Here is a 225710-nt window from a genome sequence, read left to right on the forward strand (position 1 = left end):
GCCCAAGACGGGGCCACCGACCTCGACAACGCCGCCCTGCTCTGCTCCCATCACCACCACCGCGCCCACGACACCACCTACCTCCACGAACGCCTCCCCAACGGCGACATCCGCTTCACCACACGCACATAGAAATCGCGCTAGCCGCGGCCCTTGAGCCGGGAGCGCAGGACGAGCCGGGCGGCCGGTCCGAGATCCTCGATGACCTCGACCAGCGCGCCGAGCTGCTCGAGGGAGGCGAAGGCCGACTCGGCGCCGGGGCGGTCGACACCGTCGTACATGAGGAGGCCGATGAAGGCCGAGCTGATCGCGCGCGAGAGGCCAGGTGCGTCCACCACGCCCTCGACCGGGCTGCCCTCCAGAGCACGAGTGACCGCGGCCTCGATCTCCTCGTTCCACCGGCCCAACGCGTAGCGCGAGGTCTCGGCCAGCGTCTTGTCCCGCTGCGCACCGGCCAGGAGCTGGGCCATCACCGTGATGTTGCCCGCGGCTCGCTCCCGCTCATGAAGCCCTCGCCCGAGCGCCAGCAGCTCGCTCAGCGAGGTGACCTCGGCGAGCTCGTCCCGGTAGGCCGCTGCCGCCTCGTCCGTCGCTGCCCGGCACGCCTGGTCGACGAGGTCCATGACGGTTCCGAAGTGGTAGAAGACCAGCGCCTGGTTGACCCCCGCGCGGTCGGCGACCGCGCGCGCCGAGAGACCGGCGATCCCCTCCTGCTTGAGCAGGTCGGTGACTGCCGACATCAGCTTGGCCTTGGTGGGGTTCATTCTGTGGCGGGCTCCTTGGTGACGAGCACGTTGAAGGCGATGAGCACGGAGCCGAGTATGCCCCCGCAGGCGAGCCCCAGGAGCATGACCCCGGCGACGATCCCCGGCTCGGCCGCCCCGGCATCGGACAGACCCACCACGGCGCACGCGACGCCGCAGACCAGGCCGAGGGCGACAGCGCAGATCAACATGTGCGGAATCGGGATTCGTACGCCGCGCATCACCGCTTCTCCTAGCCAGGCCGCCAACGCACCGGACAGTCCGGCGATGACCAACACGGCCCCAACGTTCTCGCGCACTGCGCCCGGCCCTTCGTTCGCGACGAACACCGCGAACCCCGGCGCGAAGGTCATCCCGAATGCCACGAGACCGGGCCAGATCCGGTCGACGACCGGGGACGACGGCAACAGCACCGCCGGCGCCGCCAGTGCCGACGCGACCAGTCCTACGACGGCTCCGACGATTCCGCCGTACCAAGCTCCAAGGATCGTCCCGAAGATCGGCGCCATCACACTCCCCACGCCTCCTCCGATGACGACGCCGAGCACGGCTCCGAAGAACCACCACCGGCACAACGCCCAGAACACGGACCACATCCGATCAGCCATGCACGCCTCCTCAAGCGATTTGAGCGATTGCTCAAATCTAAGGTAGCGCGGGTCTTGAGCGATCGCTCAAATAGGTTCTATGGTCACGGCATGAAGATCGTCATCCCCGGGGGAACCGGCCAGGTCGGAGGCATCCTGCGGCGTGCCTGGAGCACGCGCGGACATGAGGTGGTGGTGCTCTCCCGCCACCCGGAGGAGCTGGAGGAAGGCGTACGTCATCAGGTCTGGGACGGCCGGACGATCGGTCCTTGGGCCGAGGAGATCGACGGCGCGGACGTGGTGGTGAACCTCGCGGGCCGGACGGTCAGCTGCCGCTACACCGAGGCCAACCTGAAGCAGATGATGGACTCGCGCGTCGAGTCGACCAGGGTCGTCGGCGAGGCGATCGCGAAGGCAGCGGCTCCCCCGCGCACGTGGCTGCAGATGAGCACGGCGACGATCTACGCCCACCGTTTCGACGCCCCCAACGACGAGGCGACCGGCATCATCGGCGGCAGCGAGCCGGACACCCCCGCCTACTGGGAGTTCTCCACGAGGATCGCCAAGAGCTGGGAGGCCGAGCAGACCGCAGCCGCGACACCCAACACCCGCAGGGTCGCACTCCGCTCGGCGATGGTGATGAGCCCGGGCAGGGGCGGCGTCCTCGACGTACTCCTGACCATGGCGCGCCTGGGCCTCGGCGGCCCCGTCGCCGGCGGCGACCAGTTCGTCTCCTGGATCCATGAGGCCGACTTCGTACGCGCCTGCGACCTGCTCATCGAGCGCGATGACATCGCCGGACCGGTGAACCTGGCCGCACCAGGACCACTGCCCCAGCGCGACCTGATGCGCACCCTGCGGAAGGAGACCGGGATGCCGATCGGGCTGCCCGCCACCCGCTGGATGGCGGAGATCGGGGCCTGGGTGCTGCGTACGGACACCGAGCTGCTCCTCAAGAGCCGTCGCGTCGTCCCGGGACGGCTGCTGGAGGCGGGCTTCGAGTTCGAGTACGCCGAGTGGACCTCCGCCGCTCGCGACCTCGTCAACCGGGCACGGCGTCGGCCGACAAACCAGTCGCATCAGCCGACCGGATCGGCCACGATGAAGAGGTGACCCGCGCCACCTGGCAGCCCCGACCCGATGACGCCGAGACTGAGACGGTTCTTCGGCAAGGTCTATCCCGAACGAGAGGTCAACGAGATCCTGGGTCGGTTCCACGACGACGTCGCCGCGCTGCGCCGCTACCTCCACGAAGAGGGGTTCATGATGCGCGAGGGCGGCTACTACTGGCGCGACGGCGGAAGCGTCGACATCTGAGCGACGACGGCACTGCCCGGTCGGGCATGATTCGCCCCATGACGATGCCGGACCAGTCGGGCCAGCCAGCGCCCGGACAACCGCCCGTGGGGTGGATCGACCTCACCATCCAGGGCAGCCACATGACCTCGAACCTGATCGTGCCGACGGTGCTGCTCAACGGCCACCAGATGCCGACGCAGTACGGCCGGAACGTCTTCCCGGTGCCGCCGGGGCGCTGGAACGTCGACATGTACACCCAGTGGACCTGGCGGTTCGGCAAGGCGTCGATGAGCTTCGACGTCGCCGAGGGCCAGACCGTTCCGGTCTTCTACGCCTCGCCGCTGACGGGGTTCAGCAAGGGCGCGATCGGGCACGAGAAGCAGCGCAAGCCCGGGGTCCTCGGCTTCGTCCTCATGATGGCCGTCCTGCTGCTCGTCATCATCGGCATCGTGGCCCTGGCCGTGGCGTCGGGCTAGCTCCGCCCGCAGAGGACACGGGCCTGGACTGTCGGTGCTCACCGATACCGTCAGCCTTGTGACCACCACCGAATCACGCGGCCGAAGCGAAGCCCGGCGCCATCGCGAGGGCTACGCGGTCCTCGACGTCGAGACGACCGGGCTCGACCCCTACCGCGACCGCGTGATCCAGGTGGCGATCCGCCAGATCGCCGCCGACGGCACCGCTGAGTCGGAGTGGGAGACGCTGGTGAACCCCGGCGCCGGCGTCGACCCGGGGCCGGTCGAGGTCCACGGCCTGACCAGCGCCGACCTCGCCGGCGCCCCGCTCTTCCGAGACGTCGCCCCGACGATCGCCCAGCGCCTCGCCGGCCGGGTCTTCGTGGCCCACAACGCCGCGTTCGACTGGACGTTCGTGGCCGTGGAGTCGGACCGTGCCGGCGTACGCCTCGATGTGCTGGAGTGGTTGTGCACGATGCGGTTCGCGAAGGCGCTCGCGCTGGAGGTGCCGGACAAGTCGCTGGCCACCATCGCGGCCCACTACGCGGTCGAGCAGCTGAAGGCCCATGACGCGGGTGACGACACCCGGGTGGCCGCGGAGATCCTGCTGCGCGAGCTGGCTGACGCCGACCGGGTCGGTCTCGCGCTGCCGCTGGTGGAGTGCAACACCTCGCGACACCGCCTGAAACGGACCCTACGCCGCTGGTTCAGTCGCGTCCGGCGACCGCTTCACTGAGAGATCGTCCCACCATCCGGGACATTCCCCGCAGAAATGCAACCCGACCGGATGCGTTCCCTTCCTGCCGGTCCGGAAACGTGTCGATGAGGGACATGCCGCCTCCTTGGGCCGCCGGCATCGTCACCGGCTCGTGGGGACCATCAGGATTGCTGTCATCGGTTTCGGGGCTCCGTCGCGCGGATTGCACGACTGTTTCACGGCTGCAACGGATGTTTCAGACCCGGTCGCCGTGGGCTGTCCGGACTGCGGCGGCGATTCCGGGGACGTCGGCCGACGGCCTACCCTTGAGCCATGAAGGCGCTGCTCCTGGAGAACATTCATCCCGTCGCTGTCGAGAACCTCGAGAAGGCCGGCTTCGAGGTCGAGCTGCGCAGCAAGTCCCTCTCCGAGGACGAGCTGGTCGAGGCCCTGCCGGGCGTGACGCTGCTCGGCATCCGGTCGAACACCCACATCACGCCGCGCGTCCTGGACGCCGCGACCGACCTCAAGGCGATCGGCTGCTTCTGCATCGGCACCAACCAGGTCGACCTGGCCGGCGCCGCCGAGCGCGGCGTGGCCGTCTTCAACGCCCCCTACTCCAACACCCGCTCGGTCGTCGAGCTGGTCATCGGCTACATCATCTCCCTGGCCCGGCGGCTGCCGGAGAAGACCGAGAAGATGCACGCCGGCGTCTGGGACAAGTCCGCGAAGGGCTCCCACGAGGTCCGCGGCCGCACGCTCGGCATCATCGGCTACGGCAACATCGGCACCCAGCTGTCCAACGTCGCCGAGGCGCTGGGCTTCTACGTCATCTTCTACGACATCGCCGACCGGCTGGCCCACGGCAACGCCCGCCGGATGAAGTCCCTCGACGCGCTCCTGGCCGAGGCCGACGTGGTCTCCATCCACATCGACGGCCGCCCGGGCAACCTGGGCATGTTCGGCGAGGAGCAGTTCGCGAAGATGAAGCCGCGCTCGCTGTTCATCAACGCCGCGCGTGGCTTCCTGGTCGACAACGACGCGCTGCGCAAGCACATCGAGTCCGGTCACATCGCCGGCGCCGCGCTCGACGTCTTCCCGATCGAGCCCAAGGCCCAGGGCGACGCCTTCGAGAGCCCGCTGCAGGGTCTCGACAACGTCATCCTGACCCCGCACGTCGGCGGCTCGACGCAGGAGGCCCAGGAGGAGATCGGCTGGTTCGTCTCCGGCAAGCTGCGCGACTTCATCCACTCCGGCTCGACCGCGCTGAGCGTCAACCTGCCGGCCGTCCAGCCGCCGCCGATGGCCGAGGGCTCGCGGCTCGCGCTGCTGCACGACAGCGTCCCCGGCGTGCTCGCCGAGCTCAACAACCTGCTCGCCGCCGAGGGTGTCAATGTGACCGGTCAATACCTGGCCACCAGCGGCGAGACCGGCTTCGTGGTCACCGATGTGACCAGCGTGCCGCCCACGACCCTGGAGAAGATCGCGGGCAACCCGCACACCAGGTGGGTGCGCGCCTACCACGTGTGACGCTAGCGTTCTGGCCCATGGAGCTGCCCCAACATTGGCCGCTGCCCGACGCAACCGAGCTTCTCGGTGACGTTCTGGCAGCGTACGACGAGCCGACCCGCCGCTATCACGACCGTCGACACCTCACCGAGGTGCTGGACCGGATCGAGGAGCTGCGGGCGGAGGGAGAGCACTTCGACCCGCTGACCGTCACCCTGGCGGCCTTCTTCCACGACTCCGTCTACGACGGGGAGCGGGACGCCGAGGAGCGTTCGGCCACCTGGGCCGAGGACGCGCTGGGCACCTACCTCGATGCCGATGCGGTCGCCGAGGTCGCCCGCCTGGTGCGCCTGACCGAGACCCACGACCCCGCGCCCGACGACCGCAGCGGCCGGGTCCTCTCCGATGCCGACCTGGCGATCCTGGCGGCACCGGCGGAGCGCTATGCGGAGTACGCCGCGACCGTCCGCGAGGAGTACCAGCACCTGTCCGACGAGGAGTTCCGCGTCGGCCGCGCCCAGGTCCTGGAGCGGCTGCTGGAGAAGGAGTCGCTCTTCTCGACACCCTTCGCGAGAATCAGTTGGGAGGCCGCCGCGAGGGTCAACATCTCGGCCGAGCTGGAGACCCTCAACACATACCTGTCAACCGATCAATAACGATTCGTCCGGGGCCCCTCACCGGTGACAGAATTCGTCGGTGAGCTTCCAGACGTACGCCGACCTGTGGCGGATTCCTGACGTTCGCCGCATCCTCGTGCTGGGTCTGTTCCTGCGGATCCCGATGCCGGCGTCCTCTGTCATCGTGACTCTGCACGTGGTCGGCCCCCTGGACCGCTCCTACGCCGAGGCCGGCCTGGTCTCGACGGTGCTCGCGATCGCGATGGCGGTCTCCGCGCCCTGGCTCGGCCGGCTCCTGGACCGCCTCGGCCTGCGGCGTACCCTCCTGCTGCCGCTGGCCGTCCTCCCCATCGCCTGGTCGATCGCGCCCTGGGTCGGCTACCTTCCGCTGCTCGCGCTGGTCGCGATCGCGGGGCTCTTCACCGTCCCGTCCTTCTCGATCGTGCGCCAGGTGATGCTCCGCTCCGTCGGCCCCGGGCAGCGCACCGCCGCTCTGAGCGCCGACGCGATCATGACCGAGCTCGGCTTCATGGTCGGCCCTGTCATCGGCGTGCTCGGCGCCAGCTACTTCGGCACCTCCCAGGCGTTGCTGCTGATCCAGTGGCTCGGGATCGTGGCTGCGGTCGTACTGTGGCTGCTCAACCCGATGATCACCGAGGGCGACCCGGCCGTTCCGGGCGACCCCGTCCCCACTGACGCCGGCGTCCCGGCGCGCCGATTCCGGCTCCCCTCGTGGGTCAACCCGGGCGTGATCCTGCTGCTCGCCGGAACCTTCACCGCCTCGCTCATCCTCATCGCCGAGGACCTCGGCACCGTCGCCGCGATGCGCGACTTCGACCGGACCGCCCTGCTCGGGCTCGTCATGGCGATCTGGGCGCTCGGTTCGCTGCTCGGCGCACTCATCTACGGCGCCCTCAACAGCCACCCCTCGACCGCGGTCATGCTCGTCCTGCTCGGCGCGACGACGGTGCTGACCGCGTTCGCCTGGGACCCGATCTCCTTCGCCGTCCTGCTCCTGCTCAGCGGCTTCTTCTGCGCGCCGACCCTGACTGCCGCGCTCGAGGCGATCACCAGCAGCGTCCCTTCGACCGTACGCGGCGAGGTGATGGGCTGGCACGGCTCGGCCATCACCCTCGGCAGCGCCGTCGGCGCCCCCGCCGCCGGGTTCGCCATCGACCTGATCGGCTGGCAGGGCGGCTTCGTCCTCGGCGGCGGCCTCGGCCTGCTGATCGCGGCGGCCATCTGGCTCACCACCCGACGGATGTCCACCCCAGCCGAGACGTCACTCCCGCCGGGCGAGAAGTCACCCGCGTCGGCCGAGTAGTCACCACGTGCCGTCTCGGCCGAGGTACGCGACGTCTCGGCTAGCGGGGTTTGCGGCGACGTAGGCCCGCGGCGAGGAGAGCGGAGACCAGGGCTCGGGAGGTGACCTCGACGGCACCCGCGGCGACCATGTCGTCGTAGGCCTCGGCCGGTACGTCGTAGTGATCGCGGTCGAAGCCTCGGGCCGGGATGCCCATCCGGCTCGCGAAGGCGTGCAGCTCCTCGTAGGAGGTGTCGCTGGCGAGGTGGGACCACATCCGGCCGCGGCTGGGTACGTTCGGCGGGTCGATGAGGATCACGGGGCATTCTTACCGCGTCCGTCCTGAGGCGCCACCCTGAGACGACCGCCCGGGCCCATCGCCTTGACCGGTCGGCAAGAATGGTCCGTGATGAACACGACAGTGCTGTTCGAGGCTCGGGCGAGGGTGCTCCATGACCTCGATGCCCGCGGACTCGCCGGTGCGGCAGCCGTCTCGGCCCTCGAGGACGCCATGACCGAGCGCGGCTGGTGGGTGGACCAGTGGCCGGAGGGCAAGGCGTACGTCGCCGGCCTGGTCGCCCAGGACGTGCAGGACCTGCTCTTCGACGGCGAGGCGTCCGCGCGCTGGCCGGTGTGCACCACCTGTCCGCCCGAGTCGCCGGTGCATTCGCTCCACATCACCCCCGACCTGGGAGGTCCGGACCCGATCTGGGTCTGCGAGGAGAGCGGCGACGTGGTCGCGCCCCTCGGCAACCTCTGACCGAGCCCGGAAGCGCCGGGAGAGCCTCAGGACGGACCGAGCTGCAGATGTAGCGCATAGCGGTCGGCCCGGTAGACCGAGCGGCACACCTCGACGTAACGCTCCCCCGCGACCGACTTCCGCTGCCGGCGGAGCACAGGGACGCCGACGGAGAGGCCGAGCAGGGTGGCCTCCTCGATGTTGGCCACGTCGGCTCGGAAGGTGTCATCGACCCACGACGGCCGCATCTGCCGGCTGCCCAGCTCGGCGTAGAGGCTGGTCGGCGCGGTCCGCTCGAGCATCCCGGGCACGATCGCCTCGTCGAGGTAGACGTCCTCGATGCAGATCGGCACCCCGTCGCCGCGGCGCAGGCGCCGCCAGTGGACGACGGCAGCACCCTCCTTGATGCCCAGCGCGCGAGCGATGGTGGGCCCGGCCTTCTCCCGGCCGAGCAGCAGCGTCTCGGAGGATGCCTGCATCCCCCGGCGGGCCATCTCCTCGCTGAAGCCGAGCACCGGGCTCGCCGCCCGCGGCGGGCGCGCCACGAAGGTGCCCCGGCCCGGGATCCGGACCAGCAGACCGTCGGCCACGAGCGCGTCGAGCGCCTGCCTCACGGTGGCCCGGGCGACGCTGAACTTCTGGACCAGCTCGCGCTCGGAGGGCGCGGAGGCACCAGGGCTCTCGCCGACGACCAGCTCCCTGACGTACTCACGGATCTGGACGTGCTTGAGCGACCGCTCTCCCTCGACCGACCGGACCATGAGCTGAGCGTAGGTGTACACCTCGCGTACGTCCCGAGTTTGGTCAAGTTGTGACATTGCAACGAGATGAGGCAGATCTTCTGCAACGAAATGCGGAGACTGGATTTCGCTAGAACAAGTGTTCGATCACGAGGTACGCTGTGAAGGTGGACTTTCAGGGAACACTCTTCGCCCCCACAGACGACGAGACCACCGAGACGACCTACGAGCGGATCCATCTCGACCGCGGAGCCTGGGTGGACATCGCCCGCGGCTGGCTGCCCGATCCCGACGACGTCTTCGCCGCGCTGGTCAGCGACGTCCCGTGGCGCGAGGAGCGTCGGCAGATGTACGACCGCGTCGTCGACGTACCCCGGCTGCTGCACACCTACGGCCAGGGCGACCCGCTCCCCCACCCACGTCTCGCCGAGGCCCGCGGCCGCCTCACCGCCCACTACCTGCCCGAGCTGGGCGAGCCGTTCGTGACCGCGGGCTGCTGCTACTACCGCAACGGCCACGACTCGGTGGCCTGGCACGGCGACAAGATCGGCCGAGGCCGCACCAACGACACGATGGTCGCGATCGTCTCCGTCGGCGACCCCCGCCGGCTCGCGCTGCGTCCCCATGGCGGCGGCAAGGGGATGAGCATCCAGATGGGCCACGGCGACCTCGTCGTCATGGGCGGCTCCTGCCAGCGCACCTGGGAGCACGCCATCCCCAAGGTCTCCTCCGCCGGCCCCCGGATCTCGGTCCAGTTCCGCCCCCGCAACGTCTTCTGAGGCGGCCCCCAGATGCGTTCCGTACGCTGGTAGGAAAGGATGGGACCGACAGCCGATGCCTCTGGAGCCGCCTTGACCACCACCGCACCACCCCTCGCCCCGCCGTCCACCGAGGAGATCGCCAGGGCGAAGGAGATCGTCGGGCGGGTCAGCACCGCCTTCAGCAGCCGTGTGGTCGGCCAGGAGCGGCTCAGGACGGCGCTGCTGATCGCGCTCCTCTCCGAGGGTCACGTGCTGCTCGAGAGCGTGCCCGGGCTGGCGAAGACCCTGGCCGCGAGCACCCTGAGCCAGACGGTCAAGGCGCAGTTCTCCAGGATCCAGTGCACCCCCGACCTGCTGCCGAGCGACATCATCGGCACCCAGGTCTACGACCAGCGCAACCACGAGTTCGAGACCCAGCTCGGCCCGGTCCACGCCAACTTCGTACTGCTCGACGAGATCAACCGATCCTCCGCCAAGACGCAGAGCGCCATGCTCGAGGCGATGCAGGAGCGCCAGACCTCGATCGCGGGTCACATCCACCCGCTGCCGCGCCCGTTCATGGTGCTCGCCACGCAGAACCCGATCGAGGAGGAGGGCACCTACGTCCTCCCGCACGCGCAGATGGACCGGTTCCTGCTCAAGGAGATCGTCAACTACCCCAGCGACGCCGAGGAGCTCGTCGTCCTGGAGCGCATCGAGGCCGGCACCCTCGGGCCCGACCACGAGGTGACCCGCCCGGTCGCCGACCCCGACGACGTGATCTGGCTCCAGGAGCTGACCAAGCGCGTCTACGTCGACCCGGCGATCAAGCGCTACATCGTCGCCCTCGTACAGGCCACCCGCAACGCCCGCCAGCTTCTCGGGCCGGAGACGGGTTCCTACGTCGAGATCGGCGCGTCCCCGCGTGCCTCGATCGCGTTCCTGCAGGCCTCGCGCGCGGCGGCGCTGCTGCTCGGCCGCTCCTACGTCACCCCCGAGGACGTGCGCGAGCTGCGCCACAGCATCCTGCGTCACCGGCTCCACCTCAGCTTCGAGGCGCTGGCCGAGAAGGTCCAGCCCGAGATGCTGGTCGACGCGCTGGTCCGCGCCGTCCCCAGCCCCTGAGCCGTCCGACCCGAGCACCGACATGGCGACGTACCTTCCCCGGATCCGCACTCGGCTGATGATCCATGCCCACCGTAAGGTCGTGGGCCTGCTCGACGGGGAGTACGCCAGCCTCCAGACGGGGCGCAGCATGGACTTCCACGACCTGCGGGAGTACGTGCCCGGCGACGACGTGAAGGACATCGACTGGAAGGCGACGGCCCGGTCCCGGAGCCTGCTGGTCAAGCGGTTCACCGCCGAGCGCCAGCATCTGGTGCTGCTGGCGATCTCCACCGGCCGGAGCATGGCGGCCCAGGCGACCGGCACCACGACCAAGCGCGAGCTGGCGATCTTCACCGCCGGCCTGGTCGGCTGGCTGGGCGTACGCCACGGCGACAAGGTCGCGGTCGCCTACGGCGACTCGGCGACCCAGAAGCTCACCAAGTCCGCCGACACCGAGGTCGCGCTCGAGCGGGCGCTGGGGCAGGCCCATGACGCGATCACCCCCGACGCCGCCGAGGCCGACATCGTCGCGGTCCTGCGCCACATCGCCACCAACGTACGTCGCCGGGCGATCCTGCTCGTGGTCACCGACGAACACTCGGTCAGTGACGAGATGGCCGCGGTCCTGCGCCGCCTCACCGTCCAGCATGAGGTGCTGGTCGCTGGCATCGACGACCTCGACCCCACCACCGCGGTGGCCGGCGGCGCCCCGACCGTCGACATCGACACGGTCTCCGCCCTGCCGGGTTGGCTCACCGGCGACGCCGTCCTCCAGGCCCAGTACGCCGAGCTGGCCGCCGCCGAGGAGCACGGCCTGCGCGGCACCCTGGACCGCCTCGGCATCGCCTACCAGCGGGTCCGGGACGACACCACCGCCATCGGCGCGGTCTTCCATCTGCTGGAGAGGCACCGTCATGCGCGCCGGTAGCGTTCCCGAGGAGTTCCAGCAGCCGCTGGCGCACTCGGGCTGGTGGCTGGTGCTCACCCTCGGGCTGCTCGCCGCGGTGGCGCTCTACTTCCTCGCGGTCATCGTGCTGACCCGCAAGCGCAGGCCGGTCGTCGAGGTCGAGACGCCGTGGGTGCCCGAGCCTCGTGACCTGCGTGCCGAGCACCTGGCCGAGATCGACCGGATCGAGCGGGCGGTGCACCGCGGCGACGTCCCGGCGCGGGTCGGCCACCAGCACCTGAGCCGCACGGTGCGCGACTACGTCGCCGAGGTCAGTCAGATCCCGGCCGACAAGATGGTCCTCGCCGACCTCAAGGCGACCGTACGCAGCGACCCACGCACCCGCCCGCTGGCGATGGCCGTCGAGGTGATGTACCCGCCCGCCTTCGCCTCCGAGGAGGAGGGCAAGGCTGCCGAGCGCTTCCCCGAGGCGCTGAGCCGGGCCCGTCAGGTGGTGACGACATGGACCTGAGATGGCCCGTCCTCGGCGCGATCGTGCTGGTCCTCACCGTCGCCGCGATCGCCGCGATCGTCGTCTTCGCCGCCCGGGTGCATCGCCGCCCTGCCGACGCGGTGCTCGTCGCCCACACCGCACGGCTCAAGCGGCTGCCCCGGTTCCGTGAGCTCGCTGCCCAGCAGCGGTGGCTGTCCTGGTGGCAGACCGCGGGGATCGCGCTCGCGGTGATCGGGTGCATCTGGCTGATCGCCCGGCCGCAGACCACAGACATCACCCAGAACCGCTACTCCACCCGCGACATCGTGCTCTGCCTGGACGCCTCGACCTCGATGTTCGACGAGGACACCCAGGTCACCCAGGCCTACTCCCAGCTCGTCGCCGGCCTCAACGGCGAACGGGTCAGCCTCGTTCTGTGGAGCGACGCCGCGGTCACCGTCTTCCCGCTCACCGACGACTACGGCTGGGTGCAGGAGGAGCTGGCGCGGGCCGGCCGGGCCTTCGCCCTCGGCGACCAGGAGTACGTCGCCGGCACCTACCTCGGCAAGGAGCGGGCCTCGTTGATCAGCGACGGGATCGTCTCCTGCGTCAAGCGCTTCGACCTGTCCAACTCCGAGCGCGGCCGGGCGGTCATCGTCGCCTCCGACAACGACCCGCAGGGTGGCCCACCGGTCTACTCGCTGCCCGAGGCCACCGAGTTCGCCAAGGAGCGCGACGTCCAGCTCTTCGGCATCGGCTCCGCCGACCTCAGCTTCCAGGAGGACAAGCGAGCCACCTTCGACAAGGCGATGACCGAGACCGGCGGCACCTTCTCGCTGCTCGGCGACGACGGCTCGATCGACTCGATCCTGGCCGGCATCGACCGGCTCTCCGCCGACGAGGTCGTCGAGCCGCCGAAGTACCAGATCCGCGACGCTCCCGGCTGGCCGATCGCGATGATCGTGCTCGGGGTCCTCATGCTGATCGCCGGGTGGAGCTACGCCCTGGTTCGCTCCGGAAGACTGTCGCCGGGCTCCTCGCCTCGATCCGCGGCGCGGGCGGATCAGTGGCCCGAGCAGGCTCGCCCACCGAGCGAGGTGACCCGATGAGCGCCGGAGGGTGGCAGCTCCTCACGCTCGTACGCCGCGTGCTGATCGTCCTGCTCACCGTCGTCGTCCTGGTGCGACCGAGCTGGGGCGCGGCACCGGCGCAGATGCGTACGGCGGACCTCGACGTCCTCGTCGTGGTCGACCGGACACGGTCGATGGTCGCCGAGGACGCGCCCGGCGGCGAGGCCCGGATGACGCAGCTCAAGAAGGACCTCAAGGCGCTCTCGGCGGCCTTGCCCTCGGTGCGGTTCGGCGCGATCACCTTCGGTGGCGAGGTCGTTCGCACCGAGATGCCGTTCACCTACGACACCACCGCCTTCAACGCCTGGGTCGACGGGCTCTACGCCGAGCGGGCCTTCGACGGGTCCGGCTCGATGGTCGATGCTCCGCGCGACGAGGTCATCGAGGCCCTGGAGCGGGACCAGGAGCGCTTCCCCGAGCGGCGCCGGATCGTGGTGTTCGCCTCCGACGGCGAGAACACCCGCGAGGGCGTCGACCAGCAGTCGTTCGCCGAGGTCGACGACCTCTCGGCAGGCGGCGTGGTGCTCGGCTACGGCACCGAGGAGGGCGGCCGGATGCCCTGGGACGACGAACGCCCCCAGGACGGCTACCTCAAGGACGGCGAGGGCCAGGACGCCCGCTCCCGGATCGACCTGGGCAACCTGCGCGAGATCGCAGGTCAGATGGGTCTTCAGACGCTTCACCGCACGACGAAGGAGACCAAGGAGGTGGCCACCGAGGCCTCCACCTGGGACTCCGAGATGCTCACCGAGGAGACCTCTGCCGGCGGCGAGACGTCCCGGGCCTGGATCTTCGGCTTCCCCCTGCTGGCACTCTTGCTGTGGGAGCTGTGGGGCCATCGTCGCCGTGGACACGAGGCCGAGGAGGTGCTGTCGTGACCGTCACTGAGACACCCGTCGACTCGACCGAGCCGCAACCGGTGCGCACCCCCCGCGAGCAGGTCCGGCGCGCGCTGCTGCTCGCCGGGATCGTGCCGGTGGTGATCGGCCTCGCCTTCCTGGGCAAGGTGATCCTGATGGGCCACCATGACCGCAGCGGCCGGGACGCCTGGGACTTACGGGACGCCGCGACCGCGATGGAGCACTACTCGGCCAACCGCGACCTCAACTTCCTGCAGCCGTGGATCGCCCATTTCGACGCCGGCAACGCCGCCTTCCTCCTCGGCGAGAACGCCCGCGCGGTCGCCTACTACGGCGAGGCGCTGGAGCGCGTGCCCGAGGACCACGAGTGCACCGTACGCATCAACCTGTCGCTGACCCAGGAGGCGATCGGCGACCGCGCCCGGGACGCCGGCGACCAGGCCGGCGCGAAGGCGGCCTACGAGGAGGCGCTGGCGACCCTGAAGGAGGGCGACTGCCCCACCGACGCCGGCCAGGGCCCCAAGCAGTCCCAGCAGGGCGACTCCGCCGAGGAGCGCCTGAAGGAGAAGCTGACCCCGAAGGCGCGGATCAAGCCCGACAACCAGGAAGACCCGCCCGAGGAGCCGCAGAACCAGGACGAGAAGGAGGACAAGCTCGACCGGCGCAACGGCGACGGCGAGGACTACCGCCGCGACGACGCCGACCTCGACGACTACGGCGGGTTCAGCGACGAGCCGCAGTGGTGAGTCCAGTGGTGAGCGGCGAGCTCAGCGTATGAGCGTCTGAGACGGGAGCTCCTGGAACTGTGCCCGGTACGCCTGGGAGAACCGGCCGAGGTGGAAGAAGCCCCAGCGGGCGGCGATCGCGGTGACCGAGGTGGCGGTGGCGTCGGCGGCGAGCAGGTCGGTGAAGGCCCGGTCGAGCCGGGTCCGCCGCCAGTACTCCAGCGGGGTGGTGTCGAGGTCGCGCTGGAACCCCTCCTGCAGCGTACGGGTGGAGACACCGACCTTCTGGGCGAGCTCGGCGACCTTCCAGGGACGCTCGGGATGGGCCTCGAGGAGGTCCACGGCCATGCGTACGGCACGGGAGATCGTGGGAGAGAAGTTCTCGGAGACGATCTCCAACGAGGTGTTGGCCTGGATCGTCAGCAGGCCACCGATGAGCGCCTGCTCGTAGGGCGCCGCGACCAGCGGAGAGCTCATCAGCGAGCCGCCTGCCTCGACGTTGTCGTAGGCCAGGCGCACCATCTTCAGCCAGTCGCGCACCTCGGGCCGGGCGAGGTCGAGCGTGGGGTCGAAGACCACCGGTCCGGAGCCGCCGATGCCCGCGGCCGCCTCCTCGACGGCGCTGCGTCGGATGTAGACCTGCAGCTTCTCGCAGCCGTCGGACCAGAGCATGTCGACCGGTTCGGTCGGCGAGCCGATCGAGGCGCGGGTGCGGTCGGCGAGGACGACCTGCTCCCCCACCTTGACCTTGGCGGTGCCGGCCAGCGGGAGCTGGATCAGGTAGAAGTCGTCGAAGGTGCCGGGCGTGATCCGCACCTCGTCGCCGTAGCGCATGTAGTTGAGCATCACGTCCTCGCCCAGCGGCGCGGCGTTGTGCACCATGTCGAGGTGGGAACCGGCCTTGGTCAGCGCCAGGTAATGGGCACAGAACCGCTCGGCCACGGCTTCTCTGGCCTGGTCCACGTCGGTGGTGGCGACAACGGTGTGACGACCCAGCAGGGGACGGGGCAAGGGAGGCTCCTGGAGCGCGCTCGATTGACCGAAGAGCGTAGCGGAGCCCGCGCCGCGTCAGCGCGGACCCGGCGCAATCACTGTCTAAGGTCCCGGCCCAGGTCCTGACCCGGCCCGAACGAGCCCGGCCCGAACGAGATGCCGGTCCCACCCAGGCGTACCGGCATCTCGCCGTACTAGCTCCTCGCTGCCAGCTTCTCCACGAGTCTGGGAGTGATGGAGGCGTACGCCTTCGGGTCGATCGGGATCAGCCACTGCACCGCCTTGACCCGCTTGCTGACGTCGATGCCGACGTCACCGAGAACCTCGTCGATGTTGTGCATCGAGAACGGGATGATGTTGGTGCCGCGGGCGTGGTGGCCGTCGGTACGCTCCCGCATCCAGGCCAGCCGCGCGGTGACGTGGGCCTCCATCTCCTCCACCGACGGGACCTCGTGGCCGCCGTCGAGGTGCGAACCGATCCAGACGGCGCTCATCTCGGCCGAGAGCGGCGAGAAGAACGAGGAGTTGTAGCCGGCGAAGGTCAGGTCCGGCACCTTCAGCGGGAGGATCTGGCGGTAGAGCTGGTAGTCGCCGTTGTCGTCGGTGAGCTGGTCCTGGATCTCCGCGGAGAAGAACGGGAGCTCCTGCTTGAACCCGGTCGCCGTCACCACGACGTCGGCAGGCACCGCGCGCCCGTTGGCGAGCTCGGCGTACGGCTTGCCGTCCCTCGTCACGAAGGCAGCGATCTCGGTGTCGCGCTCGACGGCGATGTCGCCGGCCTCGACGCCCTCGAAGAAGCCCTCGGTGGCCAGCGAGACCGTCGAACGGGCGATGTCGGTGAACTGGCCCTTGGGCAGCAGCCCGAGCTTCTTGAGCTTGAGCTGGCCGGTGGTCACCGACTCGACGCTGCCGACCATCGAACCGGCCATCTTCGAGCCGCCCGCGTGCAGGGCCTTCTCGGCCCCGCGGATGCTCTGATAGGGGAACAGCCCCTCCCCCAGCCGGGTGAGCAGCAGCATCTTGTAGTTGAGGACGCCCTTGATCTTGCGAGGCATCTTCCACAGCAGCTGCCGTGCGACCACGGTGGTCGAGGCCGCCTCCTTGGCGATCTCGACGGCCACGTCGCAGGCCGACTTCCCGTAGCCGACGACCACGACGTCCTTGCCCGCGACGGCCTCCAGGTCGTGCAGCTCGCTCGCCGCGAGGATCCTGCCGCCGGCGGCCTCCAGCTCCTCGACCCCGTCGTACGCAGGGGCGAACGGCTCCGAGAAGACACCGCTGGCCACGATCAGATGGTCGTAGTGCTCGGTCGTCTCGTCGTCGGCCCCGGCAGTCGTACCGGCGCCGGAGGTGATGGCCCAGCCGCCCCCTCCAGCCGGCTGGGCCCTCCGCACCTCGGTGGAGAGTCTGATCATCGGGGCGAGCTCGAACTTCTCGACGTACATCTCGAGATAGCTCTGCACCTGCTCGCCGCTGAGCCACTCGGGGAACACCTTGGGCATCCTCAGGTCCGAGAGCGTGTAGGAGTCCTTGTTGTTCTGCGTCGTCAGGCCCGGGTAGCGCCGGGTCCGGCTCCAGACGCCGCCGACATCCGGGGCCTTCTCGTAGACGGTGACGTCATGACCGAGCTCGGTGAGCACCTTGGCCGAGGCAACGCCTGCGAACCCGGCACCGATGACCGCGATCTTCACTTTTCTGTTTCCTCTCGCAGCGGGGTCTGCGTAATGGAAACGCTAGAGAGGTCGAACGGCCCTCGCTATCCACGTTGCGCGGGTGGTATCCGGTTTGCGCGACGGGTTCAGCCTCGCAGGAGCTTGTAGACGATCACCGCCGCCGCGACGACGGCCACCCCGATGGCGATCTTCTTGCCGTAGTTCTTGATCAGCACCGGCACCACCGTGGCACCCAGGTCGAGCGCCTCGGTGCCCCCGCTGGTCGAGCCGCCGGAGCCGCTGGGCGGAGGCGTGTCGAGACCAACACGGTCCTCTCCGGCGCTCGATGGTGCCGTGTCGGTCTCGACACCGCTCGCTTCGCTCGCGGGCTCGACCAGCGGGGCAGGAGCAGGCGCCGACTTGGACTCCAGGCACGCGACGAACTGGCCGAGCAGCTTGTCGGAGACGTCCTGCATGACCCCGCGGCCGAACTGGGCGGGCTTGCCGGTGACGGCGAGATCGGTGACGATCTCGACCTTCGTGCCGGTGCCCTCCGGGGCCATCGTCAAGGTCGCGTTGGCGCCGGCCGTGCCGTTGCCGCGCTTGTCCCGTCCCTTGGCCTCCACGACCAGACGACGTGCGGCCTCGTCCTTCTCGACGAAGGTGCCGGAACCGGCGTAGACCATGGCGATCGGACCGAGCTTGACCTTCACCGTGCCGGTGAAGGTGTCGCCCTCGGCCGAGGTGACCTGGGCTCCCGGGAAGCACTCGGCGAGCGAGCCGATGTCCAAGAAGCTGTTCCAGGTCTCCTCGACCGAGGTCGGAACCGTGAACTCGTGCGTCAGGTCCACGCCTCAGCCCCCGAGGGCCTTCGTGATGGCGCGCCGGGTCAGCACCGTGACCAGATGACGCCGGTAGTCGGCGTCACCGTTGAGGTCGGACGGCGGCTCAGCCCCGTCCGCGGCCAGGGCCGCGGCGTTGCGTACGACCTCCTCGGTGGCCTGCTGGCCGACCAGCGCCTGCTCGACGCCGGCGGCACGCAACGGGGTCGAGCCCATGTTGGTGAGGCCGATCGCCGCGCCCTCGATCACGCCGCCGGAGACCTTGAGGGTCGCGCCGACCGCGCAGATCGGCCACTGGTGGGCGACCCGGACGAACTTCTCGTAGTGGGCCGTCCATCCGGTGTGCTTCGGGATGCGTACGCCGATGAGCAGCTCGTCCTCGGAGACGGCCGTCTCGAAGAGCCCCTGGAAGAACTCCGCGCCCGGGACGACCCGCTCGCCGGCCGGCCCGGCGATGACGAACTCGGCGTCCAGCGCGAGGGCCGGGGCTCCGAGGTCGCCCGCCGGGTCGGCGTGGGCGAGCGCGCCACCGAAGGTGCCGCGGTGGCGCACCTGCTCGTCGGCGACCGTCGCCGTGGCACGCGCGACCAGCGCGGCGTGCTCGGCGACCAGAGGATCGGTCGCGACGTCACAGTGGCGCGTCATGGCGCCGACGAAGATCGCCTCACCCTCGTCGCGTACGCCGCGCAGGGAGTCGATGTGACCGAGGTCGATGACCCACTCCGGGGCGTTGAGGCGCATCCTCAGCACGGGCAGCAGGCTCTGCCCGCCGGCGATGATCTTGGCCTCGTCGCCGTACTGCGCGAGGGCGGCCAGTGCCTCCTCGACCGTGGTCGGGGCGACGTAGTCGAACGATGCGGGAATCACTGGACATCTCCTTCCGTGCGGTCGACGTTCCCGGACATGCCCGTCGACGGATCGAAGTGCGGTGCGGCCGCACCGGTGGTCTCGCCACCGGCCGAGCCCTCGCTGATGGCCCGCCACACCCGCTCCGGGGTGCAGGGCATGGTCACGTCGTGCACGCCCAGCGGACGCAGCGCGTCGACGACGGCGTTGACCACCGCCGGGGTGGAGGCGATCGTGCCCGCCTCGCCGACGCCCTTGGTGCCGAGCGTGTTGGTGGTCGCGGGCGAGGTGGTGTGGTCGATGTCGAAGCTGATCGTGTCGGCGGCGGTCGGCAGCAGGTAGTCCACGAACGAGCCCGACACCAGGGTCCCGGCGTCGTCGTAGACCGCGTCCTCCCACAGCGCCTGGGCGATGCCCTGGACCAGTCCACCGTGCACCTGACCTGCGACGATGAGCGGGTTGATGATGTTGCCGATGTCGTCGCAGCAGACGTACTTCCGCATCTTCACCTGCCCGGTCTCGGTGTCGACCTCCATCGCGCACAGGTGGGTCCCGTGCGGGAAGTTGAAGTTCTCCGGGTCGAAGGTGGCCTCGGAGTCGAGGTTGGCCTCGACCCCGTCGGGCAGGTTGTGCGCGGCGAAGACCGCCGTGGACAGCTCGCCGATCGACATGCCCTGGTCGGTGCCGCGCACCGTCCACCTGCCACCGGTGAACTCCAGGTCCTCGACGCTCGCCTCGAGCAGGTGCGCCGCGATCGGCTTGGCCTTCTCGAGCACCTTGTCGGCGGCCCGCACCAGCGCCTCACCACCCACGACCAGCGACCTGGACCCGTAGGTGTCGTAGCCCTTGGCCGCGATCTGGGTGTCGCCGTGGAGCACCTCGACGTCCTCGAAAGGTACGCCGAGACGGTCCGCCACGATCTGGCTGAACGCGGTCTCGTGCCCCTGCCCGTGCGCGCTGGCCCCGGTGATGACCTCGACCTTGCCGGTCGGCGTCAGCCGCACCTGGGCGTGCTCCCAGCCACCGGCGCCGTAGTCGAGGCTGCCGAGGACCCGGGAGGGTGCCAGGCCGCACATCTCGGTGAAGGTCGAGATGCCGATGCCGAGCTGGACCGGGTCGTTGTTGGCGCGGCGCTCGGCCTGCTCGGCCCGGAGCGCGTCGTAGCCGAACATCTCCTTCGCCTTGGCGGTCGCGGCCTCGTAGTTCCCGGAGTCGTAGGTCAGACCGGCGATGGTCGTGAACGGGAACTCCTCGTGCTTGATCCAGTTCTTCTCCCGGATCTCGAGCGGGTCGACCCCGACCTCGGCGGCCAGCTCGTCCATCAGCCGCTCGATGGCGTACGTCGCCTCCGGCCGCCCCGCGCCGCGGTAGGCGTCGGTCCAGGTGGTGTTGGTGAACACCGTCTGGCAGTTGAACTGGTAGGCCGGGAACTTGTAGATCGCGTTGAACATGAAGGCGCCGAGCACCGGGACACCGCCGCCGACGATGGCGACGTAGGCACCCAGGTTGGCGTCGAGCTCGACCTTGAGGCCGGTGACCTGGCCGTCCCTGGTGGCGGAGAGGGTCAGCTTCTGGACCTGGTCGCGGCCGTGGTGGGCGGAGAGCAGGGACTCGGAGCGGGTCTCGGTGTACTTCACCGGCTTGCCGAGCCGGCGAGCGATCGCGAAGACGATCATCTCCTCCGGCGTCTGCTGGAGCTTGCCGCCGAAGCCACCGCCGACGTCGGGCGCGATCACCCGGATCTTCGACTCGGGCACGCCCGTGGTCGCGGCGAACGCGAACCGCAGGATGTGCGGGATCTGAGTGGCGCTCCACACCGTGATCTGCTCACCGGTCGGGTCGCACACGACGCTGCGCGGCTCCATGAACGCCGGGATCAGGCGCTGCTGGCGGTAGGTCCGCTCGAGGACGATCCCGTCGTTGCGGGCCGCCGAGATCGCCTCGTCGACGTTGCCGCCGGTGCCGGCCTGGGCGCTGTCGAAGACCCACAGGGCGGACTTGTTGGTGCCGAGATCGGGGTGGGCGAGCACCTCGTCCTTGACGGCCTCCTCGAGGGAGACGACCGCGGGGAGCTCCTCGTAGTCGACCTCGACCATCTCGGCGGCGTCGCGGGCGGCGGCCGCGGACCGCGCGGCCACGACCGCGACGATCTCGCCGGCGAAGGTGACCCGGTCGGAGGCGATCGGCGGGTGGGCCGGCGCCTTCTGGTCGGGCGTGATCGGCCAGGCGTTGATGCAGACGCCGAGGCCCTCGTCGAAGTCCTTGGCGGCCAGCACGGTCACCACGCCCTCGGAGTCCTCCGCGGCGCTGGTGTCGATGCTCGTGACCCGGGCATGCGCGAAGGGGCTGCGCACCATCGCCAGGTGCAGCATTCCGGGAAGGTTGATGTTGTCGGTCCAGCGGGTCCGACCCGTGATCAGGCGCGCGTCCTCCTTGCGGCGCCGGTCACGGCCGATCTCGTTGGTCTGCTCCGGACGAGCGTCTACGGCGGTCACAGCGCGTCCACCTCCTCGGTGGCGCCGCGCGGGTTGGCGGCGGTGGCCAGATGGCCACTGGCGTACTGCACCGCGCGGACGATGTTGTGGTAGCCCGTGCAGCGACACAGGTTGCCCTCGATGCCCTCGCGGATCTCTTCCTCGCTGGGCTGCGGGTTGCGCTGGAGCAGGTCGACGGACTGCATGATCATGCCGGGCGTACAGAACCCGCACTGCAGGCCGTGGCACTCGCGGAATGCCTCCTGGACGGGGTGGAGGTCGCTCTCGACCGTGTCGGCGAGGCCCTCGATCGTGGTCACCTCGCACCCGTCGGCCTGCACCGCGAGCACGTTGCACGACTTCACCGAGTCACCGTCGAGATGGACCGTGCAGGCGCCGCAGTTGCTGGTGTCGCAACCGATCACCGTGCCGGTCTTGCCGAGTCCTTCGCGCAGATACTGCACGAGCAGTGTCCGCGGTTCGACGTCGTCGGTGACTTTCATACCGTCGACGCGCATGCTGATCCGGGCCATGTTGTCTCCCTGCCAGACGTCGCTGTCCTAGTCAGAAACTGTGTGGGCCAGATCACAGTAGGACGCGCAGGGTTGGGCTCCGGTTGGCTGCCGTTCCGGCATACCTCTTCTTGGTCAGCGGCTGGCGGCCAAACGTGCCCTGAGCAGGGGCAACGCGGGGTGGGCGCTGCCGCCCAGGCGGCGCAGGCAGACGTCGACGACCTCGGTGTCGTAGGGAGCCAGCTCGCTGTAGCGCAGCACCGCGTCGGGCTGCGGGTCGGCGATCAGCGCCTCGCGCAGCGCGACCGCGACGTACTCGGCCATCTCGGCCAGCGCCGGGCTGTTGGTGCCGGGCAGGAGATCACCGCCGTACGCCTCCACCGCGGCCGCCACCCGGCCGTGCCGGATCAGGGTGAGGACCTGCTCGACGTCGGTCGCGACCGGCATCAGCAGACGGTAGGGCCTCGAGGCGACCTGGCCTCCGAGCGCGTGGCGCAGGTGGGAGACCTCGGCCTTGAGCGTCGAGAAGGTGACCGCCTGGTCGCCGTAGACCATCGCGTGCAGCCGCTCCAGCGAGAGGCCCTCGGGATGGAGCGCGAGCAGGGCGAGGATCTCGGTCTGGCGCCGGTTGAGCAGCAGCCGCTGCCCGTCGAGCCAGGTCTCCGCGGTGCCCAGCAGAGTCAGCACCAGGCCGGGCTGCTCGATCGCCTCGTCCTCGGCGCCCTGCGTAGGCAGCTTCGGCAGCGCCCCCTCGATGAGGCGCGCCATCACCCGGGCCGTGGCCATCCCGATCGGGTGGGTGCGGTCCCAGGTCGTGGAGAGGTCGAGGACGCCGAGGTGCTTGCCGGTGACCGGGTCGTGGAGCGGCGCCGCCCAGCAGACCCAGTTGTGCACGACCTCGGCATAGTGCTCGGGGCCGAAGACCATCGTCGGCGAGTTGGTCCGGTTGGCCAGGTCGAGCGCGTTGGTGCCGGCGCTCTCGTCGTCCCAGCGCCCACCCGGCACGAAGTTGACCGACTCCGCCTTGTGGCGCATCACCCGGCCGCCGTACGTCCACAGCACCCGCGTGTCCGGGTCGGTGACGGCGATGACCAGGTCGCCGTCGTCGGCGGTGCAGCGCAGCTCCTCCTCGACCCGCTCGACGGCCACCTGGAGCGGGGACCCGCGCCACATCTCGCGGGTCTCGTCCTCGTCGGCCAGCGGCGCCTCGCGCACGTCGGGCTTGATCGCCGTCGCCGAGCGCGTCCAGCTCGACAGGATCTCCGGCCTGACGAAGTCCTCGGCGGCGTCGCCGCTCTCCACGAAGGCGGTCCACGCCCGCGCCGCGCTGATACGGCGCTCCTGCAGATCGCTACGGACCATCAGATTCCCCTTCGGAGTCCGGCCCTTGGGGCTGGTCCTGCCAAGGTAGCACCCTGTGACGTGCCTCACGATCCCCTCGGTGGTACCCGCACGCGCCACGCTCGATCGCGGCTCCCGGGGCGGTGTCAGAGTGAGTGCATGACGACGCGCACCGCCACGACCTGGGCCGACTTCGAGACCGCTGCCAGACTGCAGGTCGACTTCAACACCGAGTACGCCTACCCCGCCCCGCCCGTCGAGGAGCTCGCCCGGCACCTCAGCCGGCTCGTCGACGGCGGGGACACGACGGTGATGCTGATCGGCGACCCCGCGGTCGGCCACGGCATCACCCGCTTCCGCCTGCAGACCACGGCCGACGAGCTCGAGGCCTACCTCGCCGAGCTGTACGTCGTGCCCTCCCGCCGCGGGCACGGACTCGGCACGATCCTGCTGCAGGCGATCATCGACGAGGCGAAGGCCCGCGGTGCGACGTACATGGACCTGGGGACGAGCGAGGACGACACCTCGGCCCGCGCGCTGTACGAGAAGTTCGGCTTCGACAACCACGAGGGCCGCGGCTCCGGGCCGCGGGCGCTCTACTACGAGAAGGAGCTGTAGCGCACCCGCGTCAGCGGTACTCCACGTCCTGGTGGATCCGGCCCTGCGTGCTGGCCAGGCGCTCGCCGGAGCCGCCCCAGCGGCCGGCGACGATCTCGGCGGCGATGGAGATGGCGGTCTCCTCCGGCGTACGGGCGCCGAGGTCGAGGCCGATGGGGCTGCTAAGGCGGGCGATCTCCTCGTCGGTGAGGCCGGCTTCGCGCAGACGGGCGAGGCGGTCCTCATGGGTGCGCCGCGAGCCCATCGCGCCGACGTAGGCGATGTCGGGGAGGCGGAGGGCGACCTCGAGGAGAGGTACGTCGAACTTGGGGTCGTGGGTGAGGACGGCGATCACGGTGCGCTGGTCGATGCGGCCCGCCTCGACCTCGGCACCGAGATAGCGGTGGGGCCAGTCGACCACGACCTCGTCGGCCGAGGGGAAGCGTGAGTTGGTGGCGAAGACCGGGCGGGCGTCGCACACGGTGACGTGGTAGCCGAGGAACGCGCCGACGCGGGCGACGGCGGCGGCGAAGTCGATCGCGCCGAAGACGAGCATCCTGGGCTTGGGCGCGAAGGACCACACGAAGACCCGCATGCCCTCTCCGCGGCGCTCGCCGTCGATGCCGTAGGAGAGCGTCTGGTTGGTGCCGTGAGCCAGGAGCCCGAGCGCGTCGTCGTGGACGGCATCGTCCATGCGGGCGCTGCCCAGGGAGCCCTTGACCCCCTCGGGGCGGATGAGGACGCGGCGCCCCAAGATCTCGGGGTCGGGATGCTCGATGACGGTCGCGAGGGCGATCGGGCTGCCGCTGCGTACGTCCTCGGCGAGCTCGCCGAGCTCCGGGAAGGTCTCCTGGGACACCTTCTCGACGAAGACGTCGAGGATGCCTCCGCAGGTCAGGCCGACCGCGAAGGCGTCGTCGTCGGAGACGCCGTAGCGGTTGAGCTCCGGCACACCGCTCTCCGCGACCTCACGGGCCACCTCGTAGACGGCGCCTTCGACGCAGCCGCCGGAGACCGAGCCGACCGCGCTCTCATCGGGGCCGACGAGCATCGAGGCGCCCGGCGGCCTGGGGGCCGACTGGAACGTCGCCACCACGGTGGCCACCGCCACCGTCTCGCCGGACTCCCACCACTTCATCAGATCGTCGAGTACGTCACGCACGCGCGATCACCTCCACCAGATCCTCGTACGTCGCCAGGGAATGTCCGGCGACGAATTCGTCCACGTGCGGCAGCACCGCGACGATGCCTCGCTGCAGTGGTTCATATCCAACTTTGCCACGGTGCGGGTTGACCCACACCACGCGATGGGCGAGACGATGCAGCCTCGCCACCTGCTCCTCGAGGAGCGCGGTGTCGCCGCGCTCCCAGCCGTCGCTCGCGATGACCACCTCCGCGCCTCGGGCCAGTCCTTGTTGTCGCCGCAGGAAGGCCTGCAGGTCGTCACCGAGCCGGGTCCCGCCCGACCAGTCGGGCACCGTCTCGCCGGCCGCGACGAGTGCGCGGTCGGGGTCACGGTGGCGCAGCGCGCGGGTGATGTCGGTGAGCCGGGTGCCCATGGTGAACACCGCGCCGCTCCCGGTCGTCGAGCTCACCCGGTGGGCGACCCGCAGCAGCACGTCGGCGTAGGAGCTCATCGAGCCGGACACGTCGATCAGCCACACGACGCGGCGCGGCCGCTCGCCACGCCTGCGGTAGTGGATCCCGGCCGGCTCGCCGAGGTGTCGCAGGCTGGCCCGCAGGGTGCGGTGGGCGTCGACGCGACCCCGCCGCCACTGCTCCTGTCGCGGCGTCCGGCGGCGCGGCGGCCGCGGACGGAGCCGGGCGATCAGCGCGGCCACCCGCTCCTGCTCGGCCGGGTCGAGGTCGGCGACGTCGCGATGACGCAGGGTCTCGAGATCGCTGGCGCGTGCCCTGATGAGGTCGTCGGTCTCCTCGCCCTCTCCCTCGCCCGCCAGCGGCTCGGTCTCGGGCAGGGTGGAGGTGAACGAGACGGCACGCGGCGGCCCCTGCGGACCCGGCAGCGTCGCCGTCGATCCGAACCAGGCTTCGAAGACCTGGTCGTAGCGGCGCAGGTCGTCCGGGCCGGCGCACAGCGTCGCCCGTCCGGCCGTGTAGGTGGCGGTCGGGTCACCGGCGCCGACGATGGCGGTCGCCTGCAGGAAGCCGTGGGCGCGGTCCTGGGTCACGTGCACCCCGGCCGCCCTGAGCGCCCGGGTGAAGCCGAGCAGGATCTCGGGGCCGTCGTTGCGCTCGCTTGCTGTGTTGGTTTCGACACGGGCTCGCTGGCGCTCGCCCGGCTCAACCAACGGGCTCACCCCGCTGGTCGAGCCGCCGGAGCCGCTAGGCGGAGGCGTGTCGAGACCAACACCGTCGTCATAGTGATCGCTCATGCCAGCAGCCGGTCCAGCGCTGCCCGGACGCGGTCGGCGTCCTCACGGTGCTTGACGAGCGCGCCGAGCGTCGTGGCGGCGCTCTCCAGGTCCAGCTGGGCCACTCCGAGGTGGTGCAGGGCGCGGGCCCAGTCGAGGGTCTCGGCGACCCCCGGGGGCTTGAGCAGGGCGTTCGCGCCCTCGGCGCCGCGCAGCTGCTGGACCACCGTGACCACCTGGCGGGCGAGCTCGTCGGCGACCTCGGGGGCCCGGCTGCGTACGATCTCGATCTCGCGGGCCAGGCCGGGGTGGTCGATCCAGTGGTAGAGGCAGCGGCGCTTGAGGGCGTCGTGGAGCTCGCGGGTGCGGTTGGAGGTGAGCACGACAACCGGTGGGACCGTCGCGGCGACCGTCCCGAACTCCGGGATCGTCACCTGGTAGGTGGAGAGCACCTCGAGCAGGAACGCCTCGAACTCGTCGTCGGCCCTGTCGACCTCGTCGACGAGCAGCACCGACGGCGCCTGGCGCAGCGCGGCCAGCACCGGGCGGGCGAGCAGGAACCGCTCGTCGTACAGGGACTTCTCGGCCTCCTCCACCTCCCCCGCGCCACCGGCCGCCTCGAGGGCACGCAAATGCAGGATCTGCCGGGCGAAGTCCCAGTCGTAGAGCGCCTGGGTGGCGTCGATCCCCTCGTAGCACTGCAGCCTCACCAGCGGCAGGTCGAGCGCCTCCGCGACGGCCTCCGCGAGCGCGGTCTTCCCGGTCCCCGGTTCACCCTCGAGCAGCAGCGGACGCTGCATCTTCAGCCCGAGGAACGTCACCGTCGCCAGCTCCGGGTCGGCCAGGTATCCGGTCGCCGCCAGGCGGTCGGCGATCTCCCGGGGCGTCAGGTCCATGACCTGAGCCTAGAACGCGAAGCGTTGGCTCAGGGTTGGACAACCTCCAAGGAGGGTAGGAACTTTCAGCGGCGGTCGACGTCGTGTCCGCCGGCCAGGTCGCCGCACTCCACCAGGCGTACGTCGTGGGCCTTCAGGTAGCCACGGGCGCCCTGGTCGCCGACCGCCGCCTCCATGACCCCTGCCCAGTGGTCGCGCCCGATCAGCACCGGATGCCCGGGAACCCCGACGTACGCCGCCCGCGCCAGCCCGGCGGTCGAGCCCGCTCCGGTGGTCGAGACGACCCGGGAGACCACATCGGCCCCCACGTCCGGCAGGTCGACGAGATGGACGACGGCGGCCTCGACGTCCGGCCCGAGCGCCTCCAGACCGACCCGCAGCGAAGCCCCCATCCCCGCGTCCCAGTCCTCGGCGACGACGACCCGCTGATCGGCCGGGAGCAACACCCGTGCCTCGTCGGCGGACGCCCCGAGCACGACGAGCACGTCGTCGCAGCCACCCTCGCGCAGCACGGCGAGCGAGCGGACCAGCCAGTCGTCGACCAATGCCTTCGGCGTGCCCATCCGTCGGCCCGCGCCGGCGGCCAGGAGAAGCCCGGAGATCACTTGAACGCGGCGGTGTAGAGCTTCTGCAGCTTCGGAGTCTTCGCGTCGCTGTAGCCACAGCCGATGACCTTGGCATCACCCTTGGCCGCGACCAGGTAGTTCTTGCCCTTCTCGAACTCGGGCATCGGGATCGTGCTCGGCGTGGGCAGGGCGATCCGGACGGTGTCGGTGCCACCGACACCGTCGGCGTACATCCACGTCTTCACCCGCAGCACGGCCTCGGTCTCGGACACGCTCTCCGCGGTGCCTTCGAAGGCCAGCGCGGCGTTCTGGGAGAGCCACTTCGAGGTCGGTGGGATGCATCGGGCGGCGTCGGCGACGACGGTCAGCTCGGTGGTCCCGCCACCCCCGGCCGGAGCGGATGGTGAGGGGACCGGCGCGGTCTCGGTGACCGTCGCGGTCGGCGACGGAGGTGCGGCATCGGGATCCTCGGCGGTGTCGTCGGAGCTGAGGAGGCCGAAGGAGGCGACGATCGCGACGAGCACGACAGCGGCAGCGATCACGACCGCGACCCAACGCCACGGTGACCGCGGCGGCTGCATCCCGGTCTTCGGTCCGAGGTCGACGCTCATGCCGTCGTTCGCTGGCGCTCGCTCATGCCAACATCATGCCTCACCCGTGGGCGTCATCCGTGCACCCGGCCGGACACACCCGTTGACACCCGTTGACACACGCAGGCGGGGCCCTGGCTTCGAAGAGCCCTGACCCCGCCCGCCGCTGCAGAACTTCACCCGGATATTCCCTTGGGCATCAAGCCCCCCAGATCCAGACGCTTCCCCGCAGTCGGCCACTGTGTGGAGCACCCATGTTGCGTTACCAAGCTGTTGTCGAGACAGTGTCGAAAGTCCCCAAAAGGATGGGGCCGCTGGGCCCATCCTCACCGCCTGATCAGGTCATGCCAGCTGACGATCGAGGAACCCGACGACCCGCCGGATCGAGAGGTCCCACTGCGGCCCGAAGGCGTGCTGCTCACCCGGGTAGACCCACAGCCGATGACGTACACCCGCGCTCTCCAGCAGGTCCCGGGTGGTGTAGGCCCACCGGATCGGGCAGGACTCGTCGTTGGTCCCGTGGTGCATCTGGAGCGGGACCTCGATGTGGTCGAAGTACGTCCGCGCCGACAGCCCATCCCAGAACTCCGGCTCCGTCTCGGGATCGCCGTACTGCCGGTAGAGCCGGGCCACCTCCTCGGGCCGCGACGGCACCGCCCACCGGTTGATGTTGTCGACGATGTCGGAGGAGACCGAGGCGTACGTCACCCCGGCTCTCACCAGCCCCGGCTGGGCGACCAGCGCGTTCATCACCACTCCCCCGCCCATGGAGCGGCCGAGCAGCGCGGTGCGGTCGTGGTCGACGTACGGCAGTCGCTTCATGGCCTGGACGGCGTTGATGGTGTCGCGGGTGTAGCCGAGCCGGCTCTCGTCCTCCTCGGTGCCTTCCGGGATGGGAGAGGATCCGGCGTGGCCGCGGTAGTCGGTGTGCAGGACGACATAGCCCTCCCGCGCCAGCCGGTCCTGCTCGCGCCGCAGGCCCTGTCCGGTGACGTAGATGTCGGTGTCGATGTGGCCGTGCGCGAACACGACCCCGGGGAACGGCCCGGCGCCCCGCGGCCGGAAGAGCACTCCCGTGATCGTCAGCGGACCGCTCGGGTAGCTGACCTCGAAGCGCCGATAGGCCTCCGTGCTCCCCGACTCCCGCAGCACCTTCACCTCCCCGCCGGGGAAGTCCTCCCGCATCAACTGCGGGAGCGAGACCTTGTCGGTCACCGGTGGCAGCGTCTGCGACGGGCTCGGGGAGGGCGCAGGCGGGATCGCCGAGGCCGTCGGCGTCGCCGACCGTGACGACGGCGAAGCGGCCGGCTCCCCGCCGCATCCAGCGAGAAGCACGGCCGAGAACGCCAGCGCCGACATCGCCTTCAGGCCCATGCGATCGAGCGTAGCCCGGTGCCCGCGATACGACGGGACACTTTGGTCGGTCTACCCGCCGGTAACGGACGAGAACGTCCCGTCGTACCTCCCTGGCGTCACCGGAAGACGCGAAGAGGGCCTCTCCCGAAGGAGAGGCCCTCTTGGTGGAGCTAGCGAGACGGACTCAGAAGCCCATGCCGCCCATGTCGCCCATGCCACCGGTCGGGTCGCCACCAGCGGCGGCCTTCTCCGGCTTGTCGGCCACGACGGCCTCGGTGGTGAGGAACAGCGCGGCGATCGACGCGGCGTTCTGCAGCGCCGAGCGGGTCACCTTGGCCGGGTCGATGATGCCGGCCTGGAGCAGGTCGACGTACTCGCCCGTGGCGGCGTTGAGGCCGTGGCCCTGCGGGAGGCCGGCGACCTTCTCCGCCACGACGCCGCCCTCGAGGCCGGCGTTGATGGCGATCTGCTTCAGCGGCGCCGAGATGGCGGCCTTGACGATCGAGGCACCGGTGGCCTCGTCGCCGTCGAGCTCGAGCTTCTCGAAGGCAGCGGCAGCGGCCTGGATCAGCGCGACACCACCGCCGGCGAGGATGCCCTCCTCGACAGCAGCCTTGGCGTTGCGGACGGCGTCCTCGATGCGGTGCTTGCGCTCCTTGAGCTCGACCTCGGTGGCCGCGCCGACCTTGATGACGGCCACGCCGCCGGCCAGCTTGGCGAGGCGCTCCTGGAGCTTCTCGCGGTCGTAGTCGGAGTCCGACTTCTCGATCTCGGCACGGATCTGGTTGACCCGGCCCTCGATCTGACCCTGGTCGCCCGAACCCTCGACGATGGTGGTCTCGTCCTTGGTGATGACGACCTTGCGGGCCTGGCCGAGCAGCTCGATGCCGGCGGTCTCCAGGGAGAGGCCGACCTCCTCGGAGATGACCTGACCACCGGTGAGGATGGCGATGTCCTGCAGCATGGCCTTGCGGCGGTCACCGAAGCCCGGAGCCTTGACGGCGACGGACTTGAAGGTGCCCTTGATCTTGTTGACGACCAGCGTCGAGAGAGCCTCGCCGTCGACGTCCTCGGCCAGGATGACCAGCGGCTTGCCGGTCTGCATGACCTTCTCCAGGACCGGGATCAGGTCCTTGACGCTGGAGATCTTCGAGTTGACGATCAGGATGTACGGGTCGTCGAGGACGGTCTCCATACGCTCCGGGTCGGTCACGAAGTAGGCCGAGATGTAGCCCTTGTCGAAGCGCATACCCTCGGTCAGCTCGAGGTCGAGCCCGAAGGTGTTCGACTCCTCGACGGTGATGACGCCTTCCTTGCCGACCTTGTCCATCGCCTCGGCGATGATCTCGCCGACGGTGGTGTCAGCAGCGGAGATCGAGGCGGTAGCAGCGATCTGCTCCTTGGTCTCGATGTCCTTGGCCTGGGCGAGCAGCTGCTCGGAGACGGCGTCGACGGCCGCCTCGATGCCGCGCTTCAGGCCGGCCGGGTTGGCACCCGCGGCGACGTTGCGCAGGCCCTCGCGGACCAGCGCCTGGGCGAGAACGGTCGCGGTCGTCGTGCCGTCACCGGCGACGTCGTCGGTCTTCTTCGCGACCTCCTTGACCAGCTCGGCACCGATCTTCTCGTAGGGGTCCTCGAGCTCGATCTCCTTGGCGATGGAAACACCATCGTTGGTGATCGTGGGGGCACCCCACTTCTTCTCGAGCACGACGTTGCGGCCCTTGGGACCGAGGGTGACCTTGACGGCGTCGGCGAGGGTGTTGAGACCCTTCTCCAGACCCCGACGGGCCTCCTCGTTGAAAGCGATGAGCTTCGGCATTGCTCCTGCGATCCTTCACTTGGGAAGTTCGTTGGATCCGGTCCGATGGGTTGCCCGCGACGGACGACGCCACTCCCGGCAGAACCCTTCCCTGCCGCTCGCGACGCCTCAACGTCACCGGTCCGGTTGTTGTCACTCTCATGGTAAGAGTGCCAGCCTCATGTTTAGCACTCGACCCCTTCGAGTGCAAGAAAATCCCAGAATGGCGAGGATCAGAGAGCCTTCGCGAGCTCGGCGAACTCGAGGTCGTCGCGCAGCGGGAGACCGAAGCGCTCGTCGCCGTAGGGGAAGGGCTCGAAGCGTCCGGTACGCCCGAACCCCCGCCGCTCGTAGAACGCGATCAGGTCCTCGCGCTGGCGGATCACGGTCATCCGGATCTCCTCCGCGCCCCACTCGCGCGCGATCCGTTCGGCCTCGGCGATGACCGTCTTGCCCACGCCGGCTCCCTGAAGCTGCGGCGAGACGGAGAACATGCCGAAGTAGACGTACGCCTCGCGCTTCTGGAGCTGGCAGCAGGCGACGATCTCGCCGGCACGCTCGACGACCAGGAGCCGGGAGCCCGGAGCGGTGATCACCTCGCGTACGCCTTCGGGGTCGGTGCGCTGGCCCGCGAGCAGGTCGGCCTCGGTCGTCCAGCCGGCGCGGGAGACATCGCCGCGGTAGGCGGACTCGATCAGCCCGACCAGGGTCTCCACATCGGAGAAGGTCGCGTCACGGAAGGTCAGCTCAGGCACGTCGCCGAGGATAGCCGGGGCCGTCGTCCGCTGGTCGATAGTCAGGCGGGCAGGTCGGGCAGCACCGACCGTCGCAGCCAGGCGTCGAAGAGCAAGGTGAGGTCGCGGCCGCAGACCTCGGCGGCGAGGGCCTCGAAGTCGGCGGTGGTGACCGATCCCCCGCTGTGCCGGGCGACCCAGGCGCGCAGGATGCGGAAGAAGGAGTCGTCGCCGACCGTGCGCCGCAGTGCGTGCAGGGTGAGCGCTCCGCGCTTGTAGACACGATCGTCGAACATGTCCGCGGGACCGGGGTCGGCGAGGACCAGGTTCTGCGCCAGCGCGGAGAGCCGGCGGTGGTGGTGACGGGCGTGCTCGCCGCACGAGCGGCCCCCGGAGGCGTCGGACCACAGCCACTCGCTGTAGCAGGCGAAACCCTCGTGCAGCCAGATGTCGCGCCACTCGCGCAGCGTCACCGCGTTGCCGAACCACTGGTGAGCGAGCTCGTGGGCGACGAGACGTACCTCCGACCACTCACCGGTGAGGTGGTTGCGCCCGAAGGTCGACAGCGACTGCGACTCGAGCGGGATCTCGAGCTCGTCGTCGGTGACCACGACGGCGTAGGAGGCGAAGGGATAGGGACCGAAGACCGAGCTGAAGTAGGCCATCATCTCCCGCTGGCGCCCGAAGGAGGCCTCGAAGCCGGCGGTCGCGTCGGCCGGGTACGCGGCCCGGATCGGCACCTGGCCGCCCGCCCCTCCGGACGGCGCGATGTCGACGATCCGGTAGCGCCCGATCTGCACGGTGGCGAGATAGGTCGCCATCGGCTCGGCCTGCCAGTAGCGCCAGGTCTCCCCGCTGCCGCGGCGTACGTGGGAGGTCAGCTCGCCGTTGGAGACGACCGCATAGCCCGGCGCCGTCGTCACGCTGATCGCGTAGCGGGCCTTGTCGGAGGGACGGTCGTTGCACGGGAACCAGGTCGGCGCACCGTGCGGCTGACCTGCGACGATGACACCGTCGTCGAGCTCCTCCCAGCCGGCGTCGCCGTGGTGCGAGAGCACCACCGGGCGGGGCTTGCCGGAGTATCTGACCGTGATCACGAACTCCTCGCCGGCTGCGATCCGCGAGCGCAGGTGCAGCACCAGGCGGTTGTCGTGGTGGGCCCACTTGGCCGGGGGGCGACCGCCGATCGCGACCTTCTGCACCCGCAGGTGGGCGAGGTCGAGGACGACGCGGTCGAGGTCGTCGACGGCGACCGCGCGGATCGTCGCCGTGCCCGCGAGCCGGTTGCCGACCAGGTCGTAGGTGAGCTCGAGGTCGTAGTGGGTCGCGCTCCACGACAGGTCCCCGTGACCTGCCACGTAGGGGTCTGCTGTGGGGAGCTTCGGCACGGCGGTCATGTTAGGTGCCCGCCTGGTCCCACGGGCCGATCGGGTTGCCGATCCACAGGGTCTTGTCCGGAAGGCTCTCGCCACGCATCACCAGCGAGACCGGGCCGACGACCGCGTGCCGGCCGATGGCGGCCGCGGGCAGGATCACCGAGTTGGGCCCGAGCGTCGCGCCGCGCCGGAGGACGACCTCGTCGAGGGACAGGACGCGGTCGTGGAACAGGTGGGTCTGCACGACGGTGCCGGCGTTGACCGTGGCTCCGTCGCCGAGCTCGACGAGGTCGGTCTCGGGGAGCCAGTGGGTCTCGATCCACACACCGCGGCCGATCCTCGCGCCGAGCGCCCGGAACCAGAGGTTGAGCACCGGGGTGCCCGACACGGCACCGGTGAACCAGGGCGCGGCGAGCACCTCGACGAAGGTGTCGGCCAGCTCGTTGGCCCACACGAACCAGCTCCACAGCGGGTGCGACCCCGCCCGGATGCGGCCCACGAGCAGCCATTTGGCCGCCACCGTGATGCCGGCGGCGACCGCTCCGGCGGCCGCGAGTACCGGGCCGGCGACCAGGAACGCGACGAGGAGGTCGGTCGCGTCCCAGATCCTGACCAGCACGTAGGCCACACCGGCGTAGAGCAGCACCGCGAGCGTCAGCGGCACCAGCCGGGCCAGCTCGACGAGCGCCCGGGCGATCTCGAGCCGGACCGGCTGGTCGTAGGTGCGTCCCGAGTCGGTCGCGCCGGCCGCCCGGCGCAGCGGCGCCGGCGGCGAGCCGAGCCAGCTCTCCCCCTTCTGCGCGCGTTTGCGGCGCGGGGCCGCGCTGAGCACGGCGACCAGGGACGCCTTCGGCACCTTGCGGCCCGGTGCCGCCATGCCGGAGTTGCCGACGAAGGCCCGCTTGCCGATCTTCACCCGCTCGACGCGCAGCCAGCCACCGCCGAGCTCGTAGCCGCCGATCAGGGTGTCGTCGGCCAGGAAGCTCTGGTCGTTGACCTGGGTCAGCCCGGGGATCATCAGGACCGTCGAGGCCTCGACGTGCTTGCCGATCTTCGCGCCCAACGCCCGCAGCCACAGCGGCGTCAGCGTCGAGGAGTAGAGCGGGAAGAGCCAGGTGCGTGCCTCGTCGAGCACCTGCATCGTCGACCAGACCGCGACACCGGCCAGGCTGCGTACGGGATGTACGCCGGGGGTGATCGCCAGACCGGCGAGCCGCACGACCACCCAGATCAGCGCGGCCAGGGTGGCGAAGCCGGCCGCCACCGCGACCGGGCTCCAGGCCAGCAGCGCCCCGACGTCCGCGTAGGAGGTGGGTACGCCGGCGAGGGTGACGGCGACGAGCACCCCGACGCCGACGGCGACCGAGGGCAGCAGGGCGAGCACCGCCGCCGCGATGCCGTAGAGGAGCATCCAGACCCGGGCCCGCGCCTCGGGCGGCTGCCACGGCCCGCGGGCCTCTCGGGCCGCGCGTACGGCCGGCGACCCCGACCAGAACTCGCCCGTCGGCACCACGCCGAAGACCGCCGACCCCGGTCCGACCTCGGCGTCGTCGCCGACGCGGGCGCCGGGCAGCAGCGTCGACCGTGCCCCGACCCGGGCCCGTTCGCCCACCTCGACCTCGCCGAGGTGGAGCACGTCGCCCTCGATCCAGTGACCGGAGAGGTCGACCTCCTGCTCGATCGAGCAGCCCTTGCCGAGGGTGAGCATGCCGGTGACCGGCGGGAGGCTGTGCAGATCGACGTTCTTGCCCATCCGCACGCCGAGCAGCCGCGCGTACCAGAGCATCCACGGCGCCCCGGCGAGACCGTGGGCGCCGAGCTCGTCGACGGCGTGCGTCGCCAGCCAGAGCCGGAGATGGACCTTGCCGCCGCGGGGGTGCTCCCCCGGACGTACGCCGTGCAGGATGAGTCGGGCCGCGCCCGCGGCGAGCAGCATCCGGCCGGGCGGGGTCAGGAAGGCGAGCACGGCCGGCACGAGGACCCACCAGCCGATCGCGGGCAGCCAGGGCGCCCACGGCTGGGCGAGCGTCGTGCCGAGCGCGGTCCAGGTCAGCCAGCGCGGCGCCGCCAGGCAGCGCAGCAGGACCGTGGCGACCACCTGTGCGACCTGGGTCTTGAGGCGTACCGCCGGCACCTCGCGCTCGGAGACCGCCGCGGAGCTGCCCATCTCGTCGATGTAGGTGGCCAGTGCGCCGAGCGAGGGCCGGTCGTAGATGTCGCCGAGCGCGACCTCGGGGAAGCGCTCGCGGATCAGGCTGACCATCTGGGCGGCGGTCAGGCTGCCGCCGCCGAGGTCGAAGAAGTCCGCCGCCGGCCCGGTGACCTCGGCGCCCAGGACGTCGTTCCACAGCCCGGCCAACCAGGCCTCGGTGTCGCTGAGCCCCTCTCCCGATCCCGCGGCCGAGGCGAGCGGCCACGGCAGCGCGTCACGGTCGACCTTCCCGCTCGTACGCGTCGGGAGGCTGTCGACCACGGCCAGCCGTGGCACCAGGGCCGCCGGCATGTCGGCCCTGAGCCGGGCGACGGAGGCGGCCTGGTCGAAGGTGTCGTCGACGGTGACGTAGCCGACGAGCAGGCTGTTGCCCGCTGCGCTCTGGCGCACCGCCGCCGCGGCCCCGACGACCCCGTCCAGCTGCAGCAGGGCGCTGTCGATCTCGCCGAGCTCGATACGCCGGCCGCCGAGCTTGATCTGGTCGTCGGCGCGCCCGCCGAAGAGCAGCCCGGCCGGGTCGTTGACGACGAGGTCGCCCGAGCGGTAGGCCCGCTCCCAGCCGAGAGCGGGCATCGGAGCGTACTTCTCGGCGTCCTTGGCCGCGTCCAGATAGCGCGCCAACCCGACACCGCCGATGATCAGCTCGCCGGTCTCACCCTCGGGCACCGGTGCGCCCGTGGCCGGGTCGACGACGGCGAGGTCCCAGCCGTCGAGTGGGAGACCGATCCGCACCGGCCCCTCTGCGGTCAAGCGGGCACCACAGGCCACCACCGTCGCCTCGGTCGGACCGTAGGTGTTCCACACCTCCCGGTCGGAGGTGACCAGCCGGGCGGCGAGCTCGGGCGGGATCGCCTCGCCGCCGGTGATCAGCAGCCGGACCTGGTCGAGGGATGACGGCGGCCACAGCGCGACCAGCGTGGGCACCGTCGAGACGATGGTGATCTGGTTGGCGACCAGCCACGGGCCGACGTCGATCCCGGAGCGCACCAGCGCGCGGGGCGCCGGGACCAGGCAGGCGCCGTAGCGCCAGGCCAGCCAGATCTCCTCACAGCTCGCGTCGAAGGCCACCGAGAGACCCGCCATCACCCGGTCGCCGACCCCGATCGGGGCGTCCTGGAGGAAGAGGCGCGACTCGGCGTCGACGAACGCCGCGGCGTTGCGGTGGGTGACCGCGACGCCCTTCGGGGTGCCGGTCGACCCGGAGGTGAAGATCACCCAGGCGTCGTCGTCGGTCGCCGGGTCCTCCAGCTCCCGCGCCTCCCGGACCTCGGTCGCGGTCGTGACCCGCAGGTCGTCGGTCACGATCGCCGCGACCTGTGCCTCGCCGAAGACCAGCCTGGCCCGCTCCTCGGGGTCGTCGGCGTCGACCGGTACGTAGGCGGCGCCCGCGCAGAGGATGCCCAGGATCGCGACGTACAGGTCGGTGGTGCCGCTCGCGATCCGTAGCCCGACCTTGTCCCCCGGCCCGATCCCGGCGGCGTTCAGCTCGGCGGCCAGCCCGTCGGCGTCCTCCTCGAGCTCGGCGTACGTCAGCAGCCCGTTGCCTGCGTCGACGGCCGGCTCGTCGGGCACTTGGGCCGCGGTGGCCCGGAAGATGTCGACGAGGGTCCGAGGCTCGGGCGCGAGGTCGCCGCGCAACAACGGGTCGGTCACGCTTGGATGGTTCACTCGCTGACGCTCGCTCACATGCGGAGCCTTCCGGGAGGAGTTGAACGCATGGCGTACATCATCGTTCCTTCTCGGTGTCGATTTGGCCTTGTCCCACCCGTCATCCCCGGTGAAAGACTCACATCGAGGCACGAGAAGGGATCCAGACGATGACCAGATACATGGTGCTGCTGCCGGCGAACGAGGCCTTCTGGGCCGAGTCGACGCCCGAGGAGAAGGCCGCCGGCTACGAGGTCCACGGCAGGTTCGCCAAGCTGCTCGCCGAACGGGGCCACAAGGTCACCGGCGGTGCCGAGCTCCACCACTCCAGCAAGGCCCGGACGCTGCGCAAGACCGGTGACGGGGTGGTGATCACCGACGGCCCGTTCGCCGAGACCGTCGAGCACGTGACCGGCTTCTACACGATCGAGACCGACGACGTCGACGACATGCTCGAGTGCTGCAAGGTGCTCGCCGAGCTCGAGACGGCGCTCGAGGTCCGCGAGATCGTCGAGCACGAGGGGATGTCGGCATGAGGTACCTCCTGCTGCTCGGCGGCCCCGACCACCACGCCCGCTGGGCCGCCCTCTCCGAGGAGCAGAAGCAGACCGCGTACGCCGACTTCGGTGCCTTCGCGAAGGCGGTCGCGCAGCGGGGCGAGCTGATCGACGGAGACGCCTTGCAGCCCGAGACGACCTCGCGAACCGTCCACGAGGACGGATCCGTGACCGAGGGCCCGTACGCGGAGTCGGTCGAGCAGCTCGGCGGCTACTACGTGGTCGACGTGCCCTCGATCGACGACGCCCTCGCCCTCGCGAAGCTGCTGCCGAAGCACTTCGCCGTCGAGGTCCGGCCCACCCAGGGCGTGCAGATCAGGTGACGTACGCCGAGGCGCTGCTGCGCGAGGAGTGGGGCCGCCTGCTTGCCCTGCTCGTCGCGCAGTTCCGCCGCCTCGACCTGGCCGAGGACGGGCTGGCCGACGCCTTCGAGGCGGCCGCCCGGCGCTGGACGGTCGACGGCGAGCCTGCCAACGGGCCGGCCTGGCTGCTGACGACCGCGCGCCGGCGGATCGTCGACCGGATGCGCTCGGAGGAGGTGCTGGCCCGCAAGATGCCGCTGCTCGTGGTCGATGCCGGGCTCACCCAGGAGGCGCAGCAGGTCATGGCCACGGTGCCGGCCGGGGCCGGGGGCGAGACGGTCGCCGACGAGCGGCTGCGGCTGGTGCTGCTCTGCGCCCACCCGACGCTGTCACGGGAGGCGGCCGCGGCCCTCACCCTTCGCCTGGTCCTCGGCGTCTCCACCGAGGACATCGGGCGGCTGTTCCTCCAGTCGAAGGCGACGATGGCGGCGCGGCTGACCCGGGCACGCAAGCGGCTCGCGGGCGCCTCCTTCGACGTGCCCTCGGACCTCGCCGACCTGCGGGAACGGGTCGGCATCGTCGCCGAGGTCGCCTACCTCGCGTTCACGGCGGGCTACGCCCCCGGCACCGGTCCCGACGTCGTACGCAGCGATCTGGCGGGCGAGGCGATCCGGCTGGTCCGCGTGCTGCGGTCGGCCCTCCCCGAGCCGGACGCGGAGATCGACGCCCTCCTCGCCCTGATGCTCCTGCAGCACTCCCGCCGGGCGGCCCGGATCGGGCCGGACGGCGGCCTCGTCCTGCTCCCCGACCAGGACCGCAGCGCCTGGAGCCTCGAGGAGATCACCGAGGCGCTGGCGATCCTCACCCCGCTCGCCCACGCCGCACCGGCGCCCTCTCTGCTCCAGGCCCTGATCGCCGCGGAGCACGCTGTCGCACCCACCTCCGAGGCGACCGCGTGGGACCGCATCGTCGAGCGCTACGACGAGCTGCTCGCGCTCCAGGACACCCCGGTCGTACGTCTCAACCGGGCCGTCGCGGTGGCCGAAGCCTCCGGGGCCGACGCCGGGCTCCGGGCGCTGGAGTCGGTCGCGCTCCCGGGACACCGGCTGCCCGCCGTACGTGCGCAGCTGCTGGAACGGTCGGGGCGGCGCGACGAGGCGATCGAGGCTTACGCCGAGGCCCTCGCGCTCTGCGCGCACGGGCCGGAACGGGCCGACCTCGCCCGGCGACGCGATGCGCTGGCAGGGTTTGCACCCCATTCGCTAGACGAGAACACGTTCTAGTTGCCACACTCGGTCCTGTGACCCCGATCACCCTTCCTGACATCATCGAGGCGATGGCCGACGCCATCCCCGACCGCATCGCCGTGTTCACGATGGAACACGCCTACAGCTTCGCCGAGGTCGACGAGCGCGCGACCAGGCTGGCCAACCACCTCCTCGGGCAGGGCATCCAACCGGGCGACCACGTCGCCATCCACTCCCGCAACCGGATCGAGTGGGTCGACGCCTTCTACGGGTGCATGAAGGCGCGGGCAGTGCCGATCAACATCAACCACAAGTACCTCCACGACGAGCTCGACCACCTCTATCGCAACTCCGACGCGGTCGCGGCGATCATCGGACCGGAGCACGTCGAGGCGGTCGGCGCGCTCGGCCTGGGCATCCCGACGCTGGTGCTGGGCGAGGAGTACGACGCCGCTGTCGCCGCCGCCTCCAAGGAGCGCCCCGACATCGAGCGCAGCCCCGACGACCGCTACGTCATCTACACCGGCGGCACCACCGGGATGCCGAAGGGCGTCGAGTGGCGCCAGGAGGACATCATCCGGGCCGCGCTGAACGCCAGCCGCTTCGGAGCGCCGTTCGACACCGTCGAGCAGCTCGCCGAGGAGGCCGCGGCGCAGGAGACACCGATGGTGCTGCTGGCCTGCGGTCCGATGATGCACGGCGGAAGCCAGTGGATCATGGGCAACGGCCATGTCGCCGGCTGCACGGTCGCGCTCTACACCGAACCGGCCTGGTCGGCCGAGACGATCCTCGACCTGGTCCAGGCCGCCGGGGTCAACTCGCTCACCTTCCTGGGTGACGCGATGGGCCGCCCGGTCGCCGAGGCGATCCTGCGCGAGCCGGAGCGCTGGGACCTGAGCGCGCTGTTCGCGGTCTCGAACGGCGCCGCGCCGCTCTCCGCAGGGGTTCGCACGCAGCTCCGGGAGGCCCTCCCGGGCCGCTACATCCTGGACTCCTACGGCGCCTCGGAGTCCGGGGCGACCGGCATGCAGGTCGACGAGGGCAACGAGGGCCCGCAGGCCGCGCCGAAGTTCCAGGTCGGGATGGACGTCCAGGTCTTCGACGCCGACCTGAAGCCGTGCGCGCCGGGTGAGACCGGGATGCTCGCGCGCACCGGGTCGATCCCGCAGGGCTACTACAACGACCCGGTCAAGACCGCCGCGACGTTCAAGGAGATCGACGGGCAGCGCTGGTCGATCCCCGGCGACTTCGCGCGGCGCGAGGAGGACGGCTCGATCACCGTCCTGGGCCGGGGCTCGGGCTGCATCAACACCGGCGGCGAGAAGGTCTTCCCCGAGGAGGTCGAGTCGGTCCTGCTACGTCACGCCGACGTCTTCGACACCGCGGTCATCGGCACCCCGCACGAGCGCTGGGGCCAGCAGGTCACCGCTCTCGTACAGCTCCGCGAGGGCGCCACGACCTCGGCCGAGGCGCTGCGCGAGCACTGCCGCAGCCTGATCTCGGCCTACAAGGTGCCCAAGGACATCCTGCTCGTGGAGCGAGTCCCCCGCACGCCCGTGAGCAAGGTGGACTATCGTGCGAGCGCTACGGTCGCTGCCGAGCTGCTCGAGGCGCGTAGGTGACGACCGGGTGATCCGACGTACGGTTCGGTGCCGTACGGCCCTACCCCCGGCCCTACCAAGGAAGGCGCAGACGTCCTGTGTCCGCCGTGATCCCCCTCACACTGCCCGACATCCTGGAAGCGATGGCCGATGCGATCCCTGATCGCACGGCAGTCGTCACCACCGACCGCACCTACTCGTACGCCGAGATCGACGAGCGCGCCACGCGCCTGGCCAACCATCTGCTCAGCGTCGGCCTCGAGCCGGGTGCCCAGGTCGCCGTCCACGCGACCAACCGGATCGAGTGGGTCGACGCCCTCTACGGGTGTCTCAAGGCCCGCACGATCCCGGTCAACATCAACCACGCCTACCGACGCGACGAGCTCGCCCGGACGTACGCCGCCACCGACTGCGTCGCGGCCATCGTCTCCCCCGAGTTCACCGATGACCTCGACGAGCTCTCGCTGTCGCTGGATCACCGGGTGGTCCTCGGCCCCGACTACGACGCCAAGGTCGCCGCGGCGTCCAAGGAGCGGCCGACGGTCGGACGTACGCCCGGCGACTGGCACATCATCTTCACCACCGGCACCACGGGCACCCCGAAGGGTGCGGTCTGGCGCCAGGAGGACCTGATCTGGGCCGCGCTCAACACGGTCCGCCGCAACGCGCCGATCCCCTCGGTCGAGGGGCTCGCCGCCGAGGCGGCCGCCCGCGACTCGGGCGTCGTCCTGCTCGCCGGCGGGCCGCTGCTGCACGGACAGAGCCAGCTGCTGCTCCTGCGGGCACTGGTCGCCGGCGGCACCGCGGTGCTCGACACCTCGCCCACCTTCTCCGCCGAGGCCTTCCTGGACCTCGCCGAGCAGGCCGGCGCCACCGCGATCACGCTCCTCGGCGACGCCCAGGCGCGGCCGGTGGCCAACGCGCGGCTGACCGGCAAGAAGCGCTGGCCCCTGCGCTCGCTCGCCGGGGTCTCCAACACCGCGGCGCCGCTCTCCGACGGCGTCCTCTCCGTTCTTCGCAACGCGTTCGCCCGCCGGGTCATCGTCGACTCCTACGGCACCCTGGAGACCGGCGTCACCGGCTCCCGCGCCGACGACGGCTCCCCGCTGGTGCCCGGCGAGGCGCGGTTCATGGTGGGCCCGGAGGTCGAGGTCTTCACCCCCGACCTCACCCCGGCGGCCCCCGGGGTCGAGGGCCTGCTGGCCCGCTCCGGCCCCGCGGCTCTCGGCTACTACAACGACAACGCCCGCTCTGCCACCGCGATCAAGCTGATCGACAACCGGCGCTGGACCTTCCCCGGCGACCTCGCCCGTCGCGAGCAGGACGGCTCGATCACGCTGCTCGGCAGGGCCGCGACCCTCGTACGGACCGGTGACCTCGAGATCCACCCCGAGACCATCGAGGGCGTGCTCCTCAGCCACGAGGACGTCGTCGACGCCGCCGTCTTCGGCATGCCCCACCCGCGCTGGGGCCAGCAGGTCGCGGCGCTCGTGCAGCTGACCCCCTCGACCGAGACGACCGCCGCCGACCTGCGCAAGCATGCCCGTGACCGGCTCGGGGAGTCGCACGAGCCCAAGCTCGTCCTGCTGGTCGAGTCCGTGCCGCGTACGCCTGCGGGGACCGTCGACTACCGAGCCGCCACCGGCCTCACCGCCGACCTGCTCAGCACCGGCGGCAAGGTCCCGGACGAGGCGGACGACAAGTAGCCCGAGTCGGCGCAACTGTCCCAGCTGTACGGGACAGACGCGCCGGGTCGGCGTCAGGGCTCGCTGCCGGCCGGGTCCTCGGCGCCCGTCGGCTCGCTCGCCTCGGGCGGGAGCTCGGGCAGGTGGTGACCGAACGGGACCTGCTGGACCTGCCCGAGTGCGGCGAGGACGGAGGGCAGCATGGCCTTGGCGGTGCGCTTGTAGCCCATCGCGCTCGGGTGGAAGTGGTCGATGGCGAACATCTCGTCGGGGTTGGTGATGAAGAACGGGCCGACGACGTCGGAGAGCGAGACGACGTGGGCACCCCGGGCGAGAGCGATCTCCCGCTGACCGTCGGCCAGCTGCTTGGCGATCCGGCGGCCGAGCGAGCGCAGCGGCTGCGGCAGGGGCCGCACCGCCCCGACGTCCGGGCAGGTGCCGACGACGACCTCGGCACCACGCTCACGCAGCGCGTCGATGACCTCCCCCAGCACCCGGGTGGAGTCCTTCTGCGGCACCCGGTGGGTGACGTCGTTGCCGCCGACGACGACCACCGCCACGTCGGGTCGGTAGCCCTTCGGCAGCGACTCGAGCTGCGCGGGGAGCATGGACGTCTCGGCCCCGACCACGGCAGCCGTACGCAGCCGCACCGGCCGCAGCAGGGTCTTCGCCGTGCCCTTGGCCAGCCGTGCGCCGAGGGTGCCGCCCCGGGTCTCCGCGCCCAGCCCCGCGGCGATCGAGTCGCCGAGGACGAGGAGCTCGACCGGCGTACCTCCGTAGGTCTTCTTGTAGACCTTGTCGGCGTAGATCGCCTCCTCGCCGAGGGGTTTGCCGATCACATCGCGCGCGTGCGCCGCCTGTCTCTTCAGCAACGTCACGAACCCGGCACCGGCCGCCGCCCCCACCACGCCGATCGCACCGGCGACTCCGGCGGTCGCGGCGACCATGCCGAGCCACCTGGCCTCTTCACTCGTCTTCGCGCTGCTCACGTCTCTTATCTGTAGCGCACGAGGGTGAACGGGCGGTTGGTTCGTCTAGGTATGCAGAGAAACCGTCACTTCCCTCGCGGAGTTCCGCGTGGGAAGTGACGGCTCGGCTACATACCTAGACGAACATCCGCAGCCCTACGCCTGCGAGAGCCCGGCCTCCTCGAAGGCGTCGTAGTTGGGGGCGATGGTGGCGCGAGGGCCGACGATACCGCTGATCGCGTCGAGCGTCTTGAGGCCGTGGCCGGTGTTGATGATGACCGTCTCCAGGCTCGGGTCGAGGGCGCCGGTCTCGACGAGCTTCTTGGTGACCGCGAGGGTGGTGCCGCCGGCGGTCTCGGTGAAGATGCCCTCGGTGCGGGCCAGGAGCACGATCGCCGAGCGGATCTCGTCGTCGGTGACCTCCTCGACGGCGCCACCGGTGGAGCGGGTGGCGTCGAGGACGTAGATGCCGTCGGCCGGGTTGCCGATGGCCAGCGACTTGGCGATCGTGTCGGGCTTGACCGGGCGGATGGCGTCGACGCCGGCCTTGAAGGCGGTCGCGACCGGGTTGCAGCCGGTGGCCTGGGCGCCGAAGATCCGGTAGGGCTTCTCCTCGACCAGACCGAGCTTGATGAGCTCCTTGAAGGCCTTGTCGACCTTGGTCAGCTGGGAGCCGGAGGCCACCGGGATGACGATCTGGTCGGGCAGGCGCCAGCCGAGCTGCTCGGCGATCTCGAAGCCGAGCGTCTTGGAGCCCTCCGCGTAGAAGGGACGTACGTTGACGTTCACGAACGCCCAGCCGTCCTCCTCCGCGGCGATCTCCTGGGCCAGCTTGTTGACGTCGTCGTAGTTGCCGTCGACGGCGATCAGGTTGTCGGTGAAGACCGCGGAGTTGACCTGCTTGGGCTGCTCGAGGTTGCTGGGGATGAACACAGCGGTGGGGATCCCGGCGCGGGCGCCGGCCGCGGCGACCGCGTTGGCCAGGTTGCCGGTGCTCGGGCAGGCGAAGACCTTGGCGTCCAGCTCACGGGCCGCGCTCAGCGCGCAGGCGACCACACGGTCCTTGAACGAGTTTGTCGGGTTGGTCGAGTCGTCCTTCACCCAGAGCTTCTCGATGCCGAGCTCGCGCGCGAGGTTCTTCGCGTCCAGGAGCCGGGTGAAGCCGGGCTCGGTGTTGGGGCTCTGCTCGATGTCGTCGGGCACCGGCAGCAGCGCCTTGTAGCGCCAGATGTTGCGGGGTCCGGCCTCGATCTCCTCGCGGGTCACGGCCGGGAAGTCATACGCCACCTCCAGTGGCCCGAAACACTCCGGACAGGCGTAATGCGGTCCGAGCTCGATCTGGTGGCCACACTCCCGGCACGACAGCGCCGAGGCGTTGCCGAAAGCGCCCTCGCGCAGGCCCTTCGTCTCCGTGGTCGCAGCGCTCATGAGAAACCTCCTCCTCATCTTCCCCGATCACGTCTCTCGCGCCGGGCCGGAATTAGCACCTTGTCCCACGCCCTACCCGTGGTCGGGAGGAGGCTCGTGGTCGGTTGCCGGGACTTCACTGGGCCGTTCCCTCAGTCCCTCTCGATGAGCAATACCGATCGTACGGCAGGCAACCTCCGCCGATCACACCCGGGTTCCACTCCGCGGACCAAGTGTCCGCCATCCGGACAACGAGAAGGGCGGCACGGTGTGACACCGTGCCGCCCCTCCAGGGGACAACCGCACTCAGGCGGCGCGGACCGACTCGGCCTCGCCGCCAGTGGCGGATCCGGCGTCGGCGAGCGCACCGCGTACGACATCGCGTACGTCGCTGACCAGGTTGATCTTCAGCGCCTGCTTCACCTCGTCGGGGACCTCGTCCAGGTCGGGCTCGTTGCGCTGGGGCACGAAGACCTCGGTCAGGCCGGCTCGCTGGGCGGCGAGCAGCTTCTGCTTGAGGCCCCCGATGGGCAGCACCCGGCCGGAGAGCGAGACCTCACCGGTCATGCCGACCTCGCTGCGGACCGGACGACCGGTCGCAAGAGAGGTGAGCGCGGTGACCATCGTGATGCCGGCGCTGGGCCCGTCCTTCGGGACCGCACCCGCAGGCACGTGGACGTGGAGCGAGCGGTCGAGCACCGCCGGGTCGACACCCAGCTCGGCGGCGTGCGAACGGACGAAGGAGAGCGCGATCTGGGCGGACTCCTTCATCACCTCACCGAGCTGGCCGGTGATGTTGAGCCCCGTCTGCCCCTCGGCCGAGGAGGCCTCGATGAAGAGCACGTCCCCGCCGAGCCCGGTGACCGCCAGTCCGGTGGCGACCCCCGGGACAGACGTACGCTCCGCCGACTCCGGCGTGAACCGCGGCCGTCCGACCAGGTCCTTGAGGTTGTCCAGGCCGATCTCGACGTGCTCCGCCCCGGTGGCGAGCTTCGTCGCCACCTTGCGCAGCGCCTTGGCGAGCAGCCGCTCGAGCTGGCGTACGCCCGCCTCGCGGGTGTAGTTCGCGGCCAGCTCGCGCAGGGCGTCGTCGGAGACCGTGGCCTCCTCGGCGGTCACCGCGGCGCGCTCGAGCTGCCGGGGCAGCAGGAAGTCGCGAGCGATGGCGACCTTGTCGTCCTCGGTGTAGCCGTCGATGGTGACGAGCTCCATCCGGTCCAGCAGCGCGCTCGGGATCTGCTCCACGACGTTGGCCGTCGCGATGAAGAGCACGTCGGAGAGGTCCAGGTCGAGCTCGAGGTAGTGGTCGCGGAAGGTGTGGTTCTGCGCCGGGTCGAGCACCTCCAGCAGAGCCGCCGCCGGGTCACCCCGGTAGTCGCTGCCGACCTTGTCGACCTCGTCGAGGAGCACGACCGGGTTCATCGAGCCGGCCTCCTTGATGGCCCGCACGATCCGGCCCGGAAGCGCACCGACATAGGTGCGCCGGTGACCGCGGATCTCGGCCTCGTCGCGGACGCCACCCAGCGCGACCCGGACGAACTTCCGTCCGAGCGAGCGCGCGACCGACTCACCCAGCGAGGTCTTGCCGACTCCTGGCGGGCCGGCGAGCAGCACCACGGCGCCGGAGCCACGGCCACCGATGACCTGCAGCCCGCGCTCGGCGCGTCGGGTCCGCACCGCCAGGTACTCGACGATCCGGTCCTTGACCTCCTCGAGGCCGTGGTGGTCGGCGTCGAGCACCTCACGGGCAGCGGTCACGTCGGTGGAGTCCTCCGTCGTCACACCCCAGGGCAGCTCCAGCACCGTGTCCAGCCAGGTGCGGATCCAGGCGGTCTCGGGGTTCTGCTCGGAACCACGCTCGAGCTTGTCGACCTCGCGCAGCGCGGCCTCGCGTACGGCCTCGGGCAGGTCGGCGGCCTCGACGCGGGCCCGGTAGTCGTCGGAGCCCTCGGGCTCGCCCTCGCCGAGCTCCTTGCGGATCGCGGCGAGCTGCTGGCGCAGCAGGAACTCCCGCTGCGTCTTCTCCATGCCCTCGCGTACGTCCTCCGCGATCTTGTCGCTGACCTCGGACTCGGCGATGTAGTCCTTCGCCCAGGCGATCACCTTCTCGAGACGCTCGGTGACGTCCGGCGTCTCCAGCAGCTCGCGCTTGGCATCGTCGTCGAGGTACGGCGCGTAGCCGGCGGTGTCGGCGATCTCGGACGGCTCGGTGAGCCGGTTGACCTGGTCGATGACCGGCCACGCCTCGCGACGCTGGAGCACCGCGACGACCAGCCGCTTGTACTCCTCGGCCAGCTCCTTCGCGTGCTCCGTCGTCGTCTCGGTGGCGGGCTCGACCTCGACCCACAGCGCGGCACCGGGTCCGGTCACGCCGGAGCCGATCTTGGCCCGGCCGACGGCCCTCAGCACCGCCGCGGGCTCACCGCCCCGGAACCGGCCTACGCGCTCGATCGTGGCGACGGCACCGTACGTCGCATACCGGTCCCCCAGCCGCGGCGCGACCAGCAGGCGGCTGTCCGAGCCTGCCCTGGCGGCGTCGATCGCAGCCTGCGCGGCCTCGTCGAGCTCGATGGGCACGACCATCCCCGGCAGGACCACGGCATCCGAGACGAACAGCACAGGAAGCTTGTCCATTGCGGACCCTCCTAGAAGAGTTGAGTGATACCGGCTCAACTTCCGGGAGCAACCGGATGTTCCCTCCGGTTAGGCTGTTCGCTGTGAGCGGACAGACGTCGCGGTGTCACCCCTGGCGCGCCTCGTCGGTCAGCCGCCCCAGCAGCCCCAGCACACCCTCCGGCCCCGCGACCTCGAGATCGGCGAGATCCGCGAGCGGACCCCGGTCGGGCCCGGCGTGGGAGTAGACGAGGAGGGTCGGCGAGCCGGTGGTCTTCCCCCAGGCCCGGACGGCCTCGAACGCCTCGATGTCACCCAGGTCGTCACCGCCGAACAGGATCGCGCCGGGCGAGACCTCCTCGACCAGGGTCGAGATCGCGTGGCCCTTGTGCATCCCGGGGGCGCGTACCTCGATGACCTGCTTGCCGGGCTCGACCACGAGCCCGTGCTCGCCGGCCAGCTCCGTCAGCGGCGGGAGCAGGCGCGCGGCGAGAGCGTCGGGGTCGGGGAACCGGCGGGTATGGACCCCGACGGCGAGACCCTTCTCCTCGATGTAGGCGTCCTGCGCCCCATGAGCGGAGAGCACCGCCGGCAGCGCCGCCTCGAAGGCGGCCAGTCCCTCGGGCGGCGGCGGGCCGACGACGACCCGGTCGGCACCGCTCCAGCGCTCGTTGCCGTACTGCCCGAACACGTACAGCTCCTTGCCCGCCTCCGCGAGCGCGTCGGCGATCGCGGCCAGGCCACCGAGCTCGACGACCTGTCCGGCCGGCCGGCCGGTGACGATGGCGAGCGCCTTCACCCGGGACGCGAGCGCGATCAGGACCGAAGCCGCGTCCGGATGGATCCGGGCCGCGGCCGGGTCCTCGACGATCGGCGAGAGCGTCCCGTCGAAGTCGAGACCGACGAGGGTCTCGGCGGCGACAGCTGCGATCGCGGCGTACTTCTGGTCACCTGCGGCGCCATCAGGCTGGAGTTCGGCCATGCCTCAACTGTGACACGGCAACCACCGTGGAGCAGACCGGGAGGCCTCCGCCGTGCGTCAGATCACACACGTTCGAGAACGGCCGGAAAGCCTCAGAGAGCCCCGGTCAGAACCACCGTCAGCCGGTCGCCCTTCATCGAGCCCTCGACCGAGGGATGGGTGCGTTTGATCCCGAGGTCGTCGGCGAGCTGCTGGCCCTCGCGCTTCATCTCGCTCGGGTAGTAGACGGTGTTCTCCGGGACCGAACCCATCCAGTTGTCCTCACCGACGACGTTCCAGCCGACCGTGGTCGCCTTCGCCGCGACGTCGCTGGCCAAGCCCGCGATGTTGGACTGGTTGTAGACCTCGACGCTGACCTTGGCACGGTCGACGGGGGAAGGCTCGGCCTTCGGCGGCTTCGTCTCCTCGGCCTTGGCCGCCTTCGGCGAGGCGGACGGTGAGGCCGAGGGGCTGCCACCGGCCTGGGCGATCTCCTTGCCCTCGTCTCCGTCGCCACCGGTGATCCAGAAGATGATCACCGCAGCGACGACCGCCACCACGCTCAGCGCGATGACGGGTGTGGGGAGCGCGACGCCACGCTCCCCCTTCGAAGGACGTACGCAGCCGGTCATTCAGACCTCGAAGCCGAGCCGTCTCGCCGAGCGCTGACGCTGCCGGGCCGCGCGGAGCCGTCGCAGGCGGCGCACGAGCAGGGGGTCGGCCTCGAGGGCCTCCGGCTTGTCGATGAGGGCGTTGAGCACCTGGTAGTAACGGGTGGCGGACATGTTGAAAGCCTCACGGACGGCGGCTTCCTTGGCTCCGGCGTACTTCCACCACTGACGCTCGAAATCAAGGATCTGCTTGTCGCGCTCGCTGAGGCTCGCGGGGTCCTCGCCTGGGCCTGTGACCTGCACGTTGACAGCGCTCATTCCTCGTCCCCCGGTGTCGTCTGCATCTGACCACACCCTAACGCGCCGAACTACACCGCTGTGGTTCACCCTCCCGGCGTGTTACTCGACAGGTATTCCTCGCAAGGGGCCGGAAGTCGTGGGTGGAACGACACGGCGCCGAACCTGGCCCCCGTCCATTACAGTCGGAGATGTGCAGGCTGACCTGGTAATCGTGGCCAATCGGCTCCCCGTCGATCGAGTGGAGATGCCGGACGGCACGAAAGCGTGGCGACGCTCGCCAGGAGGTCTGGTCAGCGCCCTCGAACCGGTCCTTCGGGCCAACGACGGCGTCTGGATCGGCTGGCCCGGCGGCACCGACGAGGACCTCGAGCCGTTCGAGGACGACGGACTCCACCTGCTGCCGATGACGATGACCGCCCAGGACATCGAGGAGCACTACGAGGGCTTCTCCAACGGCACGCTGTGGCCGCTCTACCACGACGTCGTGGCCAAGCCGGAGTTCCACCGTGAGTGGTGGGACGGCTATCAACGGGTCAACCAGCGCTTCGCCGAGAAGTGCGCCGAGGTCGCCGCCAAGGGCGCGACCGTCTGGGTGCAGGACTACCAGCTCCAGCTGGTGCCGCAGATGCTGCGCGAGCTCCGCCCCGACCTGCGCATCGGCTTCTACCTGCACATCCCGTTCCCGCCGGCCGAGCTCTTCCAGCAGGTCCCGTGGCGCCGCCAGCTCCTCGAAGGACTCCTCGGCGCCGACCTGGTCGGCTTCCAGCTCCCCCAGGCGGCCCAGAACTTCGTCCGCCTGGTGCGCCAGCGCGTCGGCCACAAGACCCATCGCGACCTGGTCTATCTCCCCGACGGGCGCACCGTGCACGCGGCCGCCTTCCCGATCTCGATCGACTTCGTCGGCTTCGACGAGATGGCCCACGACGAGGGCGTCAACCAGCGCGCCAAGGAGATCCGCGAGCAGCTCGGTGACCCGAAGAAGATCCTGCTCGGCGTCGACCGGCTCGACTACACCAAGGGCATCTACGCCAGGCTGCGCGCCTTCGGCGAGATGCTCCGCGACACCGAGCTCGACGTCGAGGACGTCATCTTCGTCCAGGTGGCGGTGCCCTCTCGCGAGCGCGTCGAGCAGTACCGCAAGCTGCGCGACGACATCGACCGCCTCGTCGGCCGCCTCAACGGCGACCTCGGCCGCATCGGCCGCCCGGCGATCTCCTACCTCCACACCTCGCTTCCCCGTGCAGAGATGGCCGCGCTCTACCGCGCCGCCGACATCATGGTCGTCACCCCCTACCGCGACGGCATGAACCTGGTCGCGAAGGAGTACGTCGCCTGCCGCTACGAGGACGACGGCGCCCTCGTGCTCTCGGAGTTCGCCGGCGCTGCCGAGGAGCTGCGCCAGGCCTGGCTGGTGAACCCCTACGACATCAACGGGATGAAGGCCGCCCTCCTCGAGGCCTACCAGGCCGAGCCGAAGGAGCTCACCCGCCGGATGAAGGCGATGCGCAAGCAGGTCGCCTCCAAGGACGTACGTTACTGGGCCGACTCCTTCCTCGAGGAGCTCGCCGCGGTGCAGGGCAGCCACACCAAGAACGTGCTTCCGCCCAACGCCCACTGAGGCCTGCCAGGTGGCTAGAGTCGAGCCGTGACCACCAACTCTGACCCGATCAGGTGGGGAATTCTCGGCACCGGCCGGATCGCCCACTCCCTAGCCACCGATCTGATGCTCGTCCCCGACGGCCGACTCGTGGCCGTCGGGTCACGGAGCACGGAGTCCGCGGAGACGTTCGCGAAGGAGTACGCCGCCAACGGCCCGGTCCGCGCGCACGGCTCCTATGAGGAGCTGGCCGCCGACGAGGACGTCGACGTCGTCTACATCGCCTCGCCCCACTCTCACCACCTCGAGCACGCCACCCTCGTGCTCGAGGCCGGCAAGCACGTGCTGTGCGAGAAGGCGCTGACGCTCAACGCCGCCGACTCGCAGAAGATGGTCGACCTGGCCACCTCCAAGAAGCTCTTCCTCATGGAAGCCATGTGGATGGCCACCAACCCGATCATCCGGCGCCTCGTCGCCGACGTGCGGTCGGGCCGCTTCGGGGTTCCGCGTCACGTACACGCCGAGCTCGGCTTCGTCGCCGACCCCGAGAGGCACCAGCGCCTGCTCGACCCGGCGCTCGGCGCGAGCGCGCTGCTCGACATGGGCATCTACCCGCTGACCTTCGCCCACCTGCTCTTCGGAGAGGCCCGCGCGCTGACCGCTCAGGCCAACCTCGGGGAAGGCGCCGACGGCGCGACCTTCGACCTCGACCTGGTGATGACCGGGAAGTACGCCGGCAACGAGCTCTCCACCATGGTCTCCTCGGTCACCTCCTACTCCTCCCGCGCGGCCGCCATCGCCACCGACCGGGGCCGGATCGAGCTGACCGACTTCCACCACCCGTCCTCGGCGGTCTTCACGCCGGCCGACGGCGGCGAGCCCGTCGAGATCGTCGGCGACGAGCCCGTCATCGGCGCTGGGTACGGCAACGAGATCGTCGAGGTCCAGCGGTGCCTGCGCGAGGGCCTCCTGGAGTCCCCGCTGGTGCCCCACAGCCAGACGCTCAGCCTGATGCGCCAGATGGACATGATCCGCGAGTCCATCGGCGCCCGCTACGCCACCGAGTCCTGACGAGACGTCACCCCCGTCGGCCGAGACGTCAGCTGCGTCGGCCGAGATGGCAGCTGAGTGCCGACTCGGCCGACGTACGTGACGTCTCGACCGACGTACGTGACGTCTCGGCGGGTCAGGCGGTGGACGGCTTCTCGTTGAACGTACGGTGCGGCTGCACGACGGCGAGAAGATCGCGGGTCACATCGGGACCGAGAGTGCCCCAGTGGTCCTTGTAGCCGTAGACACCGGCGAGGGTGCGTGACTCGTAGTCGCCGTTCATGACCTCGATGTCGTGGGGCGTGATCAGGCCGGGGTGGGCGACGCCCACGGCGGCGGAGACCTTCGTCAGCTCCCGGCGCAGGGTCCTGAGATAGCTGGCGCAGCGATCGCCCTTGTCCTGCGGGTCGAGGCCGCCGGAGAGCCACTTGTTCTGCGTCGCGACGCCGGTGGGACAGGTGTCGTCGTGGCACTTCTGCGCCTGGATGCAGCCGACCGACATCATCGCCTCGCGGCCGACGTTGACCATGTCGGCGCCGAGCGCGAAGGCGACCGCGGCGTTCTCCGGCAGGCCGAGCTTGGCCGACCCGATGAAGGTGACCGAGTCGGTCAGGCCGAGCTCGGCGAAGGTGCCGTAGACCCGCGAGAAGCCGATCCGGTAGGGCATCGCCACCGCGTCGGAGAAGATCAGCGGCGCGGCGCCGGTGCCACCCTCGCTGCCGTCGACGGTGATGAAGTCGACTCCCCGCTCCCCCGACCGCATCGTGCCGGCGAGCTCCTGCCAGAACTCCATCTCGCCGACCGCCGACTTGATGCCGACCGGCAGCCCGGTCTCGGCCGCGATCATCTCGACGAAGTCGAGCATCGAGTCGACGTCGCGGAAGGCGGAGTGCCGAGACGGCGACGCACAGTCCTTGCCGAGCTCGATGCCGCGGATCTCGGCGATCTCCGGGGTCACCTTGGCCGCCGGCAGCAGGCCACCGAGCCCGGGCTTGGCGCCCTGGGAGAGCTTGATCTCGATCGCCTTGACCGGCGCGGTGGCGACCCGCTCCTTGAGCCGGTCGATCGAGAAGGTGCCGTCGGCGTTCCGGCACCCGAAGTAGGCGGTGCCGACCTGCATCACCAGATCCGCACCACCCTCGAGGTGGTAGGGCGAGATGCCACCCTCACCCGTGTTGTGCATCGCCCCGGCCCGCCGCGCGCCCAGGTTGAGCGCCGTGATCGCCGGCCCGGACAGCGACCCGAAAGACATCGCCGAGATGTTGACGACCGACTCCGGCCGGAACGCCTTCGCGCGCCCACGCGGGCCGCCGAGCACCTTCGCCGAAGGGAGCACGGCGGCCGGGTCGTGGTCGTCGGGCAGGGAGTCGGCGAACGTACGGTGCTTGATGTGGATGTGGCCCTGGGTGTGCTCGATGTCGTTGTCGGTGCCGAAGCCGAAGTAGTTGTTCTGCTCCTTCGACGAGGCGTAGACCCAGCGCCGCTGGTCGCGACTGAAGGGGCGCTCCTCGTCGTTGTCCGCGACGATGTACTGCCGCAGCTCCGGCCCGATCTTCTCCATCAGGTACCGCGCGTGACCGATCACCGGGAAGTTCCGCAGGATCGCGTGCTTGCGCTGGGTCAGGTCGCGAGCGGCGACCACGCCGGCGGCAACCGCCACTCCCCCGAGGAAGGTCGTCATCTTCATGTACGTCTTCCTACCGGGCGGTCACCTCGTTGTAAACGTCCGCGACGGTGTCGCCGGGCGTCGCTCAGGCGAACTCGGGGAGGACCTTCGACTCGAAGAGCTCGATGGAAGAGCGGTCGTAGGCGGCGTCGCCGAAGTAGGTGATCGCGTACGTCATCCCCAGCTCCTCCATCGACTTCAGCTTCTCCACGATCTGCTCGGGCGTGCCGACCAGTCCCTGGCTGCCGCTGCGGCGGGCGTGCTCCGGGCCGGCGGCCTCACCGAGCGACTTGGCGAGGTGGTCGGCGTACCAGTCGATCTTCTCCTGAGCCTCCTTCTCGGTCTCACCGATGAAGACGTTGTAGTTGGAGGAGCGGGTGATCTCGGCGAAGTCCCGGCCGAGGTTCTCGCAGTGCGCCGCGAGGATGTCGGACTTGGCCTTGAAGGTCTCCGGGTCGCCGGCGAAGTTGGTGTAGTCGGCGTACTGCGCGGCGATCTTCAGGGTCACCTTCTCACCGCCGCCGGCGATCCACAGCGGGATGCCGGAGCGGCCCTGCTGAAGGGGCAGGGGCTGACAGATGGCGCCGTCGACCTGGTAGTACTTCCCGTCCAGCGACGAGACGCCCTTGGTCCAGGCCTGCTGGAAGATCTGGACGCCCTCGCGCAGCATCCCGAGACGGTCGCGCGCCTCGGGGAAGCCGTAGCCGTAGGCACGCCACTCGTGCTCGTACCAGCCCGCGCCGATGCCCATCTCGATCCGGCCGCCGCTGATGTGGTCGGCGGTGGCGGCGACCTTCGCCAGGTAGGCCGGGTTGCGGTAGGACATGCACGAGCACATCTGCCCGAGGCGCACCCGCGACGTCACCGCGCCCAGGCCCGCCATCAGCGACCAGGCCTCGTGGGTCGCCTGGTCCGAGGGCTCCGGGGTGGTGTGGAAGTGGTCGTAGACCCAGATCGACTCCCAGGCCCCGGCATCCGCATGCAGCGCCAGGTCCTTCATCGTCGTCCACTGGTCCGCCGGGTCGATCCCGACGAGGTCGAAGCGCCATCCCTGCGGGACGAAGAAACCGAACTTCATGTCTACTCCTTGTTGAGTCCAACCTGAGTGCCACGGACAACTTATCCGTCGATGCCAGCCGATACGCTCATCATTTATGAGCGCACTCGCCGGACTCGTGGACAAGGGCCTGATGGCTGCCGACTGGGCCGAGGCGCTGGCGCCGGCCGAGCCGCAGATCGAGCAGATGGGCCGCTTCCTGCGTGACGAACTGGCGGCCAGGCGGCCCTATCTTCCCGACGGCGACCGGATCTTCAACGCCTTCCGGCGCCCGCTGCGGGACGTACGCGTCCTGATCGTCGGCCAGGACCCCTACCCGACCATCGGGCATCCGATCGGGCTCAGCTTCGCGGTCGAGAAGGACGTACGTCCACTGCCTGCGTCGCTGCGGAACATCTACGCCGAGCTGGCCACCGACCTCGACCTGAAGATGCCCGAGCACGGCGACCTGTCGACCTGGGCCGACCGCGGGGTGATGCTGCTCAACACCTCGCTGACGGTGCGCCCCGGCGCTCCCGCGTCCCACTCGAAGAAGGGCTGGGAGGAGGTCACCGGGCGAGCGATCGACGTCCTGGGCCGACGCGGCGGGCCGCTGGTCGCGATCCTGTGGGGCCGGCACGCGCAGAATCTCGAGCCGCGGCTCAACGGGGTGCCCGCGGTCAAGTCCGTCCACCCCTCGCCGCTCTCCGCGCGCCGGGGATTCTTCGGGTCGCGGCCGTTCTCCCGCGCCAACGCGCTCCTGGTCGAGCAGGGCGGTTCCCCGGTCGACTGGTCCCTTCCCGATTAGGCTCTGCCTGATGAGGGTCGCCCCAGCGGCCCATCGGCGCGGTGAACGGGGGTCACGTGGGCGAGGACACGACCGGACCGACGCTGTCGGTGTCACGGCGACTCAAGATCGCCGGCACCATCGTCGTCGTCCTGATGGCGACCTGGGCCGCCGTGCTCGGCGGACGGGCCCTGCTGGACCGGGCCGGGCCTCCGGAGCTCCCCGCGACCGACGTACGCGACTGGGCGACCTTCGCCGACCACCTCGTCCTGGGCACCGCCGGCCCTGCCGACACCGACCGGCTCGAGGTCACCACCGTCCTGTGGAGCCGCCAGGGAGCCCACCCGATCGGCCGCCGGATCACTCTCGACGCCGACATGACCGAGGGCGAGGCGTACGCCGTGCCGGTGGCCTGGCTCGAGGGCGGTGGCGGGCACTGGGTGGCGCTGGCTGCCGATGCAGTGCTGCCCCTCGACGGCGGGCGGATCACCGGGGGCGGTGAGACCTGGGCGGCCGACCACACCGGAGAGTCGCCCCGGGGCCTCGCCACAGAGCTCTACGAGACCGGCCCGCACCCGGCCGCCGTCCCCTACCTCTACGAGAGTCTCGAGCAGCGGCTCGCCGCTGTGGAGCGGTAGGTAAGATTTCAGGCGTGAGCCAGGACTCCCCCACGCGGCCCCAACGCGCCAACTGGCTTCGGGCCGGTATTTGGTCGCTCGGCTTCGTCGCCCTGCTCTGGGTGCTCGAGGCCACCGACTACATCAGCGGGCACCAGCTCGACACGCTCGGCATCCAGCCACGCACCGACGCCGGCCTGCTCGGCATCGTGTTCGCCCCGGTGCTCCACTTCGGCTGGGCCCACCTCTACGGCAACACCCTGTTCGCGCTCGTCCTCAGCTTCCTGGTGCTCGCCTCGGGCATCGGCCGCGGGATCGTCGCGACCCTCATCATCTGGGTGGTCGGAGGAGTCGGCGTCTGGCTGATGTCGCCCCCGGGCAGCATCACCGCCGGCACCTCGATGCTGATCTTCGGCTGGCTCGTCTACCTGATCCTGCGCGGACTGTTCAACCACCGCGTCGGCCAGATCGTCATCGGCGTGCTCATCTTCCTGGTCTGGGGCAGCCTGCTCCTCGGCGTACTCCCCGGGCAGACCGGTGTCTCCTGGCAGGGCCACCTCTTCGGCGCGATCGGTGGCGCGCTGGCGGCTTGGCTGCTCAACGACCCGCCCCAGAAGAAGGCCCAGAAGCAGGCCGCCTGAGCCGTTTGTTGGAGACTGGACGCATGCAGATCCTCTCCATCCAGTCGCACGTGGCCTTCGGCTACGTCGGCAACTCGGCGGCAGTCTTCCCGATCCAGCGCCTCGGTCACGAGGTCTGGCCGGTGCTCACGGTCAACTTCTCCAACCACACCGGCTACGGCGCGTGGCGTGGACCGGTCGTGGCCGCCGACCAGGTCGCCGAGGTCATCGAGGGGATCTCCGAGCGCGACGGCCTCTCCACCGTCTCCGCAGTCCTGTCCGGTTACCAGGGTGACCCGGCCGTCGGCGCGATCATCCTGGACTCCGTACGCCGCGTGAAGGCGCTCAACCCCCGGGCCCTCTACTGCTGCGACCCGGTGATGGGCGACGTCGGGCGCGGCATGTTCGTCCGCGAGGGCATCCCGGAGTTCATGCGCGACCAGGTCGTCCCCGCCGCCGACGTGATCACGCCGAACCACTTCGAGCTCAACTTCCTGGCCGGCCTCGAGTCGACCGACACCCTCCAGGAGGTGCTCGCCGCCGTCGACATCGTCCGTGGGTCCGGTCCGTCGAACGTGCTGGTGACCTCGGTGATCACCAAGGATCCGACCCACATCGATCTGGTCGCGGTCTCCGACGAAGGCGCCTGGTCGGTCACCACTCCGCTGCTCCCGATCTCCCCCAACGGCGGCGGCGACGTCACCGCGGCCGTCTATCTCTCCCACCTGCTCTCGACCGGCTCCACGCCGGCCGCCCTCGGCCGCACCGCGAACACCCTCTTCGCCATCCTCGACCGCACGTTGAAGTCCGGCCGCCGCGAGCTCGAGCTCATCGCCTCCCAGGACGACATCGCCAACCCGCCGACGACGTACGAGGTCACTCAGCTCCGCTGAGGCAGATGATGGAGCCGGTGACAGGAGTCGAACCCGCGACATTTCGCTTACAAGGCGAACGCTCTACCAACTGAGCTACACCGGCATACCGTACGTCTCCGCGACGGCGGGACAATCGTATCCAGTCACCAGCCCAACCGTGCATCCGGCGTGTCGTCCCGACCCTGACGCGCCCTGAGGCATCCCTCGAAAACCCGCGCGGGGAGGACGTCTGAAAGGGTTTCCCCTCATCCGAACGTCGGATAATTGAAGGGAAGACGGATGACGGACATCTTGGGCGCCATCAGTGCGGTCGTGTGGAGCAACTGGCTCGTATACCTCTGTCTCGCCGTGGGGGTGTTCTTCTCGGTGCGGTCGCGGTTCCTGCAGGTGCGGCACTTCCCGGAGATGATCCGGGCAGGGCACCGGCCCGCACGCGGCGGCCGCGGCCGAGGTCTCCCACCCGGCGAAACAGGGGCTCGTCCAGGCCTTCGCCGTGTACGTCGACACGCTGTTCGTCTGCTCGGCGACAGGTTTCCTCATGCTGTCCACGGGCGCCTACCGCGTCTTCGAGGGCGGTAGCGAGAGCGGCGGCGTGCTCGCGGGCGGCGGCGTGCTCGCCGCTGGCGCGGAGGTCGGACCGGCCTACACGCAGTCGGCCTTCGACACCGTGTTCCCAGGTATCGGCGCGTCCTTCATCGCCATCTCCCTGGCGTTCTTCTGCTTCACCACGATGGTCGCCTACTACTACATGGCCGAGACGAATCTCCGGTTCATCGTCGGCAGGTACGCCACCGTCCGCCTCGGCGGCCAGCGCGGGGTCTCGCTCGGGCGGGTGGTCACGCTGGCGCTCCAGGTGGTGATCCTGATCGCCTCCGCCTACGGCTGCGTCTCGACCGCCAGCGACGCCTGGACCCTCGGTGACATCGGTGTCGCACTGATGGCGTGGCTGAACATCATCGGGATCCTCGTTCTCCAGCAGCCCGCGTTCGCCGCGCTGCGTGACTACGAGAAGCAGAAGAAGCAGGGCCTCGACCCGGTCTTCGATCCCCACGCGCTGGGCATCACCGGGGCCACGTACTGGGAGACGTACGAGCCGGAGCGCGAGCGGGTCTAGCCGAGGTCCCGCCAGGCGGCGACCTCGGCATCGGGGTCGCCGCAGTCGACGTCGCTGATGCTGTTGTCCGCAGCGATGTCGGAGATGGCTCCAGAACGCTGGACGTCCGCGGTGGCGGGCAAGGCGCACAGATAGATCAGCGCCTTGCGGAAGCTCGTGGCCGAGCTGTCCGGCAGATAGAGCTCCGTCTCGAGCACGCCGTCATCCCGGGACCTGAGGACGACCTCGGCGGCAAGGCCGTCGGCCGGATTCTCCTCCATCCAGGCGAGCAGGCCGGTGACAGCCTGCAGGTGGCCGGCCTCGCAGTCGAGCTGCACGAAGCGCGACCTGTCGCTCTCGGTGCCGTAGGCGAGGCGCACCCACGTCTGCGGCGTGCCGGCACGCCAACGAGAGGACCGGTAGGAGCAGGCGCTCTCGATGAGCGCAGCGACCTCCGCCGACGGCATCTCCGGTTCGTCACCCCCGAGAACGATGTTCGCGACGACCGGGATGCCCCGGTCCCGGCCGTGGGGAACCTCGAGCTCGGCCTTCTCCAGGTGCGGGTACGCCGACGGGCTCATGTTCTCGGCGGCGTACTCCTCCCAGGTGCCCGAGGTCGCGCCCGGGGTCGAAGCGCGTTGCCACCAGACGACCGCTGACCCAGCAAGTCCGATCACGATCGCCAGGGTGACCAGATAGATCAGGACGTGACGTCGCGCCGACCCGGTTGCTCCGGTCTCACGCGCGGACCGCTCCGACTCGGCGATCGCGAGGAACGGGAACACGACCAGATAGGCCAGCACGGCATACGCGACGAGTGCCCACACGATCACCCAGTGCAGCCATTCGTCGGTGAAGGAGAACCACGGAGTCTCCACCCCACAACGGCGGAGGCTACCGCCACCGGTGCAGGTCGCCTGGGACCATCGTGCATAGAGGACGCCGCTGGCCAAGGCCACGACCGAGACGGCCTGATAGAGCCATCCGGTCACCAGCATCAGCGCCGGCGGGAGGTCGTCCCAGCCCGCCACGATCCGTGACAGCGATCTCCGCGCCACGATGGCTGCGATCACCAGCAGCAGAGCGATCCCGCTCACCACCGCTAGGATCCAGGGCAGCTCGTTCGCCACCCAGATATCGGTCGCGCACGACGCGGATCCGGGGGCGCACGCGGCCAGCTCCGCTCGCACCCCGTCGTACTGGATCATCGCGATCAGCCCGATGCCGAGCGCGACGAGCCAGAAGAGCGCCCCGCAGACCCACAGCGCCAGCGCTGCTGTGCTCAACTGATCACGGAGGATCAACGCCTCATCCTCCGGCTGTGACTTCTTCCGCTTCGACCTCTTCTGCTTGCTTTTCTTCGGCTGCGACTCCTCCGGCTCCCCGACGTGACTCGCCATCCGGCCGAGACTCACCATGATGCCGATGGAGAGCAGCGCACCCGATGCGACCATGACCTTGCCGGTCCCGGTCGCATCGGCAGCGGTGTCGATCTCGGAACCTCCGCTCCGAGCCGGGATGTACCAGCCGACCGCATACTCCGGGTACAGCACCATGACCAGACCCCAGCCGAGCAGAAGGAGCCCGAAGCTCGACACGGTCAGGGCGAAGGCGGTCACGAAGACGGCCCGACGCTGCCGCTGCGTCGCACCGAATCCGGCCACGAGGAACGCCACGGGCCAGGCCACCGCCACGATGCCCGCGACGGCCCAGAACACGAACACGCCCCAGTCGCCGACGTTCGCGTGCAGCCGCTCGAGACAGCCGGCCAGCACCGCAACGCTCAGGGACGCCGCCAGGACACGCATGACGCGCAGGTTCGCCGTCGGGCGCTGTGAAGAAAGCCGGTCACCGATCACTGCGTCATCGTAAAGACGGCCTCGTCCTCGACGAGAATCTCGCCGGCTCACTCGCTCGCGGTCGGGGGCTCCAGCGGGACGTACTCGTGGGCGGTGAGGGCGCCGTTGGTCTCCAGCTCGACCGACTGGACACCGACGGGCTGCCCGTCGGCGTAGGTGATCAGGGTGACCTCGGCGGTGCGCCGGATCTTCCCCATCGCGAAGGCGTACGCAGCGCCGCCGGTGGTGCCGTTGGTGTAGGTCCAGCCGATCTGACCGTTCTCGCCGGTCACCTCGCTCGGCCCCTGGTGCACGTGGCGGTGGCCGCCGACGACGAGGGTCGCGCAGCCCCGGCGCAGGGTCTCGCGGCCCAGGGACGGGTCGTGGACGAGGAGGGTCGCGACCGGCTTGCCGTCGTCCATGGAGTCGCAGGCGATGTCGGCCAGCTTCTCGCCGGCCTCCTCGAGGGTGACGCCCTGAGCGTCGATCCAGTTGCCGAGGCCGCTTGTGCGCGGGTCGGGGACGCCGAGGAGAGTCGAGCTGCCCGGGCCGTCGACGACCTCGCCGTCGAGCATGGTCCAGCCCTTGTCGGCCAGATAGGTGCCGACCGTCGGGCCGTGGTCGTGGTTGCCGGTGACCGCCCACTTGTCCAGGCCGTCGCTGGCGTCGGTGAGGGAGTCGAGGGAGAAGGTCTCCCAGTCGGAGCCGGTCGAGGTGTCGTCCCCGGCGTCGAGGATGCCGGTCGCGCCGCCCTCGTCGGCGATCGCGCGCACCACGGAGTCCATGCCGACGTTGTCGTGACGGTCGGAGACGAGGACCGACACGGTCTCGTCCTCGGCCGGCTCGTGCAGCGCCAGGTCCGGCACCTTCGCCACCACCTTCTCGTAGAAGGTCCGGCTGGAGTTGTAGGTGTCGACGGCGCTGGCCACGAGTCGGCGGGTCTGGTTGGCGTAGGCGTCGCCCCGGACCTCCACGTCGGACAGCTCATCGGGCACCGGGATCTCCGTGCCGAGGAAGTCGGCCAGCGGGGTCCAGTCGCCGGCGACCGGACCGGCCTCCTTGTCCGACGCCGGTGCTCCGGACTCGCCCCAGGGCTGCCAGACCGCGACCGCGAGCACGGCCACCGTGACCACGCCGATGCCTGCGGTGGTCAGGCCGTGCCGTGTGCGGGCCGCTTCCTTGACACGTCTGCCCAGGTCGGCGCGGCGTCGGGAGCCGGGCAGCCACCACAGCAGGACGCCTCCGGCGACGATCGCCAAGGAGATCGCGGCGCCGCGGAGCACGGCCGCGACGAGCATCGACTCGACCTGCTCCACCACGACCGCGCGCTGACCGTCGGGGGCCGACCCGAGGACCGCGTAGCGCTCGAAGAGCTCGTCCATCGACCTCAGCTCGGTCTTCCCGAGGGTGACGTCGACACCGACCGGGCCACCGACGTCCAGGCGTACGTCGGGCAGCACCGGTCCGGTGTGGATGATCGCCTTCCCCGACAGTGTCGGGCGCAGGACCGAGTCGTGGCCGGCCAGGACCACCTGACGTTCGCTGGACAGGAAGAGCCACGTGCTCAGCGCCACGGCCAGCACGAGCCACAGCACTCCGAGCCCCGCCCAGACGGCGAGGCCCCGAAACAGAGTGCGGCGAGAGATCAGCGACGCGCCTCCGCGACCGCGTAGAGCACCACCGACGCGGCGACGCCGGCATTGAGAGACTCTACGGAGTTGGCCATCGGGATCGACACTATCTGGTCACAGGTCTCCTGGACCAGGCGGGAGAGCCCGCCGCCCTCGGCGCCGACGACGATCACCAGCGGACCGTCGGCGAGGCCGTCGGGGGCACCCAGCTCGGGCAGCGAGATGTCACCCTCCATGTCGAGCCCCACGACCATGCAGCCGGCCTCCTGATAGGCCTTCAGCTGCCGGGTCAGGTTGACCGTCTGAGCGACCGGGATCCGCGACGCGGCGCCGGCGCTCGTCTTCCACGCGGCGGCGGTCATCCCGGCCGCACGCCGCTCCGGGATCACCACGCCGTGGGCACCGAAGGCCGCGGCCGAACGCACGATGGCGCCCAGGTTGCGCGGGTCGGTGACCTGGTCGAGCGCGACGATGAGCGGCTTCTCGCCGATCTCGGCCGCACGGTCGAGCAGGTCGTCGGCGTGGGCGTACTCATAGGCGGGGATCCGCGCGGCGAGCCCCTGGTGGCCGTTGAAGCCGGTCAGCCGGTCGAGCTCGACCTTGGTCACCTCGAGCAGCGAGATGCCCTTCTCGGAGGCGAGCAGGAACGCCTCGCGCAGCCGCCCGTCGCGCTCGGCGCCCTCGGCGACGTAAAGCCCGTTGACCGGTACGTCCTCGCGCAGTGCCTCGACCACCGAGTTGCGTCCGATGATCCACTCGGCGTCACCGGCGGCCCGCTTGCGCGGACCCTTGCCGGCCCGCTTCTCGGCGGCCTGGGCCGCCTTGTGCGCCTTGTGGTACGGCCGGTCGACCGCCCTCGGCGTCGGACCCTTGCCCTCGAGGCCCTTGCGCCGGTTGCCGCCGGTGCCCACCTGGGCGCCCTTCTTGCGTCCCTTCGCGATCGCTCCGCGGCGCTGGGAGTTGCCTGCCATCAGTTAACGCTCCATTTCGGACCCTCAGGGGTGTCCTCGATCTCGATCCCGGCATCCTTGAGCCGGTCTCGCAGGGCATCCGCGCGGGGCCAGTCCTTGGCGGCGCGCGCCTCCGCGCGCTCGTCCAGTACCCCGCGAACCAGCACATCAAGTGCGCCGGTCAGTTTCTCGTCGTCGCCGCCGGCCGGACCCCACGACGGGTCGGCAGGGTCGAGCCCGAGGATGTCCAGCATCGCGCGGACGCTCGCGGCGACCCCACGCAGCGCCGGGCTGTCGCCGTCGGCGAGCAGCTTGTTGCCCTCGCGTACGGCCTCGTGCAGGGCCGCGACCGCGGCCGGGGTGCCGAGGTCGTCGTCCATCGCCTCGACGAAGTCGGCGCACGCGACACCGTCGGCGGGAACCTCTCCGATCACCGACGCGGCGCGCTCCAGGAAGCCTTCGATCCGCTGGAACCCGGCGGCCGCCTCCGCGAGCGCCTCGAAGGAGAACTCGACGTGGGACCGGTAGTGGGCCGCGACCAGGTAGTAGCGCAGCTCGATGCCGCGTACCTTCTTCAGGACCTCCGGGATGACCAGCGAGTTGCCCAGCGACTTCGACATCTTCTCGCCTGAGGTGGTGATCCAGGCGTTGTGCAGCCAGTAGCTCGCGAAGGGCCGGCCGGCAGCACGGGACTGCGCCTGCTCGTTCTCGTGGTGCGGGAAGCGCAGGTCGAGGCCGCCGCCGTGGAAGTCGAAGGCGGGACCGAGGTACTTCCCGGCCATCGCCGAGCACTCGATGTGCCATCCTGGCCGTCCCGGACCCCAGGGTGAGGGCCAGGAGGCGGTCTCCGGCTCGGAGACCTTCCGGCCCTTCCACAGCGCGAAGTCGCGCGAGTCGCGCTTGCCCCGCGGGTCGGCGTCGGCGGCGGCCTCCATGTCGTCGACCTTCTGCCCCGACAGCTCGCCGTAGGAGGGCCAGGAGCGTACGTCGAAGTAGACGTCGGCCGAGCCGTCCTCAGCCGCGTAGGCGTGGCCCTTCGTGATCAGCTCCTCGATCAGCGTGATGATCTCGGGGATGTGACCGGTCGCCAGCGGCTCGTAGGTCGGCCGGGCGACGTTGAGCGAGGCGTAGGCGGCGTCGAGCTCGCGGTGCATGTCGTAGGCGAGGTTGTACCAAGGTCGGCCCTGGTCGGCGGACTTGGCCAGGATCTTGTCGTCGATGTCGGTCACGTTGCGGATGAACGTGGTCTCGTACCCCGACGCCCGCAGCCACCGCTGCAGCACGTCGAAGTTCACCCCGCTCCGCACATGCCCGACATGCGGCTCGCTCTGCACGGTCAGGCCACAGACATAGAGCGACGCCTTGCCGGGCTGCAAGGGTGTGAAGTCACGTACTTCACGGGTCGCCGAGTCGTAGAGCCTGAGTGCCATACCCCAAGTCTAGGGACGTACGCGGGTTCCCTAGGTATCGCGACGCACGACGAGCGCGGTCGCGATCGCGGCGACGCCCTCGCCGCGTCCGGTGAGGCCGAGACCGTCGGAGGTCGTCGCGGTCACCGTGACCGGCGCGCCCGCCGCCGCGGAGAGCGACTGGTTCGCCTCGTCGCGCCGCGGACCGATCTTGGGCCGGTTGCCGATCACCTGCACGGCGACGTTCCCGATCTCGAAACCTGCCTCGCGGACCCGGCGCGCGGCCTCGGCGAGCAGGACGACTCCGGCCGCCCCGGCCCACTCGGGCTCGGAGGTGCCGAAGTTGGACCCCAGGTCACCGAGGCCCGCGGCGGAGAAGAGCGCGTCGCAGCAGGCGTGGGCCGCCACGTCCCCGTCGGAGTGCCCGGCCAGACCCTGCTTCTCGTCGGGGAAGGCGAGGCCCGCCACATGCATCGGGACACCGTCGGCCAGGCTGTGTACGTCGGTCCCGATGCCGACCAGAGGAAGCTGCACGCTCCGCAGTCTCCCAGACGCGCCTCAGGCGGCCTTCCGGTGCCCGACGTGGATGAGCCCGTCGACGACCCGGACCTCGTAGGCGGGGATGGCCACGTGCGGGTCGTCCAGGCACTTCCCCGTACGCAGGTCGAACCCGTGCAGGTGAGCGGGCGAGGCCACGAACGGCACCCCGTCGCGGACCCCGACGATGCCCTTGGCGATCACCGACGCCTTGGCGAACGGATCGTGGTTGCCCAGGGCGTAGACGACGTCGTCGGGCATCCGGAAGATGGCGATGGCCTGCCCGTGGACCAGTGCCGTGGCGCCGCGCTTCACCTCGAGCGCGTCGACCTGGCAGACGGACTGCCAGTCTCCCTGGTCGTCCCGCTGGGCGTGAGCACTCATGCCGGCGGCTCCGTGGAGGACGGCCAAAAATACGGACCCGCCGGCCTGAGGCCTCGGGTCGCTCGCTGGCGCTCGCTCATGACGTCGCCGGCCCGAGCCGCTTCGTCGACATTCGTCGGGTCCTCCCTTCGGTGGATTTTGAACGGTATGGGGCGTCGTGGTCACCTCCTGTTTCGGCTTGTTACGGGTGCGTAAACACCGACGCCCAGCCCATCGGCCCGCTTCTCCCGTCCAGTGGATAGCCTCCTGGGGTGCCCGCAGCTCTCGTACTCCTGGCCGCCGGATCCGGCACCCGCGTCGGAGCCGCCACCAACAAGGTGCTGCTTCCGCTCGACGGGTCCGACGATCCGGCCTCCTCAGCCCTCGGACTCTCGCTCCGGACCGCCCTCGAGGTGCCCGACGTGCAGCGCATCGTCCTGGTCGTACGCAGCGGCGACGAGGAGGCGGTCGCGGCCGCCGCCCAGCCCCTGCTCGGGGATCGTGAGGTCGTGATGGTCGTCGGCGGCGACACCCGCCATGCCTCCGAGCAGGCCGCGCTCGCCGTGCTCCGGCCCGACATCGAGGCCGTCGGCGACGAGGACGGGATCGACGTGGTCGCGATCCACGACACCGCCCGGCCGCTGGTGTCGCCCGACCTCTTCACCGCGGTCATCGGCGTCGCCCGCGAGCACGGTGGCGCCATCCCCGCTGCCCCGCTCACCCACCTCTCCACGCGCGACCTGCAGCCCGTGGAGGGCGCGCTCGTCGGCGTACAGACTCCGCAGGCGTTCCGCGCGGCCGACCTCCTGGCCGCCTACGCCCGGGCCGCGGCCGACGGCTTCGACGGCACCGACACCGGCGCCACCCTGGAGCGCTACGCCTCCGGCGTACGCATCGTCGCGGTACCCAGCACGCCGCTGAACCTCAAGGTGACCTTCGCCGACGACCTCGGCGCGGTGACGACGCTGCTCACCTGAGCGGTCCTGGGGGTGACACCGTGTTAACCCCGGACCGAGCCGTCGGACGACAGCGCCTCCAGCAGGCGTACGTCGTCGAGCGACCCCACTCGGCGGCCGACCGACGGCGCCTCGACCGAGACGACCGGGAACCGGCTGGCCAGCGCGCCGGCGATCTCGGCGAAGTCGCCCTCGGGCCAGTCGTCGAGCGCCGCGACGACAGCGGGCGGCAGCACGATCGGCGAGGCGACCGAGACGAGCGAGGACCGGTCGATGGTGGCGCCCAGGACCGGCACCCCGTCCTCGACGAGGAGGTTCTTGACCGTGTCGGTGACCGGGCGTACGCCGACCACGACCGCCTCGCGCGCGAGCGCGGTCGAGACGCAGTGGGCGATGAATGCCGGCGGGGTCATCGGGCACAGCGAGTCGTGCAGGACCAGCGGCTCCTCGGCCGCGACCATCCCTTCCCAGGAGGTGGTGAAGTCGACGGGGGTCACCCCGGACTCACCGAGGGACCAGGTCGCCGCGGCGACGAGCGCCTCACCGTGGATCAACGTGAACGGCAGCGAGCCTCTGCCTTCGTCTGCGACGATCCCGAGCGCCGGCGGAACCTCGACGGTCTCGTCGATCTCGTCGTAACCGGCGTAGGGATCCTCCATGGAGGTCACCGTATCCGCCCCAAGACGCGAAACAGGCCCCGGGATAACCCGGAGCCTGTAACGCAGACCGAAACCAGCTTCAGCTGGCCAGCACCTCGTCGAGGAGGACTTCAGCCTTGTCTTCGTTGGTGTGCTCGCACAGCGCGAGCTCCGAGACGAGGATCTGGCGTGCCTTGGCGAGCATGCGCTTCTCCCCGGCGGAGAGGCCACGGTCACGCTCACGACGCCACAGGTCACGCACGACCTCGGCGACCTTCATGACATCGCCGCTGTGCAGCTTCTCCAGGTTTGCCTTGTAACGACGCGACCAGTTGGTCGGCTCTTCGACGTGCTCCGCACGAAGCACCTCGAAGACTCGATCAAGCCCGTCCTTGTCTACGACGTCTCGAACTCCGACGAGCTCGAGGTTGTTGGCCGGAACACGCACCACGAGGTCCTGCTGAGCGATGATGCGGAGGACCAGATACTGCCGCTCCTCGCCCTTGATGGTGCGCATCTCGATGTCTTCGATGACGGCCGCGCCATGGTTCGGGTATACGACGGTCTCGCCGACGGTGAAAGTCATATTTTTAGGTACCCCTTCCTAGGTCCATAAGTCTACCACGGATCTTAGAATTCGGATTCCGTGTTTGCGCAGGTCAGGGGCTCAATCTGGGGTTGACAGATGGACAACTTGTGTGGTTCCGCGCGCGCAGGCCCGCCGGGCGTGGCAACATGGCTGATTTCGAAACGACTGCGAAATCTCGCCGTAGCCCGCCTGTTGTCCTGCGCGGCTCGGCCGCGTGCCCGATACTGCCGCCATGGCGAATGCATCGCAGAGCGCCCCCAAGACCATCTTCACCGTGTCGTCGCACGCCCAGGATCAGGACCCGGAAGAGACGCAGGCCAGTGCGTCGGCCGTTCCTGATGCCCCGGCGGGCAGAGAAAGCGTCATGGACAAGGTCGGCAACTGGGCCCCGTTCCTCCTCATCCGCTCCGCCCACCCCCGTCAGGCGGTGCTGACCGCGATCGGGCTGTCGGCCGCGGCCGTCCTCGCCGGGCTGACGACACGCGAGGTGGCGCTGATCGCGGTCACCGCGCTCGTCGGCCAGGCCGTGCTCGGCTGGCACAACGACCTCGTCGACCAGGTCGTCGACCGTCGACACGAGCGCGAGGGCAAGCCGATCTCGGACGGCCGCCTCGAACCCGGCGGCGTCTGGTTCGCGCTGTGCTGCGGCGTACTGCTCGTCATTCCGCTCTCGGTCACCTCGGGCACCGTCGCGGGGCTGTTCTACCTCGGCTCGCTGGTGATCGGGATGCTCGCCAACGTACTGCTGCGCAAGGGCCTCTTCTCCTGGGTCCTGTGGGCGGCGGCGTTCGCCTGCTACCCCGGTTACCTCTCCTACGCCGGCTGGGCGGGTGAGTCCGCGGGCGGACCGCCCCACTGGGTGTTGGTCGTGCTCGCCGCGGCGCTCGGTGTCGGTGTCCACTTCCTGACCGCACTGTGGGGCCTGGTCGCCGACCACGAGGACAAATGGACGTACCTGCCGCTCAAGGCCGGACTGAAGCTCGGGGCCGGCAGGCTCCTCCTCGTCACGCTGGTCTACATCGCCGCGGTGATCGCCGGGATGCTGTACGCCGCGGGCGCGGTCGGACTGCGTGCCTGACCCTTCCCCGATGCTGACCCTTTTTATTCCGGCGAGATCGGGCGGATAGAGTGTCGCGCGTGACGACCAAGGTTATGCAGAAGCGGCTCGCAGTGACGGGCGCACTCGTGGCTCTCGCCCTCCCGGCGCTCACCGCCTGCAACAGCTTCGACTACGCGACCGACCGGCCCAACGAGATCAGCCACGGTGGCTCGACGCTCGACGGCGCCGTCCGGATCAACGCCGCTCGCATCGTGACCGCGCAGGAGGGCTCCGGCGTCCTGGTCGGCACCTTCTCGCTCGACCCGGCGATCAACCCGGCGGTCGCCGGCAAGGAGCTGCCGTCGGTCACCGGGATCACCACCGCGGCCGACGCCGAGGAGACGGTCACGCCCGAGTCGTTCACCCCGATCGAGCTGCCCACCTCCGGCATCATCAACCTGGCCGACCCGACCGTCGGTGGCATCGCGGTCACCGGCGACTTCAAGCCGGGCGACATCATCCCGATGACCTTCACCCTCTCCGACGGTGAAGAGAAGACGATCTCCGTCCCGGTGGTCGCCCAGTGTGGTCCGTACGCCGAGGTCGTCGCCGCCGTCGACGAGACCACCAAGCCCGCCAAGAAGGGCAAGAACGCGGAGGCCCAGGCATCCGAGGGCGCCGAGGGAGCTGCCGAGGGCACCGAGGAGGCGTCGACCCTGCCGGCCGACGAGTCCGCCGAGGGCGAGCACGCCACCGAGGGCGAGTCCGGCACCGAGTCCGGCACCGAGACCGAGAGCCACGGCGAGTCCGCGGGCACCGTCTCCGAGGACCCCTACTCCTGCGAGTTCCCCCCGGCCGCCCTGCCCGGCGCCGAGGAAGCGCACTGATGACCTACAAGCTCGTCCTTCTTCGTCACGGCGAGAGCGAGTGGAACGCGCTCAACCTGTCCACCGGCTGGGTCGACGTCGACCTCACCGACAAGGGCCGGGCCGAGGCCGTCAACGGCGGAAAGCTGCTGGCCGAGGCCGGGATCCTTCCCGACCTGGTCCACACGAGCCTGCTGCGCCGGGCGATCAACACCGCCAACATCGCCCTTGACACCGCCGAGCGCCACTGGATCCCGGTACGCCGCGACTGGCGCCTCAACGAGCGCCACTACGGCGCGCTCCAGGGCAAGAACAAGTCCGAGACGCTGAAGAAGTTCGGCGAGGAGCAGTTCCAGCTGTGGCGTCGCTCCTACGACGTACCGCCCCCGCCGATCGATCCCGACTCCGAGTACTCCCAGGCCGGTGACCCGCGCTACGCCGACATCGAGGTGCCCGCCACCGAGTGCCTCAAGGACGTCGTCGCCCGGATGATCCCCTATTGGGAGTCCGCGATCGTGCCCGACCTCCGGGCCGGCAGGACCGTCCTGGTCACCGCCCACGGCAACAGCCTGCGCGCACTGGTCAAGCACCTCGACAACATCTCCGACACCGAGATCGCCAAGCTCAACATCCCCACGGCCCAGCCGCTGGTCTACGAGCTCGACGAGTCGCTGAAGCCGATCGTCGCAGGCGGCACCTACCTCGACCCCGAGGCCGCGGCCGCCGCTGCCGAGGCCGTCGCCAACCAGGGCAAGCAGTAGCAACAAACCCGCCGAGTCGGCTCGTCCTGACACGAATTCCGGTCGAGTCGGCTCGTTCTGACCAAGATCCTCGCCGAGTCGGCTCGTTATAACGAGCCGACTCGGCCTTGTTTTTGCCAGGACGAGCCGACTCGGCTTCTCAGGAGTCGGCGGGAGTCTCGCCGGTCACCACGAAGACGACCCGGTTGGCCACCGTGACGGCGTGGTCGGCGATCCGCTCGTAGTAGCGACCCAGGAGGGCCACGTCGACGGCGGGCTCGACACCGTGGGTCCAGTCCTGGCCCAGCAGCTCGGCGAACGACTTGCGCCGCAGCCGGTCCATCTCGTCGTCGTCGGCGACCAGGTCCGCAGCGGCGGAGACATCACGGCTGCGGAGGATCTCGCAGGTGCGCTCGACCATCTGCTCGGCGATCTCGGCCATCTTCGCGATGGTCGGCTGGGCCAGCTCGGGGACGGCCTTGTTCGGCGTACGCAGCCTGGCGATCTTGGCGACGTGGACAGACAGGTCCCCCATCCGCTCGAGGTCGGAGATCATCCGCAGCGCGGCGACGATGACGCGGAGATCGCCGGCGACCGGCGACTGGAGACCGAGCAGCTCGAGGGCGTTCTCCTCGATGCGCTCGCGCGCGTCGTCGATCTCGACGTCCTTGTCGATCACCTGCTCGGCGAGGTCGTTGCGGGCCTCGAGGAGAGCGGTGGTGGCGTCGCGTACGGCCACCGACACCAGCTCACAGACACTGGTGAGATCGGTGAAGATGGCATCGAGGTCCTCATGGAAAGCAGCGCGCATGCGCCGATCCTAGACACTCGACATGTACTGATCTTCATCCCGAGTGAACCGACGGTGAACGTTCGGCGCGGAGACGTCCAGAGGCGAAGTTTGGGTGTTTGATGGGCTTACCCTGATCGTGTGGACTCGACGACGCAGGCCTTTCTTGCTGCGCTCCTCGGCGCTGTCGTCGCCGGAGCGGCGGTGCTTGCGTGGGCGATGAGCGAGCGTTCCCGGCGCCGGATCCCCGAGGTCGAAGCCCCGAAGGTTCCCTCCGAGGTGGCCGCGGTCCTCTCGGTCCTGCGCAGCAGCGCGGTCGTCGTCGACGAGCACGACACGGTGCTCAAGGCCAGCGCCCCGGCGTACGCCCTGGGCCTGGTGCGCGGCACCTCGCTGGTCTCGCCCGAGCTGTCCGAGCTCGTCCACGGTGTGCGCCGTGACGGCCAGATCCGTGAGACCGAGCTGGTGATCTCACGCGCCAACGGGGCCTCGCGGCACGTCACCGCCCGCGTCGCTCCGCTCGGCACGCGCCTGGCGCTCGCCCTGGTCGAGGACCGCACCCGCGAGCGCCGCGTGGAGGCCGTACGCCGCGACTTCGTCGCCAACGTCAGCCACGAGCTCAAGACGCCGGTCGGTGCGATCAGGGTTCTCGCCGATGCGGTCACCGAGGCCTCCGACGACCCCGAGGCCGTACGCCGCTTCTCGCACCGGATGATCACCGAGTCCGAGCGCCTGACCGAGCTCGTCCAGCAGATCATCGAGCTCTCCCGGCTCCAGGGCGACGAGCCCCTGGAAGCACCGATCGCGGTCGATGTCGACAAGGTCATCGCGGCCGCCGTCGACGCCTCGACGGTCGATGCCGACGCCAAGGGCATCAACGTGGTCAGCGCCGGCACCGCCGGGCTGCACGTCTTCGGCAACGACGAGCAGGTCTCGACCGCCGTCACCAACCTGGTCTCGAACGCGGTCGCCTACTCCGACCCCGGCTCGACCGTGACCGTCTCGACCCGCGCGACCGACGGCTCCGTCGAGATCTCCGTCGTCGACCAGGGCATCGGGATCCCGTCCACGGAGATCGACCGGATCTTCGAGCGCTTCTACCGCGTCGACCCGGCCCGCCACCGCTCCACCGGCGGCACCGGCCTCGGCCTCTCGATCGTCAAGCACGTCGCCGCTACACATGGTGGCGAGGTCAAGGTCTGGTCGCAGGAGGGTCAGGGCTCCACCTTCACCCTCACTCTGCCCCAGCACCTACCAACTGCCGGGCAGTCCGGCACAAGCAAGGAGGAACGCCCGTGACCCGGGTACTCGTCGTCGAAGATGAAGCCAGCTACAGCGAGGCACTGTCCTACATGCTCCGCAAGGAGGGCTTCGAGGTCGCCGTCGCCGAGGACGGCACCGACGCTCTGAAGGAGTTCGACCGCAACGGGGCAGACATCGTGCTGCTCGACCTGATGCTTCCCGGCCTCTCCGGCACCGAGGTGTGCCGGCAGATCCGGGCCACCTCATCGGTCCCGGTCATCATGGTGACCGCCAAGGACGACGAGGTCGACAAGGTCGTCGGCCTCGAGCTCGGCGCCGACGACTACGTCACCAAGCCCTACTCCCCCCGCGAGCTCGTCGCCCGGATCCGCGCCGTCCTCCGGCGCGGCACCGAGCCCGACGCCGCCCCCGCCACGCTCGAGGCCGGGCCCGTCCGGATGGACGTGGAGCGCCACGTCGTGACCGTGGACGGCAACGAGCAGCGCCTCCCGCTCAAGGAGTTCGAGCTCCTCGAGATGTTCCTGCGCAACCCCGGCCGCGTCCTGACTCGCGGCCAGCTCATCGACCGCGTCTGGGGCTCCGACTACGTCGGCGACACCAAGACCCTCGACGTACACGTCAAGCGCCTGCGCGCCAAGCTCGAGCCGGACCCGTCCGAGCCGAAGTTCCTGGTGACGGTGCGAGGCCTGGGCTACAAGCTAGACCTGTAGGAAGTCGTTCCGACGTGGGAGTCGTGAGGTCACAGGCTGACCTCACGACTCCCACGATCTGTTTACGCGTACGCGGTTGAGCGTCCGAACTCATGTGCCGCATGTGGTTCTACCTGCAGGATTCGCGTGTGACTCCCACCGACGCCCGACCGCCCACGATCCCGGTGATCGCGATCGTCCTGATCGCGGCGCTCGCCTGGCTCGTCGGCTTCCTGCCCGGCGTACTTCCAGACGCATCACCGTTCGATGCCGCAGCCATGGGTGAGCTGGTCGCGGTCGCCATCGTCGCCGGTACGCTCGGCGGCGCTGCGGCCGCGGTCCGGCGCGACCGACCGGCGGCGGCGATCGCTGCCGCGAGCAGCGGGGTCGCTCTGATCGCTCTCGCAACCATCCACGTGCTGGGCGAGCGTGGCGTCTACCTCGAGCTCATGCTCCGGACACTGCAGCTGATCACCGTGCTCGTCGTGGTCGTGGCAGTCGCTCTCGGACTGGTTGCCGCGCTCGGCCCGTCCTGGTCACGCGGCCTCGCTCTCGCGCCGCTGGCCGGCGCCACGTACAACTGGTTCGGCCAGATCGTGCCGCCCACGTTGTCGACGACGCATTGGTGGGTCTGGCTGATGGTTCCGGTACTGGCCGGCGTGCTCGTGCTGAGCGTCGAACGCGGACCACGCGGACTATTCGCCCTCCTGACCTGGCCATTCGTGCTGGCCGGGGTGTGGACGGTCCAGACGGTCGTCATCGCCCTCACCGCGATCGGACCGATGATCCGGCCTGGATACGGCATCGAGGACCGCCCCGACATGCTGTTCGGCGAGTTCCTCGCGTACGCGTCCCAGATCTTCACGACACCCGGTGTCCACCAGGTCCCTCTCCTCGCATGGTCGGTCATGATCGCACTCCTGGTCGTCGCCTTCGTCGTCGCGGTGAGCGCAGTTCTGTTCGCCGTGCCCGCGATCGACTGGCAGCGGCCTTCCCCCGAGCGGCCAGCCTCCGAGCGGGTCGATTCCGAGCCCTCCCCCGGCGCGCATGTCTGCTACTCCGGCGGCGACAGTGACGAGTGCGCCGGCGGGTGAGTCCGCTACGCCTGGCCCATCGGCTCGCGCGGCACGACCAGCGACATCAGGGCGGCGGCTGCGCAGAGCGCGCCGGCGGCGTACCAGACCAGGTCGTAGGAGCCGGTGACGTCGCGGACGACGCCGCCGACCCAGGCGACGAGGCCGGCGCCGACCTGGTGGGAGGCGAGGACCCAGCCGAAGACGATCGGGGCGTCCTCGGGCCAGACCTCGCGGCAGAGCGCGAGCGTCGGCGGGACGGTGGCGACCCAGTCGAGGCCGTAGAAGACGATGAAGAACACCATCGGGATGTGCACCTCGGGCGCCAGCAGCATCGGCAGGAAGATCAGCGAGATCCCGCGCAGCGAGTAGTAGACGCCGAGCAGCACCACCGGGTTGAAACGGTCGGTGAGCCAGCCGGAGAAGATGGTCCCGGCGACGTCGAAGATCCCGATCACGGCGAGCAGCGAGGCGGCCGCGACGGTGGCCATCCCGTGATCGTGCGCGGCAGGCACGAAGTGGGTCCTGATCAGGCCGTTCGTGGTGATGCCGCAGATCGCGAAGGCACCGGCGAGGAGCCAGAAGGCCTTCGTACGCATCGCCATCCCGAGCACGCGCACGGTGCGTAGCGCGGCGCCGGTCACGGGCGCGGGCCGCGGCACGATCTGCGAGGCGCCGTAGGGCGCGAGGCCGACGTCCGCCGGGTAGTCGCGGAGCAGGAGCAGCACGAACGGGATCACCGCGGCGGCGACCAGGGCGATGGTGACCGAGGCGGCCCGCCAGCCGAACTCGCCGATCAGGATCGCCAGCACCGGCAGGAAGATCAGCTGTCCCGAGGCGCCGCCGGCGGTCAACAGGCCGCTGACGAGGCCCTGTCGCTTGTCGAACCAGCGGGTGGTGATCGTCGCGCCGAAGGCGAGCGCCATGCAGCCGCTGCCACCCCCGACCAGGACGCCCCAGCCGAGGACGAACTGCCAGGACTGGCTCATCCAGGCGGTGCCGAGCGAGCCGAGGGTGATCATGGTCAGCGCGACGCCGACCACCGGACGGATCCCGAAGCGGTCCATCAGAGCGGCGGCGAACGGCGCGGTCAGGCCGTAGAGCGCGAGCTGCAGCGTGATCCCGACGCCGATCGTGCCGCGAGACCAGCCGAACTCATCGTGCAGCGGACCGACCAGGAGGCCCGGCGCCGCGGTGAAGGCGGCCGCGCCGACGATGGTCACGAAAGCGATGGCGGCCACCCACCAGGCGGGGTGGATGCGGGGGCGGCGCGGAGAGGTACGGCCGCCGACCGGTGGGGTCGTCGTCTGGCTCATGGGGATGATCATCCCGAGTTCGCATCACTCCGGACAGTGGCCTGATTGACATCTATCGGTAAGATCCAGCCATGAGCGATGTATGGGTGGCAGCTCCCCATCGGGTCGCGGTGCTGATCCAGGACGGGTTCATCCCGTTCGAGATCGGCATCCCGCACCGGATCTTCGGCAAGGCCCGCGACAGCGAGGACCGGCTGCTCTACGAGGTCGTCACCTGCACTACCGACGGCCCCGGACCGGTGCAGTCGGACTCGGACGTGGTCGTGCTCGCGCCGCACGGGCCCGAGGCGCTCGCGGAGGCGGACACCGTGGTGATCCCGAAGTTCGGCCGCGACTACCCGACGGTCTCGGACGGGGTGCTGTCGGCGCCGTTGAAGGAGGCGCTCGACCTGATCCGGCCCGGCACGCGGATCATGTCGATCTGCACCGGCGCCTTCGCACTCGCGGCCGCGGGCCTCCTGGACGGCCGCCCGGCGACCACCCACTGGGCTCACACCGACGACTTCCGGACACTGTTTCCGCAGGTCAAGCTGGACCCTGACGTACTCTTCGTCGACGACGACGACATCCTCACCTCCGCCGGCGTGGCCTCCGGCCTGGACCTCTGCCTGCATGTCGTACGCAGCGACCACGGTGCCGCGGTCGCCAACCGCGTCGCCCGGGTGACGGTCGTACCTCCCCACCGCGACGGCGGACAGGCGCAGTTCATCCGGCACCATGCACCCGCTCCCGGCGACACCGGCATCTCGGCGGCGACCGCCTGGGCCCTCGACCATCTCGACCAGCCGCTCAGCCTGGAGACGATGGCGGCCCAGGTCTCGATGTCCGTACGCACCTTCACCCGGCGGTTCCGCGACGAGACCGGCGACTCCCCCGGCCGCTGGCTGCAGCGTCAGCGCATCGAGCTCGCCCGCACGCTCCTGGAGACCACCGATCTCTCGATGGAGCAGGTCGCCGCCCGCTGTGGTCTCAACACCGCCCAGTCCCTCCGCCTCCACTTCCACGCCGCCCTCGGCATCACCCCCACCGCGTACCGCCGCACCTTCCGCGGCTGACCCCAGCCGAGTCCGCACTTTTGGCGGCCGAGTCTGTAGTTGTGGGCGACGAAAGTAGAGGTTCGCCGCCCACAACTACAGACTCGCGCGACAGAACTACAGACTCGGCGGGGCTGGATGGCGGGATGTCGAACATCGATGACGGTTATCCGCTCGCCCGGAGGCGTACGGAGTTCTAGCCTTTTACCGTGACGACGACGATCGACCCAGCACCCGCAACCACGACACCGCTCTGGAAGCCACTGGTGGCCTGTGGGGTCACGCTGGTGCTCTGGGCGTCGGCGTTCGTGGGGATCCGTCATCTGGGCGACACCGTCCCGCCGGGAAGCCTGTCGCTGGGCCGGCTGGTGGTGATGGTCGCGGCGCTCGGCGCCTACCTCGCACTGAAGGGCGGGTTCCGGCTGCCGACCCGGGAGGAATGGCCGCTGATCGCTCTGGGCGGCGCGTCGTGGCTGGGCGTCTACAACCTGGCGCTCAACGAGTCCGAGCGCCGGATCGACGCGGCGACGGCGGCGCTGATCGTGCAGGTCGGGCCGATCGTGGTGGCGCTGCTGGCCGGCCTCGTGCTCAAGGAGACGATCCACCGGTGGATCCTGATCGGCACCGGCGTCGGCTTCGCGGGTGTCGTCGTCATCGGGCGCGCCTCGGCGAACGGTGACACCGGCGACTGGATCGGCGTCGCCCTCTCGGTGGTCGCGGCGCTCACCTTCGCGGTCGGCGTCCTCACCCAGAAGAAGCTGCTGCCGACGATGAGCGCGCTGCTGCTGACGTTCTGGTACGCCATCGCCGGCCTGGTCATCTGCCTGCCCTGGTCGTTCGAGCTGGCCACCACGATCCCCGACATCAGCGTCGCCAACGTCGGCTGGATCGTCTACCTCGGCCTCTTCCCGAGCGCTCTTGCCTTCGTGACCTGGGCCTATGCCCTCTCCCACTCCGATGCCGGCAAGTTCGCACAGTCGACGTTCCTGGTGCCGTTCATCACGGCGCTGATGGCGTGGCTGGTGCTCGACGAGGTGCCGCCCGCGCTCGCGTTCGTCGGTGGTGCGATGTGCATCGCGGGTGTGCTGATCACCCGCCGCCGCCCGCGCTGATCACTCCTTCTCGAGCCAGCCCCGGAACGCCTCGAGGTTGGCGGTGGACTCACCGCGCAGCTTGCGCCACTCCCACTCCTTGCGGATGGAGGAGGCGAAGCCGAGCTCGAGGATGGTGTTGAAGGACTCGTCCGCGTACGTCAGGACCGCGCCGAGCAGGCGGTCGAGCTCGTCCGCGGTGACCATCGCGAGCGGCAGCCGGCCGTCGAGATAGATGTCGCCGAGGCGGTCGAGTCCGAACGCGACCCCGTAGAGCCGCAGGTTGCGCTCGAGCAGCCAGCGGTAGACGGTCTCGAAGTTCTCGTCGGGACGGCGACAGACGAAGGCGTGTACGCCGAGGGCGTGCTGTCCCAGGTCGAGCCGGACCGGCGTCTGCAGCTTGCGCTCGCCCGGGAGCGAGAACGAGAACACCACCTCGCCTCCCGGCTGGGACGTCTCGTCCCAGGTCAGGTCGTTGGACTTCAGCCAGCCGCGTACGACCTCTTCCAGGTCCGCCCGCGAATCCGCACTCATGCCGTCAGCTCCTCACGCATCGACATCTTGGCCTCTTCGTAGACCTCGAGCGTATTGCGTGCGGTGAGATCCCAGGAGAAGTCCTGGGCGTGTCTGCGGGCGCCGTCGGCCAGCGCCGACCAGCGCGAGTGGGACGTGATGGCGTTGGTGAGGGCGTCGGCCCACTGGGCCGGGTCGTGCCCGTCGACCAGGAGCCCGCTGCGGCCGTGGTGCACCGCGGTGGTCAGACCGCCGACGGCGGCCGCGACGACGGGGGTGCCGCAGGCCTGGGCCTCGACGGCGACCAGGCCGAACGACTCGTTGTAGGAGGGGACGGCGACGACGGAGGCGGCGGAGTACCAGCTCGCGAGCTCGTCCTGGCGCACCGGCGGGACGAACCGGACCACGTCGGATATCCCCAGCTCAGCCGCCAGATCGGCCAGCCCGGTCGGATGCTCCAGACCGGATCCGGAGGGACCGCCGACGATCGGGACGACGAGGTTGCGGCGCAGGGACGGGTCGCGGGCGAGCATGACCGCGGCCGCCCGCAGGAGTACGTCTGGGGCCTTGAGCGGCTGGATGCGACCGGCGAAGAGGAGCACGTGAGCCCGGGCCGGGAGGCCGAGCGCGGCCCGCGCCGCGGCCCGCCCGCGCGGGCGGAAGACCCGCAGGTCGACCCCGGGATGCACGACGGCGACGCGACCCGGCTCCGCGTCGTACATGTTGATCAGCTGCTTGGCCTCGAGGTCGGTGTTGGCGATCAGCATGTCGGCCGCCTCGACCACCTGCTCCTCCCCGATCACCCGGGCTTCGGGCTCGGGGCTGTCGCCCTCGGCGAGCGCCTCGTTCTTGACCTTGGCCATGGTGTGCATGGAGTGCACCAGCGGCACCCCCCAGCGGTCGCGGGAGAGCGCCCCGACCTGGCCGGAGAGCCAGTAGTGGGAGTGCACAGCGTCGAAGTAACCCGGCGGGTTGGACGCCTCCGCGCGGAGCACCTCACGCGCGAACGTGCACAGCTGCCCGGGAAGGTCCCCCTTGGCCAGTCCCTCGAACGGGCCCGCGTGGACGTGGTGGACGGCCACGCCGTCGTACGCCTCCACGACCTGCGGCAGGCGCGAGGAGGTCGCGCGCGTGAAGATGTCGACCGCGATCCCCTGGGTGGCCAGCCGCCGGGAGAGCTCGAGCACGTAGACGTTCATCCCGCCGGCGTCGCCGGTGCCCGGCTGGTCGAGCGGAGAGGTGTGCAGACTGACCATCGCTACGCGGTGGATCATTCCTGCCCCTTTGCTCGTCGAGTTCACATCCAGGTCCTCAACACCGCGATGTCGCTCGTCATTCCCGCCCGCGCGAACATCTTCGATCGTGGGACCCGGTGAGCAATGTCGAGCGGACGAGGAGAGAATGGCCCCATGTCGTCCAAGAATGCTGTCGTCACCGGCGCCTCGAGCGGGATCGGCGCCGCAACCGCCCGCCAACTCGCCAAGGAGGGCTACCACGTCTTCCTCGCCGCCCGCCGGGCCGACCGGATCGAGGCCCTGACCGAGGAGATCGGTGGCACCGCGATCGCGACCGACGTCACCTCCGACGACTCCGTCGCCGCGCTCGTCGAGGCGGTCGGTGACCGTCTCGACCTGCTGGTCAACAACGCCGGCGGCGCCTTCGGCGTGGATCAGGTGGCCGAGGCCGACCTGACCAAGTGGCAGGCGATGTTCGAGGTCAACGTGATCGGCCTGACCCGCGTGACCAAGGCCCTGCTCCCGGCGCTGATCGCCTCCGGCGCGGGCGCGATCATCAACGTCGGCTCGATCGCCGGCCGGCGCGCCTACGAGGGCGGTGCGGGCTACAACGCGGCCAAGTTCGGCACCCGCGCGGTCACCGAGGCGTTGCGCCTGGAGATCGTCGACAAGCCGGTGCGGATCATGGAGATCGCCCCGGGCATGGTCCACACCGAGGAGTTCTCGCTCGTACGCCTCGGGGGCGACCAGGCAGCGGCCGACAAGGTCTACCAGGGCGTCGCCGACCCGCTCGTGGCCGAGGACGTCGCCGACGCGATCGTCTGGATGGCCACCCGTCCGGCGCACGTCAACATCGACGAGCTGGTCATCAAGCCGCGCGCCCAGGCAGCCCCGCACAAGGTGCACCGAGAGGGCTGATCAGCCCGAGGATTCAGCACCCGGCAGCCGACGGTGCCACACTCGATGTCGTGCAGACGATCGGACTCATCGGCGGCATGAGCTGGGAAAGCACCGCCGCTTACTACGAGGGACTCAACAAGGGTGTCCAGGAGCGGCTCGGCGGACTCCACTCCGCCAAGATCGTGCTGGCCTCCGTCGACCTGGCCGAGCTGACGGCACTCCAGGAGAAGGAGTCCTGGGATCAGGTCGCCGAGATCCTGGTCGCCGCGGCCCGCAGCGTGGTGGCCGGCGGCGCCGACTTCATCCTGCTGTGCACCACCACCTTCCACAAGGTCTACGACGAGGTGGCGGCCGCCGTCGACGTGCCCGTGCTGCACCTGGCCGACGAGCTCGCCGCGAAGGCCAAGGAGCTCGGCATCACCAAGGCCGGGTTCCTCGCCTCCCGCTACACCGTGGAGAACGACTTCTTCGCCCAGCGGATCTCCGACCACGGCGTCGACGTCAACCTGCCCGACACCCTCCACGTGGAGATGCTCGACTCGATCATCTACGAGGAGCTCATCCACCGGATCGTCGTGCCCGGGTCGCGCAAGCGGGTCCTCGAGGTCGTCCACGAGCTGTGGGACGCCGGCTCCGACGGCGTGATCCTCGGCGCCTCCGAGCTCAGCCTCCTGGTGCGGCCCAGCGACGTCGACGTACCCATCCTCGACGCCATCACCGTGCACGTCGAGGCCGCGCTCGACCGCGCCCTCCCGAAGTAGCCCACAGCAGCCGAGGCGCCGGCTACTTCTCGAGGAGCTCGTTGGCGAGGGCGTGCAGCTCGGGGGTCAGGTCGCCCTCGTGCACGACGACGGTGCGGCCGTCGACCTCGAACTCGTAGATGTAACGGTCGGCGCCCTTCGGCTTCGACGGGGCGGCGCCGCCGGCGACCAGGTTGCGCACCGTGGCGACCTGGGCGGCCGAGGGGGCGAGCTCGGCCGACCCCTCCCTGGTACGTCCCAGGAAACCGCCGCTGCGGCGTACCTTCACCAGGGTCGGCACCTCGCCGTCGGGCGCGGACGTCCCCGACGCCGGGGTCACCCCGACCTCGGACCAGGCGGTGGTCACGGCCTCGGCCTGGTCACCGGCCGCGGCGACGGTGGCCGCGGCGAACCCGGCGAAGTCGGTGTCGGTGGTGACCGCGCCGTTGGTCAGCGCCGCGTACCAGATCTTGCCGGCGCCGTCCCACGAGCTGCCGCCGATGGCCTTGGCGGCGAGGGCGAAGGCGCGGTTGGGGATGCCGGAGTTGATGTGGACGCCGCCGTTGTCGTCCGTGCCGTCGTAGATGTCATCCATGTGGGCCGGCTGCGGGTCCTTGCCGAGGGTCGGGTCGTCGTAGGCGGTCCCGGGTTCGAGCATGTGTCGCAGCCCGACGCCCTGGACCGACTCGGTGAAGAGGCCCTCGCCGATGATCCAGTCGGCCTCCTCGGCGCTCTGGCCGAGGAGACGCTGCTTGAGGCAGGAGCCGAAAACGTCCGACATCGACTCGTTGAGCGCGCCGGGCTGGCCCTGGTAGACGAGCCCGGCGGTGTGCTCGGTGACCGCGTGGGAGAGCTCGTGTCCGATCACGTCGACGGCCTTGGTGAAGCGCTGGAAGACCTCGCCGTCGCCGTCGCCGAAGACCAGCTGGGTGCCGTCCCAGAAGGCGTTGGCGTAGTCCCGGTCGTAGTGGACGGTCATCACGACCTCGATGCCCCGACCGTCGTAGGAGTCACGGCCGTAGACCTCCTCGAAGAGGGCCAGCGAGCCGGTGATGCCGGCGGCGGCCTCGTCGACGCTCTCGTCGCCCGACTCCGGCTCGCCTGCGGCGCGGACCTTCTCCCCGGGCAGGTCGGTGCCGTTGTTCGCGGTGTAGACCGTCCAGTCGCCCGTCTCGGCGGTGGTCTCGCCGGCTTCGGGGGCGGCGCTCTGGGCGAGGACCCTGGTCAGGTGCTCGGCCCGAGCGGCTCGAAACGCGCTGTCCTGGTCGATGCGGCCGGCGTCGAGCCGCTGCATGAGATACGGGGGCACGATCTGGCAGACGTGTTTCCGAGAAGTCATGGCCTCAGCCAACCGTCATCTCCGGATGCAGGTCAAGGAGGTCACGGCGGATAAGATCAGACGTCCCGTCCCGCGCCAGAAATCGAGCCTCTTCGCACATGTCCGAGACCCTCAAGGCCAATCTCCGCAACGTCGCCATCGTTGCGCACGTCGACCACGGCAAGACCACGCTGGTCGATGCCATGCTGCGTCAGGCAGGCACCTTCACCGAGCACGAGGCCGAATCGGTCGCCGACCGGGTCATGGACTCCGGTGAGCTCGAGCGCGAGAAGGGCATCACCATCCTCGCGAAGAACACCGCCATCCACTACACCGGGCCGAGCGCGCCCGAGGGGATGACGATCAACATCATCGACACCCCCGGCCACGCCGACTTCGGTGGTGAGGTCGAGCGCGGCCTGTCGATGGTCGACGGGATCGTGCTGCTGGTGGACGCTTCCGAGGGCCCCCTCCCCCAGACCCGGTTCGTGCTGCGCAAGGCGCTCAACGCCGACATGCCGGTCGTGCTGGTGGTCAACAAGGTCGACCGCCCCGACGCCCGCATCGAGGAGGTCGTCGACGAGACGTACGAGCTCTTCATGGACCTGCTCGACGACTCCCACAGCCAGGACGCGCTCGACTTCCCGGTGATCTACGCCTCGGGCAAGGCCGGCGTGGCGAGCCTCGAGCAGCCGGAGAACGGCACCCTGCCCGACTCCAAGGACCTCGAGCCGCTCTTCCAGACGATCATGGAGACCATCCCGGCTCCGACGTACGTCGAGGGCGCGCCTCTCCAGGCCCACGTCACCAACCTCGACGCCTCCCCGTTCCTGGGCCGCCTCGCGCTGGTCCGCATCCACCAGGGCACCCTGAAGAAGGGCCAGAACGTCGCCTGGATGCGGCGTGACGGCGAGGTCAAGAACGTACGCATCACCGAGCTGCTGATCACCGAGGGCCTCGAGCGCAAGCCGGGCGAGATCGCCGGCCCCGGCGACATCGTCGCCATCGCCGGCATCCCGGACATCACCATCGGCGAGACCCTCGCCGACCCGGAGAACCCGGTCGCGCTGCCGCTCATCCACGTCGACGAGCCGGCCATCTCGATGACCATCGGCACCAACACCTCGCCGCTGGTCGGCAAGGTCAAGGGCTCGAAGGTGACCGCGCGTCTGGTCAAGGACCGCCTCGACTCCGAGCTCATCGGCAACGTGTCGCTGAAGATCCTCAACACCGAGCGCCCCGACGCCTGGGAGGTCCAGGGCCGTGGCGAGCTGGCGCTGGCGATCCTGGTCGAGCAGATGCGTCGCGAGGGCTACGAGCTGACCGTCGGCAAGCCGCAGGTGGTCACCCGCGAGATCGACGGCAAGCTCCACGAGCCGTTCGAGCGCCTCACCATCGACGCCCCGGAGGAGTTCCTCGGCACGATCACCGAGCTGCTCGCCAACCGCAAGGGCCGCATGGAGGGCATGACCAACCACGGCACCGGCTGGGTGCGCATGGAGTTCATCGTGCCGGCGCGTGGCCTGATCGGGTTCCGCACCGAGTTCCTCACCGAGACCCGCGGCACCGGCATCGCCCACCACATCTCCGAGGGGTACGACCGCTGGGCCGGGGAGATCCGCTCGCGCAACAACGGCTCGCTGGTCGCCGACCGGGCCGGCGCGGCCACTGCGTACGCCATGACCTCGCTCCAGGAGCGCGGTGTCATGTTCGTCGAGCCGACCACCGAGGTCTATGAGGGCATGATCGTCGGCGAGAACTCCCGCCAGGACGACATGGACGTCAACATCACCAAGGAGAAGCAGCAGACCAACGTCCGCTCCGCCACCTCCGACAACTTCGAGAAGCTCATCCCGCCGAAGAAGCTCTCCCTCGAGCAGTGCCTGGAGTTCTGCCGCGAGGACGAGTGCGTCGAGGTCACCCCCGACATGGTCCGCATCCGCAAGGTCATCCTCGACCAGAACGACCGGGCGAAGATCGCGAGCCGGGCGCGCAAGGCCAACAAGTCCTGACCGACCTGCGTGACGGCCGCCGACCCTGTGGGGTCGGCGGCCGTTCTCGTTGTGATCCGTCTGCGCCACCGAAGCCGTCAGACTGGTGGTTCCCGTCATCAAGGAGCGCTGCATGACCCTCACGACCACCGCCTCGCTCATCGGCGCGGCCTACCAGGACGGCCGCGGAGTCGCCGCCTTCAACGCGATCAACCTGGAGACCGTCGAGGCGATCGCCACCGGAGCCGAGAGCGCGAACCGGCCGGTCATCGTGCAGATCAGCGAGAACGCGGTGCGCTACCACGGCGGTCTGGCCCCGCTGGCCCAGGCCGCGATCGCGGTCGCGTCCGGCTCGACGATGCCGATCTCGCTCCATCTCGACCATGCGACCGACGAGCGCCTGGTCGGGATCGCGGTCGACCTCGGCTTCTCGTCGGTGATGTACGACGCCTCCCACCTCCCCTACGAGGACAACCTCACCCGTACCGCCGCCGTCGCCCGCCGCTGCCACGACCGCGGCGCCCACATCGAGGCCGAGCTCGGTGAGGTCGGCGGGAAGGCGATGGATCGAGCTTGTCGAGATCATGGCGTCCACGCGGCCGGCGTACGCACCGACCCGGCCGAGGCAGCCGCGTTCGTCGCCAGCACCGGCGTCGACGCCCTCGCGGTCGCGGTCGGCTCGAGCCACAAGATGACCACCCGCGACGCGGCTCTGGACGAGGCCCTGATCGCGAAGATCCGCCGTGCCGTCGACGTCCCGCTGGTCCTGCACGGCTCCTCCGGGGTCAGCGACGACGGGCTGCGTGCCGCGATCGCCGCCGGGATGACGAAGATCAACGTCGCCACCCAGCTCAACAAGGCCTTCACCGCCGCGGTCCGCGAAGCCCTCGAGACCGACCCAGCCCTGGTGGACCAGCGCCGCTACCTCGGTGCGGGCCGGGACGCCATGGCCGCGGAGACCGCACGTCTGCTGACGGTGATTTCGAGCCGCTAGAAGTGGAAGCGCTCCCACACCAACAGAATCGTTACCACCGCGCCTCTTGACAGAGTCTTGTGAGGGCAATCACACTCTCCCTAATCCCGAGAGTGGAAGCGCTCTCACTCCCCACACAGACGTGCAGGAGCACTCCCGTGTCCAACAACTCCAAGCCCTGGCTCCGCCGGCCCAGGACCGCCCTGGCCGCATGTGCCGTCGCCTCTCTCGTCGCCGGCCTGACGGCCTGCGGTGGCGGCGACGGCGACGGCGACGAACAGTCCTCTCTCGGTAAGGACGACACGCTCACCATCACCACCTTCAGCGAGTTCGGCTACGACGACCAGATCGAGAAGTGGAACGCCGACCCCGAGCGTCCCTTCAAGATCAAGCAGACCAAGATCGCCGAGTGGGACACCTGGAAGGAGTCCATGACCAAGGCTCTCCAGGCCGGCACCGAGCTCCCCGACGTGATCGCGGTCGAGGGTGACGCCATGGCGGCGCTGGTCGCCGAGGGCGCGAACGAGCAGTTCGCCGACATCTCCGACCCCGAGCTCGACGGCCGCTGGGTCGAGTACGCCTACAAGGCCGGCCAGACCACCGACGGCAAGCAGATCGGCTACCCGACCGACATCGGTCCCGAGGCGATCTGCTACCGCGCCGACCTCTTCGAGAAGGCCGGCCTCCCGAGCGACCCCGAAGGCGCCGCAGCGCTCTTCAAGGACTGGGACACCTACTACAAGACCGGCGAGCAGTTCACCAAGAAGCTCCCCAAGACGAAGTGGTACGACGCCTCCGGCTCGGTCGCGCAGGCCATGCTCAACCAGGTCGAGTTCCCGTTCCAGACCGAGGACCAGAAGGTCAACGTCGAGAACGACGAGCTGAAGGCGGTCTACGACACGGTCACGAAGTACTCCCCGACCCTGTCCACCAAGGTCGTCCAGTGGGGCGAGGACTGGCAGGCGAACTTCACCAACGACGGCTTCGCCACGATGCCGTGCCCGGGCTGGATGTTCGCCAACATCAAGTCCTCCGCTCCGGACGTGACGGGCTGGCGGATCGCTGACGCCTTCCCGGGTGGCGGCGGCAACTGGGGCGGCTCGTTCCTCGCCGTCCCGGCCAGCGGCGCGCACACCGAGGAGGCCCAGGAGGTCGCCGACTACCTGACCAACGCTGAGTCGCAGGTCTCCGCGTCCAAGGCTGCCGGCAACTTCCCGGGCAACCTCGAGGCGCAGAAGACCCTCCAGGCCGAGAACGCCGAAGACCCCTACTTCGGCAACGCCAAGACCACCGAGATCCTGACCAACCGTGCCGCCGCGGTCACGCCGGGCGTCCCGTTCAAGGGCGACAAGTACTCCGACGTGCTCGGCCTCTTCCAGACCGCGATCCAGCGTGTCGACGAGGGCGAAGACCCCGAGACGTCCTGGACGACCTTCGTCGGGGCCGTGGACAAGCTCTGATCCGACGATGCTCAAGACATCCCCCCAGGCGAGCCGCTCGCCGCAGGGCCCCTCGGCCCTGCGGCAGCGGCTCAGCCGCTGGGACGTGAAGTACGCGCCGTACCTCTTCGTCGCGCCGTTCTTCATCGTCTTCGCGGTGATCGGCCTCTATCCGCTGCTCTACACCGGCTACCTGTCCTTCTTCTCCTGGCCGCGCTTCGGCGGCGCTGTCGGTGACCCGGTCGGCTGGGCGAACTACGTCCACGTCATCACCGACCCGGTCTTCCACAAGGCCCTGGTCAACACGGTCGGGATCTTCCTGCTCTCCTCGGTGCCGCAGGTGGTCGTCGCGACGATCATCGCGGCGCTCCTCGACACCAACCTGCGCGGACGCTCCTGGTGGCGGATGTCGGTCCTCCTGCCGTACGTCGTCGCCCCCGCCGCGGCCGCGCTCATCTGGAGCGCGATCTTCGCCGACAGGTCCGGGCTCGCCAACCAGCTGCTCGGCGTGGTCGGTATCGACCCGATCGGCTGGCACACCGACCGCTTCGCCAGCTGGACGGCGATCGCGACGATGGTCAACTGGCGCTGGACCGGCTACAACACGCTGATCATCCTGGCGGCGATGCAGGCGGTCTCCCGCGACCTCTACGAGTCCGCCTCCCTCGACGGGGCCGGCAGCGCACGCCAGTTCTGGAACATCACGCTGCCTTCGATCCGCCCCACGATGATCTTCGTGATCGTCACCTCGACGATGGGCGGTCTGCAGATCTTCACCGAGCCGCGGCTCTTCGACACCAACCTGCAGCACCAGGGCGGAGCGAACTACCAGTTCCAGACCCTGACGATGTACGTCTTCAACACCGCCAACAGCGCGACCGACCCCTACCCCCGGGCGGCCGCCGCGGCCTGGCTGCTGTTCCTGCTCATCGTCGGGATCGCCCTGCTCAACTACGTGGTCACCCGCGCGATCCAGAACAGAGGTGCTGCCCGATGAGCGGCAAGGTGCACAGCATCAACAAGCCGGGCTTCCTGGTCTACGCGCTGCTCGCCGCGTTCGTCCTCGGCTCCGTCTTCCCCCTCTACTGGTCGTACGTCATGGGCACGGTCACCAAGGAGAGGACCCTCCAGTCGCCGCCCCCGCTGGTGCCCGGCGGTCACTTCATCGACAACGCCAAGCGGGTCCTCGACCAGATCGACTTCTGGTCGGCGCTGCTCAACTCGGTCGTCGTCTCGAGCATCGGCGCATTCTCGGTGGTGGCGTTCTCGACGCTGGCGGGCTACGCGTTCGCGAAGCTCCGCTTCAAGGGGTCCAACATGCTGATGGCGTTCATCGTCATGACGCTGGCGGTCCCGACCCAGCTCGCGCTGGTGCCGATGCTGAAGCAGTTCAGCAACCTCGGCCTCGACGGCACCCTGACCGCGGTCACCCTGCCGTGGCTGGTGACCGCCTTCGGGGTGTTCTTCATGCGTCAGTACCTCGTCGACGCGATCCCCGACGAGCTGATCGACGCGGCCCGCGTCGACGGCTGCTCTCAGATTCGCATCGTCTGGACCGTTGCCGTCCCGGCAGCACGTCCGGCGATGGCGATCTTGGCGCTGTTCACGTTCATGAGCGTCTGGACGGACTTCATGTGGCCCCTGCTGGTGCTGCAGAACTCCGACGTCCAGACCCTCCAGACCGCGCTCGACAAGCTCAAGATCGCACCCGGGCAGGGGCTGAGCGACCTCGCTCTGCTCCAGGCCGGGACCATCATGGCGACGATCCCGTTGCTGCTGTTGTTCATCGCCACCGGACGCCACCTGGTGTCCGGCATCATGCAAGGAGCCGTCAAAGGATGACCACCCCGACCTACCCGGGCCGCACGTTCCCCGACAACTTCCTCTGGGGCGCGGCCACCGCGTCCTACCAGATCGAGGGAGCCATCGACGAGGACGGACGTACGCCCAGCAACTGGGACACCTTCTCCAAGGTGCCGGGGGCGATCCTCAACGGCGACACCGGCGAGGTGGCCTGCGACCACTACCACCGGGTCCCCGAAGACGTCGCGCTGATGAAGCGCCTCAACCTGGCCTCGTACCGGTTCTCGACGGCGTGGCCCCGGATCCGTCCCGATGGTGGGAAGGTCAACCAGGCCGGGCTCGACTTCTACAGCCGGCTCGTGGACGAGCTGCTCGAGGCCGAGATCGCGCCGTGGGTCACGCTCTACCACTGGGACCTGCCGCAGGCGCTGGAGGACCAGGGTGGCTGGACCAGCCGGGACACCGCCTACCGGTTCGTGGAGTACGCCACGACCGTCTACGACGCACTCTCCGACCGCGTCGACCACTGGACGACGCTGAACGAGCCGTGGTGCTCGGCGTTCCTCGGCTACTCCGGCGGCCAGCACGCGCCGGGTCGCCAGGAGGGCGTGGCCGGCATCGTCGCGGCCCACCACCTCATGCTCGGGCACGGCCTCGTGGTCAACGAGCTGCGCAGCCGGGGCGCGACGCCGGAGAACGGCAAGTCGCTCGGCATCACCCTCAACCCGACGGTCGTCGACCCCTACGACGCCGACCGCCCCGAGGACGTCGACATGACCCGGCGGATCGACGGCCTGCACAACCGGGTGTTCTTCGAGCCCCTGTTCCGCGGCAAGTACGCCGACGACCTGGCCGCCGACACCGAGGGGCTCACCTTCCAGGGCCGGCCGTGGCAGGACCGGGTGCTCGAGGGCGACCTGGAGGTCATCTCCGCACCGCTCGACGTGCTCGGGATCAACTTCTACTTCGGCAACGCCATCGCGGCGGAGCCGTTCGAGATCGACCCCGACCAGGTGCTGGGCAGTCGGCTCGTGCACTCCGACCTGCCGCGGGGAAACCCCTACCCCGGCGCCGAGTTCGTCACCCCGCGCACCGGTCGCCCCACGACCGCCCGCGACTGGGAGATCGACCCGGTCTGGCTGACCCGGCTGCTGACCCGGCTCAGCGACGAGTACGGCGCCCCGCCCATCTACATCACCGAGAACGGCGCCTACTATGACGACGTGGTCGAGGACGGGGCAGTGCACGACACCGCCCGGCTCGACTACATCGACCAGCACCTGCGCGCCACCCTCGACGCGATCGAGCAGGGTGCGGACGTACAGGGCTACTTCGCCTGGTCCCTGCTCGACAACTTCGAGTGGAGCTACGGCTACGCGCACCGGTTCGGGATCGTGCACGTGGACTTCGAGACCCAGGTGCGTACGCCGAAGGACAGCGGCCTCTGGTTCGCCGATGTCGCAGCGAACAACCGGGTTCCGGCGCGCGCGTGAACATGCCCACCCTCGACGAGGTCGCCCGGCTGGCTGGTGTCAGCCGGGCGACCGCGTCGCGCGCGATCAACGGCGGCTCGCGCGTCTCGGCGAAGGCGGCCGAGGCCGTCGCCGAGGCGGTCCGCACCCTCGGCTACACCCCCAACCCGGCGGCGCGGTCGCTGGTGACCCGGCGCACCGACTCGGTCGCCATGGTCATCCCCGAGGCCGACGAGCGGGTCTTCGCCGACCCGTTCTTCGCACGTACGCTGCGCATCGTCACCCGGGCCCTCTCGGCCCGCGACCTGCAGGTGGTCCTCCTGATCGCGCGTCCGGGTGAGGAGGAGGAGCGGATGCTGCGCTACCTGCGCGGTGGCCACATCGACGGCGCCATCGTCGTCTCCTCCCACCGCAGCGACCTGCTCGCCGACCATGTCGCCGACCTCGGTCTGCCGGCGGCCTTCGTCGGCCGTCCGTGGACCGGCGCCCACCGGGTCTCCTACGCCGACACCGACAACTTCGCCGGCGCCCGCGAGGTCACCCAGGTGCTCATCGACCGCGGCTGCCGCCGGATCGGCACCATCACCGGCCCCGCCGACATGAGCGCCGGCGCCGACCGCGTGGCCGGCTGGCGGGCCGCCCTGGACGCTGCCGGCCTCGCCGCCGACGCGGTCGTCGAGGGCGACTTCACCGAGGACGGCGGCGAGGCCGCTTGCGAGATCCTGCTGGGCAGCCATCCAGACATCGACGGTCTCATGGTCGCCTCCGACCTGATGGCCGCGGGCGCGCTCCGCGCCCTCGACCGTGCCGGCCGCCGCGTCCCCGACGACGTCGCGGTCGTCGGCTACGACGACCTCGGCATCGCCGAGCGCACCACTCCCCCGCTCACCACGGTCAAGAACCCGATCGGCGACATGGCCGAGGAGGCCGCCCGGCTCCTCCTCGCCCAGCTCGACGGCACCACCACCATCCCGCGTCGGGTCGTCTTCGAGCCCGAGCTGGTGCGGCGTACGTCTGCCTGATCGGGTTCGGTCAGCCCTTGCCCACGATGCGGCCGCGTGCCTCCCCGAACCCGATCCGGGTGCCGTCGGCACCGGGCGCGGTGGCGAGGAGCACGATCTCGTCGCCATCCTCCAGGAACGTACGTGGGGCGCCGTTGACCTCGACCGGCTCGGCGCCGCCCCAGGTCAGCTCGATGAACGCGCCGCGCTGGTCCTTGCCCGGGCCGGAGATGGTCCCGGAGGCGAACAGGTCACCGGTCCGGCTGGGCGCACCGTTGACGGTCTGGTGGGCGAGCATCTGCGCGGGTGACCAGTACATGGCGGCGTACGGCGGCCGGGACACGACCTGCCCGTTCCAGACCACCTCGAGCTCGATGTCCAGCCCCCAGGGACTCTGCATCTGCAGGTAGGGAAGGACAGCGGGCTCCTGTGCGGGCGTCGGGACCTGGGCGGGCTCCAGCGCGAGAAGCGGGACGACCCAGGCCGAGACGGTCGACCCGAAGGACTTGCCGAGGTTCGGGCCGAGCGGGACGTACTCCCATGCCTGGATGTCGCGCGCGGACCAGTCGTTGAACAGCACCACGCCGAAGATGTGTCGCTCGGCGTCGCCGGCCGCGATGCTGGTGCCCATCGCGCTCCCGGTGCCGACGACGAAGCCCAGCTCGGCCTCGATGTCGAGCCGGACGGAGGGACCGAAGACCGGCACCTCGTCGTCGGGACCCTTCCGCTGACCCGAGGGGCGGACGATGTCTGTTCCCGAGACCACGATGGACGAGGACCTGCCGTGATATCCGACCGGCAGGTGCTTCCAGTTCGGCATCAGCGGCTCGGCGACCTGCGGGCGGAACAGTCGGCCGAGGTTGGCGGCGTGGTGCTCGGAGGCGTAGAAATCGACGTAGTCGGCGACCTCGAACGGGAGGTGGAGCGTGACGTCCCGCAGATCGTGCACGGCCTCGTCGGGCACCTCACCCTGGATCCTCTCGGTGATCGATGCGCGCACCTCGACCCACCGTTCATGGCCCTGCGCCATGAACGGGTTGAGGCTGCCGGCGGCGAAGACGTCGTCACCGAGCAGGAGAGCCAGGTCGACCACGTGCTCGCCCAGACGGACCCCGACCCGCGGGTCCTGGCCGGGGACGGAGTAGACCCCGTAGGGGAGGTTGGCCAGGCCGAAGAGCGAGCCTTCGGGGACGCTGATTCTGGTCACGCGAGATCCTTCATGTATCGGGGGTCGAGCAGGCCGAGATCGACCAGCTCGGTGATGGGCTCGTCGACGGAGCAGGTGCCGAAGGAGCAGAAGGCATCCCGCACCGAGGGATCGAGCACTCGGACCTGCTCGACGAGACGGCCTCCGTCCCGCTCGGCGAGCAGCTCTACGACCTCGGCCTCGTCGGCGCCGTTGCGCGCGCGAGCGGTCGCCACCAGGACGTTGAGGAAGCCGTGCTGCTCGAAACCCGTCGCGGGATCCGTGTTGCGCACCGCGTGGTGCAGGCCTGCGGTCGCCTTGAACGGCACATCGAGGGCGACCGCGGACCTGATCGCCGCGGCCAGTTCCGTCTCGTCGGGGTAGAGGTCCGCCCGGACGCCACCGGTGCGGAGCTTCGCCCGGTATCGGGTGCCCGCCAGCGCTGCGAGGACGTCGGCACGGCGAGCGTCCCGGGGCACCTCGACGTACGTGGTCAGGTCGGAATCGAGGTCCGCGGCGTCGAGCGCCGCCAGGGCCTCCGCGGCGGAGGTCCCGTCCGGAAGCGCCACCTCGAGTCCGACGAGGCGTACGGACCGGATCGCTCGTGCGACGGCGGTCGCCGGGACGAGCCCCGGCAGCGGAACGGTCAGGGTGAGGTTCACGGAGTGCCCCGGTCGATCTCCCAGGACGACCTCGAGCTCGCCGAGGTCCTTGGCGGCCAGGACGAGCGGCCCGACCAGGCAGGCATGGACCGACCGCAGGTGACGTACGTGTCCGGCGACGGCTTCCTCGATCGACGCGTTCCCCGGCGGGAAGACGGCAGCGTCATCGAGCAGCTCGGCCAGGATCCTCATCGGTTGCGCACCCAGGAGTAGGCGTACTGGCCGTCGTCGGTCGAGCGGCCCGCCTCGCCGAGCAGCAACGGGCGGAAGGTGTCGACCATGACGGCGAGCTCGTCGAAGAACTCCGCACCGATGCTGCGCTCGTACGCGCCCGGCTGCGGGCCGTGCGGATGACCACCCGGGTGCAGCGAGATCGAGCCCTGGCCGATGCCGGATCCCTTGCGGGCCTCGTAGTCGCCGCCGCAGTAGAACATCACCTCGTCGGAGTCGACGTTGGAGTGGTAGTAGGGCACGGGGATCGCGAGCGGGTGGTAGTCGACCTTGCGCGGCACGAAGTTGCAGATGACGAAGTTGTTGCCCTCGAAGACCTGGTGCACCGGCGGCGGCTGGTGGATCCTGCCGGTGATCGGCTCGAAGTCCCTGATGTTGAACACGTACGGGTAGAGGCACCCGTCCCAGCCGACGACGTCGAACGGGTGGTGGGGCAGCACATGGACGCTGCCGGCGATCCCGTCCGGCCCGCGGTGCTTGATGTAGACCTCGACGTCCTCGCCCTCGCCCTCGCCGATCCTCGGCCCCTCGGGCAGCCGAAGGTCGCGCTCGCAGTAGGGGGCGTGCTCGAGCAGCTGACCGTGCTTCGACAGGTAGTTCCGGGCCGGCCCGATGTGCGAACTGGCCTCGATCGCGTAGATGCGCAGCACACCGTCGGGAACGACCCGGTAGGTCGTCGCGCGCGGAATGATCACGTAGTCGCCGTCCGCCACCTCGAGGTCGCCGAAGACGGTCTCGACCCGTCCGGCGCCGTCCTCGACGTAGAGGCACTCGTCCCCGAGCGCGTTGCGGTAGTAGGGGCTCGTCGAGTCCGCGACGACGTACGCCAGCCGGACGTCATCGTTGCCGAGCAGCAGGCGGCGGCCGGTCACCGCGTCGATGCCGGTCGCACCCTCCGCGAAGAGCTTGTGCGTCGACAGGTGTCGCGGGATGAGCGGGTGGTTGGGCACGAGGGACTGGTCGTTCAGCTCCCAGGTGCGGTACTCGCGCACGGCCGAGGGGATGTTCCGGTGGTAGAGCAGCGAGGAGTCGGAGGAGAAGCCCTCCTCCCCCATCAGCTCCTCGAAGTAGAGGTTCCCGGCTTCGTCGCGGTGCTGCGTGTGCCGCTTGGGCGGAACGGCACCAGCGGAGTGGTAGTACGGCATGGGGGCTCTCCTTGTGCGTTCAACGCACAATTATGTGCGCTCTAAGCGCAAACGTAAGACGATGCCGCACGGCACGTCAAGAGCGAGCCGGCTCAGTGCGAGCTGAGCTGTGCCAGCCGCCGAGCGATGGCACCCACCAGCGGACCGACCTCGTTCGGGTCGAGCTCGTCCATGGTGACGATGCCGACCGACGCCCGCAGCGGCCCGGGAGCCTCGAACCCGACAGCGATGCCGACCGCGCCGCGCTGCAGCTCGCCCGCGGTGTGGCTGTAGCCGAGCTCACGCGCCTCCCGGACCGCCGGCGAGTCCCCCGGGGACGGCTCAGCGAGCGCCAGGATCGCGATCCCGCTCGCCCCCTTGTCCAGCGGGTAGCGGAGGCCGATCCGGTAGCCGACCCGCACCGGCCCCTGGCCCACCTTCGGGTCGGCCTCGAGCACCGGGACGCACTCGTCCTCGCCGTGGGCGACCGTCAGGAACGCCGGGGCCCCGACCCTGTCGGCGAGATCCTGCAGGGAAGGCTCGGCCGCCTGGATCAGCTGGGACGAGAAGCGGCCCGCCAGCGCGATCACGCCGGCGCCGAGACGCAGCCGCTTGCCACGCCCCTGCGTGACGAGGGCGCGCGCCTCCAGCGTGGCGACGATGCGATATGCGATCGCGCGGTCGACGCCGAGATGAGCGGCGACGTCGGCCACCGTCACGCCGGCCGGGTTCTGGGAGACGAAGTCCAGCGCCGCCAACGCGCGATCCAAGCCCTGAAGCGTGGCCATGATCATCCTCTCGATCGGGTCGTCGACGGGGCGCCGCAGCCCCCGACGCACACTAGAGCACACCCCCGCACACAACGATCGCCACCGACGTGCACAGCGTCCGCCCGCATATCGGAGTGCGGACTCCTCCCGGGCCATACGTCCCTCACCCTGTTAGCGTCGTGTGGCGATGCCACATCGCAATTCGACTGGCAGCGTGCCCCGCCAGAAGTCGGCTTCCCGAGTCGACTTCCGCTCACCGGACCTCGAGGACGGTCAGCATCTGTGGCGGATGGCACGGGAATCTCGGGTACTCGACGTCAACACCTCGTACGCCTACCTGCTGTGGGCGCGCGACTTCGCGGCGACATCGATCGTCGCGACCGTCGATGACGATCCAGGAGGATTCGTCATCGGCTACCGCCGGCCGGACGAGCCGGAGACCCTGATGATCTGGCAGGTCGCCGTCGACGAGCGGCACCGCGGCCAGGGTCTGGCCCGCCGCATGCTGGACGAGCTCGTCGACAGACTCTCCGGCGACCCGGCAGTACGCCGCCTGGAGACGACGATCACCGCGGACAACAGCGCCTCCATCGCGCTGTTCACCTCGTTCGCGAACGCACGCAGCGCCCCGATCGAGCGTACGCCGCTCTTCGAGGCCGAGATGTTCCCCGACGGGCACGACCCGGAGCTGCTGTTCCGCATCGGCCCGTTCTCGACCGCACGACCCGAGCCCACACGCTCGGGATCGACGACACACGGAGGTGTCATGTCCATGACAACGACCACCGAACCCGCTACCGCGATCTTCGACTCCCTCGAGTCGCAGGTCCGCAGCTACTGCCGCAGCTGGCCGGCCGTGATGACCCACTCCCAGGGCTCCACCCTCACCAGCGAGGACGGGAGGGAGTTCCTCGACTTCTTCGCCGGGGCCGGCGCGCTCAACTACGGGCACAACAACCCCGCGCTGCTCGACCCGCTGCTCGACTATCTGCGCGAGGGCCGCATCGTGCACTCGCTGGACATGCACACCAGCGCCAAGCGGGACTTCCTGCAGGCCTTCTCGGACCTGATCCTCGAGCCGCGCAACCTCGACTACAAGGTGATGTTCCCGGGCCCGACCGGGACCAACTCCGTCGAGGCCGCGCTCAAGCTGGCCCGCAAGGCGACCGGACGCCAGCACGTGCTGTCCTTCACCAACGCGTTCCACGGGATGACCCTCGGCTCGCTGGCCGTGACCGGCAACTCGATGAAGCGCAAGGGCGCGGGCATCCCGCTGACCAACAGCTCGAAGATCCCGTACGACGACTACTTCAACGGTGCCGTCGACGACTTCATGTGGCTGGAGCGGGTGCTCCAGGACAGCGGCTCCGGCGTGGACAAGCCGGCCGCGATCATCGTGGAGTCCGTCCAGGGCGAGGGCGGTCTCAACGCCGCCCGGCTGGAGTGGCTCAAGGCGCTCTCGGACCTGTGCCGCGAGTACGACATCATCCTGATCGTCGACGACGTGCAGGCCGGCTGCGGCCGGACCGGCACCTTCTTCAGCTTCGAGGAGGCCGGGTTCACCCCCGACATCGTCTGCCTGTCGAAGTCGATCTCCGGCTTCGGCCTGCCGATGGCGCTGACCCTGATCCGGCCCGAGCTGGACCAGTTCGAGCCCGGCGAGCACAACGGCACCTTCCGCGGCCACAACCTCGCTTTCGTCACCGCCCGGGTCGCCTTGGAGACGTACTGGGCCGACGACTCCTTCCAGAAGGAGGTCCAGGCGCGGGCCGACGAGCTGCGCAGGGGGCTGAAGAAAGTCGCCGATCGGCACGACGGTGCGACCGTCCGCGGTCGCGGACTCCTGACCGGCATCGCCTTCCCGGACGCCAGCGCGGCCGGGAAGATCGCGGCGGCGGCGTACGAGCGCGGCCTGCTGGTCGAGACCTCCGGGCCCGAGGACGAGGTGCTCAAGACGATGCCACCGCTGACCGTCACCTCCGAGGAGCTCGCCCGCGGTCTCGCCGTCCTCGAGGAGGCCACCGCATCCGTCCTCGGTGACGGCACCCCGGTCTGACCACCCCGACACCCGAAACGGAGAGAACATGCGCGTCACCTATCTGGAAGACCTCGACGACACGGACCGAGACGTACGCGTCGAGTCCGAGCACGGGACCTGGCGCAGCCGCCGGATCGTCCTGGCCCGCGAGGGGGTCGGCTTCTCCTTCCACGAGACCAACATCCCCGCCGGCACGACGAACGAGTTCTGGTACGCCAACCACATCGAGTGCGTCTACTGCGTCGCCGGCGAGGGCGAGCTCCTCGACCGCGAGACCGGAGAGACGTACGAGATCCGCGACGGGATGTGCTACCTGCTCGACAAGCACGACAAGCACACCGTCACCGCCACGACCGACCTGCGTCTGATCTGCACCTTCAACCCGCCCGTCACGGGCCGCGAGGTGCACGACGACGACGGCGTCTACCCGCTCCTCACCGAGCCCGACGCCAGCAACCCGACCGAGGAGGTACCTGCATGACCGCTGCAATCGAACACGTCGAGGACGTGTACCCCACCCGTCTCGAAGAGGGCTTCAGCACGCTCCCCCGCCAGGACGAGGTCGTCTGGGGCACCGCGGCCGACGGGCCGATGGACCAGCAGGCGCTCGACTCCTACGACGAGCGCGGCTACCTGACCGTCCCCGACCTGATCACGCCCGAGGAGGTCGCGGAGCTGCGTGCCGAGCTGCACCGGCTCAGCAACGACCCGGCCACCCGGGCCGACGAGCGCACCATCATCGAACCCGCCTCGCAGGAGGTTCGCTCGATCTTCGAGGTGCACCGGACCAGCGACCTCATCGCCCGACTGGCGGCCGACCCCCGCGTGGCCGGCCGGGCCAGGCAGGTCCTGGGCTCGGACGTCTACATCCACCAGAGCCGGATCAACTTCAAACCCGGCTTCGGCGGCGGTGACTTCTACTGGCACTCCGACTTCGAGACCTGGCACGCCGAGGACGGCCTGCCCCGGATGCGGACCGCCAGCATCTCCATCTCGCTGACCGACAACCACTCCTTCAACGGGCCGCTGATGATCATGCCCGGCACGCACCGGACGTACGTCTCGTGCGGCGGCGCCACTCCTGAGGACAACTACAAGTCCTCGCTGGTGATGCAGGGTGCGGGCACCCCCGACCAGGAGACGGTCGCGAAGATGGCGGACGCCTACGGGATCGACGTCCTGGCCGGCGCTGCCGGCAGTGCGGTCATGTTCGACTGCAACTGCATGCACGGCTCCAACGGCAACATCACGCCGTACCCGCGCTCGAACGTCTTCCTGGTGTTCAACAGCGTGGAGAACACCGCGGTCGAGCCGTTCTCGGCCTCGAGCCCACGGCCCACGTTCATCGGGGCGCGCGACTTCACCCCGGTGGGCTGACCGCCCCCGGCGCCCGAGCTGGTGCGGCGTACGTCTGCCTGGTCTTTGCCTACCCCTAGGCTGAGCCCATGACACGCATCCGCGCCTTCTCGGGCGCCATGACCGGCGCGACCCTGCTGGCGCTGCCGCTCGCGCTGACGGCCTGCGGCTCGAGCGAGGACTACGTGCAGGAGAAGACCGTCGAGCGGATCGCGACCGAGCAGCTCACCAACGCCATCGGTGTCACCCCCGAGGGCCTCGACTGCCCCGGCGACCTCGAGGGCAAGATCGGCACGGAGATGACCTGCGTGCTCACCTCCGAGGGCGAGAAGTACGACGCGATCATCACCGTCGACGACGTCGACGGTGGCCGGGTCCACTTCAAGATCGACGTGCCGCCCAACGCCGCGGAGTAGTCCCCTAGAGTCCCTGGACCAGATAGCCTGTTGAATCGTGTCCCCTCATGCGAGGCCCTTCTTCGACCATGTCGCGCGCGTGTGCGACGGAACTCCCTACAAGGCGACCGAGACCGCGCGCGGCTTCGACGTGGAGCTCGACCTGGCCGACGAGCGCTGGCACGCCACCCTGGTGGCCGCCAAGCTGCACTGGGTCTTCACCTACCACGTCTCGATGCCGACCCGCTCCTCGTACGCGATCATCGAGGACACCCGCAGCCTCGTCTGGTTCGGCGACGTGCCCCACACGCAGAAGACCGGCGTACGCCGCATCGAGGCCGATGACGAGCAGACCGACCAGGGCGTGTGGACCGTGCACGACCCGGAGGCGGTCCCCGACACGGACCAGTACCGTTTCGACGCCGAGGAGGGGCGCACGCTGATCACCAGCGTCGCCCGGCTCTACGCACTTCAGCAGCGCGGAGCGCGGCACGAGGGTGCGGGCTTCTCCGTCGCGGTCGGGCTGGTCGTAACGCTCTCGGTGATCGCGACCGTCATCGGCGTGGCGGTGATTCTCAACCTGCTCGGAACATTCGGCGCGCCGTCGTGATCATGTCGTAAAGACATCTGTGTGATGCTGGCCCGCATGGATCCGATCCGCGAGGCGAAACGGCAGTGGATCGCGCACGGCTGGGCCGACGCCGCCGACGGGATGGCGCTGGTGACCTCGCTCGTGCGCGTACACCAGCTCGTCATGGAGCGCGTCGACGCCGCGCTGCGACCCCACGACCTCTCCTTCGCCCGCTACGAGGTGCTCCGCCTCCTCTCCTTCACCCAGGACGGCCAACTCCCGATGGCCAAGCTCGGCTCCCGACTCCAGGTCCACCCGGCCTCGGTGACCAGCGCCGTCGCTCGCCTGGAGAAGCAGGGCTTCGTACGCCGCAGCCGCACCGCCGACGACGGCCGCGTGGTCCTCGCCGCCATCACCGACGCCGGCAGGGATGCGGTCGAGGCGGCCACGGTCTCGCTCAACACCGAGGTCTTCGAGAAGCCCGGGATCGAGGGCGTGCACGACCTGACGGCGCTGCTCACGCAGGTCCGCGCGGCCTCCGGGGACACCGTCGGCTGAGACTTCACCGTCGCGTACTGGCGCGTAGGTGATGGACGACCTATCCTAGAAATACTTAGACGTCCAACTATTCCCTGGGAGCACCCGCCGATGTCTGACCTCCACATCCCCCAGCACCATGTGCGGATCGTGACCGCGAGCAGCCTGTTCGACGGTCACGACGCCGCGATCAACATCATGCGCCGGATCTTCCAGGCCCAGGGGTGCGAGGTGATCCACCTCGGCCACAACCGCTCGGTGACCGAGATCGCCGACGCGGCCCTGCAGGAGGACGCCCACTGCGTCGCGGTCTCGTCCTACCAGGGCGGGCACGTGGAGTTCTTCGAGTATCTGGTCCGCGCGCTCAAGGAGCGTGGCGCCGGGCACGTCAAGGTCGTCGGCGGGGGTGGCGGGGTCATCGTTCCTTACGAGATCGAGCGGCTGGCCAATTCCGGCGTCAAGATCTTCTCCCCCGAGGACGGCCAGCGGCTGGGGCTGCCGGGGATGATCAACTCGGTCGTACGCGACATCGACCGCGACCTGTGGCCCACCTTCGACTTCGCTGCCGAAGACGTGCTCGGCGGTTGCCCTCTCTCCTTCACGCGGTCCATCACCGCGGCCGAGCAGGGGCGGCTGCCGGCCGAGATCGCGGACCCGCTGCGTGAGGCCGAGCGGGCGGTCGTCCTGGGCATCACCGGCACCGGCGGCTCCGGCAAGTCCTCGCTCACCGACGAGCTGGTCCGGCGGTTGCGCACCGACCAGGAGGACAAGATCCGGATCGGCATCCTCGCCATCGACCCGTCTCGGCGCCGCGGCGGCGGCGCGCTGCTGGGCGACCGGATCCGGATGAACTCGCTCGCGCCCATCACCGACGGCGGCCCCTCCTCGACGTTCTACCGCTCCCTCGCCACCCGCGGCGGCCACGAGGTGCCCGAGCACTTCGAAGACATCCTGTCGGTGATGAAATCCGCCGTCGACCTCGTGATCGTCGAGACCCCCGGCATCGGCCAGGGCGACACCGGGATCAGCGACTTCGTCGATGTCTCGCTCTACGTCATGACTCCTGAGTTCGGCGCCGCGAGCCAGCTGGAGAAGATCGACATGCTCGACTTCGCCGACGTGGTGGCGATCAACAAGTTCGAGCGCCGCGGAGCCGAGGACGCGCTGCGCGACGTGTCCCGCCAGCTCGTCCGCAACCGCGAGGCGTTCACCTCCTCGCCCGACGACATGCCGGTCTTCGGCACCTCGGCCGCCGCCTTCGACGACGACGGCGTCACCGCGCTCTACCAGCATCTGCGCGGACTCCTCGCCGAGGCGGGGCTGGCGGTCGGTGAGGGTGTCCTCCCGCGCGTCGAGACCCGCCACTCCACGGGGCTGCACCCGATCATCCCCGAGAAGCGGGTCCGCTACCTGGCCGAGATCGCCAGCGACGTACGTGACTACCACGCGCGCACCGTGGAGCTCGTCGCCGCGGCGCGGAAGGAGCAGGCCTACGAGATCGTGGCCGCGGACCACCCCGAGCTCGAGTCCCCCGCCGACGAGATCCCCGATGACCTGCGGAAACAGCTCTCCTCGTGGGAGGAGACCAAGGAGACGTACGCTGCCGACGAGAGTGGCCGCACGTCGCTGGCGGGCAACTACATCCCCCGGGTGGCGACGCCTCGCTACACCGACCGCGGCGAGCTGACCCGGTTCCTGCGCAACGAGAACCTGCCCGGGTTCTTCCCGTTCACCGCGGGCGTCTTCCCCTACAAGCGGGCCAACGAGGACCCGGCGCGGATGTTCGCCGGCGAGGGCGACCCGTTCCGCACCAACCGCCGCTTCAAGCTGCTCTCCGAGGGCCAGCCGGCGACCCGGCTCTCGACCGCGTTCGACTCGGTCACGCTCTACGGCCGCGATCCCGACGTACGCCCCGACATCTACGGCAAGGTCGGCACCTCCGGTGTCTCGGTGGCCACGCTGGACGACATGAAGGCCCTCTACGACGGCTTCGACCTGCTGGCCCCGACGACCTCGGTGTCGATGACCATCAACGGGCCGGCGCCGACGATCCTGGCCTTCTTCCTCAACACCGTCATCGACCAGGCGCGCGAGCGCGGCGTCGACCCGGTCAAGGCGCTGCAGACGGTGCGCGGCACGGTGCAGGCCGACATCCTCAAGGAGGACCAGGGCCAGAACACCTGCCTGTTCTCCACGGAGTTCAGCCTGCGCTGCATGGCCGACATCCAGGAGTGGTTCATCGAGAACGGGGTGCGCAACTTCTACTCGGTGAGCATCTCCGGCTACCACATCGCCGAGGCCGGGGCGAACCCGATCTCCCAGCTCGCCTTCACCCTCGCCAACGGCTTCACCTACGTGGAGTCCTACCTGGCGCGCGGCATGGACATCGACGACTTCGCGCCCAACCTGTCCTTCTTCTTCTCCAACGGGATGGACCCGGAGTACTCCGTCATCGGCCGCGTCGCCCGCCGGATCTGGGCGATCGCGATGCGGGACCGCTACGGCGCCTCGGAGCGCGCCCAGAAGCTGAAGTACCACATCCAGACGAGCGGCCGGTCCCTGCACGCGCAGGAGATGGACTTCAACGACATCCGCACGACGCTGCAGGCGCTGATCGCGATCTACGACAACGCCCAGTCGCTGCACACCAACGCCTTCGACGAGGCCGTGACCACCCCGTCCGAGGAGTCGGTGCGGCGCGCGCTGGCGATCCAGCTGATCATCAACCGCGAGTGGGGCCTGGCGTTCAACGAGAACCCGCTCCAGGGCTCCTTCATCATCGACGAGCTCACCGACCTCGTCGAGGAGGCCGTGCTGAAGGAGTTCGACCGCATCTCCGAGCGCGGCGGTGTGCTCGGCGCGATGGAGACCGGCTACCAGCGCGGCAAGATCCAGGACGAGTCGATGCTCTACGAGCACCGCAAGCACGACGGCACCCTGCCGATCGTCGGGGTCAACACCTTCGTACGCGACACCAACGGCGAGCCGGCCGGCCCCGTCGAGCTCGCCCGTGCGACCGAGACCGAGAAGAAGTCCCAGCTCGACCGCGTCCACGCCTTCCAGGCCGCCCACGCGACCGAGGCGGAAGCCGCGATCGTACGCCTCAAGCAGGCCGCCACCTCCGACGAGAACGTCTTCGCGGCGCTCATGGACGCGGCTCGGGTCTGCTCGCTCGGGCAGGTCACCGAGGCGTTCTTCGAGGTCGGGGGGCAGTACCGGCGCAACGTGTGAGGCGTTCCCGCTGGTCGAGCCGGGCGGAGCGCCAGCGGAGCCGGCGGCTCGACCAGCGGAGGAGAGATATGGACGACCTAGGCACTCGATACGACGGGCCGCGGCCAGCGACACGGGTGGTCTCGCTGGTCCCGTCGCTGACCGAGGCGCTCGCCTCGGTCGCGGCGGACCAGGTCGTCGGCGCCACGGACTGGTGCACGCACCCGGTGGGCCTGGACGTGCCGCGGGTACGCGGCACCAAGAACCCCGATCTGGCCGCGATCGCGGCGCTGGCGCCGGACGTCGTGGTGGCCAACAAGGAGGAGAACCGGGAGCTGGACGTACGCCGGTTGCGGGATCGGGGCGTCCAGGTCTGGGTCACGGACATCGAGACGGTCCCCCAAGCGGTCGCGTCCATGGAGAGCCTCCTCGACGGCATCGGCTGGGACCGCCCGGACTGGCTCGTGGAGGCCCGCCGGCTGTGGTGCGGGCCGCTCCCTCGGGTCAGCCGCCGGGTCGCGGTGCCGATCTGGCGCGACCCGTGGATGGTGGTCGGCTCACGGACGTTCACCGGAGACCTGCTGCGGCGGCTGGGCTGGGAGAACGTCTTCGGCGAGCACGCGGACCGCTATCCGCACGTCGACCTGGCCAAGATCGACGGGGCCGGGGCCGATGTCGTGCTGCTGCCGGACGAGCCGTACGTCTTCACCACCGAGGACGGCCCGGAGGCCTTCGCGCGGACGCCGACCGAGCTGGTCAGCGGCCGGCTGATCACCTGGTACGGGCCGAGTCTCCTCGAAGCGCATCGGTGGGCAGCCGGCTGATCGCCGGCAGCTGAGCCAGGCCGTTGACGACGACCGAGAAGACCAGCAGGGCGAGCGCCCATTCGGGCCGGCCGGCTTCCCAGAGCGCCAGCGAGGCGAGCCCGAAGACGATCACCTTGGCGACCGGCCGGACGACGGGACCACCGCGAGGCGCCTTCGGCGAGGCGAAGGCCCACCAGACGAACATCGCCACCAGGGGCAGCAGCCAGACCAGCAGCCAGCGCGGATCGTGCTGCCAGCCCCATACGCCGAAGGCAGCCATCGCCAGCAGCTCGTCGAGGAACACCAGAGTCAGCACGGACCATCCGAACACCTTCATCGTCGGCCTCAGCCCGCCGTGAGAACGGCCAGGTCACGCGCGGCATAGCGGTGGTGCTCGGCCTCCTCCGCGAGCACGACCTTCAGACAGCGGCGCACGGTGTAGTCGGCCTCGGGGTCGTTGCCGATCGGCTTGCGGGTGCAGAGCCGGTCGAGGTCCGCATCAGTGACCGTCGCGACGTAGGCCCGCATGGTGTCCATCCGGGCGAGGCGGGGCTCGAGGATCTCGTCGAGGGACGGGTCGGCGTCGACGGTGAGTCCCTGAACTCCGTCAGGATCGCCGCCGGGGCCGAAGCCGAGCGGATGGTAGGGCTCATCCTCCTCGAGGACGGGGTTGCCGAGCCACTTGTCGCTGGCGTAGAGCAGGTGCCGCAAGGTCTCGACGAACGACCACTCGTCGTCGACCCGCCGGCGGTGCAGCTCCTCGGGCATCTCCCGCACCCGGGACACAGTCGCGGCCCAGGTCTCCTCGATCGCCGTCCACGCCGCCCGGATCTCGTCGGCGGTCCGCGCCTCGCGGGCCAGGACCCGGTTGGGCTCGACCCGATCGAGCTCGGCCTGGACGTACGCCGTCACGTCGACGTCGTTGACCACGATCCGCCCGATGGCCCCGGCGAGATAGACCTCGGGGCCCCAGCAGTCGACGATTTTCACCCGCTCCTCGAACCAGCAGTCCCGGATCTCCAGGCCGCTGAGATCGCTCTGCCGGATCAGCGCGTCGCGGAACCGGTCCGACTCGATGTGCTCGATCCCGTCGACCTGCTCCTCAACCATGGGGCGAGTCTCTGCCCTGTCGAGCAGCAGGTCAACGGGATTCGGGCAGCGCTCAGCAGTGGGCGTCCTCCAACCTGATGCCCTTGGTCTCCCGCATGAGGAACACGGCGATGCCGGTGCACACGCAGAGGATCATGATGTAGCCGCTCGACATCCAGCCGATCTCGAGGTTGTTGAACAGCTGGTTGAGGTAGGGCGCGGTCCCGCCGAAGACGGCGACGGAGACCGAGTAGGCGAAGCCGATCCCCTGTGTGCGGATCCGAGTGGGGAACGCCTCGGACATGATCGAGGACAGGATCGACCCGGGCGCGGCGATCACGACGATGGCGATGCCCGACGCGACGAGCAGCGTCCATCCGGCAGACCCGATCAGCGCGGTGAGCGGAAGCTGCAGCACGGTCATGACGACCGCGAAGCCGATCATGACCGGCCGACGCCCGATCCGGTCAGAGAGCCTGCCCCAGAACGGCAGCGCTGCCAGCCCGAAGAGCTGCGCGCCGACGGTCACCCAGTAGGCGGTGTTGGGAGCCATGCCCTGCCCGATGGCATAGGTCGAGACGTACGACGTCCAGGTGTAGTGCGCGGCGGTGATACCGGACGTCATGGCGACGACGAGGAGGATCGCCCGGACGACCCGACCGCGGGGCAACGGCGCCACCTCAGCGTCCGCCTTCTCACTGGACTCGAAGACATCGCTCTCGTCCATCGTGCGCCGCAGCCACAGCGCCGCGAGCGCGAGCAGCGCACCGAGCAGGAAGGGGATCCGCCAGCCCCACGCGGCGACGGCGCTCTCGGAGAGAACGGTGGTGACGACACCGCCGACGGTGTAGGCCACGACCGAGCCGCCGAAGATCGCGGCGAAGACGATGCTGCCCCACAGACCGCGTCGCTCGGACGGCGCGATCTCTGCGATATAGGTGTTCGCCGTCGCCGACTCACCACCATGGGCAAACCCCTGCGCGACGCGAGCGAGCAGCAGGATCGCGGAGGCGCCGACCCCGATCGAGGAGTACGTCGGCATCAGCCCGATGACCAGGCTGCCCGTCGCCATGGTGAGCATGGTCGTGACCAGGACGAACTTGCGGCCCTTGCGGTCCGCGATCCGGCCGAACACGATGCCGCCGAGCGGCCGCATCAGGAAGCCGACCGCGAACACGGCGAACGTCGAGAGCAGGGCCGAGACCGGGTCGGCGTTGTTGAACATGGCAGCGGCGATGAACGGTGCGAACACGGCGTACGCGCTCCACTCGTACCACTCCATGACGTTGCCGACGCTGCTGGCGAGCATGGACTTGCGCTTGGACCGGAGCGTGCCGCTCGTCGCCTGGGCCGGCGTCGTGCCGGCGGTCTGGTGGGTCACCGTTCTCTCCTCGGGATGGGGTTGGGGGCGGCGCTGCGAACAGCGCGGAACGTCATCGGCTGGCCAGGTCTGCGTACGCCTGGGCCCGCTCAAGCAGCAACGGCACGCCGGACCCGAGACCGGCGGCGTAGTCGTCGCCGGGGCGTTCGCCGGCGAGCCAACGGGTGTACATGGCCTCGCAGAAGATGGCGGCCTTCCACAAGGCGAGCGCCTGGTACCAGGGCAGCGGGGTCAGGTCGAGGCCGGTGCCTGCGGCGTACCGCTCGGCGAGCTCGGCCGAGGCGACGTAGCCGCGGCCGGCGGTCACCGGCGTCAGGTGGAGCGGCGTGGCCGCAACGCCCGGTTCCGACCACGAGGCGGTAAGATAGCCGAGGTCAGCGAGGGGGTCGCCCAGCGTCGCCATCTCCCAGTCCAGGACGGCCAGCACCCGAGCGGGCGCGTTCCGGTGCAGCATGAGGTTGCCGAGCCGGTAGTCACCGTGGACGAGCGCGGTGCCCTGAGTGCGCGGCACCCTGGACCCCAGCCAGCCCGCGAGGGCGCCGACCTCGGGGAGACTGCGCCGGGAGTTGACCTCCCACAGACCGGCGAAGCGGCGTACCTGGCGCTCGAGGTAGCCCTCGGGGCGGCCGAGTCTCGCCAGCTCGCCGCCGGCGACGTCGATGGCGTGCAGCTGGAGGAGGGTGTCGACCAGCGCGCGGCAGGTGGCGACCTGCTCGACCGAGGCGTTCAGCGCGTCGGGCACGCGGTCGGTGAGCACCTCACCGTCCAGCGCCTCCATGAGGTAGAACGGCACACCGAGCACGGACTCGTCCTCGCAGACCGCGAGGATCTCCGGCACCGGAACACCCTCGGGGCGGAGCAGCTGCTGGATCCGCGCCTCGCGGACCATGTCGTGCGCCGAGCGCGGGAGCGGCGGCCGCGGCCCGCGCCGAAGGACCATCTCGATGCCCCCACGGCGGAGCAGGTACGTCACGTTCGACTGCCCGTCGCCGATCCGCTGCCACTCGACCGGTCCCTCACCGAGGTGGTGCGTGTCCAGGAACGCGGCCACGGAGTCGAGGACCAGCAGCGGCGGGTGCGGCAGCGACACGGCGTCCTCGTGGCGCTGCACGACCTCGACGCCGTCGGGTTCGGCGCACGTCGCGATGACGGCGCTCACGCCGGCTCCTCGGCATGCACGGTCGCTTCGCCACGGAAGGGTTCCCCGGCCGCGACCTCCTTGCGCCGGTGCCCGGAGGCACGACGGGAGATCGCCCACTTGTGGGTCTCGTTGGTGCCGTCGTAGATGCGGAAGGGGCGGACCTCGTTGAGGTACTGCGCGAGCGGCAGCCCGTCGGAAACCCCGTCGCCGCCGGTCAGCTGCACGGCACGGTCGATGACCCGGTAGATCGCCTCGGAACAGTGCACCTTGGCGATCGAGGACAGCGCGGACCCTGCCCGCGGATCGCTCTCCAGCAGGCCGGCGGTCTTGGTGATGATCGCGTCGGACGTCTCGAGGTCGATGACCGACTCGGCGATCAGGTTCTGGGAGATCCCGAGCTCGTTGAGCCGCGACCCGAAGACCTCGCGCGTCTCCGCCCGGTCGAGGGCGATGTCGAGCGAGCGCCGGGCGAGTCCCAGCCAGCGCATGCAGTGCGTGAGCCGCGCGGGCCCGAGCCGCACCTGGGCGTGACGGAAGCCCTCCCCGACCTCGCCGAGCACTGCGTCGTCGCCGACCTCGCAGTCCTCGAGGTAGACGTGCGGGTGTCCCCCGTCGATGTAGCGGTCGACCGTGTGGATGGGCTCCCCGACACGGATGCCCGGGTTGTCCATGTCGACCAGCAGCATGGTCGCGCCACCGTCCTCGTTGCGAGCCATGACGATGCAGAACGCGGCACCGATCGCACCGGAGATGAATCGCTTGTGGCCGTTGATCACCCAGCGGTCGCCGCGGCGAACCACGGTGGTCTGCAGCGCAGCCGGGTCGGACCCGGCGCCCGGGTGCGGCTCGGTCATGCCGAAGCACGACCGCACCTCGCCGGCGGCCAACGGAGCGAGGTAGCGCCGCTTCTGCTCCTCGGTCGCGATCAGCTCCAGCATGTGCACGTTGCCCTCGTCGGGTGCCATACAGTTCAGGACGCTGGGGCCGATCGGCGAGTAGCCGGCCTCCTGGAAGATCGGCGACCAGTGCCGCAGCGGCACACCCTGGCCCCCGAACTCGACCGGGACGTGCGGCGCGAACACCGCGGCCTCGCGGGCCGCGGCCATCAGCTCGTCACGGACGTCTTGCGGCATCCGCTCGCCCGGCGCCGGCTCGCGCGGGATCACGATCTCGCGGATGAAGGCGCGGGTGCGTACGCGCAGGTCCTCCACCTCGGCGGGCAGAGCTGCGGCGTCGTTCATGGGGTTCCTCCCTGGTCACGCAGGACATTGCGACGGATCTTCCCGGTCTGGGTCTTGGGCAGCTCGTCGATGACGACAACCCGGCGGGGCGCCTTGTACGCCGCCAGACGCTCGCGGGCGAACGCGATCAACTCCTCGGGCGTCACCTGCGCGCCCGCCACCAGCGAGACGTAGGCGACCACGCTCTCGCCGCGGTACTCGTCAGGCTCACCCACGACCGCTGCCTCGCGGACCGAGTCGTGCTCGTAGAGCGCGTCCTCGACCTCGCGCGGCCAGACCTTGTAGCCGGAGACGTTGATCTGGTCCTTGAGCCGGTCGACCAGATAGACCCAGCCGTCCTCGTCGATGATGGCGACGTCGCCGGTGCGCAGCCGGCCCTGCGGCATCGCATGCTCGGTGGCCTCCGGCCGGCGCCAGTAGCCGGGCACCACCTGTGGGCCGGCCAGCTCGAGCTCACCCTGCTCTCCGGGCGCCAGCGGGTTCCCGTCGGCGTCGACCACCCGGGCCTCCATCCCCGGCAGCGGCACACCGATGGACAGGGTGCCGCTCGGCCCGTGCACAGGAGCGCGCGCTCCGGGCGGCACGGCGATCACGGCCGAGGAGGTCTCGGTCATGCCGTACCCGTTGTGGATGTAGTGCCCGAAGCGCTCCTCGAATCGCTCCACCGTGGCCGGCGGGATGGGCGCTCCCCCGGAGTAGAGCCGCTTGGCGGTCGCGAAGTGCTCGGCGCTCGCCTGCGGCAGCGCCGCGATGGCGTTGTACGCCGTGATCGACCCGATCGTGGAGGTGACGCCCTGCTCGGCGAATGTCTCGAGGGCGACCTCGGGGTGGAAGCGGCCGGCCAGCGCCAACGTCGCGTCCGAGAGCAGCGCGACGGCGGCGTTCACGACCGCGCCCGTGATGTGGAACAGCGGCGCCATCCCGAACACGACATCCCCGGGCTCGATGCCGGTCCAGCGGGCGTACGTCGAGGTGACGGCGAGCAGGTTGCCGTGCGTGTTCATCGCGCCCTTGGGTGGACCGGTCGTCCCGGAGGTGTACGTCAGCAGCGCGATGTCGTCGCGGGTCAGGTCGATCGCGGCGGGCCGTAGGCCACGGCACTCCTCGACCAGTGCGACCAGATCACCGTCGGGGGCAGCTGGAGCGCGTCCGACGGAGGGCAGGACTCTGGGGTCGTTACGGGTCTGATAGTCCGCCGGCGAGGTGCTCACCGTCCAGCTCACGCTGCTGCCCGCCAGCGTCGCGAGCGTCTCGGCGACGTCCTCGCCGGCACAGACGAACCCTGTCGCCTCGGCGTCATCGACCAGTCGGCGCAGCTCCTGGCGCCGGTACATCGGGTTCAGGACCAGCGCCGTCGCACCGAGCTTCCACAGAGCGAGCAGCACGACGGCGTACTGCGGGATGTTCTGCAGGTAGACACCCACCCGGTCACCGCGCCCGGTCCCGAGACCCGCGAAGGCCACGGCCAGCGCGTCGGACTCCTCCTCCATCTCGGCCGCGGTGAGGCGACCGTCGAAGTAGGTGAGCGCCACTCCGTTCGGGCGGCCAGCAACGCGCTCACGCCAGGCCGCGACCAACGACTCGGACCTCGACTCGGGGCGGGCTTTCTCGGTCTGCACGGATCTCTCCTTCCCGACCGATCGATCGCTCGGTCGGGTGCTACTGTGGTGTGCGTCACGCACGGTGTCAAGAGGGATATGGTTCGCAATCGGGAAAGGGGAACGCAGATGAGCCTGAGCGGGACCGTGAACGAGACCAGCGAGGCTGGCAGCGACTGGCGGGATTTCTCCCACCCACCGCTGCCGCCGATCCTGGACGCCGCGCTGATGACGTTCATCGAGCACGGCTACCACGGCACGACCATTCGCCAGCTCGCCGCCGCAGCAGGACTCTCCGTACCCGGCCTCTACCACCACTACGCGTCGAAGCAGGCGCTTCTCGTGGCCATCTGCGAGACCGCGATGGCGGACCTGTGGGAGCGGAGTCGATCCGCGCTCGCCCAAGCAGGAGACGATGTCGTACGCCGCCTGGACCTGCTGACCGAGTGCCTGGTCCTCTTCCACGCCCACCGTCCCGAGCTCGCGTTCATCGCGGCCAACGAGCTCCGCAGCCTGCAGGCCGACGCCCGCGAGACGCACATCGCCGCCCGCGACCGCCAGCAGCGTCTGATGGACGACGTCGTCGTCACCGGAACCGAGCAGGGCGTGTTCAGCACCCCGTATCCCCGCGACGTGAGCCGCGCGGTCGTTACGATGTGCACGGGCGTCGCCCAGTGGTATCGGCCCCGTGGCGAGCTCTCGCCCGCCGACCTCGCCACCAGGTACGTCATCATGACGCGGATGACCGTCGGTGCCCCGATGGACGTCGCGGCGAGGTGAGACGAGCCGCGACTATGCTGCTGCGGCGTGACTGAGAATCTGCGCATCGAGCGGCGCCCCGGTGTCGTCCACGTGACCTTCGAGCGGCCCGAACGGCACAATGCGTTCACCCAGGCGATGTACGCCGGGCTGCACGATCTCTGCGATGAGCTGGCCTCGGACACGTCGGTGAAGGTCTTGGTCCTGCAAGGGGCCGGCGGCCGCGCCTTCGCTGCCGGCAACGAGATCTCCGACTTCCTGAAGCAGGACGCCGTGGCGTACGAGGATTGGATTCGAGAGCTTCTCGGCAAGCTGTACGCACTGCCGCAGGTCACCATCGCCGCCGTCGACGGCGTCTGCGTCGGTGGCGGCCTCGCTGTTGCCACGCACTGCGACCTGCGTGTCGCGACGCCGCACTCGCGCTTCGGCTACCCCATCGCCAAGACGCTCGGCAACGCGCTCGCGGCACCGATCGTCTACCGGTGCGCAGCGGTTTTCGGAGAGCCGCTCACCCGGGAGATGCTCCTCGGGGCCCGCCTCGTGGGAGCCGAGCGCGCCTACTCCGTCGGCGCGATCACTGCCGTCACCGAGACCCTCGAGCAGGAGGTCAACGCGCTCGTCGACTCCGTGCTCGGGCTCTCCTCGGTCACTCTCGCGGCCACCAAGTCGCAGCTGGCGGACTACTCCACACGCGTCGAGGCCGCTCCTGACGGCGACGAAGATCTTCTCCGGGAGGTCTACACGGGTGAGGACTTCAAAGAGGGCGTCCGTGCCTTCCTCGCCAAGGAGAAACCCGCCTTCCGCTGACCCGCCGACCGAGCGCGACCCGGCAGCGCCCGGTGACCGATTGCTCGGAGCACCGGGCGCTGCCCGTCACCTGCCGGGGCAGGATCAGATGTGCGGCTTGACCTGGTCGGTGTAGATCTTCTCCAGGGCAGTCTTCAGGCTGTCCATCTCGGCCTGGACGTCCTTGTTCTCGGTGAGGATCGAGGCCATGTGGTTGGCCATCTCCAGGTCTCCACCGGGCAGGAAGACGCGGGCGTAGTCCTGCGAGCGGGTGTTGGGGAGCTGGTCGATCGCGACCTGCGCCTGCGGGGTCTTCTGCAGGATCGCCGCGGGATCGGCGGACTTGCGGATCGGCACGTAGCCGGTCGCCTCCGAGAACTTGATCGCCTGCTCGGGCTCGGTGAGGAACTTGATGAAGGTGCCGGCCGCGAGCTGCCGCTCGGGGCTGATGTCCTTCGGGATGCCGACGCCGGAGCCGCCGGTCGGGCAGATCTTCTCGGTCTCCGCCGGCCCCGCCGGGAGCGGGGCGACACCGACGTCGAACTTCGCCGAGGTGATCGCGTTGATCAGGTCACCGGTCGAGCCCACGGTGGCGCTGGCGACGCCCGCGGCGAAGTCCTGGATCTGGTCGACACCGGCGACCCCGGCGACCTTGTCCTGGTAGACCCAGTCCTTGAGGAAGGAGAGCGCCTCGACCGACTCGGCCGAGTTGCAGGTGATGTCGAAGGACTCCTCCTTCGACCAGCCGCTGCCCCAGCCCCACAGGTTGTTCTGCAGGGTCCAGCCGGCGTAGCCCGCCAGGGCCGGGAACTGGAAGGCGAACTTCGCGCCGCTGGCGTCGGCGAGCTTGGTCGTCCAGTCACCGAACTCCTCCCAGCTCTGCGGGCCCTGGTCGGACAGTCCGGCCTTCTTCCAGTGGTCCTTGTTGTAGTAGAAGAGCGGCGTCGAGCGTGCCCACGGAACCGCCCAGTGGGCGTCGTCGTAGAGGTAGTCACCCAGCAGCGAGTCGACGTAGTCGTCGGTGTCGAACTCGAGCGCCTCGAAGAGGGAGTCGAGCGGGATGATCTGGTCGTTCATCTTGTAGCGGAACCACCACACGTCCGACAGGTTGATGATGTCGGGCAGGTCGCCACCGGTCTGGGCGGTCTGGAACTTCTGCGCGATCTCCTCGTAGTCGGCACCGGCCGTGACGAGCTTGACGGTGATGTCGGACTGGGAGGCGTTGAAGGCGTTGACGATCTCGGTGCTGACCTTGATCGAGTCACCCGGGTTGGAGGTCCAGAAGGTGACCTCCTTGGCCGGCTTCACACCGCTGAAGTCGATCTGCTCGACGGCGCTCGCGCCGCCACCGCCGCCGCTGGTCGAGGGCCCGCCACCGCAGGCGGAGAGAGCCGCCGCGGAGATGCCCAGGGCGCTGAGGCCGAGGAACCGTCGTCGGTCCAGGATCAGACCCGAGCGATGCAGGTTGGACGAAGTGTTCATGGTGCATCCCTTCCCTGTTGTGTGGCGAGACGTCAGCCTTTGACGCCGCCTTGGGTGAAGCCGTTGACGATGTGACGCTGCAGGAACGCGAAGACGGCGAGGATCGGCAGCAGCACCATCACCGTGCCGGCCATCAGGACGCCGAACGAGCTGGCCGCGGACTCGCTGTTCTGCAGCAGCGTCAGACCTCGCGGCAACGTCATCATCTCGGGATCGGTGATGATGATCAGCGGCCACAGGTAGTCGTTCCACTCATAGACCACGCTGACCAGGGCGACGGTCGCGATCGACGGCAGCGACATCGGCACCACGCAGTGCCACAGTCTGCGCCAGTGGCCGGCGCCGTCGAGGTGAGCCGCCTCGATCACCTCGTAGGGCAGCTGCAGGAATGCCTGGCGCAGCAGGAACGTACCGAAGCCCGTGCCGAGCCCCGGCAGGATGAGGCCCCAGTAGGTGTTCTCGCCGCCGAGGCTGCTGATGAAGACGTAGTTGGGCAGGGCGGTGACCTGTGGCGGCACCATCATCGTGGCGAGCACGCCCCAGAAGACGTACTTCTTGCCGGGGAACTCGCAGAAGACCAGGCCGTACGCCGTCAGGATCGCCAGCAGCACCTTCAGCCCCGCGCCGACGACCGTGACGATGCCGGAGTTGAGGAAGAGCCGCCCGAAGGGGACCTTCTGCGCGGCCTCGGAGTAGTTCTCCGGCCGCCAGACCTCGGGGAAGACGACCAGGTCGGTGGTCGCCAGGTCGCCGGGGCCCTTGAAGGAGGCCAGCATCATGTAGCCCAGCGGCAGCACGACGACGAGCGCCGCGAGCAGGAGCACCAGGTAGTCGCGTACGGTCAGCGGCGTCAGCCGCAGCCGGCCAGAGGGGGCGGTCTGCGACCTCAGCCGCACCCTGCTGCGTGAGGAAGCCGTAGTGGTCATCGGTAGTGGACCCGCCTCTCCACGACGATCAACTGGACGAGCGTGAGCACCACGAGGATCGCGAAGAGCACCGTGGACAGCATCGCGGAGTAGCCCGCCTGGCTCTGCTCCTTGAAGCCGGTCAGGTACGCGTCGAAGATCAGGGTGCGGGCGCCGCGGCCGAGCTTGTCCATCGCGATCAGCAGGTCGAAGGCCTGCAGGCTGTTGAGGATCGTGGTGACCATCAGGAAGAACGTGGTCGGCGACAGCAGCGGCAGGGTGACCGTGAAGAACCGCCTCGCCGGGCCGGCGCCGTCGAGGTCGGCGGCCTCCAGCACATCGCCCGGCACCGCCTGCAGGCCGGCGAGGTAGATGACCGCGGCATAGCCGAGGTTCTTCCAGACGTAGACGATGATCACCATCGTCAGCGTCCACGGAGGCGAGTTGATCCACTCCGGGCTGTTCAGGCCGACATCGCGCAGGATCGCGGAGAGCGCGCCGATGTTGGGGTCGAAGATGTAGAGCCAGGCGAGGCCGACGCCGTAGCCGGACAGGATGTAGGGCGCGAAGACCGTCGCCTGCGCGAACCCCGCGCCCGGAAGCTTGCGGTTGAGGGCCAGCGCGACGCCGAGGCCCAGGGCGAGGGTGAGGCCGACGGTCGCGACGGTGAAGATCGCCGTCGTGCTCAGCACCTTGCTGGCCTCGCCGGAGGTGAAGAAGTCGCGGTAGTTGCCCAGTCCGACCGGGGTCGCGAACTTCGAGCCCAGCGTCCAGTTGAGCGTCGAGTAGTAGATGTTCTGGAAGAGCGGTCGATAGGTGAAGACCACGATCAGCGCGACATTGGGGGCCACGAACGCCAGAAAGATCAGCCACTCCCGCAGACGTCTTCCCGAGAGTGCCTGACGTGGTCGCTTGGTCGTGACGGCCGTCATACCTGGCACGATCGGTGAGTCAAGCGGTTGGTTCGGACCCCGTCAAGAGTAAAACTCTTGGTCTCAAGATTTCGTTATCGGAAACTGACCGTGAACATCAGGTGGTTACGAGCCATCGTCCGAGCAGCGTGCCGTCCTGCTCGATGAGGGACCCCAAGGACACCGGTACGTCGGTGGGTGGCCCGGTCACGATCCGCCGGCCGTCGCCGGCGAGGAGCTTGGGCGTGATCGTATGACAGAGCTCGTCGACCACGCCTGCCTCGAGCAGCGAGCCGAGGAGGCTCGGGCCGCCCTCGCAGAGCAGATGCCGCATGCCCTCCTCGTGCAGCCGGTCGAGGAGCGCCGACAGGTCGACCTCGGAGGTGGCGGTGGCATAGACGTACTCCTCCCCGAGCTCGTCACGCGCGGCCTCCAGGCCGGGCGCCTCGGCCACCGTGGCGAGCCGGACCGCGCCGGGCTCGCGGCCGCGGAGCTCGTCGGGGACCCGGCCGCGGCGGGAGACGACGACGATCGGCGCCCCCTCCCCCTTGGCGGTGTACGTCTCGGCGATGGCCGTGCCCGCGCCGACCAGGACGGCGTCGGCGAGATCGCGCAGGACGTGGAAGACGTCGACGTCGATGGCGTTGTTGACCGTGCCGGAACGGCCGTCGGAGCCGGTCGCCGCGCCATCCAGGGAGCTGACCATGTTGGCCCGCAGCCACGGCAGGCGGGGCGGGGCGTAGATGGCACGCAGGCCTTCGGGGGTCGTCGGGTCGCCGTCACCGTGCAAGAGCCTCACCCCGCAAACCTAACCGGTCGGGGCACCCCGCTATCTTCGTCGCATGAGTTGGTTGGTTACCGGAGGCGCGGGCTACATCGGATCGCACGTCGTGCAGGCACTGCTCGACGCGAGCATCGAGCCGGTCGTCATCGACGACCTGTCCTCGGGTTTCGCGAAGTTCGTGCCCGACAACGTCGCCTTCGTCGAGGCGACGCTGCTGGACAAGTCCGCGATCGAGCAGACGATCACCGACCACGGCGTCGAAGGGGTCATCCACCTCGCCGGCTTCAAGTACGCGGGCGTGTCGGTGCAGCGGCCGCTGCACACGTACGCGCAGAACGTCACCGGCACCGCCAACCTCCTCGAGGCGATGACGGACACCGGTGTCGACAAGCTGGTCTTCTCCTCCTCCGCCGCGACCTTCGGCACCCCCGACGTCGACCTGGTCACCGAGACCACGCCGACCAACCCGGAGAGCCCCTACGGCGAGTCGAAGCTGATCGGCGAGTGGCTGATCGCCGACGTGGCGCGTGCCGAGGGGCTCGCGCACACCAGCCTGCGCTACTTCAACGTCGTCGGCTCCGGAAGCAAGGACCTCTACGACACCAGCCCGCACAACCTCTTCCCGCTCGTCTTCGACGCGCTGGCCAAGGGCAAGATCCCGCAGATCAACGGCGACGACTACCCGACCCCCGACGGCACCTGCGTACGTGACTACGTGCACGTCGCCGACCTCGCCCACTCCCACGTCGTCGCCGCCAAGCGCCTCGCCGAGGGCAAGGACCTCGAGCCGGTCTACAACCTGGGCTCGGGCGACGGCTCCTCCGTGCGACAGATCATGGACGCGATCCGCGAGGTGACCGGCATCGACTTCGAGCCGGTCATCAAGCCGCGTCGCCCCGGCGACCCCGCCCGCATCGTCGCCACCGGCGAGCTCGCCCGACGCGACCTCGACTGGGAGATGCGCCACGACCTGCGTTCCATGGTCGCCACCGCCTGGGAGGCCCGCCAGGCCGCGGGTGCCGACTACCCGCGCTGACCTCGGGGCGGATGCTCACCGAGGTAACTCGGTCAACGCCCACCCCGGGCTGACCTCGGGGCGGATGCTCACCGAGGTAACTCGGTCAACGCCGACCCGGGGCTGACCTCCGGGCGGATGCTCACCGAGGTAACTCGGTCAGCGCCCGCTCTCCTCGTGGAACTCCACGAAATAAGCGACGGCTCACCGAGTTACCTCGGTGAGCCGTCGGGCGTTCAGGGCCAGGATCAGGCCTTCTTGGCGGCCGTCTTCTTGGCCGGGGCCTTCTTGGCGGGAGCCGGCTTCTCGGCCGGAGCGGCCTCGGCCGGAGCGGCCTCGGCCTTGGGGGCCTCGGCCTTCGGGGCCTCCGCCTTGGGAGCCGCGACCGGGGCCTCAGCGGCCTCGGCCTTCTTGAGCTTCGCGACAAAGGTCTCACCGCGGGTGGCGAGCTTGTCGTAGGTGCCGGTGGCGGAGTCGGTGGTCTCGTCGAGCTTGGCCTTGACGGTGGTCTTCAGCTTCTCGGGAAGGACCGTGTACTGCTCCTTGGCCAGGGCCGGGAGGGCCTTCGGGTCGAAGCCGCTCACGGTGGACTTGGCAGCGGTCGCCTTCTCGGTCGCCTGGGTCCGGTAGGCGGTGGCCTTCTCGGTCGCCTTGGTGCGGGCGTCGGTCAGCTTGGTGGTCGCCTCGGAGCGGTAGTCGTCGACCTTCTTCTGCAGGTCGGTGGCGTAGCTCTTGACGGTCTCGTAGGCGAGGTCGGCGACGCCGGCGACGGCGTTGAGCGGCTTGGTGGTCTCAATCTTGGGCAGCGTGGGCATCTGGGTTCTCCTCGTGATGTGGTTCAGCGGTTTCATCGGCGGCCGGCGCATCGTCGGTGACACGACTGTTGAGAGCAAGGAACGAGTGATAGACGTCGAGCAGCGAGTGCTTCTGCCGCTCGGTCAGGCTCGGGTCGGCGAGCACGGCGAGCTCCACCGACCCTCCGACGTTGGAGTCGGGGCTGAGGATCCCGGCACGGACATAGACCTGCTCCGCGGAGATACGCAGCGCCTTGGCGATCTGCTGGAGGACCTCAGCCGATGGCTTGCGCAGACCGCGCTCGATCTGGCTGAGGTAAGGGTTGGACACACCTGCTTGGTCGGCCAGCTGACGCAGAGACATCTCGGCCGAGATCCTCTGTTCCTTCAGATACTCGCCGAGCGTGCCGACCGCACTCGTGACCTTGCTCTTGACCATGCGTCCAGCATGCTAACAATTGCTAGCAATCACAAGTCCTGGGCAACCGAAGTGACACACATCACCCACTAGTTGCTTCATCAACCGGGGGAAACATGCCTGAAACAGGGAGTGCAGCCTCGCTAGCGGGCCGCTAGCAACTCACAGGAGCGCGCGGACCTCCCCCACCCGGCGCCCGCCGCCGAGGATCGGCGCTTCCCCGGTCGCCCGCAGAGCGTCGGCGTCGACCCCGTCCAGGTCGCCGACCCCGTCCCGCAGCAGCGCGGCGGCCATCACCACAGCTCGCACCCGGTCTCCACCGTCGTCGGCCTTCAGCGCCCAGGCGCGGCCGTCGGGAAGCGCGACGGCGTAGACCGCCTCGGCACCCAGCTTGCCGATCAGACCGGGTACGGCCCGGTGCAGCGCGACCTCGTCGCGCGTCGTGCCCGAGACGTACTCGGGGTGGGACCGGATCGCCTCGGCGACCCGCGCGGCCGGGCCGTCGAGCGCCGCCCCGATCGTCGAGAACGCCCGCGCCAACCCGGTCAGCGAGGTGGACAGGGCCGGTGCCCCGCAGCCGTCGACGGTGGCATACGCAGCCTCGCCGGTGCACGCCTCGAGCACCTCCTGGATCCCCTCCTGGAGCGGGTGCTTCGGGTCCAGGTAACCCTCCAGCGGCCAGCCGGCCGCGACGCAGGTGGCGAGCATCGCGGCGTGCTTGCCGGAGCAGTTCATCGCCAGCCTGGTCTTCGGCTCGCCGCGACGAAGAGCCTCCTCCCGCGCCTCGACACCGAACGGGTAGTCCTCGATGTTGCCGAGCGCGGACTCGTCCAGGCCGACGGTGGCGAGGATGCGGCGTACGCCTTCCTGGTGGAACGCCTCGCCCGAGTGGGAGGCGCAGGCGAGGGCGAGCAGGTCGGGTGGCAGGTCGAGACCGAGGATCACCATGGCGAGGGCCTGGACCGGCTTGTTGGAGGAGCGCGGCAGGATCGGGGATTCGACGTCACCGAGCGACCAGCTCACGGTGCCGTCGGCCGCCAGGGAGACGACGGACCCGTAGTGGTGTCCCTCGACGAAGTCGGAGCGGATGATCTCGGCGAACGGCACGGGTGCTGGCATGGGGGCGAGACTATGTGAGAGTTGCCCCGTGTTCGCCGACCTCCTCACCCAAGACGCGTTCAGCGTGCTCGTGGTCAGCTTCGGTATCGGCATCGTCGTCGGGCTGACTGGCATGGGCGGTGGCGCCCTGATGACGCCGGCGCTGATCTTCCTCGGGGTGCCCCCGACGACCGCGGTCGCCAACGACCTCGTCGCCGCCTCGGTCAACAAGTCGGTCGGAGCCGCCGTCCACTGGCGTCACGGCTCGCCCAACATCCGGCTGGCGACCTACCTGATCATCGGCTCGGTCCCGTTCGCGTTCCTCGGCACCTTCGTCCACAAGCTGGCACCGGGCGACACCGACCACTTCCTCAAGCTCGTCCTCGGCGGGGCCCTGCTGTTCGCGGCGGCATCCTACATGTTCCGGATGTACCTTCAGCTGCGCCAGGTCGCCGCCGGCAACGAGGCACCCGAGGACGATCCCCGCCTGAAGCCGCTGCTCACCATCGTCATCGGCGCGCTCGGCGGCCTCCTGGTCGGCATCACCTCGGTCGGCTCCGGCTCGGTCATCATGATCGCGCTGCTGCTGGTCTACCCGACGCTGTCCGCGGTCAAGCTGGTCGGCACCGACCTGCTCCAGGCGGTGCCGCTCGTCCTGGCCGCCGCGATCGGCCAGGTGCTCAACCACGGCGTCGACTGGGCGGTGCTGATCCCGCTCATCCTCGGCGGCACGCCGGGCACGTTCCTCGGTTCTCGGATGGCGCGCTGGGTCTCCCAGTCGGTCATCCGGCGTGGCATCGTCATCATGCTGACGCTCTCGGGCGCCAAGATGCTCGGCGCCGACGCCACCTTCCTGCTCCTCCTCGGCGGCGCGATGCTGCTCCTCGGCCCGCTCCTGTGGGGCTTCATCCGCCAGTCGCGCGGCCTGGACGCCTTCGACAACAACGCCGCCGCCTGGCGGGTGCCGGAGCGCTCCGAGAAGTAGCCCCCCGCCGAGTCGGCTCGTCTTGACGAGCTCCGTCACCGAGTCGGCTCGTTATAACGAGCCGACTCGACGAAGAACTCGGTCAAGACGAGCCGACTCGGCGTCAGGCCTTGAGGTAGCGGCGCAGCGCGTCCAGGTGGTCCTCGGGCTCGAAGCCGGTGGCAGTGATCTTGTCGAGGGACATCACCGAGTTGAGCGGTCGCGGCGCGACGCCCTCCTTGCCCGCGAAGTAGGCCTCGGTGGACGTGGCGCCCACATCGGCCCGGTCACGACCCGACAGCGAGAACACCTCGGCGGCGATGTCGCGCCACGAGCACGGCTCCCCGGCGTTGGTGCAGTTGTAGACCCCGTACGCAGCCCCGGACCGCAGCAGGTGAGCGGTGGCCGCGGCGAGCGTGTCGGTGAAGGTGAGCCGGCCGATCTGGTCGTCGACCACGGTGGGCGAGACGCCCTTCTCGGCGAGAGCCGCCATGGTGCGTACGAAGTTCTTGCCGTCTCCGACGACCCAGGACGTGCGCAGGATGTAGTGGCGGGCGGTGCCGGCGACGGCGATGTCGCCAGCGGCCTTGGACTGCGCGTAGACGCCGAGCGGCGAGACCGGCTCGTCCTCGGTGTGCTCGGTGGCGGTGCCGTCGAAGACGTACTCGGTCGAGTAGTGCACCAGGGTCAGCCGGTGCTCGGTCGCGGCCCGAGCGAGCAGCGCGGGAGCCGTCGCGTTGGCGGCCCAGGCGGTGCGCCGGCCGTCGGCGGTCTCGGCGACGTCGACGGCGGTGTAGGCGGCGGCGTTGAGGATGAGCTGGTAGTCAGGCCACGGCCAGGCCGCGACCGCCTTCTCGTCGGAGATGTCGAGCTCGTCGAGGTCGACGGCGTCCGCCTCCGGAAAGACCGACACGAGGGCCCGGCCGAGCTGGCCGTTCGCGCCGATGATCAGGGTCTTCTTCGGCTTCATCGGGGTGATCTCGGCAAGGCGTGGGTTGGCCTTGTCCTTCTCGGAGATCTCCGCGGACTCCAGCGGGATCGGCCACGCGATCGCGGCGGTCTCGTCGGCGAGATTGAGCGCCGGGTAGGCGAACCCGGGACGCCAGTGGTCGTTGACCAGGTAGGAGTAGACCGTGCGGTCCTCCAGCGCCTGGTAGGAGTTGCCGACCCCGCGCGGTACGAAGACCGCGGTCTCCGGACCGATCTCGACCGAGAAGGTCGTCCCGAACGACGAACCCTCGCGCATGTCGACCCACGCCGCGAACACCCGCCCAGCCGCGACGGAGACGAACTTGTCCCACGGCTCGGTGTGGATGCCCCGGGTCGCGCCCCGGGAGGCGTTGAAGGACATGTTGTTCTGCACCGGCCCGAAGTCGGGCAGCCCGAGCGCAGTCATCTTCGCGCGCTGCCAGTTCTCCTTGAACCAGCCGCGGGCATCGCCGTGCACGGGAAGGTGGACGACCAGCAGACCTGGGATCGGCGTCTCGTCGACGCGAAGCTCAGTCACCGCGGATCACTGCCCCTTCGCGGCGTACTTGGCTTCGGTCTCGTGCTTGAGCGGCGACCACCAGGCCTCGTTCTCCTGGTACCAGGCGATCGTCGCGGCCAGGCCCTTGTCGAAGTCCTGGTACTTCGGCTCCCAGCCCAGCTCGGTGCGCAGCTTGCCGGACTCGATGGCGTAGCGACGGTCGTGGCCGGCACGGTCGGTGACCCACTCGATGGCGTCCTCGGGCTTACCGAAGTGGCGCAGGATCGCGCGGACGACGTCGACGTTGGACTTCTCGCCGTCGGCACCGATCAGGTAGGTCTCCCCGATCCGGCCCTTTTCCAGGATCGTCCAGACCGCCGAGGAGTGGTCGTCGGTGTGGATCCAGTCGCGTACGTTGAGCCCGTCGCCGTAGACGCGCGGGCGGCGCCCCTCGATCACCTCGGTGATCTGGCGCGGGATGAACTTCTCGACGTGCTGCCAGGGGCCGTAGTTGTTGGAGCAGTTGGAGATCGTCGCGCGTACGCCGAAGGAGCGCACCCAGGCACGGACGAGGTGGTCGGAGCCGGCCTTGGTGGCCGAGTAGGGCGAGGACGGCTGGTACGGGGTGTCCTCGGTGAACCGCTTCGGGTCGTCAAGGTCGAGGTCGCCGTAGACCTCGTCGGTCGAGACGTGGTGGAACCTCACATCGTGACGACGGACCGCCTCGAGCAGCACGAAGGTGCCGACGATGTTGGTTTGGACGAACGGCGCCGGGTCGGAGAGCGAGTTGTCGTTGTGCGACTCGGCCGCGTAGTGCACCACGGCGTCCGACTCCGCCACCAGCGGCTCGACGACCGCGGCGTCCGCGATGTCGCCGACCACGAGCTTCACCCGGTCCTCGGGGAGCCCCGCGAGCGATGCCTCCGAGGACGCATAGGTCAGCTTGTCGAGCACCGTCACGTACGCGTCGGTGTTGGCCACGAGGTGGTGCACGAAGTTGGAGCCGATGAACCCGGCCCCACCGGTCACAAGAATCCGTCTCACCGGTTCATCGTAGGCAGAATTCACCACCCTGTGGTCGCCGAGTCCCGGCGGGTTACCTAGAACGTCGGGTGAACATCCGTAGGATCAAGTGACCATGAAGGGGATCATCCTGGCCGGCGGCACCGGCTCACGTCTGCACCCGATCACGCTCGCGATCAGCAAGCAGCTGATGCCGATCTACGACAAGCCGATGATCTACTACCCGCTGACCACGCTGATGCTGGCCGGGATCCGGGACATCCTGGTGATCACGACGCCCCACGAGGCCTCCGGCTTCCACCGGCTCCTGGGTGACGGCAGCCATCTCGGCGTCAACATCAGCTACGCCGAGCAGCCCTCCCCCGACGGCCTGGCCCAGGCGTTCACGATCGGCGCCGACGTCGGCTTTCTTGACGCGAGCGGAAGCGAGGACGACAACTGTGTCGGCCTCGTCCTGGGCGACAACATCTTCTACGGTCCCGGCCTCGGCACCCAGCTGGCCCGCTTCAAGACGATCACCGGCGGCGCCGTCTTCGGCTACCGCGTCGCAGACCCGCGCGCCTACGGCGTCGTCGAGTTCGACGAGTCCTTCAAGGCGATCTCCCTCGAGGAGAAGCCTTCGACACCCAAGAGCCCGTACGCCGTCCCCGGCCTCTACTTCTACGACAGCTCGGTCATCGGGCACGCCCGCAACCTGAAGCCGTCCGCGCGCGGCGAGCTCGAGATCACCGACCTCAACCGGATCTACCTCGAGGCCGGCACCCTCTCGGTCGAGGTGCTCCCCCGGGGCACCGCCTGGCTCGACACCGGCACCCTCGAGGACCTCAACGAGGCCGCCAACTTCATCCGCGCCATCGAGCACCGCCAGGGCACCAAGATCGGCGCCCCCGAAGAGGTCGCCTGGCGCCAGGGCTGGCTCTCCGACGAGGAGCTCTCCGAGCTCGCCCAGCCGCTGCTGAAGAGCGGCTACGGGAAGTATCTGCTCGGGCTGCTGGCCTAGCGGCTCAGGCCTCCGCGGCCACCTTCTGCTCGGCCTCCGCGCGGCCGAAGTCGTCCTCGAGCCGGACGATGTCGTCCTCGCCGGTGTAGCCACCGCGCTGGACCTCGATGATCGAGAGCGGCTCGTCGGTCTCGTTGCAGATCCGGTGGGCCTGGCCGACGGCGACGTCGACGGACTCACCCGGGCCGGCGATGGTGGTCACGCCGTCGATGATGCAGGTCGCCTTGCCGTAGATGACGACCCAGTGCTCGGAACGGTGGGTGTGGGTCTGGTAGGAGAGGCGGCTGTTGGGCAGCACCTCGATCCGCTTGACCTTGTAGCCCGGACCGATGTCGATGACGTGCCACGAACCCCAGGGGCGGGTCTCGGAGTCACCAGCCATGATGTTGCCTCATTCCTAGACACTGAACAGAAGACGCGACCATAACTGTACGTTTCCACGCGCGGTTCATCGAGAGCCGATGTTCACCGGTCCGTTACCCGCAGGTCGCCCACGGGAGCAGATCTCTTGACGCAGCGGCTCAGTCGCGGCCGTAGATGTCGCGCGTGTAGACCTTGTCGGCGACATCGGCGAGCACGTCGGTGCGCCGGTTGGCGATGATCACGTCGGCCCGCTGCTTGAACTCCTCGAGGTCCTTGATGATCTCGGAGTGGAAGAACTCCGACTCGTCGAGCTCGGGCTCGAAGATGATCACCTCGACGCCCTTGGCCTTGATCCGCTTCATCACGCCCTGGATCGAGGACTCGCGGAAGTTGTCCGAGCCGGACTTCATGATCAGCCGGTAGACGCCGACCACCTTCGGCTCGCGCCGCAGGATGTCGGTGGCGACGAAGTCCTTGCGCGTGGTGTTGGCCTCGACGATCGCCGAGATGAGGTTCTGCGGGACGTCTTGGTAGTTGGCCTGCAGCTGCTTGGTGTCCTTCGGCAGGCAGTAGCCGCCGTAGCCGAAGCTCGGGTTGTTGTAGTGGGAGCCGATCCGGGGGTCCAGGCCGACGCCCTCGATGATCTGGGTCGTGTTGAGGCCGTGGGTGGCGGCGTAGGTGTCCAGCTCGTTGAAGTAGGCGACCCGCAGCGCCAGGTAGGTGTTGGCGAACAGCTTGATCGCCTCGGCCTCGGTGGCGCCGACCATCAGCACGGGCACGTCCGGCTCGCGGGAGCCCTCGAGCAGCAGCTCGGCGAAGCCCTTCGCGGCCGCGGAGTCGTCGCCGACGACGATGCGGGAGGGGTGGAGGTTGTCGTGGAGCGCCTTGCCCTCGCGGAGGAACTCGGGGCTGAAGAAGAGCGTCGCGTCGGGGTGCTGCTGTCGCTTGGCCGTGATGTAGCCGACCGGGATGGTCGACTTCACCACGATCGCAGCCTCCGGCGCGTAGGTCACCGCGTCGGCGATCACGCCGTCGACGGTGGAGGTGTCGAAGTAGTTCGAGGCCTCGTCGTAGTTCGTCGGGGTGGCGACGATGACGTACGCCGCACCGGCGTAGGCGTCCTCCTTGTCGAGGGTCGCGCGCAGACCGAGCTCCTTGGTGGCCAGGAAGCTGGTGATCTCGGCATCCTCGATCGGGGTCCTGGCCGCGTTGACCAGGTCGACCCGCTCCTGGGAGATGTCCAGGACGACGACGTCGTGCTTCTGGGCGAGCAGGACGGCGAGCGACATCCCGACGTAGCCCACGCCGACAACGGTGATCTTCATGGTCGGACTGTAAGCACCGGTTCGAGCCGGCCACAGCCACTTTCGGCACGCGATGTTCCCGTACGGGAACATCGCGTAGAGTGTTCACCGTGCCGTCGCCGTACCTGACCTCACCGGCCGCCTTCGGGTCGGCCGTGCGGACAGCCAGGCGGCGCGCCGGCCTCACCCAGGAGGACCTGGCGCACCGCGCCGGCGTGGGCCGGCGGTTCGTGGTCGACGTCGAGTCCGGCCATCCGCGTGCCGAGCTGGGCAAGGCGCTCGCGCTGTTGGAGGTCCTCGACGTCTATCTCGCGCCCACGCAGCTCTCCCCGATCGCCCCGCCCCTGGAGGACGTCGACCTCGACGCCGTCCTCGCCCACTGCCTCTGATGCGCGAGCTTCACGCCTTCGCCGGCCGCCGTCGGATGGGCACCTTCCGCCAGGTCGGTGACCGGATCGACTTCACCTACGCCGAGACTGCCGGCCCGACACCGATCTCGCTCTCCCTCCCCCGCACCGGCCCGGCTCTCCCGGGAGCCGCCCGCGCCTGGCTGGACAACCTGCTCCCGGCCCGCGAGGACGTACGCCGCCGCTGGGCGCGCGAGCGAGGGCTGCCGGACACCGAGCCGATGACGCTGCTCGCCTCCTACGGCGACGATCTCGCCGGCGCGGTCTCGCTCTCGGCCGACCCCGACCTGCCCTGGCGCCGGGCGCCGCATCCCGTCGAGGTGCCGCTGCCCGAGATCGCGACGCGGCTCGCGGCGCTGCGCAACCAACCCACCTCGTGGCTCGACCAGCGCGCCCGTCCTCGGTTCTCCCTCGGTGGTCACCAGGGGAAGTTCGCGCTGCGGAGGGTCTCGGGGACGTGGTTCTGGCCGACGTACGAGCATCCCTCGACGCACATCCTGCGGCCGACGACGCCCGAGGAGGCGTCGGCGAGGATCGCGGACCTGGACCGGGCCCGCGCCGCCGGGATCCCCGCCGCCCGCACCGAGCTGGTGACCTTCGGCGCGCAGCCGGCGCTGGTCGCGGAGCGCTGGGACCGGCTCGGCGGCCGGCGCATCCACGCCGAGACGATCCGCCAGGCGCTGGGACTTCGGCCGGGCGAGGACGTCGACCGCGGCGGCGTACGCGATCTGTTCCTGCGCCTCGGGCTGGCCCGGGAACCGGCCGAGGACGTCGAGGGGATCGCCTTCCTGCTGGCCGGGGGCCGTGCCGTGGTGGCGCCGCGGCGTTGAGGCATCTCACCGTGCGGGTGGTGCGACCGGACGACACCCCGCTGCTGCGTACACTCGGATTCCAGCCCACGCGGGGATGGGACATTTCGCCGTGCCGTGGAAGCCGCCACTAGCATGGGCGCCTCAACCTGACGGAGAGGTCCTCTGGTTCCGTAATGACTGCAACACACGCCGACTACCGGCTCAGCCAGCTCGACCAGCTGGAAGCCGAGTCGATCCACATCTTCCGCGAGGCCGCGGCAGAGTTCGAGAAGCCTGTCCTGATGTTCTCGGGCGGCAAGGACAGCATCGTGATGCTGCGACTTGCGGAGAAGGCTTTCTTCCCTGCCAAGATCCCGTTCCCGGTCCTCCAGATCGACAACGGCCTCGACTTCCCCGAGGTCGCCGAGACCCGTGACCGCTGGGTCAGCCGTCTGGGCGTACGCCTGGTGATCGCGAGCATCGATGACGCCATCGCGCGCGGCATCGTCGTCGACGACGGCAAGACCTCGCGCAACCGGCTCCAGACCCCCACGCTGCTGAACGCGATCGAGGAGAACGGCTTCACCGCCGCCTTCGGTGGCGGCCGCCGCGACGAGGAGAAGGCCCGCGCCAAGGAGCGCGTCTACTCCCACCGCGACGAGTTCGGCCAGTGGGACCCGAAGAACCAGCGCCCCGAGCTCTGGTCGCTGTACAACGGCCGCCTGCACGAAGGCGAGCACATGCGGGTCTTCCCGATCTCCAACTGGACCGAGCTGGACATCTGGGACTACATCGGCCGCGAGGGCATCGAGATCCCGCAGGTCTACTTCGCCCACCAGCGTCGCGTCTTCGAGCGCGACGGCATGCTGCTGACCGAGACCCCGCTCAACCCGCTGCGCGAGGGCGAGGTCGTCACCGAGCGTACGGTCCGCTACCGCACCTGCGGCGACATGACGCTGACCGGCTGCGTCGAGTCGACCGCATCCACGATCCCCGAGATCATCGAGGAGGTCGCCGCCGCCCGGGTCACCGAGCGTGGCGCGACCCGCGGTGACGACCGGTTCTCCGAGGCCGCCATGGAGGACCGCAAGAAGGAAGGTTACTTCTGATGGACATGGACCTTCTGCGGTTCGCCACCGCCGGCTCGGTCGACGACGGCAAGTCCACTCTCATCGGGCGGCTGCTGTTCGACTCGAAGTCGATCTTCACCGACCAGCTCGAATCGGTCGAGAAGACCTCGCAGGACAAGGGCCACGGCTACGTCGACCTCTCGCTGCTGACCGACGGGCTGCGCTCCGAGCGCGAGCAGGGCATCACCATCGACGTGGCCTACCGCTACTTCGCGACGCCCAACCGCAAGTTCATCATCGCCGACACCCCGGGCCACGTGCAGTACACGCGCAACATGGTCACCGGTGCCTCCACCGCCGACCTCGGCCTGGTGCTCGTCGACGCCCGTCACGGCCTGACCGAGCAGTCGCGCCGTCACGCGGTGCTGCTCTCGCTGCTGCGAGTGCCCCACCTGGTCCTGTGCATCAACAAGATGGACCTCGTGGACTACTCCCAGGAGGTCTACAACAAGATCTCGGCCGAGTTCACCGCGTTCGCGACCAAGCTCAACATCCCGGACCTCGAGGTCATCCCGATCTCGGCGCTCCAGGGCGACAACGTGGTCCAGCGCTCCGAGAAGATGTCGTGGTACTCCGGCCCGACGCTGATCCACCACCTCGAGCACGTCCACGTCGCCTCCGACCGCGACCTGGTCGACGTGCGCCTTCCGGTGCAGTACGTCATCCGGCCGAAGTCCGACGACCACCACGACTACCGCGGCTACGCGGGCCAGGTCGCCGGTGGCGTACTCAAGCCGGGCGACGAGGTGATGGTGCTTCCCTCCGGGATGACCAGCAAGATCGCCGGAATCGACCTGTTCGACCAGGAGATCCCCGAGGCGTTCCCGCCGATGTCGGTGACCGTCCGGCTCGAGGACGACGTCGACGTGAGCCGCGGTGACATGATCTCGAGGGTCAAGAACGCCCCCGAGCCGAGCCAGGACATCGACGCGATGATCTGCTGGATGACCAACGCTCCGCTGCGCCCGCGGCAGAAGCTGGCCATCAAGCACACCTCCAACTCGGCGCGAGCGCTGGTCAAGGACATCCAGTACCGCCTGGACGTCAACTCGCTGCACCGCGATCTGGAGACCAAGGAGCTCGGCCTCAACGAGATCGGCCGCGTCCAGCTGCGCACCACCAAGCCGCTGCTGTGCGACCCCTACTCGAAGAACCGCACCACCGGCTCCTTCATCCTCATCGACGAGGCGACCGGCGTCACCGTCGGCGCGGGCATGATCAACGACTGAGTCGAAGCGTTCAGCCGACGCCGAGTCGGCGCAAACGGACCGGAGCGTAGCGAGGACCGGATTGCGCCGACTCGGCGTTGGCAGACGCCGCGGCCATCTCAACTGACCTCACCAGGTGATCTTGTGCAGTTCTCTCCCACGCCACGCGAGCTCGACGACATCGAGCTGATCGTCTCCGGCGCCCTCCCGGGTCCGCTGAACGCGCCCGGGTCACCGTTGACCCTCGACCTTCCGTCGCCGGTCGCCGCTGCGGCGGCCGAGGACGGCGCCGTCGAGATCGTCGACCCTGAGGGCCTCCCGCTGGCGCGGGTGACCTGGCCCGCCGGTGAGGTCACCGGCCTGTCCTCCCCTGCCTACGGTCCTTTCCGAAGGCTCTATCTGACCCCCGAGCAGACCCGGAAGGCGTACGCCGGGCGGACGGTCGTCCCGGTCACCGACGCGCTCACCACCCCCGAGATCGCGGAGATCGCAGCCCTCGGGCCGGTGCTGCTGCTCGCTCTCGTCGGCCATGGCACCCCCTCGCTCTCCCCTGTCGCACTGCTCCGCGCGACGTTGCTGGCCGCGGAGGCCCTGCCCGATGCGGCCGTCGTGGCGGTGCCGCTGGCCGCGCACGACGACCCCGAGATCGACCATGCGCTGGGCGTGGCGGTCGTCGAGGCGTACGCCGGGGGTGACCCGGTCCACGCGCTGGCCTCGGGCACCTCGACCGAGCCCGCCGACTACACCGAGGCGATCGCCGCGGTGATCGACCACGACCGCCCCGCACCCGAGGACCAAGGCCTGGTGGTCTTCTTCACCGGCTTGTCCGGCTCCGGAAAGTCCACCCTCGCCCGCGCCCTGATGGATCGCATCCTCGAGCAGGGAGCCCGCACGGTCACCTCGCTCGACGGCGATGTCGTGCGCCGCAACCTGTCGGCCGGGCTGACGTTCTCCAAGGAGGACCGGGAGACCAACATCCGCCGGATCGGCTGGGTCGCCGCCGAGATCTCCCGCCACGGCGGCCTCGCCGTGTGCTCCCCCATCGCGCCCTTCGACTCGACCCGCCAGGACGTCCGCGGGTTCGTCGCCGACGCCGGCGGCGCCTTCTTCCTCGTGCACGTGGCCACGCCGCTGGAGGAGTGCGAGCGACGCGACCGCAAGGGCCTCTACGCGAAGGCCCGTCGTGGCGAGATCCCCGAGTTCACCGGGATCTCCTCGCCCTACGAGGAGCCGGCCGACGCCGACGTACGCGTCGACACCACCGGCCGCTCGATCGAGGACGCCCTGGACGACGTCATCGAGGGCCTGCGCGAGGCCGGCTACCTCGACCTCTGAGATGCACACAGTCGTTGTGCATGTGACGTTTGAGGTGCCTCATCTGGGCTACCTCACCGCCGACTCGGCGCAACCTGACCAGGATCCGGGCCGAGTCGGCTCGTTATAACGCGCCGACTCGGCGGGATGGCTACCGCTTCAGGCCGAGGAGTGCCCAGGACTCGTCGGTGCTCATCGGTGCTCGCTGAGCGACCACGGCGGCCTCGACGGCTCGCTCGACGAGCTGCCGGTTGGCGTCGACCGGGACACCCTTGGCGAGGGTGAGGACGTCCTCCATCCCGACCCGCAGGTGACCGCCCATGGCCAGCGAGGTGAGCATGACCGGGAGGGTCGAGCGGCCGATGCCGGTGGCCGACCACGAGGTCACCTCGTCCGGTAGCGCGGCGACGCCGGCGACCAACGCGGCGGAAGTGCCGGGCATGCCGCCGGGCACGCCCATGACGAAGTCGACGTGGACCTTGCCGCCCGCGGGCAGCCCGTACTTCCCCAGCAGCCGCTGCAGCGATGCGACGTGGCCCAGGTCGAAGAGCTCGAACTCGGGCACGACCCCGCGTTCCTGGGTGAGCTGGTAGAGCTCGGTGATGAACGGCCACGGGTTGGAGAAGACGTCGTCGCCGAAGTTGGTCGTGCCCATCGTCAGCGAGCACGAGTCCGGCCCGGCGTCGAGCACCTTCAGCCGCTTGTCCAGCGGGTCATGGACCGAGCCGCCGGTGGAGAGCTGCACGATCAGCTCGGTCTTCTCGTGGAGCGCGTCGACGGTCTCGGTGAGCCGGCCGAGGTCGAGGGTCGGCGTGTGGTCGTCGTCGCGGATGTGGACGTGGATCATCCGCGCCCCCGCCTCCTCGCACTCGACGGCCGTCGCCACCAGCTCCTCCAGCGTCGTCGGCAACTGAGGGCAGTCTTCCTTCGCGGTCTCCGCCCCGGTCGGCGCCACGGTCACAAGCAGTCCAGACATAAGGACAACCTATCGTCATATCCCACTTGGACCGCAAGATTTCCTTTCGGCTGGAGGCTAGAGGTCGCCTGCGTACGCCGGCTGTTGCGGCGACTCGCCGGTTCGGGCCCGCCGAGGCCACGGGCACGACCACTGGCTCGAGGCGGCGACGAGCCCCAGGCAGCACGCGACGTACAGAATCAATCCGGCGAAGAAGGGCAGCGTCAACGGAATGCCGGTGTCACCCAGCGTCAGCACCGCAGTGACGGCGACGGAGCCCGCCGCACCGAGCAGGGTGACCAGCCCGATGACCGGCGATCGTCGGCACCGCCCGACGACGAGTCCGGCGACGACACAGGGCACGAACACCATCCCCAGACTGAAGAAGAGCAGCAGTCCCGGCACGGGCGCGAGCCGCCACCAGCGCGTACGTCCCGAGAGCCGAGCACCTCGGACGGCCCCGAGACCGATGAACTCGAGCAGCACGAGGCCCACGATCATGCCGGTCCCCTGCAGCGTGAACGAGGGATCGTCGCTGAAGAACCGCATGAAGAGCCGAGCCGCAGCCGCCCAGGCGAGCCCGAGCCCCACGAAGAGGAGGACGGAGCGGCCGAGCTCACCGCGCCTGGACACCCGGAGTCCTACCGCCGTGCCCGGGAAGGTTGCGAACGAAGTCACTGAGCCGCCTCACCAGGACGTAGACGCTGTCGGTGTGCTGATGCGTGGGCTTCGGAAGCCACTCGACGGGCAGGCCCGGGTTCTCGGCGTAGAGAGCCGCCTGCCGGGCGAGCTGTTCGGCGTACCTCGCCTGCCGACGAGCCTGCCGGGCGATCCGGAGCCGGTGCCGCGCCTGCTGCGCGGCGATCTCGCGGGCGCCGTGCTCCGCGGCCATCTCGATAGCCATCTCGGGGCTGTTCATGAAGGACATTGGACCCCTCCTTGGGAGTAGAGGTATTTGTAAACTCTGCTTCGAAGACGTCTGTGCCGGCCAGGGAGGGTGACCGGCCGAAGCAGTTCTTTTTTCGTCTCGGGGGCTGTCACCCCGATCGCCCGTCCCACTCGTCTAGAGAGTGATGGGACGAGTGCCATGGACGATGAGGACGTCGACGTCGCGATCGGCGACGGCCTGCTCGTGGCGCTCTTCGAGAGCGAAGGGGCGGCGCTGGTGCACATGGCTCGGTGGTATGTGGACGACAAGACGGCGGCCGAGGATCTCGTCCAGGAGGCCTTCATCCGGCTGGCCAGGCACGCCCATCGGCTTCGGGACCGCACCAAGGCGACCGCGTACCTGCGCGTGATCGTCGTCAACCTGGCCCGCGATCACAACCGTCGCGGGTTCGTCTCTCTGCGCCACCGACCACCGGCGGAACCGTACGAGGCCTCGGCCGAGGACCATGCCGTGGACCGCGCCGCGCGGGACGAGGTGATCGCCGCGCTGCGTGGGCTTCCCACCCGGCAGCGCGAGTGCATCAGCCTGCACTACTACTATGACCTCGGCGTCGCCGAGATCGCCTCCGCTCTCGGGCTGTCGGAGAACTCCGTCAAGACCCATCTCCGCCGCGGCCGCAAGAGCCTGTCGGAAACCCTGGACGGGTCCCGATGAGCCGGCTCGACGACCTGCTGCGAGATGCGATGGGAGACCCGACCGATCCGCCACCGCCGTCCGGCGACCTCTTCGCCAGGGTGGTCGAAGGGATCGCCGGGGACAGGGCGCGCCGCCGGGTCCGCCGCCGGGTCGTCGCCCTCATCGTCCTCGCCGCCGTGGTCACCGGCGCGGCGGCGTACGTCAACAAGATCCGTGAACTGAACGGGGAGGACACCATGCCCTGGTGGACGCTCGAAATCCTGACGACCGCGATCCTCATCGGGCTCGCCCTGTGGCTCGGGCCGCTGATCAAGCGGTTCGGCCGTGCGTACGCCGCCGACGTGTTCCACGACAACCCGCGGACCGGCAAGAGCTACATCGTGCTGACCGACATCGTCTACTACCTGATCTTCATCGCCTACATCCTCTTCACGATCCGGTTCGAGCCGGCCGACTCCTGGCTCGGGTCCGCTGGCTCGATCTCGGCCGATCAGCTCAGCGACGAGCTGGCGAGGATCGCCGGGATCCTGCTGGTCATCGGCATCCTGCACGCGGTCAACATCGTGCTCATGCCGGTGCTCGGCCGGCTGTTCTCGCTGAACCGGCGGCTCCCACCGGGCACCTCGGCCCCGTCGTCCGCGATCGGCCGAAATGCCGACCGGCCCGCCCTGCCGAAGCAGGACGGGCCGGCAAGCATGGAGCGGCGCGAGTGATCAGCCGATCGGGATCGTCACCTCGGCGACGTTGCCGACCGCGGCGTGGACCTTCTTGTCGACCGGCTCCGCCTTCGGCGCGAGCGTACGCAGCGTCCACTCGCCGTCGCCGGCGAAGAACCGGAAGTGGCCGGTGGCCGAGGTGGGCACCTCGGCGGTGAACTCGCCGCTGCGGTCGAGCAGCCGGACGTAGGCACCGTGGACCGGCTCGCCACCGCGGGTCACCTGACCCTGGATGACTGCCTCCTTGGCGACATCGACGCCGGCGAGCGAGAGCCCACCCTCAGTTGCTCCGCACATGCTCAGGCCTCCCCGGGCTCGTCGCCGAGCGCCACGGGCACGCCGACGAGCGAGCCGTACTCGGTCCACGAGCCGTCGTAGTTCTTCACGTTCTCGTGGCCGAGCAGCTCCTTGAGCACGAACCAGGTGTGCGAGGAGCGCTCACCGATCCGGCACAGGGCGATGATGTCCTTGCTGTCGTCGAGGCCGGCCTCGCCGTAGATCTCGCGCAGCTCGTCGTCGGACTTGAAGGTGCCGTCGTCGTTGGCCGCCTTGCTCCACGGCACGTTGATCGAGGTCGGCACGTGGCCGGCACGCTGAGCCTGCTCCTGCGGCAGGTGTGCCGGCGCCATCAGGCGGCCCGCGAACTCGTCGGGGCTACGGACGTCGACCAGGTTCTTGACGCCGATGGCCTCGACGGTCTCGTCGCGGAAGGCGCGGATCGAGAGGTCCTGGTCCTGGGCGGTGTAGGTCGTCGCCTCGCGGGTGACGGCCTCGTCGGTCAGCTCGCGGGAGTCGAGCTCCCACTTCTTGCGGCCGCCGTCGAGAAGCTTGACGTCCTGGTGGCCGTAGAGCTTGAAGTACCAGAAGGCGTACGCGGCGAACCAGTTGTTGTTGCCGCCATAGAGCACGACGGTGTCGTCGTTGGCGACGCCACGCTCGGAGAGCAGTGCGGAGAACTGGTCCTTGCTGACGAAGTCGCGGCGCACCTGGTCCTGCAGGTCGGTGGTCCAGTCGAGCTTGATCGCGCCCTTGATGTGGCCCTTGTCGTAGGCGGTGGTGTCTTCGTCGACCTCGATCAGCACCACCTTCGGGTCATCGAGGTGCTCCTCCACCCACTGGGCGGAGACGAGGGAGTTCTCGCGGGTCATCTAGGTACCTTTCGTTGTGCCATAAAAATGGTTCAGTCTTGCGTTCAGGGGAGTCAGGCCGACGGGGTGGGAGCCAGTCGCCTGATCAGCAGGTAGATCTCGCAGCCGAGGCAGAACCGGAAGACGGCATTGAGCACGGCCGCGACCAGCGCGAGGCCGAGGGCGATCTGCGCCACGAGGGTGGCGCCGAGGAGGTAGCCCACGAGCGCGACCAGCAGGAAGGCGAGGCCTACCCCCTGGGCGAACCGGGGCGGGGCCGGGTCCTCGAGCTCGTCCGGCGCACCGAGGCGGGGACGTACGAACTTCTTGAAGAGCCAGGCGTGAGGGGTCCGCTGAACGCCGAGACCTGCCCCGATCGCGAAGAGCACCGTCTGGATCACCGTGACCACCAGAGCCCAGGGCTGCGGAAGCAGCAGGGCCAGGATGAGCACGACAACGGTCACCGCTGCAGTGAACTGCGGGCCGCGGGGGTCGATTCCGGTCTGTGTAGCCGTCGTGCTCGAGGTCTCGGACATAGGTGTGCTCCTGCGAGAGTGGAGGGGAGGTCGTCAGGAACGAGCCTGACAGGCGAAAGCGATCCCCGGGGTCGACCAGGTCGACAAATCTCAGGGAATCAGCGGCAGGAACGACACAGCGCCGAGCGCACGCGGCAGTGATCCACTGCGCGGCGCTTGGTCAACATGGTCGAGAACATGCGAAGACAGTAGCGCGATGCTCGACGGCGACGAAACGAATGTCTCGGAATGCGGACGCGAGTGTCACGATTCGAGATCGTAGGTCGGGATCGCGCTCAGGACCTGCTCCTTGCGAGGTGCACCGGACGCCCGGGCGACCTCGTTGCCGGCACCGTCGAGCACCAGCGTCGTGGGCGTGCGCAGCACGTCGAGGCGGCGGACCAGGTCGAGGTGGTGCTCGGCGTCGATCTCGATGTGCACGACGCCCGGAACGATCTCGGCGACCTCACCAAGGATCCTCCGCGTTGCCCGGCAGGGGGCGCAGAAGGCACTGGAGAACTGCACGAGCGTCGCACGCTCACCGAGCTCGAACTCCCCCAGCGCGTCGGTGACCGCATCCCAGGCACGCGGCTCCGGGGCGTGCTCCTCATGGGCCACGTGCAGCTCCTTCGTTCCTCGGAAGCGGCCATCGGTGAACAGCCGGAACAGGCCGAACCCGAGGGCGGCGACGACCGCGATGACGGCGATCCAGGCTCCAGTGCTCATGGAACTATTGAACCGGCAATCCGCTCCGCTCATTCCCTCGAGGTGCGCCGAAGCCTCTGATTGACCGCCTCCAGGCGGCGTACGTCCTCCTCCAGGGCCAGCACGCGGGCGATCCCGGCGAGGTTGAGACCGTCGGCGAGAAGGTCACGGATGCGGACCAGACGCTCGACGTCGGCGCGGGAGTAGAGCCGGGTGCCACCCGAGGTCCGCGCAGGGTCGACCAGCCCCCGCCGCTCGTAGACGCGGAGGTTCTGGATCTGCATCTCGGCCATCTCTGCGGCCACCGAGATGGCGTAGACAGCCCTGGTTCGCTCCGTCATGCGATCAATTCTGACACGAGGGCTTGAAATCATCTAGCGTTTGGGGTATATGAAAGGTGTAACCGCTGATATAGATCCCGTCAGGAGGGAAACCATGCTGATCCGAAGCACCGATCCGTTCCGCGAGTTCGACCGCATCACCCAGCAGCTCCTGGGCGGCACCACCAACCGTCCGGCCGTGATGCCCATGGACGCCTGGCGCGAAGGCGACCGGTTCGTCATCGAGTTCGACCTTCCCGGCGTCAGCCCGGACACGATCGACCTGGATGTCGAGCGCAACGTCCTCACCGTCAAGGCCGAGCGGGTCGCCAAGAACGGCGACTGGCAGATGCTGGCCAACGAGCGCGTCCGGGGCAGCTTCAGCCGTCAGCTCGTGCTCGGCGACAACCTCGACCTCGAGCACATCGAGGCTGCGTACGACGCCGGCGTGCTGCGCCTGGTCGTGCCGGTCGCCGAGAAGGCCAAGCCGCGCAAGATCCAGATCGCCACCAGCCCCCAGTCGGAGCCGGCCGCGATCGAACGCTGACACACGTGCCCGCCCCGGCAGGCCCTTGCGCAGGTGAGTCTCCGGGCGCGGGCTCCCCAACCCTCTGCGACCTAACCGCCCGCGAACGGCGGGAGGAACTCGACTGTCGACCCCGGTGGGACCTCGATCCCGCCGGGGTCGCTCGTACCCGCCGGACGGTCACCGATGAGTGCCGAGCAGACCTTCAGCACCTCCGGGAGGCGGGTGTCGGCGTGCAGCTCCGCGGCGCGGCGTACGACTTCTGCCAGCGTCAACGGGCCGTCGACCTCGAACCGGTCGGACGGCGTCCCGGCCGCCGACTTGGCCGCAGCCCAATAGCGGACCTCTATAACATTCGTCACTTTCTCGCGGCCAACCTTCCTATGTCACCGTGAGGTTTCGTTAATATGGTGCAACGATCACCTCACCGAGGCTCAATGTTGCGTTTCGGTGCTCCTCTTTCTCTGACCGAGAGGCACCCCCCAATGAGCTCGCTTCTGTTGCTGACCAGTTCGCTCCAGCCTTCGGCAGACGTCCTTCCGGGGCTCTCGCTCCTCGGCCACCAGGTGAAGATCCTTCCTGCTGAAGGTAGCGCGCTCCTCGAGGCGCCCGACTCCGACCTGCTGCTCGTGGACGGTCGGCAGGACCTCGCGCAGGCCCGCGACCTGTGTCGTCTGATCCGCACGACCGGCACCGACATCCCCGTCCTGCTGATCGCCACCGAGGGTGGTCTCGCCGTCGTCGCCCACGACTGGGGCATGGACGACGTCGTGCTGCACACCTGTGGTCCGGCCGAGCTCGAGGCCCGGATCAAGCTCGCGATCGGACGCATCTACGCGGCGCGCGACGCCTCCGACCCCGAGGCCCACGTCATCCGCTCCGGCGAGGTCGTCGTCGACGACGCCACCTACACCGCCAAGATCGGCGGCCGCCCGCTCGACCTGACCTTCAAGGAGTTCGAGCTCCTGAAGTTCCTCGCCCAGCACCCGGGCCGCGTCTTCTCCCGCCAGCAGCTGCTGCAGGAGGTGTGGGGCTACGACTACTTCGGCGGCACCCGCACCGTCGATGTCCACGTACGTCGCCTGCGCGCCAAGCTCGGCCCCGAGAACGAGACCCTCATCGGCACCGTCCGCAACGTCGGCTACCGCTTCGTGCTGCCCTCGAAGAGCAACGAGGCCGCCGCCGACGGCGCCCGGCTGACCCCGTCTCCTCGCCTGGGGGCCGACGCCTAGGCTGACCCCATGGCACTCACCGTCGAGCAGGTCCTGGCCATCGCGAAGGCGACCGAGGCGTACGACGGCGTGGCGCCGCTCGACGAGGCAACTCTCCTGACGCTGCGCAACCGTCCGGAGGCCGCGACGATCTGGGGGGACGTACGTGGCTTCGGGCTGTTGGTCTCGACAGGCTCGACCACCCGAGGAGAGCTGTCGCTGGTCGTCCTGACCCAGCATCGTGGGGTCGGCCTGGGGCGTCAGCTTCTGCTCCGGGCACCGTCCTTGGAGTCCGGGACCACGGCCTGGTCCCACGGGGACAACCCGGCGGCCGCCCGGCTGGCCGCCACCCAGGGTTGGGAGCGGACCCGCGAGCTGTGGGTGATGCGGCGTCCGGTCGACGGTCTCCCGCCTGCCCCGGAGCCCGCGGACGGCATCGTCGTACGCGGCTTCGAGCCCGGCGACGAGGCCGAGCTGCTCCGGGTCAACGCCGCCGCCTTCGCGCACCACCCCGAGCAGGGGTCGCTCGACGAGGCCGGTCTGCGGGAGCGGATGGCGGAGGCATGGTTCGAAGCGTCGGGGCTGGTCACCGCGTGGGAGGGCGAGAAGCTCCTGGCATTCCACTGGACCAAGCGTCACAGCGAGACGGAGGGTGAGGTCTATGTCGTCGGCGTCGATCCCGCCGCTCAAGGGCGCGGTCTGGGCCGCCTGGTCACGCTGCTCGGCCTGAACCACCTGGCCTCTACGGGGATCGAGCGAATCCACCTCTATGTCGAGGGCGACAACACCCCGGCCGTACGTCTCTATGAGGGGCTCGGTTTCACCCGCGCCGCGGCGGACACCCACGTCCAGTACACCCGTCGCTAATGTCATCGCGTGGGGCTGACCGAAGCACAGAATGACCGGGCCGTCGGGGCCGTCGTCGGGACCGCAGTGGCGGATGCGCTGGGGGCTCACTACGAGTTCGACCGGCCTCCGCTCGGCGCCGACGAGAACGCCCAGATGCTCGGCGGCGGGCTCGGCCCGTTCGCGCCCGGGGAGTGGACCGACGACACGACCATGGCGTGGTGCATCCTCGACGTCGCCGCGAGCGGGCTCGACCTGCGCACCGAGGAGGGGCTGACCGCGGTCGCCCGCAACTTCCGGGCGTGGTCGGAGTCGGAGCCGAAGGACATCGGCAGCCAGACTTCCCGGGTGCTCGACGCCGCCGGTCCCGCGCCGACCGCCGCGGAGCTACGGCTCGTCTCGGAGAAGCTGCACGAGACGACCGGCCGCACCGGAGGCAACGGCTCCCTGATGCGTACCGCTCCGGTCCCGCTCCGCTATCTCGGCGACCGTCCGGCCGTCGCCGAGGCCGCCGCCGCGGTCAGCGCGCTGACCCACTGGGACGAGCACGCCCGGTCCGGCTGCGCGCTGTGGTCCCTGGCGATCGAGCACGCGGTGATGCACGGCGAGCTCGACGTACGCTCCGGCCTCTCCCTCCTCTCCCCCGCCGAAGCGTCCTTCTGGACCGAGAAGCTCGACGAGGCCGAGACCACCCCGCCGTCCACGTTCAACCCCAACGGCTGGGTCGTCACCGCGTTGCAGGCGGCCTGGTCGTCGATCGCCCAGACCCCCGCGACCGGGCCGGAGCACTACGTCGAGGCCTTGGACACCGCCATCCGGATCGGCAACGACACCGACACCGTCGCCGCCATCGCCGGCGGCCTCCTCGGCGCCCGCTGGGGCGCCTCCGCCATCCCGGCCGAGTGGCGCGCCCTCAGCCACGGCTACCCCGGCATCCCCGGCGACTTCCTCGCCACCCTCGCCCTCGACACCGTCGCCGCCGGGTTCGCTGATTCCTGAACGTTCAGTCCGACCCCGCCGAGGACCAGCATCAATGCCAGCGCACTGAGAACTCCAGTGATCAGGAGCGCCGCGCCCAGCCCGGGCAGGTAGTTCAGTAGATGATCCGAACGAGCGACCCAGACCGCGAACAGGCCCGTTCCGACAGCGGAGATGATGCCCATGACGGTCCCGACGCCCTTGAGGAACATCAGCAGAATCCCGACGAGCACCAGACACCCGAGGAGCATCGACGGAAGGTAGACGTCCACGGTCACCGCGAACCCGTGACCAGCCTCGAGATCCAGCAACGGGTCGCTCGTCGGCGTCAGGAAGTACAGGCCGCGTACGAGGGCGACCCATGCCATCGCGAGCAGCAGCGCAGCCACCACGCAAAGGCCCCGCCCTGGATCTCCCGATCGACTCGGCGTCGCCCGGGGGTCCATGATGCCGCTGGAATCAGTCTCGGACATCACCGGAGCATTCCAGATCCACCGACGCCCCATGCGGGTTTCATCGCAGTTCGACGGCCGCCGCCGGGCATCAGCCTTACCGCAGCGGGCGGATGTGGAGGCCGATCTCGGGGTCGACGAGGACCTCTTGGGCGACCGGCATCCCGTCGACGACGAGCTGCGCCTCCACAGGTACGTTGCGCTTGACCAGTCCCAACGCGATCGGTCCGAGCTCGTGGTGCCGAGCCGAAGACCCGACGAAGCCGACAGTCTTCTCCCCGAAGGCCAGATCCGATCCCACGGCCGGCAGACGGTTCTCGGAGCCGTCGAGGTGGAGCAGCGTGAGGCGCCGCGGCGGACGGCCCAGAGTGTGCACGCGGGCGACCGTCTCCTGGCCGCGGTAGCAGCCCTTGTCGAGGTGGACGGCGTACTCGGCACCGACCACGTCCGCGGCACCCGGCACCCAGCCGACCTCGTTGGGGATCGTGCGCGCATCGGTGTCCACGCCGAACCGGGGCTCGCCGCGCTCGATCCGGAGCGCCTCGAACGCCCAGAATCCGCAGGCGGGGCCTGCGGCAGCGGCGTACGCCTCCAGGGACTCGCGCGGAACGAAGGAGTAGCCCTGCGCGGGACGCCAGACAGAGGCCTGCGACGGTTCCGCAGAGATCGTCACGTCGGACCAGAACTTCATCCGCTCCAGATAGGCGACCAGGGCCTCACCGGCACCCGGCTCGGTCCACGCCAGGAAGGCGGTGCCGTCGTCAACGCCGGAGAAGAAGTGCTCGACATGACCCTGCGGCGACAGGATCAGGGCCGAGGTCCAGACCCCCGGGGCCAGTCCCTCGAAGGCCTGCGAGGTCAGCGAGTGCAGCCAGGTCAGCCGGTCGGGACCGGCGATCCGGAGGACGTCTCGGTGGGAGAGGTCGACGAATCCTTCGCCGGAGGCCAACGTCCGCTGCTCCAGGTTGAACGAGCCGTAGTGCGCGGCGACGGGTGCGTCGGTGCCGTCGCCGGCGACGGCACCGGGCAGGGACAGAAGCGGGCTGGCAGTCATCATGCTGTGCTCCTACAGGGGCTCGGAAGAACAGTCGACGCACGCCCCGAAGACGGTCAGATGAGCGACATCGACCTCGAAGGCGTACTCCTCACGCAGCCGCTCGCAGATACCGTCGGCCACCGAGGGGTCAACACTGGTGACCTTCTGACACTTCCTGCAAACCGCATGAAAATGTGGCCGCCCGGAGACCGAGTGATAGGTCGAGGCCCGTTCGCCCAGGTGGGCGTGGCGCACCAGCCCCAGCTCCTCGAGCACCTCGAGGTTGCGGTAGACGGTGGAGAGGTTGATCGCCGAGGACGACTCGCGTACGACCGCGAGCACCTCCTCGGGGGTGGCGTGCCGCAGCCGCTCGACGGCGCCGAGCACCAGCTCGCGCTGGGGCGTGAGTCGATAGCCCTTCGCCCGAAGGGCTTCGCGCCAGTCCTCTGCCGCCTCGGTCATCGCGCCTACTTGGTGACCCGCTTGAGCCGCGCCCACAGGTGCGGCTGCAGGGCCTGACCCATCGCGGCCATGTCGAAGGCGTAGAGAAGATCGCCCTCGACGTTGCCGTAGAGACGCTTGCCGGCGGTGTACTCCTTCGCCGTCTCCGTGCGGGCGACCGCGTCGGTGGTGAGGTCGAGCTTGCCGGCCTCGGCCTTGCCGTACCACACCTCGACGATGCCGGTGTTGTGCGTCATCACCCACTCGACCTCGCCCTCGGGCCGGAAGCGGACGAAGCCGGTCTCCAGCGCCGCGTCGCGCACCTTCTCCCCCGTCTCCGGGTCGATGATCCACGAGCGCGCGAAGTAGTGGAAGAACGGCCGCCCGTCGTGGGTGAAGATCAGCTCCTGCCCGAACTCGAACTTGTCGATCGTCGGATAGTCACCGTGTCCGTTGCCCTGCCAGGTGCCGAGCATCCACGCACAGGGACCGGCATCGGGGTGAAGGTTCTCCGGAAGTTCGAAAGCCACACCCCGAGTTTAGGCCGTACGTCGCCTACGACCCGAAACGCAAGCGCTAATGTGCTCGGCATGCAAGAACTCGTGGTGAAGGTGACCATCGGCGCCGAGGCGCCCGAGCGTACGAACCAGGCCTTCACGGTCGCTTCGGCGGCCGCGACCGCCGGCGCGAAGGTGTCGCTGTGGCTCACCGGTGAGGCGACCTGGTTCGCGGTACCCGGGAAGGCGGAGGAGTTCACGCTCGAGAACGCGGCGCCGCTGCAGGAGCTGATCGGGCTGGTCCTCGAGGCCGGCCAGGTGACCGTGTGCAGCCAGTGCGCCTCTCGTCGCGATCTCACCGAGGACGACCTGATCGACGGTGTGGTCATCAAGGGCGCGTTCGTGTTCGCCGAGGAGATCTTGCGCGAAGGCGTACAGGCGCTCGTCTACTGAAGTCGGCACCACGCAGAATTACATAAGTGTAGTTCCAGGTAGCGGACGTGTTAATCCTCTCGGAGACTCCACACACCACCTACTTCGCCGTTAGCATTCACCCTCGTGAGCACGCAGACCCCCAGTGGCAAGTGGTGGAGCCGGGACTCGGCCGCCCAGCCGGGTGACGACGAGGACCTGACGGCGCGCGCTGCGGAGTTGGCCCGCGCCGCTGCCGCAGCCGAGTCACTTCGCATCGCAGCCGAGCAGGCGGCCGCCGAGCAGGCGGCCGAGCGGCTGGTGGCCGAGGAGTCCGCCGCCCAGCAGGCGACCGCGCGCGCGAAGGCCGACGAGACCGCCAAGCTCCACGCCGAGCTGGCCGCCGACGCCCATCAGGCGCGTGAGGTCGCGGAGAAGGCAGCCGAGGAGTACGCCCGCGCCCGGGTCGAGGCCGAGAAGCTCGCCGACACCCGTGCCAAGGAGCGCGCCGAGGCCGAGGAGGCCGCGGTCGCGAGGGGTAAGGAGCTGGAGGCGGCCGAGCGCCGCCTTCTCGAGGCGGCTCGTGTCGCCGAGGAGCAGGCCAGCGCCCGCACCGAGGCCGAGGAGGCCGCCCGCGCCAAGGCCGAGGAGGCCCACACCGCGGCAGCCTCCGCCGCGGAGGCCCACACCAAGGCCGCCGAGCACGCCGAGCTGGCCCAGGCCGCCTACGCCGCGCGCAGCGTCGCCGAGGCCGCCGCCGAGGACCGCCTCGAGGAGATGGACGAGCTTCGCGACGCGCTGGCGGCAGCCGAGAAGGCCGCCCGCAAGGCCGCGGACGAGGCCCGCGCCGCCTACGAGGCCCGCAGCGAGGCGGAGGCCGCCGCCGAGGCCGCCTACACCGCCCGCGCCGCGGCCGACACCCGATCCGAGGAGCTCGCGCGGATGCGCGAGGAGGCCGACGCGGCCGCAGCCGGCCGGGCCGACGAGGCGCTGGCGGCGTTCACCGCGCGCCAGGCTGCCGAGCAGGCCGCCAACGACCGGGCGACCGAGGCCGAGAAGGCAGCCGCCGCGCGGATCACGGCCGAGGAGGCCGCGGTCGCGATGGCGACCCAGGCCGAGCAGGCCGAGCAGGGCCGCAAGGAGGCCGAGGCCGCCGCCGAGGCGGCCTATGCCGCGGCCGAGGCCGCCGCGACCGCCCGCGCCGAGGCCGAGGAGGCGGCGAAGGAGGCCTTCGAGGAGCGCAAGGCCGCCGACGCCAACGCCGAGGACCACGCGATGACCCGGGCCGCGGCCGAGGCCACGGCAGCCGACCAGTACGCCGTGGCAGCCGAGGCGCTGGCCGCCCGCACCGAGGCGGAGGAGGCCGCGCTGCGCGCCTTCAAGGCCGCCGACGCCGCCAACGACGCCCGTCTCGAGGCCGAGAAGAGCGCGAAGCAGTACGCCGAGTTCGCCGCCGCCGCCGCGCACGAGGCCAACGAGAACGAGGAGCGCTACCGGCAGCTCACCGAGCTCGCCTCCCAGGCCGAGCAGGCGGCCGAGTCCGCCAACCTCGCCCGGATGGCGGCCGATCAGCGCGCCTCCGAGCACGCCGATCTCGCGGTGCAGGCTCTGGAGGGTCGGCGTGCGGCCGAGCGTGCCGCCACCGAGGCGAACGAGGGTCGTCGCGCGGCCGAGTCCGCGCTGCGTGCTGCCCACGAGTCGATGACCGAGCTCATCACCGGGCAGGCCAGCGAGCGCGAAGAAGCCGAGCGCCGGATGACCGAGATGATGAACCGTCTCGCCGACGTCCAGGAGCAGGCCGCCGAGGCGGTACGCCTGCGGACCGAGGCCGAGGAGGTCGCCGGCCAGAAGGCGATCGACCGTCAGGCCGTCGAGGCCTCGATCCTGCACAACACCCAGCTGGTCGAGCAGGCCATCGTGGACCGGCAGATCGCCGAGCGCCGCAGCGCGCAGCTCGCCAAGCAGCTCGCCGACCTGCGCGAGGCCGTCATGCTCGCGGTCAAGGGCGGCAGCACCAACAAGCGTGCGATGCAGGCCCTCGAGCTCACCCTCGCCGCGACCCCGTCGCCCCCCGAGGCGCAGTTCCCCATCCCGGATGCTCCTGACGAGCCGCTCGTGGTCGAGCCCCTCGAGGCTGCCGAGCCCGCGCAGGCCGTGGCGCCCGCACCGGTCGACTCACCGGCCGCGCCGACGGCCGGTCCCCCGACCGCGCCCGTGACGCTGCCCGAGCGGCCGACCGGCAAGAAGCAGGCCGGCAAGAAGCAGTCCGAGGACTCGCGCACCGCGCCGGCCGACCTGCCCGACACCCCGAGCGACTCCCTTCCGCAGCGATCGAGCGGCTGGCTGGCGGCGGTCAAGCTCGCCGAGTCCGGAAAGTTCCCCGGCGCCAAGATCCCCGGCGCCGGCAGCGCCGCGCCCGAGGCCGCCACGGCCGCCGACGACGCGTCAGCCGACGAGTCGGCGGGCGAGCCGACCGGCGCCAAGAGGCTCACCGTCCGCACCTTCCGTCCCGAGGACGGCTCGCTCATGACCGAGAGCACCGTCACGGTCACCGAGGAGGGTGTGCTCGACGTACGCAAGGACGAGCAGACCCACACCTACGACCTCTACGACACCCAGACCGGCATCACCATCAAGGGTGAGCCGGCCACCGACGAGTGGGTCGTCGAGTTCAACACCGACGAGGCCGGCGCCGTCAAGGTCGACAAGTCGATGGTCGACCCCGAGGCGTTCCAGCGGGAAGTTCTCCGCTGGCGCCCGGATATGGCCGGCTGAGTCAGCCTCAGAGGTTGTCGCGCAGGACCTGCGCGAGCTCCAGCACGGCAGCGCGTGAGGTACGTCCGGCGCCGACCACGTTCAGGAACCCGTGGATCTGGTCGGCGAAGCGCTTGTGCGCGACCTTGACCCCGGCCTCCTCGAGCTTGGCGGCGTACGCCTCGCCCTCGTCGCGCAGCGGGTCGAAGCCCGCGGTCGCGACGTAGGCCGGGGCGACCCCGCTCGTCGGGATCTCCGCGTACAGCGGGGCGTGGCGCGGGTCGCGGCGGTCGATGCCCGCGGGCAGGTAGTTGTCGGTGGCCGCCGCGATGAAGTCTGAGGTCAGGTAGAAGCCCTCGCTGAGATCCTGGCGGCTGCGGGTGTTCGGCTCCGACTGCGTCACCGGGTAGATCAGCAGCTGGAAGGCGCAGGCCTCGCCGACCGCGAGCGCGACCCCGGCCGCCAGGTTTCCGCCGGCCGAGTCACCGCCGACCCCGATCCGAGCCGGGTCCGCGCCGAGCTCGGCCGCGTGCTCGACCGCCCACCGGAACGCCGCGACCGAGTCGTCGTACGCCGCCGGGAACGGCGACTCCGGCGCCAGCCGGTAGTCGATCGAGAGCACCTTGACCCCCGACTCGCTGGCCAGCAGCCGGCAGGGAGCGTCGTGGGAGTCGAGGTCGCCGAAGATGAAGCCACCGCCGTGCAGGAAGACCAGCAGCGGCGCGTTGCCCGAGGCACCCTCCGGGACGTAGAGCCGTGCCTTCAGCCCGGCGGCCCAGAGCTCGCGCACCGAACCGATCTCCTGGCGGCCACCCCCGAGCTGCGACTGCCGCAGCAGCGCCACCCGCCCCTTCGGGATCGACAGGGTCGACGGGTCGGGCTCCCCCGACACCTTCATCAGCGCCAGCATGGTCTGCGTGTCCACCGCGAGCGTCTGCCCGTCGTACGTCACCGGCTTGCCGACCAGCCGCCGCTGCACCGCGGCCGGAAGGTTCAACGCCGTCGTGAACGCGGGCCGCTTCAACGGCACCAGCAACGGATCGATGAGGGACGACACACGCTCGAGAATCGACATGAGCCAAAACTACCCGCTAGTAGGGACATCGTGTAGCAGGTAGTTCACCAGACGACCGCGAGTTGCGGAGACGGCTCCGGCGCGATCCCGGGTGGGACGTACCTTGGAATCGAGGGTTTCAAAACCACCCTCGGATGAAAGACTGGACCCATGAGTCTCGACCCGCAGGCCCCCACCCGCTCGGCCGAGGACACCGTGAGCCTGACTGCGGTTCCCGACCAGCCGTTCGACGTCGAGCCCGAATACATCCCGGACCACGAGGCGCTGGCCGAGGTCGAGAAGTACGACGACCGGTTCCTCGACCGCGAGCTGTCCTGGCTGCGGTTCAACGAGCGGGTCCTGGAGCTGGCCGAGGACGAGACGCTGCCGCTGCTGGAGCGCGTACGTTTCCTGGCGATCTTCACCTCCAACCTGGACGAGTTCTTCATGGTCCGCGTCGCCGGGCTCAAGAGAAGGATCGCGGCGGGGGTGGCGGTCAAGGCGGCCTCCGGCCTGATGCCGCGCGAGGTCCTCGAGGTGATCTGGCGGACGACCCGGGAGCTCTCCGAGCGGCATGCGGAGGTGTTCCGCGGCCAGATCAAGCCGGCGCTGCTCGAAGAGGGCATCCAGCTGCTGCACTGGGAGGACCTCACCCCCGAGGAGGTCAAGGCCTGCAAGAAGCTGTTCAAGGAGCGGGTCTACCCGGTGCTGACGCCCCTCGCGGTGGACCCGGCCCACCCGTTCCCCTACATCTCCGGCCTCTCGCTCAACCTCGCCGTCCGGCTGCGGGACCCGAAGACCAAGAAGAAGCACTTCGCCCGGGTGAAGGTCCCGCCGATCTTCAGCCGCTTCGTGCCGCTCGGCAACGACCGCTTCGTGCCGCTCGAGGAGGTCATGAGCGAGCGCCTCTCCAAGCTCTTCCCGGGCATGGAGATCCTCGAGGTGCACACCTTCCGGGTCACCCGCAACGAGGATCTCGAGGTCGAGGAGGACGACACCGAGAACCTCCTCACCGCGCTGGAGAAGGAGCTGCTCCGGCGCCGCTTCGGCCCTCCCGTACGCCTCGAGGTGCAGGAGTCGATGACCGACTCGACGCTCGACCTGTTGGTCTCCGAGCTCGGCATCTCCGACAAGGAGGTCTTCCGGCTGCCCGGCCCGCTCGACCTGCGCGGGCTGCACGGCATCGCCGACATCGACCGCGAGCAGCTGAAGTATCCGGCCTTCGTGCCGAGCACCCACCCGGCGCTCGCGCCGGTCGAGAGCGCCGCGCCGGTCGACGTCTTCAAGGCGGCCCGCCGTGGTGACGTACTCCTCCAGCATCCCTACGACTCGTTCGCGACCAGCGTGCAGCGCTTCATCGAGCAGGCCGCCGCCGACCCGCGGGTGCTGGCGATCAAGCAGACCCTCTACCGCACCTCCGGCGACTCCCCCATCATCGACGCCCTGATCGACGCGGCCGAGGCTGGCAAGCAGGTGCTGGTGCTGGTCGAGATCAAGGCGCGCTTCGACGAGGTGGCCAACATCCGGTGGGCGCGCAAGCTCGAGCAGGCCGGCTGCCACGTGGTCTACGGCCTGGTCGGCCTCAAGACCCACTGCAAGCTCGCGATGGTGGTCCGCGAGGAGCCCGACGGCACCATCCGTCGCTACACCCACATCGGCACCGGCAACTACAACCCGAAGACCTCCAGGCTCTACGAGGACATGGGACTGATCACCACCAACGAGGGGATCGGCGAGGATGTCGCCCACTTGTTCAACAACCTGTCCGGCTGGAGCCGGGAGGCGACGTACGAGCAGCTTCTCGTGGCCCCCGGCAACGTCCGCAGCGGCCTGATCGAGCAGATCCACGCCGAGATCGCCCACCATCTCGCGGGGCGGCCGGCGCGGATCCGGCTCAAGGCCAACTCCGTGGTGGACGAGGCCATCATCGACGCGCTCTACCTGGCCTCCCAGGCGGGTGTGCCCGTGCAACTGCTGGTGCGCGGCATCTGCGCGCTGCGTCCGGGCGTGGAGGGACTGAGCGAGACCATCGAGGTGCGCTCGATCCTGGGCCGGTTCCTGGAGCACTCGCGGATCTTCTGGTTCGAGAACGGCACCCCCGACGACGGCGACGGACCGAGCGCCTGGATCGGCTCGGCCGACCTGATGCACCGCAACCTCGACCGGCGTGTCGAGGCCCTCGTACGTCTCCCCACCCCGGAGCTCGTGGCCGAGGTCGGCGCACTGTTCGACCTGGCATTCGAACCGACCACGGACGCCTGGCTCCTCGAGCCCGACGGGACCTGGACCCGAAACCACGCTCCCAACCACCTGCAGGCGATGCTGATCACTCGACAGCGCCAGCGCAGGCGCGCCGCGACAGGCTGAACACACCCTGGCTTTCGCCGTGTCAAGCGGACTCGCCTAACATGAGCCCGCAGGTCTGCCTCATCCAGCCAGGAGCCCCCCGTGCGTTTCCGAATCCGCCCGGTCGACACGTCGTTCTACGACCTGTTCGCCGAGTCCGCCAACCACCTCGTCGGCGGTGTCTCGCTGCTCGCCGAGATGCTCAGCGACACAGCCGATCGTGAGGACGTCGCACGACGGATGCGCGACGCGGAGCACGCCGCTGACGAGACCACCCACGAGATCGTCAAGAAGGTCAACTCGACCTTCGTCACGCCCTTCGACCGCGAGGACATCTACGCCCTCGGCTCCGGTCTCGACGACGTGATGGACTCGATGGACGAGGTCGTCGACCAGATCTTCGTCTACGGCGTCAACGTCCTGCCCCCGGAGCTGTCCGACCAGGTCACCGTCCTCCAGCGCTGCGCCGAGCTGACCGCCTCCGCGATGCCCAACCTGCGCTCGATGAAGGAGCTCTCCGAGTACTGGATCGAGATCAACCGTCTCGAGAACCAGGGCGACAAGAACCACCGTCGCATCCTCGCCAAGCTCTTCTCCGGTGAGTACGACGCGATGGAGGTCCTCAAGCTGAAGGACATCGTCGAGTCCCTCGAGGACGCGATCGACGGCTTCGAGAAGGTCGCGAACACCGTCGAGCAGATCGCCGTCAAGGAATCCTGACACCGTGGAACTTGCCATCGTCATCGCGGTGGTCGTCGTCGCCCTGGTCTTCGACTACACCAACGGCTTCCACGACGCAGCCAACGCCATCGCGACCTCCGTGTCGACCCGCGCGCTCACGCCGCGCATCGCCCTCCTCCTCGCGGCGGTGATGAACTTCGTCGGCGCCTTCCTGGGCCAGAAGGTCGCCCACACCGTCTCGGACACCATCACGCCACCATCAGGGGCCCATGGCCTGACCGTCGTGATGGCCGGTCTCCTCGGCGCGATCGCCTGGAACCTCATCACCTGGTACTTCGGTCTCCCCTCGTCCTCCTCGCACGCCCTCATCGGCGGCCTGGCCGGCTCGGCGATCGCCGCCGGCGCGTTCGTCAACTGGATGACGGTGCTGGAGAAGGTCGTCATCCCGATGTTCGTGTCCCCGGTGGTCGCCTTCGGCCTCGGCTTCGGCGTCATGCTCGCGATCATGTGGATCTTCCGCCGCGCCAACCAGCACAAGGCCCAGAAGGGCTTCCGGATCGCGCAGACGATCTCGGCCGCCGCGATGGCCCTCGGACACGGCCTGCAGGACGCCCAGAAGACGATGGGCGTCATCTTCCTCGCCCTGGTCACCGGCGGTTTCCTCTCGGCCGACGACGACCTCCCGTTCTGGGTGATCGCCGCTGCCGCGACCGCCATCTCCCTCGGCACTATGTCCGGTGGCTGGCGCATCATGCGCACCCTGGGCCGCCGGATCATCCACCTGGACCCCTCCCGCGGCTTCGCCGCCGAGTCGGTCGCCGCCTCGGTGCTCTACACCACGGCGTACGTCTGGGAGGCCCCGATCTCGACCACCCACACGATCACCTCGGCGATCATGGGTGTCGGCGCGACGAAGCGGTTCTCCGCGGTCCGCTGGGGAGTCGCGAAGTCGATCGTGGCCGCCTGGGTCTTCACCTTCCCGGCAGCCGGTGGTGTCGCAGCCCTGACCTACCTGATCTGCCATTTCGTCTTCCAGCTCCCGTAGAACCGACGCCGAGTCGGCTCGTTCTGACTCAAAACCACGCCGAGTCGGCGCGTCATGACGCGCCGACTCGGCGGTTTTTCTTGTCAGGACGAGCCGACTCGGCGGCTCTTTAGCCGAAGCGACCCGAGATGTACGCCTCGGTGTCGGGGTTGTCCGGCTTGGTGAACATCTGCTTGGTGGGGTTGAACTCCACCAGGTGGCCCGGCTGGCCGGCGGCCTTCAGGTTGAAGAAGCCGGTGTCGTCGGAGACCCGGGCGGCCTGCTGCATGTTGTGGGTGACGATCACGATCGTGTAGTCGGACTTCAGCTCGTGGATGAGGTCCTCGATCGCCGCGGTCGAGATCGGGTCGAGAGCCGAGCACGGCTCGTCCATGAGCAGCACCTCCGGCTGGACCGCGATCGCGCGGGCGATGCAGAGCCGCTGCTGCTGACCACCGGAGAGCCCCATGCCGGGCTTACCGAGACGATCCTTGACCTCGTTCCACAGGTTGGCGCCGCGCAGGGCGCCTTCCACGATCGCGTCCGCCTCGGACTTCTTGATCCGCTTGGAGTTCAGCTTGTTGCCGGCGAGCACGTTGTCGTAGATCGACATCGTCGGGAACGGGTTGGGGCGCTGGAAGACCATGCCGACCTTGCGGCGTACGGCCACCGGGTCGACGTTCGGACCGTAGATGTCCTGGCCCGCGATCTGGATCGTCCCCTCGACGTAGGCGCCGGGGATGACCTCGTGCATCCGGTTGAGGGTGCGCAGGAAGGTCGACTTGCCGCAGCCGGAGGGCCCGATGAAGGCGGTCACCGACTTCGGCTTGATGGACATGGAGACGTCCTCGACGGCCTTGAAGTCGCCGTAGAAGATGCTGGCGTCCTTGACTTGGATGGACATGTGTTTCTCCTAGCGCCCGGTCTTGGGGGCGAAGATCGTGCCGACGATACGGGCGATGAGGTTGAGGACCATGACGAGGATGAAGAGCACCAGTGCTCCACCCCAGGCGTACTCGACGCCCTTCGCCGTGGCCTCGGACAGCTGGGTGTAGATGAAGACCGGCACGGTCATCATCGGGCTGTCCTCGAAGGCGTTGGTGTTCAGGTTCGGGTTGAAGCCCGAGGCGACCAGCAGCGGCGCGGTCTCGCCGATCACTCGCGAGATCGCGAGCACGACGCCGGTGACGATGCCGCCGATGGCGGTCGGGAGCACCATCCGGGTGATCGTGCGCCACTTCGGCACCCCGAGGGCGTACGCAGCCTCGCGCAGGTCGTCGGGGACCAGCTTGAGCATCTCCTCGGTCGAGCGGACGACCGTCGGGATCATCAGCAGCGAGAGCGCGACACCACCGCCGAAGCCGAAGCGCGTGCCCGGCCCGACGATCAGGGTGAAGAGCGCGAAGGCGAACAGACCCGCGACGATCGACGGGATGCCGGTCATGACGTCGACCAGGAAGGTGATCGCCTTGGCGAGGCGGTTGCCCTTGCCGTACTCGATCAGGTAGATCGCGGTCATGATGCCGATCGGGATCGAGATCAGCGCAGCGATGCCGGTGACGATCAGGGTGCCCATCAACGCGTGGTAGAGGCCGCCCTGCTCGTCGCCGGTGACCGAGCGCATCGAGTAGGTGAGGAACTCCGGGCTGATGGTCGCGGCACCGCGGGCGATGACCATGTAGACCAGCCAGATCAGCGGGATGACCGCGACACCGAAGGCCGTCCAGACCAGCCCGGTGACGAGCTTGTCGGTGGCCGAGCGCCGGTTCTCCACCAGCAGCGCCCACAGCGGGTAGCCGATCAGGAAGCCGAGCACGCCGATGACGACGGCCCCGACGATGCCCACGCCGAGCACCAGGGCCAGGCCGCCGAGGGCGACCGCGGCGACGCCGACCAGCCACTGGGCGCCTCGTGGGAGCGTGGCGTGGGAGAGCTTGGTCTCTTCCCGGGCCACGTCGTTCACAGAAGAGTTGCTCACTTGGCCCTCCCTCGGGCGACGATCCAGCGGGCGAGTGCGTTGATCAGGAAGGTGAAGGCGAACAGCACCAGGCCGGTCGCGATCAGCACCGACAGCCGGTCGGGCGTGCTCTCCTTGTAGCCCTGGGCGATGTGCGCCGCGATCGTCTGCGGGTTGTTGGTGCCGATGATGAACAGCGTGATCACCACCTTCGGCGAGGCGATCATCGCGATCGCCATGGTCTCGCCGAGCGCCCGGCCGAGGCCGAGCATGACCGCGGAGACCATGCCGGAGCGGGCGTAGGGGAAGACCGCGTAGCGGATCATCTCCCAGCGGGTCGCGCCGAGCGCGAGAGCCGCCTCCTCGTGCAGGCGCGGCGTCTGTGCGAAGACCTCGCGGCAGATCGAGGTGATGATCGGCAGGATCATCACGGCCAGCACGATCGCAGCGGTGAACAGCGTACGGCCGTTACCGGAGGGCTGGCCGTCGAAGAACGGCAGCCAGGCGAGGTTCTCGGCAAGCCAGGCGTGGGCCGGCACCAGGTAGGGACCGAGCGCCACCGCACCCCACAGGCCGAAGACGACCGACGGGACCGCGGCGAGCAGGTCGATGACGTACGCCACCGGGGTCGCGATCCGCCGCGGGGCGTAGTGGCTGATGAAGAGCGCGATCGCCACGCTGAAGGGGACCGCGACGATCAGTGCCAGAACAGCGGCGTACATGGTGGCGTACAGCAGGGGCACGACCAGGCCCAGGAACGAGCCCTGGCCGGCGTAGTTCTGCGGGTCCACGTTGAAGCCCGGGATGCCCTCGATGCCCAGGAAGATGAAGACGGCTGCCAGCGCCACCAGGATGAGAGTGGCGGCGATGACGGCGAGGCCTCGGAAGACGACATCACCCATCGAGCCACGGCCGGAGGAGAGCTCCGACTTCGGGTCAACGCCAGGGTCGGCGCCGGGGTCAGCGGCGACAGTCACAAGGCATTCCTCGACTTTCTTGTTTCGGTTCAAAGACAGCCGTACGGGCGGCGGCCGCAGCCACCGCCCGAACGGCGATCAAGTCAGACGTATCGGCACTTATTTGAGACTGGTCACTTGATCCCGGCGACGAGATCGAGCGCCTTGTCGGCGGTCTCGCGGTCGAGCGGCGCGGAGCCGGCCTCCTCGGAGGCGACCTTCTGGCCCTCCTCGGAGAGGATGTACTCCAGGTAGCCCTTCACGTTGGCCGCGTCCTCGGCGTTCTCGTAGGTCGGGCAGGCCAGCAGGTAGGACACCAGCACGACCGGGTAGACGCCGGCCTCGGTGGTGGTGCGGGCGACCTCGACAGCCATGTCGCTGTCGCTGGTGCCGACCGGCTTCGAGGCGGCCAGGATCTTCGCGGCAGCCTCGGCGGACGGCGCGACGTAGTCCTCGCCGACCTTGACGCTGACGGTCGCGAGGTCGTTCTCGCGAGCCGCGGACTCGTCCATGAAGCCGATGTACCCGGCGCCCTGCATGGCGGTCACGACACCGGAGGTGCCGTCGCCGCCCTCGCCGCCCTTGATGGAGGCGGGCCACTCACCGGACGGCTCCTCGGTCCAGCCACCGGCGGCCGCGAGGTAGTCGGTGAAGTTCTCCTGGGTGCCGGAGTCGTCGGAGCGGTGGACCGGGGTGATCGCGGTGTCCGGAAGCTTGGCGTCCGGGTTGGTCGCGGCGATCGCCGGGTCGTTCCACTTGGTGATCTTGCCGGAGAAGATGCCGGCGAGGGTCTTGGGGTCGAGGTCGAGCTCGTCGACACCCTCGACGTTGAAGACGACGGCGATCGGCGAGACGTAGCCCGGGACCTGGATCGGGTCGGCGCCGCACTGCTCCTTGGCCTTGGTCAGCTCGCCCTCGTCGTCGTTGAGGGCGGAGTCGGTGCCGGCGAAGAGGTAGCCGCCGGTGATGAAGCCCTCACGACCCGAGCCGGAGCCCACGGGCTCGTAGACGACGCTGAGGTCGGGGTTCGCGTCCTGGATGCCGGCGACCCATGCCGCCTGGCCCTTCTCCTGCGAGGAGGCTCCGCCACCCTTGATGGTGCCCGAGAGGGTGCCTTCCCCGTCGCTGCCGCTGTTCTGCTCGTTGGCAGCGCCGCAGGCGCTGATCGCAAGAGCAAGGGCCGCAGCCGTGATGCCCGGGACGAGTGCCCGGCGCAGCGAGGTGGTGTTCACGCAAGTCTCCTGATGATGGTGCAGTCGATTCGGAGTTGTCGCGATGACCGTAGGGAGCCGAGGTGGACGGGAAACTCGGTGAAGGTGAACACAGGCTGAACGAGGAACACAAAGTCGGTGGCAAATCAGTGTCAGTTCCGGGCACAGGAGATGAACAGGCAGGCCTCAAGCCTCTGTTAGACCTGAAATGCCTCGACAGCCCGCACTTCACCTGCGCGCACGTGCAGCACCATCAGCTCGCCCTTCGCCAGCTTCGGATCACGCATGCCCAGCCCGTCGAAGACCCACGGCAGCACCGGTCGGTGCGTGCAGATCACCGTCGGAGCAGCCAGGTCACGCAGGGTTTCCGCGGCCAGGACCGACACGCTACCTGCCTCCGCACCCTCCTCGCTCAGCAGTCTCATCTCCTCGGACGCGATGCCGGCGAGCCCGGCGTACGGCGCGACGGACTGGGTGCAGCGAACGCTCGGTGAGGTGATCACCCGGCGGATGTCGTAGGCCATCAGCAGGCCGGCGAGGGCGACCGCCTGGGCCCGTCCGGTGTCGTCGATCGGCCGCTCCTGGTCCGCACGGGACCAGGACGAACGGCCGACGGCCGAGGCGTGCCGGAGGATCACGAGGGGCGTGGTGGGGTCGCGTACGTCCTCGGCCTGCTGCAGCGTGGCCCGATCGTGCGGATAGGTGAGCCGATTGCGCGCCGTGTCCACCGGCAGCCACGCGACGTCATCGATCTCGTCGTTGATGAGGTAGCCGTCGACATCGTCGTCGGCGCCGGCGGCGGTGCGGCCGACCCAGTAGTGGACCACCTTCTGCCCGGCCTCGACGGGATAGCGCTGCGGCTGGAGCGGGCGGCCGAGGGCGACCCGCAGGCCGGTCTCCTCGCGCACCTCGCGGATCGCGGTCACCGGCACCGTCTCACCGGGGTCGACCTTTCCCTTGGGAAAGGACCAGTCGTCGTACTTGGGCCTGTGGACCAGTGCCACCTCCGGCAGGTCTTCGTGCTCGCGAAAAACCACTACGCCGGCGGCCGGGATCTCGGGCATGCGCACAGGGTATGTCGAGAAGGTGGCCGGTTCGTCTAAGGTTCGTCGGGATGTTCCGCACCCCGCAGCTTCTCGGCGGCCCCAGGATGTGGGTCGACCGATCATCCCGAGTCCTACGCGCCCACCCCTTGTCGACCATCGCGGTGGGCGTCGTCGTCGTTGCGCTCGTCATCTTCCTCGCCCGCGCCTGGGCGACCCGCGGCGGCGACCTCGACGAGGCGCTGCGGCTGGCCCCCGCCGAGGCGACGCGGGTCTCCTTCACCGACTGGACGGGAATTCGCGAGAGCACCGGCGCCGACCTCGATGCCGACTCCACCCCGGAGGAGGTGCACGAGATGATCGACGAGGCCTACACGAAGGACCTCACCTCGACCTCGGTGCTGCCGGACGCCTCGGGGCTCCTGCAGCAGCACTTCGGCTGGTCGCCCGCGACCCTCGACTGGGAGCTCTACACCCAGTCGACCGAGGGAGCGCTCATGGTCGGGCACCTCGAGGACATGGACGCCGACCACCTCGTCGACCAGCTCACCTCGATGGGGTTCACCGCCCCCGAGGACGACCCTGCGGACGGCGGCGTGTGGGACGGCAGCCTGGTCCCGTTCTCCACCTTCACCGACTCCGGGATCGACTCGACGATCAGCCCGCAGCTCACCTACATCTCCTTCCTGCCCGAGCACGACCTCATCCTGGCCTCGGACGGCCGGCGATATCTGAGCGATCAGGTCGAGAACCTCGGCGACGGTGACCTGCACGAGCCGATGACGGACGCCGCCGACCGGCTCGGCGACCCGCTCTCGGCGTTCGTCTACGACGGCGACTTCACCTGCACCGAGATCGGCCTGGGCGGCGCCTCGGCCGCCGACCAGGACCAGGCCGACGGTCTCGTCGACGCCGCCGGCGACATCAACCCGATCGCGGGCTTCGCCATGGCGGCGGAGCCGAACGGGGACGTACGTGTGGCGATGTCGTTCGAGAACGACGACCAGGCGCGTACGAACGCCGACACCCGGGCCAAGCTCGCCGTCGGCCCGGCGCCCGGTCAGGGCGGCACGTTCGACGAGCGGTTCGAGCTCGGAAAGGTCGCGGCCGAGGACGAGGTCGTCACCATGCAGCTGCAGCCGAAGGACGGCACCGCGGTGCTCTCCGACCTCGCGAACGGGCCGCTGCTCTTCGCGACCTGCTGACGCGTCCTCAGGGGATGATGCCGAGGATCCGGTCGATCTCCTCCTGGGAGAGGTGATCCTCGGACTCGCTGGCGGCGACGATGAGATTGGTCGTGAGCTCGACCTCGAGGAGCAGCTCGGGATCTTCCAGCGTCACATCGAACTGATCAGCCACGCCACCGCCTCCTCACGTCCACTCAAAGCTCGTCTTCACATCATCGCCCAGTCTTGGTGGATCCGCGCGCTGATCCACCAAGAACCATCAAAAGTTGTCACATCAAGCGTGACACAGGAGCCCGAGAGGGCTCCAATCAGACCACGAGGCCCCAGCCGAACGGCTGGGGCCTCGTTGCAGATGATCATTGTCGGCAGGTGCCGAACCCGAGATCGCCTTAGCTACTCATGAAGAGCCTTATTTCAGAGAGGACGAACGTTCTCCGCCTGCGGGCCCTTCGGACCCTGGGTGACGTCGAACTCGACCTTCTGGTTCTCGTCCAGCGACTTGTAGCCGTTGGTCTGGATCGCAGAGTAGTGAACGAAGACGTCGTCGCCGCCGTCCTCCTGCGCAATGAAGCCGAAGCCCTTCTCGGCGTTGAACCACTTAACGGTGCCCTGAGCCATCTGCTCGTTACTCCTTAGTCGGGGCGAGAGGCCACCAGGTTCGGTAGCCCCGCATCAGGGGCGGGTGACACGTCGCTCCGACCTGTGTTCCCGGACCGGGGTCCGGGCGGGCACAGAGCAGAAACGCCGTTGGATCACAAACTCCGCAGGCGTCAGACCTTCTGGAACTTGCACCTGTTGCGGGAGTGACACTAGCAACTCACGCGCCTGAGCGAACCCCCCTTGACCGATCGTTTTACGTGCGAAGCGGTGAAGGTTGCCCCACAGAGCGGTGAAACGGCCGCTCAGCGGGACGTACACGGGCGGTTTCCGGACCGGGTCTCCGGAAGCAGAAGACCCTCGCCCGGCCCGGGCGAGGGTCTGATCTGGTAGGCCGTGTCGGTCTCGAACCGACGACCCATGGATTAAAAGTGGACCGCTCGCCACACTCTGACCAGTCCAAACGCGACTGGACCTCCACATCAGGGGAGAGATAGGGGACGATCCGCGCGATTCGCTTCCCTAAGCCCTTGCCCATGCCGAGTGGCAGCTACTCGGAATCCTCCGCAAGGCGATCGGCCCACTCGTCCCTCGACATACTCCGAGCCTCCTGCTGCAACTGATTAAGGGCATCGGCGCGCTCGGCGTCGGCACCCGACCTTGGGGCGAAGGCCGAGTTCGTAAGAAGGTCGTACATCTCATCAGTCGTCACGTAGTGGCCACCCTTGAACCGACGGAGAACATTGGCAGCTCCCGCGCCTAGGGTTCCTAGTGCACCTTCGGCCACCGCGGTTAGATCCTGATTACTCGATGGGGCACTGGGTTCAACAACGGATGGCCACCGCACCGTCAGCACAATCGAGTCATCGAACGCCTGCCATGAGTGAGACGTGCCAGGACCGAAGACGACGAAATCACCTTCTCGCTTCATCTCCTGATCGCCGTCAGGGAGGCGTACAGCGAAGTGGCCACGCAAGAGCATGACCATGGTTGTGCGGACCTCCTACTCTGCGACAGTCCACTCGTGGCGCTCCTCCCCCGCCTGATGGGTGCCCCACTTGATCTCAACGTCGGTCGAGTGAAGTGGGCTGTCCTCAGAGTCGATGAAGTGGCCGATGAGCCAGCCGCGGCGCTCTGCGCCGTCGTCGTACGCGTTGCCGGTGGCGGTCGTCACTGGGTGATTCCAATCTCGAAGTGGGGCAGCGCTACGCGCTCTGGGTGCAGCTCGTGGAGACGTCGCAGGCCAAGGACGAAGGCGTAGAGTCCTTCGTCTGACCACGCCGGATTGTGAGCGAGAGACCGCAGGCCAGGCAAGGCGTGGACCGATAACGGCAAGCTCGGCGAAGAACGCGGGCTGAAGCATCGGGTTACGACCGCGACTCGGCCAGTGCCGCTCGTGCCGCCACTTGTGAAGCTGCTACGCGACCACCTCGAACGGTTCGAGACCGGCCCGGGAGGCTGGCTGTTCGTCAGCCGCGTCGGCAAGTTCGGGGGTCCGATGCCCGCAAGCCTCTCCCGCCCCGTTCCGCTCGCTGCAGTCGAGCGGGCATTCAAGGCCGCCCGTGAGGCAGCATTCACCGAGGCCGAACAGAAAATCACCCCTGGCTCAACGACCCTACGATCTGCGCCACGCCGCCGTATCGACCTGGCTCGCCGCCGGAGCCCCGCCAACCCTGGTCGCCCAATGGGCCGGACACGGCGTCGAGGTACTCCTCAAGGTCTACGCGCACGCCGTAGATGGCCAGGGTCCCGCCGCGATGAAGCGCATCGAGGATGCCCTCAACGACGAGAAGTGAACTCCCCAAATGTCCAAGGCCCCGAGACACCTGTCGACACACTGGCAAGCTCGACTCAAAGTTCCAGGAGGAGCAAGCCGTGCAAGCGTTCGCGGCTGTTGGTGAGCTCGACAAGGCACTGTTGCTGATCGAGCAGCAGGTGGATCCGGGCGCGCGTACGGCCCGTCGTAGCAGCTTTCGCAACCTGATCGCTTGCCCAGGCGACGACCGCCGGGAAGGCGGCATCGTGATGGACGGTGCTTTCAACCGTCGACATGACGTCGTCGAAATGGTGGGTCAACTCAACCCAGAAGGTGGCGACCGCAGAGTCGGTCACCACCCTACGCTCGTCAAAATCCTCGATCATGGCTCGATCCTCTCACCGAACCAAGGTGTGGGCCGGACACGGCGTCGACGCACTCCTCAAGGTCTACGCGCACGCCGTAGATGGCCAGGGTCCCGCCGGCGATGAAGCGCATTGAGGATGCCCTCAACGACGAGAAGTGAACTCCCCAAATGTCCAAGGCCCCGAGCTGCACACCGTGCACTCGGAGCCTTGGACGCTGGTAGGCCGTGTCGGGCTCGAACCGACGACCCAATGATTAAAAGTCACTTGCTCTACCAACTGAGCTAACGGCCCGGGGACAGTCTGCCGCACCCGTCAGATCCTGGCCAAAGCCAGGTCATCGGAGCGAGCCGAACGATCCATCCTCAGGGGAGAAATAGGGGACAAACACTCGTAGCCGCCCGCCGAACACCAGTGCGAACCGGACAGAATCAAAGACCCCTTGACCTGCTCGAATAGGTCGAACCGGCGCCGTGCCTGCGTGACCCGCGGTGCCGCATAGCGAGGATTAAAGTCCACTGCTCTACCAACTGAGCTAACGGCCCGCCGGGAGTCTACCGGAGCAGCCGCCATCTCCTATTCGTGGTCGCCCGGCGATGCGGTGGGCCGTCCACGCTCGCTGATGATCCGCGCGCATCTCTCCGCGGCAGCCGCGCCCGTCAGCGCATGCTCGAGCAGGAGCTGCGTCCAGCGCTCGTAGCGGGCGACCTCGACCGGATCGGCAATCTCGAGGTCGCCGGCGCTGGTCTCGAGGGTGACGATCCGGTCGCGCTGGTCCCAGCCGTGCTGGACCAGGACGGGGAAGCTCTCGAAACCGACGATGCCGATGGTCGCCTGAGTCGTGGTCGCCAGATGGGCGATGTGGTCGATCTGGGCACGCATGATGTCGGGCGAGCCCACCAGGTGACGGAGGGCCGCCTCGCCGACCAGGATGGTGATCGTGCGGCCGGCCTCGTAGAGGATCGCCGAGCGACGCAGCCTCGCGGCGATCACGTGGGACGGGTCCTCGGCAACGGCGTCCCGGTCCCGCGAACCACCTGCCAGCGCCAGCAGAGCACGCGCATAGTCGGGGGTCTGCAACAGCTCGGGGACGCTGTGCGGCTGGTAGCTGGTCAGGACCTTGGCGGCCACCTCGGTCGCTGCGTACGCATCCTGGTGCTGCTCGGCACCACCGCCGGTCGGATGGGCGTCGCGGAACGCCGCGTGCTCCTGGTCGGCGCGGGCGCGCAGCGCGAGCAGCATCTCCCGGTCGGCCCCCACCGCGGCGGCCCAGGCACGGACCTCGGCCTCGGAGATCGACTGCCGGCCCGACTCGATCTTCGACACCTTCGGCTGGGACCAGCCTGAGCCCAGGGCGTCCGCCAGGCCGGCTCCGGTCAGGCCGGCGGCGCGACGGGCCTCCCGGAGCGCCTCGGTCAGCGCCTCACGGGCTCGACGGCTTGGGCGGGACACGGCTAGAGCCTCCTTCGACGGATTCGACGAGCCACCATCGTGCCCGATGGGCATACGGTACGTCCAGATGCACATCATGATTGGCAGGATCAAAATATTATGCTCTACTGGATCCGGGGTCGACGTCGACAGGAAGGCAGGGCCTCGATGAGCATCCGACGAACCCACCCCGGACGACCGCGCCTCGTCCCCTCGAGCACGGCCGCCCCACCCCGCGAGCAGGTGCTCCATGCCGCGGCGCAGCTGTTCGTGACCAAAGGCTTCGCAGCCACGTCCACACGAGAGATCGCCGATAAGGTCGGAATCAGGCAGGCATCGCTCTACTACCACTTCACCGGCAAGGACGAGATCCTCGCCGAGCTCCTGGAGCGATCCGTCCGCCCCACCGTCGATCGGATCGACGAGATCGAGCGGCTGACCGCCTCCGCGAGCCCGGAGACCGCGCTCTACCTGTTGGCCCTCGTCGACGTCCACACGCTCGCCGAGGCCCCGGACAACGTCGGCATGCTGGCCACCCACCCCGATGTGACGAGCAGCGAGGCGTTCGACGCCTTTCGGAGCACTCGCGCCGAGCTCGCGGAGGCCTACGGGCGGATCGCCACCCGGGCCGCAGCGCCCGGCATCGCCACGACAGCCGAGCCGAGGCACCTCGGCGAGATGCTCATGCATCTTGTCGAGGTCACCACCACCCTCCGCGGCAGCGGCATGCCGATCGACGACGCCACCGCCGGCATCATCGCCTCGACCTGCCTTCGCGCCTGCGGAGTCCCCGACAGTCGGATCGCTCCGGCAGCCTCGGCCGCGGCGAATCTCGTCGACGGACTACCGGCCGAGCCTCACTCCCGCACGGCCTCGCCATAGGCACCCACGAACCGCTCGAGCAGCTCGAGGAACTTCCCGGACTCATCCCCGAGAGCGGCCAGCCCCTCCGCGTAGGCGCCCAGCGCTCGGGCCGAGGCCGCCTCGTAGACCGCGAGGCCTTCCTCGGTCGGCTCGATCAGCCGCGCCGAGCGTCCCGGTTCGGCGAACCGGCGCAGGTGGCCCGCCGAGAGCGCCGCGTTCACCTGGCGGTTCACGGTCGACTGCTCGAGGTTGAGGCCGTCGGCGATCTCCCGCAGCGTGCGCGGCCGGCCGTCGGAGAGAAACCAGAGCAGACGGCCGTCGGCCTGGCTGAGCGCACTGCGGTCCTCGGCGAGACGGCGGTGCACCTCGAGCCGGCCGACCAGCGAGGCCACGCGACGATCGGCGGACAGGTCCGGGCTGATCCGCTTGAAGAGAGGGTCCTCGGAGGAGGGCTTTGTGGACGGCATCACATCTCCAGGCATTGTCGTTCGAACCTCACGATGTGTAGCATACACACGTCAATATGTAGATTACACATCAGAGGTGCGTCTTGAGTTCCTCCCCCTCCACCACCCGCGAGCCGACCGCGCGCTCGACGGGTGGCGCCGTGGCCGTCATCCTGGTGCTCTGCTTCGGCAGCCTCTGCGCCGCGCTGATGCAGTCACTGGTGATCCCGATCCAGAGCGAGCTCCCCGAGCTGCTCTCCACCACGGCCAGCACGGCCTCCTGGGTGGTCACGGCCACGCTGCTCGGCGCCGGTGTGACGATGCCCGTCACCGGCCGCCTCGCCGACCTCTACGGCAAGAAGCCGGTGCTGGTGATCTCCGGCGTCGTGCTCGTGCTCGGCTCCGTCATCGTGGCACTCTCCGACGCCGTCGGCCCGGTCCTGGTCGGCCGCGTGCTCCAGGGCATGGCGATGGGCTACATCCCGGTCGCGATCAGCCTCGTTCGCGAGATCGCGCCCGAACACCTGCGCAACACCGCGGTCGCGGGCGTCAGCGCCACCCTCGGGGTCGGCGGTGCGCTCGGCCTTCCGCTGGCCGCCTGGATCGCCCAGGACTTCGACTGGCACACCCTCTTCTGGGTCTCCGCCGGCCTGGCTCTCGCCGTCACCGTGCTGACCGCGGCCGTCGTCCCGCACGTACGCGACGCGCATCCGGGGCGTCTCGACATCGTCGGTGCGCTCGGGCTCGCGGCCGGCCTCGTCGGCGTGCTGGTCGGCGTCTCCAAGGGCAACGACTGGGGCTGGGGCGAGCCGGAGACACTCGGCATGATCGTCGGCGGCGTCGCGATCCTGCTGCTCTGGGGCTGGTACGAGCTGCGCCACGACGACCCGCTCGTCGACCTGCGCACCACCGCACGCAGACCGGTGCTGCTCACCAACATCGCTGCCGTCCTGATCGGCTTCGGCATGATGGCGCAGTCGATCGTGGTCCCGCAGCTGCTCCAGATGCCCGAGGCCACGGGCTACGGCCTAGGCCAGACGATCTTCCAGGCCGGCATGTGGATGGCGCCGGCCGGGCTGATGATGATGCTCTTCACCCCGGTCTCCTCGCGGCTGCTGACCCGCCTCGGCGGCCGTGGCACGATGGCGATCGGCGCGGTCGTCCTGGCTGCCGGCTACGTCGTCGCGGTCTTCCTGATGGACGCACCCTGGCAGCTCATGCTCGCCTCCTGCGTCGCCTCGGCGGGCGTCGGGATCGGGTACGCCGCGATGCCCACGCTCATCCTCTGCAACGTCCCGGCCGCCGAGGCCGCCGCGAGCGTGGGGCTGAACAGCCTGATGCGCTCCATGGGCACCACGGTCGCCGGCGCGGTCATGGCGATCGTGCTGACCAGTCGGACCACGGTCCTCGCGCCCGGCGCGCCGGAGATCCCGACCGCGGACGCGTTCCAGCTCTGCTTCGTGATCGGGGCGCTCGCGGCCGGGGTCGGGGCGTTGATCGTGCTCCTCATCCCGAGGCCCCAGAAGGCCACCAACGACGACGCCGCGGAGAGCGCGGCACTCGCCGGAGCCCACTGAGCACCGAACATCCGGACCTCGAGACGACGAACGGGCCCGACCAGCTCAGAGCTGGTCGGGCCCGCTGCGTACGAAAGAAAGGTTTCTCTCAGTGGGTGCCGGTGATGCGGTCGAGCGCGCCCGGGGTGTAGGGCGAGCTGGTCTCCAGGTAGGCGGCGAAGGCATCGATGTCGAGGCCGCCGTAGTAGGGGTCGGTGCCCTTGGTGAAGGCTGCGAAGGCGTCGCCGCCGCCCTGCAGGAAGTTGTTGGTCACGACCCGGTAGGACGCGGCCTTGTCGATCGGCTGGCCGTTGAGCGTGACCGAGCCATCGACGGGACCCGAGGGGCTGATCTGGTAGGAGAAGCCCTTCGAGACCTGCAGGATCTTGTGGGACGCGGCGTTGGCGCCGGTGACCTGCTGGGTGAGCAGGTCGTAGATGTCCTGGCCGGTCATGGTCAGCGAGACCAGGTAGTTGTTGAACGGCTGGACCGTGAACGCCTCGTCGTAGGTGACGTCACCGACGGCCTCCCCGTAGGGCGAGTTGGCCGCGGTCAGGTCGGCACGGATGCCACCCGGGTTCATGAACGCGATCACCGGCGTCTGACCGTTGACGATCGTCGACGGGTCAGCGAGCTGGGCGTCGGCGATGAGGTCACCGAGGGCGCTCTCGCCGGAGGCGTTGGTGGTGCGGGTGACGTCACCGGAGATCGAACCGAGCACCCGGGAGGCGATCGGGGTGACCAGCTCCTTGTAGGTGTTGATCAGCGTGGTCTGCTCCGGGGCCTTGGCCACGTCACGGGTGACGAGCAGGTTCGACCCCTTGACCGAGGAGCGGACGATGTCGCGCTTCTTGAGGTCGTACTTCAGGTTGGTCTCGGTGTAGAGCCGACCGAAGGACGAGGCCGAGGTGACCAGGCGGGACTTGCCGTCGGGGTCGGGTACGTCGCAGACGTAGGGGTTGTGGGTGTGGCCGGTGACCAGCATGTCGATCTCGGGGTCGAGGTTCTGCGCGATCGGCACGATCGGCGAGCCGGCGACCAGCTCACCGCCGCCCTCGCAGGTGTAGTCGTAGCGGGCGTTGACGTCGTAGACCTTGCCGGTGGCCGGGTCGGTCCACTTCTCCTTCGGCAGGTTGGCACCCTCGTGGATCAGGGTGACGATCGCCTTGACGCCCTTCTTCTTCAGCTTGGGCACGAGCGCGTTGGCGGTCTCGACCTCGTCCTTGAAGGTGAGGCCCTTGACCCCCTCGGCGGTGACGATGTCGGGAGTGCCCTCCAGGGTCATGCCGATGAAGCCGATCTTGACGCCGTCGACCTCCTTGATCGCGTAGGACGGCAGGATCGTCTTGCCGCTCGCATCCTCGACCACGTTGGAGGCGAGGATGTCGAAGTCGGCGCCCGTGTACTCGTGGGCGGCGCAGGAGTTCTGGTTGTTCTCGCCGTCGCCGTCCTCGATGCAGCCGCCGTCGGCGATGCGCTGCAGCTCCCTGTAGCCCTCGTCGAACTCGTGGTTGCCGACCGCGGTCACGTCTAGGCCGAGCTTGTTGAGCGCCTCGATGGACGGCTCGTCGTGGAAGGCGGCCGAGAGCAGCGGCGAGGCCCCGATGAGGTCGCCCGCGGCGACGGTCAGGGACCGGTCGTGGCCCTTGCGGGCCTCGGCCAGGTGGGAGGCGAGGTACTCCACGCCACCGACGTTGACGGTCTCGTCGACCGGCGCACCGGTGGCCGGGTCGATGTGGTGGCCGGTGACCAGGCGCCCGCTCGAACCCGACGGCGCCTCGAGGTTGCCGTGGAAGTCGTTGAACGAGAGCAGCTGGACATCGACCAGGTGCTTGCCTGGCTTGGCCGAGGCGGAGTTCGCGACCGGGTTGGCGACTGCGGCGGCCGCGAGAGCGACGGCGGCAACGGCCACAACGGGGCGAAGCTTGCGGGTGTTACGAGGCATTGCGGGCTCCCCATCTCAGTGATCGACGAAGGGAACAATGCCCCTTCGGGTTCTTCTTGTGAAGAGGTAATCGGATTACCGCTGCCGAATCGTCATCAACCGTTAATCAGCCGAAAAATTCGGTAACATCCACCGTTCCACCGGCCTCCTCGAACTCCTCGCGGACCGTCTCGCGCAGCTTCGCGTCGGAGAGGTAGTCAGCCGCCACCCCGGCCAGACCGTAGGCGGCGTCGACGAGCACCCCGTCGGCGTACGGCGTGACCGCGGCAGCGGCGAACTCGCGGCTGTGCAGCGATACGTCGGGCTCGGCGATCTTGACCATCGCGTGCAGACCGGGGACCCGGAAGGAGACGTTGCCGAAGTCGGTGGACCCGGCGAGCAGGTCCGGGACGACACCGGGCGCCAGGACGGTGTGGTTGCGCTCCTGGTAGCGGCGGTTCCAGGCCTGCGCCAGCCCGCTGTTGTTGCGGATCGGCAGGTAGACGGGCGACTCGTCCCAGGTGAACTCGACCCCGCAGCCCGTCATCAGCGCCGCGCCCATCGCCATCTCCTCCAGCCGTTGGGAGAGGATCTTGAGCGTCTCGGGGTAGGCGGAGCGTACGTAGAACTCGACCGTGGCGTGCTCCGGGATCACGTTGGGGCGCAGGCCGCCGTCGGTGATGATCGCGTGCACCCGGTCGGTCGGCGGCATCTGCTGCCGATTGAGCGCGACGCCGGTGTAGAGCAGGTTGGCCGCGTCCAGGGCGTTGCGACCCATGAACGGCTGGATCGAGGCGTGCGCCGGCACCCCGACGTACGTCACCTTCAGCTGCCTGCGGCCGAGGAAGACGGGCTCGGAGTTGTCGTAAGTGAACGGGTGGACCATGATCGCCGCGTCGATGCCGTCGAAGGCGCCCTTCTGCGCCATCAGCTCCTTACCACCACCGCCTTCCTCGGCCGGGGTGCCGAGCCAGATCGCCCGGCCGCCGAGGCGCTCGATCACGCTCGCGATCGCCAGGAACGCGCCGACGCCTACCGTGGCGATCAGGTTGTGGCCGCAGCCGTGACCGATGCCGGGGAGCGCGTCGTACTCGGAGAGCACGGCGATCGTCGGACCGTCCTTGGTGCCACCCGCCGAGGCGTAGAGGGCGGTCGGGAGGCCGTAGGCGCCCCGGGCCACCTCGATGCCGTGAGCCTCGACGAACTCCGCCAGCCCGGCCGAGCTGCGGTGCTCCTCGAAGCCGGTCTCCGGGTGCTCGGCGAGGTCGTGGGAGACCGCGACCAGCTCCGGGCCGAGGTCGGCGAGCTTGTCGCGGATCGCGTCGAGGATGCCGCGCGGAGCTCCCGCGGCATCGGTCTCGACGGCCTTCGTGACAAGAGCCTTGGCGTCCGTCTCGTCGCGAAGCTGGTTGACCAGGAACGGGTTCGGCTGCTGCGGCTGGGTCATGCCGCCAGAGGCTATCGGTGCCTTGTCACCTGTCGCTGAGGACCCAGCCGTCGGCGACGATACGTGCCTCGTCGGCGGGCCGGGAGGAGTCGAACACCGTACGCCGTCCCTGGCTGACCACGATGCCGTCGACGTAGATCCCGCGGCCCTGGGAGGTCGAGTCCGTCTCGTAGATCCACCGGACCGTGGTCGTGCCCGCGGGCAGCTCGGCACGTCCGCGCAGCCAGCGGCGGCCACCGTAGCCATTGACCGCCTCGCTGGTCTCCCAGCTCCAGTCGCCACCCTCGAGCGTCCAGGGCAGGGGGCTGAAGGTGGTGCCGTCGGTGGAGTGCTGCAGCCGACCGACGTCGTAGCGCGGCTCGGTGTCGAACCAGTAGTCGAAGCGGACCGTCGCGTTGTCGGTGGTCGGCAGCGGCACGTCGAGGGTCGCCTTCTTGGCGTTCGTGCGACCCGAGAACCACGACGTACGCCCCTTCGCCGGCCGCACCGCCGAGGCCATGCCCAGCGCGTCGGAGACGGCACGACGGGAGGGGTTGTTGCTGCCCCAGTCGCGGCTGGGGTGGACACGGTTGGTCATGAGCACGACGAGCTGGTGACCGATCGGGTCCATCACGATACTGGTGCCGGTGTAACCGGTGTGACCGAAGGAGACCGGGGACCAGATCGGGCCGTGGTACCAGGTCGTGGCGAGCTCCCAGCCGAGGCCACGGGAGCTGGTGAACCGGGCCCCGGTGTAGTCGTACAGCGAGAGCCTGACCGTGTCCTCCTTCAGGATCCTGGTGCCGTTGTAGACGCCGCCGTTGAGGTACATCTGGCCGAACCTCGCCATGTCGGCCGCGGTCGAGAAGACACCCGCGTGACCGGCGACGCCATCGAGCGCCCAGGCGTTCTCGTCATGCACCTCGCCGCGGATCATCGGTCGGCCGGCCCACGGCTGGTACTCGGTGGCGGCGACACGGTCGAGGCGGTCGGCGGGCGGGTTGTACATGGTGTCGCGCATCCCGAGCGGCTCGGTGATGTGGTCGCGGACGTAGACGTCGAGCTTCTTGCCCGAGAGCCGCTCGACCAGCAGCCCGAGGGTGATCAGGTTGATGTCGGAGTAGCGGTAGATCTGCTCGGGGGCGTGGGTCGGCGTCGTGTCCATGATCGCCGCGACCCGCTCCGGGTAGGTGTCGTAGCCCGCCCACAGCGAGGGAGAGGGGCCGGCGAGCAGGCCGGAGACGTGGGTGAGGAGGTGGCGCACGAGGATCGCGCCCTTGCCGTGCGGCGCGAACTCGGGCAGGTAGAAGACGACGGGGGCCTCGAGGTCGAGGCTGCCCTGCTCCATCAGCTGGAGGATCGCGGTCGTGGTGAAGAGCTTGGACATCGAGGCGATGTCCCACATCGTCTCCAGCCCGGCCGCGACCTGCCGCTCCGCGGGGAGCTCGACGACGGTGGTTCCGTCGAGGCCGTAGCGGAGCGCCTTGCCCACGCTCTCGTGGGCCACGATGACGCCGTCCTTGACCGCGATCGCGGTGGCGCCTGCGTACAGGGGGTGGGCGGGGTTGTCCGTCGTCGGCTCGAGGAACCGGGTCAGCTCGCTGCGGATCCTCGCGATCGGCGCCGGGTCGAGGCCGACCTGGCGGGCGTGGCCGGGCCGCAGGACGGTGCGCGGGGTGAAGGTGAGCTCGTCGGGCGTGATCATCGGCGGCTGCCCGGCCAGGGAGGCGAGCGTCCGCCGGGCCGACCTCGTCGGGTCCTCCGGCGTCGTGGCCACCGCGGCACCGCCACCCAGGAGAGTCATCGCGACCCCACCCAGGGTGCTGCCGAGAAGGGTGCGCCGAGAGGTGATGAGCATGTCCGAGGACGGAGTCATACCTCGATACTGCCGCTCCGGCACCGGCTTCGTGCAGTGAAAGGAAATTTTCTTTCATGCCTCCGAGCTCAGAGCGTCGGCCAGTGCTCCGCCCACGGCTTCGCCTGCTCCAGCTGAGCAGCGACCTGCAGCAGCAGCGCGTCGTCACCGAGCTGGCCGGAGAGCTGGATGCCCAGCGGCAGTCCGGCGGCGGTCCGGTAGGTCGGCACCGAGATCGCCGGGCGCCCGGTGATGTTGGCGAGCTGGGTGTAGGGCACCCAGCCGAGGTTCTCGTCGACCAGCTGGTCGATCATCCCGGTCGCCCGCATGATCCGCCCGCCGTGCACCTTGTGAAGCACGCGCGCCGCGGTCTGCAGAGCCTTGGGCGTGGTCAGCTGCCCGACCTTCAGCGGCGGCTTCGCCAGCGTCGGGGTGAGCAGCAGGTCGTACGTCTCGTGGAACTCGCTCAGGCGGCGTACATGGTTGCGGCGGTTGATGTGCGCGAGCTCGACGGCGACCACTCCCCCGGCGCGGCCGAGCTCGGCCACGGCCAGGGTGTCGGCCTCGAAGTCCTTGTCGGTGGCTCCCACCCGGAGCTTCGCCTCGGCAACCTCGGCGGCCGCCGAGGCGAACCAGATGGTGAGGAAGTCGCGGCCGAGCTCGGCGGCGTCGTAGGGCGCCTCCACCTCCTCGACGTCGTGGCCGAGCGCTTCGAGGGCCTTGGCCGCATCCTCGACGGCCGCGATCGCCTCCGGATCTGGCGCGGTGATCGAGGAGGTCGAGGTGAACCCGACCCGCAGCTTGCGCGGCGCGGTCGCGATCGCCTCGGAGAAGGCGGCACCGGGGCGCGGAGCGTGGATCATCGCCAGCGGCTGGTCACCGACGAGTGCGTCGTAGAGCCCGGCCGCGTCGCGCACCGTGCGGGTCACCACGCCCTGGACGACGAAGCCGTTGGAGGCATCCAGGCTCTGCGGGCCCAGCGGCAGCAGTCCGCGGGTGGTCTTCAGCCCGACCAGGCCGTTGCAGGCCGCCGGGATCCGGATCGACCCGCCACCGTCGTTGGCACCGGCGGCCGGGACGATCCCGGCGCCCACTGCCGCCCCGGAGCCACCTGAGGAGCCGCCGGGCGTGTGGTCGGTGTTCCACGGGTTGCGCGCGGCGCCGAACAGCTCCGGCTCGGTGATCCCCTTCGACCCGAACTCCGGGGTGTTCGTCTTGCCGAAGATCACCAGGCCGGCATCGAGGGCGCTCCGGGTGAAGTAGGAGTGCTCGTCGGCGACGTCGTCGACGAGCGACCGCGAGCCGTAGGTCGTCGGGTGCCCCTGGTACTCCTGGGCCAGGTCCTTCACCAGGAACGGCACGCCGGCGAACGGCCCGCTGGGGCCGTCGCCGGCGACCTGGGCGTCGGCCTCGGGGATGTCCGCGACGATCGCGTTGATCCGCGGATTCACCGCCGCTGCCCGTTCCCGTGCCGCGGCCAGGACCTCGGCCGCGGTCACCTCGTGGTCAGCGACCAGCTTCGCCAGCCCGGTGGCGTCGTACGTCAGATACTCATCGACCCGCATGAGCGCAGGCTAGCGGTGATCGCGCCGGTGCGGAGGCCTCAGTTGAAGATCTCTCGGTAGTCGCCCTCGACCCGGTCGCGCTTCCACAGGTCGATGCCGGTGGAGGCGGCGTACTCGTCGATCCTGGCCAGCTCCTCGGTGGTGAGCTCGGGACCGGAGAGCGCGCCGAGGCAGTCGGTGACCTGCTCGGGGCGGGAGGCGCCGATGACGACCGAGGTCATCCGTGGATCGCGCAGCGCCCAGGCGAGCGCCATCTGGGCGAGGCTCTGGCCGCGGTCGGCGGCGAGGGCGTTGAGCGACTCGAGGCCGGCCAGCGTCTCGGGCGTGAGTGCCTCCGGGGTCAGGAACCGTGCCTTGGCGGCACGGGAGTCCTCGGGGACCCTGCCGCCGAGGTACTTGTTCGTCAGCAGACCCTGCGCCAACGGCGAGAACGAGATGGCACCCGCCCCGACCTCGTCGAGCGTGTCCAGCAGGCCGTCGGTCTCGAGCCAGCGGTTGAGGATGGAGTAGGACGGCTGGTGGATCAGCAGCGGGGTGCCGAGGTCGCGCAGGATCGCGGCCGCCTCTCGGGTCAGCGCCGAGGAGTAGGAGCTCAGCCCGACGTAGAGCGCCTTCCCGGACCGCACGATCTGGTCGAGGGCGCCCATCGTCTCCGCCAGCGGCGTGCTGGGGTCGGGGCGGTGGTGGTAGTAGATGTCGACGTAGTCGAGCCCCATCCGCTTCAGCGACTGGTCGAGGCTGGAGATCAGATACTTCCGAGAGCCGCCGATCTTGCCGTACGGCCCCGGCCACATGTCCCAGCCGGCCTTGGTCGAGATCACCAGCTCGTCCCGCAGTCCGGCGAAGTCGCCGCGCAGGTGGCGGCCGAAGTTCTCCTCGGCGGAGCCGTAGGGCGGGCCGTAGTTGTTGGCCAGGTCGAAGTGGGTGATGCCCGCGTCGAAGGCCGTCCGCAGGATCGCCCGCTGCCGCTCGAACGCCAGGTCGTCGCCGAAGTTGTGCCACAGCCCGAGGCTGACCGCCGGCAGGTCCAGTCCGCTGTGCCCGGTCCGCCGGTACTGCATCGCCTCGTAGCGGGACTCCGCAGGAACGTACGTCATGCGTCGGTCCTCTTTCCGGCGCGCAGCGCCACCTTGATCATCGGCCACTGGAGCGGCAGCCGTGCGACGGTGCCCGCGAAGAATCCGGCCGACTTCGCGGTCCGCTTCCGGTTCGCCCGCTTCCCTGCGTCGACGCTCATCTGCACGTTGGCCGGGAAGACCCCGACCAGCAGCGCAGCACTGGCGAGCCCCGCGATCCGGCGGGTCCTGGGGTGCAGCAGCCCCAGCCCGCAGACGATCTCCGCGACCCCGGAGATCTCCACCACCTTGCGCGCCTCCGGCAGCTGCGGCGGCACGATCGGCTCGAAGACCTGCGGCCTCACCAGGTGCAGGGTCCCCGACCCCAGGAACAGAGCGGCGAGGCCGGCGAGCGGCAGGTCGAGAGACGATTTCGTACGCACGCCCCGACTCTTTCACGTCGCTGGTTGCCGCGCGCGGCCCGATAGCCAGGCTGGACCGGGAGTTCCGAAGTCACCCAGCGACCCTTCGACAAGCTCAGGACACCGCCCCAGAACTTGCGGGTCGACCAACTGGATCGCCGGTACGGAGATTTCGTACGAAGGTTGCGATGTCTTGCTGGAGCCCCGGGTGCGCGCCCTGCAGCGGGTCCTCTTTCCCGACCACTTCCGCAATGTCCGCCAGGCAGTCGGCCACGATCGAGTCGGCACGACGTACGCCCCACTTCGTGATCTCGGCGACCAGATCAGCCGTCGTGAGACCGGCGTGGCGGTAGGTCCCGTCGACAGCGAGAGCCATCTTCCCGTCGATGTCGGCGATGTGGGTCTGAGGCACTACGTCGTAGGCGGGCGCAAGGCGAGGCTCGTCGTCGAGCGGGTGGAGGATACCGAGGTTCTTGGCGTGCATGTCGAGGTTGCCCACGGCGACCGCGAGCACGACCATCCGCGCGAGAGTCACCATGTCAGCCGACTGCGTGGTCCGCTGGAGCGTGTCGGCGATACGACGCAGGCTCACCAGACCGCCGTACTCCTGATACTTCTGATCCCCCGATGCTCCCAGCGCCTGGCTGAAGTCCTCCTGATGGATCCGTCCGGCGGCCGAGCGGTCGAAGCGCTCGATGATCAGTGTCGGCAGACCGTCGAAGTCGTCGATCCAGACGTCGTGACGGGCCAGCCCGAGCGCTCGCGAGATGCGGGCGCCGTACTCCTCGTCGAAGATCACGCTCGGACGCCGCTCCAGCCGCGGCTTGAGGATGTGGGTCGTCGGATGACCACCCAGCGCCCGCGCCCACCCGCCGTCCTGACGAACGAGAACGACCTTCGGCTGCACGCCCGCGAGAGACGACTTCCCGAGCAACGACTCGTTGGCCAGCGGCGCACCGACCGGGTCCTCGAGCAGTTGTCGGACTCCGGCATCGTCGACGGGTCGAAGCGACGGCGTCTTCGGCTCCGTCGGGTCGTCGAGATCCCAGATCTGGAGCGCTCCCGCGACATCACGACCATAGCGAGCGAGGAACCCCAAGGTGTCCCCGCGCCGCAGCCCCGCCTGACGCAGCATGTAGTCGTACTGGTCGCCCTCGGGCAACAGCTCAGCGAACCAGTTGCGGCGCCGTGAGGCCTGATGCTTGCGCGACACGACGACCAGCGGAACCGCCACCGAGAGCACGGAGCTGTTCGCGCCGAAGCGATCGACTCCGTCACTGCTCGGGATGAAGTCGTACGTCGCAGGCTGGCCGGTCAGCTCGCCGATGACCGTGCCGTAGAGCTCAACCGCCAGACGCATCGCGCTCGTCCTCCCAGGTCGCGGTCAGCTCGACTCCTGTCGCACGCATCATGTCGAGCAGGCGGCGTACGTAGATCGTCGACTTGCCCGATTCGACGTCGCTGACCGTGCTCTGCGGCACGCCGACCGCAGCCGCCAGATCCGTCTGCGTCATGCCGCTGGCCAGCCTGGCCTGCTGAATCGCCAGCCCGAAGTCCGCGGGCGCCCGCAATCGCGCACGACTCATCTCACTCGCTCCTTCTATCGCGATTCCACGATACAACCAGAGTATCGCGAAATCGCGATAGCGCAACGGTATCGGGATTTCGCGATGCGGCGGGAAGATCGGTCTCGGCGCAGGCATCGAGCCGTCTGCATTCGCGACAAGCTCGAAGGTCGCAGCCACCAGGTGACTGCGACCTTCGAGTCAACCGTCCGGTCAGGCGCCGGCGGCCTCGCGCTCTTCAAGCTTCGTGAGGCAGATGTCGACGATCATGTCTTCCTGGCCGCCGACCAGACCCCGGCGGCCGCACTCCATGAGGATGTCGCGGGTGTCGACGCCATAGCGAGCGCTCGCGTTCTCGGCGTGCCGGAGGAAGGACGAGTAGACGCCGGCGTAGCCCATCGTCAGCGTCTCGCGGTCGACGCGGACGGGGCGGTCCTGGAGGGGACGGACGATGTCGTCGGCCGCGTCCTGGAGCTTGAACAGGTCGCAGTTGTGCTTGAAGTCCGACAGGTTGGCGACCGCGATGAACGCCTCGATCGGGCAGTTGCCGGCACCGGCGCCATGACCGGCCAGGGACGCGTCCACCCGGTAGACGCCGTTCTCGACCGCGACGACCGAGTTGGCCACCGAGAGCGAGAGGTTCTCGTGGGCGTGGATGCCGATCTCGGTCGCGTCGTCGAGCACGGATCGGTAGGCGCGGACCCGGTCGCGTACGTCGTTCATCGTCAGCCGGCCGCCGGAGTCGGTGACATAGACGCAGTGCGCGCCATAGGACTCCATCAGCTTCGCCTGCTCAGCGAGCTGCTCGGGCGGGGCCATGTGCGAGAGCATCAGGAAGCCCGAGACGTCCATGCCCATCTCCCGCGCGGCGGCGATGTGCTGGGCCGAGACGTCGGCCTCGGTGCAGTGCGTCGCGACGCGCACGGACCGTACGCCGAGGTCGTAGGCCCGCTTCAGGTCGTGGATGGTGCCGACGCCGGGGAGCAACAGGGTGGTCAACCGGGCGTTCTTGATGACCGAGGCGGCCGCCTCGATCCACTCCCAGTCGGAGTTGGAGCCGGGGCCGTAGTTGACCGAGCCGCCGGTCAGGCCGTCGCCGTGGGCGACCTCGATGGCGTCGACGCCGGCCTCGTCGGCGGCGACCACGATCCGCTTGACGTCCTCGGGCGTGATCCGGTGACGTACGGCGTGCATGCCGTCGCGCAGCGAGACCTCTTGGACATAGATGGGAGTGCTCATCGCGCGGCCTCCTTGGACGAAGCGCTCTGCTGTTTGGTCGCTACCGCAACGTGCTCGGCCATCTGCAGCGCGGCCGAGGTCATGATGTCGAGGTTCCCCGCGTACGCCGGGAGGTAGTGCGCAGCGCCCTCGACCTCGAGGAACACCGACACCTGATGCGTGGGCCGGGCGTCGTCGGCCGAGGCGAGCAGCGTCTCCACCGGCTGGTCGTCGGGGATCTCCTGCACCTGGACCTTCTGCTTGAGGCGGTAGCCGGGGACGTACGCGGAGACGTCACCGACCATCTTCTCGACCGACTCGGTGATCTCCGCAGTCAGCTCCTCGAGGGACCGCGACCCGCCCTCGACCAGGGCATACACCGTGTCGCGCATGATCAGCGGCGGCTCGGCCGGGTTGAGGATGATGATCGCCTTGCCGCGCTTGGCGCCGCCGACCTGCACGATCGCGCCCGAGGTGGTCTCGGTGAACTCGTCGATGTTGGCCCGGGTGCCGGGACCGGCGGAGCGCGAGGAGATCGAGGCGACGATCTCGCCGTAGGCGACCGGCACCACCCGCGCGACCGCGGCGACGATCGGGATCGTCGCCTGCCCGCCGCAGGTCACCATGTTCACGTTCGGAGCGTCGATGTGCTCGTCGATGTTGACGGCCGGGATGACGTACGGCCCGATCGCCGCGGGGGTGAGGTCGATCAGCCGCTTCCCGTAGGGCTCCAGCGCGGCCGCGTTGGCGACATGCGCCTTGGCCGAGGTCGCGTCGAAGACGATCTCGATGTCGTCGAACCCCGGCAGGGCGATCAGCCCCTCGACGCCGTCCGATGTCGTCGCGAACCCGAGACGCTCGGCGCGGGCCAGGCCGTCGGAGGCCGGGTCGATCCCGACCATCGCGCCCATCTCCAGATGCTGCGAGGTACGCATCACCTTGATCATCAGGTCGGTGCCAATGTTGCCCGACCCGATGATCGCCACTTTCGTCTTGGCTGTGCTTCCCACTGGCATGAACCTCACTTCCCTACGCTGAAGGTCACCGAGCCGAGGCCCGACACGGTGGAACGAACGGTGTTGCCCGGGGCGATAGGCCGCATCGGGCCGAGCGCGCCGGAGAGGATGAGCTGGCCGGCACGCAGCGGCTCACCGAAGTCACGGGCACAGCGAGCCAGCCACTGGACCGCGTTGACCGGGTCGCCCAGGCAGGCGGCGCCGGTGCCGGTCGAGACCTCCTCGTCGTCGATCGACATCGACATGGTCACCTCGCGCGGCTCGAACTCGTCGAGCCGCCGGCGCTCGGTGCCGAGGACGTACGCCCCCGCGGAGGCGTTGTCCGCGACCGTGTCGCCGAAGGCGATCTTCCAGTCGGCGATGCGGCTGCCGCAGATCTCGATGGCGGCGACGGCGTAGTCGATGGCCTCGCGCACCTGGTCGTAGGAGAGGTCACCGTCGGCCAGATCGTCCGCGAGGACGAAGGCGATCTCGGCCTCGGCCCGCGGCTGCAGGATCGCCTCGGCGGGGAGCGTGCCCCCGTCGGCGTACGCCATGTCGTCGAAGAGCACGCCGAAGTCCGGGGTGTCCACGCCGATCTGCTCCTGCACCGCCTTGGAGGTGAGCCCGATCTTGCGGCCCACGATCGTGGCGCCACCGGCCACGCGGGCGGCGGTGAGCCGCTCCTGGATCGCGTACGCGGTCGCCAGATCGGTCGCATCGAGCAGGTCCCGCATCGGCGGCACAGGGATGCCCGTGGCGGCTGCGGTCAGCAGCCTGTCGGCAGCGGCCGCGACGGCGGCGTCACCGTCAGCGCCATCGGCGACAGCGGGCGAGGAGGTCACTTCGTTCATGCGACCACGGTCTCAGCAGACGGCCCCGGCACCAGCGTGCGCGTCCCGCTGACCGGTACGGTGATCTCATGCCGCACCAGCCTGCCGACCTCGACACCGTGCTCGGCAAGGCGGTGACCATCCTGCGTGCCTTCACGGTCGACGACCAGGTGCTCTCGCTGGCCGAGCTCGTCCGCCGCACCGGACTTCCCAAGGCGACCGCGCACCGCGTCGCCGGCGACCTGGTCACCAACCGCCTCCTGGACCGCACCAACCTCGGCTACCGCCTCTCCGGCGGTCTCTTCGAGCTCGGCATGCGGGCCTCGGTCGAGCGCTCGCTCCTGGAGCTGGCGATGCCGTTCCTCCAGGACCTCTACGAGCGCACCCACGAGACCGTCCACCTGGGCGTACGCGAGGGTCACGACGTCGTCTACGTCGCCAAGATCGGCGGCCATCGGCAGGCGAAGTCGCCCTCCCGGGCGGGCGGCCGGATGCCCGTCCACTGCACCGCGATCGGCAAGGTTCTGCTCGCCTACGCCGACCCCGAGGCACAGCAGGAGATTCTCAGCAGCCCCCTCGAACGACGTACCCCTCACACGATCGTCGCGCCCGGCCTGCTGGAGAGGCAGCTCGCTGCCGTGCTCGAGAACGGCGTCGCCTTCGAGCGCGAGGAGTCGGCCGTCGGGCTGCAGTGCATCGCGGCTCCGGTCCTGGCCGAGGGCGGCGACAAGGCGCTGGCCGCGATCAGCGTCACCGGCCCGGTCGGCCGCTTCCGGCCCGAGGCCCATGTGACCCTCGTCCGGGCCGCGGCCCAGGGCCTCTCCAGCCTGGCGAGCCGCCGCCGCTCCCTGTCCAACTGAGGCTGGTCAATCGGTGCGCGCCGGAGGCAGGTCGGCCAACCGGGCGTCCGGGTGCGCCCGGACCGCGTCGAGGAGCTCCAGCCAGGCCCGCCCGACCTCGTCGAGCCTGTCCTCGGACACGAGCCGGAAGGCCGCGGCTCGCAGCACCTCGACGTCCACCTCGGGCGTACGCCCGGCGGTGCGCAGACCGGTCAGCACCTCCTCGACCAGCTCGGTGGGCGCGGCAGAGTCACCGGCCAGCGCCCACTCCAGCTCGCCCTCGGTCGCGACACCGTCCTCCGTCACAGCTTGACCCAGTAGCGCCGGGTGGGGCCGTAGCCGTAGGCAGCCGCGTCGATGACGTCCTGGAGCTCGCCACCCTGGGACTCGATGGTGCGAGCAGAGGCGGCGTTGTCCTCGTCGCACGTGATCAGGACGCGCTCCAGTCCTAGCCCGCGGGCCTCGTCGAGCACCAGGCCGAGCGCTCGCCGGGCGTGCCCCTGGCGACGGGCGGAGGGCTTCACCGAGTAGCCGATGTGCCCACCGACGTTCTCCAGGAACTCGTTGAGCGCGTGCCGCAGCTGGATGAACCCGACGACCTCACCGTCGTCGGTGATCCAGAAGGACGAGGCGTGCACCCGCCCCGCGGGCGGCGGGACCGCGAGGTCCCGCTCCCGCGCCGCCTTGGCGACGAGCCGCTCGCACGCCTCCCGGCTCACGTCGGCGGCCTCCTCGTCGGGGATCCCGGCGCCGTCGAGGTGAGCCCCGCCGAACTCGGCGACGCACGCCGCCCAGGAGTCGTAGAGATCGATGGTGGGAGCAGCGAGGCCAGTCATATCGCAAGAACATCAGCCGGCGGTCGACCGAGCAAACCGTTATCCCGATCCACTCCCCGTCGTACCCAGATCAGCCGTCGATCACCACGGTCCCCTTCGCGCGCGAGACGCACAGGATCATGTGGCCGTCACGTTCGTAGTCGGCCAGCGCGTGATCACGGTGCTCGACCTCGCCCTCCAGGATCCGGACCCGGCAGGTGCCACAGAAGCCCTGCTGACACGAGTACGCCTGGGCCGGCCGCACCCGGCGGACCGCGGTCAGCGCCGACTCCTCCGCGCCCACCTCCACCTCGACGTCGGAGTCGCCGAGGCGTACCCGGAACGGGCGGCCGCCGAGCACCGGCGGCGGCGAGAACCGCTCGTAGTGGAGCGTATCGATGAGCGGGTCGGGGATCTGCGCGCGGATCGCGTCGATCATCGGCATCGGCCCGCAGCAGTAGAGCGCGGCACCCTCGGGCGCCATCGAGATGATCTTGGCCGCATCGGGCACGCCCATCTCGTCGTCCGGCCACAGCTGGACCTCGTGGTCCCCGACGATCTCCCGGATCTCCGCCAGGAACGGCATCGTCTCGCGCGAGCGACCCGTGTAGACGAACTCGTACGGCACGCCCCGCCGCACCACGTCGCGCAGCATCGGCAGGATCGGGGTGATCCCGATGCCGCCGGCGACGAAGAGGTAGCCGGCCGGCGAGTCGACGAACGGGAACGCGTTGCGCGGCCCCTTCAGGACGAGCCGGTCACCGACGGAGAGGTAGTGCGCCTCCACCGACCCACCGCCTCCGCCCGCGGTCGGCTCGATCCGCCGCACGCTGATCCGGTAGGCGGAGAGGTCGTCGGGATCGGAGTTGAGCGAGTACTGCCGCAGCCGCCCGCTGGGCAGCACGACGTCGACGTGCGCCCCCGGGTCCCAGGCCGGCAGGTCGCTGCCGTCCTCACGCTCGAACCAGATCGCCCTGACGTCGAGGCCCTCCTCGTCGATCCGGCTGACGCGTACGTGCAGATCGCGGTCGATCCGCCCGAGCGGCCTCCGGCGCCGCCAGGAGCGGTAGGCGGCCTTGGTCCAGTAACCCCCGACGATCGCCTCGAAGCCTCGGTAGAGCCGTGAGTCCGGGATGTCGGGGACGGTGTAGCGCGCAGGCTTGGTCACGCGCCCACCTCCGTAGCGCAAGCGCCAGGGTACGGACGCGGGCGCGTGATGTCTTGTTGGTTCGCTCGCTGACGCTCGCTCACTTGCCCTCCGCGCCGTGCTGCTCGGCGATGGCATCCGCCCGCAGCGCCGCGGGCGACTTGGCCAGATAGCTCACCGCCTGGGCGGTCGAGCCCTCCTTGGACGGGTCGTAGTTCGGCAGGAAGAACTTCCACGTCGCCCACCCGATGCGTACGACACCCGGCACCAGCCCACGACGCTCGGCGTCGATCAGCTGGAAGAGCCCAGCCTTCGGCCGCTTCGCCGGATCGGGCTCGGTCGGGTCGTTGTTCATCAGGTAGCCGGCGCCGCGCCACCACAGGACGAGCAGCGCCGTGCCGCCGAGCAGGTAGGAGCGGACCCGACGCAGGTAGCGCCCGTCGACGTGCTGGAAGACGTCGTAGGCCACGTTGCGGTGCTCGACCTCCTCCGCCCCGTGCCAGCGCAGCAGATCGAGCATCGTCTCGTCGGCGCCGGCCGCGTCGAGCGCGGGCGAGTTGAGCACCCAGTTGCCGAGCACGGCGGTGAGGTGCTCGAGGCCGGCGATGATCGCGGCACGCTCGATCAGCCACTCCTCCTTGGCCCGGCCGGTCAGGTCACGGTCGCCCAGGATCTTGCGGAACAGCGCCTCGATCTCGGCCGCGAACGGGCGTACGTCGAGGCCGTTGTCGGTGAAGTAGTCCTGCACCTCCTGGTGGGCGGCGGCGTGCACGCCCTCCTGCCCGATGAAGCCGATCACGTCCTCGCGCAGCTGGTCGTCCTCGATCAGCGGCAGGATCTCGGAGAAGACCTTGACGAACCACCGCTCGCCCTCGGGCAGCAGCAGGTGCAGCACGTTGACGTAGTGGGAGGCGAAGACCTCGCCCGGGATCCACACCAGCGGCAGCCTGCTCCAGTCGAACTTCACGTTCCGCGGGTGGAGAGCCACCTTGGCCGGCTCGTGCCCGCGCTTGCTCTCGCTGCTGGTCCTGCTCATCGCACACCCTCCTTCTCGATGAAGGCCACGATCTCGCCCGCGACCAGCTCGGGTTCGGCGGCCACCACCCAGTGTCCGCCGTCGATGACCTGGGTGACCAGCGACGTCGCGTACGCCCGGGGCGCCTCGGTCTGCAGCGGCACCGTCACGTAGTCGTCGCCGCGCGGGGCGATCACCAGCACCGGCACCTTCGTCGACCGCGGCTGCGGCCGGAGCAGCTTGCCGAGGAAGTTGGCGCGGTAGAGCTCGACTCCGTTGACCTGGTCCTTCGTCGGCCGCGGCCCGCCACCGACGAACCGGGCGAGCAGCCCCGAGCGCACCATCGCCTCGGGCAGCAGCGGCAGCTGAAAGGCGAAGACGTACCAGGAGTGGGCCAGCTGCCGCAGCGAGCTCCCCAGGTGCGCCCGCTCGCGCAGCCACGTGGTCGCCATCCCGAGGTCGGGCCCCGAGATCGAGACGTACGTCGCGATCCGGCTGTCCAGGGCCGGGTCGGTCACCGACTCCCAGGTCTGGATCGAGCCCCAGTCGTGCGCCGCGACGTGCACCGGCGCATCGGGCGAGACGGCGTCGATGACCGCCTGGAAGTCCGCGGAGAGCTGCGCCAGACGGTAGCCGGCGGTCGAGTCGGGAACCCCCGACTCACCCGTGCCTCGTACGTCATAGGCGACGACATGGAATCGCTCGGCGAGCACCTGTGCGACCCCGTCCCAGACGGAGTGGTTGTCGGGGTAGCCGTGAACCAGCACCACCGTCGGCGCATCGGCGGGCCCCCGCTCGTAGACCGCGAGATCCAGCCCATCGGTGGTCTCGACCAGCCGCTTCGTCACCTCGGTCACCTGGTTCACTCGCCGGCGATCGTTCACGCGTCCTCCTCCGATAGCAGGTGTCTCATCAACAGATTAATGAGACACCGTGTCCGCATACAATAGCAAGCACCGATCTCGGAGCGCGGAAAAGGATCGGCCCGCCGCAGACATCGTCTGCGGCGGGCCGGTCGGGAAGCAGCGGCTACGAGGCGCTGTGGGAGTCAGCGAGGCGCGACTCCTCGGCAGCATGCTCCTCGAGCTCCTTGCGGCGGCGCTCGACCTGCAGAGCGACCTCGGCAGGGTCGTCGATGAGGGCAGCCATACCGCCCGGGACGCGTTCGAGCGCTTCACGGGCGAAGATCTGCTGCATGGTGGTGGTGCGCTCCGAGCGGTCCTTGCCGATGAAGGACATCATCCAGTGCAGCGTCGCGGTGAGCCGGTTGCGGAACCCGGTCATGTAGGCCAGGTGGACCAGCAGCCAGCCGAACCAGGCCAGGACACCGGAGAGCTTGAAGCTGCCCATCATCAGGACCGCGTTGAAGCGGGAGATGGTGGCCATCGAGCCCTTGTCGAAGTACTTGAAGTCGCCGGGCTCCGGCTTGTTCTTCAGCCGGGCCTTGATCGTCTTGGCCGAGTGCTTGCCACCCTGGATCGCGACCTGGGCGACGCCGGGCAGGTGGTTGAGGTTGATCATGTCGCCGACCACGAAGATCTCGGGGTGGCCAGGCAGGGTCAGGTCGGGGTTGACCGCGATCCGGCCGGCCCGGTCGAGCTCGGCACCGGTCTGCTCGGAGAGCGTCTTGCCCAGCCCGGAGGCCTGAACACCGGCGGCCCAGATCTTCGCGATCGAGCCGATCCGCTGGGTCTTGCCGTCCTTGAACTTCATCTCGATGCCGAACTCGTCGACGTGGGTGACCATCGCGCCGAGGACGACCTCGACACCGGCCTTCTCCAGCGCCTTCTCGGCCTTGGCACCGAGCTTCTCGCCGAACGGCGGGAGCACCTGCGGCGCGGCGTCGACCAGGACCACCCGGGCCTTCTCGGACTGGATGTAGGTGAAGTCCTTCTTCAGCACTCGGCGGGACAGCTCGGCGATCTGGCCGGCCATCTCCACACCGGTCGGACCGGCACCGACGACGACGAAGGTGAGCAGGTCACCGATCGGCTCGCCGCGCGAGGCGGTCAGCTCGGCGATCTCGAAGGCGCCGAAGATGCGGCCGCGCAGCTCGAGCGCGTCGTCGATCGACTTCATACCGGGAGCGAACTCGGCGAAGTGGTCGTTGCCGAAGTAGGACTGGCCCGCGCCGGCGGCGACGATCAGCGAGTCGTAGGGAACGTGGATCTCCTGGTTGAGGATGCCCGCCCTGACCGTCTTGGCCTCGGTGTCGATCTCGTTGACCTCGCCGAGCAGCACGGTGGCGTTCTTCTGCCGGTGCAGGATGTCGCGGGTCGGCGGGGCGATCTCGCCCTGCGAGAGGATCCCGGTCGCCACCTGGTAGAGCAACGGCTGGAACAGGTGATGGGTCGTCTTCGCGATCAAGGTGACCTCGACGTCGTCACGGCCCTTGAACGCCTTCGCGGAGAAGAGCCCCCCGAAACCGGAACCGATGATGACGACCCGGTGCTTTGCCTGGTCCGCTGACATTGACTAATCCCCTACCTCAAACGAGACCTTTTGAACGTTCCACCTCATATTCTGAACCATTCCGGCGGATCTGTTCATTCCCGGGCACGACTACTTCGTCACAATTGCCGGACGGCCTCCGAGTATGCGCTCCGCCCGCGTGTCCGTTATCGAGTCGAAACCCATTGACTTTAATCTGTGAGGGCGACCGGGACCTTGTGCCCTAGTGGTCCATGGCTCGGATCAGACACCTTCAAGTGCGGAAAATTCTTGCAACGAACAGCACACAACGAGACCGTGTGTATGCCGAGCCGCGAGATCGGAGGAGGAGACATGCCGTTGAGCCGGCCGGCTCTCCTGCTTCGCACCGGTTCCCGCGCCGTCCAGGACGCCCGCGTCTGGGTCCGCGCGGCCTGCGAGGAGATCGATCGCACCGACCTCGTCGACTGCGCCGAGTTCGGTGTCTCCGAGCTGGTCTCCAACGCGCTGTTCCACGGCACCGCACCGGTCACGATCCGGATGCGCGGCACCGTCGACCACCCCCGCGTCGAGATCCGTGACGGCTCGACCGAGCCGCCCCTGCTGCCGGTCCCGCTCGCCCTCGACGACGAGGACGAGGTCCTGCTGACGGTCGGTCGCGGACTCTCGATCGTCGCCAGCGTCTCGGAGGCATGGGGCGCCGACATCGACGCGTCCGGCAAGACTGTCTGGTTCGCCCCCGCGGCCGAGATCGACGAAGGTGACGGTGTCGAGGGCGTGATCACCGGGCCCTCCGGCGCACCACCGAAGCCCGAGCGTCTCGGCCCGGAGGCGGTCGAGGTCAGCATCCTCGGCGTGCCCCTCGCCCTCTACAAGGGCTTCCAGCAGCACTTCCGGGAGCTGCGGCGCGAAGTACGCCTGCTCTCGCTCGCCCACGCCAACGACTACCCCCTCGCCGCCAGCCTCTCGGCCCTGTTCGGCTCGCTGGAGCGCCAGCTCCTCGACGGCCTCGGCCACGGCCAGCTCTCCGGGGTGATCGGATCGAGCTCGGGCCGCGACCGGGAGACGGCAGACCTGCACGTACGCATGCCGCGGTCCGCGGCCGACACGATGCGCCGCTTCCTCGACATGCTCGACCTCATCGACGAGTTCTGCCGCCAGGAGCGGCTGCTCGTCCTGGCCCGCTCCCCCGAGCAGGTCACCTTCCAGCGCTGGTTCCTCGGTGAGTACCTCACCCAGGCCGCCGGCGGCCGCCCGACCAGGTGGAGCGCGGCCCAGATGACCGGCCCGCTCCGCTAGAACCCGTACGCTGACCGCGTGCTTCGTGAGCATGGCGACCTGCTCGCCCCCATCGCCGCCGGTGGAGCGCTCGGCTCACTGGCCCGCTGGGGCCTCACGACGGCCCTCCCCCACGGCGGCCACTCCTGGCCGTGGGCGACCTTCCTCACCAACCTCTCCGGCTGCCTGCTGCTGGGCGTGCTGATGGCTTTCGTCCTGGGCCCGTGGTCCACTGTCCCGTTCTGGGGCCGCTACCTGCGCCCGTTCCTCGGGGTCGGCGTGCTCGGCGGCTACACGACGTTCTCGACCTACGAGCTCGAGACGTACGTCCTGGGCGGGCACATGCCCGCGATCGCGATGCTCTACCTGCTCGCCTCGGTGGCCTGCGGGATCGGCGCCGCCTGGCTCGGGCTGACGCTCGGCCGGGTGGTCGTGCTCGACAGCGGCCGAGAGGTCGTGGTCGGCGGCATCGACCCTGACCTCGACCCCGACCCCGGCGCTGCCCCGGATCCGGGCCGAGGAGCGGAGCGGTGACCGCGCTCCTGGTCGTGCTCGGCGGCGCGATCGGTGCCCCGGCGCGCTACCTGTCCGACCTCTACGTCCGGCGATGGACCGGCGCGGACTTCCCGTGGGGGACGATGGCGGTCAACGCCGTCGGCTCGCTCGTGCTCGGTCTGCTGGCGGGGGCGGCCGCGAGCGGCGTACTTCCCGGGTGGGTGCTCACCCTGGTCGGCACCGGCTTCTGCGGGGCCCTGACGACGTTCTCGACCTTCTCCTACGAGACCGTCCGCCTAGCCGAGGACGGCCGATGGCGGTCAGCCGCACTGAACGTCCTCGGCTCCCTCGCCGTGGGGAGCGCCGCGGTCAGCCTCGGCTGGCTGATCGGGTCGACCGTCTAGGCCCTAGGCCCAGCCGAGCTGGTGGAGCTTGTCGTCGTCGATGCCGAAGTGGTGGGCGATCTCGTGGACGACGGTGATGCGGATCTCGGCGGCCAGGTCGGCCTCGTCCACGCACATCTGCTGGAGAGGCTGGCGGAAGATGAAGATCCGGTCCGGCAGGGTGAGGCCGTAGAGGTCGTTGCGGTCGGTCAGCGCGACGCCGTCGTAGAGCCCGAGGGTGTCCCGGGGCTCGCCCTCGGGCGGCCACTCCTCGACGAGCACGACGAGGTTGTGCACCTGGGCGGCGAGCTCATCCGGAATGGCGTCGAGCGCCTGGTCCACGAGTTCGTCGAAGCGCTCTGGGCTGATCTCAATCCCCACAGTGGACATTCTGCCGGGTGACAGATACGACTACGCAACTGCTTCCGAAGTATTTTTCCGAAGGTTTGCGCGAGCCTGGCGCTCCAGGTCCCGCTGGTGGAGCTCTCCGTTGCGCGGGCGGCCGCGGGTGCGCTTGCGCGCGACGACGATTCCCTCGTAGAAGACCTCGCCTCCCCACACGCCGTGCGGCTCCTGCCGGGCGATCGCTCCCTGCAGACAGGAACGCTGCAGCGGACACGTACGACACAGCTCCTTGGCGCGGTCCGCGTCGGCGCTCGTCGCGGCGAACCACAGGTCCGCGTCCTCGATCGCGCACGGGAGCTCGCTCCAGTGCACGCCGGTCGTCTCTCTAGCCGTCGCCACAGGCGAACCAGTCATCACAGCCCCATCCCCTCGCCGATCCCCGTCGTCAGGGATACCCACTGAAGAGGGTGGTCGGATGGCCTGTCAGTTTTCTGTCAAGAGGCAGGTGTGTGGAGCCGTCATGCAGAGTTGAGATGTCATCTACATCAGGGGATTCCACAACATCGCGACCCTGCTGGTACAAACTGTCCACACTAGTGGGAGGAAGGGCTAGGGTTTGCGAACATGCGCTCAATGAGAAGGGCCTCGGCGTCCATCACCGTAGGCCACCGACCCGTGGAGGATTTCCACCGACGGATGGCGCATGATCCCAACAGCCGAGCCATCGCCTCGGAGACCCGTGACTGGCTCCTGGTGAAGTCGTTGCTGCAGCCCGGTGAGGTCCAGTGGGCCCGGGTCGCGGTCAAGTTCCCCCATGAGGGGAACGCCTCGGGTCACGCCTTTCTGACCGACCGCCGGGTGATGTTCGAGTTCCACGAGCGCGTCTTCTCCGTCAACCTGGCCGTGCTCACCTTCATCGGTGTTCCTCCGCCGCCCAGCCTGGGCGACTTCATCATCGAGGCGCTGGTCCCCGGTTCGTCCTACTCGACGACGATGAAGATCCGGGACAAGGACGCCTTCCACGACTTCTTCCCGACCCTCGACTACGCCGCGCGAGCCGCCGGCGCGCAGGTGAACGTCGACACCAGCTGGGGCGGTGAGTACGGCACGGGCAACGCCTACGGCCAGCCCACCCCCACCAGCTACGGTGTCGCGCCGGCACCGGGGTCCTACCCGAACCCGGGGTCTTACCCGAACACCGGCTCCTACTACCCCAACCAGGGCTCGTACGGCACCAACACCGGCGCCCAGCGCACCGTCGGCAGCGCCTACGGCGGTCAGGCGGGAGCCCAGCAGCGCGCCCGCGAGGAGGCCGCGCTGATCGAGGCCAACCTCGCCCACGCGCTCCCCGCCTTCCTGCACGAGGGCGAGTCGATCGTCGCCGGGGCCGACATGATCCAGAACATGACCGACGTCGAGATGAAGGTGATGGCCACCGAGTCGCGCCTGATCGTCGTCGAGGGCAACATCGTGTGGGCCTCGCCGCTGGACCACACCCACGTCATCTACGCCGGTGGCGAGCGCAGCCACCTGCGCCTGCTGGCCGAGCGGGTCACCGAGACCATGGCGCTGACCCCGGGACCGCCGACGGCCAACCCGTCCGACCGGCGCCGCCTCGTACTTCGTACGCTGCGTGACGCCGCTGCCGGTGAGCAGCTGCACAACCACCTGACCACCAACGGTGGCCAGGTCTTCGACGCCTGGCCCGAGTAGTCGGCCGCCGCGTACGACCTTCCTCCTCGAATACGACGAGAGCCCCAGCCGATCGGCTGGGGCTCTCGTGTTGGTCGTGGATCAATCCTGCGGGTTGAAGAACAGGCCGAGCGCGACGGCCCAGACGACGTGCCACAGGTAGACACCCAGGACGGTGCCCCAGCCGAGGTTGATCGAGAAGAAGCCCGGGTCGATGCCGATGACGTCCTCCGGGTGGAGGGCCGGGATCCACCAACCGCAGGACGCGGTGGCGAGGAACATACCCATGCCGAGCGAACGCGCGAGGTTGCTCGAGGTGGTGTGGGTCTTGCCGAGCCACGGGAAGATCACCAGGGCGTAGGCGAGCGCGAAGACCATGCCGTTGAAGTAGTGGAAGCCCATACCGGCGAACCACTGCGAGACGGCGAAGCCGGCCTCGTTGGCGGTGGCGTTCGGCGTCAGGATGACGCCGTTGAAGAACGCGAAGTCCAGCGGGCCCTCCATGATGCCGAGGCCGTAGATCCAGTAGCCGAACATCGTGGCGAGCTGGGTGGCACCGAAGCCGGCGATGAGCGCGCCGATGAGACGGTTGTTGTTGACGAACTGCGGCCAGTGCGTACCGGTCGTCTGCGCCATCACGGCCGGCTGCTGGATCGCCGGCTCCTGGTATTGCGGCTGGGCCTGGGACTGCTGCGGACGCTGGTCCCAACCAAGGGCGGGGGGCTGCTGCTGCGACGGAGCGGCCGGGGTGCGGTAGGCACCGTTCGTCTGCATCCGTGACGCAAGCTCGTCCGCACTCGCCGCATGGGGCGGCCGATGCGGGTAGTACGACGACATGGTGGTGTTGCCTCCTGAATACCGAACGTCTTAGTCGTTCCCCCGTGCCCTGCCGAGTTGCGACGTCGGCACAAGCGGCAGAATCCTCTCACGAGAGGACAGCAGCCCGCACGTTACCGTCAAATCGGCTTATATCCCACACGGTCGAACGGCCCGAACCGGGGGTGAGATCGAGGGATCTCCGGCCCGAGACTCCTGCCGAAGCAGGACGACCACCCTCCCACGCTCGAGGCCCGTCGCGCTCGCCACAGCCCGGCGTGTCCCGCCGTCCCGGAACAACACCCGACCCACAAGTCACACCAACGGAAACAAGACCCTCCAGCCACACCAAACAGGGGCAAATGGCGAGACCATCGAGCGCATCACGAACCGTGTTGGTCTCGACACGCCTCCGCCTATCGGCTCCGGCGGCTCGACCAGCGAAACGACCGCCCAACCCAGCGAACGCTCGACCCCGAGGAACTAAGGGGTGCGGGGTATCCCCGCCGCGCGCGGAGCGCGCCATATAAATCGAGAAACGACGTGGGCTGCTTTGCAGCCACACGTCGTCTTCGTTTCGAGCGACCCTGACGAGACTTGAACTCGCGACCTCCGCCGTGACAGGGCGGCGCGCTAACCAACTGCGCTACAGGGCCTTGTTTGTTTCCGCTGTGTGCGGCAACGGGAAAAACATAGCCCATGGGTGCGGGGGATTCACAATCGGGGACGCGTCCTACTCCTCGAAGGGTTCATCGCCCTTGGGCTCCTCGTCGGTGAGGCCTTCCACGAGCCGGTTCTTGACCATGTAGGCCATGGCCCGTTCGGCCGCGCGGGCCTTGCGCCGGAGGGCTTCGACGCCGGGGGCCTTCTCGTCGCTGTAGGCGGCCAGCCGAGCGACCTCGCGCCCGGTCTGACGCTGGATCTCGGACATCGCGAGCCAGACCCCCAGATCCTGTTCGAGGCCTTCGCGGGCGCGCAGGATCGCGGCGGTGAGGAGCTGGATGACGGTGACCTCGACGTCCTCGGCGGTGGACGAGCTGGAGACGAGGGTGGCGGCGATGGTGCCGGCGCCGGTGGTGGTGATCGCACCGGCGGTGACGAGCCCGCCGACCATCCCGCCGGGCCCGAAGGCGGAGAGCGCGCCGACGATCGCCGCTCCTCCGGCCAGTCCGGCGGGGGCGGCTAGGGCGAGCCCGATCGGCCCCGCGACCAGCACCGCGGCGCCGATCCCGATGCCGACCCACAGCTTCCACTGGTCGACCGGGTAGACGGCCTTCGACGCGGACTGCATCGCGATGTGCAGGTTCTCGCCGAGTCCTCCCCCGAGCCCCATCCAGACCGTCAGGTCGTGGAATGCCTGGCGGCGTACGTCGTCGGGGACGTCGATCTCATAGGGCCGCACCGGGTTGGCGGTCGCCAGCGCGACCAGGGCGAGGACGGCCTCCTCCTTGGAGAGCTGGGTCAGCGGCTTGGGCCGGGGCAGGTCCCGGACCCCCGGGCCCTCCGAGAACGGCACTGTCGGCGAGACGCGGAGGTCGAGGAGCTGCTGCGGGATGCGTACGCCATCGGTCCGGTAGTTCTCGATCAGCCGCTCCAGGACCTCGTGCTGGACGACACGGAGAGCGGCGCCGAAGCGTTCCTGGGTGGCGCCCTTGAGGTGGTCCCGGAGGAACTGGGCGTAGGCGAGCCACAGCGCCAGGCGCACCTCGAGGGAGTTCAGCGAGACGTCGGGGGTGCCCTCGACGACCGCCACTTCTTTGCTGAGGGAGCCGAACAGGCCGCGCCCGATCGCGTTGGCGACCGGCTTGGAACGGAGGTAGGTGGTGGTGCGGTGGTCGAGGCCGAGGCCGACCTGGAGGTCGAGCGCCCAGGGGAAGTGCCGCCAGATGCCGCGCAGGCCCGTCACCGCGTCGCCGTTGCTCCACACATTGACCCACCAGCCGACGTGGTCGACCGGCGCCTTCATCTCGAGGCGGTCGGAGTCCTCGTGGAGGTTCGGGTGCGCGGCCGGGCTGCCGATGGTGACCAGCCCGGTGACAGTCAGCTTCGGCGGGAGCCGGCGGAGCAGGTCGATCGCAATGATCGAGCCGAGGCTGTGGCCGACGATGACGATCTCCCCCTCCTCGGGGAGCTCGTCGAGAACCATGCGAAGTGTCCGTGCCCGGATGCCGGGCTTGGTCACGTAGTTGTGGGCCTGCCGGAGCACCCGCAGCACGATCGGAGCCAACGAGTCGGTCACGCCGACCGGCGAGGCGGGCACGGGTTCACCCAGGACCGACTCGAGCTCCGCGGTCGCACGCTCGACCCGGCGGCGTACGTCCCGCTGCTCCTCGGCGCTCAGCTTCGGAGCCGTGATCGGCGGGATCTTGATGGTCTTGTCCCCGTCGGCGGTGCGGAGCACGTCGGGATACTTCGGCGCGATCACCTCGACCTCGTCGAGCCCCGGGTAGCCGGCGTCCTGCAGCGAGCTGTCCAGCGCGCGGCGCCAGGCGTCGCGGGGGTCGCCGTTGCCGACGCCGTGAAGATAGAGAAGCGAGACCACCCCTCGATTCTCTCGCATGACTCGGCCGGCTGATTGTTTCTCGGGATTGGTGTGGGCCGCCGACCCGTTCTCGATGGTTTCTCGACCTGCCCCGGAGTCGAGAAACATCTGGCTGACTATCGGGCCACCCCACCCGACCGACGGCGGCAGGCACCCACCACAAGAGCACCGCCCCGTACGCCCAGGGAAGAGACTCAGTCGGCATCCAGCCCCTGCTCGATGGCGTAGCGCGTGAGCTCGACGCGGTTGTGCATCTGGAGCTTGCGCAACGTGTTCTGTACGTGGTTCTGGACCGTGCGGTGGGAGAGCACGAGGCGGTCGGCGATCTGGCGGTAGCTCAGACCCTTGGCGACGAGCTTGAGGATCTCGGTCTCGCGGTCGGTGAGCATGGGTTTGTCGCCGCGCACCTCGGTGGCGGCGCTGTGCTGGAACTCGCCCAGGACCATGCCGGCGAGGCCGGGGGTGAAGACCGGGTCGCCGTCCGCGACGCGGCGTACGGCCTCCAGGAGCTCGTCGCGGGAGGCGGACTTGACCAGGTAGCCGGTCGCGCCGGCCTTGACCGCGGCGAGCACGTCGTTCTGCTCGCCCGAGGCGGAGAGGATGAGGACCTTGGTCGTGGGGTGCAGGGCGATGACCTCGGTGGTGACCTGGACGCCGTCGGGCTCGGGGATCTGCAGATCGAGCACCACGACCTCCGGCCGGGTCGCGGCGAACCGGGTGATCGCCTCGCGGCCGGTGCTGGCGGTGGCGACGACCTCGAAGCCCGCACCGGTCAGGTCCCGCTCGACCGCGTCGCGCCACATCGGGTGGTCGTCGACGACCATCACTGTGCTCATCCATCCACTCCTGTTCGGGGGACCGTGAGCTCCCACTCGGTCCCGGTTGCTCCGGTGATCAGCTCTGCCTTGCCGCCGAGGTCCTCGATCCGTCCACGGACCGAGCCGACGATGCCCAGCCTGCCGTCGCGTTCGGCCTGCGCGACCCGACCGTCCGCGATGCCCGGCCCCTCGTCGCGCACCGAGACCTCGACATGATCGGGGAACGCCTGCAGGAGCACCCAGGCGCGGGCGTCCTCACCGACGTGGCGGCGTACGTTGTCCAGGGCCGCGCGGGTCGCGGCGAGGATCTCGCCGACCCGGCGTGCGGGCATCTCGACGGCGTTGGCGGGGCCGGACACGGTCACGGTGCCGGTCTCGAGCTCGGCGAGAGCGGCGGCGAGGTCGGCCATCCCCTGAGCCGGTCCGACCGCCGAGCCCTGGCCGGGCTGCTCACCGCGGATCAGCAACCGCAGCTCCCGCTCCTGCTCCCCCGCCAGCCTGCCCAGCTCGGCGGCGTCACCGCCCAACTCGCCCCCGCGCCGCTGGACCAGGGCGAGGACCTGGAGCACCCCGTCGTGTACCGCCCGGGCGAGCCGTGCCCGCTCCTCCGCCCGCGCGGCCGCACGCTGCGCCTCGTCGCGCTCGAGCGCCATCCGCTGGACCGACTCGCACATGTAGCCGACCACCGGGCCCGCAATGACCAGCAGGAACGCGTTGCCGTAGATCGACTGGTCGATCTCCTGACGGAGCACGAGATCGGCGGCCGCCAGCGCGACGCCCGCCAGCAGGCCACCGATCCAGCGATAGTGGATCGCGCACGCGAGCAGCGCGCCGCTGACCCAGAACCCAGGCACGCTCGCCTGGAACCCCGGGCCCTTGACCAGCGGGGTCACGAGCAGTAGGCCGAGGGCGACCGCCAGGTCGGCGCCGATGAGCACCGCCGTGCGACGGCTCGGCTCTGCGTACGCCCAGAGGACGAAGACGGTCCAGCCGATCATGACGAGCGCACAGACCAGCGCGGCCGTGGGCGAGACGAAGTTGCCGGCCCGGTAGACGGTCAGCCCGACGGCGTTGATGAGCACCACCACGCGCAACACGGCGAGAGCCCGGAAGAGCCTGCTCTCGACCTCGATCGCCGCCGGCGACGTCCATGCACTCACGCTGGCACCCATGCTGGGAAGTGTGGCATCCGCGCGACCCCGTGCGTCGTGGATATGAGTATCCGTGCGGATGCCGGTGGGCCTGGCCCGCGGCGAGACTCGAGACATGGAAAGACTGTGTACCCCCTACCGGATTCGAACCGGCGCTACCGCCGTGAAAGGGCGGGGTCCTGGGCCGCTAGACGAAGGGGGCCTGCCGGGACATCCTAGAGGCCTGCGTCCGAGGCCGCCAAAGCGAGGCCGCACGTCCGGTTTCGGGTCCCGATTCGGAACGTCGCGGTCGCTTCCGGTAATGTTTCACCTCGCTTGGGCAGGTAGCTCAGTTGGTACGAGCGATCGCCTGAAAAGTGATAGGTCGGCGGTTCGACCCCGCCCCTGCCCACAAGCAACAACCGGCTTCGACCTGCAGTTATGGGTCGAAGCCGGTTGTCATTCGGGATCAAGTCTCAGCGCACACCCTGCGTTTCCCGCACGCGCATCGGCGGATCTACGCAAGGATGGTTGGCTGTGAAGTACGCCGATCCTGGTCGCTGCCCCGACTGCCGCGAGGCCTTCGAGCCCGGCACCAGCCCCTGCCCGCACTGTGGGCTGCCGCTGGAGAACGCCGTCGCGCAAGAGCTCTACGGCACCCTGCTGCGGGCCGACGTACTCATGACGCGGTTGCGTTCGATCCGGGAGGAGGCGAACCGGGCCGCGCGACGGACCCCGCCGCCCGCTCCCCTGCCGGTCGGGGCGCCGCCCGCGGCACCGCCGCAGATCCAGCCCGAGCCCGACGCCACACCCCTCCCGGCGCCGGCCCCGGCGCCGGCCGTCGCCATGGCCGGACCGGCGCCGTTCCCCGGCGCCCCGGTCGCCCGGCGAGCGCCGATCACGGTGCCGCTGATCCTGGTCGGCGTCGGCGTGCTCTTCCTGCTGGTCGCGGGCGTCATCTTCCTCGCGGTCGCCTGGGCCACGATGGGCGTCGGCGGCCGCACCACGATGCTGCTCGTCTTCACCGCGCTCTTCACGATCGGGGGCGCGGTGCTGATGCATCTCGAGCTGCGCGCCGGCACCGAGGGCGTCTGGACGCTCGCGCTCGGTCTGCTCGCCCTGGACGTAGCCGGGATGAAGTACGCCGGTTGGCTCGGTGGAGCCGACTGGGACCGTGGCTTCCTGGTCGTCGTCGGCGTGGTCGTCTTCCTGGCCGGCACCACGATGTCCCTGATCGGCGCGCGCAGCGAGAAGCTCGACTCGGTGATCGGACCGCAGGTGGCGGCCGCTGCCGGTGTCCTCACCGCCCTGATCGGTCTCGAGCTCATCTCCGACCTCATCTGGTTCCCGCTGGTCGCCGCGGTCATCGCCCTCCTCGTGGTGATCGTGGCGAGCAAGACCGACCTGCAGGCGCTGACCATCGGCGCGATGGTCGTGATGGCGGGCTTCTGGCTGATGCTGATCGTCCGCGGCCTGGCCGACCCGGCGCTGACCGGTTCCGAGCTCCTGACCGGAGGCACTCTGCCACTGCTGCTCGGCGCCGCCGCGGTGCTGACGGTCGTGGCGCTGCTGTTCCCGCTGCCCAAGGACGCGAAGGTCGCGATGGTCGGGGTCTCGCTCCTCATCGCCGCCTACACCTTCACCCAGCCCGCTCTCGATGACGGCGCGGTCACCCTGACAGTGGTGGCCGTGGTGGTCACCCTGGTCGCCGCCGGCGCGCTCCTGGCGCTCCCCCGGCCCTGGCGCTGGGCCGCCACCGCGTTGACGCCGTACGCCGCGGGCCTGGGCATCACCGTCCTGATCCTGGCGGTCTCGGCCGCCGTCCGGCTCGCGGCCGTGCCGTGGACCGAGTCCGCGTTCTCCCCGGTGACCGGTCCGGAGCCGTTGCTGCCGGGCTGGCTGACGCTGCCGGCACTGCTCGCGATCCTCGCCCTCGGCACCGCCTGGTTCTTCCGGTTCAACCCGCCCGCGTTCCGCACCTACCGACCCACGATCGGCTGGATCACCCTCGCAGGCGGCGTCACCGGGTTCGCAATCACGGCCGCCTGCTACGGCGCCCCGCTGCTGTTCCCGGCGCTGCTGCTGCTCGGTGTCGCCGTCTCGCTGGCCTGGTGGGCGGAGCGGTGGCCGCGACTGCTCGCCGCCGGCATCTTCGGGCTGGTCGCGCTCGCCGCCGCGCTGCCCAGCGACCTGCTCACCGTGGTCGTCGCGCTCGCGCTGGCGGCCGTGGCTGCGTACGCGGGTCAGGGTCTGCTCGGCACCGAGCGCGAGGTCGCCGCCAGCTACTCGGTCACGACCCTCACCCTCGGCCTGTGGTCGCTCGCGCCGCTGATCGACGTGGAGCGGCAGTGGGCCGCGTGCGTGATCGTGACGGTCCTCGGACTGATCACGCTCTTCCGCTTCCGAGGGTCGGGCTGGTGGGCGACCGTGGCCTGCGCCGCGATCTCGATCGGGATCGGCGCGGTCGACGTCACCTGGGCGGCGATCCTGCTGACCATCGCCACCATTCTCGCCGCAGCCATCGGCGTGCACCACCGCCAGCCTCCCGCGCTGGCCGTGGCGGGCACCGTGGGGCTCGGCGCGGCCACGGCCGCGGTCCTCTCCAACGACGTGCTCGCGCTGGCGGTGACCCTCATCCTCACCGCCCTGGGCATCATCGTCGACCGCGTCCAGTCCGGCACGACCAGGGAGGTCGCGACCGCCTACTGGATCCTCGCGCTGACCGCCACCGTGTGGCAGGCGGCCCGGCTGGCCGACGTCGACCGTCCCTACACCGCAGTGGTGGTCGTCGTGGCGATGGGCGTCATCGTGCTCGTACGCCGCAGTCCCGCCATCGAGGCCGCGGCCGCCACCGGCGCCGCCGTGTCGATCGGTCTGGGCTCCTTCGGCGAGGCCGGCGTGTTCGACACCGACTGGCTGTCGATCCTGCTGCTGATCGCCGGTGTCATGTGTATCGCGACGATCCTGCGCCACGAGCCACAGCAGTCCGGACCACGGCTCACGGTCGCCGGCCTGCTCGGCCTGGGATCGCTCGGCGCCGCCTTCGGCAACGAGTTGCTCGCCCTGGTGGTGGCCGGCGTCCTCACCGCCGCCGCGGTCGCCGTGGACCGCCTCACCCAGGAGCTGCAGACCAAGGCCGTCACCGCCCCGTACTGGATCGTCACGCTGACAGCCTTCTGCTGGATGTTCGCCTCCCTCACCGACATCGCCGAGCCGCACACCGCGGCCGGGATCATCGTGATCCTGGCCCTCGTGACCATCTTCCGGCTGCTGCCCTCGGCCGAGATCACCGCCGCCGTCGCCGCGGTCGTCTCGATCGTCGTCGGCACCGTCAGCTTCGGCCCCACGATCGTGCTGACCCCGGACGGGCCGACCGCGGTCGGATCGAGCGGAGACGATCTCCCCTGGCTGAGCATCCTGATGATCCTGCTCGCCGCCGCCGTCTCCGCGCACGCGATCGCCCACCACGAGCGGCGCTGGCTGGGTTGGGTCGGCGCCGGCCTGGCTACCGTTGCGCTCTGGATCCGGCTGGCCGACACGTCGGTCACGACCTGGGAGTCCTACACCCTGCCGCCCGCGATCGCGCTGCTCGTCTTCGGCGTCGTCAAGCTCCGCCTCGACCGCGAGGTCGCCTCGCTGCCGGTGCTCGGGCCGGGCGTCTTCCTCGCCCTGGTCCCGTCCGTCCCGGCAGCCCTCCAGGACCCGGTCTCCATGCGGACCGCCGTGCTCGGCATCGCCTGCCTCGCCTTCATCATCGGCGGTGCCTGGCTGCGCTGGTCGGCACCGCTGGTCGGTGGCGCCCTGGTCGCCTCCGTCCTGGCCCTCGCCCAGATGCCGTCGGCCCACAGCCTGCAGCAGTGGTGGGTGCTCGGCGCGGCCGGACTCCTGCTGCTCTTCCTCGGCATCACGTGGGAGGCGCGGCTCCACGATCTGCGTCGGGCCACGGCCTATGTCCGGGGGTTGCGTTAGGGCGGGGCCCACGCGCCCGGAAGACTGGAGCCGATGTTTCCCGAATTCGAGGTCGTACGCCGCCAGCGCCCCGTCACGATCGCGGTCGAGTCCACCGGCTTCCCCCGGCCAGCGGCCAACGCCGCGATCGAGGCTGCCTGTGACGGTCCGGTCTCACTGACCTTCGCCTCGGGCGGGGACGTGCTCACCGGGACCTACGACGGGCGGCGGGTGTGGCTCGCGGTGACGACCGGGTCACGGCGTACGTCTCATGCGAGCCGGCGCCACGGCAGGGCCGGGCGCGGGGTCGGCCGGTTCGCGCTCACGCTGACCGGGACGATGCTGACCGCGCTGACCCGTGAGGCGAGCGGAGCGTGGGTGGCCCGAGCGCGGGTGGATCTCACCGAGGTCGGGATCGAGCCGCGTGAGGAGTCGTGGCTCAGCGGCCTGACCGCGGACCACGACGGCTCTGCCGACGACGTGCGCGCGGGCGCCTTCGGTCAGCTGGGCCTGCGCGACATCCGGGTGGTGACGTACGCCGACGGCTCCCCGTTCCGCGAGGAGGACGGCACCCTGCTGCTGACCGCCACCAGCGCCGGACCGGGCTTCTTCCCCACGGCGCACACCTCGGTGTGGTCGCTCGACCCGGTGACGTACGACCTCGTCCATCGTGGCGCGCTCTACTTCCGCCGCAGCGCCGATCGGCCCGGGCTCCGCTCCGGCAAGCAGGTGGTCTACGGCGACCACGCGACCCACCTGGTGCGCGACGGCGCGGAGTGGCTGGTCACGACGAGCACGTGGGGAGGGTTCAAGGCCCCGGACGAGAGGCAGCCGTCCCGGCCCTGGAGCCCGGTCGGTGTCGTCATGGCACGCACCGACGCCGACCTGACCCGAGGGGAGCACGTCCTGGACGCGACCCCGTTGGCGCTGCCGACCGACGGGCTCACGTCCGTCGGAGTCTGGGATCCGCACCTCGTGCGCCGCGACGGCGAGTGGCTCGTCGGCTACGTCAGCGCCGAGAGGTACTTCGACTTCCATCCCGTGCTCGCCAGCGGGCCGAGCCTGGACGCGCTCACCCTGCGGGCAGCGCGAACCGACCGCACAGCCACCGAGGGCACCACGCTCGTCCCGCTGGACGGCACAGTCGTCGTCGGCGCCAGCGACGGACGCGACAATCCGCGTCGCGTCCGTGCTCGCTACCCGATCTTCGACCTGGACCTCAACGAGGTCGCAGAACTCCGGTCGGCGTACGTCTCGAACCTTCCGTGGCCCACTCTGATCCCACTGGGGGACGAGTGGTTGCACGTCGCCTTCGACGGCACGCCTCACGGCGGCCGGCTACCCGGCTACGGCACTCACGGGGAGGTTGTCCTGAGCCGATCGACCCGGGGCCGATCGGTCTGAGGGATGTCGACCAAAGACGTTGCCGCCGTTGGCCGACAAGCCCTAGTCGCGCGAGGATCCCGCGTCGTAGTCCGACCAGTCGTCGTAGTCGTCCGGCTTCTGATCGGACTTCTGACTGGTGTCTTCATCACCGTGAAGTTCGCGCGCAAGGGCCCCGAAGTCCGTCTCATAGGTCCGGTACTTCAGGTCGCGTGCGACCTTCGTCTGCTTGGCTTTCGCTCGGCCGCGCCCCATAGGGTCCAGCCCCCTCGTCGCACTTGGCCGGGATTGTCCCGGGCTGTTCACAGGTTTCTCGTAGGGATAACGCTACCGGTTCATGCCAAGAAACCGCACGCCGGGGTGTCGAAAATCCGTTCGCTAGCAGCGAATGTTACTGAGGTCACACGAATCTGAGCCTGACGACTCGTCATTCGCCGTTCACCCGGACGACAGATTGAGGGGCCGGACGGTTGTCTCGCCGCGCATAGCCTCCCTTCCGATTCTTGGGAGACCTGACACAACGCGTCTTGAACGGAAATGCAGTGACCGAACTGAGCGACATCCAGACCGACACCGCCTGCCCCTCGTGCAGCGACGAAGGTGCCCCCGCCGTCACGGACGGCCGCCGCACCATGCTGTCGCTGCTGCCCATGAGTGGCCACACGCGCGGCAAGCGCAGCGCCGTGACCTGTGCCCTCAAGTGCGACAGCGCGTGCGCCAAGCCCGTGCCCAACACCTCCGACAACGAGTACTTCCGCGACATCGCGGGCTCGGTGTTCAGCCGCCGCAAGATGCTGGGGTTCGCGGGCATCAGCGCGGGGGCGATCGCCCTGGGCGCCACCTCGCCCGCCGCCGCGGCCGCTGTGGCTGGTCCGGCCGCCTCGGGCGGCCTCCAGGCCAAGGGCCACGGTGGCCGGCCCGGCAACCTCCCCTTCGCACCCATCTCGCCGGTCGACGCCACGGTCGACGAGCTCGTCGTGCCGCGCGGCTACACGTGGGAGCCGATTCTGCGCTGGGGCGACCCGATCCTGGCCGGCGGCGAGCCCTTCGACGCGTCCGCGCAGACCGCCGCGAAGCAGGAGCTGGCCTTCGGCTACAACTCCGACTACCTCGACATCATCGTGACCAACAGCGCCGGCACCAAGGCGCTGCTCTGCAACAACCACGAGTACGTCAACGCCGGCATCATGTTCCCGCCGGACCTCGACGCGACCGAGAAGGTCAAGATCGCCATGGCCGCCCATGGCTTCTCGATCGTGGAGCTGAAGCGCGCCGGCAAGGGCAAGAAGTGGGCGTACGTCCAGGGTGCCCCCAAGAACCGCCGGATCACGGCCACCACGACGTTCACCGCCACCGGACCCGCAGCCGGGTCCGACCTGCTCAAGACGGCCGCCGACCCCACCGGCAAGAAGATCTCCGGCATGGTCGGCAACTGCTCCGGCGGGACCACCCCGTGGGGCACGATCCTCACCGGCGAGGAGAACTTCAACGGCTACTTCCTGACCGCCGGGACCAGCGCGAGCGACAAGCGCTACGGCCTCGCGAACGGGACGAAGACGACGTACGGCTTCGAGACCGTCGAGGACCGCTGGGACGCCCGCAAGCCGGGCTACGAGAACGAGCCGAACCGGTTCGGCTACATCGTGGAGATCGACCCCACCGACCCGACCTCGACGCCGCGCAAGCACACCAACCTCGGTCGCTTCAAGCACGAGGGTGCCAACGTCACGATCTCCACGTCCGGCCACGCCGTCGCCTACATGGGCGACGACGAGCGGTTCGACTACCTCTACAAGTTCGTCTCCAAGGGCAAGTACGACCCGAACGACCGGGCCGCGAACCTCGACCTGCTCACCGAGGGCGACCTCTACGTCGCACGTCTCTTCGGCGACTCGGCCCCCGCCGAGATCGACGGGTCGGGCACGCTGCCGGCCGACGGCAAGTTCGACGGCTACGGCCAGTGGGTGCCGCTGGTGCTGAACGGTGCGAGCCGGATCCCGGGCATGACCGTGGCCGACGTGCTCGTCTACACCCGCCTGGCCGCCGATCAGGTCAACGCGACCAAGATGGACCGCTGCGAGGACGTACAGCCGTCGCCGAAGACCGGCAAGGTGTACGTCGCGTGCACGAACAACACCGACCGCGGCAAGACGGGCAAGGAGTCGGCCACCGAGCCCAACCCGCGCAACACCAACCGCGACGGCCACATCGTCGAGATCACCGAGGCCCGCAACGACGCGGCCGCGGGCACGTTCACGTGGTCGCTGCTCCTGGTCGCCGGTGACCCGGCGACCAACAAGTCGACCTACTTCGCCGGCTACCCCACCGACAAGGTCTCGCCGATCTCCTGCCCCGACAACGTCGCCTTCGACTCCGAGGGCAACCTGTGGATCTCCACCGACGGCGCACCGAGCACCATCCAGAAGTGCGACGGTCTCTTCAAGGTCCCGCTGGAGGGACGCGAGCGCGGCCACGTCCAGCAGTTCCTGTCGGTCCCGCGCGAGAGCGAGACCTGCGGGCCGGTCATCCACGACAAGGACGGCTCGGTCTTCGTCGCTGTCCAGCACCCCGGCGAGGACGGCTCCTGGGCCGACCAGCACTCCTTCTTCCCCGACTACGTGAAGGGTGAGGCCGCCGAGGGCGAGTTCGCGGGTCCGCGGCCGTCGGTCGTGCAGGTCTTCAAGAGGTAGGACCGCTGGTCGAGCCCGCGAGCGCCAGCGAGCGGTGTCGAGACCAACACAGTCCCGTCGGCACCCGATGGACCGTGTTGGTCTCGACACGCCTTCGCCTGGCGGCTCCGGCGGCTCGACCAGCGGGGCATCACCAGCCGGCGTACGCCCCGGTGAGCTCGACCTTGCCGCCAGGGGTGTCGGTGACCTCACCGGCGGCCCAGGCGCGGATGTCGTAACCGGCGAGGATGCGTACGGCCTCGTCGACGTCCTCGGGGTCGATCAGCGCGACCATGCCGACGCCGCAGTTGAGGGTCATCTCCAGGTCCTCCAGCGCGATCGAGCCGGTGCGGCGGACGAGGTCGAAGACGGGCGCCGGGGTCCAGGTGGCGCGGTCGATGCGCGCGGAGAGCTCCGGCGGCATGACCCGCTCCAGGTTGGCGGCCAGGCCGCCCCCGGTGACGTGGGACATGGCGTGGGTCCTGGTGCCACGGGCCAGCTCCAGGCACGCCTTGGCGTAGACGCGGGTCGGGGTGAGGAGCTCCTCGCCGAGCGTACGGCCGAACTCGGCGACCTGCGCGTCGAGCGTGTAGGCGCCGGAGTTGAGCAGGACGTGGCGGACCAGGGAGAAGCCGTTGGAGTGCAGGCCGGAGGCCTCCATCGCGAGGACGACGTCGCCCGCCTTCACCAGGTTGGCACCGAGAAGGTTGTCGGCCTCGACGACGCCCGTGGCCGCACCGGCCACGTCGTACTCGTCGGCGGCCAGCAGCCCCGGGTGCTCCGCGGTCTCGCCACCGACCAGCGCGCAGCCGGCCTCGACACAGGCCTCAGCGATGCCCTTGACGATCGCCGCGACCCGCTCCGGGATGACCTTCCCCGTGGCGATGTAGTCGGTCATGAACAGTGGCTCGGCGCCACAGACGACCAGGTCGTCGACGACCATTCCGACCAGGTCGAACCCGATCGTGTCGTGCTTGTCCAGCGCCTGCGCGATCGCGACCTTGGTGCCGACACCGTCGGTCGAGGTGGCCAGCAGCGGCCGCTCGTACGCCTTCAGGGCGCTCGCGTCGAAGAGACCGGCGAAGCCACCGACCCCGCCGAGCACCTCGGGGCGCCGGGACTTCTCGATCCAGACCTTCATCAGATCCACGGCGCGGTCGCCGGCGTGGATGTCGACACCTGCTGCGGCGTACGCGTTCTGGCTCTGAGTCACTGGTGGATCTCCGATCACGGGTTGTTCAGGACCGGAAGGGCCTTGCCCTCGGTCGGGGACTGCAGCGAGACCTCGAGGAGGTGCTTGCCGAGCATGCTCTCGTCGGGCAGCTCTACGGGGTATTCGCCGGTGAAGCACGCCGTGCACAGCGCGGTGCGCTCCTGGCGGGTCGCCGAGATCATCCCGTCGAGGGAGATGTAGCCGAGCGAGTCGGCACCGACCGAGGCGGCGATCTCGTCGACGGAGAGACCGTTGGCGATCAGCTCGGCGCGGGTGGCGAAGTCGATGCCGTAGAAGCAGGGCCACTTGACCGGCGGCGACGAGATCCGCACGTGGACCTCCAAGGCGCCCGCCTCACGCAGCATCCGCACCTGGGCGCGCTGGGTGTTGCCGCGCACGATCGAGTCGTCGACCACGACGACCTTCTTGCCGCGCACCATGTGCTCGAGCACGTTCAGCTTGAGCCGGATGCCGAGCTGGCGCAGGGTCTGGGAGGGCTGGATGAAGGTGCGCCCGACGTAGCCGTTCTTCACGAACGCCTGGCCGAAGGGCAGGCCGCTCTCCAGCGCGTAGCCGGTCGCGGCGGGGATGCCGGACTCGGGCACCGGGATGACCAGGTCGGCGTCGACCGGGAACTCGCGAGCCAGCTCGCGGCCCATCTCGACGCGGGACTCGTGGACGTTGCGGCCGGCGATGTTGGCGTCGGGGCGGGCCAGGTAGACGTACTCGAAGACGCAGCCCTTGCGGTCGGGCTCGGCGAACTTCACCGAGCGCAGGCCGGACTCGTCGATGATGATCATCTCGCCGGGCTCGACCTCGCGGACCACGCTCGCGCCGACGGTGGCCAGCGCGGCGTCCTCGGAGGCGATCACCCAGCCGCGGTCGAGGCGGCCGAGCACCAGCGGGCGGATGCCCTGCGGGTCACGCGCGGCGAACAGGGTGTCCTCGTTCATCCACACCAGCGAGAAGGCACCGCTGATCGTCGGCAGCACCTCCAGCGCGCGCGCCTCCAGGGAGGAGTCGGGGTGGTAGGCGAGCAGCTCGGTGAGCAGCGAGGTGTCGTTGGTCGACACCGGGGCGTGGCGGCCCTCGGAGTGCTCGGGCAGCGCCTCGACGGCCGAGCGCATCTCGGCGACGTTGATCAGGTTGCCGTTGTGGCCGAGGGCGACGGAGCCGTCCGGCGTCGGCTTGAAGATCGGCTGGGCGTTCTCCCACACCGAGGCGCCGGTGGTGGAATAGCGGGCGTGGCCGATGGCGACGTGACCCTTGAGCGACTCCAGGGTCGGCTCGTCGAAGACCTGGCTGACCAGGCCCATGTCCTTGTAGACCAAGATCTGGCGCCCGTTGCTGACCGCGATACCCGCCGACTCCTGGCCGCGGTGCTGCAGCGCGTACAGGCCGAAGTACGTCAGCTTCGCGACATCCTCGCCCGGCGCCCACACACCGAAGACCCCGCAGTGGTCCTGAGGACCTTGGTCGTGGGGGTCGAGGGCGGCGGTGAGCCGGCCGTCGCCACCCTTGCGTCGGGACACGTGCCTACCTGAGCTGGTGAGGTTGACCACGGCATCGAGTGTAAGGCCGTACACAGGCGATCAGCGAACCCTTGACAGTCCTGTAAGGGTGGTCACATGAACGTCTCGGAATCATGAATGTAAAGAACGATCCACGTCTGCCCTACCGCCCGGGACCGACATCCCGGATAATCGATCCGATGACTTCTCCACCGCCCACGCCCGCCGGCGGTCACCGACTGACGGTGCCGCCGGGATTCGCCCCACCCCCGTTGGGCGGGAAGCGCGCCAGAAGCGACCTGACCACGACGATGACCACGATCACGACCGATCTGGCCGAGATCGGTGGTCTCCTCACCCCTGGCGAGGATCTCTCCGACCTCCAGCTGATCGCCGACAGCCTGACCGCGCTGGCAGGCTTCGAGATGGCCACGATCAGCGTCGCGCGGGCCGACGGCCACCTCCACATGGTGGTGGTCTCGGGCCAGGACTCCGCCCGCGCCGACCTGCTCGGCACGGTGACCCCGATCGAGCGGCTCGAGGCCGAGCTGGCTCGGGCCGACGACTGGGGCATCTTCAAGTTCGTGCCGGCGGAGCGGCTCGACCCGACCGCCGATGTGTACGGCTGGATCCCGACGATGACCACGATCGACGCCGCAGGGGCCTGGAACCCGCTCGACCTGCTGGTCGCGCCGCTGCGCGACGACGCCGGCAGGCTCCGCGGGACCCTGATCGTCGACGTACCGACCGACGGGCTCCGCCCGAACCCGGAGAAGCGCGCCGTGCTCGGCCGCCACGCGGTGCAGGCGCAGCGTGCCATCCTGCTCGCCCTCGAGCGTGAGGAGCTGTCCGAGCAGGTACGCCTCGCCGAGGCCGCCCGCGACGTGATCCGCCGCGCCGGGCGCGAGCTCGACCCGGACGAGATCCTCAACTCGCTGAGCACGGGGCTGGTCGACGTGCTCGACCTGACCGACTTCTGGCTGCACATGTCCAAGCCGGGCGGCCGCGGCATCCGCACCAAGGTCTACCGGGAGGACTTCAAGCTCCCGATAGACGACCTGACCAGCCCGTTCATGGTCGACTACGGGCAATACCTCTGGGATCAGCGCAGCATCACCGTGCAGACCCCCGACGGCGCCGAGCGGCTGCCCCACCCCGACCCGGAGGCGCAGCGGCTGATCACCGAGTGGATCCGCCACTACAAGGTCGGCTCGATCGTCGGGGTCCCGATCGGCTCCGGCCAGACCTGGTACGGCGCGATGCTCCTGGGCCGCGGTCCCGACAAGCCCCACTGGAGCGAGCTCGAGCTGATCACCGCCGCCGACCTCGGCCGCGACTTCGGCCGCGTGGTCCACAACTCCAGGGCGTACCTGCGCCAGAAGGCGGCGGTCGACTCCCTGCGCGAACTGGAGGCCCACAAGAGCCGGCTGATCGCGACGGTCGCCCACGAGCTGAAGAACCCCCTCTCCGCGTTCCGGTGGAACATCGAGTCGCTGCCCTACGCGGAGTCGGAGGAGGAGTACGCCGAGGTGCTGACCGCACTGACGCGCAACCGGGACCGCACCGAGAAGATCGTGGCCGACCTGGCGATGCTGTCGAAGGTCTCCGACCCCGACCACCTGCCGACCACGGTGCCCATCCAGGTCGCGCCCGTGCTCGCGGAGGTCCACAGCCAGCTCAGCGCCGAGATGCCCACCAGTGACGCCCACGACCTCGTCTTCGAGATGCCGTCCGACGACGTCTACGTGACCCTCGCACCGGGCGATCTGGACCGGGTGGTGATCAACCTGGTCACCAACGCGATCAAGTACAGTCCCGAGGGCGGTCAGGTCATCGTGAGCACGCGCACCAGCCCCGGCTGGTTCGAGCTCCGGGTGACCGACCACGGCCTCGGGATCTCGCCGGAGGATCAGGACCGGCTCTTCACCGAGTTCTTCCGTTCGACCAACCCCACAGCGCTCAAACAGCCAGGAACCGGCCTCGGTCTGACGATCGTGTCTCGAATCGTCAGTCGCCGCGGCGGACTGATATCCGTCGACTCGACCCCTGGCGCGGGAAGCACATTCCGTGTGACGCTGCCCATTGTTTAACCTTACGCAACGGTAACGGGTTGCATTTCCATCTCGGCGGAGAACTCCATGACCAGTACGCCCTCAGAGGGTCCGGACGCGCCAGCCGGCGCCTCCGAGGCGTACCCGTCCCCGGACCCGGGTCTGCAGCTGATCGCGGAGGGTGTCACCGAGCTCGTCGGCTTCGGCGCCGCCGTCATCAACATCCGCCGAGGTGACGAGTTCGAGATCGTCGCCGCCTACGGCGACGAGACCGGTCACACCGTCGAGGGCGAGATGACCGTGGCTGAGATGCTCGGCACCCGGTTCCCGGTCTCGGTGGTCACCGACCTGCTGGACATGTCCGTGGACTGGGGCGACATCAAGTTCATCCCCCACGAGAAGAACACCATCGGCGAGGCGGAGGGCTACTGGGTCCCCGACACCGACGAGGACGTCCTGAAGGACCCGCAGTCCTGGCACAAGCTCGACGAGCTCCTGGCCCCCTTCTACGACGAGAACGGTGAGCTCGTCGGCGTACTGTCGATCGACCGTCCGACCAACGGCCGCAGGCCCGGCCGGCGGCAGCAGCGGATCCTCAACCGGTTCGCCCGCCAGGCGCGGCGGACGGTGCTGCTGACCCTGCAGCGCGAGTACCTCGAGGAGCGGGCCAACAACCTGCTCGAGGCCCAGAGCTTCCTGCGCGAGGCCAACTCCCAGCTCGGCCTCACCGGGGTGCTCGAGGCCACCCAGGAGGCGATGAGCCGCGGTCTCGACGCCGACGGTCTCTACGTACAGGCCCAGGACGGCGACGGCGGATCCGTGGTCTACGCCTCCCCCGATCTCGGCTGGAAGCCCGGCGACAGCAACAACATCGCCGCGGGGCAGGCCTACCAGGCCACCCGGCTGTGGCACGACGGCCAGCACGCCATCGTCAACCGGGAACTGCTCCTCCACGCCCTGCGCCACGTCGATGCCGAGCGGAAGAAGTTCGCCAGGCTCGGCATCGATTTCCTCGATACGGTCGGGGCCGACTCGCTCCTGGTCGTGCCGATCGGCGTGGAGACGACGGCGCTGGGCCACCTCGTGCTGGTGCGTGGCGCCGGCCGCCCACGATGGACCGACGCCGAGGGACGGCTGGCGATGGAGTTCGGTCGCGACTTCGGTCGCATCGTGCTCACCTCCAACGCCTACACCCAGGAGCGCGACCTGGCCCAGCGGCTCGCCACCGCCGACAAGGTGCACAGCCGGCTCATCGAGTCCGTCGCGCAGGAGCTGCACAGCCCGCTCACCGCCCTCACCACCGGCATCGACGCGATGCGTCACGAGGACCGCGGCTCGCCGACCTGGTTCCAGCAGGTCGGCAACCTGATCAGCCGGTCCGACCAGCTGGTCGCGATGGTCGACGACCTGCTGCTGTTCTCCCGCTTCTCCGACCCCATGTCGCGGCCGACGCTGACCCACGTCGACCTGACTTCGCTCCTGCAGGAGATCTTCGAGCAGAGGACGTACGAGTCCGAGAAGCGTGGGATCGAGGTGAGCATCGATGTGCCGCCCCGCGGCGTCTACATCCTGGGCGACCGCAGCGAGATCAAGGCGGCGATCCTCCGGCTGGTCGACAACGCGCTGGTCTACACCCACCGCGGCGGCCACGTGCGGCTCTACATCGTGGAGAGCGCGAGCGAGGCGGCCATCTCGGTGACCGACAACGGCGTCGGCATCCCTGCGGTGGAGCAGATCCAGGTCTTCACCGAGTTCTACCGCGGGTCCAGCCAGGCGATCGGCGGCAGGAAGGGCGTCGGCCTCGGGCTCAGCATTGTCGACCGGGTCGCGCGCCGCCACGACGGCCGCGTCACGCTGCGCTCGGAGCCCGGCACCGGCACTCGTGTCTCCCTCGTCCTTCCGTTGGCCATCGACGCCACCTCACTGGGTTAACCAAACGTCACAATCTGGTCGAGACCGACGCCTGCGGCTGCACAGGGCGCGCGTTTCGTGCAACACTCCGTGGTGCCCAGGTCCTCAGGACTGCCACGCTGTTGCAACACCTGCCTGACCGACCTACCCGAGAGCAAGGATGCCCCCACCACAGTCAGTCGATGCCATCGACGTGCCTGCGAGCACGCCGAGCAGGACGTCGCTGCCGGTGGCGGATCCCGCGCTCCAGATGATCTCCGAGGGCATCTGCGAGCTGCTCGGCTTCGGCATCTCCGCGATCAACGTGGTCGGCGGCGACGAGCTCGAGGTGGTCGCGGTCCACGGCTTCATCAGCGGCCTGAACGCGCACGGCCGACGGGAGACGGCCGAGGAGATCCTCGGCACCCGGTGGGCGCTCTCCGACCTGCGCGACAACCTCTCCCGCGGCGAGAACTGGGGCGCCTGGCGGTTCATTCCCCATGAGCGGGTGAACCTTCACGAGGGCAGCTGGGTCTCCACCACGAACATGATCGACGCCGCCGACGCGTGGCACCCCCACGACATGCTGATCGCGCCGATCCTCGGCGACGACGGCTCCATCCAGGGCTGCCTCTCGGTCGACATGCCGGTCAGCGGCCGCCGGCCCGACTTCACCCAGCGCCGGGTTCTCAACCGGTTCGCGAAGCGTGCCCAGCGGGTCGTCCGCGGCTACCTGGAGCGCGAGCGCCTCTACGAGCGCGCCGCGAACCTCGAGACCGCCAAGGAGCTCCTGCGCGACGCCAGCTCCAAGCTCAGCCTCGCCGACGTGCTCGACGCCAGCCACGACGCACTGATCCGCGGTCTGGGCGCCGACGGCATCTGGATGGCGACCAAAGGCCCCCGCCACGAGATGGTCGTGCACGCGACCCCGGGCCTCGAGTGGGACCCCGACCCGGGCCTGGCCGCGCTCACCTCGCGGAACACCTCCCGCTACTGGGTGGAGGGCACCTACTCGATCCTGTGCCGCGAGCGGCTCACGGACTCCTCGGAGTGGAGCGAGCAGGCCGTCGTGGCCAACAAGTTCTTCGAGAGCCTGGGCGCCGAGAGCGCACTGGTCGTGCCGGTCGGCGCCGACCACGAGTGGCTCGGCCACATCGTCCTGCTCCGCTCCCCCGGGCGGCCCACCTGGACCGACGCGGAGGGCCGGCTGGCGATGGAGCTGGGCCGCGACTTCGGGCGCATCGTGCTCACCGCCAACGCCTACACGCAGGAGCGCGACCTCGCCCAGCAGCTCGCCCACGCCGACCGCGAACGCAACCGGCTGATCGAGGCCGTCGCCCGCGAGCTGCGGATCCCGGTGAACGCGCTCGGCACGTCGCTGAACGCCTTGGCCGGCGAGCAGGCCAACACCCTGCCGTGGATCGTCCAGGTGGAGACGCTGACCGTACGCAGCGCCCAGATCGAGGGCATCGTCAGCGACCTGCTGCTCCTGTCCCGGATCCGCGACCCTGCCAACGCCCCCGGCGAGACCACCATCGAGGTCTCCGAGATGCTCGACGACGTGCTCGACGAGCTCGATCCCGACGCCGCCCAGAAGGACATCGAGTGCGTCCTGACAACCCCGACCGGGCCTGCGTACGTCGTCGGTGACCCTCGTGAGCTGCGCGCCGCGTTCCTGCACCTGGTGAAGAACGCGCTGACCTACAGCTACCGTGGCTCGCGGGTGCAGTTGATGCTCTACAGCGCCGGCAGCGAGGTCACGATCATCTTCGCCGACGCCGGTGTCGGCATCGCCTACGAAGAGCAACCGGAGGTCTTCGACCCGTTCTACCGAGGCTCCAACTCCGCGCTGGGTGGATCGCGCGGAGCTGGGCTCGGGCTGACCCTGGTCGAGCAGATCACCAGGCGCCACCACGGGTTGGTCGAGCTCGACTCACGCCCTGGTGAAGGCACCCGGGTGGCGCTGACGCTGCCGGGGGTCTAGGTCGCGGCTGCGGATGTTCACCGAGGTATCTCGGTGAGCGCGCACTGCCTTCGCGGAGCTCCACGAAGGCAGTGCCACTCGACCGAGGTGACTCGGTGAACGGTCAGCGGCTACCCAGCTTCTGGAGCAGCAGCGCCTCGGCGACGACGACCTTCCGGAACTCGGCGAGGTGGAGTCCCTCGTTGGCGCCGTGGGCACGGGTGTCGGGGTCCTCGACGCCCGTGACCAGCACGCTGGCCTGCGGGAACGCCTCGAGGAACTCCGCGATGAACGGGATCGAGCCGCCCACGCCCATGTCGATCGGGGCGGTGCCGTCCCAGGCCTCGGTGAAGGCGGCTCGGGCGGCGTCGTAGGCCGGGCCGGTCGCGTCCAGGGCGATCGGCTCACCGGTGTCGACGACCTTCGTGGTCAGCTCGGCGCCCCACGGGACGTGCTTCTCCAGGTGCTTGGTGAGGGCGGCGACGGCGTTCTCACCGGAGTCGCCCGGGGCGATCCGGATGGTGACCTTCGCGCGTGCGCTCGGGGAGAGCGTGTTGGAGGCGCCGTCGACCTTGGGGGCGTCCAGACCGGTGATCGTGATCGCCGGCTGCGTCCACATCCGCTCGACGGCGCTGCCCTTGCCGACCCACTGCAGGCCGGCGATGGCCCCGGACTCGGCGCGGAGCCGCTCCTCGGGGTAGTCGACGTCGGCCGCCTTCCCGGAGACCAGCCCCTCCACCGCGGGAGCGCCGTCCTCGTCCCAGAGGGTGTTGAGGAGACGTACGAGGGCCATGATCGCGTCGGGGGCGAGGCCGCCCCACATGCCGGAGTGGACGGCGTGACCCAGGGTGCGGAGCTGGACGTCGACGCGGATGAGGCCGCGCAGCGACGTCGTCAGCGCCGGGACGCCGATGTCCCAGTTGCCGGAGTCGGCGATGACGATGACGTCGGCCTTCAGCTTGTCCTGGTACTTCTCGAGCAGCTGGGGCAGCGTCGCCGAGGCGACCTCCTCCTCGCCCTCGATGAAGAGGCGCACGGTGACGGGAAGCTCACCGCGCTCGTCCAGGCTGGCAAGAGCCCGGACGGCGCCGATGTGGGCCGCGATGCCGGCCTTGTCGTCGGCCGCACCACGACCGTAGAGCCGGTCGCCGACCTCGGTCGGCTCGAACGGCGGGGTGTCCCAGTCGCTGTGGTCGTTCTCCGGCTGGACGTCGTGGTGGGCGTACAGCAGCACCGTCGGGGCACCCTCGGGGCCCTTCTTCTCACCGACGATGGCCGGCGGGGCGCCGTCGAAGGCGCGCACGATCTCCACGTCGAAGCCCTCGGCCGCGAAGAGGTCGCGGGTCTTCTCCGCGCTCTTCTCGACCTCGCTCAGACGCTCGGGGTCCGCGCTGACGGACTCGATCCGCACCAGGTCCTCGAGGTCCTTGCGGATCCCGGGGAACAGGTCGTCTACACGGGCCTTGATGTCTTCGGTGGAGTGGCTCATAGAGTGAGATTATCTGGGAGGGGGATGGCGGTGTAGGCGGGGTATCCGGGGTAGTCCGGTAGCGAACTGCCTATTACCGGCGAGTACTTAGGCAGTTCACTACCGGACTACCCCGACGCTCGGCACCTACGCGGCACGACGCCCCAGGAATCGCCCTCGTTCTGCAGCGCTCAAGGCACGGCGCTGTTCCACGGTGTGAGTGGGGATCCACCATCTCGGCTGATCGATCGTCCAGCGGCGGTCGGCAACCGGGAGCCGGCGAGCCCTGGACCTCGCCTCCAACGTCCGACGAAGGAATCCGCTCGGCTCGAAGCGATCTCGGGAGACCATGGTGACGTACTCGAGCCCCGATGCACGGAAGCGAGCTTCTCGCTTGATGTCGGTGGCGCGCTGCTTTCCTTGCAGATGGGCCTTTCCGTCGTACTCCCCGACTACGCCGGCCTCGAGATCGAGCACGTCAGGCGTACCGATGTGCCGACCATCAAGATCGAACACCGGACGATTGCAGACGATGTTCTCGAGCTGTAGATCCAGCCGCCAGCAGAGCCGCAGGTCGACCTCGGTCGGCGACCAGACGTTCTCGTCCGAGAGGACGATCGCATCCCGAGCGACCTGGACGCCGGTCCAGCCATTCAACGTCGAGACGTACGCCGCCGCTTCCACCCGACTGACGTGATCGCTCGCCAACGCCAGATCAAGCCAACGAACGGCCTCGCGTACGTCCGGCGCATACCTCATCTCGAAGACGACCGACCTCGCCGGGTTCGTGATCGGGATCCCGTCCACCCAGCAGCGCTCCTGGGGAGGCATCCGTTCGGCCGAGATCTCCACCCCGGGCCGTTTGGCGATCTTGTGCCCGTAGGTCGACAACGTGATCGCCCGCCGTTCGCCCATCCCGGCGAACCATTTCGCCCCTGCCCACGCATACGCCGCCCATCCGGTGACGGCTCCGGTGTTGGGCAGCAGCGTCGCCGCCTCCAGCACGCGCTGCTGCGCGTCGTCCTGATCGACGCTCGCCGGAACGTATAGCCCGCGCCACACCCGCCTCCACCCGCGACCACGTGCCTGTCGCGTGGTCGGCCCCGTCCGCCCGGTGTGATCCAGCGGCACCGGCATCACCACCTGGGGCCGCTCCTCCGACCATGGCCGTGGCCTGAAATGCTCCGCATGCATCACCATGGCCCCAGGATGAACGCCATCCCCGAAACTCTCACTGCCTTATCGTCGAGGCTGTGGATAACGGCGATCGTCGGGCTAGTCCGGTAGCGAACTGCCTATTACCTGCGAGTATTTAGGCAGTTCGCTACCGGACTACCCCGCCGTCGCGCCCAACGGCAGGTACGCCGATAGGTCGGTGCGTTCTCCAGAGGCCCTGACCCGGGCCTGATCGACGGCATCCGACCAGGTCATCGCGCCGGTGGCGAGGGCGATCCAGGTGACCGCGTCGGTCTCGATCACCGCCGGCGGGGTGCCGCGGGTGTGGCGTACGCCTTCGATGACCTGCGCCGCGGCGAAGGGCGGGACGCGCACCTCGACGCTCTTGCCCGGCGCGCGCTGCTCGAGCAGGGCGAGGAAGTGCTTGGTCAGCAGTCGTAGGTCGGCCTTCTCCGGCGATCCCGTCAACCGCCCCAGTGCTGCGGAGACCTCTGCGGCCGGGGCGGGCTTGAGTCGTGCGGGCACAGCGGCGAGCCTACCGCCGCGGCCACCAGGGACCGGGCGGTAGGCGACGTACGTCAGGGACGGCGCGTCAGGCGCAGGTCCGCAGCGAGGAGCGCTTGTAGTCACGCACCTTCGTGGTGGACTTGTAGTGCGCGGGGTCGAGGTAACCGACCCAGACGCCGAGCTTCCGCGCGTTGAAGCTGGTCTCCCGGCTGTCGAAGGTGAACCGCTTGATCGTGTTCTTCGTGGTGGTCCTGTCGGCGTAGTAGGTGCCGCCGGTGACCTTGTACTCCCACTGGGCGTGCTTGCCGGTGTTGTTCCACAGCGAGAAGTGCATCTCGGTGGAGCTCTTCCTGCAGGCGAACAGGATGCCCCCGGCAACCCACCCGACGGCGGTGCCGTAGCGGTTGAGCTTTCCCCAGGTCTTCTTGCCCACGACCCCGTCGGCGGAGAGTCCGGTATCGGCCTGGAAGGAACGTACGCGGTTCCGGGTGCCGGTGCCGAAGACACCGTCGGCGCTCAGCGCACCCAGGCGCCGCTGCAGCTCCTTGACGCAGGTGCCCTTGCTGCCGAGCTTCACGGTCTTGGTCGAGCAGCTCGCCGCTTGCGCCTCGGGAGCAGTGGCGACGGAGACGCCGACGGCCGAGGAGACGGCGACGGCCAGGCCCGCGGCGACGACGGCGATACGCCGGACGATCGGGGTGCGCGCGGCGGTGGTCATGGTGGGTTTCATCGTGGAGCTGCTTCCTGTCCGTGGAGCTTCGGTGCGGCCGTGCCGGCTCCTCGGCCGACCGCAGAACGTCAAGGGCCACCGGTGTCTGTGAACTCCCGTACCTTTCCCGTACCGAGCCGATAGGGTCCGACCGTGGGACTGGAGAGACTCGAGTCGGAGATGGTGCTGACGACCGTCGAGACGCTGCACGGACGGATCGCGGCCCGCTTCCCCGACCGGGGCCTGGTGAAGGTCGCCGAGGAGCTGGCCGGCCTGATCAGGGAGTCCTCCGGCCCCGGGGACCGGCTCCGGCGACGGTTGCTGTGGACGCGCGCGGTCTCTCGCGTGCTGATCCTGGTCGTCCTCGCGCTGACGCTGGCCGCCATCGTCTGGGGTCTCGCGACGGCGTTCGGCGACGAGACGCTCACCGGCGTGCAGTGGCTGCCGCTGATGGAGAGCACCGTCAACGACCTCATCTTCGCCGCGGTCGCGATCTTCTTCCTCTACACGATCCCGGAGCGGCTGCTGAGGTCGCGCGCGCTGAAGCTCCTGCACCGGCTGCGCTCGCTGGCCCACATCATCGACATGCACCAGCTCACCAAGGACCCCGAGCGGCTGCGTAGCGGGTTCAAGGAGACCTCGGCCAGCGTCAAGCTCACCCTCGACGCCGACCAGCTGATCCACTACCTGGAGTACTGCTCCGAGCTGCTCAGCCTCGTCGGCAAGACGGCCGCGCTGTGTGCCGAGGACTCCCAGGACAACGTCGTCCTGGACACGGTCAGCACCGTCGAGGGCCTCACCGTCGACCTCTCCCGCAAGATCTGGCAGAAGATCCAGGTCGTCGGCGAGCTGCGTGAGGACCAGTCCTCCAGCCCTGTCTAGGCTCCATGGCATGAGTTCACGGACGGAGTGGTCGATCCTGGCGGTCGACACCGGCTCCGGTGAGACCCTCGTCGAGTCCGCCTCGGACCTGCTGCTGCCGACCGCCAGCGTCGCCAAGATCTTCCTGCTGCACCACCTCGCCGAGCTGCTCGACGAGGACCCGTCGCTGGGGCCGCTGATGCTGCGCAAGGACAGCGTCGAGCCGGTCGGCGACAGCGGCCTGTGGCAACACCTCGACGTCCCCGCGCTGACCCTGAACGACTGCGCCCGGCTGATCGGCGCGGTCTCGGACAACCTGGCCACCAACGTGCTCCTCGGCCACGTCGGTCTCGCTCCGGTCCAGGCCGTCGCCCGGCGGCTGGCCGCGGGCGGGTCGATGCTGAACGACTCGGTCCGGGACGTACGCGAGCCCGAGCACCCGCCGACGCTCTCCATCGGCTGCGCCGCCGACTGGGTCGCGTACTTCCGTACGCCGCACCCCACCGTGCTGTCCTGGCTGGCGCCGTCCGCGGACCTGTCGATGGTCTCCGCCGCCTTCGGCCTGGACCCGCTCGCCCACACCGATCCTTCCCCGACCGATCCGACCGACGCCCTGCGGGTGTGGAGCAAGACCGGCACCGACGACGGTGTCCGCGCCGAGGTCGGGCTGCTCGACGTCGGCGGTCGGCAGGCGGCCTACGCGGTCATCTGCCGTTTCCAGGGTGAGGTCGTCCCGGTGCTCGCTCAGATGCGGGCGTACGGCACGCTGATCCTGGAGGCGTTGCAGGACGGCTACGCTCCAGGTCCCGGTCCGGCACGGTAGGAGATCAGTTGTTCAGCATTGACCTCGGGAACGGCGCGGAGATGGTCCTGCGTGACCGATCGACCGACTTCGCCGTCCACCGGCTCATCAACGCCAACCTCGACCACCTCCGCGAGTGGGAGCCGTGGGCGCACGGCAACCAGACCATGCTGAGCGTCGCCGGCTTCGGCACCTACCTGCTCAACCAGTGGGTCAAGGGCGAGGCGGTCCCGTGCATCATCCGCCAGGACGGCCAGGTCGCCGGCGCCACGACAGCGCGGATCAACCTCTACGAGAAGTCGGCCACGATCGGCTACTGGCTGGGCGAGGCGTACGAGGGCCGCGGCCTGGTCACCAGGGCCGTCTCGGCGCTGCTGGACACGCTCTTCAACGAGTACGACATCGCCCGGGCGATCATCGACACCTCGGTCATGAACAAGCGCAGCCGTGCGGTCGCCGAGCGGCTCGGATTCACCCACGAGGGCACCATGCGCGGCGCGCAGGCCTATCCGGGCGAGCGCCGGGACCTCGTGGTCTACGGGCTCCTGCGCGAGGAGTGGCTGGCCCGGTCAGACAGATGAGCGGACGAACCGCTCCCCCGCCTGCTTGACCAGCTCGGCCAGCTCGGTGGGCTGCTCGACCGTGAAGTCGGCGTCGACGCCGGCGAGGATCATCATCGGCCAGCTCAGATCGTCGACCTGCATGTGCAGCCGGCAGCCACCCTCGGCGGGCTCGACCTCGCCCCAGCGTCCCACCTGCTGCGCGACCACCTCGGGTTCGACGCCGAAGTGGACGCAGACCTCGTGGACGGCTGGACGGGAGCGGATCCCCGCCTGCACGTACGTCGCCGCGTCCCCGCCCGGGATCTCCCGCGGTCGGAACATCTGGCCGGTCGTCATCGGGTCGCTGACCCGGTCGACGCGGAAGGAGCGCCAGTCCTGGCGGACCCGGTCGTAGGCGAGGAGGTACCAGCGGTTGCCGAGCGTCACCAGCCGGTGTGGCTCCACGCGGCGCCGGGTCGGCTCGGCCTCGGGCGCCTGGTAGGTGAACGTCAGCGCCTCGTCGTCGCGGCAGGCCTGCGCCAGGATCCCGAGCACACCCGCGTCCAGCGGGACCCGGCCTCCCCAGGGCAGAGAGTCGGTCTGCGAGGTGACCGCGTCCATCCGCCGCCGCAGCCGCGGCGGCATCAGCGCGACGACCTTCCCCAACGCCTGGGCGGAGGTGTCCCCCATCCCCGCGACCATGCCGGCAGCGGCGGTGCGCAGCCCGACGGCGATCGCGACCGCCTCCTCGTCGTCGAGCAGCAACGGTGGCAGCGCGTTGCCGGCCCGGAGCTGGTAGCCGCCGGCCACCCCGCGGGTGGCGTCCACGTCGTAGCCGAGATCGCGCAGCCGCTCGATGTCGCGCCGCAGCGTACGGTCGCTGACCTCGAGGCGTACGGACAGCTCCGTGCCGGGCCAGAAACGGTGGGTCTGCAGCAGCGAGAGGAGCTGCAGCATCCGGGCGCTCGTACTCATGACATCGACCTTAGGCTTCATTGCGGTCAGTTCGTGGCCTGATTACCCGCGAACCTGGATCACGCCCGCACGCCGGTCGGCTCGCCCCCTCCTCGAGCCGACCGACGCCGCGCCCTCCCCCTCATACCCGCTCCTCGGACTTCTAAACCCGATCTCGGAAGAAATTTTCGAAAGCGGACAGAACCTGGCCGGATGACCTCAGAGGGTGGAGACATGACGAACCACAGCAACCAGCGGCCGGTGATCCGCACTCAGGCGCTGACCAGGCACTTCACCCGTAGCAAGAAGACCGTCGAGGCCGTACGCGGGCTCGATCTCGAGATCCACCAAGGTGAGCTCGTCGCCTTCCTCGGTCCCAACGGAGCCGGCAAGTCGACCACCTTGCGGATGCTGACCACCCTCATCCCGCCCACCTCCGGCACCGCCGAGGTCGCCGGCCACGACGTCCTCCGCTCACGCGCGGCCGTCCGGCGCTCGATCGGCTACGTCGGCCAGGGCAACGCCGCGGCGTTCGTGCAGCGCGGCCGCGACGAGATGATGTCCCAGGCCCGCGCCCACGGCATCCCGCGCACCGCAGCCAAGGCGCGCATCGAGGAGCTCCTCGTGGCCTTCGACCTCCAGGAGTACGCCGACCGCCCGGTCCAGACGCTCAGCGGGGGCCAGCGGCGACGGCTCGACATCGCCATCGGGCTGCTCAACCACCCCGAGGTCCTGTTCCTCGACGAGCCGTCGACCGGCCTCGACCCGCAGAACCGCGCGAACCTGCAGGAGCAGATCCGCCGGCTCCACCAGGACGGCACCACGATCGTGCTCACCACCCACTACCTCGAGGAGGCCGACGCTCTCGCCGGACGCGTGATCGTCGTCGACCACGGGGTGGTGATCGCCGACGACACCGCGATCCGGCTCAAGGAGAGGCTCGGCGATCTGGTGCTCCTCGGCTTCGGCAGCGAGACGGATGCCACGGCTGCCGCATCCCGCGCCGAGTCGGTGCTGTCCGGTCCGACCCTCATCGAGCGCGACGGTACGCAGGTCTCGATCCGCACTCCGCGCGGTGCCGACAGCGCGCCGGCGATGGCCATCGACCTCGCCGCCCACGGCACGCCGGCGATCCGGATGGAGGTCCGCACCCCCACCCTCGACGACGTCTTCCTCGACCTGACCGGCCGCAGCCTGCGCGAGTCGGCCGAGTCCACCACCACCCAGACCGAAGGAGCAGCAGCATGACCACCCTCACCGTCCCGACCGCACAGGTCCGGCACACCGACCGGGTGCCGAGCAATCCGACCGGATTCCTCACCGACACCTGGACCGTGCTGCTCCGCGAGCTCACCCCCAAGCTGCGCCAGCCCGCCTCGATGCTCTTCGCGATGATGCAGCCGCTGGTCTTCCTGGGCCTCTTCGCGCCGCTCCTGCCCGACGTCGAGAACGGCAGCGCGCTGCAGTGGTTCGTGCCGGGCATCGTCGTCATGACCGCGCTGATGGGTGCCTCGATGACCGGCGCGGACCTGACCGCCGAGATCCGCTCCGGCTCCCACGAGCGGCTGCTGGTCTCGCCCCTGTCGCGGCCGTCCCTGCTGGTCGGGCGGGCCCTGAAGGAGGTCGTGCCGGTGCTGTTCCAGACGGCCGTCATCCTCGCCGTGGTGACCCCGTTCAGCTTCGACCTCCACCTCGGCGGGGTCCTGGTCGGAGCCGTGATCGTCTCGCTCTTCGCGATCGGCCTGGGTGCGCTCAGCTTCGCCCTGGCCACCGCGGCGAAGGAGCAGGACTGGGTCTTCTGGACGGTCCAGCAGATGCTGATCTTCCCGCTGCTGCTCCTCTCCGGTGTCCTCCTCCCCCTCGACGGCGCGCCCGGCTGGCTGCGGTTCCTCAGCGACATCAACCCGATGACGTACGTCGTCGAGGCGGAGCGGGCGCTCTTCGCCGGTCAGTTCCCGGCCGATGTCGTCATCGGCGGCTTCGTCGCGGCGGCAGCGGTAGCGGCGCTCGGGGTGCTCGTCGGCGTACGGACCATGGAGAGGTCGAGCTGAGGTTCTGCTTCATGGGCCTTGACCTGAAGTTCACTTGAGCTTCCAGGCTGGGCACATGACGCCCAGCCCCCGCCCGGCCACGAGCCCGACGACGATCGTGCTCACCGTCATCACCGGAACGGTGATGATCCCGATCGACATCACGATCGTCGCGGTCGCGATCGCCCGTCTCTCCCAGGAGACGGGCGCTTCGCTGCCCGTGATCCAGTGGGTGGCCACCGGCTACACGCTCGCCCTGGCAACGGTCATCCCGGCCGCGGCGTGGGCGATCAGCCGGTTCGGCGCGCGCCAGGTCTTCCTGACCGCGATCGGCGTCTTCACCATCGGCTCCGGCCTGGTCGCGGCCTCGTGGAACGTCGAGTCGCTGATCGCGTTCCGGGTCCTGCAGGGGCTCGGCGGCGGCTTCGTGATGCCGGCCGCGATGACCCTGACGCTGCGCTCGGCCCCGCCCGAGGAGCGTGGCCGCCTGATGGCCCTGCTGGGCCTGCCGGTGCTGGTCGGTCCCGTCTTCGGACCGGTGCTCGGCGGCTGGCTGCTCGACACGATGTCGTGGCGGTGGATGTTCCTGATCAACCTGCCGCTGGGCCTGCTCGGTCTCGTCCTCGGGATGCGCAACCTTCCGCGCCTGGAGCGGGGTCCGAGCGCTCGCCTGGACGTACGCGGCCTGCTCCTGCTCCCTCCCGCGATGGCACTCCTCGTGCTGGGCACCTCGTTCGCCGAAGGCACCCTTCTCGACGCTCAGGTGCTGGTCCCGATCGGGGCGGGGATCCTCCTGGTGGCGCTCTTCGTCCGGCACGCGCTCCGCGCCGCGGCTCCTCTGCTGGACATCCGGCTCCTCGGCCGGCGCCTGACCGGCGGCAGCGCCGCAATGCTGGTCTGCTTCGCCGGCGGCTACTTCGGCTCGATGATCCTGGTGCCGCTCTACTGGCAGGTCGTACGCGGCGAGTCCGCCACCACGGCGGGACTGCTGATGGCTCCCGCCGGCATCGCGGCCGGGATCATGATCCAGGTCTCCGGGCGCCTCATCGACCGCTTCCCGCCGCTGCCGGTGATCGGCTCGGGCATCATCGTCTCCACCCTGGGCTTCGGCGCCCTCGCGCTCCAGCTGAGCGCCGATGCGCCGATGGCGACCCTGGCCGCCACGCATGCGATCGCGACCGCCGGCGCCGGGTTCGTGATGCTGCCGACGATGACCATCGCCACCCGCTACCTCGAGGACAGCGCCATCCCGGCCGGCTCGACGATGATCAACGTGATGAACCAGGTCGCCACCGCCCTGTGCACCGCCGGCGTCTCGGTGCTCCTGGCCGCCGCGCTCTCTGCTCGCCTCCCCGGGCTGGGCAGCGACGGCGTCGGAGCGCTCAGCTCCCTCTCCCCCACCGAGCGAGCGGCCGTCGCGCCGTTCGCCGCCGAGGCCCTGCAGGTCGCGTTCTGGCTGCCGGTCACGATGATGGCGATCTCGGCCGTGGTCGCGTTCCTCGTCTTCCGGCGTACGCCCTCGGCCCGGTCCGCGTCCTCCAGCACCGGCATGCGTGCCGAGTCGGCGCAGACTGACGAGAATGCGCGTCGAGTCGGCGCGTCTTGACGAGCCGACTCGGCAGCGGGTTCGGTCAGGACGAGCCGACTCGGCAGGTCATGGCAGGACTGCGTCCGACCAGGTCTCTACCAGGGGCGGCGGTCGCCGGGGTACGGGTGGGGGCGGCCCGGGTTGGGGCCGCCGGGGTTCGGGCGGCCGGGGTTCGGGCGGCCGGGGCTGAGATGACCGGGGATGGCGTGGCCGGGGCCGGGTCGGGCGGGAGGGACCTGGCCCCGATGGACCGGTCCGCCACCGGGGTACGGCCCGACGGGCCGGGCATGCCGCGGACCGCCCGGATCGCGCCGGGGTGGTTCGCGGCGGCGGCGCCGGGCCACGAGCAGAGCGATGAGCAGCCCCAGGCCAGATAGCCCGAGCACGGCGACGGCGATCTCGACGAAGCCGATCCCGAACAGCCCACTCGAGGCAGGAGCCGGACCGTCCGAGGCGTCGGCGAACGTCACCGGGCCTGCCGTCTCGGAGTCGCCCACAGGCGCGGCCGAGGTGGATTCCGACTCCGACGGTGACGCCGAGGGCGATGTCGACGGGGATGCGGAGGCAGAAGGCGTACGCGACGGGGTCGGCGAGGCCGACGCGGACTTCTTGGGCTTGGTGGTCTGGCGAGGGGTCGGAGCCCTGGTCGACGCCGGCGCGGTCGGCGCCGGCGCGGCGGTGGCCTTCGGCTTCTCGGTCGGCCGCACGCCCGGCGGGTACTTCGCGAAGACCTGGACGCCCCAGCTGCTGCCGTCGACCTTGACGAAGGCGATCCCGATGTGGGTGTAGTCACCCAGGATGTTGGCCCGGTGGCCGTCGGAGCTCATCCAGCCCCGGTGCATCGCCGCGCCGGTCGGGTAGCCCATGGCGACGTTCTCCCCGACTCCCTGCCACCCCTCCGGCACCTGTTCGGCGAGGTCGGGGTTGTGTGAGAGCGCCCCGTCGGCGGCGATCTTGTAGGCCCACTTCCGGGCCAGCCCGTCGAGGGCGGAGTCGCGCGTGAGCGGGTCCAGACCGGCGTCGGCACGCGCGGAGTTCGCGAGCCGCTTGATGGTGCCGCCCTCCCCTGCGGAGGCAGGAGATGCGCCGAGGAGCAGCGCTCCGGCAGCGAGCAGCAGGGCGAGGACGTAGGACACGGGGCGATGCAGGTGGGGGAACATCCCCGCCAGGGTATCGACCTTTACTCTGCGGCGTCGCGCTCGAGGTGGCGCTCGATGTGGGCCTCGATCCCGGCCATCAGCAGGCGCTGCCCGAAGGCAGAAGGATCGTCCGAGTCGGACACCTCGCCGGACTCGGCCGGCTGCCAGGTGGCCATCGACGCCATCAGGTTCGGGAACCGCTCCGGATCCGCGTACGTCACGAGCATCTGCTCGAACGACGCGTAGGGGTTCTCGGCGAGCCGAGCGGCCTCGACCTCGATCCGCGCCTCACCCAGGCCGTACTGCGAGATGATGCCCAGGATCGCCAGCTTCTCGTCGGCGGGCAGCGCCACCTCGCGCAGGTAGTGGAACCCCAGGTCGAGCCAGGCGAGCCGGTTCGGCCCCGGCAGCGAGGCGCCGAGCGGCAGGTCCAGGAACCACGGCTTGCTCAGCGCCAGGTCGACCTGCGCGCGCATCCAGGCAGCCAGGCCCTCGCGCCAGCCGAGGTCCCGCGACGGCTCCGGCAGCTCGGCACTGAGACGGTCGGCGAGCAGGATGAGGAGCTCGTCCTTGTTCTTCACGTGCCGGTAGAGCGCCATCGGCGAGCAGCCGACCGCCTCGGCGACCCTGGCCATCGAGACGGCAGCAAGGCCCTGCTCATCAGCGATGAAGTAGGCGGCCTCGACGATCTGGGCGGCGCTCAGCGCCGGCTTCGGGCCACGCCGGCCGGCCGGAGGCTTGCCCCACAGACGAGGGATCAGGTCGGAGCTCATCGCCTCCATCATGCCCTGCTCCCTCCGGAAACTGGTTGACCGCCCCATCGTTCTGCGTATTCTATAAACAGTTAATGCCATACGCTATTAGATCGGACGGCTACATGAGCGCATCGACAAGACCTCTGGCGAGGCAGTGGTGGGTCTTCCCGCTGGCCGCGGCGACGGTGATCTTCCTGATGACGGCGCTACCGCGGTACGTCGGCCTGGACCCGTCGCAGTCGCTCGTCCCGACCGACCGCGGGCCGGCCTTCTACCCCGCGCTGGTGACGCACATCTTCTTCGGCTCGGTGATGCTCTGCTGCGGCGTACTCCAGCTGTGGCCGTGGCTGCGCGCCAACCACCCGAAGGTGCACCGCTGGACCGGGCGCACCTATGTCGCCACCGCGATCCCGACCGGCGTGGCGGCGCTGGTCACCAGCCAGTTCCCCGCCGCCGGGCCGTCGCAGCAGGTCGGCAACACCTTCTTGGCCGTGCTGTTCCTGCTGTTCACCGTGCAGGGCTACCGCGCCGCCCGGCAGCGGCGCTTCAAGGACCACCGGGAGTGGATGTACCGCAGCTACGCGATGGCGTTCTCGATCGTCGCCAACCGGTTCTGGGGCATGGTGATGATCATGATCTTCGTGCCCGAGGTCATGAGCGGCGCCAACATCGGCACCGAGGACCCCACGCTCGCCAGCGCGGCCGCGGCGTCCGCCTGGGTCAGCTGGGTGGTGAACCTGCTGATCGCCGAGTGGATCATCCACCGCAGGCCGCGCCGACGCGCGGACCGCGCCGACCGTCAGGCCAGCGCGTCGCGCAGCGTCGAGCGCCAGACGCCGGTGAGCTCCTCGAGCGGGATCTCGACGGTGCCGCCGTCATAGGCGATCGAGTAGGCAGCGCCACCCGTCACCCCGAGCTTCGTCGCGGCGACCCCGTGGCGCTCGGCCAGCGAGATGAGCCGCTCGACGTCGTCGGCCTTCACGGTGACGATCGCGCGGGCGACCGACTCCGAGAAGAGCGCGACGAACGGGTCGCCGGCCAGCGTGACCGAGACACCGATCCCCGAGGACATCGCCGGCTCGGCCAGCGCCTGCATCAGGCCACCGTCGGAGAGGTCGTGGGCGGAGGTCACGAAGCGCGCCTCCAGCAGCAGTTCGGCGAGCGCCTTCTCGGCACCGAGGTTCACCTTCGGCGGCAGCCCGCCGAGGTGGCCGTGCACGACATGGGCCCACTCCGAGCCGGAGAGCTCCTCGTGGGTCTCACCGAGCAGGACGACGACCTCGTCGGCCGCCTGGAAGTCCGAAGGCGTACGCGTGGTGACGTCCTCGATCACACCGAGCGTCGCGACCACCGGCGTGGGGTGGATGGCGACCTCGCCGGTCTGGTTGTAGAGGGAGACGTTGCCGCCGGTGACCGGGATGCCGAGCTCGAGGCAGGCGTCCTTCAGGCCCCGGGTGGCCTCGGCGAACTGCCACATCACGTCGGGGTCCTCCGGGGAGCCGAAGTTGAGGCAGTCGGAGATGGCCAGCGGCTTGGCGCCGACGGAGGCGACGTTGCGGTAGGACTCGGAGAGCGCGAGCTGGGCACCGGCGTACGGGTCCAGCTTGGCGAAGCGACCGTTCGCGTCGGTGGCGAGCGCGACGCCGAGGTTGGTCGACTCGTCGACGCGGATCATGCCGCCGTCGGCTGGCTGGGAGAGGACGGTGTTGCCGCGCACGTAGCGGTCGTACTGCTCGGTGATCCAGGACTTGTCGCACAGGTTCTCCGAGGCCACCAGCGTCAGGATGGTCGAGCGGAGCTCGTCGGTCGAGGCCGCGCGCGGGAGCTTCTCGGCCACGTCGGCCTGCAGCGTGTCCTGCCAGGACGGGCGGGCGTAGGGGCGCTCGTAGACCGGTCCGTCGTGGGCGACGGTGCGCGGGTCGACGTCGACGATCGGCTCGCCGTGCCAGTCGACGCGGAGCCGGCCCTCGCCGGTGACGGTGCCGATCGTGGCGGCTTCGACGTCCCACTTGTCGCAGATGGCCATGAAGGTGGCCTCGTCCTCGGGCGCGATGACGGCCATCATCCGCTCCTGGGACTCGCTCATCAGGATCTCCTCCGGCGCGAGCGTCGAGTCGCGCAGCGGGACCTTGGTCAGCTCGACGTGCATGCCACCGTCACCGGCGGCGGCGAGCTCGGAGGTGGCGCACGAGATGCCGGCCGCGCCGAAGTCCTGGATGCCGCGGACGATGCCTGCGGCGAAGAGCTCGAGGGTGCACTCGATCAGCAGCTTCTCCATGAACGGGTCGCCGACCTGGACGCTCGGCCGCTTGGCCGGGCCGTCCTCGTCGAACTCGACCGACGCCAGGATGGAGGCGCCGCCGATGCCGTCGCCGCCGGTGCGCGCGCCGTACATGATCACCAGGTTGCCGGCGCCCGACGCCTTGGCCAGGTGGAGGTCCTCGTGGCGCAGCACGCCGACGCAGAGGGCGTTGACCAGCGGGTTGCCGAGGTAGGAGGCGTCGAAGACGGCCTCGCCGCCGATGTTCGGCAGACCCAGGCAGTTGCCGTAGTGGCCGACCCCGGAGACGATCCCGGGCAGCACCCGGTGGGTGTCCGGCTCCGAGAGCGGGCCGAAGCGCAGCGGGTCCATGACCGCGACCGGCCGGGCGCCCATCGCGAGGATGTCGCGGACGATGCCGCCGACACCGGTCGCGGCGCCCTGGTGGGGCTCGACGTAGGAGGGGTGGTTGTGCGACTCCACCTTGAAGGTGACCGCGTAGCCCTGGCCGACGTCGAGCACGCCCGCGTTCTCACCGATGCCGGCCAGCATCTTGCCGGCCGGGGTCTCCTGCGGGATCTCGCCGAACTGCTTCAGGTGGACCTTGGAGGACTTGTAGGAGCAGTGCTCCGACCACATCACCGAGTACATCGCCAGCTCGGCACCGGTCGGGCGGCGCCCGAGGATGCGGCGGATCTCGGCGTACTCGTCCTCCTTCAGGCCGAGCTCGGCCCAGGGCTGGTCTCGGTCGGGGTCACCGGCAGCGTGGTGCACGGTGTCCAGGAGCGGAAGATCGGACGCAACGGCAGCGGACGAAGTCTCGGTCACGGGCAGAAATCTACGTCAGAAGTGCCCAATCCCCTTAGTCGTCAGCGGGGCAGCCCGCGCCACTCCCGCAGGTCGCGGATCTCACCGAACTCCTCGAGCGCGGCCCTGGCGACCTCGCCGTCGCCGGCGTAGGCGGCGACGCTCCAGCCCCGACCCTCCACCATCTCGGCGGTGACCCAGGAAGCCTCGCCGTGCGGCGTGGGCAACCGGCGCGGGCGCCAGAAGAGCGACATCGCGCCGTCGGGGCGCTGCTCGATCCTCGGGGTCGACCCGATGGCGGCGTACTTCCGCTGGCCGGTCCGCCACTCGCCCCAATAGGCGTAGTGGAGGTAGACCGGGGTGCCGCGCCACGACATCGAGCACTCCACGAAGAGATCGCGGGGGCCGGTCTCGCCGTGGGCGCACTCGCCGCTCCGGGCCGCCTCCTGGTAGCCCGGGAAGACCCACTTCATGCCGTCCTCGCCGCGCGGGTCCGGGCACCGGGTCAGCGAGCCGGCGCCGTTGCCGTCCCAGCAGACGTAAGGGGTGTTGGCCTGCTTGGTGGTCGAGCTGACCTGGTCGGCGACCGCGAACGGTCCGGTCACCTCGCCGCCGTGCGCGACGTGGATGATCCCGGCGACCGTCAGCGCGAGCATGACCGTGATCGCGAAGAGGACCGGCGTCACCCGATCACGTCGCTGCTGCACAGGTCCCCACCCCCTTGGCGATCCGTTCCTTTACCAAGGTAACGCCGCCGCGCGGCTTTGGTTAGGGCCCTTCTGCCACGGGACCAATGTCCCGTCGCGTCCGCGACCCGAGACCCCCGC

Annotated in this window: 218 protein-coding genes, 5 tRNA genes, 1 pseudogene and 1 riboswitch; of the genes and pseudogenes, 97 read left to right on the forward strand and 127 right to left on the reverse strand. The window is 69.5% G+C overall.

The window, feature by feature from the left end; translation table 11 throughout:
• Positions 1-140 precede the first annotated feature (140 nt).
• Together ABZ796_RS01865 and ABZ796_RS01870 are read right to left on the reverse strand one after the other, a co-directional pair.
• A complete protein-coding gene (locus ABZ796_RS01865; RefSeq protein WP_357334155.1) occupies positions 141-764 on the reverse strand; it encodes a TetR/AcrR family transcriptional regulator in 624 nt (207 codons plus the stop codon).
• Positions 761-1273 carry a hypothetical protein gene (locus tag ABZ796_RS01870; protein WP_357334156.1) on the reverse strand — a complete coding sequence of 171 codons (513 nt, stop codon included), beginning with the start codon at positions 1271-1273 and terminating at the stop codon, positions 761-763. The genes ABZ796_RS01865 and ABZ796_RS01870 overlap by 4 nt, the downstream gene beginning before the upstream one ends.
• Before the next feature lie 189 nt (positions 1274-1462).
• Between ABZ796_RS01870 and ABZ796_RS01875 the strand changes: the two genes are divergently transcribed.
• The 7 genes from ABZ796_RS01875 (at position 1463) to ABZ796_RS01905 (ending at position 7252) form a co-directional block, all read left to right on the forward strand.
• Positions 1463-2464 (forward strand): TIGR01777 family oxidoreductase, encoded by a 1002-nt coding sequence (locus ABZ796_RS01875; protein ID WP_357334158.1) that lies wholly within the window; start codon positions 1463-1465, stop codon positions 2462-2464.
• Between the two features lie 27 nt (positions 2465-2491).
• Complete coding sequence (locus tag ABZ796_RS01880) at positions 2492-2668, forward strand: DUF2087 domain-containing protein (protein ID WP_357334160.1); 177 nt, start codon at positions 2492-2494, stop codon at positions 2666-2668.
• A 38-nt stretch (positions 2669-2706) separates the two neighbouring features.
• A complete protein-coding gene (locus ABZ796_RS01885; protein WP_357334162.1) occupies positions 2707-3126 on the forward strand; it encodes a hypothetical protein in 420 nt (139 codons plus the stop codon).
• A 58-nt stretch (positions 3127-3184) separates the two neighbouring features.
• Positions 3185-3841 (forward strand): exonuclease domain-containing protein, encoded by a 657-nt coding sequence (locus tag ABZ796_RS01890; protein ID WP_357334163.1) that lies wholly within the window; start codon positions 3185-3187, stop codon positions 3839-3841.
• A 294-nt stretch (positions 3842-4135) separates the two neighbouring features.
• Positions 4136-5332 carry a phosphoglycerate dehydrogenase gene (gene serA, locus ABZ796_RS01895; RefSeq protein ID WP_357334165.1) on the forward strand — a complete coding sequence of 399 codons (1197 nt, stop codon included), beginning with the start codon at positions 4136-4138 and terminating at the stop codon, positions 5330-5332.
• Between the two features lie 17 nt (positions 5333-5349).
• The gene (locus ABZ796_RS01900; RefSeq protein ID WP_357334166.1) at positions 5350-5967 is read left to right on the forward strand and encodes a hypothetical protein; all 618 of its coding nucleotides are present in this window, start codon (positions 5350-5352) and stop codon (positions 5965-5967) included.
• Positions 5968-6007: 40 nt separating this feature from the next.
• Positions 6008-7252: an MFS transporter gene (locus ABZ796_RS01905; RefSeq protein WP_357334168.1), complete on the forward strand. Its 1245-nt coding sequence runs from the start codon at positions 6008-6010 to the stop codon at positions 7250-7252.
• A gap of 40 nt (positions 7253-7292) precedes the next feature.
• Here the strand turns inward: ABZ796_RS01905 and ABZ796_RS01910 are convergent, their stop codons facing one another.
• A complete protein-coding gene (locus tag ABZ796_RS01910) occupies positions 7293-7550 on the reverse strand; it encodes a DUF4031 domain-containing protein (protein WP_045547837.1) in 258 nt (85 codons plus the stop codon).
• Between the two features lie 90 nt (positions 7551-7640).
• Between ABZ796_RS01910 and ABZ796_RS01915 the strand changes: the two genes are divergently transcribed.
• Positions 7641-7991 carry a hypothetical protein gene (locus tag ABZ796_RS01915; protein WP_357334170.1) on the forward strand — a complete coding sequence of 117 codons (351 nt, stop codon included), beginning with the start codon at positions 7641-7643 and terminating at the stop codon, positions 7989-7991.
• Positions 7992-8017: 26 nt separating this feature from the next.
• Here the strand turns inward: ABZ796_RS01915 and ABZ796_RS01920 are convergent, their stop codons facing one another.
• Positions 8018-8731, reverse strand: a complete 714-nt coding sequence (locus ABZ796_RS01920) for a GntR family transcriptional regulator (protein WP_357334172.1) — start codon at positions 8729-8731, stop codon at positions 8018-8020.
• A 146-nt stretch (positions 8732-8877) separates the two neighbouring features.
• Between ABZ796_RS01920 and ABZ796_RS01925 the strand changes: the two genes are divergently transcribed.
• The 7 genes from ABZ796_RS01925 to ABZ796_RS01955 all read left to right on the forward strand — a co-directional run bounded on the left by ABZ796_RS01925 (position 8878) and on the right by ABZ796_RS01955 (position 14672).
• Complete coding sequence (locus ABZ796_RS01925) at positions 8878-9489, forward strand: alpha-ketoglutarate-dependent dioxygenase AlkB (RefSeq protein WP_357334174.1); 612 nt, start codon at positions 8878-8880, stop codon at positions 9487-9489.
• A gap of 72 nt (positions 9490-9561) precedes the next feature.
• The gene (locus ABZ796_RS01930) at positions 9562-10575 is read left to right on the forward strand and encodes a MoxR family ATPase (protein ID WP_357334175.1); all 1014 of its coding nucleotides are present in this window, start codon (positions 9562-9564) and stop codon (positions 10573-10575) included.
• A gap of 22 nt (positions 10576-10597) precedes the next feature.
• Complete coding sequence (locus ABZ796_RS01935; RefSeq protein ID WP_357334177.1) at positions 10598-11485, forward strand: DUF58 domain-containing protein; 888 nt, start codon at positions 10598-10600, stop codon at positions 11483-11485.
• Positions 11472-11975 (forward strand): hypothetical protein, encoded by a 504-nt coding sequence (locus tag ABZ796_RS01940; RefSeq protein ID WP_357334179.1) that lies wholly within the window; start codon positions 11472-11474, stop codon positions 11973-11975. The genes ABZ796_RS01935 and ABZ796_RS01940 overlap by 14 nt, the downstream gene beginning before the upstream one ends.
• Positions 11966-13045 carry a VWA domain-containing protein gene (locus tag ABZ796_RS01945; RefSeq protein WP_357334181.1) on the forward strand — a complete coding sequence of 360 codons (1080 nt, stop codon included), beginning with the start codon at positions 11966-11968 and terminating at the stop codon, positions 13043-13045. The genes ABZ796_RS01940 and ABZ796_RS01945 overlap by 10 nt, the downstream gene beginning before the upstream one ends.
• A complete protein-coding gene (locus ABZ796_RS01950) occupies positions 13042-13944 on the forward strand; it encodes a vWA domain-containing protein (protein ID WP_357334183.1) in 903 nt (300 codons plus the stop codon). The genes ABZ796_RS01945 and ABZ796_RS01950 overlap by 4 nt, the downstream gene beginning before the upstream one ends.
• Positions 13941-14672 carry a tetratricopeptide repeat protein gene (locus ABZ796_RS01955; protein WP_357334184.1) on the forward strand — a complete coding sequence of 244 codons (732 nt, stop codon included), beginning with the start codon at positions 13941-13943 and terminating at the stop codon, positions 14670-14672. Before ABZ796_RS01950 ends, ABZ796_RS01955 begins: the two co-directional genes overlap by 4 nt.
• A 21-nt stretch (positions 14673-14693) precedes the next feature.
• Here ABZ796_RS01955 and ABZ796_RS01960 read toward each other — a convergent pair whose 3' ends face one another.
• The 7 genes from ABZ796_RS01960 to ABZ796_RS01990 all read right to left on the reverse strand — a co-directional run bounded on the left by ABZ796_RS01960 (position 14694) and on the right by ABZ796_RS01990 (position 23332).
• Positions 14694-15662, reverse strand: a complete 969-nt coding sequence (locus ABZ796_RS01960; protein WP_357334186.1) for an AraC family transcriptional regulator — start codon at positions 15660-15662, stop codon at positions 14694-14696.
• Positions 15663-15838: 176 nt separating this feature from the next.
• Positions 15839-17335: an NAD(P)/FAD-dependent oxidoreductase gene (locus tag ABZ796_RS01965; protein ID WP_357334188.1), complete on the reverse strand. Its 1497-nt coding sequence runs from the start codon at positions 17333-17335 to the stop codon at positions 15839-15841.
• A 107-nt stretch (positions 17336-17442) separates the two neighbouring features.
• The gene (locus tag ABZ796_RS01970) at positions 17443-18147 is read right to left on the reverse strand and encodes an SRPBCC family protein (RefSeq protein ID WP_357334190.1); all 705 of its coding nucleotides are present in this window, start codon (positions 18145-18147) and stop codon (positions 17443-17445) included.
• A gap of 3 nt (positions 18148-18150) precedes the next feature.
• Positions 18151-19005 (reverse strand): xanthine dehydrogenase family protein subunit M, encoded by an 855-nt coding sequence (locus ABZ796_RS01975; RefSeq protein ID WP_357334191.1) that lies wholly within the window; start codon positions 19003-19005, stop codon positions 18151-18153.
• Complete coding sequence (locus tag ABZ796_RS01980) at positions 19002-21479, reverse strand: xanthine dehydrogenase family protein molybdopterin-binding subunit (RefSeq protein WP_357334193.1); 2478 nt, start codon at positions 21477-21479, stop codon at positions 19002-19004. Before ABZ796_RS01980 ends, ABZ796_RS01975 begins: the two co-directional genes overlap by 4 nt.
• Positions 21476-21991, reverse strand: coding sequence for a (2Fe-2S)-binding protein (locus ABZ796_RS01985; protein WP_357334194.1), 516 nt, complete (start codon positions 21989-21991; stop codon positions 21476-21478). Before ABZ796_RS01985 ends, ABZ796_RS01980 begins: the two co-directional genes overlap by 4 nt.
• Positions 21992-22105: 114 nt before the next feature.
• Positions 22106-23332: a transcriptional regulator gene (locus tag ABZ796_RS01990; protein ID WP_357334196.1), complete on the reverse strand. Its 1227-nt coding sequence runs from the start codon at positions 23330-23332 to the stop codon at positions 22106-22108.
• 138 nt (positions 23333-23470) lie between these two features.
• Here ABZ796_RS01990 and ABZ796_RS01995 point away from each other — a divergent pair, with 138 nt between their 5' ends.
• Complete coding sequence (locus tag ABZ796_RS01995; protein WP_357334197.1) at positions 23471-23929, forward strand: GNAT family N-acetyltransferase; 459 nt, start codon at positions 23471-23473, stop codon at positions 23927-23929.
• 10 nt (positions 23930-23939) lie between these two features.
• Here the strand turns inward: ABZ796_RS01995 and ABZ796_RS02000 are convergent, their stop codons facing one another.
• The 10 genes from ABZ796_RS02000 to ABZ796_RS02045 form a co-directional block, all read right to left on the reverse strand.
• Positions 23940-25070, reverse strand: coding sequence for an XdhC/CoxI family protein (locus ABZ796_RS02000; RefSeq protein WP_357334198.1), 1131 nt, complete (start codon positions 25068-25070; stop codon positions 23940-23942).
• Positions 25063-26301 carry a VWA domain-containing protein gene (locus tag ABZ796_RS02005; RefSeq protein WP_357334199.1) on the reverse strand — a complete coding sequence of 413 codons (1239 nt, stop codon included), beginning with the start codon at positions 26299-26301 and terminating at the stop codon, positions 25063-25065. Before ABZ796_RS02005 ends, ABZ796_RS02000 begins: the two co-directional genes overlap by 8 nt.
• Positions 26298-27176 (reverse strand): MoxR family ATPase, encoded by an 879-nt coding sequence (locus ABZ796_RS02010; protein WP_357334201.1) that lies wholly within the window; start codon positions 27174-27176, stop codon positions 26298-26300. Before ABZ796_RS02010 ends, ABZ796_RS02005 begins: the two co-directional genes overlap by 4 nt.
• Before the next feature lie 65 nt (positions 27177-27241).
• Positions 27242-27781 (reverse strand): nucleotidyltransferase family protein, encoded by a 540-nt coding sequence (locus tag ABZ796_RS02015; protein WP_357334202.1) that lies wholly within the window; start codon positions 27779-27781, stop codon positions 27242-27244.
• On the reverse strand, positions 27778-28353 hold the full coding sequence (locus ABZ796_RS02020; protein ID WP_357334203.1) for a hypothetical protein: 576 nt from the start codon (positions 28351-28353) through the stop codon (positions 27778-27780). The genes ABZ796_RS02015 and ABZ796_RS02020 overlap by 4 nt, the downstream gene beginning before the upstream one ends.
• Positions 28354-28674: 321 nt before the next feature.
• Positions 28675-29706, reverse strand: coding sequence for an alpha/beta fold hydrolase (locus ABZ796_RS02025; RefSeq protein ID WP_357334204.1), 1032 nt, complete (start codon positions 29704-29706; stop codon positions 28675-28677).
• A gap of 166 nt (positions 29707-29872) precedes the next feature.
• A complete protein-coding gene (groL, locus tag ABZ796_RS02030) occupies positions 29873-31507 on the reverse strand; it encodes a chaperonin GroEL (protein ID WP_357334206.1) in 1635 nt (544 codons plus the stop codon).
• Positions 31508-31719: 212 nt separating this feature from the next.
• A complete protein-coding gene (locus ABZ796_RS02035; RefSeq protein WP_357334207.1) occupies positions 31720-32241 on the reverse strand; it encodes a GNAT family N-acetyltransferase in 522 nt (173 codons plus the stop codon).
• A 41-nt stretch (positions 32242-32282) separates the two neighbouring features.
• Positions 32283-33617, reverse strand: a complete 1335-nt coding sequence (locus ABZ796_RS02040; RefSeq protein ID WP_357334209.1) for a M1 family metallopeptidase — start codon at positions 33615-33617, stop codon at positions 32283-32285.
• Position 33618: 1 nt separating this feature from the next.
• Complete coding sequence (locus tag ABZ796_RS02045; protein WP_357334211.1) at positions 33619-37461, reverse strand: Pls/PosA family non-ribosomal peptide synthetase; 3843 nt, start codon at positions 37459-37461, stop codon at positions 33619-33621.
• A gap of 164 nt (positions 37462-37625) precedes the next feature.
• On the opposite strand from ABZ796_RS02045, the gene ABZ796_RS02050 reads away from it, so the two are divergent.
• The 5 genes from ABZ796_RS02050 to ABZ796_RS02070 all read left to right on the forward strand — a co-directional run bounded on the left by ABZ796_RS02050 (position 37626) and on the right by ABZ796_RS02070 (position 42868).
• On the forward strand, positions 37626-37991 hold the full coding sequence (locus ABZ796_RS02050; protein WP_357334212.1) for a YciI family protein: 366 nt from the start codon (positions 37626-37628) through the stop codon (positions 37989-37991).
• Positions 37988-38335 (forward strand): YciI family protein, encoded by a 348-nt coding sequence (locus ABZ796_RS02055; RefSeq protein WP_357334214.1) that lies wholly within the window; start codon positions 37988-37990, stop codon positions 38333-38335. The genes ABZ796_RS02050 and ABZ796_RS02055 overlap by 4 nt, the downstream gene beginning before the upstream one ends.
• Positions 38332-39597 (forward strand): DUF6596 domain-containing protein, encoded by a 1266-nt coding sequence (locus tag ABZ796_RS02060; protein ID WP_357334216.1) that lies wholly within the window; start codon positions 38332-38334, stop codon positions 39595-39597. Before ABZ796_RS02055 ends, ABZ796_RS02060 begins: the two co-directional genes overlap by 4 nt.
• 17 nt (positions 39598-39614) lie before the next feature.
• On the forward strand, positions 39615-41183 hold the full coding sequence (locus ABZ796_RS02065; RefSeq protein WP_357334217.1) for an AMP-binding protein: 1569 nt from the start codon (positions 39615-39617) through the stop codon (positions 41181-41183).
• Between the two features lie 86 nt (positions 41184-41269).
• Positions 41270-42868 carry an AMP-binding protein gene (locus tag ABZ796_RS02070; RefSeq protein WP_357334219.1) on the forward strand — a complete coding sequence of 533 codons (1599 nt, stop codon included), beginning with the start codon at positions 41270-41272 and terminating at the stop codon, positions 42866-42868.
• A gap of 53 nt (positions 42869-42921) precedes the next feature.
• Here ABZ796_RS02070 and ABZ796_RS02075 read toward each other — a convergent pair whose 3' ends face one another.
• From ABZ796_RS02075 to ABZ796_RS02100, 6 genes are all read right to left on the reverse strand, one after another.
• A complete protein-coding gene (locus ABZ796_RS02075; RefSeq protein WP_357334221.1) occupies positions 42922-43836 on the reverse strand; it encodes an SGNH/GDSL hydrolase family protein in 915 nt (304 codons plus the stop codon).
• 135 nt (positions 43837-43971) lie between these two features.
• Positions 43972-45243 (reverse strand): threonine synthase, encoded by a 1272-nt coding sequence (gene thrC / locus ABZ796_RS02080; protein WP_357334223.1) that lies wholly within the window; start codon positions 45241-45243, stop codon positions 43972-43974.
• Positions 45244-45254: 11 nt separating this feature from the next.
• A riboswitch (SAM riboswitch) is annotated at positions 45255-45394 on the reverse strand.
• 134 nt (positions 45395-45528) lie between these two features.
• Positions 45529-47856: an endopeptidase La gene (gene lon, locus ABZ796_RS02085; protein ID WP_357334224.1), complete on the reverse strand. Its 2328-nt coding sequence runs from the start codon at positions 47854-47856 to the stop codon at positions 45529-45531.
• Positions 47857-47962: 106 nt separating this feature from the next.
• The gene (gene otsB, locus ABZ796_RS02090) at positions 47963-48817 is read right to left on the reverse strand and encodes a trehalose-phosphatase (RefSeq protein WP_357334226.1); all 855 of its coding nucleotides are present in this window, start codon (positions 48815-48817) and stop codon (positions 47963-47965) included.
• A 92-nt stretch (positions 48818-48909) separates the two neighbouring features.
• Positions 48910-49428: a LytR C-terminal domain-containing protein gene (locus tag ABZ796_RS02095; protein WP_357334228.1), complete on the reverse strand. Its 519-nt coding sequence runs from the start codon at positions 49426-49428 to the stop codon at positions 48910-48912.
• Positions 49429-49725 (reverse strand): DUF3263 domain-containing protein, encoded by a 297-nt coding sequence (locus ABZ796_RS02100; protein WP_091046051.1) that lies wholly within the window; start codon positions 49723-49725, stop codon positions 49429-49431.
• Between the two features lie 172 nt (positions 49726-49897).
• Here ABZ796_RS02100 and ABZ796_RS02105 point away from each other — a divergent pair, with 172 nt between their 5' ends.
• Both ABZ796_RS02105 and ABZ796_RS02110 read left to right on the forward strand, forming a co-directional pair.
• Positions 49898-51325 carry a trehalose-6-phosphate synthase gene (locus tag ABZ796_RS02105; RefSeq protein WP_357334230.1) on the forward strand — a complete coding sequence of 476 codons (1428 nt, stop codon included), beginning with the start codon at positions 49898-49900 and terminating at the stop codon, positions 51323-51325.
• A gap of 27 nt (positions 51326-51352) precedes the next feature.
• On the forward strand, positions 51353-52375 hold the full coding sequence (locus ABZ796_RS02110; protein WP_357334232.1) for a Gfo/Idh/MocA family oxidoreductase: 1023 nt from the start codon (positions 51353-51355) through the stop codon (positions 52373-52375).
• 115 nt (positions 52376-52490) lie between these two features.
• On the opposite strand, the gene ABZ796_RS02115 is transcribed toward ABZ796_RS02110, so the two are convergent.
• Positions 52491-54041, reverse strand: a complete 1551-nt coding sequence (locus ABZ796_RS02115) for an FMN-binding glutamate synthase family protein (RefSeq protein WP_357334233.1) — start codon at positions 54039-54041, stop codon at positions 52491-52493.
• Between the two features lie 64 nt (positions 54042-54105).
• Positions 54106-55098: an LLM class F420-dependent oxidoreductase gene (locus ABZ796_RS02120; protein WP_357334235.1), complete on the reverse strand. Its 993-nt coding sequence runs from the start codon at positions 55096-55098 to the stop codon at positions 54106-54108.
• A 76-nt stretch (positions 55099-55174) separates the two neighbouring features.
• On the opposite strand from ABZ796_RS02120, the gene ABZ796_RS02125 reads away from it, so the two are divergent.
• Genes ABZ796_RS02125 through pdxY form a run of 4 tightly spaced genes read left to right on the forward strand, consistent with a single transcriptional unit; the run spans position 55175 to position 57973 of the window.
• Positions 55175-55864, forward strand: a complete 690-nt coding sequence (locus tag ABZ796_RS02125) for a uracil-DNA glycosylase (RefSeq protein WP_357334237.1) — start codon at positions 55175-55177, stop codon at positions 55862-55864.
• Positions 55865-55920: 56 nt separating this feature from the next.
• Complete coding sequence (locus ABZ796_RS02130) at positions 55921-56481, forward strand: hypothetical protein (protein WP_357334239.1); 561 nt, start codon at positions 55921-55923, stop codon at positions 56479-56481.
• A gap of 14 nt (positions 56482-56495) precedes the next feature.
• The gene (locus ABZ796_RS02135; RefSeq protein WP_357334241.1) at positions 56496-57101 is read left to right on the forward strand and encodes a rhomboid family intramembrane serine protease; all 606 of its coding nucleotides are present in this window, start codon (positions 56496-56498) and stop codon (positions 57099-57101) included.
• Between the two features lie 23 nt (positions 57102-57124).
• Entirely contained in the window at positions 57125-57973 is an 849-nt protein-coding gene (gene pdxY, locus ABZ796_RS02140; RefSeq protein WP_357334242.1) for a pyridoxal kinase PdxY, read from the forward strand.
• Positions 57974-57982: 9 nt separating this feature from the next.
• Here pdxY and ABZ796_RS02145 read toward each other — a convergent pair.
• Positions 57983-58058, reverse strand: a tRNA-Thr gene (locus ABZ796_RS02145).
• A 318-nt stretch (positions 58059-58376) separates the two neighbouring features.
• Here ABZ796_RS02145 and ABZ796_RS02150 point away from each other — a divergent pair.
• Positions 58377-59069 (forward strand): annotated as a pseudogene (locus tag ABZ796_RS02150) (alanine:cation symporter family protein); the annotation flags it as partial.
• On the opposite strand, the gene ABZ796_RS02155 reads toward ABZ796_RS02150, so the two are convergent.
• From ABZ796_RS02155 to nirD, 6 genes are all read right to left on the reverse strand, one after another.
• Positions 59066-60856, reverse strand: a complete 1791-nt coding sequence (locus tag ABZ796_RS02155; RefSeq protein WP_357334244.1) for a hypothetical protein — start codon at positions 60854-60856, stop codon at positions 59066-59068. The pseudogene ABZ796_RS02150 and the gene ABZ796_RS02155 overlap by 4 nt on opposite strands.
• Before the next feature lie 98 nt (positions 60857-60954).
• Entirely contained in the window at positions 60955-62481 is a 1527-nt protein-coding gene (locus ABZ796_RS02160; RefSeq protein WP_357334245.1) for a metallophosphoesterase, read from the reverse strand.
• Positions 62482-62531: 50 nt separating this feature from the next.
• Complete coding sequence (gene rlmB / locus ABZ796_RS02165; protein ID WP_357334247.1) at positions 62532-63488, reverse strand: 23S rRNA (guanosine(2251)-2'-O)-methyltransferase RlmB; 957 nt, start codon at positions 63486-63488, stop codon at positions 62532-62534.
• Entirely contained in the window at positions 63488-64897 is a 1410-nt protein-coding gene (cysS, locus tag ABZ796_RS02170) for a cysteine--tRNA ligase (RefSeq protein ID WP_357334248.1), read from the reverse strand. The genes rlmB and cysS overlap by 1 nt, the downstream gene beginning before the upstream one ends.
• Before the next feature lie 30 nt (positions 64898-64927).
• The gene (gene ispF, locus ABZ796_RS02175; RefSeq protein ID WP_357334250.1) at positions 64928-65410 is read right to left on the reverse strand and encodes a 2-C-methyl-D-erythritol 2,4-cyclodiphosphate synthase; all 483 of its coding nucleotides are present in this window, start codon (positions 65408-65410) and stop codon (positions 64928-64930) included.
• A gap of 24 nt (positions 65411-65434) precedes the next feature.
• The gene (gene nirD, locus ABZ796_RS02180; protein WP_357334252.1) at positions 65435-65797 is read right to left on the reverse strand and encodes a nitrite reductase small subunit NirD; all 363 of its coding nucleotides are present in this window, start codon (positions 65795-65797) and stop codon (positions 65435-65437) included.
• Positions 65798-66048: 251 nt separating this feature from the next.
• On the opposite strand from nirD, the gene ABZ796_RS02185 reads away from it, so the two are divergent.
• Positions 66049-66753, forward strand: a complete 705-nt coding sequence (locus ABZ796_RS02185) for a 2-C-methyl-D-erythritol 4-phosphate cytidylyltransferase (RefSeq protein WP_357334254.1) — start codon at positions 66049-66051, stop codon at positions 66751-66753.
• A gap of 23 nt (positions 66754-66776) precedes the next feature.
• On the opposite strand, the gene ABZ796_RS02190 is transcribed toward ABZ796_RS02185, so the two are convergent.
• Together ABZ796_RS02190 and ABZ796_RS02195 are read right to left on the reverse strand one after the other, a co-directional pair.
• On the reverse strand, positions 66777-67391 hold the full coding sequence (locus ABZ796_RS02190; RefSeq protein WP_357334256.1) for a hypothetical protein: 615 nt from the start codon (positions 67389-67391) through the stop codon (positions 66777-66779).
• 79 nt (positions 67392-67470) lie between these two features.
• Positions 67471-67956 carry a CarD family transcriptional regulator gene (locus ABZ796_RS02195; RefSeq protein WP_008360791.1) on the reverse strand — a complete coding sequence of 162 codons (486 nt, stop codon included), beginning with the start codon at positions 67954-67956 and terminating at the stop codon, positions 67471-67473.
• A 235-nt stretch (positions 67957-68191) separates the two neighbouring features.
• Between ABZ796_RS02195 and ABZ796_RS02200 the strand changes: the two genes are divergently transcribed.
• The 3 genes from ABZ796_RS02200 to ABZ796_RS02210 are packed head-to-tail and all read left to right on the forward strand — an operon-like array spanning position 68192 to position 70625.
• Complete coding sequence (locus ABZ796_RS02200) at positions 68192-69037, forward strand: UbiA family prenyltransferase (RefSeq protein WP_357334258.1); 846 nt, start codon at positions 68192-68194, stop codon at positions 69035-69037.
• Positions 69038-69096: 59 nt separating this feature from the next.
• Positions 69097-69885: a hypothetical protein gene (locus tag ABZ796_RS02205; RefSeq protein ID WP_357334260.1), complete on the forward strand. Its 789-nt coding sequence runs from the start codon at positions 69097-69099 to the stop codon at positions 69883-69885.
• Positions 69885-70625, forward strand: coding sequence for a phosphoglyceromutase (locus ABZ796_RS02210; RefSeq protein WP_357334262.1), 741 nt, complete (start codon positions 69885-69887; stop codon positions 70623-70625). The genes ABZ796_RS02205 and ABZ796_RS02210 overlap by 1 nt, the downstream gene beginning before the upstream one ends.
• A 139-nt stretch (positions 70626-70764) precedes the next feature.
• On the opposite strand, the gene phoU is transcribed toward ABZ796_RS02210, so the two are convergent.
• A complete protein-coding gene (gene phoU, locus ABZ796_RS02215; protein ID WP_357334264.1) occupies positions 70765-71415 on the reverse strand; it encodes a phosphate signaling complex protein PhoU in 651 nt (216 codons plus the stop codon).
• A gap of 120 nt (positions 71416-71535) precedes the next feature.
• On the opposite strand from phoU, the gene ABZ796_RS02220 reads away from it, so the two are divergent.
• The 3 genes from ABZ796_RS02220 to ABZ796_RS02230 all read left to right on the forward strand — a co-directional run bounded on the left by ABZ796_RS02220 (position 71536) and on the right by ABZ796_RS02230 (position 74440).
• A complete protein-coding gene (locus tag ABZ796_RS02220; protein ID WP_357334265.1) occupies positions 71536-72693 on the forward strand; it encodes an ATP-binding protein in 1158 nt (385 codons plus the stop codon).
• A complete protein-coding gene (locus ABZ796_RS02225; protein WP_008360778.1) occupies positions 72690-73367 on the forward strand; it encodes a response regulator transcription factor in 678 nt (225 codons plus the stop codon). Before ABZ796_RS02220 ends, ABZ796_RS02225 begins: the two co-directional genes overlap by 4 nt.
• A 128-nt stretch (positions 73368-73495) precedes the next feature.
• Positions 73496-74440: a hypothetical protein gene (locus tag ABZ796_RS02230; RefSeq protein ID WP_357334267.1), complete on the forward strand. Its 945-nt coding sequence runs from the start codon at positions 73496-73498 to the stop codon at positions 74438-74440.
• 5 nt (positions 74441-74445) lie between these two features.
• Here ABZ796_RS02230 and ABZ796_RS02235 read toward each other — a convergent pair whose 3' ends face one another.
• The gene (locus ABZ796_RS02235; RefSeq protein WP_357334269.1) at positions 74446-75735 is read right to left on the reverse strand and encodes an MFS transporter; all 1290 of its coding nucleotides are present in this window, start codon (positions 75733-75735) and stop codon (positions 74446-74448) included.
• Positions 75736-75806: 71 nt separating this feature from the next.
• On the opposite strand from ABZ796_RS02235, the gene ABZ796_RS02240 reads away from it, so the two are divergent.
• Positions 75807-76790, forward strand: coding sequence for a helix-turn-helix domain-containing protein (locus tag ABZ796_RS02240; RefSeq protein WP_357334271.1), 984 nt, complete (start codon positions 75807-75809; stop codon positions 76788-76790).
• Positions 76791-76978: 188 nt separating this feature from the next.
• On the forward strand, positions 76979-77881 hold the full coding sequence (locus ABZ796_RS02245; protein ID WP_357334272.1) for a DMT family transporter: 903 nt from the start codon (positions 76979-76981) through the stop codon (positions 77879-77881).
• Here ABZ796_RS02245 and ABZ796_RS02250 read toward each other — a convergent pair whose 3' ends face one another.
• Both ABZ796_RS02250 and mshA read right to left on the reverse strand, forming a co-directional pair.
• Positions 77882-78394, reverse strand: coding sequence for a YbjN domain-containing protein (locus tag ABZ796_RS02250; RefSeq protein WP_357334274.1), 513 nt, complete (start codon positions 78392-78394; stop codon positions 77882-77884).
• On the reverse strand, positions 78391-79647 hold the full coding sequence (gene mshA / locus ABZ796_RS02255; RefSeq protein ID WP_357334275.1) for a D-inositol-3-phosphate glycosyltransferase: 1257 nt from the start codon (positions 79645-79647) through the stop codon (positions 78391-78393). The genes ABZ796_RS02250 and mshA overlap by 4 nt, the downstream gene beginning before the upstream one ends.
• Positions 79648-79782: 135 nt before the next feature.
• Here mshA and ABZ796_RS02260 point away from each other — a divergent pair, with 135 nt between their 5' ends.
• Both ABZ796_RS02260 and ABZ796_RS02265 read left to right on the forward strand, forming a co-directional pair.
• The gene (locus ABZ796_RS02260; protein ID WP_357334277.1) at positions 79783-80526 is read left to right on the forward strand and encodes an SDR family NAD(P)-dependent oxidoreductase; all 744 of its coding nucleotides are present in this window, start codon (positions 79783-79785) and stop codon (positions 80524-80526) included.
• A 50-nt stretch (positions 80527-80576) separates the two neighbouring features.
• Positions 80577-81269 (forward strand): amino acid racemase, encoded by a 693-nt coding sequence (locus ABZ796_RS02265; protein WP_357334278.1) that lies wholly within the window; start codon positions 80577-80579, stop codon positions 81267-81269.
• A gap of 22 nt (positions 81270-81291) precedes the next feature.
• On the opposite strand, the gene ABZ796_RS02270 is transcribed toward ABZ796_RS02265, so the two are convergent.
• Positions 81292-82587 carry a protealysin inhibitor emfourin gene (locus ABZ796_RS02270; protein ID WP_357334280.1) on the reverse strand — a complete coding sequence of 432 codons (1296 nt, stop codon included), beginning with the start codon at positions 82585-82587 and terminating at the stop codon, positions 81292-81294.
• Between the two features lie 98 nt (positions 82588-82685).
• Here ABZ796_RS02270 and typA point away from each other — a divergent pair, with 98 nt between their 5' ends.
• The 7 genes from typA to ABZ796_RS02305 all read left to right on the forward strand — a co-directional run bounded on the left by typA (position 82686) and on the right by ABZ796_RS02305 (position 91266).
• Positions 82686-84578: a translational GTPase TypA gene (gene typA / locus ABZ796_RS02275; protein WP_357334282.1), complete on the forward strand. Its 1893-nt coding sequence runs from the start codon at positions 82686-82688 to the stop codon at positions 84576-84578.
• Positions 84579-84690: 112 nt separating this feature from the next.
• On the forward strand, positions 84691-85551 hold the full coding sequence (locus ABZ796_RS02280; protein ID WP_357334284.1) for a class II fructose-bisphosphate aldolase: 861 nt from the start codon (positions 84691-84693) through the stop codon (positions 85549-85551).
• A gap of 137 nt (positions 85552-85688) precedes the next feature.
• Positions 85689-86990, forward strand: coding sequence for an ABC transporter substrate-binding protein (locus ABZ796_RS02285; RefSeq protein WP_357334286.1), 1302 nt, complete (start codon positions 85689-85691; stop codon positions 86988-86990).
• Between the two features lie 7 nt (positions 86991-86997).
• A complete protein-coding gene (locus ABZ796_RS02290) occupies positions 86998-87966 on the forward strand; it encodes a sugar ABC transporter permease (RefSeq protein WP_357334288.1) in 969 nt (322 codons plus the stop codon).
• On the forward strand, positions 87963-88811 hold the full coding sequence (locus ABZ796_RS02295) for a carbohydrate ABC transporter permease (protein ID WP_357334289.1): 849 nt from the start codon (positions 87963-87965) through the stop codon (positions 88809-88811). Before ABZ796_RS02290 ends, ABZ796_RS02295 begins: the two co-directional genes overlap by 4 nt.
• Positions 88808-90265, forward strand: coding sequence for a family 1 glycosylhydrolase (locus ABZ796_RS02300; protein WP_357334291.1), 1458 nt, complete (start codon positions 88808-88810; stop codon positions 90263-90265). Before ABZ796_RS02295 ends, ABZ796_RS02300 begins: the two co-directional genes overlap by 4 nt.
• 2 nt (positions 90266-90267) lie before the next feature.
• A complete protein-coding gene (locus tag ABZ796_RS02305) occupies positions 90268-91266 on the forward strand; it encodes a LacI family DNA-binding transcriptional regulator (RefSeq protein ID WP_357334583.1) in 999 nt (332 codons plus the stop codon).
• A gap of 10 nt (positions 91267-91276) precedes the next feature.
• Here ABZ796_RS02305 and fahA read toward each other — a convergent pair whose 3' ends face one another.
• The 4 genes from fahA to ABZ796_RS02325 form a co-directional block, all read right to left on the reverse strand.
• Complete coding sequence (gene fahA / locus ABZ796_RS02310) at positions 91277-92452, reverse strand: fumarylacetoacetase (RefSeq protein ID WP_357334293.1); 1176 nt, start codon at positions 92450-92452, stop codon at positions 91277-91279.
• Positions 92449-93285: a hypothetical protein gene (locus ABZ796_RS02315; protein ID WP_357334295.1), complete on the reverse strand. Its 837-nt coding sequence runs from the start codon at positions 93283-93285 to the stop codon at positions 92449-92451. Before ABZ796_RS02315 ends, fahA begins: the two co-directional genes overlap by 4 nt.
• Entirely contained in the window at positions 93282-94469 is a 1188-nt protein-coding gene (locus ABZ796_RS02320) for a homogentisate 1,2-dioxygenase (RefSeq protein ID WP_357334297.1), read from the reverse strand. Before ABZ796_RS02320 ends, ABZ796_RS02315 begins: the two co-directional genes overlap by 4 nt.
• A gap of 92 nt (positions 94470-94561) precedes the next feature.
• Positions 94562-95236 (reverse strand): helix-turn-helix domain-containing protein, encoded by a 675-nt coding sequence (locus ABZ796_RS02325; RefSeq protein ID WP_357334299.1) that lies wholly within the window; start codon positions 95234-95236, stop codon positions 94562-94564.
• Positions 95237-95405: 169 nt separating this feature from the next.
• On the opposite strand from ABZ796_RS02325, the gene ectB reads away from it, so the two are divergent.
• The 8 genes from ectB to ABZ796_RS02365 all read left to right on the forward strand — a co-directional run bounded on the left by ectB (position 95406) and on the right by ABZ796_RS02365 (position 104149).
• Positions 95406-97274: a diaminobutyrate--2-oxoglutarate transaminase gene (gene ectB / locus ABZ796_RS02330; RefSeq protein WP_357334301.1), complete on the forward strand. Its 1869-nt coding sequence runs from the start codon at positions 95406-95408 to the stop codon at positions 97272-97274.
• A gap of 28 nt (positions 97275-97302) precedes the next feature.
• Positions 97303-97737, forward strand: a complete 435-nt coding sequence (locus ABZ796_RS02335; RefSeq protein WP_357334303.1) for an ectoine synthase — start codon at positions 97303-97305, stop codon at positions 97735-97737.
• Positions 97734-98633, forward strand: coding sequence for an ectoine hydroxylase (thpD, locus tag ABZ796_RS02340; RefSeq protein WP_357334305.1), 900 nt, complete (start codon positions 97734-97736; stop codon positions 98631-98633). Before ABZ796_RS02335 ends, thpD begins: the two co-directional genes overlap by 4 nt.
• A 68-nt stretch (positions 98634-98701) precedes the next feature.
• Positions 98702-99028 (forward strand): DUF4333 domain-containing protein, encoded by a 327-nt coding sequence (locus tag ABZ796_RS02345; protein WP_357334307.1) that lies wholly within the window; start codon positions 98702-98704, stop codon positions 99026-99028.
• Positions 99029-99065: 37 nt separating this feature from the next.
• Entirely contained in the window at positions 99066-99617 is a 552-nt protein-coding gene (locus ABZ796_RS02350; RefSeq protein ID WP_357334309.1) for a hypothetical protein, read from the forward strand.
• A 36-nt stretch (positions 99618-99653) separates the two neighbouring features.
• Positions 99654-100136: a MarR family transcriptional regulator gene (locus tag ABZ796_RS02355; protein WP_357334310.1), complete on the forward strand. Its 483-nt coding sequence runs from the start codon at positions 99654-99656 to the stop codon at positions 100134-100136.
• Positions 100137-100226: 90 nt separating this feature from the next.
• Positions 100227-103346 (forward strand): fused isobutyryl-CoA mutase/GTPase IcmF, encoded by a 3120-nt coding sequence (gene icmF, locus ABZ796_RS02360; protein WP_357334312.1) that lies wholly within the window; start codon positions 100227-100229, stop codon positions 103344-103346.
• A gap of 68 nt (positions 103347-103414) precedes the next feature.
• Complete coding sequence (locus tag ABZ796_RS02365; protein WP_357334314.1) at positions 103415-104149, forward strand: helical backbone metal receptor; 735 nt, start codon at positions 103415-103417, stop codon at positions 104147-104149.
• Here ABZ796_RS02365 and ABZ796_RS02370 read toward each other — a convergent pair.
• Genes ABZ796_RS02370 through ABZ796_RS02395 form a run of 6 tightly spaced genes read right to left on the reverse strand, consistent with a single transcriptional unit; the run spans position 104097 to position 110602 of the window.
• On the reverse strand, positions 104097-104447 hold the full coding sequence (locus ABZ796_RS02370; RefSeq protein ID WP_357334316.1) for a YrdB family protein: 351 nt from the start codon (positions 104445-104447) through the stop codon (positions 104097-104099). The genes ABZ796_RS02365 and ABZ796_RS02370 overlap by 53 nt on opposite strands.
• Before the next feature lie 29 nt (positions 104448-104476).
• Positions 104477-105241: a DinB family protein gene (locus tag ABZ796_RS02375; RefSeq protein ID WP_357334317.1), complete on the reverse strand. Its 765-nt coding sequence runs from the start codon at positions 105239-105241 to the stop codon at positions 104477-104479.
• Positions 105242-105293: 52 nt separating this feature from the next.
• A complete protein-coding gene (locus ABZ796_RS02380; RefSeq protein WP_357334319.1) occupies positions 105294-106601 on the reverse strand; it encodes an MFS transporter in 1308 nt (435 codons plus the stop codon).
• A 52-nt stretch (positions 106602-106653) separates the two neighbouring features.
• Complete coding sequence (locus ABZ796_RS02385) at positions 106654-107760, reverse strand: phosphotransferase family protein (protein WP_357334321.1); 1107 nt, start codon at positions 107758-107760, stop codon at positions 106654-106656.
• The gene (locus ABZ796_RS02390) at positions 107757-108983 is read right to left on the reverse strand and encodes an acyl-CoA dehydrogenase family protein (protein ID WP_357334323.1); all 1227 of its coding nucleotides are present in this window, start codon (positions 108981-108983) and stop codon (positions 107757-107759) included. Before ABZ796_RS02390 ends, ABZ796_RS02385 begins: the two co-directional genes overlap by 4 nt.
• Positions 108980-110602 carry an AMP-binding protein gene (locus tag ABZ796_RS02395; protein ID WP_357334324.1) on the reverse strand — a complete coding sequence of 541 codons (1623 nt, stop codon included), beginning with the start codon at positions 110600-110602 and terminating at the stop codon, positions 108980-108982. The genes ABZ796_RS02390 and ABZ796_RS02395 overlap by 4 nt, the downstream gene beginning before the upstream one ends.
• A gap of 108 nt (positions 110603-110710) precedes the next feature.
• On the opposite strand from ABZ796_RS02395, the gene ABZ796_RS02400 reads away from it, so the two are divergent.
• Positions 110711-111361 (forward strand): TetR/AcrR family transcriptional regulator, encoded by a 651-nt coding sequence (locus tag ABZ796_RS02400; protein ID WP_357334326.1) that lies wholly within the window; start codon positions 110711-110713, stop codon positions 111359-111361.
• Between the two features lie 27 nt (positions 111362-111388).
• Complete coding sequence (locus tag ABZ796_RS02405) at positions 111389-112147, forward strand: enoyl-CoA hydratase-related protein (protein WP_357334328.1); 759 nt, start codon at positions 111389-111391, stop codon at positions 112145-112147.
• An 84-nt stretch (positions 112148-112231) separates the two neighbouring features.
• Here the strand turns inward: ABZ796_RS02405 and ABZ796_RS02410 are convergent, their stop codons facing one another.
• The 4 genes from ABZ796_RS02410 to ABZ796_RS02425 all read right to left on the reverse strand — a co-directional run bounded on the left by ABZ796_RS02410 (position 112232) and on the right by ABZ796_RS02425 (position 116223).
• Positions 112232-113608, reverse strand: a complete 1377-nt coding sequence (locus ABZ796_RS02410; protein ID WP_357334330.1) for an ABC transporter substrate-binding protein — start codon at positions 113606-113608, stop codon at positions 112232-112234.
• Between the two features lie 32 nt (positions 113609-113640).
• Positions 113641-114534 (reverse strand): carbohydrate ABC transporter permease, encoded by an 894-nt coding sequence (locus ABZ796_RS02415; RefSeq protein WP_357334332.1) that lies wholly within the window; start codon positions 114532-114534, stop codon positions 113641-113643.
• A complete protein-coding gene (locus ABZ796_RS02420; protein ID WP_357334334.1) occupies positions 114531-115445 on the reverse strand; it encodes a sugar ABC transporter permease in 915 nt (304 codons plus the stop codon). The genes ABZ796_RS02415 and ABZ796_RS02420 overlap by 4 nt, the downstream gene beginning before the upstream one ends.
• Positions 115446-115542: 97 nt before the next feature.
• Positions 115543-116223: a dihydrofolate reductase family protein gene (locus tag ABZ796_RS02425; protein WP_357334335.1), complete on the reverse strand. Its 681-nt coding sequence runs from the start codon at positions 116221-116223 to the stop codon at positions 115543-115545.
• A gap of 43 nt (positions 116224-116266) precedes the next feature.
• Here ABZ796_RS02425 and galE point away from each other — a divergent pair, with 43 nt between their 5' ends.
• A complete protein-coding gene (gene galE, locus ABZ796_RS02430) occupies positions 116267-117244 on the forward strand; it encodes a UDP-glucose 4-epimerase GalE (RefSeq protein WP_357334337.1) in 978 nt (325 codons plus the stop codon).
• A 227-nt stretch (positions 117245-117471) separates the two neighbouring features.
• Here the strand turns inward: galE and ABZ796_RS02435 are convergent, their stop codons facing one another.
• The 3 genes from ABZ796_RS02435 to ABZ796_RS02445 all read right to left on the reverse strand — a co-directional run bounded on the left by ABZ796_RS02435 (position 117472) and on the right by ABZ796_RS02445 (position 119554).
• A complete protein-coding gene (locus tag ABZ796_RS02435) occupies positions 117472-118038 on the reverse strand; it encodes a hypothetical protein (RefSeq protein WP_357334338.1) in 567 nt (188 codons plus the stop codon).
• Positions 118016-118456, reverse strand: a complete 441-nt coding sequence (locus tag ABZ796_RS02440; RefSeq protein ID WP_357334340.1) for a helix-turn-helix transcriptional regulator — start codon at positions 118454-118456, stop codon at positions 118016-118018. Before ABZ796_RS02440 ends, ABZ796_RS02435 begins: the two co-directional genes overlap by 23 nt.
• 141 nt (positions 118457-118597) lie before the next feature.
• Positions 118598-119554, reverse strand: a complete 957-nt coding sequence (locus tag ABZ796_RS02445) for an asparaginase (protein WP_357334342.1) — start codon at positions 119552-119554, stop codon at positions 118598-118600.
• A gap of 28 nt (positions 119555-119582) precedes the next feature.
• Between ABZ796_RS02445 and ABZ796_RS02450 the strand changes: the two genes are divergently transcribed.
• Positions 119583-120518: a sulfite exporter TauE/SafE family protein gene (locus ABZ796_RS02450; RefSeq protein WP_357334344.1), complete on the forward strand. Its 936-nt coding sequence runs from the start codon at positions 119583-119585 to the stop codon at positions 120516-120518.
• A 103-nt stretch (positions 120519-120621) separates the two neighbouring features.
• On the opposite strand, the gene ABZ796_RS02455 is transcribed toward ABZ796_RS02450, so the two are convergent.
• Positions 120622-122004: a bifunctional dTDP-4-dehydrorhamnose 3,5-epimerase family protein/NAD(P)-dependent oxidoreductase gene (locus ABZ796_RS02455; RefSeq protein ID WP_357334346.1), complete on the reverse strand. Its 1383-nt coding sequence runs from the start codon at positions 122002-122004 to the stop codon at positions 120622-120624.
• A 6-nt stretch (positions 122005-122010) separates the two neighbouring features.
• On the reverse strand, positions 122011-123009 hold the full coding sequence (gene rfbB, locus ABZ796_RS02460; RefSeq protein WP_357334347.1) for a dTDP-glucose 4,6-dehydratase: 999 nt from the start codon (positions 123007-123009) through the stop codon (positions 122011-122013).
• Positions 123010-123103: 94 nt separating this feature from the next.
• Here rfbB and rfbA point away from each other — a divergent pair, with 94 nt between their 5' ends.
• Positions 123104-123988, forward strand: a complete 885-nt coding sequence (gene rfbA / locus ABZ796_RS02465; RefSeq protein ID WP_357334349.1) for a glucose-1-phosphate thymidylyltransferase RfbA — start codon at positions 123104-123106, stop codon at positions 123986-123988.
• 4 nt (positions 123989-123992) lie between these two features.
• On the opposite strand, the gene ABZ796_RS02470 is transcribed toward rfbA, so the two are convergent.
• Both ABZ796_RS02470 and ABZ796_RS02475 read right to left on the reverse strand, forming a co-directional pair.
• Complete coding sequence (locus ABZ796_RS02470; protein WP_350842104.1) at positions 123993-124370, reverse strand: phosphomannose isomerase type II C-terminal cupin domain; 378 nt, start codon at positions 124368-124370, stop codon at positions 123993-123995.
• Positions 124371-124509: 139 nt separating this feature from the next.
• Positions 124510-125676, reverse strand: a complete 1167-nt coding sequence (locus ABZ796_RS02475; protein WP_357334351.1) for a nucleotide sugar dehydrogenase — start codon at positions 125674-125676, stop codon at positions 124510-124512.
• An 89-nt stretch (positions 125677-125765) separates the two neighbouring features.
• On the opposite strand from ABZ796_RS02475, the gene ABZ796_RS02480 reads away from it, so the two are divergent.
• From ABZ796_RS02480 to cysC, 5 genes are all read left to right on the forward strand, one after another.
• A complete protein-coding gene (locus ABZ796_RS02480; RefSeq protein WP_357334353.1) occupies positions 125766-126044 on the forward strand; it encodes a helix-turn-helix transcriptional regulator in 279 nt (92 codons plus the stop codon).
• Positions 126044-126892, forward strand: coding sequence for a HipA N-terminal domain-containing protein (locus ABZ796_RS02485; protein WP_357334355.1), 849 nt, complete (start codon positions 126044-126046; stop codon positions 126890-126892). Before ABZ796_RS02480 ends, ABZ796_RS02485 begins: the two co-directional genes overlap by 1 nt.
• A gap of 155 nt (positions 126893-127047) precedes the next feature.
• Positions 127048-127962: a sulfate adenylyltransferase subunit CysD gene (gene cysD, locus ABZ796_RS02490; protein WP_357334357.1), complete on the forward strand. Its 915-nt coding sequence runs from the start codon at positions 127048-127050 to the stop codon at positions 127960-127962.
• Complete coding sequence (locus tag ABZ796_RS02495) at positions 127962-129212, forward strand: GTP-binding protein (protein WP_357334359.1); 1251 nt, start codon at positions 127962-127964, stop codon at positions 129210-129212. The genes cysD and ABZ796_RS02495 overlap by 1 nt, the downstream gene beginning before the upstream one ends.
• Before the next feature lie 123 nt (positions 129213-129335).
• Entirely contained in the window at positions 129336-130526 is a 1191-nt protein-coding gene (gene cysC, locus ABZ796_RS02500; RefSeq protein ID WP_357334360.1) for an adenylyl-sulfate kinase, read from the forward strand.
• Positions 130527-130656: 130 nt separating this feature from the next.
• On the opposite strand, the gene ABZ796_RS02505 is transcribed toward cysC, so the two are convergent.
• Genes ABZ796_RS02505 through ABZ796_RS02515 form a run of 3 tightly spaced genes read right to left on the reverse strand, consistent with a single transcriptional unit; the run spans position 130657 to position 132388 of the window.
• A complete protein-coding gene (locus ABZ796_RS02505) occupies positions 130657-131481 on the reverse strand; it encodes a 3-keto-5-aminohexanoate cleavage protein (RefSeq protein ID WP_357334362.1) in 825 nt (274 codons plus the stop codon).
• Positions 131482-131538: 57 nt separating this feature from the next.
• On the reverse strand, positions 131539-132093 hold the full coding sequence (locus ABZ796_RS02510) for a hypothetical protein (protein WP_357334364.1): 555 nt from the start codon (positions 132091-132093) through the stop codon (positions 131539-131541).
• Positions 132077-132388 (reverse strand): hypothetical protein, encoded by a 312-nt coding sequence (locus tag ABZ796_RS02515; protein WP_357334365.1) that lies wholly within the window; start codon positions 132386-132388, stop codon positions 132077-132079. Before ABZ796_RS02515 ends, ABZ796_RS02510 begins: the two co-directional genes overlap by 17 nt.
• Before the next feature lie 159 nt (positions 132389-132547).
• Here ABZ796_RS02515 and ABZ796_RS02520 point away from each other — a divergent pair, with 159 nt between their 5' ends.
• Entirely contained in the window at positions 132548-133063 is a 516-nt protein-coding gene (locus tag ABZ796_RS02520; RefSeq protein WP_357334366.1) for a SigE family RNA polymerase sigma factor, read from the forward strand.
• Positions 133060-133758, forward strand: a complete 699-nt coding sequence (locus ABZ796_RS02525) for a hypothetical protein (RefSeq protein WP_357334368.1) — start codon at positions 133060-133062, stop codon at positions 133756-133758. Before ABZ796_RS02520 ends, ABZ796_RS02525 begins: the two co-directional genes overlap by 4 nt.
• On the opposite strand, the gene ABZ796_RS02530 is transcribed toward ABZ796_RS02525, so the two are convergent.
• The 5 genes from ABZ796_RS02530 to ABZ796_RS02550 form a co-directional block, all read right to left on the reverse strand.
• Positions 133759-134058 carry a DUF1416 domain-containing protein gene (locus ABZ796_RS02530; protein WP_357334369.1) on the reverse strand — a complete coding sequence of 100 codons (300 nt, stop codon included), beginning with the start codon at positions 134056-134058 and terminating at the stop codon, positions 133759-133761. It lies immediately after the preceding gene.
• A 2-nt stretch (positions 134059-134060) separates the two neighbouring features.
• A complete protein-coding gene (locus ABZ796_RS02535; protein WP_357334371.1) occupies positions 134061-134909 on the reverse strand; it encodes a sulfurtransferase in 849 nt (282 codons plus the stop codon).
• A 53-nt stretch (positions 134910-134962) separates the two neighbouring features.
• Positions 134963-135424 (reverse strand): DUF4395 domain-containing protein, encoded by a 462-nt coding sequence (locus ABZ796_RS02540; RefSeq protein ID WP_357334372.1) that lies wholly within the window; start codon positions 135422-135424, stop codon positions 134963-134965.
• Positions 135425-135667: 243 nt separating this feature from the next.
• Positions 135668-136129 (reverse strand): thioredoxin family protein, encoded by a 462-nt coding sequence (locus tag ABZ796_RS02545; protein WP_357334374.1) that lies wholly within the window; start codon positions 136127-136129, stop codon positions 135668-135670.
• Positions 136130-136158: 29 nt separating this feature from the next.
• The gene (locus tag ABZ796_RS02550; protein WP_357334376.1) at positions 136159-136449 is read right to left on the reverse strand and encodes a MerR family transcriptional regulator; all 291 of its coding nucleotides are present in this window, start codon (positions 136447-136449) and stop codon (positions 136159-136161) included.
• A 94-nt stretch (positions 136450-136543) separates the two neighbouring features.
• On the opposite strand from ABZ796_RS02550, the gene ABZ796_RS02555 reads away from it, so the two are divergent.
• Complete coding sequence (locus ABZ796_RS02555; RefSeq protein ID WP_357334377.1) at positions 136544-136975, forward strand: Hsp20 family protein; 432 nt, start codon at positions 136544-136546, stop codon at positions 136973-136975.
• Positions 136976-137046: 71 nt separating this feature from the next.
• Here the strand turns inward: ABZ796_RS02555 and ABZ796_RS02560 are convergent, their stop codons facing one another.
• The gene (locus tag ABZ796_RS02560; RefSeq protein ID WP_357334379.1) at positions 137047-137316 is read right to left on the reverse strand and encodes a MoaD/ThiS family protein; all 270 of its coding nucleotides are present in this window, start codon (positions 137314-137316) and stop codon (positions 137047-137049) included.
• A gap of 123 nt (positions 137317-137439) precedes the next feature.
• On the opposite strand from ABZ796_RS02560, the gene ABZ796_RS02565 reads away from it, so the two are divergent.
• The 3 genes from ABZ796_RS02565 to ABZ796_RS02575 are packed head-to-tail and all read left to right on the forward strand — an operon-like array spanning position 137440 to position 140010.
• Complete coding sequence (locus ABZ796_RS02565; RefSeq protein WP_357334381.1) at positions 137440-138186, forward strand: response regulator transcription factor; 747 nt, start codon at positions 137440-137442, stop codon at positions 138184-138186.
• A gap of 9 nt (positions 138187-138195) precedes the next feature.
• On the forward strand, positions 138196-139032 hold the full coding sequence (gene mshD, locus ABZ796_RS02570; RefSeq protein ID WP_357334382.1) for a mycothiol synthase: 837 nt from the start codon (positions 138196-138198) through the stop codon (positions 139030-139032).
• 9 nt (positions 139033-139041) lie between these two features.
• On the forward strand, positions 139042-140010 hold the full coding sequence (locus tag ABZ796_RS02575; RefSeq protein WP_357334384.1) for an ADP-ribosylglycohydrolase family protein: 969 nt from the start codon (positions 139042-139044) through the stop codon (positions 140008-140010).
• Here the strand turns inward: ABZ796_RS02575 and ABZ796_RS02580 are convergent.
• The 4 genes from ABZ796_RS02580 to ABZ796_RS02595 all read right to left on the reverse strand — a co-directional run bounded on the left by ABZ796_RS02580 (position 139935) and on the right by ABZ796_RS02595 (position 142448).
• Positions 139935-140462 carry a hypothetical protein gene (locus ABZ796_RS02580; protein WP_357334386.1) on the reverse strand — a complete coding sequence of 176 codons (528 nt, stop codon included), beginning with the start codon at positions 140460-140462 and terminating at the stop codon, positions 139935-139937. The genes ABZ796_RS02575 and ABZ796_RS02580 overlap by 76 nt on opposite strands.
• Before the next feature lie 76 nt (positions 140463-140538).
• Positions 140539-141498: a folate-binding protein gene (locus tag ABZ796_RS02585; RefSeq protein WP_357334387.1), complete on the reverse strand. Its 960-nt coding sequence runs from the start codon at positions 141496-141498 to the stop codon at positions 140539-140541.
• A 9-nt stretch (positions 141499-141507) separates the two neighbouring features.
• On the reverse strand, positions 141508-141939 hold the full coding sequence (locus ABZ796_RS02590) for a Fur family transcriptional regulator (protein WP_357334389.1): 432 nt from the start codon (positions 141937-141939) through the stop codon (positions 141508-141510).
• A 5-nt stretch (positions 141940-141944) separates the two neighbouring features.
• Positions 141945-142448: an FABP family protein gene (locus tag ABZ796_RS02595; protein ID WP_357334391.1), complete on the reverse strand. Its 504-nt coding sequence runs from the start codon at positions 142446-142448 to the stop codon at positions 141945-141947.
• Positions 142449-142508: 60 nt separating this feature from the next.
• Here ABZ796_RS02595 and ABZ796_RS02600 point away from each other — a divergent pair, with 60 nt between their 5' ends.
• Positions 142509-142868, forward strand: a complete 360-nt coding sequence (locus ABZ796_RS02600; RefSeq protein WP_357334392.1) for a DsrE family protein — start codon at positions 142509-142511, stop codon at positions 142866-142868.
• Positions 142869-142973: 105 nt separating this feature from the next.
• Positions 142974-145601 carry a hypothetical protein gene (locus tag ABZ796_RS02605; protein WP_357334394.1) on the forward strand — a complete coding sequence of 876 codons (2628 nt, stop codon included), beginning with the start codon at positions 142974-142976 and terminating at the stop codon, positions 145599-145601.
• 7 nt (positions 145602-145608) lie between these two features.
• On the opposite strand, the gene ABZ796_RS02610 is transcribed toward ABZ796_RS02605, so the two are convergent.
• The gene (locus ABZ796_RS02610; RefSeq protein WP_357334395.1) at positions 145609-146655 is read right to left on the reverse strand and encodes an alpha/beta hydrolase; all 1047 of its coding nucleotides are present in this window, start codon (positions 146653-146655) and stop codon (positions 145609-145611) included.
• A gap of 150 nt (positions 146656-146805) precedes the next feature.
• On the opposite strand from ABZ796_RS02610, the gene ABZ796_RS02615 reads away from it, so the two are divergent.
• From ABZ796_RS02615 to ABZ796_RS02625, 3 genes are all read left to right on the forward strand, one after another.
• A complete protein-coding gene (locus ABZ796_RS02615) occupies positions 146806-149001 on the forward strand; it encodes an RNA degradosome polyphosphate kinase (RefSeq protein ID WP_357334397.1) in 2196 nt (731 codons plus the stop codon).
• Positions 149002-149082: 81 nt separating this feature from the next.
• Complete coding sequence (locus ABZ796_RS02620; protein WP_357334399.1) at positions 149083-149700, forward strand: DUF47 family protein; 618 nt, start codon at positions 149083-149085, stop codon at positions 149698-149700.
• Positions 149701-149704: 4 nt separating this feature from the next.
• The gene (locus ABZ796_RS02625; RefSeq protein WP_357334400.1) at positions 149705-150706 is read left to right on the forward strand and encodes an inorganic phosphate transporter; all 1002 of its coding nucleotides are present in this window, start codon (positions 149705-149707) and stop codon (positions 150704-150706) included.
• 109 nt (positions 150707-150815) lie between these two features.
• Here the strand turns inward: ABZ796_RS02625 and pstB are convergent, their stop codons facing one another.
• The 5 genes from pstB to ABZ796_RS02650 all read right to left on the reverse strand — a co-directional run bounded on the left by pstB (position 150816) and on the right by ABZ796_RS02650 (position 155873).
• Positions 150816-151589: a phosphate ABC transporter ATP-binding protein PstB gene (pstB, locus tag ABZ796_RS02630; protein ID WP_357334402.1), complete on the reverse strand. Its 774-nt coding sequence runs from the start codon at positions 151587-151589 to the stop codon at positions 150816-150818.
• 9 nt (positions 151590-151598) lie between these two features.
• A complete protein-coding gene (gene pstA / locus ABZ796_RS02635) occupies positions 151599-152663 on the reverse strand; it encodes a phosphate ABC transporter permease PstA (protein WP_357334403.1) in 1065 nt (354 codons plus the stop codon).
• The gene (gene pstC / locus ABZ796_RS02640) at positions 152660-153619 is read right to left on the reverse strand and encodes a phosphate ABC transporter permease subunit PstC (protein WP_357334405.1); all 960 of its coding nucleotides are present in this window, start codon (positions 153617-153619) and stop codon (positions 152660-152662) included. Before pstC ends, pstA begins: the two co-directional genes overlap by 4 nt.
• A gap of 113 nt (positions 153620-153732) precedes the next feature.
• Positions 153733-154830: a phosphate ABC transporter substrate-binding protein PstS gene (locus tag ABZ796_RS02645; protein ID WP_357334407.1), complete on the reverse strand. Its 1098-nt coding sequence runs from the start codon at positions 154828-154830 to the stop codon at positions 153733-153735.
• A gap of 176 nt (positions 154831-155006) precedes the next feature.
• On the reverse strand, positions 155007-155873 hold the full coding sequence (locus tag ABZ796_RS02650) for an NUDIX hydrolase (protein WP_357334408.1): 867 nt from the start codon (positions 155871-155873) through the stop codon (positions 155007-155009).
• 50 nt (positions 155874-155923) lie between these two features.
• Between ABZ796_RS02650 and ABZ796_RS02655 the strand changes: the two genes are divergently transcribed.
• Positions 155924-157057, forward strand: a complete 1134-nt coding sequence (locus ABZ796_RS02655) for a hypothetical protein (RefSeq protein ID WP_357334409.1) — start codon at positions 155924-155926, stop codon at positions 157055-157057.
• 7 nt (positions 157058-157064) lie between these two features.
• On the opposite strand, the gene ABZ796_RS02660 is transcribed toward ABZ796_RS02655, so the two are convergent.
• The 6 genes from ABZ796_RS02660 to ABZ796_RS02685 form a co-directional block, all read right to left on the reverse strand.
• Complete coding sequence (locus ABZ796_RS02660) at positions 157065-157211, reverse strand: hypothetical protein (protein ID WP_165111317.1); 147 nt, start codon at positions 157209-157211, stop codon at positions 157065-157067.
• Positions 157212-157453: 242 nt separating this feature from the next.
• On the reverse strand, positions 157454-157657 hold the full coding sequence (locus ABZ796_RS02665) for a cold-shock protein (protein WP_045548871.1): 204 nt from the start codon (positions 157655-157657) through the stop codon (positions 157454-157456).
• Between the two features lie 982 nt (positions 157658-158639).
• Positions 158640-158810: a hypothetical protein gene (locus ABZ796_RS02670; RefSeq protein WP_357334411.1), complete on the reverse strand. Its 171-nt coding sequence runs from the start codon at positions 158808-158810 to the stop codon at positions 158640-158642.
• Between the two features lie 677 nt (positions 158811-159487).
• Positions 159488-159778 (reverse strand): hypothetical protein, encoded by a 291-nt coding sequence (locus ABZ796_RS02675; RefSeq protein WP_357334413.1) that lies wholly within the window; start codon positions 159776-159778, stop codon positions 159488-159490.
• Between the two features lie 197 nt (positions 159779-159975).
• Positions 159976-160051 (reverse strand) — tRNA-Lys (locus ABZ796_RS02680).
• Positions 160052-160333: 282 nt separating this feature from the next.
• Positions 160334-161209: a helix-turn-helix transcriptional regulator gene (locus tag ABZ796_RS02685; RefSeq protein ID WP_357334414.1), complete on the reverse strand. Its 876-nt coding sequence runs from the start codon at positions 161207-161209 to the stop codon at positions 160334-160336.
• 147 nt (positions 161210-161356) lie between these two features.
• Here ABZ796_RS02685 and ABZ796_RS02690 point away from each other — a divergent pair, with 147 nt between their 5' ends.
• Positions 161357-162070 carry a TetR/AcrR family transcriptional regulator gene (locus ABZ796_RS02690; protein ID WP_357334416.1) on the forward strand — a complete coding sequence of 238 codons (714 nt, stop codon included), beginning with the start codon at positions 161357-161359 and terminating at the stop codon, positions 162068-162070.
• Here the strand turns inward: ABZ796_RS02690 and ABZ796_RS02695 are convergent.
• The gene (locus ABZ796_RS02695) at positions 162046-162519 is read right to left on the reverse strand and encodes a MarR family winged helix-turn-helix transcriptional regulator (RefSeq protein ID WP_357334418.1); all 474 of its coding nucleotides are present in this window, start codon (positions 162517-162519) and stop codon (positions 162046-162048) included. The genes ABZ796_RS02690 and ABZ796_RS02695 overlap by 25 nt on opposite strands.
• Positions 162520-162602: 83 nt before the next feature.
• On the opposite strand from ABZ796_RS02695, the gene ABZ796_RS02700 reads away from it, so the two are divergent.
• Positions 162603-164075 carry an MFS transporter gene (locus tag ABZ796_RS02700; protein WP_357334419.1) on the forward strand — a complete coding sequence of 491 codons (1473 nt, stop codon included), beginning with the start codon at positions 162603-162605 and terminating at the stop codon, positions 164073-164075.
• 88 nt (positions 164076-164163) lie between these two features.
• Here ABZ796_RS02700 and ABZ796_RS02705 read toward each other — a convergent pair whose 3' ends face one another.
• The 11 genes from ABZ796_RS02705 to ABZ796_RS02755 all read right to left on the reverse strand — a co-directional run bounded on the left by ABZ796_RS02705 (position 164164) and on the right by ABZ796_RS02755 (position 176933).
• A complete protein-coding gene (locus ABZ796_RS02705) occupies positions 164164-165999 on the reverse strand; it encodes a bifunctional metallophosphatase/5'-nucleotidase (protein WP_357334421.1) in 1836 nt (611 codons plus the stop codon).
• A 106-nt stretch (positions 166000-166105) separates the two neighbouring features.
• Positions 166106-167425, reverse strand: a complete 1320-nt coding sequence (locus ABZ796_RS02710; RefSeq protein ID WP_357334423.1) for a M20 family metallopeptidase — start codon at positions 167423-167425, stop codon at positions 166106-166108.
• Positions 167426-167450: 25 nt separating this feature from the next.
• Positions 167451-169280: a serine hydrolase gene (locus ABZ796_RS02715; protein ID WP_357334425.1), complete on the reverse strand. Its 1830-nt coding sequence runs from the start codon at positions 169278-169280 to the stop codon at positions 167451-167453.
• Between the two features lie 68 nt (positions 169281-169348).
• Positions 169349-170824, reverse strand: coding sequence for an amidase (locus tag ABZ796_RS02720; protein ID WP_357334426.1), 1476 nt, complete (start codon positions 170822-170824; stop codon positions 169349-169351).
• Positions 170825-170862: 38 nt separating this feature from the next.
• Positions 170863-171921 carry an L-glyceraldehyde 3-phosphate reductase gene (mgrA, locus tag ABZ796_RS02725; RefSeq protein ID WP_357334428.1) on the reverse strand — a complete coding sequence of 353 codons (1059 nt, stop codon included), beginning with the start codon at positions 171919-171921 and terminating at the stop codon, positions 170863-170865.
• Positions 171918-172322, reverse strand: a complete 405-nt coding sequence (locus tag ABZ796_RS02730) for a DoxX family protein (protein WP_357334430.1) — start codon at positions 172320-172322, stop codon at positions 171918-171920. Before ABZ796_RS02730 ends, mgrA begins: the two co-directional genes overlap by 4 nt.
• A gap of 94 nt (positions 172323-172416) precedes the next feature.
• Positions 172417-173661: a HipA domain-containing protein gene (locus ABZ796_RS02735; protein WP_357334431.1), complete on the reverse strand. Its 1245-nt coding sequence runs from the start codon at positions 173659-173661 to the stop codon at positions 172417-172419.
• Entirely contained in the window at positions 173645-173887 is a 243-nt protein-coding gene (locus ABZ796_RS02740; protein WP_357334433.1) for a helix-turn-helix transcriptional regulator, read from the reverse strand. The genes ABZ796_RS02735 and ABZ796_RS02740 overlap by 17 nt, the downstream gene beginning before the upstream one ends.
• A 192-nt stretch (positions 173888-174079) precedes the next feature.
• Complete coding sequence (dmpG, locus tag ABZ796_RS02745) at positions 174080-175105, reverse strand: 4-hydroxy-2-oxovalerate aldolase (protein ID WP_357334435.1); 1026 nt, start codon at positions 175103-175105, stop codon at positions 174080-174082.
• Positions 175102-176094: an acetaldehyde dehydrogenase (acetylating) gene (locus ABZ796_RS02750; protein ID WP_357334437.1), complete on the reverse strand. Its 993-nt coding sequence runs from the start codon at positions 176092-176094 to the stop codon at positions 175102-175104. The genes dmpG and ABZ796_RS02750 overlap by 4 nt, the downstream gene beginning before the upstream one ends.
• A gap of 11 nt (positions 176095-176105) precedes the next feature.
• Positions 176106-176933 (reverse strand): fumarylacetoacetate hydrolase family protein, encoded by an 828-nt coding sequence (locus ABZ796_RS02755; RefSeq protein ID WP_357334438.1) that lies wholly within the window; start codon positions 176931-176933, stop codon positions 176106-176108.
• A gap of 68 nt (positions 176934-177001) precedes the next feature.
• Between ABZ796_RS02755 and ABZ796_RS02760 the strand changes: the two genes are divergently transcribed.
• Entirely contained in the window at positions 177002-177772 is a 771-nt protein-coding gene (locus tag ABZ796_RS02760) for an IclR family transcriptional regulator (protein ID WP_357334440.1), read from the forward strand.
• Positions 177773-177778: 6 nt separating this feature from the next.
• Here the strand turns inward: ABZ796_RS02760 and ABZ796_RS02765 are convergent, their stop codons facing one another.
• The 6 genes from ABZ796_RS02765 to ABZ796_RS02790 all read right to left on the reverse strand — a co-directional run bounded on the left by ABZ796_RS02765 (position 177779) and on the right by ABZ796_RS02790 (position 183200).
• Positions 177779-178057 (reverse strand): hypothetical protein, encoded by a 279-nt coding sequence (locus ABZ796_RS02765; protein ID WP_357334442.1) that lies wholly within the window; start codon positions 178055-178057, stop codon positions 177779-177781.
• A complete protein-coding gene (locus ABZ796_RS02770; RefSeq protein ID WP_357334444.1) occupies positions 178054-178587 on the reverse strand; it encodes a GNAT family N-acetyltransferase in 534 nt (177 codons plus the stop codon). The genes ABZ796_RS02765 and ABZ796_RS02770 overlap by 4 nt, the downstream gene beginning before the upstream one ends.
• Positions 178588-178657: 70 nt before the next feature.
• Positions 178658-179734 (reverse strand): PDR/VanB family oxidoreductase, encoded by a 1077-nt coding sequence (locus tag ABZ796_RS02775; RefSeq protein ID WP_357334446.1) that lies wholly within the window; start codon positions 179732-179734, stop codon positions 178658-178660.
• 79 nt (positions 179735-179813) lie between these two features.
• Complete coding sequence (locus ABZ796_RS02780) at positions 179814-180749, reverse strand: metal-dependent hydrolase (RefSeq protein WP_357334448.1); 936 nt, start codon at positions 180747-180749, stop codon at positions 179814-179816.
• Positions 180746-181612 carry an alpha/beta fold hydrolase gene (locus tag ABZ796_RS02785; RefSeq protein ID WP_357334449.1) on the reverse strand — a complete coding sequence of 289 codons (867 nt, stop codon included), beginning with the start codon at positions 181610-181612 and terminating at the stop codon, positions 180746-180748. Before ABZ796_RS02785 ends, ABZ796_RS02780 begins: the two co-directional genes overlap by 4 nt.
• 145 nt (positions 181613-181757) lie before the next feature.
• Positions 181758-183200, reverse strand: coding sequence for an NAD(P)/FAD-dependent oxidoreductase (locus ABZ796_RS02790; protein WP_357334450.1), 1443 nt, complete (start codon positions 183198-183200; stop codon positions 181758-181760).
• A gap of 312 nt (positions 183201-183512) precedes the next feature.
• Between ABZ796_RS02790 and ABZ796_RS02795 the strand changes: the two genes are divergently transcribed.
• Genes ABZ796_RS02795 through crcB form a run of 3 tightly spaced genes read left to right on the forward strand, consistent with a single transcriptional unit; the run spans position 183513 to position 185335 of the window.
• Entirely contained in the window at positions 183513-184457 is a 945-nt protein-coding gene (locus tag ABZ796_RS02795) for an ATP-binding protein (RefSeq protein ID WP_357334452.1), read from the forward strand.
• Between the two features lie 18 nt (positions 184458-184475).
• A complete protein-coding gene (locus tag ABZ796_RS02800; RefSeq protein WP_357334454.1) occupies positions 184476-184970 on the forward strand; it encodes a CrcB family protein in 495 nt (164 codons plus the stop codon).
• The gene (crcB, locus tag ABZ796_RS02805; protein ID WP_357334455.1) at positions 184967-185335 is read left to right on the forward strand and encodes a fluoride efflux transporter CrcB; all 369 of its coding nucleotides are present in this window, start codon (positions 184967-184969) and stop codon (positions 185333-185335) included. Before ABZ796_RS02800 ends, crcB begins: the two co-directional genes overlap by 4 nt.
• A 3-nt stretch (positions 185336-185338) precedes the next feature.
• Here crcB and ABZ796_RS02810 read toward each other — a convergent pair whose 3' ends face one another.
• Positions 185339-185695 carry a metallopeptidase family protein gene (locus ABZ796_RS02810; RefSeq protein ID WP_357334457.1) on the reverse strand — a complete coding sequence of 119 codons (357 nt, stop codon included), beginning with the start codon at positions 185693-185695 and terminating at the stop codon, positions 185339-185341.
• A gap of 30 nt (positions 185696-185725) precedes the next feature.
• On the reverse strand, positions 185726-186073 hold the full coding sequence (locus ABZ796_RS02815) for a WhiB family transcriptional regulator (RefSeq protein ID WP_357334458.1): 348 nt from the start codon (positions 186071-186073) through the stop codon (positions 185726-185728).
• Positions 186074-186355: 282 nt separating this feature from the next.
• Here ABZ796_RS02815 and ABZ796_RS02820 point away from each other — a divergent pair, with 282 nt between their 5' ends.
• Entirely contained in the window at positions 186356-187372 is a 1017-nt protein-coding gene (locus tag ABZ796_RS02820; RefSeq protein ID WP_357334460.1) for a resistance to Congo red protein, read from the forward strand.
• An 81-nt stretch (positions 187373-187453) separates the two neighbouring features.
• On the opposite strand, the gene ABZ796_RS02825 is transcribed toward ABZ796_RS02820, so the two are convergent.
• From ABZ796_RS02825 to ABZ796_RS02850, 6 genes are all read right to left on the reverse strand, one after another.
• Complete coding sequence (locus ABZ796_RS02825) at positions 187454-188125, reverse strand: hypothetical protein (protein WP_357334462.1); 672 nt, start codon at positions 188123-188125, stop codon at positions 187454-187456.
• A gap of 624 nt (positions 188126-188749) precedes the next feature.
• Positions 188750-188823 (reverse strand) — tRNA-Asp (locus ABZ796_RS02830).
• A 77-nt stretch (positions 188824-188900) separates the two neighbouring features.
• A complete protein-coding gene (locus ABZ796_RS02835) occupies positions 188901-190709 on the reverse strand; it encodes a hypothetical protein (protein ID WP_357334464.1) in 1809 nt (602 codons plus the stop codon).
• Between the two features lie 194 nt (positions 190710-190903).
• A complete protein-coding gene (locus tag ABZ796_RS02840) occupies positions 190904-191545 on the reverse strand; it encodes a response regulator transcription factor (RefSeq protein WP_357334466.1) in 642 nt (213 codons plus the stop codon).
• Positions 191542-192687: a DUF5931 domain-containing protein gene (locus ABZ796_RS02845; RefSeq protein WP_357334468.1), complete on the reverse strand. Its 1146-nt coding sequence runs from the start codon at positions 192685-192687 to the stop codon at positions 191542-191544. Before ABZ796_RS02845 ends, ABZ796_RS02840 begins: the two co-directional genes overlap by 4 nt.
• A 120-nt stretch (positions 192688-192807) precedes the next feature.
• Positions 192808-192880, reverse strand: a tRNA-Glu gene (locus ABZ796_RS02850).
• Between the two features lie 115 nt (positions 192881-192995).
• On the opposite strand from ABZ796_RS02850, the gene ABZ796_RS02855 reads away from it, so the two are divergent.
• From ABZ796_RS02855 to ABZ796_RS02865, 3 genes are all read left to right on the forward strand, one after another.
• Positions 192996-193069, forward strand: a tRNA-Phe gene (locus ABZ796_RS02855).
• A 125-nt stretch (positions 193070-193194) separates the two neighbouring features.
• Complete coding sequence (locus tag ABZ796_RS02860; protein ID WP_357334469.1) at positions 193195-196626, forward strand: hypothetical protein; 3432 nt, start codon at positions 193195-193197, stop codon at positions 196624-196626.
• 33 nt (positions 196627-196659) lie between these two features.
• The gene (locus ABZ796_RS02865) at positions 196660-198009 is read left to right on the forward strand and encodes a hypothetical protein (protein ID WP_357334470.1); all 1350 of its coding nucleotides are present in this window, start codon (positions 196660-196662) and stop codon (positions 198007-198009) included.
• Between the two features lie 42 nt (positions 198010-198051).
• On the opposite strand, the gene ABZ796_RS02870 is transcribed toward ABZ796_RS02865, so the two are convergent.
• Positions 198052-198243 carry a DUF3073 domain-containing protein gene (locus ABZ796_RS02870; protein WP_045551786.1) on the reverse strand — a complete coding sequence of 64 codons (192 nt, stop codon included), beginning with the start codon at positions 198241-198243 and terminating at the stop codon, positions 198052-198054.
• A 287-nt stretch (positions 198244-198530) separates the two neighbouring features.
• On the opposite strand from ABZ796_RS02870, the gene ABZ796_RS02875 reads away from it, so the two are divergent.
• Complete coding sequence (locus ABZ796_RS02875; protein WP_357334472.1) at positions 198531-200678, forward strand: PhoX family phosphatase; 2148 nt, start codon at positions 198531-198533, stop codon at positions 200676-200678.
• Positions 200679-200808: 130 nt separating this feature from the next.
• Here ABZ796_RS02875 and purM read toward each other — a convergent pair whose 3' ends face one another.
• Positions 200809-201870, reverse strand: a complete 1062-nt coding sequence (gene purM, locus ABZ796_RS02880; RefSeq protein ID WP_357334474.1) for a phosphoribosylformylglycinamidine cyclo-ligase — start codon at positions 201868-201870, stop codon at positions 200809-200811.
• A 14-nt stretch (positions 201871-201884) separates the two neighbouring features.
• Entirely contained in the window at positions 201885-203402 is a 1518-nt protein-coding gene (gene purF / locus ABZ796_RS02885) for an amidophosphoribosyltransferase (RefSeq protein ID WP_357334475.1), read from the reverse strand.
• Between the two features lie 179 nt (positions 203403-203581).
• Between purF and ABZ796_RS02890 the strand changes: the two genes are divergently transcribed.
• The 3 genes from ABZ796_RS02890 to ABZ796_RS02900 all read left to right on the forward strand — a co-directional run bounded on the left by ABZ796_RS02890 (position 203582) and on the right by ABZ796_RS02900 (position 209306).
• Positions 203582-205471 carry a HAMP domain-containing sensor histidine kinase gene (locus ABZ796_RS02890; protein ID WP_357334477.1) on the forward strand — a complete coding sequence of 630 codons (1890 nt, stop codon included), beginning with the start codon at positions 203582-203584 and terminating at the stop codon, positions 205469-205471.
• Positions 205472-205519: 48 nt separating this feature from the next.
• The gene (locus ABZ796_RS02895) at positions 205520-207364 is read left to right on the forward strand and encodes a HAMP domain-containing sensor histidine kinase (protein ID WP_357334479.1); all 1845 of its coding nucleotides are present in this window, start codon (positions 205520-205522) and stop codon (positions 207362-207364) included.
• A gap of 172 nt (positions 207365-207536) precedes the next feature.
• The gene (locus ABZ796_RS02900; RefSeq protein WP_357334481.1) at positions 207537-209306 is read left to right on the forward strand and encodes an ATP-binding protein; all 1770 of its coding nucleotides are present in this window, start codon (positions 207537-207539) and stop codon (positions 209304-209306) included.
• 103 nt (positions 209307-209409) lie between these two features.
• On the opposite strand, the gene ABZ796_RS02905 is transcribed toward ABZ796_RS02900, so the two are convergent.
• The 4 genes from ABZ796_RS02905 to ABZ796_RS02920 form a co-directional block, all read right to left on the reverse strand.
• On the reverse strand, positions 209410-210774 hold the full coding sequence (locus tag ABZ796_RS02905; RefSeq protein WP_357334482.1) for a dipeptidase: 1365 nt from the start codon (positions 210772-210774) through the stop codon (positions 209410-209412).
• Between the two features lie 126 nt (positions 210775-210900).
• On the reverse strand, positions 210901-211815 hold the full coding sequence (locus ABZ796_RS02910) for a hypothetical protein (RefSeq protein ID WP_357334484.1): 915 nt from the start codon (positions 211813-211815) through the stop codon (positions 210901-210903).
• Between the two features lie 270 nt (positions 211816-212085).
• Positions 212086-212454 carry a sterol carrier family protein gene (locus tag ABZ796_RS02915; protein WP_357334485.1) on the reverse strand — a complete coding sequence of 123 codons (369 nt, stop codon included), beginning with the start codon at positions 212452-212454 and terminating at the stop codon, positions 212086-212088.
• A gap of 67 nt (positions 212455-212521) precedes the next feature.
• Entirely contained in the window at positions 212522-213166 is a 645-nt protein-coding gene (locus ABZ796_RS02920; RefSeq protein WP_357334487.1) for a peptidoglycan-binding domain-containing protein, read from the reverse strand.
• A gap of 132 nt (positions 213167-213298) precedes the next feature.
• Here ABZ796_RS02920 and ABZ796_RS02925 point away from each other — a divergent pair, with 132 nt between their 5' ends.
• The 3 genes from ABZ796_RS02925 to ABZ796_RS02935 are packed head-to-tail and all read left to right on the forward strand — an operon-like array spanning position 213299 to position 215389.
• Positions 213299-214027 (forward strand): hypothetical protein, encoded by a 729-nt coding sequence (locus ABZ796_RS02925; RefSeq protein ID WP_357334488.1) that lies wholly within the window; start codon positions 213299-213301, stop codon positions 214025-214027.
• Between the two features lie 10 nt (positions 214028-214037).
• Entirely contained in the window at positions 214038-214829 is a 792-nt protein-coding gene (locus tag ABZ796_RS02930; protein WP_357334490.1) for a serine hydrolase, read from the forward strand.
• A gap of 8 nt (positions 214830-214837) precedes the next feature.
• Positions 214838-215389: a GNAT family protein gene (locus ABZ796_RS02935; RefSeq protein WP_357334491.1), complete on the forward strand. Its 552-nt coding sequence runs from the start codon at positions 214838-214840 to the stop codon at positions 215387-215389.
• On the opposite strand, the gene ABZ796_RS02940 is transcribed toward ABZ796_RS02935, so the two are convergent.
• Positions 215378-216325, reverse strand: coding sequence for a YafY family protein (locus ABZ796_RS02940; protein ID WP_357334492.1), 948 nt, complete (start codon positions 216323-216325; stop codon positions 215378-215380). The genes ABZ796_RS02935 and ABZ796_RS02940 overlap by 12 nt on opposite strands.
• Positions 216326-216538: 213 nt before the next feature.
• Here ABZ796_RS02940 and ABZ796_RS02945 point away from each other — a divergent pair, with 213 nt between their 5' ends.
• The 3 genes from ABZ796_RS02945 to ABZ796_RS02955 are packed head-to-tail and all read left to right on the forward strand — an operon-like array spanning position 216539 to position 219940.
• A complete protein-coding gene (locus tag ABZ796_RS02945) occupies positions 216539-217552 on the forward strand; it encodes an ATP-binding cassette domain-containing protein (protein ID WP_357334494.1) in 1014 nt (337 codons plus the stop codon).
• Positions 217549-218355, forward strand: a complete 807-nt coding sequence (locus ABZ796_RS02950; RefSeq protein WP_357334495.1) for an ABC transporter permease — start codon at positions 217549-217551, stop codon at positions 218353-218355. The genes ABZ796_RS02945 and ABZ796_RS02950 overlap by 4 nt, the downstream gene beginning before the upstream one ends.
• Before the next feature lie 55 nt (positions 218356-218410).
• On the forward strand, positions 218411-219940 hold the full coding sequence (locus tag ABZ796_RS02955; protein ID WP_357334496.1) for a DHA2 family efflux MFS transporter permease subunit: 1530 nt from the start codon (positions 218411-218413) through the stop codon (positions 219938-219940).
• A 77-nt stretch (positions 219941-220017) separates the two neighbouring features.
• Here ABZ796_RS02955 and ABZ796_RS02960 read toward each other — a convergent pair whose 3' ends face one another.
• Together ABZ796_RS02960 and ABZ796_RS02965 are read right to left on the reverse strand one after the other, a co-directional pair.
• Entirely contained in the window at positions 220018-221082 is a 1065-nt protein-coding gene (locus ABZ796_RS02960) for a CAP domain-containing protein (RefSeq protein WP_357334498.1), read from the reverse strand.
• A 20-nt stretch (positions 221083-221102) separates the two neighbouring features.
• Positions 221103-221834 carry a TetR/AcrR family transcriptional regulator gene (locus ABZ796_RS02965; protein ID WP_357334500.1) on the reverse strand — a complete coding sequence of 244 codons (732 nt, stop codon included), beginning with the start codon at positions 221832-221834 and terminating at the stop codon, positions 221103-221105.
• Between the two features lie 104 nt (positions 221835-221938).
• Here ABZ796_RS02965 and ABZ796_RS02970 point away from each other — a divergent pair, with 104 nt between their 5' ends.
• On the forward strand, positions 221939-222697 hold the full coding sequence (locus ABZ796_RS02970) for a DUF2306 domain-containing protein (protein WP_357334501.1): 759 nt from the start codon (positions 221939-221941) through the stop codon (positions 222695-222697).
• Here the strand turns inward: ABZ796_RS02970 and purL are convergent.
• Both purL and ABZ796_RS02980 read right to left on the reverse strand, forming a co-directional pair.
• Complete coding sequence (purL, locus tag ABZ796_RS02975) at positions 222616-224904, reverse strand: phosphoribosylformylglycinamidine synthase subunit PurL (RefSeq protein ID WP_357334503.1); 2289 nt, start codon at positions 224902-224904, stop codon at positions 222616-222618. The two genes, ABZ796_RS02970 and purL, sit on opposite strands and share 82 nt — an antisense overlap.
• 41 nt (positions 224905-224945) lie before the next feature.
• The gene (locus tag ABZ796_RS02980; protein WP_357334505.1) at positions 224946-225590 is read right to left on the reverse strand and encodes a hypothetical protein; all 645 of its coding nucleotides are present in this window, start codon (positions 225588-225590) and stop codon (positions 224946-224948) included.
• Positions 225591-225710 lie beyond the last annotated feature (120 nt).

This window comes from Nocardioides sp. NPDC047086, assembly GCF_040643685.1.
GTDB lineage: Bacteria > Actinomycetota > Actinomycetes > Propionibacteriales > Nocardioidaceae > Nocardioides.

Coding starts and splice junctions, on each gene's coding strand:
- nirD (WP_357334252.1), bottom strand. CDS start 65,797: ATGAGTGCTCACGCCCAGCGGGACGACCAGGGAGACTGGCAGTCCGTC.
- ABZ796_RS02320 (WP_357334297.1), bottom strand. CDS start 94,469: ATGCCGTACTACCACTCCGCTGGTGCCGTTCCGCCCAAGCGGCACACG.
- ABZ796_RS02610 (WP_357334395.1), bottom strand. CDS start 146,655: ATGTCGATTCTCGAGCGTGTGTCGTCCCTCATCGATCCGTTGCTGGTG.
- ABZ796_RS02740 (WP_357334433.1), bottom strand. CDS start 173,887: ATGAGTCGTGCGCGATTGCGGGCGCCCGCGGACTTCGGGCTGGCGATT.
- ABZ796_RS02815 (WP_357334458.1), bottom strand. CDS start 186,073: ATGACTGGTTCGCCTGTGGCGACGGCTAGAGAGACGACCGGCGTGCAC.
- ABZ796_RS02550 (WP_357334376.1), bottom strand. CDS start 136,449: ATGACGGAGCGAACCAGGGCTGTCTACGCCATCTCGGTGGCCGCAGAG.
- ABZ796_RS01935 (WP_357334177.1), top strand. CDS start 10,598: ATGGCGACGTACCTTCCCCGGATCCGCACTCGGCTGATGATCCATGCC.
- ABZ796_RS02870 (WP_045551786.1), bottom strand. CDS start 198,243: ATGGGGCGCGGCCGAGCGAAAGCCAAGCAGACGAAGGTCGCACGCGAC.
- ABZ796_RS02840 (WP_357334466.1), bottom strand. CDS start 191,545: ATGAGCACAGTGATGGTCGTCGACGACCACCCGATGTGGCGCGACGCG.
- ABZ796_RS02695 (WP_357334418.1), bottom strand. CDS start 162,519: ATGCCGTCCACAAAGCCCTCCTCCGAGGACCCTCTCTTCAAGCGGATC.
- ABZ796_RS02125 (WP_357334237.1), top strand. CDS start 55,175: ATGAGCGCACTCGCCGGACTCGTGGACAAGGGCCTGATGGCTGCCGAC.
- cysD (WP_357334357.1), top strand. CDS start 127,048: ATGACTGCAACACACGCCGACTACCGGCTCAGCCAGCTCGACCAGCTG.
- ABZ796_RS02585 (WP_357334387.1), bottom strand. CDS start 141,498: ATGATGACTGCCAGCCCGCTTCTGTCCCTGCCCGGTGCCGTCGCCGGC.
- ABZ796_RS02505 (WP_357334362.1), bottom strand. CDS start 131,481: ATGTCTGGACTGCTTGTGACCGTGGCGCCGACCGGGGCGGAGACCGCG.
- mgrA (WP_357334428.1), bottom strand. CDS start 171,921: ATGACGTACGTTCCTGCGGAGTCCCGCTACGAGGCGATGCAGTACCGG.
- ABZ796_RS02315 (WP_357334295.1), bottom strand. CDS start 93,285: ATGAGGATCCTGGCCGAGCTGCTCGATGACGCTGCCGTCTTCCCGCCG.
- ABZ796_RS02025 (WP_357334204.1), bottom strand. CDS start 29,706: ATGGGCCTGAAGGCGATGTCGGCGCTGGCGTTCTCGGCCGTGCTTCTC.
- ABZ796_RS02195 (WP_008360791.1), bottom strand. CDS start 67,956: ATGACTTTCACCGTCGGCGAGACCGTCGTATACCCGAACCATGGCGCG.
- ABZ796_RS01885 (WP_357334162.1), top strand. CDS start 2,707: ATGACGATGCCGGACCAGTCGGGCCAGCCAGCGCCCGGACAACCGCCC.
- ABZ796_RS01990 (WP_357334196.1), bottom strand. CDS start 23,332: ATGGTCCGTAGCGATCTGCAGGAGCGCCGTATCAGCGCGGCGCGGGCG.
- ABZ796_RS02240 (WP_357334271.1), top strand. CDS start 75,807: ATGAGCGATGTATGGGTGGCAGCTCCCCATCGGGTCGCGGTGCTGATC.
- ABZ796_RS02755 (WP_357334438.1), bottom strand. CDS start 176,933: ATGAACGAAGTGACCTCCTCGCCCGCTGTCGCCGATGGCGCTGACGGT.
- ABZ796_RS02270 (WP_357334280.1), bottom strand. CDS start 82,587: ATGACTTCTCGGAAACACGTCTGCCAGATCGTGCCCCCGTATCTCATG.
- ABZ796_RS01985 (WP_357334194.1), bottom strand. CDS start 21,991: ATGGCCCGGATCAGCATGCGCGTCGACGGTATGAAAGTCACCGACGAC.
- ABZ796_RS02655 (WP_357334409.1), top strand. CDS start 155,924: ATGTTCCGCACCCCGCAGCTTCTCGGCGGCCCCAGGATGTGGGTCGAC.
- ABZ796_RS01915 (WP_357334170.1), top strand. CDS start 7,641: ATGAACACGACAGTGCTGTTCGAGGCTCGGGCGAGGGTGCTCCATGAC.
- ABZ796_RS02010 (WP_357334201.1), bottom strand. CDS start 27,176: ATGGACCTGACGCCCCGGGAGATCGCCGACCGCCTGGCGGCGACCGGA.
- ABZ796_RS02365 (WP_357334314.1), top strand. CDS start 103,415: ATGGACGACCTAGGCACTCGATACGACGGGCCGCGGCCAGCGACACGG.
- icmF (WP_357334312.1), top strand. CDS start 100,227: ATGTCTGACCTCCACATCCCCCAGCACCATGTGCGGATCGTGACCGCG.
- ABZ796_RS02420 (WP_357334334.1), bottom strand. CDS start 115,445: ATGACGGCCGTCACGACCAAGCGACCACGTCAGGCACTCTCGGGAAGA.
- ABZ796_RS02530 (WP_357334369.1), bottom strand. CDS start 134,058: ATGTGCGGAGCAACTGAGGGTGGGCTCTCGCTCGCCGGCGTCGATGTC.
- ABZ796_RS02965 (WP_357334500.1), bottom strand. CDS start 221,834: ATGAGCTCCGACCTGATCCCTCGTCTGTGGGGCAAGCCTCCGGCCGGC.
- ABZ796_RS02825 (WP_357334462.1), bottom strand. CDS start 188,125: ATGCAGACGAACGGTGCCTACCGCACCCCGGCCGCTCCGTCGCAGCAG.
- ABZ796_RS02565 (WP_357334381.1), top strand. CDS start 137,440: ATGAGCTCGCTTCTGTTGCTGACCAGTTCGCTCCAGCCTTCGGCAGAC.
- ABZ796_RS01995 (WP_357334197.1), top strand. CDS start 23,471: ATGACGACGCGCACCGCCACGACCTGGGCCGACTTCGAGACCGCTGCC.
- ABZ796_RS02375 (WP_357334317.1), bottom strand. CDS start 105,241: ATGGTTGAGGAGCAGGTCGACGGGATCGAGCACATCGAGTCGGACCGG.
- ABZ796_RS02955 (WP_357334496.1), top strand. CDS start 218,411: ATGACGCCCAGCCCCCGCCCGGCCACGAGCCCGACGACGATCGTGCTC.
- ABZ796_RS02325 (WP_357334299.1), bottom strand. CDS start 95,236: ATGGCCACGCTTCAGGGCTTGGATCGCGCGTTGGCGGCGCTGGACTTC.
- thrC (WP_357334223.1), bottom strand. CDS start 45,243: ATGAGCGCTGCGACCACGGAGACGAAGGGCCTGCGCGAGGGCGCTTTC.
- ABZ796_RS02720 (WP_357334426.1), bottom strand. CDS start 170,824: ATGCGGGTCGATGAGTATCTGACGTACGACGCCACCGGGCTGGCGAAG.
- ABZ796_RS02115 (WP_357334233.1), bottom strand. CDS start 54,041: ATGAAGATGACGACCTTCCTCGGGGGAGTGGCGGTTGCCGCCGGCGTG.
- ABZ796_RS02675 (WP_357334413.1), bottom strand. CDS start 159,778: ATGATCGAGGATTTTGACGAGCGTAGGGTGGTGACCGACTCTGCGGTC.
- ABZ796_RS02790 (WP_357334450.1), bottom strand. CDS start 183,200: ATGTCAGCGGACCAGGCAAAGCACCGGGTCGTCATCATCGGTTCCGGT.
- ABZ796_RS02615 (WP_357334397.1), top strand. CDS start 146,806: ATGAGTCTCGACCCGCAGGCCCCCACCCGCTCGGCCGAGGACACCGTG.
- mshA (WP_357334275.1), bottom strand. CDS start 79,647: ATGATCCACCGCGTAGCGATGGTCAGTCTGCACACCTCTCCGCTCGAC.
- ectB (WP_357334301.1), top strand. CDS start 95,406: ATGCCACATCGCAATTCGACTGGCAGCGTGCCCCGCCAGAAGTCGGCT.
- cysS (WP_357334248.1), bottom strand. CDS start 64,897: ATGGCACTCAGGCTCTACGACTCGGCGACCCGTGAAGTACGTGACTTC.
- ABZ796_RS02950 (WP_357334495.1), top strand. CDS start 217,549: ATGACCACCCTCACCGTCCCGACCGCACAGGTCCGGCACACCGACCGG.
- ABZ796_RS02760 (WP_357334440.1), top strand. CDS start 177,002: ATGCCGCACCAGCCTGCCGACCTCGACACCGTGCTCGGCAAGGCGGTG.
- ABZ796_RS02580 (WP_357334386.1), bottom strand. CDS start 140,462: ATGTCCGAGACTGATTCCAGCGGCATCATGGACCCCCGGGCGACGCCG.
- ABZ796_RS02770 (WP_357334444.1), bottom strand. CDS start 178,587: ATGACTGGCCTCGCTGCTCCCACCATCGATCTCTACGACTCCTGGGCG.
- ABZ796_RS02545 (WP_357334374.1), bottom strand. CDS start 136,129: ATGAGCACTGGAGCCTGGATCGCCGTCATCGCGGTCGTCGCCGCCCTC.
- ABZ796_RS02235 (WP_357334269.1), bottom strand. CDS start 75,735: ATGAGCCAGACGACGACCCCACCGGTCGGCGGCCGTACCTCTCCGCGC.
- ABZ796_RS02495 (WP_357334359.1), top strand. CDS start 127,962: ATGGACATGGACCTTCTGCGGTTCGCCACCGCCGGCTCGGTCGACGAC.
- ABZ796_RS02940 (WP_357334492.1), bottom strand. CDS start 216,325: ATGAGTACGAGCGCCCGGATGCTGCAGCTCCTCTCGCTGCTGCAGACC.
- ABZ796_RS01900 (WP_357334166.1), top strand. CDS start 5,350: ATGGAGCTGCCCCAACATTGGCCGCTGCCCGACGCAACCGAGCTTCTC.
- ABZ796_RS02100 (WP_091046051.1), bottom strand. CDS start 49,725: ATGAGCGCTGTCAACGTGCAGGTCACAGGCCCAGGCGAGGACCCCGCG.
- ABZ796_RS02260 (WP_357334277.1), top strand. CDS start 79,783: ATGTCGTCCAAGAATGCTGTCGTCACCGGCGCCTCGAGCGGGATCGGC.
- ABZ796_RS02475 (WP_357334351.1), bottom strand. CDS start 125,676: ATGAAGATCACCGTTGTCGGCGTGGGCTACGTCGGGATGTCGCTCGCC.
- pdxY (WP_357334242.1), top strand. CDS start 57,125: ATGCAGATCCTCTCCATCCAGTCGCACGTGGCCTTCGGCTACGTCGGC.
- ABZ796_RS02715 (WP_357334425.1), bottom strand. CDS start 169,280: ATGACTCCGTCCTCGGACATGCTCATCACCTCTCGGCGCACCCTTCTC.
- ABZ796_RS02555 (WP_357334377.1), top strand. CDS start 136,544: ATGCTGATCCGAAGCACCGATCCGTTCCGCGAGTTCGACCGCATCACC.
- ABZ796_RS02410 (WP_357334330.1), bottom strand. CDS start 113,608: ATGAACACTTCGTCCAACCTGCATCGCTCGGGTCTGATCCTGGACCGA.
- ABZ796_RS02390 (WP_357334323.1), bottom strand. CDS start 108,983: ATGAACGACGCCGCAGCTCTGCCCGCCGAGGTGGAGGACCTGCGCGTA.
- ABZ796_RS02210 (WP_357334262.1), top strand. CDS start 69,885: ATGACCTACAAGCTCGTCCTTCTTCGTCACGGCGAGAGCGAGTGGAAC.
- ABZ796_RS02600 (WP_357334392.1), top strand. CDS start 142,509: ATGCAAGAACTCGTGGTGAAGGTGACCATCGGCGCCGAGGCGCCCGAG.
- ABZ796_RS02415 (WP_357334332.1), bottom strand. CDS start 114,534: ATGACCACTACGGCTTCCTCACGCAGCAGGGTGCGGCTGAGGTCGCAG.
- ABZ796_RS02200 (WP_357334258.1), top strand. CDS start 68,192: ATGGCGAATGCATCGCAGAGCGCCCCCAAGACCATCTTCACCGTGTCG.
- ABZ796_RS02040 (WP_357334209.1), bottom strand. CDS start 33,617: ATGACCGCCGTGCCGAAGCTCCCCACAGCAGACCCCTACGTGGCAGGT.
- ABZ796_RS02095 (WP_357334228.1), bottom strand. CDS start 49,428: ATGACCGGCTGCGTACGTCCTTCGAAGGGGGAGCGTGGCGTCGCGCTC.
- ABZ796_RS01940 (WP_357334179.1), top strand. CDS start 11,472: ATGCGCGCCGGTAGCGTTCCCGAGGAGTTCCAGCAGCCGCTGGCGCAC.
- ABZ796_RS02865 (WP_357334470.1), top strand. CDS start 196,660: ATGTTTCCCGAATTCGAGGTCGTACGCCGCCAGCGCCCCGTCACGATC.
- ABZ796_RS02280 (WP_357334284.1), top strand. CDS start 84,691: ATGACCCTCACGACCACCGCCTCGCTCATCGGCGCGGCCTACCAGGAC.
- ABZ796_RS02590 (WP_357334389.1), bottom strand. CDS start 141,939: ATGACCGAGGCGGCAGAGGACTGGCGCGAAGCCCTTCGGGCGAAGGGC.
- ABZ796_RS02520 (WP_357334366.1), top strand. CDS start 132,548: ATGGACGATGAGGACGTCGACGTCGCGATCGGCGACGGCCTGCTCGTG.
- ABZ796_RS02485 (WP_357334355.1), top strand. CDS start 126,044: ATGCGCGAGCTTCACGCCTTCGCCGGCCGCCGTCGGATGGGCACCTTC.
- ABZ796_RS02515 (WP_357334365.1), bottom strand. CDS start 132,388: ATGTCCTTCATGAACAGCCCCGAGATGGCTATCGAGATGGCCGCGGAG.
- ABZ796_RS02355 (WP_357334310.1), top strand. CDS start 99,654: ATGGATCCGATCCGCGAGGCGAAACGGCAGTGGATCGCGCACGGCTGG.
- ABZ796_RS02535 (WP_357334371.1), bottom strand. CDS start 134,909: ATGACCCGCGAGAACTCCCTCGTCTCCGCCCAGTGGGTGGAGGAGCAC.
- ABZ796_RS02525 (WP_357334368.1), top strand. CDS start 133,060: ATGAGCCGGCTCGACGACCTGCTGCGAGATGCGATGGGAGACCCGACC.
- ABZ796_RS02055 (WP_357334214.1), top strand. CDS start 37,988: ATGAGGTACCTCCTGCTGCTCGGCGGCCCCGACCACCACGCCCGCTGG.
- lon (WP_357334224.1), bottom strand. CDS start 47,856: ATGGACAAGCTTCCTGTGCTGTTCGTCTCGGATGCCGTGGTCCTGCCG.
- ABZ796_RS02400 (WP_357334326.1), top strand. CDS start 110,711: ATGAGCCTGAGCGGGACCGTGAACGAGACCAGCGAGGCTGGCAGCGAC.
- ABZ796_RS02435 (WP_357334338.1), bottom strand. CDS start 118,038: ATGCCCACGCTGCCCAAGATTGAGACCACCAAGCCGCTCAACGCCGTC.
- ABZ796_RS02155 (WP_357334244.1), bottom strand. CDS start 60,856: ATGCGTGTCCTGGCGGCGTCCCTGAGCGTTGCGGTGCTGGCCGGCTGT.
- ABZ796_RS02345 (WP_357334307.1), top strand. CDS start 98,702: ATGACACGCATCCGCGCCTTCTCGGGCGCCATGACCGGCGCGACCCTG.
- ABZ796_RS02335 (WP_357334303.1), top strand. CDS start 97,303: ATGCGCGTCACCTATCTGGAAGACCTCGACGACACGGACCGAGACGTA.
- thpD (WP_357334305.1), top strand. CDS start 97,734: ATGACCGCTGCAATCGAACACGTCGAGGACGTGTACCCCACCCGTCTC.
- ABZ796_RS01880 (WP_357334160.1), top strand. CDS start 2,492: ATGACGCCGAGACTGAGACGGTTCTTCGGCAAGGTCTATCCCGAACGA.
- ABZ796_RS02050 (WP_357334212.1), top strand. CDS start 37,626: ATGACCAGATACATGGTGCTGCTGCCGGCGAACGAGGCCTTCTGGGCC.
- ABZ796_RS02470 (WP_350842104.1), bottom strand. CDS start 124,370: ATGGCTGGTGACTCCGAGACCCGCCCCTGGGGTTCGTGGCACGTCATC.
- ABZ796_RS02920 (WP_357334487.1), bottom strand. CDS start 213,166: ATGAAACCCACCATGACCACCGCCGCGCGCACCCCGATCGTCCGGCGT.
- ABZ796_RS02780 (WP_357334448.1), bottom strand. CDS start 180,749: ATGAGCAGGACCAGCAGCGAGAGCAAGCGCGGGCACGAGCCGGCCAAG.
- ABZ796_RS02905 (WP_357334482.1), bottom strand. CDS start 210,774: ATGAGCCACTCCACCGAAGACATCAAGGCCCGTGTAGACGACCTGTTC.
- ABZ796_RS02795 (WP_357334452.1), top strand. CDS start 183,513: ATGCCGTTGAGCCGGCCGGCTCTCCTGCTTCGCACCGGTTCCCGCGCC.
- ABZ796_RS02290 (WP_357334288.1), top strand. CDS start 86,998: ATGCTCAAGACATCCCCCCAGGCGAGCCGCTCGCCGCAGGGCCCCTCG.
- galE (WP_357334337.1), top strand. CDS start 116,267: ATGAGTTGGTTGGTTACCGGAGGCGCGGGCTACATCGGATCGCACGTC.
- ABZ796_RS02890 (WP_357334477.1), top strand. CDS start 203,582: ATGACTTCTCCACCGCCCACGCCCGCCGGCGGTCACCGACTGACGGTG.
- ABZ796_RS02895 (WP_357334479.1), top strand. CDS start 205,520: ATGACCAGTACGCCCTCAGAGGGTCCGGACGCGCCAGCCGGCGCCTCC.
- ABZ796_RS02705 (WP_357334421.1), bottom strand. CDS start 165,999: ATGCCTCGTAACACCCGCAAGCTTCGCCCCGTTGTGGCCGTTGCCGCC.
- ABZ796_RS02650 (WP_357334408.1), bottom strand. CDS start 155,873: ATGCCCGAGATCCCGGCCGCCGGCGTAGTGGTTTTTCGCGAGCACGAA.
- pstB (WP_357334402.1), bottom strand. CDS start 151,589: ATGTCCATCCAAGTCAAGGACGCCAGCATCTTCTACGGCGACTTCAAG.
- ABZ796_RS02945 (WP_357334494.1), top strand. CDS start 216,539: ATGACGAACCACAGCAACCAGCGGCCGGTGATCCGCACTCAGGCGCTG.
- typA (WP_357334282.1), top strand. CDS start 82,686: ATGTCCGAGACCCTCAAGGCCAATCTCCGCAACGTCGCCATCGTTGCG.
- rlmB (WP_357334247.1), bottom strand. CDS start 63,488: ATGGCAGGCAACTCCCAGCGCCGCGGAGCGATCGCGAAGGGACGCAAG.
- ABZ796_RS02005 (WP_357334199.1), bottom strand. CDS start 26,301: ATGAGCGATCACTATGACGACGGTGTTGGTCTCGACACGCCTCCGCCT.
- ABZ796_RS02665 (WP_045548871.1), bottom strand. CDS start 157,657: ATGGCTCAGGGCACCGTTAAGTGGTTCAACGCCGAGAAGGGCTTCGGC.
- ABZ796_RS02020 (WP_357334203.1), bottom strand. CDS start 28,353: ATGAGCGTCGACCTCGGACCGAAGACCGGGATGCAGCCGCCGCGGTCA.
- ABZ796_RS02960 (WP_357334498.1), bottom strand. CDS start 221,082: ATGTTCCCCCACCTGCATCGCCCCGTGTCCTACGTCCTCGCCCTGCTG.
- ABZ796_RS01920 (WP_357334172.1), bottom strand. CDS start 8,731: ATGGTCCGGTCGGTCGAGGGAGAGCGGTCGCTCAAGCACGTCCAGATC.
- ABZ796_RS01865 (WP_357334155.1), bottom strand. CDS start 764: ATGAACCCCACCAAGGCCAAGCTGATGTCGGCAGTCACCGACCTGCTC.
- mshD (WP_357334382.1), top strand. CDS start 138,196: ATGGCACTCACCGTCGAGCAGGTCCTGGCCATCGCGAAGGCGACCGAG.
- ABZ796_RS02930 (WP_357334490.1), top strand. CDS start 214,038: ATGAGTTCACGGACGGAGTGGTCGATCCTGGCGGTCGACACCGGCTCC.
- groL (WP_357334206.1), bottom strand. CDS start 31,507: ATGCCGAAGCTCATCGCTTTCAACGAGGAGGCCCGTCGGGGTCTGGAG.
- ABZ796_RS02440 (WP_357334340.1), bottom strand. CDS start 118,456: ATGGTCAAGAGCAAGGTCACGAGTGCGGTCGGCACGCTCGGCGAGTAT.
- ABZ796_RS02690 (WP_357334416.1), top strand. CDS start 161,357: ATGAGCATCCGACGAACCCACCCCGGACGACCGCGCCTCGTCCCCTCG.
- dmpG (WP_357334435.1), bottom strand. CDS start 175,105: ATGAGCACTCCCATCTATGTCCAAGAGGTCTCGCTGCGCGACGGCATG.
- ABZ796_RS02120 (WP_357334235.1), bottom strand. CDS start 55,098: ATGAAGTTCGGTTTCTTCGTCCCGCAGGGATGGCGCTTCGACCTCGTC.
- serA (WP_357334165.1), top strand. CDS start 4,136: ATGAAGGCGCTGCTCCTGGAGAACATTCATCCCGTCGCTGTCGAGAAC.
- rfbA (WP_357334349.1), top strand. CDS start 123,104: ATGAAGGGGATCATCCTGGCCGGCGGCACCGGCTCACGTCTGCACCCG.
- ABZ796_RS02190 (WP_357334256.1), bottom strand. CDS start 67,391: ATGGAGGATCCCTACGCCGGTTACGACGAGATCGACGAGACCGTCGAG.
- phoU (WP_357334264.1), bottom strand. CDS start 71,415: ATGCGCGCTGCTTTCCATGAGGACCTCGATGCCATCTTCACCGATCTC.
- ABZ796_RS01870 (WP_357334156.1), bottom strand. CDS start 1,273: ATGGCGCCGATCTTCGGGACGATCCTTGGAGCTTGGTACGGCGGAATC.
- ABZ796_RS01945 (WP_357334181.1), top strand. CDS start 11,966: ATGGACCTGAGATGGCCCGTCCTCGGCGCGATCGTGCTGGTCCTCACC.
- ABZ796_RS02820 (WP_357334460.1), top strand. CDS start 186,356: ATGGCGCATGATCCCAACAGCCGAGCCATCGCCTCGGAGACCCGTGAC.
- ABZ796_RS02970 (WP_357334501.1), top strand. CDS start 221,939: ATGAGCGCATCGACAAGACCTCTGGCGAGGCAGTGGTGGGTCTTCCCG.
- ABZ796_RS02445 (WP_357334342.1), bottom strand. CDS start 119,554: ATGCCAGCACCCGTGCCGTTCGCCGAGATCATCCGCTCCGACTTCGTC.
- ABZ796_RS02305 (WP_357334583.1), top strand. CDS start 90,268: ATGCCCACCCTCGACGAGGTCGCCCGGCTGGCTGGTGTCAGCCGGGCG.
- ABZ796_RS02295 (WP_357334289.1), top strand. CDS start 87,963: ATGAGCGGCAAGGTGCACAGCATCAACAAGCCGGGCTTCCTGGTCTAC.
- ABZ796_RS02250 (WP_357334274.1), bottom strand. CDS start 78,394: ATGAGTGCGGATTCGCGGGCGGACCTGGAAGAGGTCGTACGCGGCTGG.
- otsB (WP_357334226.1), bottom strand. CDS start 48,817: ATGGCCGAACTCCAGCCTGATGGCGCCGCAGGTGACCAGAAGTACGCC.
- ABZ796_RS02300 (WP_357334291.1), top strand. CDS start 88,808: ATGACCACCCCGACCTACCCGGGCCGCACGTTCCCCGACAACTTCCTC.
- ABZ796_RS02735 (WP_357334431.1), bottom strand. CDS start 173,661: ATGCGTCTGGCGGTTGAGCTCTACGGCACGGTCATCGGCGAGCTGACC.
- ABZ796_RS01875 (WP_357334158.1), top strand. CDS start 1,463: ATGAAGATCGTCATCCCCGGGGGAACCGGCCAGGTCGGAGGCATCCTG.
- ABZ796_RS02710 (WP_357334423.1), bottom strand. CDS start 167,425: ATGACCCAGCCGCAGCAGCCGAACCCGTTCCTGGTCAACCAGCTTCGC.
- ABZ796_RS01950 (WP_357334183.1), top strand. CDS start 13,042: ATGAGCGCCGGAGGGTGGCAGCTCCTCACGCTCGTACGCCGCGTGCTG.
- ABZ796_RS02540 (WP_357334372.1), bottom strand. CDS start 135,424: ATGTCCGAGACCTCGAGCACGACGGCTACACAGACCGGAATCGACCCC.